Genomic DNA, 230686 nt, shown 5'->3' with positions numbered 1-230686 from the left:
ACTGCGTCGGCGGCCGCGCTGGTCACGGAGGAAGAGCGGCTTTCGGCGGCATCGGGCGCGGAAGTCATGGCCGCCATGCTACCTACGCAACCGTAGGTTACAGGTCGGTCCGGAAGTGGTGACGGTCACGAGAAGCTCCTCTGGACAGATGCCCATGAGGATCGGATGATCAAATGAGTGCGGTCGGCACCGGATGAGCGGTCGCGAAGCATCCGGGTCGCAGCCCCCAAGGGGCAGGCATCTTCAGAAGCGGGCTCTGCCGGCGTGTGCGCGGACAGCGGTCCGTCCAAAACCCTCATCAAGGAGCGATCGTGGCGCGCGACAACGCGGCTCCCTCCCCCGTACCGACCAACCACCGGGAACTGATCTCCTGGGTGGACGAGATCGCAGCCGTCACCGAGCCGGACCGCGTCGTGTGGTGCGACGGCTCGGAGGCGGAGTACGAGCGCCTGTGCGAGGAGCTCGTCGCGAAGGGCACCTTCACGAAGCTGGACCCGATCAAGCGCCCCAACTCGTACTACGCCGCGTCCGACCCGTCGGACGTCGCCCGGGTCGAGGACCGCACGTTCATCTGCTCCGAGAAGGAGGAGGACGCCGGGCCGACCAACCACTGGAAGGCCCCGGCGGAGATGCGCGACATCTTCACCGGCGCGCAGGGCATCTTCCGCGGCGCGATGCGCGGCCGGACGATGTACGTCGTCCCGTTCTGCATGGGCCCGCTCGGCTCGCCGCTCTCCGCGCTCGGCGTGGAGATCACCGACTCGGCGTACGTCGCCGTCTCGATGCGCACCATGACCCGGATGGGCCAGGCCGTCCTGGACGAACTGGGCGAGGACGGCTTCTTCGTCAAGGCCGTGCACACCCTCGGCGCCCCGCTGGCCGAGGGCGAGGCCGACGTGCCGTGGCCGTGCAACTCCACGAAGTACATCTCGCACTTCCCCGAGGACCGCGAGATCTGGTCCTTCGGCTCCGGCTACGGCGGCAACGCCCTGCTGGGCAAGAAGTGTTACGCGCTGCGCATCGCCTCCGTCATGGCGCGCGACGAGGGCTGGCTCGCCGAGCACATGCTCATCCTCAAGCTCACCCCGCCGCAGGGCGAGGCCAAGTACGTCGCCGCGGCCTTCCCGAGCGCCTGCGGCAAGACCAACCTCGCCATGCTGGAGCCCACGATCTCCGGCTGGACCGTCGAGACCATCGGCGACGACATCGCCTGGATGCGGTTCGGCGAGGACGGCCGGCTGTACGCGATCAACCCCGAGGCCGGCTTCTTCGGCGTCGCGCCCGGCACCGGCGAGCACACCAACGCCAACGCCATGAAGACCATGTGGGGCAACTCGGTCTTCACCAACGTCGCGCTGACCGACGACGGCGACGTGTGGTGGGAGGGCATGACCGAGGAACTGCCCGCGCACCTGACCGACTGGAAGGGCAACGACTGGACGCCGGAGTCCGGCACCCCGGCGGCCCACCCCAACGCCCGCTTCACCGTCCCGGCCGGCCAGTGCCCGATCATCGCGCCCGAGTGGGAGGACCCCAAGGGCGTGCCGATCTCGGCGATCCTCTTCGGCGGCCGCCGCGCCAGCGCCGTACCGCTGGTGACCGAGTCGCTGACCTGGCAGCACGGTGTCTTCCTCGGCGCGAACGTGGCGAGCGAGAAGACCGCGGCGGCTGAGGGCAAGGTCGGCGAGCTGCGCCGCGACCCGTTCGCCATGCTGCCGTTCTGCGGCTACAACATGGGCGACTACATGGGCCACTGGATCAAGGTCGGCGCCGACAAGGACCAGGCCAAGCTGCCGAAGATCTACTACGTCAACTGGTTCCGCAAGGACGAGTCGGGCCGCTTCGTGTGGCCGGGCTTCGGCGAGAACAGCCGGGTGCTCAAGTGGATCGTCGAGCGCCTGGACGGCAAGGCGGAGGGCGTCGAGACGCCCATCGGCGTGCTGCCGACGAAGGCGGCGCTGGACACCGACGGCCTCGGCCTGGCCGACGCCGACCTCGACTTCCTGCTCACCGTCGACAAGGACGTGTGGCGTGAGGAGGCGGCGCTCATCCCCGACCACCTGAACACCTTCGGTGACCACACGCCGAAGGAGCTGTGGGACGAGTACCACGCGCTCGTACGCCGACTGGGCTAGTACGGGAACGGCCCGGCGCTGACCGGGCCCCACGGTCGACGGCCGGGGTCGCGTGCACGAACACGTGGCTCCGGCCGTCTCTTTTTGTGCGCCCGACGGCCCGCGCCCGTCGCGCCCGTACCCGGCTCGGCCCCGGGTCAGGCCGTGGCCAGTTGTTGTACGGCGGCGTCGGCCTCATGCGCCTCCATACGCTCCGCCGCCAGCGCGGCGGCAGCGGCGTCGCCTCGTGAGGTGGCGACGGCCAGGGCGCTGCCGGCCAGCATCCGGGCGCGCCGGTGCAGCCGGGGCGCGCGGGCCGGGTCGCCGCCGCCGGTGGGTGCCGCACGCAGCGGGTACACCCCGCCGCGCAGCCGCGTCACCTGCTCGGCGATGCGCTCGGCGGCGTCGTCCAGGGCGGGGCCGGGCACGGTGGCGCGCAGCTCGTCGGTGACGGTGAGCAGCGCGGTCAGATGGCCGGCGAGGCGGATGTCCAGCTCCTCCGTGCGGGAACGGTGCGGGACCTCCTGGTCGGCGGCCATGGTGTGGACCGACTTGGTGCGGATCGGTTCGTACATCGGACGGCCTCCTGGCAACACTCGACGGCTAGGAGACCATCCTAGCTTAGACACTGTCTAAAGTTGTGATCCGTACAGTCGGGATTCGGCGTGGCGTGCCGTCCGGCCGCGCTCAGTACTGCCCGTAGCCGTCCAGGAACGTGCCGATACGGGTCACCGCGTCCGTCAGATCGTCCTTGTTCGGCAGCGTGACCAGGCGGAAGTGGTCCGGCTCCGGCCAGTTGAAGCCCGTGCCGTGCACGATCATGATCTTCTCGGCGCGCAGCAGGTCCAGCACCATCTGCCGGTCGTCCTTGATCTTGTAGACCTTCGGGTCCAGCCGCGGGAAGGCGTACAGCGCGCCCTTGGGCTTGGTGCAGGTGATGCCCGGGATCCGGGTGAGCAGGTCGTACGCGGTGTCCCGCTGCTCCAGCAGCCGGCCGCCCGGCAGCACCAGGTCGTTGATCGACTGGTGCCCGCCGAGGGCGGTGGCCACGGCGTGCTGCGCCGGCATGTTGGCGCACAGCCGCATGTTGGCGAGGATCGTCAGCCCCTCGATGTACGAGGCCGCGTGCGCCTTCGGGCCGCAGACCGCCATCCAGCCGCTGCGGTAGCCCGCCACCCGGTACGACTTGGAGAGCCCGTTGAAGGTCAGGGTCAGCAGGTCGGGGGCGATCGCGGCGAACGGGGTGTGGGTGACGCCGTCGTAGAGGATCTTGTCGTAGATCTCGTCGGCGCAGACGATCAAGTTGTGCCGGCGGGCGATCTCGGCGATGCCGCGCAGCAGCTCGTCGTCGTACACCGCACCCGTCGGGTTGTTCGGGTTGATGACGACGATGGCCTTGGTGCGGTCGGTGACCTTGCGCTCGATGTCGGCCAGGTCTGGCATCCAGTCCGCCTGCTCGTCACAGCGGTAGTGGACCGCCGTACCGCCGGACAGCGAGACCGAGGCGGTCCACAGCGGGTAGTCCGGAGCCGGTACGAGCACCTCGTCGCCGTCGTCCAGCAGCGCCTGCATCGACATCTGGATCAGCTCGGAGACGCCGTTGCCGAGGTAGACGTCGTCGACCGACAGCTCGATGCCCTTGGTCTGGTAGTGCTGCATCACCGCGCGCCGGGCCGAGAGCAGCCCCTTCGCGTCGCCGTAGCCGTGGGCGGTGCCGACCGTACGGAGGATGTCCTCCAGGATTTCCGGCGGGCACTCGAATCCGAACGCCGCCGGGTTGCCGGTGTTGAGTTTGAGGATGCGGTGTCCCGCTGCTTCGAGCCGCATCGCCTCCTCAAGGACCGGGCCCCGGATCTCGTAGCAGACGTTGGCGAGCTTCGTTGACTGGATCACCTGCATGCCAGCCACCATACGGGCGCGTAACACGCCTCGCCTGGTGTTTTAGTTCACGCCGGGGCAACCGGAAGTGTGGGTTTGCTCACCCGACGTCATGGTGCGCGGGGCGCGCGGGCGCGCTCGTGAACCGTCTCCGTGGCCCGCGCGCCGGAGGTACGCTCCGGGGCACACGACCACGGGGGCGACATGGTGACATCCGCGCAGCACCTCGCGCTGCTCAACGACGAGCCGGTGGACTCGGCCGGCACCGATCTGCTGGGCGCGGGCCGCGCCGCCCGGCAGCTCGCCGATCTGCTGATCGCCTCCCGGTCCGCCACCCCGTTCACGCTCGCCGTGGACGCCGGGTGGGGCATGGGCAAGAGCAGCCTGATGCGGCTGGTCGACGCCGAACTGACGTCGGTGCCCGAGGTGCACACCGTCTGGTACAACGCCTGGACCTCGACCGGCGCGGACGCCCTGGAAGGGCTGATCAAGTCGGTGCTGATGCGCTTCGACCGCAGACTGCTGCGGCGGGCGCTGCACCGGGCCTCCGAACAGCGCGCCCTGCTGCGCGTCCTGCGGGCACTCGCCACCGTGGCGGCCGGTCCGCTGGGCGCCGCCGGACTGGTCGACGAGCTGTGGAGCAGCCTGTCCGTCAACTCGCAGGCCCGCAACGAGATGCGCGACGCGATCCGTGACCTGGCCCAGGAGTGGGCCGAGAACGCGGTGTACTCGCCGCGGCGGATGCTCGTCGTCTTCATCGACGACCTGGACCGCTGCTCCGAGGAGACGGTGCTCGCGGTGTGCGAGGCGGTCAAGGTCTACCTGGACGTGCCGGGGCTGGCGTTCGTCATCGGCTGCGACCGGTCGGCGATGGGGCCGAGCGGCCTGCTGCGCGATCTGTCGCCGGCCGGCGCCACCTTCATGGAGAAGATCTTCCAGACCAGCTACCGCATCCCGGTGGCCGACGGCCAGGGCGTACGGGAGTACATCACGTGGTGCGGGCGCACCGCCGGTATCGAGCAGCTCCTCGACGAGCCGCTGGTCGACCTGCTCGCCGAGCGCTCGGCCCGCAACCCGCGCCGTATCAAGCGGCTGGTCAACGGCTTCGTCCTGGAGGCCACGCTCAACCCGATGTGGGCCGACCACCCGCCGGAGGCCGTGCTGCGCACCTTACTGATCCAGTACTTCTACGCCGACTTCTACCGGATGATGACCAGCCCGCCGGGGGCCGACGCCGGCGACGTGATCGCGGACTTCCGCACGTACCGGCGGGTGCGGGCGGTGCTGCGGACGCCGGCGCCCGTGCCCGACGCGGAACGGCCGCTGGTCGACGCCTTCCTGGCGCAGTGGGACGTGCCGCGGGACCCGGCCGACCCGTACACCGTCCTGGAACGCCTGGAGCGCGAACTTCCCACCGCCTTCCCCGAGATGGTCACCGACGCCGCGTTCAACTCCCTGCTCGACGGCCTGCTCGCGCTGCCGCGCTCCGAAAAGCTGGTGCGCAGGCTGCGCGAGGGCGCGCCGGCGCTGGTGGCCGTGCCGCAGCGGGAGCCGGACGCCGTGGACGGGGCGGTGCCGGACGCGCGGCCCGGCGGCCTGGCGCGGCCCGGGGCCGGGTTCCCGGACGTCGATCCGCAGGCGCCGCTCGTCGGCAGCACGATCCTCTGGGTCGACGACCACCCCGAGAACAACGCCTCCCTGGCCGCCTGGTTCCGGCGGGAAGGAGCGAACGTGGAGATCGCCATGGATTCGGAGGCCGCCGACGCCGCCGTCGCGGCCCGGTCACCGTCCCTGATCATCTCCGACATCGCCCGCGGCACGGACGACCGGGCCGGGTTCTCGCACGTGGCGGCGCTGCGCCGGGAGCAGCGCTACACCGGCCCCGTCGTCTTCTTCGCCGGCCGGGTCACCCCCGCCCGCCAGGACACCGCCCGCGAGCTGGGCGCGCTGGGCGTGGCGGCCGACGCGGACGAACTGATACGGCTGATCAGGGGCGCGTTCGCCGTACCGCCCGCCCCGCGAGCACATCCGTCCGCCGTCCGTCCTCGATGACGAACCGACCGTTGATCAGCACGTGCGGAATGCCCGTCGGCAGGGTGCGCGGCGCGTCGAAGGTGGCCCCGGCGCCGACCGTCTCCGGGTCGAAGAGCACCAGGTCGGCGCGGTAGCCCTCGCGGACCAGGCCGCGGTCGGGCAGCCGCAGCCGGGCGGCGGCGCGCGAGGTCAGATGCGCGACACACTCCTCCAGCGACAGCACGCCCAGCTCCCGTACGTACGTGCCCAGGTACTTCGGGAACGTGCCGTACGCCCTCGGGTGCGGCTTGTGGCCCTGGAGGATGCCGTCGCTGCCGCCGGTGTGCACCCGGTGGCGCATGATCGCGCGGACGTTCTCCTCGTGGCCGACGTGCTGGAGGATCGTCGAGCCGAGCCGGTCCTCGACCAGCAGCCGCCGGGCCGTCGTCCACGGCTCCTCGCCGCGCTCCCGCGCCGACTCGGCCACCGTCCGGCCGACGTACCCCGCCAGCTCCGGGTGCGAGACGCCGGAGATCTCGATGGTGTCCCACTCGATCGGCACGCCGTGGCAGCCGTCCGCGCCGTCCACCTCCATGACGCGCCGGATGCGCGCGGCGGCCGCGTCGTCCCGCAGCCGGTCCAGGATCGCGTCGGGGCCGCCCTCGCTCGCCCAGCTCGGCAGCATGGCGACCAGGGTCGTGCAGCCGGGCGTGTACGGGTAGGTGTCGAGGGTGATGTCGGCGCCGTCCTCCAGGGCGCGGTCCAGGAGGGCGAGGAGTTCGGGGGCGCGGCCCTTGTTCACGCCGAAGTTCATGGTGGCGTGGGCGAGGTGCAGGGCACAGCCCGCCTGCCGCGTCAGGCCGACCATCTCCTCGTACGCCTCCAGCGCGCCCGCGCCGTACGAGCGGTGGTGCGGGCAGTAGTAGCCGCCGTAGCGGGCCACGACCCGGCACAGTTCGGTCAGTTCGGCGTCGTCCGCGTACATGCCGGGGGTGTAGGTGAGGCCGGAGGACAGGCCGACGGCGCCCTGCTCCAGACCCTCGGCGACGAGCTGCCGCATCCGGGCGAGCTCGGCGGGCGTGGCCGCGCGGTCGTCCCAGCCGAGGGCGAGCATCCGGACCGTGCCCTGCGGAACGAGGTATGCGGCGTTGACGGCGATGCCCTGCCCGTCGAAGCCGTGGTCGAGGCGGTCCAGGTACGCGCCGACCGTGCGCCAGTTGAAGTCGATGTCCGAGCCGTCCCCGTTCCAGCCGGTGATCTGCGCGCGGACCTCGGCGAGCGTACGGTCGTCGACCGGCGCGTACGACAGGCCGTCCTGGCCGATCACTTCGAGGGTGACGCCCTGCGCCGCCTTCGCCTCGTGCGACGGGTCGCGCAGCAGCGCCAGGTCGCTGTGCGCGTGCATGTCGATGAAGCCGGGGGAGAGCGCCAGGCCCGCGCCGTCCACCACACGGGAGGCGCCGGGGCGCGGCCCGGCGTCCGTCTCCCGGTGGATCTCGGCGATCCGGCCGCCGTCGAGGGCGACGTCCGCCCGGTAGGAGGGGGTGCCGGTGCCGTCGATGACGCGTACGTCGCGGACCACGGTGTCCATGACCGAACTGCCTTTCCTGTCGAACAAAGGCTTCGAGCCGGGCCGCGCCGCGCGGCCGTGGCGTACGGGCCCCGCTCCGGCATCGGGGGGATGAGCCGGAGCGGGACCCGGGCGCGCCCCGGGGGGTGGGGCGCGCCGGCCGGGGGCGGGGGTGCCCCCGGTGTTCGGCACGGGACTCGGGGGTGGTGTCCCGCGCCGAAGTCGCGCGGCCTTCACGAGGAGGGCCGTCGTACGGGTTCCGTCAGAAGAACGTCCGGACGTAGTCCACGACCGTGCCGTCCGCCTCGGCCACCGGGATGAGCTGCCACTTGTCGAAGGACGTGCACGGGTGCGACAGGCCCAGCCCGACCCAGTCGCCGACCTCCAGGTCACCGGCCCGTTCCGTACGGACCCAGGCGTGCTGGTCGGACAGCCCGGTGACGGTGACGCCGTCCGCGGGCCGCTCGCTGCCGTCCCGGCCGGACCGGACGACCTGGGCCTGCGGCAGGTCGAGGTCGTACGCCGCGTCGCGCTTGCCCGCGTTCAGGAACGCCTGCTCCGGCGTCGGGCGGGAGACGACCTGGGCCCAGAGCCTGAAGGCGGGCTGGAGGGCGCCCTCGGCCGGGACGCGGTTGAAGGGCGTCAGGCGGCGGTAGTGGCCGTCGTCGTGCGAGACGTACGCGCCGGAGCGCAGCAGCTTCAGCAGCGGCCGGGACAGCTCGGGCGCCTCGTCGAACACCTCGGCGACCGCGTCGAACCAGGCGCTGCCGCCCGCGCTGAGCACGATCTCGTCCAGGTCGGCGAAGCGCCCGGAGCGGTCGAGGGCGACGGTGAGCGCGAGGAGGCGGCGCAGCCAGGCGGTCACCCGCTCGTGCGTGGCGTCGGGCACCTCGCCCTCGTACCCGGCGACGCCGACCAGGCGCAGGGTGTCCACGCCCGCCACGGCGTCGGCCAGTTCGACGCACTCCTCGTCGGTCCGCACGCCGGTACGGGCGCCCTCGCCCGCGGCCAGCTCGATGACGACGTCGACCGGGCGGGTCGCGCCCGCCTCGCGCAGGGCGGCGTCCATCAGCTCGATGCCGCGCAGCGAGTCGACGTAGCAGACGCAGTGGAAGCCGGGGTCGGCGTCCAGTTCGGCGGCGAGCCAGCGCAGCGCGGCGGCGTCGACGACCTCGTTGGCGAGGAAGATCCGCTGGACGCCGTAGGCGCGGTAGACGCGGGCCTGGTGGGGGACGGCGGCGGTGATGCCCCAGGCGCCGTGGGCGAGCTGGCGGGCGAAGAGCTGCGGGGCCATGGAGGTCTTGCCGTGCGGGGCGAAGGCCAGGCCGTGCCGGGCGGCGTAGGTCTCCATCAGCGCCAGGTTGTGTTCCAGCGACTCGGCGGACAGGGCGAGCACGGGAGTGGTGAAGCCGCCGGTGAACAGGTTCCGGCGGTCGGCCGCCAGCTCGCCGACGGTACGGCCCGCGGCATCCGGGGGAAGCCCCTTGAAGCGGTGGTCGACCCGCTCGTCCGCGAGGGTCCTCGCGCGGCGCTCGGCGTGGGGCGCGGCGGCCATGGGGGCCTCCTCAAGTTCATGTTGCACTCTCTGCAACACCCATTGCGCATATCGCTTACTGCTGTCTAACATCCGAGCCATCGCCGGGTCAATGGTGCGCAACACGTCGCGGAACGGCTCAACACGGCCCGTACGCAAAGGAGTGCAGGAAATCGTGACCACGTCCAGCAACGTCAGCGCCGGCGGCAACGACGCGACGGACGGCACCGCGCCCGCCCGCGACGAGGCCACGGACGGCCCGCCGCCCGCCCGGCCGCACACCGGCGCCGTCGATGTCGTCTGTCTCGGCGAGACCATGGTCACCTTCATGCCCACCGGGCCCGGGCGACTCGCCGACGTGCCCTCCTTCGAGCGCGGCATCGGCGGCGCCGAGTCCAACGTCGCCTGCGCCCTCGCCCGCACCGGCCACCGCACCCGCTGGATCTCCCGCCTCGGCGCCGACGCCTTCGGCGACCACGTCCGCGACACCGTCGCCGCCTGCGGCGTGGACGTCTCGCACGTCCAGCGCGACCCGGCCCGCCCCACCGGCGTCTACTTCCGTACCGCCGGTGAACGCGCCACCGGTACGGAGACCGAAGCGGGTGAGGCCGAGGTGGCGTACTACCGCGCCGGGTCCGCGGCCTCCGCCATGTCCCCCGAGCTGCTCGATGCCGAGGCCCTCCACGACACCCGCGTCCTGCACCTCACCGGCATCACCGCGGCCCTGTCCGACGGCTGCCTGGACGTCCTGCGCACCCTCACCGAGCCGTCCCCCGGCCGCCCCCTCGTCTCCTTCGACGTCAACTACCGCGTCGGCCTCTGGCGCGACCGCACCGTACGCGGCCCCGAAGTCCTCCTCGACCTCGCCCGCCGCTGCGACCTGGTCTTCACCGGCGAGGACGAGGCCGCGGCCGCCTGGGACCTGCACGGACCCGACGCCGTACGCGCCGCCCTGCCCGAGCCCGCCGTCCTCGTCGTCAAGCAGGGCGCCGCCGGAGCCACCGCGTACGCCCGCCAGGCCGACGGCACCGACACGGTCACCACCGCCCCCGCCCTCACCGTCGACGTCGTCGCCCCCGTCGGCGCCGGAGACGCCTTCGCCGCCGGATTTCTCTCCGCCACCCTCCGCGACCTGCCCGTCTTCGCCCGCCTCCGGCACGGCCACCTGATGGCCGCCGCCTCCCTCACCGTCCCCGGCGACCTCGGCACACCCCCCTCCCGCGACCTCGCCGACCACCTTGCGGGCCTCGACCCCGCCGCCTGGGGGAGACTGCGACTCGGCCCCGGCTGGACCACCGACGGTGACGCACCCGCTGACCGCAGCGGCGGCACCACCAGCCACGGGGTGCACAACCCACGGGTGGAGGTCCGTACCCCATGAGTCAGACAGTCGACCGCGCACTGAGCATCCTGCCCCTGCTGGCGGAAGGCCCGGCCAACCTCGAACAGGTGGCGGGCCGTCTCGGCGTGCACAAGTCCACCGCGCTGCGCCTGCTGCGCACACTCCACGAGCACGGCATGGTCTACCGCCAGAGCGACCAGCGCTACCGTCTCGGCGCCCGGCTCTTCGCCCTCGCCCAGCAGGCCGTGGAGAACCTCGACGTCCGCGAGATCGCCCACCCGCACCTCGTCGAACTGAACGAGAAGTGCGGGCACACCGTGCACCTCGCGGTGTACGAGGAGAACGAGGTCCTCTACATCGACAAGGTCGAGAGCCGCTACCCGGTACGGATGTACTCCCGCATCGGCAAACCCGTAGCCATCACCGTCGCCGCCGTCGCCAAGCTGCTGCTGGCCGACCTGCCCGAGCCGGAGCGCCGCGCGCTCGCCGAGAAGCTCGACTACCCCCTCTACACGTCCCGTTCGACACCCAACGCCACGGCGTTCCTCGCCGAACTGGCCAAGGTGCGAGAACAGGGCTGGGCCACCGACCTCGGTGGCCACGAGGAGTCCATCAACTGCGTCGGGGCCCCCGTCCGCGGCGCGGACGGCCGGCTCGTTGCCGCCATGTCGGTCTCCGCGCCGAACGTCGTCGTCACGGCCGAGGAACTCCTCACCCTGCTCCCGCTGGTACGCCGCACCGCGGACGCCATCAGCCGGGAGTACTCCGGAAACACCCGCGTACCCGACACGCAAGACCAGAAGGAAGCCCGACCATGACCGAGAAGACCGCCCTCACCCCGGCCACCCACACCACCCCGCCCGCCAAGTTCTCCCACGGCGTCAAGAAGGGCAACATCCTCCAGGTCGCCGGCCAGGTCGGCTTCCTGCCCGCCGTCGAGGGCCAGGCCCCCACCCCGGCCGGCCCCACCCTGCGCGAGCAGACCCTCCAGACCTTCGCCAACGTCAAGGCGATCCTGGAGGAAGGCGGCGCGACCTGGGACGACGTCATGATGATGCGCGTCTACCTCACCGACACCGACCACTTCGCCGAGATGAACGAGATCTACAACGCCTACTTCGAGGCCGAGGGCCTCAAGGAGGCACCGGCCGCCCGTACGACGGTGTACGTCGGCCTCCCCAAGGGCCTCCTCATCGAGATCGACGCCCTCGCGGTACTGGGCTGACCGGGACCTCCCCTTGCCGTTACCGCCGCTGAACCCGCCGCACGGCACGGCGCCCCACCCGCCCGGGGCGCCGTGCCGCGGTCCCCCCTGCCTGGAACCACCCTGTCTGACAACGGAGTCGTCACATGGTCCACGCTGCTCTCGCCACCGCCGCGGCCCCCGCCGCGCCACCCGCCCCGCCCCACACCGGCGGCCTGCTGGCCCTGATACCGGGAACCGCCGGCCTCCTCACGGTCGCCGCCCTCGGCATCCTCCTGCTCCTCTTCCTCATCATCAAAGTCCGCCTCCAGCCCTTCGTGGCGCTGCTGGGCGTCTCCATAGCCGTGGGCCTGGCAGCCGGCCTCTCCGTCACCGAACTCTTCGGCACCGTCCAGAAATCCTCCCTCCCCTCCCTCATCGAGAGCGGCATGGGCGGCATCCTGGGCCACGTCGCCATCATCATCGGCCTGGGCACCATGCTCGGCGCGATCCTCGAAGTCTCCGGCGGCGCGGAAGTCCTGAGCGCGCGCCTCCTGGGCCTCTTCGGCGAACGCCGCGCGCCCCTGGCCATGGGCCTGACCGGCCTCATCTTCGGCATCCCGGTCTTCTTCGACGTGGGCATCTTCGTCCTCGCCCCCATCGTCTACGCAGCGGCGAAGCGCAGCGGCAAATCGATCCTCCTCTACTGCATGCCCCTGCTCGCCGGCCTCTCCATGACCCACGCGTTCCTGCCGCCCCATCCCGGCCCGGTAGCCGCCGCCGGCCTGTTCAAGGTGGACCTCGGCTGGATCATCCTCATGGGCATCGTCTGCGGCATCCCCGCCGTCCTGGCCGCCTGGGCCTACGCCGCGTGGATCGGCAAACGCCTCTTCGTCCCCGTACCGCAGGACATGGTCGAGGCCGCGGAGGAAGCCCGCGCGGCAGTGATCGCCGAACAGACCGCGGCAGGCGTACAGCCCCACGAGAAGCCGGCCGCCCTCGGCACCGTCCTCACCATCATCGGCACCCCCCTCGTCCTCATCCTCCTCGCCACCTTCTCCTCCATCGCCCTGGCCCCTCCACCCTCCGCTCGGTCGTCGAGTTCTTCGGCAACCCCTTCGTGGCCCTGACGATCGCCCTGCTCCTCGCCTACTACCTCCTCGGCATCCGCCGCGGCTGGTCCCGCAAGTCCCTGGAAACCGTCTCCACCGCGTCCCTCAAGCCGGTCGGCAACATCCTGCTGGTGGTCGGCGCGGGCGGCATCTTCGGCGCCGTCCTCAAGGGCAGCGGCGTGGCCGACGCCCTCTCCGACACCTTCCACGACGTCGGCCTCCCCGTCATCCTGCTCGCCTGGCTGGTCTCCGTGGTCCTCCGCGTGGCCCAGGGCTCGGCGACCGTCGCCATCGTCACCACGGCCGGCATCGTCCTCCCCCTGGTGGAGGGCCAGGGCCTGTCACAGGCCCACCTGGCCCTGATCATCATGGCCATCTCCGCCGGCTCGATCTTCGCCTCGCACGTCAACGACGGCGGCTTCTGGATGGTCGCCAAGTACTTCGGCATCTCCGAACGCGACACACTGAAGTCGTGGACGGTCCTGGAGACGGTGCTGTCGGTGGTGGGGTTCGCGGTGGCGGCGGTGGTGAGTCTGGTGGTGTAGCGGTGTGACGATCGGGGGGCAGCGTGATCGAGGCCGAGCTGAAAGCACGGGTACGCGAACCGGCGGTGGTGCAAGCGCGATTGGAGCGGCTGGCCGTCGGGCGGGACGAGCTGTACCGGGACACGTATTTCGATTCCCCGGACGCGGCTTTGGAGACGGGTGACCGCGAATTGCGGCTGCGTACCGTGTACGGGGCAGACGGTTCCCGGTCGCTGCTGACGTACAAAGAGGCGCGGCTCGACGAAGCGTCGGGCTCAAAGCCTGAGTACGAGACGAGCGTCGGTGATCCGCAGGCCGTCCGGGCCATGCTGGGCGGACTCGGATATGCCGAGGCGATTGCCTTCGAGAAACACTGCCGGAATTACGCATTCACCGCGTACGGGCGGACGATGCTCGCCACGCTCGTGCGCGTTCCGGAGGTCGACGGGACCTACGTCGAGCTGGAGACGCTGGTGCGGGGTGCGGAGGAACTGCCGGGCGCTCTGGCGGATGTGCGGGCGGTTCTCGGCGAGATCGGGGTCGGGCCGGGAGACCTGACGACCGAGACGTACACCGACGCCGTACGGGCCCGGCGTACCGGATGACGGCCGGAGCCCGCCGCAGAGCGGGCTCCGGCCTCACGCTCGGGAGCCTCCGGGTCAGGCGTCCGGGTTCTTTCCCGCTGCCGTCTTCTTGATGCGGTCGATCTGGAGTGTGGCGAAGTCGGCGTAGGGCTCGTTCGCGGTGAGGTCCGTGGATTCGAGGCGGACCAGGACTCCGCCCAGGCGCAGATGGACCTCGGTGTGCTTTCCGGTGAAGGCGTCCGTCTCCTCCGCGCCGGCCGAGATCTGGAGCGGCTTGGCCTCGGCGCCGGCTTTATGGCGTTCCTTCTTGGTCAGGCCCTTCATGGCGGCCTGGGCGTCTTCCGGCGTCTTGAAGGAGAAGACCGTGAAATAGAGGTGCCCTTGCCTTCCGTCCGCGTTCTGCTTCAGCTTGAGGAAATACGTGGTGCCGTAGCTCACGAAGCCACCGCAATTCGTCTCCGTCGCGTCCTGGCACTTGCGCAGGGCGTCGCCCGGGGACAGGAACTTCGGGCTCCGGCCCTTCCAGCCCTCGGGTGCGCTGGACTTGCTCACGAGCGCGGTGCGCACCTGGTCCGCGGCGAGTACGAGCGGGACCTTCGACTGGCCTCCGTCGACCGGGTCCGTTCCTCCTCCGCCACTGCCGCTGCCGCCGCACGCGGTCAGCGACGCCGCGAGCACCGCTCCGGCCGCGATCCCCCGTACCGGTCTGAACACCTTCAGCCCCTCTCGTTGATCAATTGACGAGTACCCAACATCATGGGCACGTCAAATGCCAACTCTTTGGGGCAGGGTGGGCTAGCTGTGCTTACGTACGAGACCCGCCTGCTCCGCACGCGCGCGGCGTTCGGGGCCGGCCTCCTCGCGGGCCCGTGCCGCCTTGTCGCGTTTGGCGATCTCCAGGAACAGGGCTTCCTCGGTGCCGGGTACGACGAGGATGCCGCCGAAGGCGGGGTCGCCCGCGACCCACGCGCCGTTCTCGGCCTCCTTGGGCCAGCGGCGGCGGCCGATCACATTCACCGCCCGCACCCACGGTGTCGGGCCCTGGCCGCCGCCGCTGATCTTGAGCGTGAAGGAGGTCCCGTACTTGGTCCAGGTGTCCGCCTCCTTTCTCGTCACACGCGGCCGGAACTCCAAGGGGTAGTTGCGCAGCACCGTCCGCAGCTTGCCGAGCCGTACGTTGAACACGAAGCGGTAGCAGGTGAAGAGCGCCAGGAAGACCGCGGCGACGGGGAACAGGCTGAGGACGGGAGAGTCCCATGTTCCGGTTCGGGTGAGCACGGTGGAGACGGCGATCAGCGCGGCGATGAGCACGAGCCGCAGGACGAGGTCCCCGAGCAGGCGGCGGGTGGCGCGTCCGAGGACGCGGTCGGTGTCCACGGGTGCGGGCGGTACGGAGGGAGCCGTGGCACGGGATGCGTCGGTCAAGGTGTCTCCTCAGGCTTTCCGGTCCGGTTCATCCGAAGATGTCGCGCACGGTGCCCCCGGCGGGGCCACACCCTGGGGGATCTTCCTCCTCGGGTCCCTCCGGGTGCGCCGGGTCGCTGAAGGTCAGCGTGGCCGCCGTACCGAGGAGTACGTTGCGGTAGTCGGCGGCCAGCTCCACGGCGGCGGTCACCAGTTGCACCACGATGATGTCGGGCGTGCCGGCGCCGGTCAGGGCCACCGTGCCCTGCCAGACCGTGCCCTGCGGCGGGCCGTCGGCGCCTTCCGGTGGCTTGCCGGGGGCGGTCGTGCGCCGCTCGGCCTCGGAGAGGAAGCCCAGGCCACACGGCAGTTCCACCGGGGTCAGGGTCTCGCCCGGCGGGCGTTCCCCCGGTGTGCCCAGCAGGCCGGCGAGGACGAGTTTCGGGTCGACACCGGCGACCGGGACGGTGGACACGGCCAGGACGGAGAAGGAGATGCCGCCCTCGCCGTCCGGATGCAGGCCGATCGCGCAGCCCTGCACCTCCTGGTCGTTGAACAGCGTCAGGATGCCCGCGTAGAAACGGAACGCGCTCTCGGCCCGTTCGCGTACAGCGTCGGGCAGGGCCCGCACCTGGGCGGCCAGGTTCTCGACGCGCTCGAGGGACGGGTGGAGGCTCAGCCGCACATAGCCGTCCGGAAGGCCGTACCAGAAGGCTGGGCGGGGCTCGGTCGGCGGTCCGGCGATGGTGCTGTTCATGAGATGACCGCCCCCCGGCGCTCGACAGGGCGGTTCACGCGATGCCCACCAGTCCGGCGATGCCGTGCAGGGTCGCGGCGGCCTTCGTGCTCTCGGCAGCGTTGTGACCGGCGCCTTCCTTCGGCAGCCAACCCAGGCTCTCCGCGGAGGAGGCGAGGTTGGCGGTGACGTTGACGCCGTTGGCGCTGATCTCCGCGACGCGCTTCGCGGCTTCCCTGCCGCCCGCGGCGAACGCGGCGGCGCCCTCTTCGGCGGCCGCCGTGGCCTTGCTGGAGAAGGCGGGCACGATCTCCTTGGCGAACCCGGACACCTGCTCCGAGCGGGAGACGGCCACACCCCACCGCTCGGCGGTCACCGACGCCTCGAAGACCTCCTTGCCGGCGCGTCCCAGCGCGCCGACACCGGGGATCATGCCGACGGTGTCGCCGGCCAGAGAGGCGTAGGCGGCGAAGGTGTCCCAGCCGCCCTTCTCGCCCGCCAGCGCGGCTCTGAACTCCGGATCGGAGAGGTTCTTGGTCATGGACGCGGCGCTGGCCACCACCGCGATACCGGCGAAGAGCGGCGTCAGCGGGGTGGGGAAGAGCGCCAGCAGCCCGGCGATGGCGCCGATGGTGCCCGCGTGCTCGTACAGGAACGCGCCGACGGCCTTGATGCCGTCCCAGATCGCGTTGACGGCCTTGCTGAGCCAGCCCGGCTCCCTGGGGGCCAACTTGTCGGTGGCACCGTCGAGTTCCCTGGCGACCGTCTCGGCCTGGTCGGCGTGGCTGGTTTCCAGCCGCTCGGCCTTGCTGATGACGTCGTTGTACGAGCTGTTGGCGTGATTCAGGGCGCTGGTCGCCTCGTTGAGGCTGCGCTCGGCGGCGCGCAGCCGCTGTTCGGCCGCGTCCGCCTCCGCCTGGGACGGGAACTGCTGTCCGGCCAGCTTGAGGTCGGGGTGCTGCGCGGCCTTGGTGCGGTGTGCCGCGGCCCGGTCGGCGGCGGCCTTGCGCTCGCCTGCCTCGTCGTCGTACTTGCGCGCCAGGTCACGGTTGGACGTCAGGTCGTCGTCCCAGACCTTCAGTTGCGCGGACGCTTTCTCCAGAGAGCGCGCGGCATTCTTGATGTAGGTCGGTAGTTCGCCGTCCAGCGCTTCACGGAATGCCTTGGCCGCTTCGCCCTGCCAGTAGCTGCTCTCGCCGATGAGCTGCTGAATCTGGTGGTGGCAGGAGCGCAGTGCGGTGGCTGCCCGGGTGACCTTCTGTTGCAGTGCGGTGACTTCGGAGGGTACGCCGGGTACGGGGTTCCAGCCGAGGTGCGGATAGAGGTTCGCCGCCACTACTCGGCCCCTCCGTTCGCGCTGGCGGAGGTCGCTTTCCGGGTTATGTCCTTGAGGGCTGCTTCGAGGGCCTTCTCGACCTCTTCGTAGCCCTTCTTGTTGGACTTCACGCCTTCGCTGATCGCGTCGATCATCTTCTTGGTCTGTTCGGAGCCGTACTTCCAGCGCTCCTGGAAGCCGTCGCACGCCCCGTCCAAGCGCTGGGTGCCGATCTGGTCGGATCGTACGTGGGCGAGGGCCGATCGGGCCTCGTTCAGTTCCCGCACACAGCCTTCGAGGGTCTTGAGAAAAGCCCCCAGCTGGTCTGTGTCGGTTGCGAAATGGTCCCCCATGGAACGCGGAACTCCCTAGCCGATGATCACCGCAATACGGACAAAGGGCGAATTCCCGTACCAATGCGCCCAACGTGCCTGGTGCGCGCGTGAATGGATCGAGGCCGGAAGATTCGCCGTAGGGGCACCTTACATTGTGGGGTGATCGATGCCCGGTGCTGCTTTATTGATCTTGTTCGGAGGGTTCTTTCCTGAGGTAAAGGGGTGGCATGGCGGGACTTTTCACGGTGCGTCGACGGGGAACTAGGGAGAATTGCGCAATAGTGCAGGCGTCGGTGCCGGCTGCCGGACGGCGCGACGCCGGGCCCGCGGCGGCCGCGGGCCCGGCGTAGAGCTTTCCGGTTCAGCTCTTCTTGCAGTACTGCGCCTCCTTGCCGATCGACCGGTACATGCAGTCGCTGTTCTCCAGGAGTTGCAGGACCGCGTCGCGGTTGCGGGAGGTTTCGCGGGCGATGACCGAGTCGCGGGGGTAGAAGCCGCCCGCGCCCGCGGAGGACGGGTACATCTCGAAGGTGTAGCCGAAGATCTTCTGGTTGCCCCAGAGCCAGTCGTCGATGGAGCCGTCGGTGATGTAGAGGTCGCTGGACTGCTCGGGGGTGTAGCCGTTGCTGGCCGCCATGGACTTGCCGACGGCCGCGAAGGCGTCGCGGTCGTCCTGGGTCATGCCGGGGGCGGTGTCGTTGTAGGTCCAGCCGTACGGCCACAGGACCAGTTCGCTGTACGTGTGGAAGTCGATGGCGGTCTTGATCTGCTGGACGCCGCCGACGATCCGGCTGCGGACGAAGTCGGCGACGACCTTGACCTCGGGGGCCGAGGCGGCGGACGGGCCGCGGTAGGTCTCGGAGCCGGTGCTGCCCGAGGAGCCGCCGCAGCAGCCCCACTTGAAGTCCCAGTTGCGGTTCAGGTCGGTGCCGACGTTCGAGGAGCCGCTGTTGGGCTGGCGGTTCTTGCGCCAACTGCGGAAGGAGCCGGTGGCGATGTCGTAGGCGCCGCCGTCCGGGTTCACGTCCGGCACGACCCAGATCTCACGGGAGTCGAGCATTTTGGTGACGCGCGGGTCGCTGCCGTACTTGGACGTGTAGTCGTTGAGCAGGTAGAGGGCCATCTCGACGGTGAGGTGTTCGCGCGCGTGCTGGTGCGCGGTGAAGAGGACCTCGGGTTCGTTCTCGTCCTGGGCGACGTTCTTGCTGAGCTTGAGGGCGAGGATGTCCCGGCCCTCGTAGGTCTTGCCGATGACGCGCTTGGCGAGGATGGCCGGGTACTTGGCGACGAGTGCGTTGATCTCGGCGGTGGCCTCGGCGTTGTTGTGGTACTTGCCGTAGCCGGAGGGGAAGTCCTTGACGCGGTCGCCGGTGCCCGTCGGGGGCGCCGGCAGGGCCCGCAGCCGGTGGCCGAGCTTGCGTACGAGGGCGGCCTGCGCGGTGTCCGCGGTGATGACGACGGTGCGGCCGTGCACCTCGTCGATGGACACGCCGGTGGAGGCGAGGGCGCTGCGCCGGTCCGCGGTGGTGAGGCCGGTGATCTCGTACTGGCGGGGTGTGCCGGTGTCGGCCGCCGTGGTGCCGGCCGCGGCGGTCTCGGTGGGAGTGGTCTGGCGAGGGGAGTCCTCCGCGCGGGCGGCGAGGGGTGCGGCCAGTGCGAGGGAGAGGAGCGCGGTGAGGACGGTGGTCCGTCTGCCGCGTAACCGTGGTCGCATGGAGTGACCTCCGTGGGGGTGTGAGGCTGGCGACGGCGTCAGTGTTTTGCCTTGGCATGGCTCGGTCAATGGCTTGCGTTGACGCAAACACGCCAATTTCCGCCGGGTTTCCGGAAGATCCTTGCCAGCGGCCGGTGCCGCACCAACAATGCGCACGACAAGTCCGGCGCCACGCCGGACTCACCAGTGTGAGAGGACCCCCACATGAACAGACCTCTCGTCGGCGCCCTGGCCACGGCCGTCCTGAGCGCCACGGCACTCATCGGCGCCACTGGCACGGCCGGCGCCGCCACGACGGCGGACGCGGCCGGCCCGACCGCGGCGCAGGCCGCGGCGGCTGCGCAGTCCCAGGCGGTGCAGGACGTCCGGGTGAAGCCCAAGGCCGTGAACTTCGCGGGTACGGTCGCGCTCAGCAACTGCTCGGGTTCGATCGTCCGGATGCCCACCTCGACCGACAACGACCCGGCCCTGGTCATGTCCAACGGCCACTGTCTGGAGAGCGGCATGCCCGACCCGGGCGAGGTCGTCGTCGACCAGCCCTCCAGCCGCAGCTTCACCGTGCTGAACGCCTCGGCCGGCAACCTCGGCACGGTACGCGCCACCAAGGTCGTCTACGGCACGATGACCGACACCGACGTGTCCTTCTACGAACTTTCCTCCACCTATGCCCAGATAAAGCAGCGTTACGGCATCAAGGCGCTGGACATAGCCACCAGCCACCCGGCCAAGGGCGCGGGCATCACCGTCGTGTCCGGTTACTGGAAGAAGACCTTCTCCTGCAACATCGACGGGTTCGTCCCGCAGTTGAAGGAGGGCGGTTACCTCATGAAGGACTCGGTCCGCTACACCTCCGCCTGCAAGACGTACGGCGGTACGTCCGGCTCGCCGGTCATCGACAACGCCACCGGCAAGGTCACCGCGATCAACAACACGGGCAACGAGGACGGCGCCCGCTGCACGATGAACAACCCGTGCGAGATCGACGAGAACGGCAAGGTCACCGTCCGCAAGGGCATCAACTACGCCCAGCAGATCTACACCATCCCCAACTGCTTCGGGACCGGCAACAAGCTGGACCTGGGGCGGGCGGGGTGCGTTCTGCCGAAGCCGTAACGGCCAAGGCTGAGGGCGCGCGCAGTCCTTGAGACATGAGCCGGCCGCGTGGTGCTCCGGGCACCGCGCGGCCGGTCGTCTGCTGTGTGGCGTACGTGAGGTCGGTTACGGCAGGCCGTGGACCGTGCCCTGGGCGTACACCTTGCCGTCGCAGCCGTTCATCGAGCCGCTGTTGTAGTACTGCATGTTGACGACCGTGAGGAAGTCCTTGATGTTCAGCGCCGTCTTGAAGTAGGCGTTCTGCGGCGACTGCATGTCGATCGTCTGCGGCGCCATCGTGACCACGACTTCCCTGTGCTGTGCGTGCACGGCCTTGAGCGCCTTGGTCATGTAGGTCGAGTCGAGGCCGTTCTCCAGGTCGATGTCGACGCCGTCGAAGCCGTACTCGTCCATGAGCTTGCCGAGGGAGTCGGCGAAGTTCTTCGCGGAGGCGTCGTCGCTGACGGATACCGCGCCCTTCTCGCCGCCGACCGAGATGATCACCGACTTGCCGGCGGCCGAGTTGGGCAAGGTGGTGCTGCTGCGCGTTCAGGGGCCCCTGAGCTGCTGTGGTGCTGGTGTTGCACGTGGTGCGTCGTGCTGGCGTACAAGGTGGTCCAGACCAATGTGCGTGTCAAGAGGTCGTGCGGAACCGGGAATTCCCCGGGAGGCGCGGAGCGGCGGGGGAGCGGAAGCGCCAAGTCGGACGGCCAGTACCCCAGAACGTGTTCTCCCGGGCGGAACTCGTGGATAAGGTGCTGAGCCAACAGCAGTGCCGACAGCGCCAACAGTGCCGACAGCGCCAGCAGCGCAGTGGGGGACGCGACGTGCCGACCGCGATTGCAGTCACCAGCGCCGATCTCGCGCTGCCCGCCACCGACCGGCAGACCCCGGCCGCCGTCGTCGTCCGGCCCCCGCACGCCCAGCCGCTGGACGAGGCGCTCAACGAGCTGGGCGCGGTGCTGGAGCACCACGGCCACCTCGTGGCGCTCTACTCCACCGCCTGCCCGCCGGACCACGTCCGCCGGCTGCACACCCTGCGCGCGGTCCTGGAGAGCGACCGGTTCGCGATCCTGCCGATGGACCTGCCGCCGCTCGGCCTGGCTGTCCTCGCCCAGCAGCTCCGGCAGTTGTCACTGTGCGACTTCAGCCCCGGCCTGCTCGCCTGCGCCGCCCGTCTGCTGGCGCACTACGTGCACGCGGGCGCCCTGCTGGGCAGCGTCGCCCGCCTCGACAGGGTGCCGACGGACCTCCGTTCCCACCTGCGGTCCTGGGTGCCCGGCGCGCACTTCGCGGTGCTCGCCAACCCGGATCCGCAGCTCGTCCGCCTCGACCGGCACGCCGAACGGGCCGCCGAAGCCGGCCTGCCCGCCCCCGGCTTCGCCACCCGCCTCGTCTGGGCGCGCGGCCAGGTGTCCGGCGAGTGGGTCGGCGGCGTCCTGGCGCGCTCCTGGCAGGTGCAGGGGACGTACGAGGTGCCGCTGCCCGCCGAGTCGGCGGTGTGGTGGGGGACGCACAAGGCCGCCGAGTTCTCGGCGGCCATTCCGGATCTTTCGGTGCTCTACCAGCTCGTGGCGTCCGTACGGAGAGAGGAGTGCCGCTGGTGCGGTCTCGAACTCATCGGCGACCGGTGCGCGTTCTGCTGTGCGCCGACCGCCGTACCGGGTGCGGCGGCCGACACCGGGCGCCGTACGGGCGGGGCCGCGCGGCCCCGCACCGTGCACGGTCCGGGCGCCGCACCGGTGGACTCCGCCACGCCCGCCTCCTCCCTGCTGCGGCGCCGGGGCCTGGCACCGGTGTCGCCGGGCGGTGTCCCGGGACCCGAGCCGGGGCGGCGGACGGCCGTACGGGCACGCTGATCCGTCCCGTGACGGCTCCGGCCCGCCCGTACGGACCACCCCGCTCGGGACGGCTCCACCGGGCCCGCCCCGCTCCTGTCCCCTTCCTCACCCCCGCCCGCACCGATCCCCCCGAGGTCCCGCACCCATGAACTCACGCCAGCGCCGCGGAGTGATCCTGCTGCTCCTGTCGGTCCTCTGCGCGCTCGGCGCGTTCGTCGGCGTGCTGTCGGTCATACGCAATGTGGAGTCCAAGGTCGGCCCCGAGCGCACCGCGTACCGGCTGAAAGCGGACGTGGCCGCCTATCAGGCGCTCGATCCGGGCCAGTTCGAGAAGGTGGAGATACCGGAGCGCTGGCTGCCGTCCACCGCTGTCACCGACCTGGCCCGGGTCCGCGGGAAGATCGCCGTGACGCCGCTGCACAAGGGCTCGCTCCTCCAGGACGACATGGCCGTCGACCGCCCCGCGCTCAAGCCGGGGCAGCAGGAGATCGCCATCATGATCGACGCGGCCACCGGCGTGGCCGGGAAGATCAACCCGGGGGCCCGGGTGAACATCTACGCCACCTTCGAGGGCAAACGCTCCCAGGACCGGCCCGTCTCCAAGGTGATCGTGGCGAACGCCCAGGTCATCGACCGGGGCAAGCTCACCCCGCTGGAGAGCAAGGATCCCGGCGACACCCGCTCCTCCAGCACCCGCCGCGCCACCGACGCCGTACCGATCACCTTCGCGCTGAGCACCCAGGACGCCCAGCGCGTCGCCTACGCGGAGTCCTTCGCCACCCACGTACGGCTCGCCCTCGTCGCCCCCGGCACCGAGGCCGACATCCCGCCCGCGGAGCGCACCTACACGCTCGACGGCGACAAATGACCCGGAGGCCCTGGTGACCATCCGCATCCTCCCGGCGGTCGGCGACCCCGACGCAGCCCGTGCCGTGTCGTCGCTGCTCAGCCAGTTGCCGGGCGCCGAGCCCGGGCCGCCGGTCACCGACTCCACCGCCCTGGTCAACGCGCTCGACCAGGCCGTCTCCCGGGCCGCGGCCGGCTCCCCGGACCGGCCGGGGCCGCCGTCCGCGGTGGACGAGCTGCCCGAGGTCGTCCTGGTCCACGAGCGCATCGGCCCGGTGCCCGCGCTGGAGCTGATCCGCGACATCGCGCTGCGCTTCCCCGCCGTCGGCGTCGTGCTGATCACCACCGACGCGGGCCCGGCCCTGTTCGCCGCCGCCATGGACGCGGGCGCGCGCGGCATCGTCGGCCTGCCGCTCGGCTACGACGAACTGGCGGCCAGGGTGCAGGCCGCGGCCCAGTGGGCGGCCGGTGTACGGGTCCACCTGGGCGGCGGTCAGGAAGCTGCGCTCGGTCCGGCGGGCACGCTCGTCACCGTCACCGGCGCCAAGGGAGGTGTCGGTACGACGGTCACCGCCGTGCAGCTCGCGCTCGCCGCGCGCGCTGCCGGACGCAGCGTCGCGCTGGTCGACATGGACCTCCAGTCCGGTGACGTGGCCTCCTACCTGGACGTCCAGTTCCGCCGTTCGATCGTCGACCTCGCGGGCATCCAGGACATCTCCGTACGCGTCCTCCAGGACGCCGTGCACGCCCACCACACCGGACTGGGTCTGCTGCTGGCGCCGGAGGAGGGCGAGCGTGGTGAGGAGGTGGACGACCGGGCCGCCCGTACGGTCCTGGCGGCGCTGCGCTCCCGCTATGAGCTGGTGGTGGTGGACTGCGGCTCCCAGATGCAGTCCGCCAGCGCCGCCGCCGTCGAACTCTCCGACACCGCCCTGCTCGTGACGACGCCGGACGTGGTCTGTGTACGGGCCGCCAAGCGCCTCGTACGGCTGTGGGACCGGCTGCAGATCCGCAAGGCCGAGGACACCACGACCGTCGTCAACCGCCTCACCCGTAACACCGAGATCCAGCCGCCGCTGGTCGGCAAGGCCACCGGCACCCGGGTCGCCCGGACGTCCGTACCGGCCGCCTTCAAGGAGCTCCAGCCGTACGTCGACGCGGGCCGGATGCAGGACCTGGACGCCCGGTCCACGGTCCGGCAGGCGCTGTGGGCGCTCGCCGGCGAGCTGGGCCTGGTCGACGCGCCGGCCGCGGCCCGGCAGGGGCGGGGCAGCCACCGCGCCCGTACGCCGCTGACCGGCCGGCGGCGCAAGGCGCTGACGGCCGGGCCCGCCGCCGGGGAGCCGGGAGTGCCGGGTGCCGCGGGGGCCTTCGGCGCGGCCGGACCGTACGAGGAGGGCTGAGGGATGCGCCGCCCACGGCTGGGCGACGACCGCGGCCAGGTCTCCGTCGAACTCCTCGGGCTGGCCCCGCTGATCCTCGCCGTCCTCGTGTTGCTCTGGCAGTTCGTGCTCGTCGGCTACACCTTCACGCTCGCCGCCAACTCGGCGGACAAGGGCGCGCGGGCGGGCACCGCGACCGAGACGGGCGGCCCGGCCGCGTGCGAGGCGGCGGCCAGGAAGGATCTGCCCGGCGCGTGGGAGGGCGGCGCCCAGATTTCGTGCGCTCCCGAGGGCGGCCTGTGGAAGGCGCGGGTGGCGCTCCAGGTGCCGGTGCTCTTCCCCGGCGCGGTGAACTTCCCAGGGCACGTCGTGGGCACGGCGGGCGCGGCGGAGGAGGAGGGGGCGTGACGATGACCGTGCGCATCCGGGGACGGCGAGGGGGACGCCGCCGGCGCGACGACCGCGGCCAGGTCTCCGTCGAATTCCTCGGCTTCCTGCCGATCCTGCTGCTCATCGCCCTCGCCGTGATCCAGCTCGGCCTGGCCGCGTACGCCGTCCAGCAGGCCGGTACGGGAGCGCGCGCCGCCGCCCGTACGGCCACCCTCGACGAGGCCGACCGGAAGACGTCCCCGGAGGCGGCGGGCAAGGCGGCCATGAGCGGCTGGGTCGCCGCGGACGCCAGTGTCCAGGCGTCCGAGGGCGGCGGCGAGGCCGTGGCGACCGCGACGGTCAAGATCCCGTCCGTCATTCCCGGCGTCGAGTTCGGGCCCGCCACCCGCAGCGCCACCATGGCCCTGCCCGCCGAACCCGGAGGAAGCACCGCCCCATGAGTCTCAGAGCCCGCATCGCCGCGCCGGAGGCCCCGCCGACGGGCCGCGAGGACGGCCACCTCGTCGCCGTCTACCGCGCCAAGCTGCTGGAGGAGATCGACCTCGCCGAGATGTCGGCGCTCGCCGCCGCCGAGCGCCGTACCCGCCTGGAGCGCGTCCTCGGCCACATCATCAGCCGCGAGGGCCCGGTCCTGTCCACCGCCGAACGCGCGCAGCTCATCCGCCGCGTGGTGGACGAGGCGCTCGGCCTCGGCGTCCTGGAACCGCTGCTCGAAGACGCCTCGGTCACCGAGATCATGGTCAACGGGCCCGACCAGGTGTACGTCGAGCGGCACGGCCGGGTGGAGCTGGTCCCCGTCCGCTTCGCCTCCCACGAACAGCTCATGCAGACGATCGAACGCATCGTCTCCACCGTCAACCGCCGGGTGGACGAGTCCAACCCGATGGTCGACGCGCGGCTGCCCTCCGGCGAGCGCGTCAACGTGATCATCCCGCCGCTCGCCCTGAACGGCGCCACCCTCACCATCCGCCGCTTCCCCCGCGCGTACACGCTGCCCGAACTCATCGGCATGGGCACCCTCGACGACCAGATGGTGATGCTGCTCGCCGGGCTGGTCCGGGCCAAGTTCAACGTGGTCGTCTCCGGACCCACCGGCGCCGGCAAGACCACCCTCCTCAACGCCCTCTCCGGCCTCATCCCCGAGGGCGAGCGGATCATCACCGTCGAGGACGCCGCCGAACTCCAGCTCCAGCAGACCCATGTGATCCGCCTGGAGTCCCGGCCGCCCAACGTGGAGGGCAAGGGCCGGATCACCATCCGCGACCTCGTACGCAACTCTCTGCGCATGCGCCCCGACCGCATCATCGTCGGCGAGGTCCGCGGCGGCGAGACCCTCGACATGCTCCAGGCCATGTCCACCGGCCACGACGGCTCGCTCGCCACCGTGCACGCCAACAGCGCCGAGGACGCCCTGATGCGCCTCCAGACGCTCGCGTCCATGTCCGACGTCAAGGTGCCCTTCGAGGCGCTGCGCGACCAGATCAACAGCGCCGTCGACTGCCTCGTCCAGATCACCCGGCACGCCGACGGTTCCCGCCGCATCGGCGAGATCGCCATCCTCGACTCGCACGGCCACGCGGACTACCGCCTCGCCACCGTCTGCCGCTTCGAGGCCGAACCGAGCGGCGCCGACCGCACCGTACGCGGCCGCTTCCGCTACCACCCGCTGCCGCGCCGCGTCGCCGAACGCCTCTACCTGGCCGACGAACCCGTACCCCCGGCCTTCGGGGTCGCGGCCGACGCCGACCAGCTCACCACCCGGGAAGCCTCGTGAAGCCGTGTGCAGCCGTATGAACCCCTGTTGGCCCCTGTAAGCCCCGTAGCGGCTCACCACCGGAGGACGGACCCGCGCCCATGCCCCTGGACGACATCGCCCTGCTCACCCTCGGCGTCACCCTGCTCTGCGCGGTGCTGGCCGTCGTGGGCCTGCGGCTCTACGCGACCGGACGCGAACGGCACCGGGCCCTCGTCGACCGGCTCTCCGACGACCACGGCCTGCCCCGGCCCGGCCACGGCCGCCGCTTCGCCGCCCTCGACCGCCGGCTGCGCGCCACCCGGCTCGGGCGCGGCCTGGAACTGCGGCTGGCCGCCACCGGCCTGGACGTGACCCCCGGCGAGTTCTTCGTCGGCCTGCTCGCCGTGGTCGCCGGGGTGTGGATCGTCGCGCAGGCGGTCCTGGCGCCCTTCTTCGGCCCGATCGCGGCCCTGGCGGCCGTCTGGTCGGCGTACGCCTTCCTCAACTGGCAGCGGCAGAAACGTATCGAGAAGTTCATCAACCAGCTTCCCGAGCTGTCCCGCATCCTCGCCAACGCCACCCAGGCCGGGCTGGCGCTGCGTACGGCCCTGGGCATGGCGGCCGAGGAACTGGAGGCGCCCGCCGGGGAGGAACTGGCCAAGGTCTCCGACAAACTGGCCGTCGGCCACTCCCTCGACGACGCCCTCGACGAGCTGGCCGCCCGCCTGCCCTCCCGCGAACTCGTCGTCCTCGTCACCACCCTGGTGCTGTCCAACCGCGCGGGCGGCACGGTCGTCGGCTCGCTGCGCAACCTCACCAAGACCCTGGAAGAGCGCAAGGAGACCCGGCGCGAGGTGCGCACCCAGCTCTCCCAGGTCGTCGTCACGGCGTACGTCGTGCCGTTCCTCGGCCTGGGCACGCTGCTGCTGATGAACCGCATCGCGCCCGGGGCCATCGACCGGATGACGGCCACGTTCCTGGGGCAGGCCGCGGTGGTCGTGGCCTTCGTCCTGTACGCGGCCGGCTTCTTCGTGATCCGCCGTATCTCCAAGATCGACATCTGACGCCCGACGGCTGCCGCCCCGGCCGCCCCGCCACCCTCCCCACCCGAAGGCACCCACCCATGGGAATCGGAACGACCGGCCTGCTCCTCGCCCTCGCGCTCGCCGCCTCCGTGGCGGGCATCTGCTACGGCGTCGCCCTCTACCGCCGCGAGGCCAGACTGCCCCCGGACATCGCCGTCGCCCTGGAGGTCGGCTCGACCCGCACGACCGTCGTCGGATCGGCGGTGGACCGGGCGGGAATGCGGTACGCACCCCTCGTCCTACGCCTGATGGGCGAGAAGCGGGTGGCCAAGGTGCGCAGACGCATCGATCAGGCGGGCAACCCCGGCGGCCTGACCGTGGACCGCTACGCCGCCCGCCGCGCGGTGTACGGCTTCCTCGGCTTCGGCGGCGCGCTCGTCATGCTGCTGCGCTCCCAGTACCTGCTCGCCCTCCTCCTCGTCGCCTTCGGCCTGTTCTGGAACGAGGTCGGCATCTGGGCGGCGATTCGCCAACGCAAGGACACCATCGAACGGACGTTGCCCGACTTCCTGGACGTGCTGGCCGTCGTGGTCAGCGCCGGGCTGGGCTTCCGGCAGGCCCTGGACCGGGTGGCCGACAAGTACGAAGGCCCGTGGGCCGACGAGCTGCGGATCACGCTCCGGCAGTTGGACATGGGCGTCAGCCGCCGCGAGGCGTTCGAGGAACTGCGCAGACGCAACGACTCCGAGCAGGTGGCCCAGTTCGTCACCGCGCTCCAGCAGGGCGAGGAACTCGGCTCCCCGATCGTCGACACCCTCATCCAGATCGCCGACGACATGCGCCGCACCGACGCGCAGAACGCCCGGCGCCGCGCCGCCCGCGCGGTGCCCAAGGCGACCATGGTGGTCACCACGTTCATGGTCCCCGCCACGATGATCCTGCTCGTCGCGGGCTTCTTCCTCGGCTCCGGCACCGACTTCGGCTCACTGATGGGCGACTGACGCGCACCGGCCGGCGCGCGGTCAACTCCCGTGTCCCGCCGCCCCCTTACGCGTCTCGAAACGGCTCCTGTTGGGCAAACACCCTTCGCGTACGCAACGGTATGTGGGACAGTCGGCATCCATGTGTTCCCCGGCCCCGGACACACCGCCGGGCACACCGGGACGGGTGGCGACGGGGCTGCCGACGAGGACGGGCGGACGGGCGGGGGTGGAGAGGATGCCGTCGGACGGGACGGGCGTACCGGGTGATACGGCTGTACCGGGCAAAACGGCTGTGCCGGGCGATCTGGTGGTACCGGGCGGCCCGGCCGTACCGAATCCCCCAGCCGCCCCCCGCAAGCCACTCTTACCGGGCAATCCGGGCCATTCCTTCCCCTCCCCCCACCGGCCGATGCTTCAACCCGCGCCCACGGGAAAGGAATGCGGGCGGACGCCCTGTTCCGGGACCGGTGTTCCGGCGTACTTTTCTCGTGTCGCGAGCGCGCGTATGCGTAGCGTGCTCACGTCCGGTGTACGCGTGTTCGGTGTGCGCCCGTACGGCTCTCGTCCGTACGGCGTTCCTCCGTACGACGGGTACGCGCGGGCCGGCACCACGGGGGCAGACCATCCGGACCGGAGCGGCCCGGCCGCCCATGGAGGGGAACACGATGGCGAAGCGGTTGTGGGGAAAGGGCGACGACCGGGGGCAGACCTCGATCGAGTACCTGGGCATCATCGCCGTGGTCGTGGCGATCGTGCTCGTCCTGTCGACCACGGACTTCGGCAGTCAGATCGCGACGGCCATCTCCAACAAGATCTCCGAGGTCGTGGGAATCTGACCCGGGCGGCGTCCCGCCGCCGGACCGGAGACGCCGGCCAGGCGTTTCCCCTGTACATCGTGGCCGTGGCCGGCCTGCTCCTGCTCGCCTTCGCGTTCTTCGCGGTCGGGCAGGCCGCCGCGACCCGCAACTCCGCGCAGACCGCTGCCGACGCGGCGGCGCTGGCGGCCGGACAGAAGTACCGGGACCGGCTGAGTACGGAACTCCTCGACGCGATCCGTACAGGCGCGCCCTGGAAGGACCTGCTCGACGGCCGTGGCGTCCCCGGCGCCGAGGCGTGCGCGAACGCCGAGTGGTTCGCCGGCCGCAACGACGCCGACGTGACGTGCACGGCGGACTCGTACCCCACGTCGTTCGCCGTCGAGGCCGACACCCGTAAGACCGTGGGCCGTTCGGTGATCCCCGGGACCGAGAACACCCACGCCTCGGCACGGGCCAGGGCGGTGGTCGAACCGCGCTGCACACCGGGCCCGGAGCCGGAACCGACACCGACGCCGACACCGGCGCCGGGGGAGGGTGACGGCCCCGGCCAGGGCGACGGCGATGACCAGGGAGACGGTGGCGACCAGGGCGACGGCGGCGACCCGCCCGCCAACGACCCACCCGCCGGTCCCCCCACCGTGAACCTCACCTGCGAGGACGGCAAGGAGTGGACCGTCGACCCGGCCGACCCCCGCGACCTGCCCGAAGCCGCCGACCTGTTCTCCGTACGCCTTGCCGAATGACCAGCCGACGACGAGCAGAGGGAATCGCATCCATGGACACTGGGCGCCCTTCGAAGGCCACCAGGAGAGTGGCCGCCGCGGCGATCGCCGCCGGCCTCGCTCTCGTCGTGAGCGGCTGCGGCGGTGACGAGGGCGGCGGCAGGAGCGGCGCGGACGGTAAGCCGCCGACCCGGGCCACCGCTCCGAAAGACACCGGGCGCGGCACCCCGGCCGCCGACTCCCAGCAGGCCATCGGCGAGGTGAAGGGCCCGGACGGGGTGGTCGTCACCCTGCACTCCGCGGTCCGGGACACCGGCGGCTTCGTCACCGTCAGCGGCACCGTCACCAACAACGGCACCAAGATCTTCAACGCGATCAACTGGCGCTCCAACGAGACCGGCATGCGCTCCCGTTCCTCCGTCTCCGGCGCCACCCTGGTCGACAAGGCCGGCAAGAAGCGCTACCTGGTGCTGCGGGACACCGAGGGCGAGTGTCTGTGCACCACCGGACTGAGCGGCCTGAAACCGGGCGAGAGCCGGCCCGTCTTCGCGCAGTTCCCGGCCCCGCCCGCGAAGGTGACCGAGGTCGACTTCCAGTTGCCGACCATGCCGCCCGCCACCGTCTCGATCTCGGACTGACCCATGACCACCCCGTCCGCGACCAGACCCCGCACCGCCACCCGGGCCGCCGTCACCGCGGCCACCGCCCTCCTCCTCGTCCTCACCCCGGCCCCGCCGGCCGCCCACGCCGACGACCCGCCCGGCGTCTCCGAGGACACCACCGCCCCGGTGAAGATCGACCCGAAGGACCCCGACCTCCGCATGGTCCAGGGCGCCACCCTCGCCCCCGCCAAGGTGCTCAACATCAAGTCCATCGTCGAGACGGACGACGGCGCCGAGCGGCGCCAGGACACCAACTCCAACGTGACCTTCGCCCTCCAGGCCGAGGTCCTCTTCGCCAAGGACAGCGCCGAACTCTCCCCCGACGCGCTGTCCCGCATCACCACCATCGCCACCGAGATCAAGAAACAGCACGCCACCAACCTGCGCGTCTTCGGCTTCACCGACAATCTGGGCTCGGACGCCCACGGCCTGGTCCTCTCCAAGGAACGCGCCAACGCCGTCCAGCGCGAACTGGCCGAGAGCCTCGGCGCGGCGGTCACCTTCCAGATCCGCGGCTACGGCGAGCAGTACCCGATCGCCGACAACACCACGGAGGCCGGCCGCAAGAAGAACCGGCGGGTCGAGGTGAGCTTTCCGCGTACGGGGAAGTAGGGGGATCGCCGGCCGCCACTCAAGGAGTCCGAACCACGCGCGCCCTGCCTTGGGTACGGAAGCCGAGGGCATGCCGGTAGATCTCGGGCATGCGGTAGCGCCCGTCGGCGTCGCGGGCCAGCGCGCCCCACTGCTCCAAAGCCTCGACATCATCCGGGGACAGGTTCAGATCCTCCGCGTCGAACGGCATGCGGACGTCGTCGGAGAACGTGCCCATCTGCCGCAGGAGTTTTCCGAGGCGGGGATTCTCCTGGTTGATCTCATCCACCTTCGCGCGGCTGCACGCGCCCAGGGCGCGCCGCATGGCCGCCGGTGCCAGTACGCGGTCCGGCCAACGTTCGTCGCCGATGGAAGCATCGGCCGCCTCGCGCAGGAAGCGGACGACGTCGCGGGCCTGGATCTGCTCGTTGAAGTCCGCGAGAGCGGCCGGAACCCAACGCTCGGTCCACGCTTCACGTGACTTCTCGGTACCGAGCTTCGCGCCCCAGAGAGGGGTGAGGGCATGGACGATCTCTTCGTAGGACATGTCCGCGATCGGAGACCCCGATGCCTCCACCGCTTCGGCGTTCGACGCGATCCACAGGGAGAGCCGGAGCGCGTCCTCGGTGTCCCAGCGCAGCTCATAAGGGGCGTAGCGGTCGAGGAACTGCCCGAGATTCTGTTTGATCGCCGAGCGGACCAGGTCCTGCCGCACGAAGACCACGAGACCGAGCGAGCGATGGCGAAGGCGGCGGAGCCAGGCCGGCACCTCGATGAGCAGGGTGCGCAGGGCCATCCGCCGGGGCTCCGCGTCCAAGGACTCCAGCCAGTCCTCCAGGCCGTCGAACACGAAGAGACGGGCTTCGGACGTGTCCAGTGTCCGCCGGACCAGGAAATCCTCGGCTGATACATCCCGAGCGGCCCCCGCTGACCACGCCAGGCATTCGAGCCAGCGCTGCCTCCAGAACTCCGCGTCCTGGGCCCGGGGGTCCACGAGACCGGCGTTCAGGTGACTGCGGATCTCATCGGCGGTGACGCCTTGTCCTCCTGCCGCGCGGTCCCTGAGCGCTTGCGGGGAAAGCATGCCGGTGCCCGGCTCCGCGATGTTGGCCGGGTCCAGAACAGGGATGACCATCGCGGTCCGGTCCACGCTCTGACCGTTCTCCCGCGCGAAAGCATCCCAGGTCCCCGCGCTGCACATGCGGGCGAACGTAAAGGTCTTGCCCGCGCCTTTCGCCCCGACGACGATCGCCACGGGAAGGTCGGTGCTGTGGTCCGCGATCAGCCGGCGTACCGGCTCGGTGGTGAGGAATCCGAGGCTGGAGTCCATGCCCTGTCGCTCGGCGAAGATGAGACGACCCGCTGTGCTCTTCAGGGTGCGTCGACGCTCGTCCAGGCTCGAAGGTTCGTCCGAAGACGTCGCTGCTGTTTGTGTGAGGCTCGGCGCGAACTCGCTCAGCAAGCCGGGCAGACCACAGCGTCGGATGACCTCCACCACCGCGTCCCAGCTCTGCGGCAGCGTGAGCAGTTCCTCGCGGAACGGGCTCAAGAGCGGCGCGGTCAGCACTTGTTCGTCCACCGCGAGGTCTTCCGAGGTGTATTCGTCCGTCGCCGCCATGGCGATGGTGGACGACAGCGCCGCGGACAGGGTTCGGCGCGCCTCCTCGGCATGGAGGTCATGGGTGTCGAGACGGTACTGCGTCACGATCGCGCCGGGAGTCGGGTCCGTACGTGCCACCGCCGGTGACTGGCACCCCAGTTGCCGGATCATCGCCTCGGTCCCCTGAAGGGACTGGCTGCTGACCGTCGTGACGAAGATCCGCGTCACACGGGGGTCCAGCAGAACGGGCGCCGCCAGTTCGGACGCTCCGGCCCGCAAGTCCATCACGACGGTGTCGGCCTCGGCCGCGACGGCCAGGGCGGCAAGCGATTCGCTGAGGAAGTACGGTGAGCGGTCCTCGGTCAGCAGGTCCGTCGGGCCGATGCGGGGCGGGCCGAGCCGGGTGCGCCGGCTGACGGGAAGCACGGTGATGCGGCCCGGCCCCGGGTAGCGCGAGACGCTCTGGTTGGGAAGGTACGCGGCGGCGATCTGGACGGCCGGTGTGGGGTCGCCATGTCGTGAGGAGTGCAGGAGGGCGAGGACGTCCTCGTACGCGATGTCGCAGCGCCCGCCCTGCGCCTGGTACATCCAGGTGATGCCGGGAGCTTCCAGATCGGCGTCCACGAGGAGGACGTGCTGACCCTGAGACGCCAGGAAGTCGGCCAACGCGACGGAGTGCAACGTGCGTCCCACGCCGCCCTTGAAGGAGTGGAACGCGATGAGCTGCTTGTCTCCGGCGAACTGCGGGTCCGCCGGACGAGGCAGCGTGTCTCCCAATGCCGAGGTGACGCGGCGCTCACTGAGCTTCGGACGGCGCGGGGCCGCTCCGGAATCGAGGGCTTCGACCAGGCGCACGGGCAGTGAGTGGGGGGCGTGCGCCGCGGGGCGGTCGAGGACGAGTTCCAGGCCCGCGTCGTACCCGACGGCCGACCCGAGACCGAACTGGCTGTCCAGCCAGTCGCGGACGGTCTCGCTCCCCGTCCCCGGGCGGACGGTCAGCTCCAGCGCGTCCCACCAGGCATCGACCTCCAGCAACCACCGCGGCCACCGGCCCTCGGTGGCCGCCTCCGCCAGTCGGGAATCGATGTCCACCCAGGTGAAGAGCTTGCCGGCCATAACGCTCAAGATCCTTTCCTGGCGTCCTTCACCAGTGACTTCAAGGCTTCCAGCGCAGCCTTCTGATCATCTGCGCACAGTTCCGCACCATAGCGCCACGCCTCGTGGAGCTGATGGCTCTCGATCCAGGCGTTGTCCTTGTGCCGACGGCAGCGCAACGGGTCCTGCCCGGGAGTGGGGTCCTGGAGGTTCAGGGCCTTGGCCAAGCGGCGCAGATTGTGTGATCGCAGGTCGACAGGCAAGGCGGAAGTGTCCTCACGCTGAAGGATCCACCGCAGTACCTCGGCCTTCAGCCCGCACTCGGCAGCGTAGAAGAACAGTAATCCGCCGCTCGCGCAGTCCCCGGCCTGCTCGGCGGACTCCCCTTGTTTCGCGAGCCGTTCGCGGCTTCGCCGCAGCTCGCTGACCCCCACGTCGACCATCGCATCAGCGTACTGGCTGGAGAGTGGCTCTCCGCCCGGTGATCGCGGACGCGGACCCAGGTATTGGACTGGCCGATCCAATACCTGTACCGTCCTCCCCATGGCCCGCCCCAGGAAGTTCGACGAGGAGCGGGCGGTCGGTGCCGCGATGGAGGCGTTCCGGACCGCCGGCTACGAAGGCACGTCCACGCAGGACCTGTGCGAGGCGACCGGTCTCGGGCGCAGCAGTATCTACAACACGTTCAAGAGCAAGCACGACCTTTTCGAGCGGGCGCTGGACCGTTTCATGACGGAACGGAACAGTGAGCTGTTCGCGCTGCTGGAGAGCGGCCTGCCGGTGCGGGAGAAGATCCGTACGCATCTGCGGCGCGTCGTGGACGAGGAGTGCGAGAGCGAGGAGGCCCGGCGCGGCTGCCTGGTCGTGAACACCGCCATCGAGATCGCGGCCCGCGACGAGGAGGTCGCGGGCGAGCTGGCGCGGGACTACCGGCTGCGGCTGGAGGCGATCCGCGCCGCGATCGAGTCCGGGCAGCGGGACGGCGACATCGACGCGGGCAAGGACGCGCGCGCTCTCGCCCACCTGGTCATCGCGGCTGTCGGCGGTCTGCGTGTCTCGGCGCGCTGCGGGGCCGACCGCGGGGCGCTCGAAGGAATCGTGGAGGGCTTCATGGCAGCGCTCTGACGCGCTGCTCCACGCGCGGCCCGACCGGGCCGCTTCCTTTTGCCTTCATTTTGGACCGACCTATCCAATACTCAACCCTCATCGGGAGTACGCACGTCATGCCCATAGCCGTCTACCTCCTCGGCCTGGGGATCTTCGCCCAGGGAACCTCCGAGTTCATGCTCGCCGGACTGCTGCCCAACGTGGCCGCCGACCTCGGCGTCTCCATCCCCGACGCCGGGCTGCTGGTGTCCGCGTTCGCCATCGGCATGGTGGTGGGCGCACCCGTCCTCGCCATCGGCACCCTGCGCCTGCCGCGCCGCACCGCGCTGATCGCCTTCCAGCTCGTCTTCGTGGCCGGGCACGTGGTCGGCGCGCTGGCCCCGGGGTACGGGGTGCTGTTCGCGACGCGGGTCGTCAGCGCCTTCGCGTACGCGGGCTTCTGGGCGGTGGCCGCCGCGGCGGCGGTGAGCCTGGTGCCGGCCGGAGCCAAGGGCAAGGCGCTGTCGGTCGTCGGCACCGGACTCACCCTCGCCACGATCGTCGGCGTACCGGTCGGCACGGTGCTGAGCCAGCACGCCGGGTGGCGCGCCGCCTTCTGGGGCGTGGTCGCTCTGACCGCCGCCAGCCTGGCCTCCCTGCTGGCCGCACTGCCCGCCGCCCGTCCGGCCGCAGGCGAACTCCCCTCCGTACGGTGTGAGATCGCGGCCATGTCCCGCCCCGCCCTGTGGGTCTCCTACCTCCTCACCACCCTGAGCTTCGGCGCCGCCATCGTCACCTTCAGCTACCTCACGCCCCTGCTGACCGAGGTGAGCGGCCTGCCGGCGAGCCTGGTCCCGGCCGTCCTCGCGCTGTACGGGGTCGGCGGCCTGCTCGGCATGACCCTCGGCGGACGCACCGCCGACCGCCACCCGCTCCGCACCCTCTTCCTCGGCATCGGCGGACTGACCACCGCCTCCGCCCTGCTCGCCCTGACCGCCGAGAACCTGCCCGTGACCATCGCCCTGGTCTTCACCCTCGGCCTCACCGGCTACGTCACCAACCCGGTCGTCCAGTCCCGCGTCTTCACCCTCGCCCCGAACGCCCCGACCCTGGCCCCCGCGGTCAACACCTCCGCCTTCAACGTCGGCATCACCCTCACCCCGATGCTGGGCGGCCTGACGATCGACGCGGGCTTCGGTTACACGTCGGTGGCCTGGGTGGGGGCGGCGGTGGGCGCGACGGCCCTGGGCGCTGCGCTCTGGGTGGCGGCTCTTCAGCGCCGTACGGAGGCTCGTGCGGTGATGGGGCGGGCGTCGGGTGCGGTGGATGCTGCCTCCACCAGGCCGAACGCTATGGCAGCAACCGACTGAACAATGAGGCCAGCGGTGCAGCTCGCACGCACAAGTTCCGCACCAGACAGACCTGTTGCAGGCGACTGCCTATGGCCGCCTGGTCGGTGCGTACATCGTCGTACAGGCGTACCGGTGGGTCCGCCCTTCGGGCCGGAGTGGCGCGGTCATGGCCGTGTTGACAGGGGAAGGGCGTTGTTTCCGGAATTGGGGGTGGGGGTGGCGCCTGGAAGGGGTAATTGCGGGGGGAAGGAGGGTGGGTTGGGGCTGAAAGATAGTACATATGCGGGTATGTGCCCTATGGTCGGTTTCGCACCGCTCACACGCGATCGGCTGGAAGCGCATCGCGCGGGTCTGCCTGTCTGCTCCTGCCCTGGGAGAGGCCGGTCCGCGGCAGGGAGACGAGCCACCGGTTGATGCGGCGTGCCGGCGGTGCCGCGTTGTCGGGTGGGCGGAGGGCCAGCCGGAGGGTCAGGGGGTGTCGATCTTCAGGCGGGTGCCGGGGCGCAGGCCCCAGCGGGTCATCGTGCCGGCTTCCGCCTCCAGTACGTGCCGGGCGCGGAGGCGGGGGCGTCCGAGTCGTCCTGGCGGCATGGTGCGTACGGCGAGGACGGTGAGGTCGCGGGTGAGGTAGGCGACGTCTATGGGGAAGCGCATGCGGAAGGTGTGTACGCCGCTGGCCGGGGTGAGGAGCAGGGCGCCGTCGATGCCGTCGCGGCCCAGTAGCCCTCGGGCGCGCGCCCGGTAGGAGGCGGCGATCTCCAAGGGGATGGCCAGGGGGGCTGAGGGGGCGGCCGGGGCGGGCGCTTCGGTGGCCTCCGGTTGCGTGGGCGTCGTTTCTCCGGCGTCGGTCTGTACGAAGCGGAGCGTTCCTGATCCGTTCTGCCAGCGGGGCATGGGAAGCGTTTTATCAGCCTAGGGTCGGCCGTGTGGCTGTGATGCTGATGGTTCTCGCTGCTGTGTACGGGGGTGCGGTCGGGGTGCTCGTGCCCAGGGCTGCCTATCGGCTGGCCGTTGAGCCGGGGGAGGGGTGGCGTGGCCGGTGCCCGTGCGGGAGGTTCATCGGCGGGCCTCTGCGGGGGTGGGTGGGGTTGGCGCGTTGTCGTGTGTGTGGGGTGTACGGGGGTGGGGCGGGGGTGACTGGGCTGGTCAGTGGCCTGGTGTGTGTGCTGCTTGCCGCGGCCACAGGGGCGCGGCCCGAATTGGTGGTCTGGCTCGCGGTGGTTCCTGTGGCGGTGCTGCTCGCCGTCGTGGACTGGCGGGTGCGGCGGCTGCCCGATGTGCTGACCCTGCCGTTGGCGGGTGGGGTGGTGATTGCGCTGGGGCTTGTCGCGCTGGGTGGGGGAGGGGTTCGGGTGTGGGGTGGGGCGGTGCTCGGGGGGCTGGGGCTTGCGGGGTTTTATTTCGTCTTATATTTGGTCAATCCGGCGGGAATGGGGCTGGGGGACGTCAAGTTGGCGATCGGGCTGGGGGTCACTCTTGGGTGGTACGGCTGGGCAATTCTGATCACTGGCGCATTCATGGGGTTGCTGCTCGGCGCGCTCTACGGGTGCGGCCTGTTGCTGCGGCGCGCCAGGGGCCCGGAAGCCCGTAATGATGGGCCCGAACCGGCCATGGCGTACGGCCCTTTCATGATCGTCGGGGCCCTTCTCGGGGTGCTGCTGGGGGCCGCGGCGGCGTCTTGATCCAGAAACCGGGCGCGCCGTTCCGCCTGAAGTTGCACTGAGCACCCCCTCTTCGGGGTTATGGTGGAAACCCCCCCCTCGGGCCGGTCCGTATCCCCCCCACGGACCGGCCCGCTTTTTGTGTCCGGGTACGGATCTCGCCATGATCATGACTGGTCCGGTTTCGTACACGGGTCGGGCGAACGCCTCTGCGGGCGGCGACGAGCGCCGCGCAAAGGCGTCAGGGACCGAACAGAATCAGCCGCGCTTGGCCCAGATGTTCACACCGTCGGTCGACTTCGCGAACTCCTCGATCTCGGACAATTCCGTATCCGTGAGCTTCGGCGCGCCGACCGCCGCCACATTGGCCTCCAACTGCGCCACGCTGCTCGCCCCGATCAGCGCCGAGGTCATCCGCTCGTCCCGCAGCACCCAGGAGAGCGCCAACTGGGCGAGGGACTGGCCGCGCCGCGCCGCGATCTCGTTCAGGCCGCGCAGCCGCCGCCGTACGTCGTCCGAGAGCAGGCCCGGATCGAGCGACTTGCCCTGCGACGCGCGCGAGCCCTCCGGGATGCCGTCCAGGTACTTGTCGGTCAGCAGGCCCTGGGCGAGGGGGGCGAAGGAGATGCAGCCCATGCCTTCCGCCTCCAGGGTGTCCAGGAGGGCGTCGTCCTCGGTCCACCGGTTGATCATCGAGTACGAGGGCTGGTGGATCAGCGGGCGGACGCCCATCCCGCGCAGGATGCGGGCGGCTTCGCGGGTCTGCTCGGCGGAGTAGGACGAGACGCCCACGTACAGCGCCTTGCCCTGCTGGACGGCGGACGCCAGGGCGCCCATCGTCTCCTCCAGCGGGGTGTCCGGGTCGAAACGGTGCGAATAGAAGATGTCGACGTAATCGACGCCCATCCGCTTCAGTGAGGCATCCAGCGACGAGAGGAGGTATTTGCGCGAACCCCATTCGCCGTACGGCCCGGGGTGCATGAGATATCCGGCCTTCGTGGAGAGGACGATCTCGTCGCGGTAGGGCCGGAAGTCCTGCGCGAAGATCTTCCCGAAGTTCAGCTCGGCCGAGCCGGGCGGCGGTCCGTAGTTGTTCGCCAGGTCGAAGTGGGTCACGCCCAGGTCGAAGGCGCGGCGCAGGATGGCCCGCTGGGACGCCAGGGCACGGTCGTCGCCGAAGTTGTGCCACAGGCCCAGGGAGACGGCGGGGAGTTTGAGACCACTGCGGCCGGTGCGGCGGTACTCCATGGAGTCGTAGCGCGTATTCGCGGCAATGTGGACAGAGGCATCAGTCATGGTCATCTCCTTATCACGGAGTTGTGACACACCTGATTGGGCCGCCGGGACGTCCCCGACGTAAAGTTGCCGACTTGAGGCGACGGGGGCGACCGCCATTTGCACGGAGGGGCTTGACCACACATGCTGCGATCTTCCGGGGTGCGCATCCCGTACCCGCCCGCGTTGCGCAACCTCGTCTACAGGCTCTACGCCCGCCGGGTCGAAGGCCGCCTCGACCATGACCAGGTCCCCAAGCACATCGGTGTCATCCTCGACGGCAACCGCCGCTGGGCGCGGGCCGACGGCCGTACCACCGTGCAGGGCCACCAGGCCGGCGCCGAAAAGATCAGCGAGCTGCTGGGCTGGTGCGCCGAGACCGACGTCGAGGTCGTCACGCTCTGGCTGCTGTCGACGGACAACCTCGACCGGCCCGAGAAGGAACTGACCCCGCTGCTGGGGATCATCGAGAACACCGTGCGCGGCCTGGCCGCCGACGGCCGCTGGCGGGTCCACCACGTCGGCAACCGCGACCTGCTGCCGGACGGTACGCAGAAGGTGCTCAAGGAGGCCGAGCAGGCCACCGCCGACCACACCGGCATCCTGGTCAACGTCGCCGTCGGCTACGGCGGCCGGCAGGAGATCGCGGACGCGGTGCGCTCGCTGCTGCTGGAGCACGCCGAGCGCGGCACCTCCTTCGAGGAACTGGCCGACATCGTCGACATCGACCTGATCTCCGAACACCTCTACACCCGCGGCCAGCCGGACCCGGACCTGGTGATCCGCACCAGCGGCGAACAGCGGCTCTCCGGTTTCATGCTCTGGCAGAGCGCCCACTCGGAGTACTACTTCTGCGAGGTCTTCTGGCCGGCCTTCCGCAAGGTGGACTTCCTGCGCGCCCTGCGCGACTACGCCGCCCGTCACCGGCGTTACGGCTTTTAGGCCACCCGGACCGTGCACTCCAGGCGCGGGATCACTCCCGCGCCAAATCCGTAACCAAGCGTTCACCGACCGTGCGTCATATGCCATTGCATGGGTGCGCACGTTCGCGGGAATATCCCTTCCAGGTCGGTATCCGGCAGTACCAGTCATCGGATGCCGTATCTCAGCGGACGGCACGGGGCCGTCCGCCCGGGAGGCCCTTTGCACATCACGGACGACCGTGCGGACCGCACGGACGACGCGGAGGGCCGGCGTTCGGCCCGTGCAGCGTGGCCCGAGCCCGGTCCCGTCGCCCGCCGCCTGACGGCGCGGCGGCTCCACTTCCGCGACGCCGTCGCACCCCGACCTCATCCGAGGGGGTACGTCCACCCGTGGTGAACAGCAAGCAGCGCCGTGAGAACGGCCGGCGCACCTATGTCCTCGACACCAGCGTGCTGCTGGCGGATCCAGGCTCCATGTCCCGCTTCGACGAGCACGAAGTCGTGCTGCCGGTCGTCGTGGTCACCGAACTGGAGGCGAAGAGGCATCATCCGGAACTCGGCTACTTCGCCCGGCAGGCGCTGCGCCTGCTGGACGAGTACCGGGTACGGCACGGACGGCTGGACGCCCCCATCCCCATCGGGGACCTGGGCGGCTCCCTCCGGGTCGAGCTGAACCACGCGGACCCCGGGGTGCTGCCGGCCGGCTTCCGGCTGGGCGACAACGACTCGCGGATCCTCGCGGTGGCCCGCAACCTCCAGGCCGAGGGCTACGACGTCACGGTCGTCTCCAAGGACCTGCCGCTGCGCATCAAGGCGTCCGCGGTGGGCCTGCTGGCGGAGGAGTACCGCGCCGAACTGGCCATCACGGACTCCGGCTGGACGGGCATGGCGGAGCTGACCGCGACGGCGGAGGAGATCGACGGCCTGTTCGCCGAGGAGACCGCGTATCTGCCGGAAGCCGCGGAGCTGCCCGTGCACACCGGGCTGGTGCTCCAGTCCGACCGGGGCAAGGCGCTCGGCCGGGTCACGGCGGACGGCAGCGTACGGCTGGTGCGCGGCGACCGGGAGGCGTTCGGCATCCACGGCCGCAGCGCCGAACAGCGGGTGGCGCTCGACCTGCTGCTGGACCCGGAGGTCGGCATCGTCTCGATGGGCGGGCGGGCCGGTACGGGCAAGTCGGCGCTGGCGCTGTGCGCGGGCCTGGAGGCGGTGCTGGAGCGGCAGCAGCACCGCAAGGTGATGGTCTTCCGGCCCCTGTACGCGGTCGGCGGGCAGGAGCTGGGCTACCTGCCGGGCACCGAGGCGGAGAAGATGAGCCCGTGGGCCCAGGCCGTCTTCGACACGCTGTCGGCGGTGACCACCTCGGACGTCATCGAAGAGGTGGTGGGGCGCGGCATGTTGGAGGTGCTGCCGCTGACCCACATCCGCGGCCGGTCGCTGCACGACGCGTTCGTCATCGTCGACGAGGCCCAGTCGCTGGAACGCAACGTCCTGCTGACGGTGCTGTCCCGGATCGGCGCCAACTCGCGGGTGGTGCTCACCCATGACGTCGCGCAGCGCGACAACCTGCGGGTCGGCCGGTACGACGGGGTGGTGGCGGTCGTCGAGAAGCTGAAGGGCCATCCGCTGTTCGCGCATGTCACCCTCACCCGCTCGGAGCGGTCGCCGATCGCGGCCCTGGTGACCGAAATGCTGGAGGACGGCAGGATCTGACCCTTTGTGGAGTACGGCGCCGCCCGGCAGGAGCGCAGGAGCTTAGCCGGGCGGCGCCGCGCTGCGCGGGCATTTCCGCAAATCAGCCGTGGCAAACGGGGTGTGAGCTTTCACACGCAACGATGAATTGATTCCGCGCGTCCGGTTCGGGCAGAGTCTGGGTCCTGTCAGGCCCCGCATACGGCACACCAGCACCCCCAGCGGTGCGGAACCCCAGAACTGCATAGCGTCGCCGTATGCCGCCCGAGCACCACGCGGACCCCGAGGGGGACGTACCGGGCCAGTGCCTCCCGTGACCAGCCGTTCCCGCCGATCGATCGGGGGCGGAACAAGGGGAGGCCAGCGCCAGGGGCACGATTGCGTCCGCGAGGTCACCTATGCGGACGATGCTGGAAGGAAAGCGTGTGAGCCGGATTTCGGTCCGGGGATTCGCCGTGGCCTCCGCCACCGCGGTCACCACCGTCGGCGCCGTTGTCGGCGTCGCGTCAGGCCAGGAGCAGGGCTCGGTCGCCCACACCGAGGCCGCCGCGGCCGACGCGACGATCGCCGACGTACCCGCGGGCCTCCAGGCCCAGGTGCAGACGGCCTCCCTTACGCAGCAGGCGGACGAAGCGTCCACCCAGGCGGACGCCGCCGCGCTGAAGTCCGCGCAGGAGTCGGCCCGCAAGGCCGCCGCCCAGGACGCGCAGGACAAGAAGGACGCGGCCGACAAGAAGGCGAAGGCCGAGAAGGACGCCAAGGAGCGCGAGAAGGAGAAGGAAGCCTCCCGCTCCGCCGCGCGCGACGCGTCCACCTTCACCGCCAAGGCGTCGTACTCGATCGCCGAGACGCAGGCCATCGCGCGGCAGATGCTGCCGGCCGACCAGTTCCAGTGCTTCAGCAACATCGTGGACCACGAGTCCGGCTGGAACTACCGCGCCACCAACGCCTCCTCCGGCGCCTACGGCTTGGTCCAGGCGCTGCCCGGTACCAAGATGGCCTCCGCGGGCTCCGACTGGCGGACCAACCCGGCCACCCAGATCAAGTGGGGGCTGAACTACATGAACAGCCGCTACAACAGCCCCTGTGGTGCCTGGGGCTTCTGGCAGAACAACCACTGGTACTAGAACGTGGCGGCGGATCACCGCGTAAGGTGGTCCGCCTCTCCGCTTCGTACGCGAAACCCCCGGCCGCGACGGCGTCGGGGGTTTCGTGCGTCCCGCACCGGTAACGTCGTCCTGACAGCACCGGGGGCGGGAGGGGAAGAGGAAGCGACATGTCCAGATTGCCTCAGTGGGTCGGCGGCCTCGGCGCCGGTCTGACGCGGATCGCGCAGCGGCTGGAGGACCAGCGCCGCCGCGCGGAGGCCGCGGAAGAGGAGAACGACCCGGAAGAGCTGAGGCCCGCCGGGCACGCGACCGGTCCCCGGGCGGCGCACGGCGACACGTACGCCGGTGCGTACACCGGCGCGCAGCGGGACGGCGGGCCGCCTGACGCGCCCGGCGCGCACGGCACGGCGGGCGCGCCGTCGGGCTCGCCGGAGGAGGCGCACCGCCCGCCCGACTCGGTGCCGGCCCCGCCGACCTACGCACCCGCCGTCGCACCCCGCCCCGACCCGGTGGCCGCGGTGCCGTGGGGCGTACGGGTCGCGGCCGAGGCGAGCTGGCGGCTGCTGATCCTGGCCGCGGCGATCTGGGTGCTGGCCAAGGTCATCACCTCCGTCCAGCTCGTGGTACTGGCGTTCGTCGCCGCGCTGCTGATCACCGCGCTGCTCCAGCCGACCGTGGCCTGGCTGAAGCGCCGGGGCGTGCCGCGGGGGCTCGCCACGGCGCTCACGTTCATCGCCGGGTTCGTCATCATGGGGCTGGTCGGCTGGTTCGTCGTATGGCAGGTCCAGGACAACATTGACTCGGTGTCCAGCCGTATCCAGGAAGGCATCACCGAGCTGAAGGGCTGGCTCCTCAAGAGTCCGTTCCATGTGACCGAGGACCAGATCAACCACATCGCCAAGAACCTCCAGGACGCGGTCGGCGCCAACACCCAGGCCATCACCTCGGCCGGGCTGGAGGGCGTGACCGTCGTCCTGGAGGTGCTCACCGGCATCCTGCTGGCGATGTTCACCACGCTCTTCCTGCTGTACGACGGCCGGCGCATCTGGAACTGGGTGCTCAAGCTGGTGCCGAGCGCGGCGCGCGAAGGCGTGGCGGGCGCCGGGCCGCGCGCCTGGCGCACACTGACCGCCTATGTGCGCGGGACGGTGATAGTGGCCCTGATCGACGCCATCTTCATCGGCATCGGCATCTACTTCCTCGACGTGCCGCTGGCCGTGCCGCTCGCCGTCTTCATCTTCCTGTTCGCCTTCATCCCGCTGGTGGGCGCGGTCGTCTCGGGCGCGCTGGCGTGTGTGGTCGCGCTGGTGACGCAGGGCGTCTTCGCCGCGCTGATGGTGCTCGCGGTGGTCCTGGCGGTGCAGCAGATCGAGGGCCACATCCTCCAGCCGTTCATCCTGGGCCGCGCGGTACGGGTCCACCCGCTCGCCGTCATCCTGTCGGTGGCCGCGGGCGGCCTGGTCGCCGGCATCGGCGGCGCGGTGGTCGCGGTCCCGCTGGTCGCGGTCACCAACACGGTCGTCGGCTATCTGCGCTCGTACTCACAGGAGCAGGCCCTCAGGATGGCGCCACCGCCGCACGGCGCCACGGCGCTGGGCGTCGCGCCGACCCCGCCGAAGGGGAGCGCGCCGCAGGACTGACGGGGCGTCGGGCTCCGGGCGCCCGGGGCCGTCGCTCGGTACGGCGGCCGGTCGCCCGCTCAGCCCTGGGTGCCTCAGTACGGGGCGTCCTTCGCCCCCTCGTACGCCCGCAGCCGCGCCGTGTCCCCGTCGGTCCAGCCCGGCGGCGGGACCACCGCCGCCCAGCCGTCCACCGCGCCGGTGCCGTACCGGTGGCCGTGCGGCGGCGGCGCGCCGAAGGACACCGCCAGGTCGACGGTCGTCTGCCAGAAGGTGATGACCGGCCAGAAGCGCATCTCGCCGGTGACGTCCGGACCGAGCGGCCGGTCCAGCCAGGCGGGACGGTGGAAGAGCAGGTCGGGGGACCACCACACCACCGGGTCCGAGGCGTTCTGGAGGTAGACCACCCGAGGGTGCTCCCACGGGCCGGCGGGGCGTCGCAGATCGCGTTCCGGGTACTGCGCGAAGCGGACGTGCCGCCCGTGGTCGTACTCCGGGCGCCACACCGGGCTGCCGGGATCACGCCCGGCGGTCACCTCCCGCCAAATGGGACTGACGTTGGGCGGCCCGGCCAGCAGCGCGCCGTCCACCTTGCCGAGCATGTCGTCCAGGCCGTCGAAGCCCGCCTCGGTCGCGTACGTACCGAGGCTCTCGCCGCCGACCACCAGCTTGGGACGGTGGTCGGCGGGCAGTGCGGACCACTTGGCGTACACCGCGTCGAACACCGCGCGGGCGTCGCGCGCCGCCTTCTCCTTGTCGACCAGGAAGGAGATCCAGGACGGCAGGTACGAGTACTGGGTCGCGACGATCGCGGAGTCACCGCCGTACATGTACTCCAGCGGCTCCGGCATCCTCGGGTCCACCCAGCCGCTGCCCGTGGTGCCCAGCAGGGCGAGCACCTTGCGGTCGAAGCCGCCGGTGCGTTCCAGCTCCTGTACGGCGAGGTCGGCGGTGCGCCGGAAGTGCGCGTCGCCGTTCTCCTGCTCGCCGACGTACACGCGTACCGGGTCCTTGGCGGGCCGGCCGGTGAACGCCGTGATGTCCTGTTTGCGGGGGACCGAGCCGATGAAGTTGCGGCCCTCGGCGCCCAGTTCCGCCCAGTTGACGACGGAGGTGGGGCCGCCGGAGACGTACGCGGAGGCGGGCTGGGTGATGCCGTCGGCGGTGCCCAGGTTCGCGGCCTTGGAGATCCGGTCCACGATGTCGATGAAGCCGCGCTCGTACAGGACGTCCTTCGAGCCGACGGCGACCAGCAGGGCGGTCAGCGCGGCACCGATCACGTACGCGGCCGGGCGCGGCACCCAGCGGCCGAAGAACCGGGCGAGCCGCCGGGCCACCAGCCGTACGCAGCGGGCGAGCAGCACGAACAGCGCGCAGACCGCCACCGCGATCAGGATGATCATCGGGGTGTGCCAGACCAGGGAGGGCTCGACCTCCTGGAGGCGGCGGAGGCGGCGCTGGGCGTGGGCGCTCCAGGAGACGGCCGCCGTGGACAGCACGATGCCGAGGACGTGGAAGGCCAGCCAGCAGCGGGCGCGGGTGCGTTCGGCGGGGCGGTACCGGCACAGCGCGCGGAAGAGGGCGCTCGCCGCGGCTCCGGCGGAGTAGCCGACGGCGGCGGTGATGCCGCCGATCAGGCCCTGGAGGTACCAGGGGCGGGGGAGCAGCGAGGGGGTGAGGGAGAGCCAGAAGAAGAGCGCCGCGACGCAGCAGGCGGTGAGATCGGGCCAGCGGCGGACGATCCAGGCGGGGTCCGGGGCGTCCCAGTACGGGCGTCTGAGCCACCGGACGACGAGGTGCAGGGCGGACATTTGCTCTCATTATGCGCAGAGCCCTGCGGACACGTGGTCCGCAGGGCTCTGTCGTACCGGCTCGGGCGCCCGAGGGGCACCTCCGGTTCAGCTATTCGGCGAGGACGCCCTCGGCTTCGAGGGTGGCGCCGACGGCCTGGAGGACGGAAGCGATCTTGATGGCCTCAAGGATCGTCTCGCGGTCCACGCCCGCCTTGCGCAGCACCTGCTCGTGCGAGTCCAGGCACATGCCGCAGCCGTTGATGGCCGAGACGGCCAGCGACCACAGCTCGAAGTCGACCTTCTCCACGCCCGGGTTGCCGATGACGTTCATCCGCAGGCCGGCGCGCATCGTGCCGTACTCCGGGTCCGACAGCAGGTGCCGGGTCCGGTAGAACACGTTGTTCATCGCCATGATGGCGGCGGCGGACTTGGCCGCGGCGTACGCCTCGGCGGAGAGGTTGGCCTTGGCCTCCGGCTCCAGCTCGCGCAGCACCTTCGGCGAGCGCGAGGCGATCGCGCAGGCCAGGACGGTGCCCCAGAGCTGCTGCTTGGGCAGCTCGCTGTTGCCGATCACCGAACCGAGGTTCAGCTTCAGGTCCTTGGCGAAGTCCGGGACGGCGGACTTCAGTTCATCGAGAGCCATGACGGATCTCCTTCCGGTTCGCTGCTAGCCGCGCTTCACTCGCCCGAGAGCAGCGCGACCGGGTCGAGGGTCTCGTCGCCCTTGCTCCAGTTGCAGGGGCACAGCTCGTCGGTCTGCAGCGCGTCGAGGACCCGCAGGACCTCCTTGGGGTTACGGCCGACGGAACCGGCGGTCACCATGGTGAACTGGATCTCGTTGTTCTGGTCCACGATGAAGACGGCACGCTGCGCGAAGCCGTCCTCGCCCTCGATGCCGAGCGCGCGCATCAGCTCGTGCTTGGAGTCGGCCATCATCGGGAAGGGCAGGTCGGTCAGGTCCGGGTGGTCCTTGCGCCAGGCGTGGTGCACGAACTCGGAGTCACCGGAGAAGCCGAGGATCTGGGCGTCGCGGTCGGCGAACTCGTCGTTCAGCTTGCCGAAGGCGGCGATCTCCGTGGGGCACACGAAGGTGAAGTCCTTGGGCCAGGCGAAGACGATCTTCCACTTGCCTTCGTAGGTCTTGTGGTTGATCTGGTCGAACTCCTTGCCGCTCTCCAGCGACACGCAGGCGGTCAGATCGAACTCGGGGAACTTGTCACCGACAGTGAGCACAGGCTCTCCTTCGTGTGCCGTAAGTCCTGAAACAGGGCTTACGCGAGGGGTTGGACGGTTCCCTACACTGCCACAGGGGGCATTGATCGGGGAAATAGCCAGATCAAGAAGTGTTGATCGAGGTTGGCTATCAGTGGCCGGGGTGTGTCCGGGCGCCGGCGACCGGGTCGGGAGTGACCTGTCCCTCTGGCGGGCCGGGCCGCCGTGAGGTATGCGCGGCCCTGCACAACAATGCCGGATCGGTCGAAAAGGGGCGGGATTCCGGGGAATCCACCGGCTATCTCCGAAACGATGTTCCCCGGTTCACGCACCTCGCCAAAGAATGGTCCCAGCGCGGGCCGCGAGACGTACAATCACCCGCATGGCACAGAAGATCGTCACTATTTACACGGATGACCTCACCGGGGAAGAATCCTCGGAGGTCGCCACGCACTCGCTCGCGGTCGACGGTATTGCTTACGAGGTCGACCTCGCCCCGGACAGCTACGACAAGCTGCTGGAGGCGATCGGTCCCTTCCTGAAGGCCGGCCGCCGTACCGGGCGGGTGAAGGCGGGTGCCGGGGCGCGCAAGGTGAGCGGCTCCGCCTCGGCCTCGGGTTCGGGTGAGACCGCGAAGATCCGCGCCTGGGCCAAGGAGAACGGCTACGAGGTGAACGAGCGCGGCCGGGTGTCCGCCGATATCCGTGAGGCGTACCAGAACGCCGTCAAGTAGGCGTTGCCCGCACCGGCCGAAGACGTCGTGACGGCGGACGGATTTCGGCCGGTCCAGGCCCCTGGCCTGGTGAACGGTGCTGGTGGCAGTCGGTGTGCCGGATTTTCGGCGTCGGCTGCCCCGGTCCGTACGGCGGCCGATTGCGGCTGCCGGAAAGTCTGCGGTACGGCCACCGGGAACGGGACGAATCCTCCGGCGCCGTATCCGCCCGGAGCGGTATCCCTCCGGTGTTGTATCCGCGATCCGGCCGGCGGCGGGTGCCCGTGTGACGCGTGCGCCGCCCTGCGGAGGAAAACGCCGCCGGGTCGGCGGAATCCGGCCGGGCGGCCGGTCCGCAATCCCGCGGACGACCGGCGAAATAAGATGACGGGATTCCCGGCCCCGGAATGCGCTCAGCGCGCCCGCCGGAAGGTGCCCGCGGGCGCCCGCGCCGAAACCTGCCGGTAACACGGAGGGGCATTACTCCGGCCGCCGCACCCCGGACCCTTCCGCCGCTTCCACCGCTTCCACCGAAAAGTCCTTCGCCCGGGGCGGCGGCTGCCCCGCGATTAGACTGGATCACTCTGATCGGAGGTGGCTATCGGTGGCATCCCCCACGAATCCCGGGACCCGGACGCGGCAGCCCAGCCTGGCGCAACTGCGGGCCTTTGCCGCCGTGGCCGAACATCTGCACTTCCGGGAGGCCGCGGCGGAGATCGGCATGAGCCAGCCCGCCCTGTCCGGTGCCGTGTCGGCCCTGGAGGAGGCCCTCGGGGTGCAGCTACTGGAACGGACGACCCGCAGGGTGCTGCTCTCGCCCGCCGGGGAACGGGTCGCCGCCCGCGCCCGTACCGTCCTGGAAGCGGTCGGTGACCTGATGGAGGAGGCGGAGGCGGCCCGCGCGCCGTTCACCGGCGTACTCCGGCTCGGGGTGATCCCGACCGTCGCCCCGTACCTGCTGCCGACCGTCCTGCGCCTGGTGCACGACACCTACCCCGACCTGGAGCTCCAGGTCCACGAGGAGCAGACCGGCTCGCTGCTGGACGGCCTCCAGCAGGGACGGCTGGACCTGCTGCTGCTCGCCGTGCCGCTGGGCGTCCCGACCGTCACCGAACTCCCGCTGTTCGACGAGGACTTCGTGCTGGTCGCGCCGACGGACCACTGGCTGGGCGGGCGCGGCGACATCCCGCGCGAGGCGCTCAAGGACATGGACCTGCTGCTGCTGGACGAGGGGCACTGCCTGCGCGACCAGGCACTGGACATCTGCCGGGAGGCGGGCCGCGAGGAGGGCGCGCCGGTGACCACCAGCGCGGCCGGGCTGTCGACCCTGGTCCAGTTGGTCGCGGGCGGGCTGGGTGTCACGCTGCTGCCGCGCACCGCGCTGCGCGTCGAGACGGCCCGCAACGACCAGTTGACGACCGGGTACTTCGCCGATCCGGCGCCGTCCCGGCGGATCGCGCTGGCCATGCGGTCGGGCGCGGCACGCCAGGGCGAGTTCGAGGAGTTCGCGGCGGCGCTGCGCGAGGCGATGAAGGGCCTGCCGGTACGGATCGTGGAATGAGCCGGGCCGCTCGTCGAGTGGGCCGGGCCGCGGCCCGGCCGTCAGGCTGCCGGACCGACGGCCCGCCGATGCGTTCCGGCCCGGCCCCGCCTACTCCGTCCGCAGCCCGTCCGGCCGCATCAGCCGCCACAGCAGCGGCAGGCTGAGCGCGGTCACCGCGAGGATCACCGCCCCGGCCGTACCGGTGAGGACGGCGATGCCCGCCCAGTCCGGCAGCACCGGCTTGCCCACCAGGTGCAGCAGCAGGAGGCCGACGCCCAGCCCGCAGCCGACCGCGAGGGCCAGCCCGAGGACGACGGGGACGGCGGTCTGCCACAGCACCGACCGGCCGAGCGTGCGGCGCGGCGTGCCGAGCGCGTCCAGGGCCGACAACAGCAGTCTGCGTTCGCGCAGTTGCTCCAGTACGGAGATGAGCAGGCCCGCCCCGATCAGGCAGAGCACCGCCACCGCACCGGCCTGGAGCGCCGCGCGGACGATGCCGAACAGCTCGGGTTCCCGCTCGCCGGTCCGGGTGGAGGTGTCCCACAGGGGCATGGCGGTCAGGCGCGGATCGGTCTGCGCCGCCGTGTTGCGTACGTACTCGACGGCCTCCGGCCGGTCAGGGTCGAGGTGGACCTCGAACTCGGCGGAGGGGGACCGCAGCAGCGCGGGGTCCAGGGCGCCGGGCGTCGCGAGGATGTTGGCCGCGTGCAGGGAGAAGAAGCTGGGGAGCGCGTCGACGGTGCGCACGGTGCGCGGAACCGTCCAGGCGGCCGGACGGCTTCCGGCGTCCGGGGAGACGGCCAGCCGGGTGCCGGGGCGGGGGACCGGGGGCGCGTCGGAGGCGGGCAGGCCGGTTTCCGTGCCGTCCTCCCGGACTGCCTTGGGAGGGGTGTAGAACGTGTCGCCGTCGGCGCACCGGTCGGTACGGACCATCCGGCGCAGCACGTCGCAGTCGGCCACGGCCAGCCGGTAGGGCGCGGGATCGGGCACCCCGTCCGGGGCGTCCTCCGCAGCGTCCCGGCGGCCGTCGGACGGCAGTGGGCTCGCGTCGCTGAGCAGCGCGCCGTACACGCTCCGCACGCCCGTGGTCCCCCGCAGCCGGTCGTACAGCCCGGGAGCGCCGGCCACCGGCAGCTCCCCGTCCCGGTCCGCGACCACCATCTGATGCTCGCGGGGCCCAGGAGACGGGTCCGGCAGGTCGTTGGTCCGGACTCCGGCCAGCAGCAACTGCACCGCGACGGCACCGGCGACCGCCACGGTGATGCCGCTGACCGAGCGGGCCGCCGCCGTGGTGCTCAACTGGAGCCGCCGCACGGCCAGTTGCCACGACGGCCCGCCGCCCGCGCCGATCCGGGAGACCACCGCGTCCAGCAGCCACGGCAGCAGTGCCGCGACGCCCAGCAGGAGCAGTGAGGTGCCCGCGACCACCTGCGCCCCGACCCGGACACCCACCATCGCCGTGTGGCCGACCGTCACGGGCCACAGCAGCGCGACGCCCCCGACGGGCAGCAGCAGCCGCCACCACAGGCGCCGCCGCACCGGCGGTGCCGAGCGGGTCACCCCGAGCGGTTCGACCGTGATCCGGCGCATCGTCAGCAGGGCGACCCCCACCGAGCAGGCGGGCACGGCCAGCGCGACGAGGGCGGTCAGCCGCCAGTCCGGTACGACGTCGGAGGGGAAGACCCCGTAGTCCAGCACCCGTATCCCCGACAGCGGGTACCGGGCGCCCAGGAAGACGACGGCGCCGGTGAGCAGGCCCAGCAGCGCCCCGGCCAGCGCCTCGCCGGCTGCGATCCGCCGGGTGGTGGCGCGGTCGGTGCCCACCAGCCGCAGCGCCGCCAGCCGCCGGTCCCGGCGCTCCCCGCCGAAGCGCACGGCGGCGGCGATGAACACGGCCACGGGGACCAGCAGGGCCACGCTGCCGACGAGGATCGCCAGCAATAGCTGGGGATTGGTGGTGGGGAAGGCGCTGTCGGGGCCGCCGCCGAAGGAGGCGATACGCGTGGTGCCCGCGCGGACGTCGGTGAGCCGGTCCGACCCCTGGTAGTACGCCAGTTCGCTCGGGCCGGTCAGGCCCTCGGCGCCGATCCGTCCCACCGTACGGACGCCTCGGAAGCGGTCGCGCAGGTCCACGCCGTCCGAGGAGGCCAGCAGGTCCGCGAGAGCGGGCGAGACGACCATCTCGCCGGGCCCGGGAAGGCGCGGCACACCGGGCGGGGTGGCGGGCCGGTCCCCGTCCGCCCGCACCAGGCGCCCGCGAATGGACTGGCCCCGGTAGGCGGTGTCGGTCTGGGCGACCAGCAGCGTGCGGTCGGTGACGGCGGTCGAGGAGGGACTGAACGTGTCGGAGCGGGCCTTGTCGCGGGCGACGGCGGTGGACACCGCGTGCGGGACGGCTGCGGCGAGCAGCAGGACCGCGACGCCCAGCCCCACGCCGAGCGCGGTCAGCGCCGTACGGATCCAGCCCTCCCGGCCACCGCCGACGGCGAACCGTACGCCCATGCCGAGATCACGGCACCAGCTCCGGAGCGGGCGCCGTCGGTCCTTCTCCACCTGCGTTCACTCCGTCCGTAGGCCGTCCGGCCGCATCATGCGCCACAGCGGCGGCAGGCTGGCCGCCGTCACCAGCAGGATCACCCCGGCCCCGGCGCCCGCCATCGCCGCCACCACCGGCCAGTCCACGAACACCGCGCTGTCGATCATCCACAGCAGCAGCGAGCCCAGCGCCAGCCCGCCCCCGACGGCGAGCACCAGGCCCAGCGCGACGGGGATCGCGGTCTGCCACAGGACGGACCAGCCCAGCGTGCGGCGCCGGGTGCCGAACGCGTCCAGCACCGACAGCAGCCGCCGGTGCTCGTGCAACTGCTCCACGGTGGAGATCACCAGGCCCGCCCCGATCAGCAGCAGGGTGACCACCGCGCCGAGGAACAGGCCGGTGCGCAGGCTGTCGTACTGCCCGTCGTGCCGGTTCTCGGCCAGCGAGACCACGGCCATCGACGGGTTGATGCGCGCCGCCGCGGTACGGATGTGCTCCACCGCGTCCGGTGCGGCGGGGTCGTAGTGGACCGTCAGGTGCAGCAGGGGACGGTGCATCCGGTGCACGTCCACCGCGGCCGGGGTGATCAGGATGCCGCGGACCGGCAGGCCGTCGGGGGCGGTCTTCGCGCGGACGGTACGGGTCGAGGCGGGCAGCGTCCACGGCTGCGGCGGGCGGCTGGGGCCGGCGCCCTCGGGCGGGTCGAGGTTGAGCCGGGCGCCCGGCGTGGCGAAGGTGTCGTCCGGCAGGTTGTCGGTGCGGAAGACGTCACCGTCCCGGCAGGAGCCGATCTCCGCGAGCCGGGCCAGTCCGGCGCAGTCGGCGACGGTGGCGAACACGCCGTCCACCATGCGGAAGTCGCTGCCCTCCATCAGCCGGCCCCGGTCGCCCGCGGCCGCCACCGAGGATTCCAGCGCGCCGTCCACCCGGCTGACCCCTTCGGTGCCGCGCAGCACCGTGAGCGCCTGCCGGGTCTGCTCCCAGCCCTCCGTGCCGCCGGTCATCTCGACCACCGGGCGGCCGTTGCGGGCGTAGCTGTCGGCGAATCCGGCCTGCATGCCGGTGAAGGTCATGTGGACGGCGATGGCCCCGGCGACCGCGACGGTGATGCCGGCGACCGCGCGGGTGGCCGCCCCGCTGTGCAACTGGAGCCGCCGGGTGGCCAACTGCCAGGGCACCGGGCCGCCGTGCAGCCGCCGCACCACCGCGTCGACCAGCCAGGGCAGCAGTGCCGTGACGCCGAGCAGCAGCAGGGTCGCGCCGACGGCGAGCCGGGTGGTGTTCAGCGGGCTGTCCACCTGGTCGACGTCCCGGGAGACGGTCACCAGCAGTCCGGCCCCGGCCAGCGGCACCAGCGGCCGCCACCACAGCCGGCGCCGGACGGGCGGCCGGCTGCGTACGACACCCAGCGGTTCGACCGTCACCCCGCGCTGCGCGAAGAGCGTCACCAGGACGGCGGCGGACGGCACCAGCACCGCGATCAGCGTGGCCAGCAACGGGTCCGGGGTGATGTCCGACGGGAAGACGTTGATGTCCCACAGGGTCACCATCGACGCGAACTGCCGTCCGCCCAGGAAGAACCCGGCGCCCAGCACCAGCCCCGCCAGCGAGCCGAGCAGCGTCTCCCCGGCGGCGATCCGCCGGGTCGTGCGGATGTCGGCGCCGACCAGGCGCAGCGCGGCGAGCCGCAGTTCGCGGCGTTCGTTGCCGAACCGTACGGAGGTGCCGATGAAGACCATGACCGGCGTCAGCAGCGCCACACACGTCATGATGACCAGCACCACCGCGGGGGCCCGCATCGGGCGCTGGACGAACTCCAGCCCGAAGTGGTCGATGCGGTAGGCACCGAGCCGTTCGTCCAGGGCGGAGCTGCCCGCGAGGAAGGTCAGTTCGGCCGGTCCCTGAAGGCCGGCGTCGCCGATGGTGCCCACGACGCGGTACGGGAGCCGCTCGCGCAGCGCCGCGCCGTCGGGCGAGTCCAGCAGCTCCTTGAGGCCGGGGGAGACCAGCATGGTCCCCGGGGCGGGGAGCGCGGCGACGCCCGGCGGTTTCGGCGGGTGCGCCCCGTCGGGATCGACGAGCCGGCCGCGGATGTTCTGGTGGTGGTACCGGGTGTCGGCGTGGGCGTAGAGCAGTGTGTCGTCGGCGGGGCGCGGCGGGTTGGCCTGGCCCAGGTTCTCGCGGGCCTTCTCCCGGCCGTGCCAGGAGTCGAGCAGGGACGGCACGGACGAGCCGAGCAGCAGGACGGCGACGCCGAGACCGACGCCGACGGCGGTCAGCGCCGTACGGATCCAGCCCTCGCGGCCGCCGCCCGCGGCGAAGCGCAGGCCGGTGACGAGGTCGCGGGCCCAGACGGCGGGCCCGGCGGGAGGCGGGCCGAGTACGGCCGCCTCCCCGGGAGCGGCGGACGGGCCGCCGGGACCTGCGGGGCCGTTCCTGGTACGCGGGCCGAGCAGCGTCATCCGGCGGAGCCGATCGGGGCAGCGGTCCTGCCCGGACGGGGTGTGACGGGCGGACTCACCGCAGGCCCGCCAGCATGTCCTTCACCTTGCCGTCGCGGACGACGATCTCGCGGTCGGAGTAGGCGGCGACCCGGGCCTCGTGGGTGACCAGGACGACGGCGGCGTTGGTGTCCCGGGCGGCGTCGGTGAGCAGCGTCATCACGCGTTCGCCGTTGAGGGAGTCGAGGGCGCCGGTGGGCTCGTCCGCGAAGATCACGCGGGGGCGCGCGGCGAGCGCGCGGGCCACCGCGACGCGCTGGCCCTGGCCGCCGGAGACCTCGCCGGGCCGCTTGCCCCCGGAGTCCTCGACCTCCAGCCGCTCCAGCCACTCGCGGGCGTGCCGCTCGGCCTCCTTGCGCTTGACGCCGTTCAGGCGCAGCGGGAGGGCGACGTTCTCCAGGCAGGTCAGTTCGGGGACGAGCTGGCCGAACTGGAAGACGAAGCCGAAGTCGGCGCGGCGCAGGGCGCTGCGCTGCGCGTCGTTCATCACCGTCACCTCGTGGTCGCCGTAGCGGACACTGCCGGAGTCCGGCAGGACGATGCCCGCCAGGCAGTGCAGCAGGGTCGACTTGCCGGAGCCGGAGGGGCCCATGACGGCGACGACCTCGCCGGGGTGGATGGAGAAGTCCACCCCGTCCAGCGCTTGGGTCTGCCCGAACGACTTGTGCAGGGCCTCGGCGGCCAGCAGCGAACCCGCGGGCGTCACCGGGCGATCACCGCGGCCAGCTTGTCCAGACGGGCGGCCGTCAGCTCCAGCCAGCGCAGGTCAGCCTCCAGGTGGAACAGGGCGTGGTCGCAGATGAGCTGGTCGGCGAGGTCTCCCTTGCGCTTGCGCTCGGTCAGGCCGCGCATCAGGCGCAGGTGCTCGGTGCGCTGGGTGTCGAGCAGCTCGGCGGCGTCCCGCTCGGTGAGCAGGGCCAGCACCACCTTCGTGTAGAGCGTGGACTGGAGGTACGGTTCGGGCTTCTCGGGGCGGGCCAGCCACTGGGCGACGTCGGTGACGCCGGCGTCCGTGATGGCGTAGCGCTTGCGCTCCGGGCCCGCGCCCGCCTCGACGCCGTCGACCTCGACGAGGCCGTTCTTCAGCAGGCGGGACATGGTCGAGTAGACCTGCCCGTAGTGCAGCGGGCGGTCGTGGCCGAAGTGCTCGTCGAACGCCCGCTTCAGGTCGTAGCCATGGCGGGGCCCGGACTCCAGGAGGCCCAGAAGCGTATGACCGATTGACATGCCGACCACCTTACTTCGTCGCTACAGCCGTGGTGTATACGCGTCGTGCATAGCGCCGCCGGAGCCCGGGGCCCGTCGCGCGGACCCCGGGACACCGGCGGTGCCGGATCACTCCGTACGCAGCCCGTCCGCACGCATCATGCGCCACAGCGGCGGCATGCTGAGCAGCGTCACGAGCAGGATCAGAGCGGCGCCGAACAGGGGCAGTGGCCAGACCACCGACCACGCGACACCGGTCTTGTCCGCCAGGCCCAGCAGCACCCGGCCGAGCCCGAGGCCGCCGGCCACCGCGAGCGCCAGGCCGAGGGTCATCGGGACGGCGGTCTGCCACAGCACGGACCAGGCGAGGGTGCCGCGCCGGGTGCCGAAGGCCACCAGGACCGACAGCAGGCGGCGGCGTTCGCGCAACTGCTCCAGGGTGGTGACCAGCATGCTGGCGGCGATCAGCGTCATGGTGGCGACGGACGCGATCAGCAGCCCGTTGCGCACGCTGACGAAGCGCCGGTCGTCGGCGGTGTCCATGAGCTGGAAGACGTTGGCCGTCACGTCGAAACGGGCCGCGGTGTTCCGGGCGTGCTCGGCCGCGTCCGGGACGGACGGGTCCAGCCGCACCATGGCCCTGGCCGTGGGGTCGTCCAGCTTCTTGATGTCGACCGCGCCCATGGTGGCGTACAGGCCGGTGGCGTGCTCGCCGGCCGGGTCGGGCCGGCCCTGGACGGGGCGGATCGTCCGGGGGAGGGTCCACCGGCGGGGCGGGCCCACCATCTTGCCGTCGTCGTCGAAGCCGTTGAGCAGCACCTGGGCACCGGGACGGACGATCTTGGGCAGGTCCTCGTCCACGAACGCGTCGGGGCCGCTGCCCTTGATCTCGAAGACGTCACCGTCCTTGCACGGGCCGGGCCGGCTGAGCTCCTGCAGCGTCTCGCAGGTGCCGACCGTGACCGAGGTGTTCAGCGGATAGCCGCCCTCCCCGCGCTCCGGGCCGGGGGAGGAGACCCGCGCCCCGATGGTCGCGATGACGCCGCTGACGCCCTGGGTGTGCTCGAACTCGTCGATCATCTTCCGCGTCGTGGCGCCGTCCCGTGCGGGCAGCATGACCTGCATCTGCGCACGGGAGGTGTCCTGCCCGGTGGCCTTGGTGAAGTCTTCCCCGACCGCGAAGAAGAGCATCTGCAGGGCGATGGCACCGGCCACGGCGACCGTGATGCCGCTGACCGCGCGGGCCGCGCTGCTGCTGCTCAGTTGGAGCCGGCGGGCAGCTAGCTGCCAGGGGACCGGGCCGCCCTTGAAGCGCGCCACGACCGCCTCCACCAGCCACGGCAGCAGCATGGTCAGGCCCAGCAGCGTCAGCGCCGCGCCGCCGGCGATCGCGTACGTATTGACGGATCCCGACTTCTTGTCGACCGTCCCGAACATCGCCAGCAGCACCAGCCCGACGACCGGGATCGGCAGCCGCCACCACAGGCGCCGGCGGCGCGGCACCGCGCTGCGGACGACGCCCAGCGGCTCGATGGCGATGCCGCGCAGCGCCAGGAGCGTGACGACGACCGCCGACGCCGGTACGGCCAGCAGGATCAGGACGGCCAGCGCGGGCACCGGTGACAGGTCGGTGGGGAAGGCGTTGAGGCTGCTGATGTCGACCGCGCCGATGAACTGCCGGCCGAACAGGAACAGCCCGGCGCCGACGACCAGCCCGAACAGCGAGCCGAGCAGGGCCTCCCCGGCGGCGATCCGGCGAGCCATGTGGTTGTCCGCGCCCACCAGGCGCAGCGCGGCCAGCCGCCGGTCGCGGCGCTCGCCGCCGAAGCGGACGGCGGTGGCGATGAAGATGGCCACCGGCATCAGCAGGACGACGCAGCCGATCAGGATCAGGACCATCAGGACGGGGTCCATGCCGGGGGTCGGGATCTTCCACCCGTACTTGGAGACGCGGTTGGTGCCGCTGTCCTTCAGGGAGAGCTGGTCGCTGCCCGCGTAGTAGTAGTGCTCGGCGGGGCCGATCAGCCCTGCTTGGCCGATGGTGCCGACCACGCGGTACGGGAGCCGGTCGTGCAGCAGCTTGCCGTCCGGGGAGTCCAGCAGCTTCTTCAGCGAGGGGGAGACGACCGCCTCGCCCGGACCGGGCATCTTGTCCACGCCGGGCGGCAGCGTGGGGTGGCTGCCGTCCGGGCGCAGCAGGACGCCGTCCACGCTTTCACCGCGGAACTGGGAGCCCACGCGGTGGACGAGGAAGGAGCTGTCGGACGGCTTCGGCGTCTGCTCCTCGATCTCGATGTTCCGCGCGTTGCTGCGCTCGGAACGGTGGCCCAGCAGGCTCGGTACGGAGGAGGCGCCCAGCAGCAGGGCCACACCCAGGCCGACGCCGACGGCGGTCAGCAGCGTACGGGTCCAGCCCTCGCGGCCGCTGCCGATGGCGAAGCGCATGCCCATCAGGAGGTCGCGCACCCAGACGGCGAGGCCGGCCGGGGCCTTGTGCGGAGCCTCGGCGTGGCCGGTGGGGCCGGGGCGCTGGTCCACGGCGGTCATACGGTGCCCGCCATTTCCCGGGCCTGGCCGTCGCGGACGACGATCTCGCGGTCGGAGTAGGCGGCGACCCGGGCCTCGTGGGTGACCAGGACGACGGCGGCGTTGGTGTCCCGGGCCGCCTCGGTCAGCAGCGTCATCACGCGTTCGCCGTTGAGGGAGTCGAGGGCGCCGGTCGGTTCGTCCGCGAAGATCACGCGCGGCCGGGCGGCGAGCGCGCGGGCGACCGCCACACGCTGGCCCTGGCCGCCGGAGACCTCGCCGGGCCGCTTGGCCGCCACCGCGCCGACCTCCAGGCGCTCCAGCCACTCCTGGGAGCGCTGTTCGGCCTCCTTGCGCTTGACGCCGTTCAGGCGCAGCGGGAGGGCGACGTTCTCCAGGCAGGTCAGTTCGGGGACGAGCTGGCCGAACTGGAAGACGAAGCCGAAGTCGGCGCGGCGCAGGGCGCTGCGCTGGGCGTCGCTCATCTGCGTCAGGTCGCGCGAGCCGTACATGACGCTGCCGGAGTCGGGGCGGACGATCCCGGCCAGGCAGTGCAGCAGGGTCGACTTGCCGGAGCCGGAGGGGCCCATGACGGCGACGACCTCGCCGGGGTGGATGGAGAAATCGGCGCCGTCGAGCGCGTTGGTCGAGCCGTACGCCTTGTACAGCGCGCTGGCCTTGAGCAGGGAACCGGCCGGGGTCATACGAGGGCCTCCGGAAGTGCGGACAGGGGACGGTCCGGGCGGCGGGGCCGGGGCTCCGCCGGGGGAGTGGGTGGGTGCCGTGTACGGCTCCCGGAGCGCTCCCGTCAGGACGTGCACGTCACTCTACATGGCGTGTATACCTGTGGTGTATACCGACTCCGTGAGCAGCCGGAGGCCCGGCCCGCGTACGGACCGGACCTCCGGCACCCCTCGTTCTCATCCCTCCGGACCCGGCGGCTCCGGTTCCCCGCCGCCCGCCGTGTCCCGCGGCCCGGCCGTCTTCGGCGGCCGCCCCCGGCGCGGCAGTCCGCCCGCCCCCTTCGGCAGCCGCCCCGCGTCCGCCAGGGCCTTCCGCAGCAGGAACTCCACCTGGGCGTTGGCGCTGCGCAGCTCGTCGTCGGCCCAGCGGGCGAGCGCGTCGTGGACCAGCGGGTCGAGCCGCAGCAGCATCTGCTTGCGCCGCTGCGCCCGCCGCTTCGGCGCCTCGTCACCGCCCGCGGGTCCGGCGGCCCCGGAAGCGTCCTGGGAGCCGCCCTCGCTCACTGGTACAGGGACCCGGTGTTCAGTACGGGCTGGGCGGCCCGGTCGCCGCACAGCACCACCATCAGGTTGCTGACCATGGCCGCCTTGCGCTCCTCGTCCAGTTCCACGATGTCCTGCTCGCTGATGCGGGCCAGCGCCATCTCGACCATGCCGACCGCGCCCTCGACGATCTGCTGGCGGGCCGCCACGACCGCGCCGGCCTGCTGCCGCTGGAGCATCGCCGAGGCGATCTCCGGCGCGTACGCGAGGTGGCTGAAGCGGGACTCGATGATCCGTACGCCCGCGGCCTGCACCCGGGCGGTCAGTTCGACGGCCAGCTTCTCGGTGATCTCCTCGGCGTTGCCGCGCAGCGACAGCGCGTCCTCGTCGTGCGCGTCGTACGGGTACTCGATGGCGATGTGCCGTACCGCGGCCTCGGTCTGGGTGGCGACGAACTCCAGGAAGTCGTCGACCTCGAACAGCGCCTGCGCGGTGTCCTCGACCTGCCACACGACGATGGAGGCCAGCTCGATCGGGTTGCCGTACGCGTCGTTGACCTTCAGGACCGCGGTCTCGTGGTTGCGGACCCGGGTGGAGATCTTGCGGTCGGCGGTCAGCGGGTTCACCCAGCGCAGGCCGTCCTCGCGGATGGTGCCGACGTAGCGGCCGAAGAGCTGGATGACCCGGGCCTCGCCGGGGGCGACCATCTTCACGCCCGTCATGCAGAAGAGCGAGCCCACCAGCAGCAGGACGCCGACGATGATCAGCGGCACGCCCGCCGCCTTGTTGCCGCCCGCGGCCAGCACGCCACCGCCGATGATCATGCCGAGCCCGGCGAACACGCCGAGGACGGTGAGCAGCAGGCCCAGGCCGCCCGGGATGCTGTGCGCCACCGTCTCGCGGACCTGCGGGCGGGGCATCTCCGGCGCGTCGGCCGTGAGCTGCGCGCCGCCGGCCGTCCCGTCGTTGCCGCCGGGCGGTGTCTGGTCGGACATGTCGTCTCCCCGTTTCTCGTGACATTCCTCGCGGTCCGGGCCGGGCTGCCGCGCGGTCGGTGCGGCAGCCGGAACCGTACGGACCGACTGTGCTGTCGCCAGACTAGCAAAGTGATAGCACTTTAAGAAAGATCTCACTCCGGTACGGCATCCTTACGGGACGGTTCCCCCAGTCCCGGGTGCTCTTTGTCACGTCGGGAAAAGCCTTGATCGATGAGCATTTGTTGACAGATGCGGTGTTAGCTTCGTGAGCTGAGTTATTGGGGGCGGAACGACTGGAGTTGCGGGAGCGATGGGGCGAGCGGACGCGAGGCGAGCGGCTCAAGGGCGTAAGCGCCGGGCGAGGCCGAAGGGCAAGAAGGGCGGCATACGCCGCTTCTTCACCTGGAAGAAGGTCCTCGGAGCCTTCCTCGGCGTGTGCCTGCTGGGCATCCTCGGTTTCCTCGGGCTGTACCTGTACGTGGACGTCCCCGACGAGGGGAACTTCCAGGCCACCAGTCAGAGCAACGTCTACAAGTACGCCGACGGCTCGGTCATGGCCCGCAAGGGCGCCGACAAGGCGGTGAACCGCGAGACCGTCAAGATCGACCAGATCCCCGAGCATGTCCAGCACGCCTTCGTCGCGGCCGAGAACAAGACCTTCTACCAGGACTCCGGCGTCGACCTGAAGGGCACCCTGCGCGGCGTCCTCAACACCCTCAGGGGCAAGGGCAAGCAGGGCGGCTCGACCATCACCCAGCAGTACGTCAAGAACTACTACCTGAGCCAGGAGCAGACGGTCAGCCGCAAGCTCCAGGAGATCGTCATCTCCCTCAAGGTGGACAACAAGCTCGGCAAAAACGAGATCCTCGCCGGGTACATGAACACCAGCTACTACGGCCGCGGCGCGTACGGCATCCAGGCGGCGGCCCAGGCGTACTACGGCGTGGACGTCGACAAGCTGACCGTCAGTCAGGGCGCCTACCTGGCCTCCCTGCTCCAGGCCCCCAGCCAGTACGACTGGGCCATCGCCTCCGACGCCGGCAAGAAGCGGGTGCAGGAGCGCTGGGCGTACACGCTGAACAACATGGTCGAGATGAAGTGGCTCGACGCCGCCGACCGGCAGAAGCAGACGTTCCAGCAGCCCATCAAGCCCAAGCCGCTGCCCGGTGTGGCCGGCCAGGTCGGCTACTTCATCAACGCCGCCAACGACGAGCTGATCCGCAAGGGCGTCGACGAGAAGGAGCTGATGGCCGGCGGCTGGACCATCACCCTGGCCATCGACAAGAAGAAGCAGCAGGACCTGGAGAAGGCCGTCAAGACGAAGCTCACCGACGACCTCAAGCCGTCCCTCCGCAAGGCGGACCGGGACGCCCAGCTCGGTGCCGTCTCGGTCGACCCCGCGACCGGCCACGTCGTGGCGATGTACGGCGGCGCGGGCTACACCAAGCACTACATGAACAACGCCACCCGGGCCGACTTCCAGCCCGCGTCCACGTTCAAGCCGCTGATCTTCGCCTCCGCCCTGGAGAACCACGCCAAGACGCAGTCCGGGGTGCCCATCACCCCCGACACGGTCTACGACGGCCGCAACCGCCGCCCGGTGGTCAACAGCACCAAGCCGTTCGCGCCGCCGAACGAGGACGAGGTCAGCTACGGCAAGATCAGCGTCCAGCAGGCCACCAACAACTCCGTCAACTCCGTCTTCGCGCAGATGGGCGCCGACGTGGGCCTGGACGCGGTCAAGAAGACCGCGGTCAGCCTCGGCATGGACGGCAGCCGGATGGACGTCCAGCCCGCGATGACCCTCGGCAGCATGGGCGCCAGCCCGCTGCAGATGGCCGCCGCCTACGCCACGCTCGACAACCACGGCAAGAAGGTCGAACCGGCCCTGGTCGCCAAGGCCCAGCACGGCGCGCAGGAGGTCGAGCTGTCCGACCCGATCGGCTCCCAGGTGCTGACCCGGGGGACCGCCGACACCGTCACCTCCGTCCTGCGCGGCGTGGTCAACGACGGTACGGCCAAGTCCGCGATCGGCGGCACCGACTACCAGGCGGCCGGCAAGACCGGCACCTCCGACGACAACAAGTCGGCCTGGTTCGTCGGCTACACGCCGAAGCTGGTCACCGCGGTCGGCATGTTCGGCGAGGAGACCAAGGGCGGTAAGCAGGTCTCCCTCAAGGGCACCGGAGGCGGCGGCCGCGTCAACGGCGGCGGCTACCCGGCCGAGGTCTGGGCCGCCTACACCGCGGCGGCGATCGGTGACGACGCCGGGGCCAAGTTCGACCTGGAGACCGACCTCGGCGCCGGAGTCGCACCGACCAACGCCCCGCCGCCGTCCAACACCCCGTCGCACACGCCGTCCCAGACGCCGAGCCAGACCCCGTCGCACACGCCGAGCCAGACCCCGTCGCACACGCCGTCCCAGACGCCGTCGCGCACCCCGTCGCACACGCCGTCCCGGACGCCGTCGCCCCCGGAGACGCCGCCGGCCACCCCGTCGGGCGGCAGTGGCAGCGGCAGCGGCGGCAACGACAACCGCCCGCCCGGCCTCGACGGCCTGGACTGATCCGGCGCCCGGCGCCGACGGCCGTGGCCCCCACCGCACCGGTGGGGGCCACGGCCGTTTCCGTCCCCGCGTGCGCGCCCCGGCTCAGCCGCCGTCGATCCGCGCGGCGATCCGGTCGCCGAGCGCCTTGTCCACGTTGCGCCAGTACTGCAGGGCGCGCAGCAGCACCGGGCGGCTGACTCCGTTCAGCAGGTGCCCGGCGACGTTGTTCACCAGCCGCTCGCGCGCCGCGTCGTCCAGCACCTGCCGTACCTGGGTGCCCGCCTGGCCCCAGTCGTCGTCATCGCGCCGCAGCTTGTACGCCTCGCGCACCATCTCGCCCGCCGCGTGCCAGCCCGCCGGGTCACCGAAGTTGGCGGTGTCGGCCGCCGGGCCGCCGTAGGAGTTCGGCGCATACGGGCGGGCCGCGCTGGACGGCTCGTAGCGCATCGGGCCGTCCTTGGCGTACGAGCTGACCACCGAGTGCGGACGGTTGGGCGGGAGCTGCGCGTAGTTCGGGCCGATGCGGTAGCGGTGGGTGTCCGGGTACGAGAACAGCCGGCCCAGCAGCATCTTGTCCGGCGACGGGCCGATGCCCGGCACCATGTTGGACGGCTCGAACGCCGCCTGCTCGATGTGGACGAAGAAGTCCTCCGGATTGCGGTCCAGGGTCATCCGGCCCACCTCGATGAGCGGATAGTCGCCGTGCGGCCACACCTTGGTCAGGTCGAACGGGTTGAAGCGGTAGTCCGGCGCGTCGTCGAACGGCATCACCTGGACGTACATCGTCCACGAGGGCGCGTCCCCGGCCGCGATCGCCTGGTACAGGTCACGGCGGTGCACATCGCCGTCCTCGCCCGCCAGCCGGTCGGCTTCCTCCTGGGTGAGGAAGTCGATGCCCTGGTCGGTCTTGATGTGGTACTTGATCCAGAACCGCTCGCCGCCGCCGTTGATCCACATGTACGTGTGCGAGCCGTAGCCGTTCATGTGCCGGTACGTCTTCGGGATGCCGCGGTCACCCATCAGCCAGGTGACCATGTGCGCCGACTCGGGCGACAGCGTCCAGAAGTCCCACTGCATGTCGTGGTCGCGCAGCCCGTTGTCCGGGCGGCGCTTCTGCGACCGGATGAAGTCCTGGAACTTGATCGTGTCCCGCACGAAGAAGACCGGCGTGTTGTTCCCGACCAGGTCGTAGTTGCCGTATTCGGTGTAGAACTTCAGCGCGAAGCCGCGCGGGTCGCGCCAGGTGTCCGGCGAACCCTGCTCGCCCGCGACCGTCGAGAAGCGGGCCAGCATCTCGGTGCGCCGGCCCGGCTGGAACAGGTCCGCCTTGGTGAACTGGCTGACGTCGTTGGTCACCTCGAAGAACCCGTACGCGCCGCTGCCCTTGGCGTGCACCACCCGCTCGGGCACCCGTTCGCGGTTGAACTGGGCCATCTTCTCGATCAGGTAGTGGTCCTGGAGCAGCAACGGACCGTCGGGGCCCACCGAGAGCGAGTGCTCGTCGCTCTCGACCGGGATGCCGCTGTTGGTCGTCGTGCGCGGGACGTTCTGTGCGGAGCTGGTCATGGCGGAGCGCCTCCCGGAGGTGGGTCGTCAGTCCCTTGGCACCTCAGAAGTCAACTCCGCCGACGTGGTGTCGGCAACCGTTGGACGGCGTCCGGTTCGAGACGAAGTCCGGCCGCCGGTACGCCCCTGGGCGCCCCGGCGGCCCGCTGCGACGACGCCCGGAAGCCGCTCCCTACGGCGTCCCCCCGAACGGCATGGACAGCTCGAACCACACCACCTTGCCGGTGCTCAGCCGGGTCGCGCCCCAGCGCCGGGCCATCCGGTTGACCAGGTACAGACCGCGCCCGCCCTCGTCGGACGGCCGCGCCTGGCGCAGCCTGGGCAGTTGCGGGACGTCGTCGCCGACCTCGCAGCGCAGCACGTCCGTCCGCAGCAGCCGCAGCGTGATCGGCCGCTCCGCGTACCGCACCGCGTTCGTCACCACCTCGCTGACCAGCAGCTCCAACTGGTCGGTCAGCTCCTCCAGACCCCACCGGGACAGCGCCCGGCGGGCCAGGCGGCGCGCCTGCCCGGCCGTCTGCGCCTTCGGGTCCAGGTACCAGTACGCGACGTCGCTCGGCGCGATTCCGTCGAAGCGGGCCGCGAGCAGCGCGATGTCGTCGTCCCGGTCGCCGGGGCCGAGCATGTCCAGCACCTCGTCGCACAGCGGCTCCAGCGGCGGCGGGTTGGGCCCGGTCAGCCGGGCCGTCTCCGTCAGCCGCTCCCGCAGTTGCTCGATGCCGGTCCACACGTCCCGGATACGGGACTCCACCAGGCCGTCCGTGTACAGCACGAGCGTGGCGCCCGCCGGCGCGTCCAGCTCGACCGCCTCGAAGTCCACCCCGCCGACACCGATCGGCGCGCCCGGCGGCACCCGCAGCACCTCCGCGCGCCCGCCCCGGTGCAGCATCACGGGCGGCGGATGCCCGGCGTTGGCGACCATGATGCGGTGCGCCACCGGGTCGTAGACCGCGTACAGGCACGTCGCCATCCGGTCCGAACCCAGCCGCTGCGCCTGCTCGTCGAGGTGGTGCAGCACCTCCTGCGGCGGCAGGTCCAGCCCCGCGAGGGTCTGCGCGGTGGTACGCAACTGGCCCATGATCGCCGCGGAGGTCATGGAGTGGCCCATCACGTCACCGACCACCAGCGCCACGCGGCTGCCGGGCAGCGGGATCGCGTCGTACCAGTCGCCGCCGACCCGCGCCGTCTCGGCGGCGGGCAGATAGCGGCTGGCCAGCCGTACGCCGGTGGGCTGCGGCAGCGAGTCCGGCAGCATCGTGCGCTGGAGGGCGTCGGCGATGTACGCCTCGCGCCCGTACAGCACCGCCTTGTCGACACCCAGCGCCGTGTGCGTCGCGAGCTGCGCCGCCACCAGCAGGTCGTCCGCCTCGAACGCCGGACGGTCCGGACGGCGCAGGAACACCGCCGCGCCGATCACCCGGCGGCGGCCGCGCAGCGGCGCCAGGATCACCCGGTGCCCGGCGGGCAGGTGGGTGAGCGGGCCGAGCAGCTCCGGCAGCGCGGCCCGCGCCGCCTGCACCTCGCCGAACAGCGGCCGGACGCCGCGCAGCACCTCCGCCAGCGGCCCGCCCGGCAGCACCTCGGACAGCTCCGCCGCGCTGCCGCCCATCGCGGGGCTCAGGTCCGGCTGCGCGGGCAGCATCGGCAGCCGCCCGCCGTTGGTGTCCGGCTCCTCGGGAATCCGATCGGTACGGCGCAGCCGCAGCACCACCGGGCCGGTCGGCCGCTCGTCGCCCACCGGCAGCGGGTCGCGCAGATAGACCAGGATCGCGTCGGCGAACGTCGGCACCGTCGCCCGGCACAACCCCAGCACGATCTCGTCGAGGTCTATGCCGCGGGCGATCCGCCGGGTGGCCGCGCCGATGAACCGCAGCCGGTCGCCGCCCGCCTGACGCGCCGCCATCAGCTCGACGCTCTCGGCGGGCTGTGCGGGGTGCGCGGAGCGGGCGGGCGGTGTGCCGGGGCCGCCGGTCTGCTCGGAGGCGCGCCCGGCCGCCCCGCCGCGGGCACCGGTCTCCACCGGCACGCCGTGCGGCGCGGCCGGCGGCGGCACCCCGGGGGCCTCCTCGGGGCGCGGCCGGGGCCGGCCCGCCCCGGCGTCCGCCCGGCCGCCGTCCGCGGCGCACGCAGAAGAATCGTCACCGCGCGGCGCGGCGGCCGACATGTCAGTCACCTCGGCCGGTCCGCCGGCCGAGGACTGCCCCGGAAGACCGCGGGGATCGGCGGCCGCGGCATACGGCGCCGGCTCGGGCGGGCCCGCGTGCGGGGTCGCCGAGGACGCGGCAGGCGGGGCGGCCTGCCGCGGTTCGTGGGAGGTCGGGTGCTCCGTCACGCGTGGGATTCCATCCGTCCGGGGCTGCGCGCGTGGCGCGCCGCGTCTCAAGCGCGTCGCAGGTGCAGGAAGAGCTGGAACTCGGGTGGGGTGTCCGTACTGGCCGGGGCATACGCATACGAGTCCTCCCCGGTGACTTCGAAGCCCGCGTCGTGCACGACCTGGCGCAAGTCGTCCCGCAGGTAACCCGATACCCGGATCGTGCTGCCCAGGAACGGAATCGGGCAGTCGTCCAGATCGGCTTCGACCATGGACAGGGCCAGCAGCCCGCCGGGCTTCAGCAGCGTGTGCAGCATCCGCAGGGTGTACGGAATCTCCGCGCGGGGCAGCATCAGCAGCGAGAAGAAGGCTACGGCACCGTCGAAGGAGCCCGGACCGCCGAGCCGGCCGTCGCGCAGGTCGGCGATGTCGAGCTGGTGGAAGCGGGCCGCCGGGACGTTGCCGCGGGCCAGCGCGACCATCGAGGGGGAGAGGTCCACACCGACCACCGTGTGCCCCGCGTCGGCAAGCTGACGGGCCGTCGGCAGGCCCGTGCCGCAGCCGACGTCCAGCACCCGCGACCCGGGCGGCAGCGCGGCCGCGAGCCGGGCGCCGGCCGCGAGCTGTCCTTCCTTGTGCGGGAAAGCGTCGTCGTACCGGTCGCCGATGGCGTCGAACGCCTCCGCCTGCCCCGCCCGGTCCAGGACTAACCGGTTCAGGCCCTCGTATCCGTCGTAGCCTTCAGCGCTCACGACCTCGCCTCTCCTGCGACCGCGGTCAAGTTCGGGGCTCCGCCTCGGGAGCCACGTCCGTGCAGTTCCGTGCAGTCTTGAGTTACGCCTGTGCAGTCTTGTGGAGGACGATCCTACGGTTGATCCCCAGGGGCGCATCAAGGGGGCTCACTCGCACGCCGCACCGCGCCCTCACCCGCTCACCGGTGCGCCCGGAGCCGCCCCCTCGGACGGCCGGTCCGTGAGCCGTTCCCGCGGCCGGGGCGGACGCCCGCGCAGCCGCCCCGGAGCCGGATCTCAGTCCCGCGCGGCCCGGTCCCAGTCCTCCGGCAGCCCCGGCACCCCCCACGCCGGATCGGGCCGCCAGTCCTCCCAGCCGGAACCGAACGGCACGCCCCACGCGGCGATGTGTTCGACCGCCGCGCGGCCCGCCGCCCGTACGTCCGCCGCCAGCGCGGCCGGCATCAGCCCGTCCCGCTGCGCCTGCGCGAACTCGTCCTCGTCGCGCCACTCCCAATGCCGGTCCGGATACACGCAGATGTCCAGGAAGTGGTCCTGCGAGTCGATGCCGCCCGGCCAGCGGCGCCGTGGCTCCTCCAGGTTCACGTACCAGTTCTTGAAGTGCCAGCCGGGCTCCCAGAACAGCCACACCGACCAGGGGTCGCGCGGCCGGGCCAGCTTCAGCACCCCGGTGCCGAACCACTGGTCGCGGGTGGTGCGGCGCGGTTTGGTGTACCGGCTGGCGAGCGGCTCGCGGTGGACGGGCGTCCCGTCGGCCAGCACCGGCTTGACGCAGGGCGTGCCGGGCGCCATCCACACCGCGAGCAGCTCGTCGGTGTCCTGGACGACGGTCATCGGACGGCAGATGTGGATACCGTCACCGGCGTTGTCGCGGTACCGCCACAGGATCTGGTCACCGGGCGCCCAGCGTCCCGGCCTGTCCTCGGCGGCCCGCGTGCCCTTCGCCCCGGCGGCGCCCTTCCTCGTCTCCACCATGTCCGCTGTCATGAGCAGATCTTAGAGGGGCACCGGTGTCCTGGCTGTGACGGAAACCGCACCGTCCGTTACGGATGTGTCATGCTCAGTACGTCGAGCGCCTCGTCCAACTGCTGTTCCGTCAGCAGCCCCTGGTCGACGTAGCCGGACTCGATGACCACCTCGCGGATCGTCTTCCGCTCGGCCAGCGACTTCTTGGCGACCTTGGCGGCCTCCTCGTACCCGATGTACTTGTTGAGCGGGGTGACGACGGAGGGCGACGACTCGGCGTACTCCCGGGCCCGTTCGGCATTGGCGGTGATCCCGTCGACCGTGCGGTCCGCGAGCAGCCGGGAGACGTTGGCCAGCAGCCGTACCGACTCCAGCACGTTCTTCGCGATGACCGGCAGCATCACGTTCAGCTCGAAGTTGCCCGCGGCGCCCGCCGCGGCCACCGTCGCGTCGTTGCCGGTGACCTGCGCGGCCACCATCAGCACCGCCTCCGGGATCACCGGGTTGACCTTGCCGGGCATGATGGACGAACCAGGCTGGAGGTCGGGCAGGTTGATCTCGGCGAGGCCGGTGCGCGGCCCCGAGGACATCCAGCGCAGATCGTTGGCGATCTTCGTCAGGCCGACGCCGATGGTGCGGAGCTGCCCGCTGGTCTCCACGATCGCGTCGCGCGCGCCCTGCGCCTCGAAGTGGTTGCGGGCCTCGGTCAGCGGCAGCCCCGTCGTCCGCGCCACCTCGGCGATCACCGCGGCCGGGAAGCCGGGCGGGGTGTTGATGCCGGTGCCCACCGCCGTACCGCCCAGCGGCAGTTCGGCCAGCCTCGGCAGCGCGGACCGCAGCCGCTCCACGCCGTAGCGGACCTGCGCGGCGAAACCGCCGAACTCCTGGCCGAGGGTGACGGGCGTGGCGTCCATCAGATGCGTCCGCCCCGCCTTCACCACCTCGGCGAACTCGGTCTCCTTGCGCTCCAGCGCGGCCGCCAGGTGCTCCAGCGCCGGGATCAGGTCGTGGGTGACGGCCGCGGTCGCCGCGATGTGGATCGAGGACGGGAAGACGTCGTTGGACGACTGGGAGGCGTTGACGTGGTCGTTGGGGTGCACGTCGCGGCCCAGCCGCTCGGTGGCGAGGGTCGCGAGCACCTCGTTGGTGTTCATGTTGGACGACGTGCCGGAGCCGGTCTGGAACACGTCCACGGGGAAGTGGTCGTCCCACGTGCCGTCCGCGACCTCCGCCGCGGCCTCCTGGATCGCCGTCGCGACGTCCTCGTCCACCACCCCCAGCTCGGCGTTCACCTTGGCCGCCGCGGCCTTGATCCGGGCCAGCGCCTCGATGTGCGCCCGCTCCAGCCGCTGCCCGGAGACCGGGAAGTTCTCCACCGCGCGCTGGGTCTGCGCCCGCCACTTCGCGCGGGCGGGCACCTTCACCTCGCCCATCGAGTCGTGCTCGGTCCGGTACTCGCCGTTGTCGCCGCTCAGGCCGTTGTCGCTCATGTCTATGTCAGTGCCCGGGAACAGCGGTTCTGTTCCCGGGCACCGGCAGGTTTCGTCCGTCAGGCGGTACGCGCGCAGCGAACCGCCCGGCGGAGCAGCACGGCCGTCAGGCGGTCCGTACCGGGATGCTGGTGAAGGTCGGAGCGGGCGCCGGATCTTGGAAGAAGTCGTTGCCCTTGTCGTCCACGACGATGAACGCCGGGAAGTCCTCGACCTCGATCCGCCAGACCGCCTCCATGCCCAGCTCCTCGTATTCGAGGACCTCGACCTTCTTGATGCAGTCCTGCGCCAGGCGCGCCGCCGGGCCGCCGATCGAGCCCAGGTAGAAGCCGCCGTGCGCGGCGCACGCGTCGGTGACCTGCTTCGAGCGGTTGCCCTTGGCCAGCATGATCTTCGAGCCGCCCGCCGCCTGGAACTGCTCGACGTAGGCGTCCATCCGGCCGGCCGTGGTCGGGCCGAAGGAGCCGGACGCGTAGCCCTCGGGGGTCTTCGCCGGGCCCGCGTAGTACACCGGGTGGTTCTTCAGGTACTCGGGCATCTCCTCGCCCGCGTCCAGCCGCTCCTTGATCTTGGCGTGCGCGATGTCGCGGGCGACGACCAGGGTGCCGGTGAGCGAGAGGCGGGTCTTGACCGGGTGCTTGGTCAGCTCGGCCAGGACGTCGTCCATCGGGCGGTTCAGGTCGATCCGTACGGCGTCGAGGTCCGGGCCCGCGCCCTCGGTCAGCTCCGCCTCGGTCGTCTCCGGGAGGAAGCGCGCCGGGTCCTTCTCCAACTGCTCCAGGAAGACGCCCTCGGCGGTGATCTTCGCGACCGCCTGGCGGTCCGCCGAGCAGGACACCGCGATGGCGACCGGGCAGGACGCGCCGTGCCGGGGCAGGCGCACCACGCGCACGTCGTGGCAGAAGTACTTGCCGCCGAACTGCGCGCCGATGCCGATCTTCTGCGTCAGCTCGAAGACCTTCTCCTCCAGCTCCTTGTCCCGGAAGCCGTGGCCGGTGGGGGAGCCCTCGGCGGGCAGCTCGTCCAGGTAGTGCGCGGAGGCGTACTTCGCGGTCTTCATGGCGTACTCGGCGCTGGTGCCGCCGACCACGATCGCCAGGTGGTACGGCGGGCAGGCGGCCGTGCCCAGCGAGCGGATCTTCTCCTCCAGGAACTTCATCATGCTCGCCTCGTTGAGGACGGCCTTCGTCTCCTGGTAGAGGAAGGACTTGTTGGCGCTGCCGCCGCCCTTGGCCATGAAGAGGAACTTGTACGCGTCCCCGTCGTTCGCGTACAGCTCGATCTGGGCCGGCAGGTTGGAGCCGGTGTTCTTCTCGTCCCACATGGTCAGCGGGGCCATCTGCGAGTACCGCAGGTTGAGCTGGGTGTACGCGTCGTAGATGCCGCGGGAGAGGGCTTCCTCGTCACGGCCCTGGGTCAGGACGTTCTGGCCGCGCTTGCCCATGACGATGGCGGTGCCGGTGTCCTGGCACATCGGGAGCACGCCCGCCGCCGCGATGTTGGCGTTCTTCAGCAGGTCCAGCGCCACGAAGCGGTCGTTGGCGGACGCCTCGGGGTCGTCCAGGATGCGGCGGAGCTGGGCGAGGTGGGCCGGGCGCAGATAGTGCGAGATGTCGTGCATCGCCTCGGCGGCCAGCTTGCGCAGCGCCTCCGGCTCGACCTTGAGGAACGTACGCCCGCCGGCCTCGAAGGTGCTCACACCCTCGGAAGTGACCAGGCGGTAGGGGGTGTTGTCCTCGCCTACGGGGAGCAGGTCGGTATAGGCGAATTCCGGCATCAGGGGCCATTCCTCACTCGACGGTGGATTTCGGCTGACATCTGCGGCAGCGCCTGACCAGCGTAGAACCCCGCCCTGCGGTCGCCACTGTGAGGTAAGGCTCACCTGGAGTCCGTCCGGGCTCGTGCGTCCCCTAGTCGCGATCTATCGCGTTTCGGTAGGCTGCCCCCCGTGGACGAATCGTCACTCGCCAAGCGAGCCCAGCAGCCGGTGAACCTGACCAAGCCCGTGGCCGAGGCCGAGCTGAGGGCCTCCGACGCCGACCGGGACCGGATCGCGGAGATCCTGCGCGAGGCGCTGGCGGTCGGGCGGCTGGACGCCGAGGAGCACTCCGAACGCATCGACCTGGTCTACCGCGCCAAGACGATGGGCGAACTGGAGCCGCTGGTACGGGATCTGCCGGTGGAGGGCGGCGCCCCCGGACCCCGGCCCGCGGCCGCCGCGTACGAGGCGGAGCCGGGCGGCGCGCCGCCGGACCAGAACATGGTCGCGATCTTCAGCGCCTCCACCCGCAAGGGCCGCTGGCGGGTGCCCTCCCGCATCAACGCTGTCGCCGTCTTCGGCAGCGTGGAGATCGACCTGACCGAGGGGATCTTCCAGCAGCAGCAGGTCCGGATCAACGTCACCGCGATCTTCGGCAGCGTGGAGATCCGGGTGCCCGAGAACGTCACCCTGCGCAGCAGCGGTTCCGGCGTGCTCGGCGCCTTCGAGGTCGAGACCAACGAGTCGGTGGAGCCCGACGCCCCGGTCGTCCTCGTCAACGGCTACGCGGTGCTCGGCAGCGTCGAGGCGCGGGCCAAGCGCGGCAAGTGGCTGCGCGACCTGCGGGACGATCTGCGCGGCGCCCGGCGCGCGTGGCAGGAGCAGCGGCGCGACGAGCGCCGGTCGCTGCACGAACACCGCCGGGACGAGCGGCGCGAGCGGCACGTACGGTGGCACGGCGACCGCCGCGACTGACGGGGACGGCGGCGGCACCCGGCCCCCGGAGCCGGTGTTTCCGCGGCGCGTCCGCACTGCTCGGCGGCCGATCGCAACCGTGTGCATAAGCACGCGTACAGCGGGTAGGGCTGGTGCATCGTCTCTCGTACGGCTGCGGGGTGCGAAAAGTCGTGCGCAGCGAGACGGGCAAGGGTGACTCTTCGCCGAAGCCGTCGTCAGGAGTAGACCGTGCTGCTACCGCATCAGCCTCTGCAGGACACCGCAGTTGTTCCGTCCCAGCGGGTTCCCTCTCGCGAAGAGGCCGGTCCCTGGCACGCGGAGGCGGTGTGCCGCCGTGACGAGGCGGGCCTGTTCTTCGCACCGTCCAAGGAACCGACCGCCGCGCGCCTGGCGAGGGAGGAAGCCGCAAAGCGGGTCTGTGCCCGCTGCCCGGTGATGATCGAATGCCGGGAGCACGCCCTCGTGCAGCCCGAGCCCTACGGGGTGTGGGGCGGCCTGACCGCCGCCGAACGCCGGGTCGTACTGGCCCGCCGCCGGCGCCGGGAGACCGAGCTGCAGCGCTCGGCCCGTATGCAGGCCGCCGGTTGAGCGGCCCGTGCGACCGGCACGCGTGACGGGCCGGGACCCCGCCGGGAAGACGGCGGAGTCCCGGCCCGAGTGTTTGCGGGCGACGGAGCCTAGTTGGGGCGCTCGAAGTCGACCGAGCTGTACGCGCGCAGCTTGGAGAGCCGGTGCTCGGAGTCGACCCGGCGGATCGTGCCGGACTTGGAGCGCATCACCAGCGACGAGGTGGTCGCGGTCTCGGCGCGGTAGCGCACCCCGCGCAGCAGGTCGCCGTCGGTGATGCCGGTGGCGACGAAGAAGACATTGTCGCCGCGGACCAGGTCGTCGGTCTGCAGCACCTTGTCCAGGTCGTGCCCGGCGTCGATCGCGCGCTGCCGCTCCTCGTCGTCCTTCGGCCACAGCTTGGCCTGAAGGGTGCCGCCCAGGCACTTCAGCGCGCACGCGGCGATGATGCCCTCCGGCGTACCGCCGATGCCCAGCAGCAGGTCGACGCCGGTGCCCTCGCGGGCCGCCATGATCGCGCCGGCCACGTCGCCGTCGGAGATGAACTTGATCCGGGCGCCCGCCTCCCGTACCTCCTTGACCAGGCCCTCGTGGCGCGGCCGGTCCAGGATGACGACGGTGACGTCCTCGACGGCGGACTTCTTCGCCTTGGCGATCCGGCGGATGTTCACGCCGACCGGCGCCGTGATGTCGACGAAGTCGGCGGCCTCCGGGCCGGTGGCCAGCTTGTCCATGTAGAAGACCGCGGACGGGTCGAACATCGCACCGCGCTCGGCCACGGCCATCACGGAGACGGCGTTGGCCATGCCCTTGGCCGTCAGTGTCGTACCGTCGACCGGGTCCACGGCCACGTCGCACTCGGCACCGGTGCCGTCACCGACCCGCTCGCCGTTGTAGAGCATCGGGGCGTTGTCCTTCTCGCCCTCCCCGATGACCACGACACCGTTCATGGAGACGGTGTGGATCAAGGCGCGCATGGCCTTGACGGCAGCGCCGTCGGCGCCGTTCTTGTCGCCGCGCCCGACCCAGCGGCCCGAGGCCATGGCTCCGGCCTCGGTCACCCGGACGAGCTCCAGCGCGAGGTTGCGGTCGGGAGCCTCGGGGCTGACCTCTAGTTGGGACGGCAGATGATGCTCGGTCATCGAGCGCACCTTTCTGTACGGCGACGGCCGGAATGGTGAGGGTGGCTATGACTTTATCGGTACGTCGCCAAAATGAGCAGCGGGCCCTACGCATGAGCGGCGACAAGGAGCCATGCGGGCGAGTTCCCGCGTGGCCGGGGCCGGACCCCCGTAGGGCAGGGGGCGTGTCTTCGCGGAGCCGGCGATGGGGGACCATAGAGGCGTGGCAGGTATGCGAGGCAAGCAGACGGTTCGGGACATGATCCTGTCGATGGCGGTGATCGGCGCCCTCGTCGCGGGCATCTATGTCTTCATCCCGCACAACGACAGCAGGACCGCCGAGGTGAACGCGGTCAAGACGGTCGACTACCGCGTCGAGCTCGCGACCGCCCGGCGCGCCGCGCCGTACCCGGTCGCCGCGCCCAAGGGCCTGCCCGAGGGCTGGCGCGCCACCTCCGTCTCGTACAAGGCCACCAAGGACGGCAAGGGCGGCGCCTGGCACCTGGGTCTCCTCGACCCGGAGCAGGAGTACGCGGCGCTGGAGCAGAGCGACGCGCCCGCGAAGAAGTTCATCCAGGACGTCACGCTGGGCGCGGAGAAGGCCGCGGGCAAGCAGGTCGTCGGCGGCACGAAGTGGGACCGCTACAAGGGCGAGAAGTACCGCGCGCTGGTGCGCGAGCAGGAGGGCGTCACGACCGTCCTCACGGGCACCGCGCCGTACGGGCGGCTGGCGGAGCTGGCGGCTTCGCTGGAGGCGAAGAAGGAGTGACCGGCGGGCCGATGTGCCGGCCTTTCCGGACGTACGACGAGGCCGCCGCTCCCGGGATGGGGGCGGCGGCCTCGTGGTGTCTGCGGTCGCGCAGGCTCAGACGGTGGTGACGGCCTCGTCGAAGCTCAGGCGCGGCGAGCGCGGGCTGTGTCCATCCGGGGGCGACCCCCGGACCCCCAGCCGGATCAGACGGTGGTGACGGCCTCATCGAAGCTAAGGCGCGGCGAGCGCGGGCTGTGTCATCCGGGGGGCGACCCCCGGACCCCCAGCCGGATCAGACGGTGGTGACGGCCTCATCGAAGCTCAGGCGCGGCGAGCGCGGGAAGAACGCGTCGGCGCCCGGCTTGCCGATGTTGATGACCATGAAGGACTTCTGCTTGCCGTCGCCGAAGAACTCCTTGTCGATGCCGGCGAAGTCGAAGCCGGTCATCGGGCCCGCGGCCAGACCCGCCGCGCGGACGCCGACGATGAAGTAACCGGCCTGCAGCGTGGCGTTCTGGACACCGGCGACCTCACGGGCGGCGGCCTCGGAGAAGAACGTGTCCTTGATGCCCGGGGCGTGCGGGAACAGTGTCGGCAGCTTCTCGTGGAAGTCCAGGTCCGTGGAGAGGATCACGGTCAGCGGCGCGCTCAGCGTCTTCGGGCCGTTGGCACCCATCGCGTGCTGCACCAGGCGCTCACGGGCGTCCTCGGAACGGACCATCGTGATGCGCAGCGGCGACTGGTTGAAGGCGGTGGGGGCGAACTTCACCAGGTCGTAGATGGCCTGCACCTGCTCGTCCGTCACCGGCTCGTCCGTGAAGGAGTTGGCGGTCTGGGCCTCGCGGAAGAGGAGGTCCTGGGCGGCGGCGTCGAGCGCGAGAGACATGAAGGCACCTCGTAAGTCGGGATTTCCGTGTTCGTCATCAACTGTAACCAAGATAGATTAAGTTTCAACTAATGCGGTGGAATCGTGACCCGATTCACAAGGGGGTGGGGGCTGCGGGGGGGGCTTCGGTGCTTTGGGGTGGGGAGGGTTGAGGGCGGCGCGGGGGCGGGTGCCGGGGGAGCCTTGAGGGGTGCTCGGGTGCTACGGGTGCTCGGTGCCCGGGCATCCGAACGCCTGAGTGCCCGGCCGCCGGCCGCCGGGCGCGCGGGGGTGCCAGAGCCCATCGCAGGGCGCCGGCGAAGCTGACAGGCCCCCGGGCCCCCGGGCCCCTGGCTCCCCGGCCGCTACCCGGCCGCGCCCTCCCCCGTCCCGCCCTCTCCCTCGTCCTCTTCCGCTTCCTCCGCCAGCGCCGCGTCCAGGCGCGCCCGTGCCCCGTCCAGCCAGCGGCGGCAGACCTTGGCCAGCGCCTCGCCGCGCTCCCAGAGCGCGAGGGACTCTTCCAGCGTGGTCCCGCCGGCCTCCAGGCTGCGGACGACCTCGATCAGCTCGTCCCGGGCCTGTTCGTACCCGAGCGTGGACCCGTCCGACTGCGCCGCGTCCGCCGTGCCGTCCGCCACCGTGTCGTCGTCCGTCTTCGCCTTCGCCATGGTTCCCACCCTATTCCGGGGGTGTGACATCGGACCGCGAGCCGTTCCCGGACACCTGTACCCGGAACTCGCCCTCGGCGACCCGGGCCCGCAGTTCGTCGTCCGGCGCGACCTCGCCCGGCGACCGTACGGCCGAGCCGTCCGGCTTCTGGAGCACCGCGTAGCCGCGCTCCAGGGTGGCCTTGGGGGAGAGGGCGACGACCCGCGCCAGTGTGTGCGACAGCTCCGAGTCGGCGCGGTCCAGCAGGTGCCCCAGAGTGCGCCGGCCGCGCTCCAGGAGGGCCGTGACCTGGTCCTCGCGCTCCTCGACCATCCGGTGGGGCCGCTGCATGGAGGGCCTGCTCAGGGCCGCGGCCAGGCCCCGCTCCTCGCGGTCCAGGCAGCCGCTGATCGCGCGCAGCGCCCGCTCGCGCAGTTGCTGGATGCGGGCGAACTCCTCGCCGACGTCCGGTACGACCTTCTTGGCCGCGTCCGTCGGGGTCGAGGCGCGCAGGTCGGCGACCAGGTCCAGCAGGGGCGAGTCCGGCTCGTGGCCGATCGCGGAGACGACGGGGGTACGGGCGGCGCCCACGGCCCGTACGAGCTGCTCGTCCGAGAACGGCAGCAGGTCCTCGACGCTGCCGCCGCCGCGCGCCACGATGATCACGTCGACCTCGGGGAGCGCGTCCAGCTCCTTGACCGCCTCGATCACCTGGGGCACCGCGTGCACGCCCTGCACCGGCACGTTGCGCACCTCGAAGCGGACCGCCGGCCAGCGCAGCCGGGCGTTCTCCAGGACGTCCCGCTCGGCGGCGCTGGCCCGGCCGCAGACCAGGCCGATGAGCTGCGGCAGGAACGGCAGCCCCCGCTTGCGCTCCGACCGGAACAGACCCTCCGCCGCCAGGGACTTCTTGAGCTGCTCCAGGCGCGCCAGCAGCTCGCCGACGCCCACCGGCTTGATCTCGGCGGCCCGCAGCGAGAGCTGGCCGCGCGGGGCGTACCACTCCGGCTTGGCGTGCACGACGACGCGCGCGCCCTCGCTGACCACGTCCGCGACCTTGTCGAAGACCTGGCGGTAGCACGTCACGCTCACCGAGATGTCGTACGACGGATCGCGCAGCGTCAGGAAGACCACACCGGCGCCCGGCCGCCGGGACAACTGCGTGATCTGCCCCTCGACCCAGACGGCCCCCAGCCGGTCGATCCACCCCCCGATGAGCCGCGACACCTCGCCGACGGGGATCGGCGCCTCCGCAGACGTCCTCACACTCATGCCACGAGCGTATAGCCCGGCACTGACAGCGCCGGGGCGCGCGGCTCCGCGCCCGTACGGCCGGGCGCGGCGTCAGCCACCCCGCAGCCACCCGTCGCTGCTCCGGACCCGTACGGACCGCCGCGCCGTCAGCCACCCGCCGCGCCGTCCACCGTCCGGCCCCTTCGACGCCCGTACTGCACCCCCAGCACCACCAGCCCCACCACCAGCCAGACCGCGCCGACGATCTGCGCGGTCCGGGACGCCTCCACGACGACCGCGACCACCACACCCAGTCCCAGCACCGGCACCAGCACGTGCTTGAGGACGTTCGGCCGCCCGGCCCGCTTGCGTACCCAGAACCAGCCGATCACCGAGGCGTGCAGCAGTCCGAAGGCGGTCAGCGCGCCCACGTTCACGATCGAGGAGAGATGGTCCAGCCCGTCGTCGCGGCGGGCCGCCCACACCGCCGCGACCAGCGTCACCACCGCCGCGCCCAGCAGCGCCCGGCGCGGCACCCCGCTGCCCGCGTCCACCTTCGACATCGCGCCCGGCAGCCGCCGGTCCCGCGCCATCGCGAACAGCAGCCGCCCGGCCGCCGCCTGCCCCGCCAGCGCCGCGAACGCCGCCCCGATGGCCTTGCTCGCCGCCACCAGCTTCTGCAGCCACTCGCCGGCGGCCGCGTCCGCCGTCGTGTAGAAGGCGTCACCCTGCCCGGCGGGCTTGTCCGCCAGCTCCGCCGCCGACATCGGGGCCAGCAGCGCCGCCAAATACGTCTGTACGGCGAACAGCACACCCGCCACGACCAGGCAGGTCAGCACGGCCCGCGCCACCCGTACCCCGCCCGCCCGTCGCCCACCACCCTTCCCTGGACGCGCTTCGCGCGGCGCTTCCTTCGCTTCCTCGGCGAACGAAGCGATCGCATCGAACCCCAGATACGACAGCACCGCGACCGACACCGCCGCCAGCACCGCACTCGGGGAGAACGCCCCCTCGCCGGTCAGCGGCACCGACCAGCCGCGCTGCGCCCCGTCCGTGACCAGCACCCACACCGCCGTCACCACGAACACCACCAGCACCGCCAGCTCCATCGCCAGCACCACGAAGCCGGCCACCGCCGCCGTCCGTACCCCCAGGAGGTTCAGCAACGTGGTGACGACCACCGCGAGCGCCGTCCACACCCACTGGTGCACGGACGGCACCAGCGCGTGCATGGCGATGCCGGAGAAGAGGTACGCCACCGCCGGGATCAGCAGGTAGTCGAGCATCGCCATCCACCCCGCGACGAAGCCCGCCCCGTCGCCGAGCCCGGCCCGCGCGTAGGTGAAGACCGACCCGGCCTGCGGCGCGACCCGCACCATCTGCGCGTACGAGTACGCGGTGAAGGCCATCGCGACCGTCGCCACCACGTAGACGGCGGCGATCGCGCCGTGCGACTTGGCCTGGAGCGTGCCGAAGATCCCGACGGGCGCCATCGGGGCGATGAACAGCAGCCCGTAGACGACCAGGTCGCGGAAGGACAGCGTGCGCCGGAGCCCACCGCCGTCGGGCGCGGCGGATGCCCCGGACGAGGCGTCGGAGGCGGCGTCGCGCGAGGCGCGCTCGGGGGAGGGCGGCGGTGAACGGCGGGCGGGCGGGTTCGGCTCGGACGGTGCGCTCATGGCGTTCACTCCAGCAGGGGACGTACGGCCGACGATGATCGTCGGCTGTCTCCCAGCTTCGGGCAAGGCCGCGTCCCGGGCGGGGGTGACGCGCCCGGAGAGACAGCCGGGGGAGGCGTCAGGAGGAGGCGGACGGGGCCGGACCGGGGGCGCGGCGGGAGCCGGAGGGGCGCTCACGCCCGCGTGAAGCGGAACCCGCACGCCCCCGGCACACCCCGGGCACGCCGCGCGCCTCGCCACGTCCCGGCGGCAGCACGAACCCCGAAGTCGGCCCCGTACGATGGATCGTATGACTGCTGCTACGCCCAGCCCGTCGCCCGCCACCGTTCCGGACGGCGAGACCGTTCCGGACGGAGACGCCGCACCGCGCGAGGACCGCCGCCGGGTCCTGCTCGCCGCGCCGCGTGGTTATTGCGCGGGCGTGGACCGTGCCGTGATCGCCGTCGAGAAAGCCCTGGAACAGTACGGCGCGCCCGTCTACGTGCGCCACGAGATCGTGCACAACAAGTACGTCGTGAAGACCCTGGAGAAGAAGGGCGCGATCTTCGTCGAGGAGACGGCGGAGGTACCCGAGGGCAACATCGTCATCTTCTCCGCGCACGGCGTCGCCCCGGTCGTCCACGACGAGGCCAAGCAGGGCAAGCTGGCCACCATCGACGCCACCTGCCCGCTGGTCACCAAGGTCCACAAGGAAGCAGTCCGGTACGCCAAGGAGGACTTCGACATCCTCCTGATCGGCCACGAGGGCCACGAAGAGGTCATTGGCACCAGCGGCGAGGCCCCCGACCACATCACCCTGGTCGACGGCCCCGAGGACGTGAAGAACATCGAGGTCCGCGACCCGGACAAGGTCGTCTGGCTCTCCCAGACCACCCTCTCGGTGGACGAGACCATGGAGACGGTCGACGCCATCAAGGGCCGCTACCCCAATCTCCTCTCCCCGCCCAGCGACGACATCTGCTACGCCACGCAGAACCGTCAGACCGCCGTCAAGCAGATGGGCGCCGAGGCCGACCTGGTCATCGTCGTCGGCTCCAAGAACTCCTCGAACTCCGTCCGCCTGGTCGAGGTCGCCCTCGGCGCCGGCGCCCGCGCCGCCCACCTGGTCGACGGCGCCGAGGAGATCGACGAGAGCTGGCTGGAGGGCGTGACCACCGTCGGCCTGACCTCCGGCGCCTCCGTCCCCGAGGTCCTGGTGCACGGCGTACTGGACTGGCTCGCCCAGCGCGGCTACGAGGACGTGGAGACGGTCAAGGCCGCCGAGGAGTCCATCACCTTCTCCCTGCCCAAGGAGCTCCGCCGCGACCTGCGCTCCGAGGCGAAGACCGCCGCCGAGGGCTGAGGTCCCGGGCGGCGCCCCGGGCCGCTCCGTCCGGCCGGGCCACGCGCCGGACCCGGAAGTCGAGGGGTGAACCGGCCCGACCCCGCCTAGCCTCTAGGCATGAAGGTCTTTGGTGTGGACATCGGCGGCTCGGGCATCAAGGGCGCTCCGGTGGACCTGGAGCGCGGTGACCTGGCGGACGAGCGGTACAAGGTCCTGACCCCGCGTCCGGCGACCCCGGACGCGGTCGCGGACTGCGTGCAGCAGGTCGTGGAACATTTCGGCTGGTCGGGGCCGGTCGGCGCGACGTTCCCCGGCGTGGTGACCGACGGGGTCACCCGTACGGCGGCCAATGTCGACAAAGGATGGATCGACCGGAACGCGGCCGCGCTGCTGGCGGGCCGCCTCGGCGACGGGACCGGCGGCTGCCCGGTCACGGTCCTCAACGACGCGGACGCCGCCGGCCTGGCCGAGATGCACTTCGGCGCGGGCAAGGGTCGCGAGGGCACGGTCGTCGTACTCACCTTCGGCACCGGCATCGGCAGTGCCGTCTTCACCGACGGCAAGCTCGTGCCCAACACCGAGCTGGGGCACCTGGAGCTGCACGGCCACGACGCGGAGAAGCGCGCGTCCACCAAGGCCAAGGAGGACGAGGACCTGAGCTGGCAGCACTGGGCGCACCGGGTGCAGAAGTACCTCGCCCACGTGGAGATGCTCTTCTCGCCCCGGCTGTTCGTGATCGGCGGCGGTGTCAGCCGCAAGGCGGCGAAGTTCCTGCCGCTGATCGAGGGGATCCGGGCGGAGATCGTGCCCGCCCAGTTGCAGAACAACGCGGGCATCGTGGGCGCGGCGATGGCCGCGCGGGCCGCGAGCCAGGAGGGCACGGCGGCCCCCGCCGGCCCAGGGGCCGCAGCAGGCCCACTCTCCCCCAGCACTTCTCCTTCCCCCTCCGCTACGTCGCAGGTCGGCTGGCCGGCCGATCCCTGACCTGCCCCGCCCGCTGAGCGGCGGGCTGCCCGGGTGTGCGGCCGGGGCGGTGCGGCCCCTGGCCCAGTCCCGGGCGCTGTCCCGGCCCCGGTGCCTGCTCCGCACGCCGGCGCACGCGCTCCGGCGCCGCGCCCGGCTCCTTCCCGGCGCTCTGCGCCCGGGCGGGCGCCCGGCCTCCCGCACGCGCCGCCTGCCGCCGCGCGAGCCGTTCGGCCTGCCGTCGTGCCAGGGCCGCCGCCTTCCGTACGAGGACGATCAGCGCACAGGCCAGCGTGCCCGCGTACAGCCAGCCCGCCTGCGTCGCCAGCACCGTGAAGACGCCCATCAGCAGTCCGCCGAAGCCGCCCGTGTCGTGGCTGATCGGCACCGTTCCGACGGTGTACGCGATGGGCAGCGCGACCGGCGCCGTGATCAGGTCGTACGGCCGTACCCACAGCCCGGCGCACACGCTCACCAGGACGAAGAACACCCCGTAGGCCGTCGGCGCGGCGTCGAACAGCAGCCGGTCGGCGAAGGCGAAGACGACGAGGGCGAGGGTGCTGAGCAGGCCGCACCCCAGGCCGGTGAGCCGGGGCGCGGGCAGCCGCGCGGCGGCCGCCGCCAGCGGAGCCAGCGGCCCGCTCCGGCGCGCGCGGACCCGATAGACGGTCGCACTCTCCTCGCCGAACCCGTCGGCTCCGGGTCCGCGCGGGGCACCTGGACCGCCCGGCGCCCTAGGGGCTCCCGGAGTGCCCGCCGCATTCACGGCATTACGGGCATCACGGGTACCTCGGGCCTCCGGAGCGTTCGTCGGCACGGCCTCCGCGGGGCGGGGAAGCCGTGCGTCCTGGCCCGCTGCCGGACGGCCGGTCCGGGGCGGGCTGTGCTGGGGGCTGCGCGCTCTGTGTTGCTCCACTCGGCAACGGTAGGCCGCCAAGTGGTACCAACCGGTTACAGGACACGCGTTTTGTCTGACCTGACCGGCCCATTCGGCGTACAAATCACCCCACGGCCGTAACGCAGCGTGGGCGTACCCGCCGTCAAGCCCACGAACGCGCCTCACGAACCCCGCCCGGAATCGCTCTCCGCCCGCCTCCTCCCGCCCCTCACCCCACCCCTTTTCCCGCCCCGTAGACTGGACGACCGGTCCGGTCCTCCATGGACCGCACCCCTTACGGCCGCCCGGCCCCGCAGCGGGCCGTACGCACCGTCGCCCAGTCCACCCGCATCCTCTCCGGGAAGTCGCCACCGTGTCGCTCACGATCGGAATCGTCGGTCTGCCCAATGTCGGCAAGTCGACCATGTTCAACGCCCTGACCAAGAACGACGTGCTGGCGGCCAACTACCCGTTCGCCACCATCGAGCCCAACGTCGGCGTCGTCGGCGTCCCCGACCCCCGCCTCGCCAAGCTGGCCGAGATCTTCGACTCCCAGAAGGTCCTCCCGGCCACCGTCGACTTCGTCGACATCGCGGGCATCGTCCGCGGCGCCTCCGAGGGCGAGGGCCTGGGCAACAAGTTCCTGGCGAACATCCGCGAGTCCGACGCGATCTGCCAGGTCATCCGCGCCTTCAAGGACGAGAACGTCGTCCACGTCGACGGCAAGGTCTCGCCCAAGGACGACATCGAGACCATCAACACCGAGCTGATCCTCGCCGACCTCCAGACCATCGAGAAGGTCCTGCCGCGCCTCCAGAAGGAGTCGCGCATCAAGAAGGACGTCGCCCCGAAGGTCAAGGCGGTCGAGGAGGCCAAGGCCATCCTTGAGAAGGGCGACACCCTCTTCTCGCAGGGCATCGTCCAGGGCTCCGGCAACGAGGAGCTCCTCCACGACCTCCACCTCCTCACCACCAAGCCCTTCCTCTACGTCTTCAACGTCGACGAGGACGAGCTGACCGACGAGGACTTCAAGGCCGCACAGCGCGCCCTGGTCGCCCCCGCCGAGGCCATCTTCCTCAACGCCAAGCTGGAAGCCGACCTCGCCGAACTCGACGAGGAGGAGGCCCTCGAACTCCTCCAGTCCGTAGGCCAGGAAGAACCCGGCCTCGCCACCCTCGCCCACGTAGGCTTCAACACCCTCGGCCTCCAGACCTACCTCACCGCCGGCCCCAAGGAAACCCGCGCCTGGACCATCAAGAAGGGCGCCACGGCCCCCGAGGCGGCCGGCGTCATTCACACGGACTTCCAGAAGGGCTTCATCAAGGCCGAGGTCATCTCGTTCGAGGACCTGGTGGAGACGGGGTCGGTGGCGGAGGCCCGCGCTGCTGGTAAGGCACGCATGGAGGGCAAGGACTATGTGATGCAGGACGGGGATGTGGTGGAGTTTCGGTTCAACGTGTAGTCGCGTAAGTACTCCACGTGAACTGATTCGTCAAGTGTGCGGGTCGGAAGGGGTCGGACTCCGTCGAGTCCGACCCCTTCCGCATTCCCGTGCTGACTTGGTGCTGACCTCGGGCGTAGCTGGAGGGGGGTCGTTCAAGCGATGTCGGTAAGCGCGCGACTGCTGATTGTTACTTTCATTGGGTGCTTGATATCCTGCGCCCAATGAAAGTCTCACCAAGTCTGCTCCCCATCCTCCGATCGCGCATGCAGGGCGAGCTCCTCGCCCTCGTACTGCTGCACCCGGAGCGCGAGTACAGCATCACTGAGCTCGCCAGTGACGTCGGGGTGACACCCACCGCTGTCCTGCGCGAGGTTGACCGGTTGACCGGCGGCGGCATCCTGACCGATCGGCGAGTGGGACGCAGCCGCCTCGTCAAGGCTCGAACGGACACCCCGCTGTATCGTCCGCTGAGCGATCTCATGTCCGTCTCCTTCGGTCCGTTGCCGTTGCTCACCGAAGCGCTCGCCGGACTTGAAGGTGTGCAGCAGGCGTACATCTACGGCTCTTGGGCCGCTCGGTACAACGGCGAGCCGGGGCCGCCGCCCGCCGATGTGGATGTCCTCGTCGTGGGGGATCCCGATGCCGACTCGCTCTTCGACCTTGCCGAGGAGGCGTCTCGACGGCTGGGTCGAGAGGTCAACGTCCATCGGGTCTCAGTCGAGGCGTGGGAGTCCCGCACGGGTGATCCGTTCCTCACCAGCGTTCGGGAACGTCCGCTGGTCCAGTTGCACCTTGACCTGGAGGAGCAATGACGCGTTGGAATCAAGGGCGATCGACGATCGATGCGCTCATCGGCGGTGGTCAGCTCGAACGCGTACCCGCTTCTCAGCAGGCCGCCGAGGTGGAACTGGTCCGTGCGCGTACGCATGTCGGATCCGCGCGGCAGTTGGCGGCGACGGACCCGGAGGGCGCGTACACGCTAGCCTATGACGCCGCGCGCAGAGCGTTGGCCGCGGTACTGCAGAACCAGGGGCTGCGCGCGACCAGCCGTGGTGGCCATACCGTCATCTACGAGGCCGTGCGAGCGCAGCTTGACCCGCCGCTCGGGTCCATACTGCGTCCCTTCAACCGCATGCGAGCCCGGCGCAACGAAGTCGAGTACCGGTCGTCGGAGGCCCCTACTGTGACGCCGGAGGAGGTTGCGGTCGACTTGACCAAGGTGGAGGCACTCATCGAGCTCGCGGAGAAGACGATCCCGAACATGCCGCGCTATTGAGCCCTCGATCACCTGCTAGGCGGTCACGTCGTTTAGGCAAGGTCGAAGCGGAGTGGTCAGTGTTCGGGTGCGCCAGCTCCCTCGCTCTTGCCGAACTGGCTTGATCATGCGTGCCGTTGCCACTTGCGTCCTGTCGGCCAGCTGCTATCGGATGGGAGTGTCATTTACGGCATGGTGAGATCGAGGGGGCACAGTGGCGCAGCGGAAACCGTGCATCGACTGCGGAAGGATCGAGGGGGTAGCGGCCGTGCCTGCGCTGCACCAGGCCAACAGTGGCGCCTACAGCGGGCGCGTGGGCACGGTAAGTGTGACCGGGCAGGGCACAACCGCTCTGGGTAAATACCTAGCTCCACCTCGGCGAGTGCGCCTCGGTGACGTTTCCCCACAGGTGCTTATTTTCGCCGTGGGGATAGCCGCTCTGTTCCTCTTCTGAAACTTCGTCGATCACCCTGCCGACGACCCGGTGAACCTCGCCCTCCTTGCGGCTGCTCTCCTGCTCGCCGCAGTCCGCATATCCAAGGTCATCAAGGACAAGGAACCCGCGCGCCGCCGATTCGAGATATGGCGCGAGTTCCTGATCTGCCAGCCTTGCAATGTCGTCTTCCTGACCGGCGATTCATGCGACGAGCTGAAGCTCGCAGTTGCCGGTTGGCGGGCGCAGGTACCGGAGCTGGGGGCGGCCGTTCGACGCCTCGCGACAAAAAAGGGGTGCTAGTTGAGGTTCCCGTGCTGATTCTGTGCTGACTTGGGCGCCCCAGGGCCGCGTTTCCGCAGGTGGGAGCGTTGTAGTGCACGTTTCGGTTCAACGTGTAGCGGCTGAGGTGTCGCCACGCCGCTGATCTGGCAAACATGCAGGTCAGGTAGGGTCCGGCTCTTCGGGGTCGGGCCCTTTTGGTCGTGAAACCCGTGCTGGGTCTCCTGACCCGACGTCAGGCGTGCTCAGGCGTCGTACACAGTGGAGCGATGTCCGACGTGCACGGCCCACACCACCAGCTCGCCGTTGTCGATCGCGTAGATCACGCGGTAGTCGCCCACGCGTAGGCGGCGGCGGTCGGGTTGGGAGACGAGGGCGGTGGTGTTCAATCCCAGCGGGTCGCTCTCCAGCTCGGTCAACTTGGCCAGAATGCGGAGGGCCATGTCTCGCGGGACCTTGCGGAGCTCGGTCTGAGCCTCGGGCCGGAAAACGGTGCGGTACTCACTCACTGCGCGCCAGCGTCTCCCTCATGATGTCCTCGATCGGGATGCCGGGCGCCGAATTGGCCATACGCTCGTCGATGATCCGGTTGATCTCGCGCTCTTCCCACTCCTGGTATCTCCGGAGCACGTCGATGGACACCACGGCAGCCACCTCTTTGCCGCGGCGCGTGATCACCGTGGGTACGTCGTCACGGTCGGCTCGTTCCACGACCTCGGCCAGGTGCGCCCGGACATCGCGGATGGACTCTGTGGGCAGCGGCTGTGTCATGCGCCCAGGCGTGCCGAGTGCCTCACGTGTGCACAAACCCTCATGGTTGCTCGGATGGGCTGGACAGCTCATGGCCGGCCTCTCCCGGGGGCGGCCCTTTCGTCGTGCCCGCACTCAGCGCGCGCCAGGAAAAGGAGAGTCCGTACTCAGCGCGGATAGAGCTGGAAAAGGGTGGCGGGGGTGCCGCGGTACCGGGTGCCGGAGGTTTGCAGCATGGGTTCGAGGAAGTTGCGGGCGTAGGTGGCTGGGTCTTGGTCGGCCCCTTCCAGGCCCGTGATGTAGGCGTGGTGTTCGGCCAGGGAAGCGATCGCTCGGTTAATGCCGGGGCCTACTTCCTTGGCGTGGGTGGGGTGTGGGGAGCCGGCTACCGCCACCCAGCGGACGCCGTTCCAGGGGGCGAGGCCGAGTTCGGTCGTCAGGTCGGGGAAGATCCAGCGGTTGCCCGCGTCGCCCGCCGCGTCGAGGGTGGCGCGGCCCACCACCCGGTGGTCCGGGGTGTTCCAGGTCACGCCGCCCCAGGTGTCGTGGTGGTTGAGGGTGATGAGCAGTTCCGGGCGGTAGCGGCGGACGGCGGCCGACAGGTCGCGGCGCAGGGGGAGGCCGGCCTCGATGACGCCGTCGTGGTGGCCGTCCAGGAACTCCACTGTTCGGACGCCGACCACGGCCGCGCTCGCCCGTTGCTCCGCCTCGCGGACCGCGGCGCACTCGTCGGGGCCGAGGCCGTCGATGCCGGCTTCGCCGCGGGTGACGAGGAGGTAGGTGACCTCGCGTCCGGCGGCGGTCCACTCGGCGATGGCGGCGGCCGCGCCGTATTCGAGGTCGTCGGGGTGGGCTACGACGGCCAGGGCCCGCTGCCAGTCCTCCGGCATGGGAGAGAGGGAGGGGGCGGGAGCGGAGGGGGTGGTCTTGCCGGTGCCGTCGGTGGGCTTGTCGGGCACGGTGGGCTCCTTTCCGTACCGCTCGGGCGACCGGTCGCGCGTGCGGCGTGTCGTATCGACTCTCGCACGGACGGTGCGGTCGCGCCGGGCAGGTGGGTACGCGTGTCCGGGAGTGGTCAACTTCCTTGATCGGGAGGCCGGTTGAGCTGGGCTTCATCACATCGAGTGAATTACTGGCCCAGGCTTGCGGTCAACAACGCGCGGTTGCCACGCTGTTGCTGACTGTCAAGCTGTTGGGAGGGGCATGTGCCTTTCGGTGAGCAGCCCGCGTACCTCCGCGTCGCCGGCGACCTGCGCCAGAAGATCGTCGAAGGTGTGCTGCCCCCGCACACCCGCCTCCCCTCCCAGGCCCGCATCCGCGAGGAGTACGGCGTCTCCGACACGGTCGCCCTGGAGGCGCGCAAGGTCCTGATGGCCGAGGGGCTGGTCGAGGGCCGCTCCGGGTCGGGGACGTACGTCCGCGAGCAGCCCGTCCCGCGCCGTATCGCCCGCGCCGGCTACCGCACCGGCGTCGGTGCCACGCCCTTCCGGCAGGAGCAGGCCGACGAGCGGGTCAAAGGGACCTGGGAGTCCAGCAGCGAGCGGGAGGAGGCCAACCCGGCCGTCGCGTCCCGGTTGCGTATCCAGGTGGGGGACCGGGTGATGCGTACGCGCTATCTGTTCCGGGCGGAGGGGGAGCCCGCCATGCTGTCGACGTCCTGGGAGCCGCTGGACATCACGGGGCGCACTCCGGTGATGCTGCCCGAGGAGGGGCCGCTGGCCGGGCGCGGGGTGGTCGAGCGGATGGCGGCGATCGACGTGATCGTGGACAACGTGGTCGAGGAGGTCGGGGCGCGCCCCGGGCTGGCGGAGGAGGCCATGGCGCTGGGCGGGGTACCGGGCCATGCGGTGCTGGTCATCTCGCGTACGTACTTCGCGGGCGGCCGCCCCGTGGAGACGGCCGACGTGGTGACGCTCGCCGACCGTCATCGGGTCGCCTACCACCTGCCGGTGCATTGAGGCATATCACCTGCCCATGCATTGAGGGGGAGGGGAAGAAGGGGGCGGGGGTGGAGGAGGGGAGTCGGGTGGTCGGGGGCCGGTTCGGGGGTGGGTCGTGAGGCGGGAGGGGCGTCCGGGGCGGACCCCTTTCCCCTCTCCGTAATGACCAAAACCCGTTGCTACCTAGCAATTTTCTTGCCGCTACGGCCAAGATCGCACGTTGCGTACTGACGCGTAACCCGCCAGTAGCCACCCCCTAACTCCTGATATGTCGGGATTTGGGAGGCCAATTGGTGTGTTGGAAACCTCACACACCTTCAGCCAGACCCGAGTTTTGACCCCGCTTGGGAATCCGATCTTCCAATTCGCTCTTACGATGGCGAAGTTTGTGCACGGCACGGGGGAAGATCAGGAGACCAAGCACGTTGAGCACGACGCAGACCCAGAGCGCGGAGCAGGGCTCCCACTCGAATTACCGACGGTCCCTCGGGACCATTGCCCTGACCGCCACGGGTCTTGGGTCGATCATCGGTTCCGGCTGGCTCTTCGGGGCCGAGCGGGCCGCCGCCATCGCCGGTCCGGCCGCCATCCTCGCCTGGGTCATCGGCGCGGCCGTCGCGCTCACGATCGCCCTCACGTACACCGAGCTGGGCTCGATGTTCCCCAAGGCGGGCGGCATGGTCCGCTACGGCCAGTACTCGCACGGTTCGCTTGCCGGCTACCTCGCCGCCTGGGCCAACTGGATCGCGATCGTCTCCGTCATACCCGGGGAGGCGACCGCCTCCGTCCAGTACATGAGTTCCTGGAGCTTCGGGTGGACCCAGGGGCTGTACGACGGCAAGGAGCTGACCGGCAGCGGTGTCGCGCTGGCCAGCCTCCTGCTGATCTTCTACTTTTTCCTGAACTGGTTCGCGATCTCGCTCTTCGCGAAGACCAACACCGCGATCACGGTCTTCAAGGTCGTCGTCCCGGTCCTGACCGCGAGCGCCCTGATGCTGGCGCACTTCGACACCGGCAACATCAAGGACCACGGCGGCTTCACGCCGAACGGCTGGAGCGCGGTCTTCACCGCCGTCGCTGTCTCCGGCATCGTCTGGGCCTACAACGGCTTCCAGTCGCCGCTGAACATGGCCGGTGAGGCCCGTAACCCGGGTAAGTCGCTGCCCAAGGCCGTCATCTACTCGATCCTGATCGCGCTCGTCATCTACGTCGCGCTCCAGGTCGCCTTCCTGATGGCCGTCCCCGGCGGCAAGCTGGAGTCCGCCGGTGGCTGGGCCCACCTCGGTTACAACTCGCCGCTCGCCGACCTCGCCATCGCCTGGGGCCTGAACTGGCTGGCGATGCTGCTGTACGCGGACGCGTTCGTCTCCCCGTCGGGTACGGGCATGATCTACGCGGCCACCACCTCGCGCATGATCCAGGGTGTGCAGGAGAACGGCCACCTGCCGAAGATCTTCGGCCGGGTCGACAAGAAGACCGGTGTGCCGCGTCCGGCGCTGGTGCTGAACCTGTTCATCGCCTTCCTCTTCCTCGCCGTCTTCCGCGGCTGGGGCTCGCTCGCCGAGATCGTCTCGGTGGCCACCGTGATCTCGTACATCACCGGGCCGGTCGCGGTGATGTCGCTGCGCCGCCTCTCGCCCGACCTCAAGCGGCCGGTGAAGCTGCGGATCATGCCGGTCGTCGCGCCCGTCGCGATGGTCTTCGGCTCGCTGGTCCTGTACTGGGGCCGCTGGCCGCTCACCGGCAAGGTCATCCTGATCATGGCGGTCGGTCTGCCGGTCTGGGCCTGGTACGAGCTGCGCAAGCCGTGGGCCGAGCTGAAGCCGCACCTGAAGGCGGGCGCCTGGATGGTGGCGTACCTGCTGGTCATGGCGTGTGTCTCGTACATGGGCGGCGAGGAGTTCGGCGGCAAGGGCTACCTGCCGCCGGGCTGGGACATCGTCGTGGTCGCCGTGATCGGCCTGCTCTTCTACGTGTGGGGCGTACGCAGCTCCTGGCGCAACCCGTCGCTCATCGAGGCCGAGGCGGAGTCGCTGGCGGCGGCCGAGGCCGAGGCCGCCGAGGATCGGGCCGCGGCCGGCGGCAAGGCCGGTGACGCGTCCGGCGTGAAGTCGGAGGCCGGCAAGGCGTAACGTCCTCCGGGGCGCGGCGGGTGCCCTCCCGGGCACGACGCGGCGCCCTCTCGGGCACGGAATGCGGCGGGCGCCGTCGGTGGCAGGAGTCACCGGCGGCGCCCGTTCGTGTGTGCGCCCCGGGCGTCCGCAGGGCTGGCTGTGCGCCCCTCGCGCGCTGTTCGATGGCCGGTTCGGTACCTCTTTGTGCAAAGCCGTATCCGGTGCGTGAAGGTCGGGCGTAGGCTCGGGCATATGCGGAATGCGGTTTCGGCATCAGTACAGGAGGGGCGCGCGACGGCGCGCCGGCCGGCGGACGGAGGGGCGCGATGACCGACAGTGGAGCGGTGCTGCCCTGGCTCGTCATTCGCCAGGACGAGGGCGGCAACCGTTATCGCGTCGGCCGCTACGCCACCCGCGCGGAAGCGGAGCAGGTGGCCGACCGGCTCGACACCCGCAGGAACGGGCGGCTGTACGTCGTGGAGCGGGTGGGGCACGCCGCCACCTGAGACGGGGAGCGGCGGTGTGGGACGTAGGCTGCCGCGCATGACGGACGTGCGTGTGGTGGTGGGTGGAGCGGTGCTCGACGGGGGGAAGCTGCTGGCAGCGCGGCGCAGTGCTCCGGCCGCGCTGGCCGGCCGCTGGGAGCTGCCCGGCGGCAAGGTCGAGCCCGGTGAGACGCCCGAGGAGGCGCTGGTCCGCGAGCTGCGTGAGGAACTGGGGATCGAGGCCGAGCCGATGGACCGGATTCCGGGGGAGTGGGCGCCGCGTCCCGGGCTCGTCCTGCGGGTGTGGACGGCCCGGCTGGTGTCCGGCGAGGCCCGGCCCCTCCAGGACCACGACGAGCTGCGCTGGCTGGCGCCGGGCCAGGAGGACGAGGTCGACTGGCTGGACCTGGACCGCCCGGCGGTCACGGAGGTGATGCGCCGCCTCGGGGCCGCGGAGGTGTCGGGGGCCCTGTATCCGTCCGGTGCCCCGTACGCCCCGTAGCGTGCGCGGAGTCCCGCACGCACCGGGAGTCTCATGGGGGCCGGGAGCCGCAGCCGCCCCGTAACGCGTCCGGCGTCCCGGGCCGTCCCGTACCGCTCCACCCCGTCCCGAGGGGACCGGTCATCTTGTCACCTCACCGTTCCCCCGTACGGGACGATCATCGGATCGGGCGGGTCCCTCGTAAGAGTGTGCCGCGGTGCGGTGGCGCACCGGGGTGCCCCGCCGCACACGAGGCGTGCGCGCCGGGGTCTCGTGTGCCTCAGTACGCCGTTTGTGCCACAGTGCGCCATTGAGGGCGATATTGATGCGCTGATATCGGGTATGTGCTGTTTACCCCCTCACCACGGACCATCCGGAGGGTGTGCGCATCGGGCTGGGAAGTGATCGGCGTGAGCGACAGTGCAGCGGCAGGGGTCCCCGAATCCGCCCCCTACGCGCCCGGGCGCGGCATGATCTCCGGCTCCCCGCTCGCCGAGTGGAGCTTCCCGGCCGAGCCCGGATCCGCCCGTACCGCCCGTGCAGCGGTCCGCGAGACCCTGCGGGACTGGGGGCTGGACACCGTCGTCGACCTGGCCGTTCTGCTCGTCAGCGAGCTGGTGACCAATGCGCTGCGCCATGCCAGCGGGCCCATCGGCGTACGAATCGTCCTGAAAAGCGGGGGCGGCCTGCTCGTCGAGGTGTCGGACCCGGTGCCCGACCCGCCCCGGGAGCGCGCCGCGACCCCCGACGACGAGGGCGGCCGGGGACTCCAACTGGTGGCGTGCACGTCGCGGTGCTGGGGCACCCGACATGGCAGGACAGGTAAAACAGTGTGGTTCGAGCTGTCTGTGGCGGGTTAGGAGTCTGGTGGCGGCCTGATCGTTGCCGTTTCATTGACATTCTGTGGACGGCCTGCGATCGAGACTGTGCTGTGATCGTGAAGACCGTGTTCCGGACAGCCGCGGTGCTGGATACTCGGCTCGTCCGGTCCGGGCACGATGAGCTGGAGGGGACGGGGCTCGTGAGCGAGAAGTCATCTGGCGGGGCAGGACCCGCGCAGCCTGCCGGGCCGGGCGGTACGGACGGTCCGGCGCGGCCGTCGGGCCGCTCGGGGCCGGACGGCCCGGAAGGCCCGCCGATATGGCAGAGCAGCCCTCCCGGCTCCATCTACGACTACATCCGGGTCGCGTCCTTCTCCCTCGGCCCCGACGGGTGCATCGACCGGTGGAGCGAGCGCGCCGCCGAGATGCTCGGCATCCCCGCCGCAGAGGCGGTCGGCAAGGACCCGGTGGCCGCCTTCGTCCCGCACGAGCTGCGCGAACAGGCCCACCGCACGGTCGCGCAGATCCTGGACGGCCGGGAGTGGACCGGGCTGGTCCCGTACCGCCCCCGGGGCGCGGACCGGGAGGACGCGCCGGACACCGGGGACGGCAGGCTCGCGGAGATCTACGTGATGCCGTCCGAGACGGCGGACGGTGAGCGGGCCGCGGTCTGTCTCGTCGTCGACGTCCGCGCGCTGCGGGGCATCGAGACCGACCTCGCGGCCTCTCAAGCCGTTTTCGGCCAATCTCCGATGGGCTTCCTGCTCTTCGACACGGATCTGCGCATCCGCCGCGTCAACGAGCGGTTCGCGACCGTCTTCGGCGGCCCCGCGGCCAAGTACCGCGGGGGCGGGCCGCACGACTTCCTGCCCCGCTCCGAGGCCGACCGGCTGCAGGCGGCGCTGCGGCGGGTGCTGGAGACGGGGGAGCCGGTCGGCGACATGCAACTGGTCGGTACGGTCCCCGCGTCCTCCGCCGCCGTCATCCCCGCCCCCACATCTCCCGAGCTCCCTGCCGCCTCCGGTGCGGCGTACCCGTCCGGCGCTCCGGGGACGGCGTACCCCTCCGCGCCCGGCGCCGAGGCCGACCGGCGCCGCTGGTCGGTGTCCCTGTACCGCCTGCACGGTGCCAGCGGCCGTCCCATCGGGGTCGCCGCGCTGGCCGCCGACGTGACGGGCCGCCGCCGGGCCGAGCGGGAGGCCGCGAGCGCCCGCCGCAACCTGGCGCTGCTCAACGAGGCCGGCGCCCGCATCGGCAACTCCCTCGACCTGGAGACCACCGCCCGCACCCTGCTCGACGTGGCCGTGCCGCAGTTCTGCGACCTGGCCTCCGTGGACCTCTACCAGGGCCTGCTGGCCGGTGACGAGGCTCCGCCGGGGATGGCCGACGGCAGCGCCGAGCTGCGCCGGGTCGCCTTCTCCAGCGCCGTCTCGGACGCGCCGCTGGCCACCATGGCCTGTGACGTGCCCGAGGGCGGGACGGGGCCGGTCGCGGTCGGCGCCGTCCACCGCTACCCGTTCAACTCCCCGTGCGCGGGCGCGCTGCGTACGGCGCAGGCGCAGATCATCCCGGGCCGGGAGAACGAGGAGCGGGCCGAGCTGGGCGCCGTGGTGCACTCGACGCTCGCCGTGCCGATGGTCGCCCGGGACACGGTGGTCGGGCTGGTGCAGTTCTCCCGTACGAAGGGCAGCGAGCCGTTCGGCGAGCGGGACACCGCCCTCGCGGTCGACCTGGCCGCCCGCGCCGCGGTCTGCATCGACAACGCCCGGCTGTACCGCAGGGAGCACGAACGCGCCCTGATCCTGCAGCGCAGCCTGCTGCCGCCGGGCGACCCCGAGGCGGCCGGCCTGGACATCGCCTGCCGCTATCTGCCGGGCACCACGGCCACCGAGGTCGGCGGCGACTGGTTCGACGTCATCGAGCTGCCGGGACACCGCACCGCGCTCGTCGTCGGTGACGTGATGGGGCGCGGGCTGCGCGCCGCCGTCGCGATGGGCGAACTGCGGACGGCCGTACGGACCCTGGCCCTGCTCGACATGGAGCCGGCCGAGGTGCTGTCCGCGCTCGACGAGATCGCGCGCGGGCTCGGCGCGACCGGCGGCGGCGCCCGTACGACGTCGCGCGCCCCGCGCAGCCGTTCCGCGCCCCCCGCCGGCGCGCAGTCGGGCTCCCCGGCGGACGCCTCACGCTGCGGCTCCGGCACCGCCGACCTCTCCGAGGTGTACCTCGCCACCTGCGTCTACGCCGTGTACGACCCGGTGACCCGGCGCTGTACCTTCGCCAACGCCGGGCACCTGCCGCCCATCATGGTCGAGGAGGGCGAGGACGCGCTGCTGCTGGACGTGCCGCCCGGTATGCCGCTGGGCGTCGGCGGCGAGCCGTTCGAGGAGACCGAGGTCGAACTGCCCGACGGCGCGCTGCTCGCCCTCTACACGGACGGCCTGGTCGAATCCCGCGACCACCCGCTGGACGAGGGCCTGCGCGCCTTCCAGACGGCCCTGTCGGAGGCCGGGCGCCCGCTGGAGGACGTCTGCGACCACGTACTGAACGCGCTGGACACCCGGCACGGCGAGGACGACATCGCGCTGCTGATGGCCCGCGTGCACGGCCTGCCCAAGGACGCCGTCGGTGACTGGAACCTGGCCCCCGAGGCCCGCTCGGTCTCCCGCGCCCGTGAGCTGGCCCGCGACCAGCTCACGGACTGGGGCCTGGAAGCCCTGGTCGACACGACCGAACTGCTGGTCAGCGAGCTGGTCACCAACGCGCTGCGGCACGGCCACGGCGAGATCCGGCTGCGGCTGCTGCTGGACCGGACCCTGGTGTGCGAGGTGTGGGACGCGGATCTGGCGCAGCCCCGCCGCAGGAGGGCCCGGGACACCGACGAGGGCGGCCGCGGCCTTCAGCTCGTCGGGCTCCTCAGCGCGGGCTGGGGCAGCCGCCGGACCCCGCGCGGCAAGACCGTCTGGTTCGAACTGCCGCTGCCGGACGGGGACACCGCTCTGCCCGATCCGGCGGACGCGCTGCTGAGTCTGTTCTGAGACGGGGCGGGCGGGCCGGTTCCGGGGCGGGCGTCCGGGGCGGGCGTCCGCCCACCCCGGTCGGGTGTCACGGCGTGTCCGTACGCCCCCGCCGCCGGATCTTGTTCCCCAGCCACACCAGCGGGTCGTACTTGCGGTCGGCCGCGCGTTCCTTCAGGGGGATCAGGGCGTTGTCGGTGATGCGGATGTGCTCGGGGCAGACCTCGGTGCAGCATTTGGTGATGTTGCAGTGGCCGAGGCCGTGGTTCTCCTGGGCGGTGCGTTTGCGGTCGAGGCCGCTTTCCGGGGCGGCGTCCAGCGGGTGCATGTCGAGTTCCGCGACGCGCATGAGGAAGCGGGGGCCGGCGAAGGCGGTCTTGTTCTCCTCGTGGTCGCGGACGACGTGGCAGGTGTCCTGGCACAGGAAGCACTCGATGCACTTGCGGAACTCCTGGGAGCGGCCGACGTCCTCCTGCCGCATGCGGTACTCGCCCGGCGCCAGGTCCGGCGGCGGGACGAAGCCGGGTATCTCGCGGGCCTTGGTGTAGTTGAAGGAGACGTCCGTGACCAGGTCGCGGACGACCGGGAAGGCCCGCATCGGGGTGACGGTGACGGTCTCGTCGCGCTCGAAGACGGACATCCGGGTCATGCACATCAGGCGGGGCCGGCCGTTGATCTCCGCGCTGCACGAGCCGCACTTGCCCGCCTTGCAGTTCCAGCGCACCGCGAGGTCGGGGGCCTGGGTGGCCTGGAGGCGGTGGATGATGTCGAGGACCACTTCGCCCTCGTTGACCTCGACCCGGAAGTCCGCCAGGCCGCCGCCGTCCGCGTCGCCCCGCCAGATCCTGAAGTGCGCCTTGTAGGCGTCGGACTGCGCGCTCACCGGTTCGTCCCCTCGTCGTCCGCCGCTCCGGGCGTCGCCGCCGTGTCCGCGGTACCTGCCGTATCCGCTGTGCCCGCGGCACCTGCCGAGCCCGCCGTGTCTGCCGTACCCGCAGCCAGCTCGTCGTCCGTCAGGTACTTCGCCAGTTCGTCCCGCTCGAAGAGGGCCAGCAGATCGGGCCGCACGGGCGGGTTCTCCCGGCGGGTCAGGCGGATCTGGCCGACGGCCGGGTCCCTCGGGGGGAGGTCGTCGCCGTCCTCGGCCAGTTCGCAGACCAGGTTGATCCGGCGCCAGCGCCGGTCCATCTCCGGGTAGTCGTCGCGGGTGTGCCCGCCCCGGGACTCCCTGCGCTCCAGGGCCGCGCGGGCCACGCACTCGCTGACCAGCAGCATGTTGCGCAGGTCGATGGCCAGGTGCCAGCCGGGGTTGTACTGCCGGTGGCCCTCGACCCCGGCCCGGCGGGCCCGTGTCCGCAGGTCGGCGAGGCGTTCCAGGGCCTCCTCCATCTCGCCCTGCCTGCGGATGATGCCGACCAGGTCGTTCATCGTCCGCTGCAGCTCCTGGTGGAGGGTGTACGGGTTCTCGGCGGGGCGCCCGGCGTGGTCGGCGTCGGGCCCTTCGGCGCTGAACGGGCGCAGCGCCTCCGCCTCCGCGGCGTCGAGCTGGAGCGGGTCGGCGGCGGGCCGCGCGGAGCGGGAGCGCGCGTACTCGGCCGCGTACAGGCCCGCGCGGCGGCCGAAGACCAGCAGGTCGGAGAGGGAGTTGCCGCCGAGCCGGTTGGAGCCGTGCATCCCGCCGGCCACCTCGCCGGCGGCGAACAGGCCAGGGACGCCGGTGGCCGCCGCGGTGTCCGGGTCGACGTCCACGCCGCCCATCACGTAGTGGCAGGTCGGCCCGACCTCCATGGCCTCGGCGGTGATGTCCACGTCCGCCAGCTCCTTGAACTGGTGGTGCATGGAGGGCAGCCGCCGCCGGATGACCTCGGCGGGCATCCGGGTGGAGACGTCGAGGAAGACACCGCCGTGCGGGGAGCCGCGGCCCGCCTTGACCTCGGCGTTGATGGCGCGCGCGACCTCGTCGCGGGGGAGCAGCTCGGGCGGGCGGCGGTTGTGGTCCGGGTCCTCGTACCAGCGGTCGCCCTCGTCCTCGGACTGGGCGTACTTCTCCTTGAAGACGTCCGGGACGTAGTCGAACATGAAGCGCTTGCCGTCGCTGTTGCGCAGCACGCCGCCGTCGCCGCGTACGGACTCGGTGACGAGGATGCCCTTGACGGACGGCGGCCAGACCATGCCGGTCGGGTGGAACTGGACGAACTCCATGTTGATCAGCGGCGCCCCGGCGAGCAGCGCGAGCGCGTGCCCGTCGCCGGTGTACTCCCAGGAGTTGGACGTCACCTTGAAGGACTTGCCGATGCCGCCGGTCGCCAGGACCACCGAAGGGGCCTGGAGGACGAAGAAGCGGCCGGATTCGCGCTCGTAGCAGAACGTGCCGGCCACCCGGCCCTCGTCCTTGAGGACGCGGGTGACGGTGCACTCCTGGAACACCTTCAACCGGGCCTCGTACGAGCCGAGCTCGCGTTCGTCCTCCTGCTGGAGGGAGACGATCTTCTGCTGGAGGGTGCGGATCAGCTCCAGGCCCGTACGGTCGCCGACGTGCGCCAGGCGCGGGTACTCGTGGCCGCCGAAGTTGCGCTGCGATATCCGGCCGTCGGGGGTGCGGTCGAAGAGCGCGCCCCAGGTCTCCAGCTCCCACACCCGTTGCGGCGCCTCCCGGGCGTGCAGCTCGGCCATCCGCCAGTGGTTGAGGAACTTGCCGCCGCGCATCGTGTCGCGGAAGTGCACCTGCCAGTTGTCGCCCTCGTTGACGTTGCCCATGCTGGCCGCGATGCCGCCCTCGGCCATGACCGTGTGGGCCTTGCCGAACAGCGACTTGCAGATCACGGCCGTACGCATGCCCTGCTCACGGGCCTCGATGGCGGCGCGCAGCCCGGCGCCGCCCGCGCCCACCACGACGACGTCCCACTCCTGCCGGTCCAACTGCGTCATCACCAGGCACCCTTCCTAGAAGAACCGCGGGTCGTCGAAGACCCCGGTGGCGAGCAGGAAGACGTAGAAGTCGGCGGCGGCCACGCTGATCAGCGAGGCCCAGGCGAGCGCCGCGTGCCGGGCGTTGAGCTTGCCGGCCCAGCCCCACAGGCGGTAGCGCACCGGGTGTTGGGAGAAGTGCCGCAGCCGGCCGCCGATGATGTGCCGGCAGGAGTGGCAGGAGATCGTGTACGCCCAGATCAGCGCGATGTTGACGAGGAAGACCAGGGTGCCCAGACCCATGTGGCCCCACTCGTAGTCCGCGTTCCTGAAGGTGAGCGCCGTGTCGTAGGTGAGGATGCCCGCCACGACCACCGCGAAGTAGAAGAAGTAGCGATGGATGTTCTGGAGGATCAGCGGGAAGCGGGTTTCGCCGGTGTACTTCTTGTGCGGCTCGGCGACCGCGCAGGCCGGGGGCGAGGCCCAGAAGCCGCGGTAGTACGCCTTGCGGTAGTAGTAGCAGGTCAGCCGGAAGCCCAGCGGGAAGATCAGGATCAGCAGGGCGGGGGACAGGCCCCACCAGGCGCCGAATACCTCCCAGTTGGGCCCGCCGCGCATCGGGTGGCAGTTCTCCGCCAGGCACGGTGAGTAGAACGGCGAGACGTACGGCGCGGCGTAGTAGTCCGCGTTCGCGAACGCCCGCCAGGTCGAGTACACGACGAAGGCGAACAGGCCCGCCGCGGTCGTGGCCGGGTACAGCCACCAGCGGTCGGTGCGCAGGTGGCGGGCGGGTATCGCGGCGCGCGAGGGGGCGTGCACGCCGGTGCCGGGCGGGCCGGCCGCGCCCTTCGCGCCGTGTGCCTCGGTATGCGGTTGGGGTTCGGTGCCAGTGGCCAACGTCGGTCTCCGTAGACGGCTGTCCGGTGGTGGGACGGGTGGCGCTCAGCGGCGGTACGGGTGGGCGGCTACGGCGCCCGGCGGTCGCGCGCGCCCAGGCCCTCGTCCTCCGCGTCGGCCCACAGCGCGGCGTCGTACGGCGCGTCCGGGATGGTCACCATCTCGGGGGCGGGCGCGGACGGGCGGCCGGTGCTCGGGACCGCGGCGTACGCGGGCCGTCCGCCGGGCGCTTCCGCGCTGCCGTCCCGCAGCAGTTGCAGGCTCTCGCGCAGATGGTCGGTGTCGCTGCGTACGCGCCGGATGTCCAGGCCGCCGCCGACCTGTGCCTCCAGTCGTCCGACCGACCGTTCCAGGTCGTCCAGACTGCGCTGAGCTGCCGTCAGATCGTCCTGCAAGGACATGACTTGCCTCACCTCCGCGGGTGTGGTCGGCGCGCCCTCGTCGCCCGCCCGGACCCGTCCGGGCGCAGCGGCGTGCGCCTGCGAGTGTCGCGCGTCACAGTCGCGATTGGGAAGGGATCTGCCGCGATTGCGGAACCGGACCGGCGTGTTTCGGCACGCGTGCGCCGTCGGGCCGCGCCGGAGGGCGTGCTTTTGTACGGCGGCGTGTACGCCCGCGGACGCGGGGCCCGTACGCCCTCCCGGTCCGCGCGGACGGGCCCGGGAAGGGAACCGCGCAGCCCGTCGTGCGAGATCGCGCGCGCCGGGGGCGGGAGCGGCCGGGAGCGGAAACGGTTGGGCCGGGCGGGTGGCCTTCGCGGCGGCCGCCGACGTGTCGCCCGCACCGGTGGCGGCCGGTCCCCTTCAGTGGTGGAGCCATAGATGTGATGAGCCGCAAAGTCGGCCGAACGTGATCCGTGGCCCCGCGGCCCGCCGCGGCGGCGGCGCGGCGCGGGCGAGCCCCGGAGGTAACCGTGATGACCCACCCCGTCAGCTCAGGCGGCGCGGCCTGCCGCAGGCGCCGCTGCGCCGCGCTCCTCGCTGCCGGAGTGCTGCTGCCGCTGCCGGTCCTGACCGGCTGCGGCGGAGGCGACGACGCCGACCAGGCCGGCCCCGGCGCCCAGGACATCTCCGTCACCCCCCGCGACAAGGTGCGCCAGGGCGGCACCCTGCGCTGGGCGGTGGACGCCGCGCCCGGCACGCTGAACGCCTTCCAGGCGCGTGCGGACGCGGCCACCCGGCGCGTCACCGACGCCGTACTGCCCCGGCTGTTCACCCTGGACGAGCGTGGCCGCCCGCAGCGCAACCCGGACTACCTGGACGCCGCCGACGTCACCGACCGCGAGCCCCGCCAGACCGTCGTCTACAAGATCAACCCGAAGGCGCGGTGGAGCGACGGACGCGCCGTGGGGACGGACGACTTCGCCGCCCAGTGGAAGGCGCTGAACGGCAAGGACAACGCCTACTGGAGCGCGCGCAACGCCGGGTACGACCGCATCGAGAAGGTCGAGCAGGGCGGCGGCGCGCACGAGGTCAAGGTCACCTTCATCAAGCCGTACGCCGACTGGAAGTCCCTGTTCACGCCGCTGTACCCGAAGAGCGTGACGGGCGACGCGCGCGCCTTCAACGACGGTGCCCGCGAACAGCTCAAGACGGTGGCCGGGCCGTTCACGGTGCGGGAGCGGGACAGCGAGGCCGGCACGCTCACCCTCGCGCGGAACCCGAAGTGGTGGGGTGCCCGGCCCAAGCTGGACACGATCGTGCTGACCGCGCTGCCGCGCGAGAAGCGGGCCGCGGCCCTGGCGGCGGGCAAGGCCGACCTGGCCGAGGTGGACCCCGCGGACGCCCGCGCGATCACCGAGGCGCGCAAGCCCCCGGCGTCGCGGCCGGCGAGCCCGGGATCACCGGCCGGCAGCCCGTCCGGCCCAGGATCGCCGGGAGCCGGCTCGCCGAGCGCCGGAACGCCGGACGCCTCGGAGGCGGGGCGCGTGGAAGACGCCGACGCCGGAGGTTCCCCGGCCGCGCACGGCGACGACGCACCGCCGCGCAAGGTATCCACCGCCGAGCGGGACGCCCTGCGCCGCTACACCGTCCGCAAGGCCCTGGAGCCCGCTTACACCCAGCTCGCCCTCAATGGCAGCACCGGCCCCCTCAACGACGACCGGGTGCGCCGCGCGGTGGCCCGCGCCGTCGACCGGCAGAAGCTGGCCGACTCCGTACTCAAGCCCCTCGGCCTGCCGAACCGGCCGCTGGGCAGCCATCTGCTCATGGCGGGCCAGCCCGGATACGCGGACCACAGCGGCGCCCTCGGCGGGCCGGACACCACGGCCGCACGGTCGTTGCTGGCGGACGCGGGCTGGCGGGCGCCGGGGGGCGCGTCCGCGCAGCCGCAGAAGCCGGAGAAGAAGGTGGACGCCGGCCGGGGCGGCTCCGACGACGGCAAGGCGGCCGACCGGGAACTGGCGGCCGCCGTACCGGTGACACCGCTGGCCGCGGTCGGCGTACGGTCCGCCGACCTCCAGCGGTCCACGCTGCTGCGGCAGAGCGCCGGCCTCTACAAGGACGTGGCGGCACACCTGCGTACGGCGGCCCGGGGGGACACCACCGTCGCGGCGTACGCGGACTACCGGCGCTTCGAGATGCTGGCGGCCGGCGCGCTGACCGCCGCCGAGATGATCGAGGTGGCCCCGGCGGCGGGCGGCCGGGGCACCGGCGCGGCGGGGGCGGAGGTCAGGGCGGCCGACGGCAAGCCGGTCGAGGGCGGCCTGGCCGTCCCGGTGGACGCCTTCCGGGCCGACCCCGCGGCACGAGGCCCGGTACCGGCCCTCAAGAAGGACGGCAAGCCGCTCGTCCTGCGCTTCGTGCTCCCCGACGGGCCGGGCTCCGAACGGCTGCGGACGGTCGCCGACCGGATCTCCGCGATGCTCGCCCGCGTCGGGGTGCAGACCGCCGTGCAGAAGGTGCCGGACAAGAGCTACTTCGAGGACCACATCGCGGCCGGCGACTTCGACCTGGCGCTCTACACCTGGCCCGGCTCCGCCTACCCGGCCACCGACGGCCGCCCCATCTACGCCAAGCCGCAGCCCGCGGCCGACGGCAGCCTCACCGTCGAGCAGAACTACACCCGGGTCGGCACCGACCACATCGACCAGCTCTTCGACCAGGCGGCCGCCGAGCTGGACGAGGACGCCTCCCGCGAGCTGGTCGACCGCGCCGACGCGCGGATCTGGGCGGCGGCCGGGTCCGTACCGCTCTACCAGCGGCCCGAGGTCGTCGCGGTGAAGGAGGGGCTGGTCAACGCGGGCGCCTTCGGGTTCGCGACCCCGCGCTTCCAGGACATCGGGTACAAGAAGTGAGGGGACGGGCGTAGCGGACGGGCGGGTGTGACGGCCGGACCGGCCCGAAGACGGACCTGAAGACCGGACCCGACGGCCGGCCGGAGCGGACGACCGCCCGGCCGGCCGTCGTGCTACGCCCCGGTTACGGGCGGACGGCCTCCGGGCGAAGCGAGCGTGCGCCCCCGGCGCACAGCGCCCGTTCGATTAACGATCTCCGCAGGTCAGAGCCGGTTCCGCGGCCCAGGGGCGGCCGATGCCGCGGCAGCCCCGTACCATGGGGTGAGGCCGTGGCGTCTTCATGCCCGGCAGGCACACGTACCGGACCGTACGTGCCGCCATCCACGATCCGGGAGAAGCGCCGCAGTATGCCCACGCGCCACGACATTCGTAACGTCGCCATCGTCGCCCACGTCGACCACGGCAAGACGACCCTCGTCGACGCCATGCTCAAGCAGGCCGGCTCCTTCGCCGCGCACGCTGCCGAGTCCCTCGACGACCGCATGATGGACTCGAACGACCTGGAGCGTGAGAAGGGCATCACGATCCTGGCCAAGAACACGGCGGTGAAGTACCACCCCAAGGATGGCGGCGACGTCATCACCATCAACATCATCGACACCCCCGGCCACGCCGACTTCGGCGGCGAGGTCGAGCGCGGCCTGTCGATGGTGGACGCGGTCGTGCTGCTGGTGGATGCCTCCGAGGGCCCGCTGCCGCAGACCCGCTTCGTGCTGCGCAAGGCGCTGGACGCGAAGATGCCGGTCATCCTGTGCATCAACAAGACGGACCGCCCGGACTCCCGGATCGCCGAGGTCATCGACGAGACCTACGACCTGTTCCTGGACCTGGACGCGGACGAGGACCAGATCGAGTTCCCGATCGTCTACGCCTGCGCCCGTGACGGTGTCGCCTCGCTGACCAAGCCGGAGGACGGCACGGTCCCGCAGGACAGCACCAACCTGGAGCCGTTCTTCAGCACCTTGCTGGAGGCCGTCCCGGCCCCCGAGTACGACGAGTCGGCGCCGCTGCAGGCCCACGTCACCAACCTCGACGCGGACAACTTCCTCGGCCGTATCGCGCTGCTCCGCGTCGAGCAGGGCGAGCTGCGCAAGGGCCAGACCGTCGCGTGGATGAAGCGCGACGGGTCGGTCCAGAACGTGCGCATCACCGAGCTGATGATGACCGAGGCGCTCACCCGCAAGCCCGCCGAGGTGGCCGGCCCCGGCGACATCTGCGCCGTCGCGGGTATCCCCGACATCATGATCGGCGAGACGCTGGCCGACCCGGAGAACCCGGTCGCGCTGCCGCTGATCACGGTCGACGAGCCCGCGATCTCGATGACCATCGGCACCAACACCTCGCCGCTGGTCGGCCGCGGCGGTACCGGCAAGGGCGCGGACGCCAAGGCGGCGACCAAGGACCGCAAGGTCACCGCCCGCCAGGTCAAGGACCGTCTGGACCGCGAGCTGATCGGTAACGTCTCGCTGCGCGTGCTGGACACCGAGCGCCCCGACGCCTGGGAGGTGCAGGGCCGCGGTGAGCTGGCGCTGGCCATCCTGGTCGAGCAGATGCGCCGCGAGGGCTTCGAGATGACCATCGGCAAGCCGCAGGTGGTCACCAAGGAGGTCGACGGCAAGACCTACGAGCCCGTCGAGCGCATGACCATCGACGTGCCCGAGGAGCACATGGGCGCCGTCACCCAGCTCATGGGTGTCCGCAAGGGCCGGATGGACAACATGTCCAACCACGGCTCGGGCTGGGTCCGCATGGAGTTCGTCGTGCCGTCCCGCGGCCTGATCGGCTTCCGTACGGAGTTCCTGACCAACACCCGCGGCACCGGTATCGCGCACTCCATCCACGAGGGCCACGAGCCCTGGTTCGGCACGCTGACGACCCGCAACAACGGTTCGCTGGTCGCCGACCGGGCCGGCGCGGTCACCGCCTTCGCGATGACCAACCTCCAGGAGCGCGGTGTGCTCTTCGTGGAGCCGGGCACCGAGGTGTACGAGGGCATGATCGTCGGCGAGAACTCGCGCTCCGACGACATGGACGTGAACATCACCAAGGAGAAGAAGCTCACCAACATGCGCTCCTCCTCCGCCGACTCCTTCGAGGCGATCGTGCCGCCGCGCAAGCTCTCCCTGGAGCAGTCGCTGGAGTTCTGCCGCGACGACGAGTGCGTCGAGGTGACCCCCGAGGCGGTCCGTATCCGCAAGGTCGTCCTGGACCAGAAGGAGCGCGGCCGCACCGCTTCGCGCGCGAAGCGCTAATACGCACCGTGAGGCCGGGTGTCCACGCTGGGTAATGCCCTGCGGCCGCCCGGCGATTACGCTCCGCGAGCGCCCCACCGGATTTCCGATCCGGTGGGGCGCTTTCCGTTTACCGGTACGCGGGGCCGGCTACCGCATTGATGATCACCGTGTCAACGGGATTCCGGTGGCGATCCGGCCAGGACGGGTCCGAATTACGGACGAAGATCAGCATGTGTGATGCCGACGGTCCGTTTCGTTACCGTCTGGATGGTTTGGTTTGTCCGGATTCCGAACTCCCGGAAAACGGATGTGACCAAACCGAGACCCCTTACACGTGGTTTATGGGGCGAAGGTGACTGAGACTGGGGTGCATTGAGCTCGGGTCAATGGGTCACGCGCTGTGGGGAGCGCCGACTCACGAGCAGCAGGGGCTGGTCGCTGGCTGTCAGGGGTGTCAGTTGCGGGCAGCTCCTTTCCATGAAGTGAATGGACTCATGAGGAGGCAGTCCCATGCGCGGTGCCAAGAGCGCCACCTGGGTCGCAGGTGCGATAGCCGTGGCCCTTACCGCCACGGCGTGCGGCGGCGGCAGTGGTAGTGGCAACAACGCGGCCGTTGACCCCAACGGCACGTACACCTACTACAGCACCGAGCCGCAGCACGAGCTGATCCCGACCAACTCCAACGAGGTCGGCGGCGGCTACATCATCAAGAACCTCTTCCGGGGTCTCGTCGACTTCGACGCCAAGGGTAAGCTGCGTTACCAGAATGCCGAGAGCGTCGAGTCCACGGACAACCAGCACTTCACGGTGAAGCTGAAGAAGGGCTGGAAGTTCCACAACGGCGAGCCGGTGACGGCCTCCTCCTTCGTGGACGCCTGGAACTGGGGCGCCAACGCCAAGAACGCCCAGTTGAACTCCTCCTGGTTCGAGTTCATCAAGGGCTACGAGGACGTGCACCCGAAGGAGGGCGACCCGGAGACCGACAAGATGTCGGGCCTGAAGGTCGTCAACGACAACGAGTTCACCATCGAGCTGTCGAAGCCGGTCTCCACCTTCAAGGAGCGGCTGTTCTACGACGCCTTCTTCCCGCTGCCCAAGGCGTTCTTCAAGGACACCAAGGCGTTCGGTGAGCACCCGATCGGCAACGGTCCGTACCAGCAGGACGGGAACTGGGAGCACAAGGTCCAGTTCAAGACGAAGAAGTTCGCCGGTTACCAGGGCGTGGACAAGCCCAAGAACGGCGGCGTGATCTTCAAGTTCTACAACACGGACGACAGCGCCTACAACGACCTGGTCTCCGACAAGGTCGACATCATGTACAAGGTCCCGAACTCGGCGACCAGCAAGTTCAAGAGCGACCTCGGCGAGCGCGCGGTCAACGAGCCGTACGGCGGCCAGACCACCATCGCCTTCCCCATGTACGACAAGGAGTGGGGCAAGCCCGAGAAGGCCAAGGTCCGCCAGGGCCTGTCCATGGCCATCGACCGCGACACCATCGTCAAGACCGTCCTGAAGGACGCCTACGACGCGGCCGACGGCTGGGTGCCCACCGTCGTCGAGGGTTACAAGAAGGACGCCTGCGGCGAGTTCTGCAAGTTCAACCCGACCAAGGCCAAGCAGCTCATCAAGGAAGGCGGTGGCGTCCCCGGCAACAAGATGACCATCACCTTCAACAACGACGGCGGCCACCGGGACTGGGCCGAGGCGGTCTGCAACGACATCAAGCAGAACACCGGTGTGAACTGCGCCGCCCAGCCGCGCCCGACCTTCCAGCAGGTCCGTAACGAGATCACCGGCAAGAAGATGGACAGCGCCTTCCGTATGGCGTGGGTCCAGGACTTCCCGAACATCTCCAACTTCATCTCCGAGCAGTACCGCACCGGTGCCGGCGCCAACGACATGGGCTTCTCGGACCCGGAGCTCGACAAGCTGATGGACCAGGCCAACAGTGCCAAGACCATCGAGGAGTCGAACAAGCTCTACGGCGAGGCCGAGAAGAAGCTGACGGAGAAGATGCCCTCCATCCCGCTGTTCTTCGACCACACCCTCGGCGGTTACTCGAACAACGTGCAGAACGTGAAGTTCGACACCTACCGCCAGGCGATCTGGACCGACGTCGAGGTCAAGAAGAAGTAACCGGGACGCTGCATGTGACGCAGGCCCAGTAGCCGCCCGCCCCACTCACCCCCGGGGCGTGGCGGCCGCTGGGCCCGTCAGCGACAGGAGGAACCATGGGGCGTTATGTCGCGAGGCGACTGCTCCAGATGATCCCGGTTTTCATCGGGACCACTCTGCTCATTTTCCTGATGGTGTATTCGCTGCCGGGCGACCCCATCAAGGCGCTTTTCGGTGACAAGGCCGCCGACCCGGCCACCGTCGCCAGACTTCGGCACCAGTTCGGGCTGGACCAGCCCCTGCTGACCCAGTACTGGAACTACCTGACCGGCCTGTTCAAGGGCGACTTCGGACAGAGCTTCACCGGCCGCCCGGTCGCCGACCTGATCGGTGAGGCCTTCCCGGTGACCATCCGGCTGGCGCTCTACGCCTTCGCCATCGAGGTCGTCATCGGTGTCGCGCTCGGCATGCTCACCGGCCTCAAGCGCGGCAAGTTCATCGACCAACTGGTCCTGGTGCTCACCCTCGTCGTGATCTCGGTTCCGGTGTTCGTGCTCGGCTTCCTCGCCCAGTTCTTCCTGGGGCTGAAGTGGCAGCTGATCACACCGACGGTGCAGGACTCCATGAATCTGGGGCAACTGACCGTACCGGCGATCGTGCTCGGCGCCCTGTCGCTCGCGTACGTCACCCGGCTCACCCGTACCACCGTCGCGGAGAACCTGCGCGCCGACTACATGCGCACCGCGCTCGCCAAGGGCCTGCCCAAGAGCCGGCGCCTGGGCGTGCACCTGATGCGCAACTCCCTGATCCCCGTGGTCACCTTCCTCGGCACCGACCTCGGCATGCTGATGGGCGGCGCCATCGTCACCGAGGGCATCTTCAACGTCCAGGGCATCGGCAACACGCTGTACCGGGCGATCCAGACCAGTGAAGGCCCCACCGTGGTCGGCATCGTGACGGTGCTCGTCCTCATCTACCTCGTGAGCAGCCTGGTCGTGGACCTGCTGTACGCCGTTCTGGACCCGAGGATCCGCTATGCCTGAGAAGACAACTGTGAACCCCGGCAGCGTCGCGGGCCCGGGCACCACCGGCGACACCGTGGACCTCGCGGCGCCCGGTGTCGGCGCCGCCGCGGCCGACGCGGCCGGCGGCCCCGCCAACAAGCCCCGCAGCCTCGGCCAGGACGCATGGCGCGAGCTGCGCGTACGGCCGATGTTCTGGATCGCCGGTGTGCTGCTCGTCCTGCTGATCGTCATGGCGATCGTGCCGTCGCTCTTCACGGGCGCCGACCCCGACCACGCCGACCTGCGCAACCACTACCTGGGCGAACCCCAGTGGTCGCACCTGTTCCAGGTCGACTGGTTCGGCTACAACAAGCAGGGCCAGAGCGTGTGGGCCCGTACGGTGTACGGCGCCCGCGCCTCGATCATCGTCGGTGTCTGTGTGACCTTCGCGGTCACCGTCTTCGGCGGCCTGCTGGGCATGCTCGCGGGCTACTTCGGCGGCTGGGCCGACGCCCTCCTGTCGCGGATCACCGACGTGTTCTTCGGTATCCCGCTGCTGCTCGGCGCGCTCGTCCTGCTGCAGGCGTTCACCAGCCGTACGGTGTGGACCGTGACCCTGGGTCTGGCCGTCTTCGGCTGGATGCAGCTCGCCCGCGTCATGCGCGGCGCGGTCATCACCCAGAAGCAGTCGGACTTCGTGACGGCCGCCAGGGCGCTCGGCGCGGGCAACACCCGCATCCTGTTCAAGCACATCCTGCCGAACGCCATCGGACCGGTCATCGTCGTCGCCACCATCGCGCTGGCCGGCTACATCTCCGCCGAGGCCACCCTGTCCTACCTGGGCATCGGCCTCCAGCCGCCGGCCATCTCCTGGGGCGTGGACATCTCCGCGGCCAAGGACGTGCTGCGCGACGCCCCGCACGTCCTGCTCATCCCGTCGGCGTTCCTGAGCATCACCGTGCTGGCGTTCATCCTCCTCGGCGACGCGGTGCGCGACGCCCTCGACCCCAAGCTGCGCTGAGGGAGGCGTACGTGACCACGATCTCCAAGACAGCGGACGCCCCCGAGCGGGGGGCGGACGCGAAGGACAGCGGTCCGCTGCTCGACGTCCGTGACCTGCACGTCGAGTTCCACACCCGGGACGGCGTCGTCAAGGCCGTCAACGGCGTCAACTACAACGTCAGCGCCGGCGAGACGCTCGCCGTGCTCGGCGAGTCCGGCTCCGGCAAGTCCGTCACCGCGCAGGCCGTGATGGGCATCCTGGACATGCCGCCGGCGCGGATCCCGCAGGGCGAGATCCTCTTCCGCGGCCAGGACATGCTGAAGATGACGCCCGAGGAGCGCCGCCGGACCCGCGGCGCGAAGATCGCCATGATCTTCCAGGATGCGCTCTCGTCGCTGAACCCGGTGCTCACCGTCGGCTACCAGCTCGGCGAGATGTTCCGGGTCCACCAGGGCATGTCCAAGAAGGACGCCAAGGCCAAGGCCATCGAGCTGATGGACCGGGTGAAGATCCCGGCCGCGGCGGCCCGGGTCTCGGACTACCCGCACCAGTTCTCCGGCGGTATGCGCCAGCGCATCATGATCGCGATGGCGCTGGCCCTGGAGCCGGACCTGATCATCGCGGACGAGCCGACCACGGCCCTCGACGTGACGGTCCAGGCGCAGGTCATGGACCTGCTCGCGGACCTCCAGCGCGAGTACAACATGGGCCTGATCCTGATCACCCACGACCTGGGGGTGGTCGCCGACGTCGCCGACAAGATCGCGGTGATGTACGCGGGCCGGATCGTCGAGCACGCTCCCGTGCACGAGCTGTACAAGAACCCCGCGCACCCGTACACGCGCGGCCTGCTCGACTCCATCCCGCGCCTGGACCAGAAGGGCCAGGAGCTGTACGCGATCAAGGGCCTGCCGCCCAACCTGCTGAACATCCCCACGGGTTGCGCGTTCAACCCGCGCTGCCCCAAGGCGCAGGACATCTGCCGTACCGAGGTGCCGCCGCTGCACAGCGTCAGCGACGGCCGCGGCAGCGCGTGCCACTTCTGGGAGGAGACGATCAATGGCTGAGCCGAAGAAGGACGCGGCGCGCGAGCCCATCCTCGAAGTCCGCAACCTGGTCAAGCACTTCCCGCTCACCCAGGGCATCCTGTTCAAGAAGCAGGTCGGCGCGGTCAAGGCCGTCGACGGCATCTCCTTCGAGCTGTACCAGGGCGAGACCCTCGGCATCGTCGGCGAGTCCGGCTGCGGCAAGTCCACGGTCGCCAAGCTGCTGATGAACCTGGAGCGGGCGACGTCCGGTGAGGTGTTCTACAAGGGTGAGGACATCTCCAAGCTGTCGGGGCGCGCGCTGAAGGCGGTGCGCCGCAACATCCAGATGGTGTTCCAGGACCCGTACACGTCGCTGAACCCGCGGATGACGGTCGGCGACATCATCGGCGAGCCGTACGAGATCCACCCGGAGGCAGCCCCGAAGGGTGACCGCCGCAAGAAGGTCCAGGACCTGCTGGACGTCGTCGGCCTCAACCCGGAGTACATCAACCGCTATCCGCACCAGTTCTCGGGCGGCCAGCGCCAGCGCATCGGCATCGCCCGCGGCCTGGCCCTCAACCCCGAGATCATCATCTGCGACGAGCCCGTCTCGGCGCTGGACGTGTCGGTCCAGGCGCAGGTCATCAACCTGATGGAGAAGCTCCAGGACGAGTTCAACCTCTCCTACCTCTTCATCGCCCACGACCTGTCCATCGTCCGGCACATCTCCGACCGGGTCGGGGTGATGTACCTCGGCAAGATGGCGGAGATCGGCACCGACGAGCAGATCTACGACCACCCGACCCACCCGTACACCCAGGCCCTGCTCTCCGCCGTCCCCGTACCGGACCCGGAGGCGCGGGCCGGCCGGGAGCGGATCATCCTCACCGGCGACGTGCCGTCCCCGGCGAACCCGCCGTCCGGCTGCCGCTTCCGCACCCGCTGCTGGAAGGCGCAGGACAAGTGCGCCGAGGAGGTGCCGCTGCTCGCCGTCCCGGAGCGCTTCGCCACCACCGGCGGCCTGGCGGCGCACGACTCGGCCTGCCACTTCGCGGAGGAGAAGGACGTGGTCGGCGCGGCCTGACCTGGCCCGTACGCGCGTATGCGGGGACGCCCGGAGCATGGTGCTCCGGGCGTCCCCGTACGTGTTTCCGGTCCCAGTCGCTGTCTCTGTCGTTGTCGCCGGTCCGCTCCTGTGGTGCTAGCTGCGGTCCCCTTTCGGCGTCACGGTGAACCACACGGCCTTGCCGTTCGGACAGTCCCGCACGCCCCAACTGTCGGCGCAGGCGGCCACGATCCCGAGCCCGCGCCCGTACTCCTCGTCGGTCCCGGCGCTCTGCCGCGCCGGCACGCCCGGACCGGTGTCCCACACGGCGATCGTGAGATCGAACGGTGAGCGGTCCACGCTCACGTACGCGTCGGTCTTCGCGTACTGGTACGAGTTGGTCACCAGCTCCGAGACCATCAGCTCCGCCGTCTCCGTCAGACAGTTCAGCCCGGCCCCGTCCAGGATGTGCCGCAGCGCGGCTCTGACGACACCGACCGCCCGGGGGTCATGCGGAATGAACAGGCCGTAGGACCAGGTGTCGCTGGGCGTGCTCATGAGGCAGCCTCCAGATGAATGCTTTCCGTGACCGGCGTCATACTCAAGGTAGCGACAGGGGTTGCCTATTCACAACCACATGGGGGGAATGCTGAGTTACGAAATACTGCTCGCGTGCATCGAGGGAGGGACCGATGGGCCTGCGTGCCAATCCCACGTACCGTCAGCGGCGCTTCGGGGCGGAAATCCGGAAGCTGCGCGAGCGCGCGAAGCTGTCGGTGGGGGAGAGCGCTGCCCTGATGGGGATGCACCAATCGCACATCAGTAACGTCGAGAGCGGCCGTACGAGCCTGTCCGCCGAGCGGCTGCGCCGGCTCGCCGACGAGGCGGGGGAGCTCGCCACCGGGTACGTGGAAGCGCTGACCGACCTCGGGCAGCAGTCCGGGAAGGGGTGGTGGAGTCTGTACCGCAACAGCGTCCGGGCCCCGCTGCTGGACTTCGCCGAGCTGGAGGCGGGGGCCGAGTCCATCGCCTGCTACGAACCGCTGTTCGTCCCCGGCCTGCTGCAGACCAGGGCGTACGCCACGGCCGTGCACCGCGGCGGATACGTGGAGGTGCCGCGCAGTGCGGAGTCGGCCGCCGTGGATTTCCGGCTGGAGCGGCAGCGGGTCCTCACGGCGGAGGGAGCGCCGCGGCTGCACGCGGTCGTCCACGAGGCGGCGCTGCGCGTCACGCTCGGTGGCCGCGGGCTCATGCGTGACCAGTTGCGGCGGCTGCTCGACGCGTGCCGCCTGCCGAATGTGACGCTCCAAGTACTGCCGTTCGACGGGCCGGTGCCCTTCGGCACGCCCTTCACCGTGTTGATGCCGCCGGTACGGGAACTGTCGACGGTGGTGGTTCCGCACGTCGGGGATTCCCTGTACCTGGGGGAAGTTGACGCTGTCCACCGGTACACACGTACGTTCGCTAAGCTGACGGAGGCGGCGCTTCCGCCCGAGTCGCGGCAGTCCAAGGACACGGTCAGGCTCATCGAGCGACTCCTGTACCCCCTGCTCTAGGAAGGTGTACATGTCCCGGTCCGAGTGGCGGAAGTCCAGCTTCAGCGAGGGGCACACGGAGGCGTGTGTCGAGGTGGCGGTGGGGAGTGGTGGCTTGTGCCGGCTGCGGGAGAGTGCGGAGCCGGGGGTGGTGGTTGTGGTGTCTGTGGGGGTGTTGGCTGGGCTGGTTCGGGTGCTTAAGGTGGGGGCATTCGGTTGAGCTTTGGGTTTTATGCGCTTCGCGCGGGGGTGCGCTTCGCGCGGGTGGTTTTGGGTTGACGTTCGGCTCGCATTGCTTTCGTTGTGGGGGCGGGGGCGCGCAGGGGGCCAACTCCTCGGCACCGTGCACCGCGACGTACTTTCATTCGGCAACGCAGACACCCGGCTGCCTGCGGGGATGGCCCCCTACACGCCCCCTCCGGTCGGATTGGCGAGCTGAGGTCGGTGGGGGGAATTTCTCGATCACACCGGTGTGCGCGCTCCTGGTGGTGAGGCTCACGGTGAGTATGGCGGTGGGGTGCATGTGCCGGGCGGTGGCGGGGTTGGGGGCTGCGGCGCATTCTGGAGGGGCAGGCACGTTCCACCGGGTGGGGTGAGGTCGATGCGCCGCCATGGCATCGCGATGTCCGCCGCAGTTCTGGCCGCGGCCTCGGCCGCGCTGGCGGGCTGCGGATCGTCCGGTGAGGACCGTCCGGACCGTACGGAAACGACGGTCACCAGCACCCGTACGGTCACCGGCGAGCCTTCCCCCTCCAGCAGCGGGCCGACCGACACCACCGCGCCTCCGGGACCCACCGCCCAGGACGCCGCCTCTGTCGTCCGGGACTATTACGCGGCCGTCAACGCTCGCGACTACCGTCGCGCCTGGGACCTGGGCGGTAAGAACCTGGGCGGTTCGTACTCCTCCTTCGCGGCCGGCTTCGCGGACACCGCCCGGGACACCGTGCGCATCGTGGGCGTGAGTGGCGACGTGGTGACGGTGACCTTGGAAGCCGAGCAGCGGGACGGCGCCGTGCGGACCTTCGCCGGTACGTACACGGTGCGGGGTGGGGTCATCGTCGCCGCGGATATTCAGGCGGTGGCCGGGCCTACGCCGAGTGACGGGGGTGGCAGTCAGGGTGGGTATCCGCCTGGGCCGCCGGCCGGTGTGCCGGACGTCGACTGTTCGGATCTCGACGGCCCCGTGGCTGTCGGTACCGACGATCCCCACCGGCTGGACCGGGACGGTGACGGGGTCGGGTGCGAGCCGTACGAAAGGTGACCCGCTACCTCGCGATCGGCTCGTCGGCCGAGGTGGTGCCGACGTGCGCGCGCCGGCGCCCGAGCTGCCGCGTGAGCCGTCCGCGCAGCCGGGCCGACGCCCCGTGCAGGGTGCCGAGTGCCGCTACTTCCTCCACGGTGAGTTCCGGGCGTTCCGCCAGGGCCAGGATCGCGGCGTACGGTCGCTCGCCGTCCGCCAGTTGCCGTGCGGTGGCCGCGAGGACGGCCCGGAGCACGGTGCGGTCCGCGCGCGGGTGACCGGCCAGCAGGCGCAGGAGCATGTTGTCGTTCCACACGCAGTCGTGGGTCGCGCTCAGCTTCAGCAGCGCGGCGGGCGGGCTGTGCGGGTTGGCGGCGAGGGCGTGCCGGACGAAGGGGTACGGGGTGTCCGCCATCCGGCACAGGGCCGCGCCGTCGCTCTCGGTGCGGGCCAGTTCGAGGTGGTCGGCGGGCGTGGGCATGGGGTGGGTCCTTCGGGTCGGTCGCTGTCGTCATCCTGACAGCCCGGCGCGTGCGTCGGAAGATCGCTCGTACGGGGGGTTCTGGCCCGTGTTGCGCACGTATGGCGTGGTGTGCGGGGTGCGAGGTGTCAGGTTGGGGGTGGTGGGCCGGGCGTCGGTGGGTGTCCGGGGGTGTGGTGTCTAGGAGGCGGCTCGGTGGGTGGTGCCTGGCGTGTGGGGGCGGTGGCCTGTGTGGCCGCTGTGGTTGCCGTGGGCGCCGCCGGGTGTGGTGGGGGCGGGCAGGATCCCACGGTGGTCCGGGCGTCCTGGGGTGACCCGCCTAATCCGGTGGAGCCGGCCAATACCACCGATGTGCAGGGTGGCAAGGTGCTCGATCTCGTTTTTCGGGGGCTCAAGCGGTACAACCCGCGGACCGCGGTGGCGGAGAACATGGTTGCGGAGTCGGTCGAGTCGCCGGATGCGCGGAATTTCACGGTCAAGGTGAAGCCTGGGTGGAATTTTAGTAATGGTGAGAAGATTACTGCTCGGTCTTTTGTGGATGCCTGGAATTATGGGGCGTTGGTCACCAATCGGCAGCAGGGGGCGCCGTTCTTCAGTTATGTGGAGGGGTATGAGGAGGTGCATCCAGAGGGCGCTGGGGAGAAGCCTGCGGCGCGGACGATGCGTGGGCTGCGGGTGCGGGACGAGCTGACTTTTACGGTGCGGCTGAACAAGAAGTTCGGGCTGTGGCCGGATCTGCTCGGGTACAACGCCTTTATGCCGCTGCCTCGGCTGTTCTTCACCGATCATGATGCGTGGCTGGCGAAACCGGTCGGCAACGGGCCGTACGCCGTGCAGTCGTATGCCAAGGGCGGGATCATGCGGCTGCGGAAGTGGGAGAAGTATCCGGGGCCGGACCGGGCGCGGAACGGTGGGGTCGACCTTCAGGTTTATACGGATAATGATACTGCTTATACGGACTTGATGGCGGGGAATCTGGATCTGGTGGATGACGTGCCGGCTCCGCAGTTGAAGCATGTGCGGAAGGATTTGGGTGGAAGGTATATCAATCAGCCTGCCGGGATCATTCAGACGTTGTCGTTTCCGATGTATGACGAGAAGTGGTCGAGGAGGGGGGTGGAGAAGGTTCGGCGGGGGATTTCTATGGCCGTTAATCGGGCGGCTATCACCCGGCAGATTTTTCGCGGGACACGGACGCCGGCGACTGACTGGACCGCCATGGCCTTGGGGGAGCATGGCGGATACCAGGCGGGACTGTGCGGTGACGCGTGTACGTACGATCCGGCGGGGGCCCGGAAGCTGGTGGCCGAGGGGGGCGGGATTCCCGGTGGTGCGATGAAGGTGACGTACAACGCGGATACCGGGTCCCATAAATTGTGGGTGGATGCGCTGTGCAACAGTGTGAACAAGGCGCTGGGCCGGCATGTGTGTGACGGCGCGCCGATGGGGACCTTCGCCGATTACCGCACCAAGGTCACGCAGAAGAAGATGAGTGGCCCTTATCGTGCCGGGTGGCAGATGGATTATCCGCTGATTCAGACCTTTCTGCAGAGTCAGTACTTCACCGGTGCGTCGTCCAACGACTCGGGGTGGAGTAATAAAGAGTTCGACGGGCTGGTCAGTCGGGCCAACGCGGAGAGTGAGCAGCGGCAGGTGAACGATACCTATCACCGGGCCGAGCGGATTCTGGCCCGGGAGATGCCCGCGATTCCGCTCTGGTACCAGAACGGGAGCGGCGGGTATGCGGACCGGATCGAGAACGTGTCCCTGAATCCGTTCAGTGTCCCGGTGTACGACCAGATCACGATCAAGGGCTGAGGGCGGGCGGACGGCCATGGGGCGTTATGTGATCCGGCGGCTGCTGCAGATGGTGCCGGTCTTCGTCGGCGCCACGTTTCTCATTTTTGTGATGGTGTATGCGCTCGGTGACCCGGTCGCGGCCCTTTCCGGCGACCGTGCGCCGGACCCCGCTACGGCCGCGCAGATCCGCCGCGAGCTGCATTTGGACCAGCCGCTGTGGCAGCAGTATTTGCACTACATGGGACAGATTTTCCGCGGCGACTTCGGTACCACTTTCGACGGGCAGCCGGTGCTGGACAAGATGGGCACGGCCTTTCCCGTGACCCTGCGGCTGACCGCCGTCGCGATCGTCGCGGAGATCGTCGTCGGGGTGACGCTCGGTGTGCTCGGCGGGCTGCGGCGGGGGCGGCTGCTGGACTCCGGGGTGCTGGTGCTCACGCTGATCGTGGTGTCCGTACCGACGTTCGTCAGCGGGTACGCCCTCCAGTACCTGCTGGGCGTGAAGTGGGCGTGGGTGAGCCCGGCCGTCGCGCTGGGCGCGCCGCTGGACGAACTGCTGCTGCCGGGCTGTGTGCTGGCGCTGGTGTCCCTGGCGTACGTCACCCGGCTCACCCGGACGTCGATCGCGGAGAACGCCCGCGCCGACTACGTCCGTACGGCCGTCGCCAAGGGGCTGCCCCGCCGCCGGATCGTCGTACGGCACCTGCTGCGCAACTCGCTGATCCCGGTGGTCACCTTCATCGGCGCGGACATCGGCACGCTGATGGGCGGCGCGGTGGTCACCGAGCGGATCTTCAATGTGCACGGTGTCGGCTACGAGCTGTACCAGGGCATCGTCCGCCAGAACTCCCCGACCGTCGTCGGCTTCGTGACCGTCCTGGTCATCGTCTTCCTGCTGGCGAACCTGGTCGTCGACCTCCTGTACGCCGTGCTCGACCCGAGGATCCGCTATGCCTGAACCCGAGCGTCCCGAGCCGTTCCGGTCCGCGGGCGGTGGCACGCCGCTGCCTGCCGTCGAGGCGGAGACCATGGGCGGGCTCGGCGGGACACCGGAGGTGCCGGGCGCCCCGGGAGCTCCGCAGGGAACCGGCGTGCAGCCGGGCAGCGGCCGGGCCCGCAGCCTGTGGTCGGACGCCTGGCGCGACCTGCGCCGCAATCCGGTCTTCATCGTCTCCGGGCTGCTGATTCTGTTCTTTCTGCTGATCGCGGTCTGGCCGTCCCTGCTGACCGGTACCGACCCGTTGGACTGCGACATCACCCTGTCGCAGGAGGGCGCGCGCGGCGGCCATCCGTTCGGGTTCGACACCCAGGGCTGTGACGTCTTCGCGCGGACGGTGTACGGGGCCCGGGCGTCGGTGACGGTCGGCGTGTGCGCGACGGCCGGGGCGGCGCTGCTCGGCGGGGTGCTGGGCGGGCTGGCCGGGTTCTTCGGCGGCTGGTGGGACGCGTTGCTCTCGCGGATCGCGGACATGTTCTTCGCCATTCCGATGCTGCTGGGCGGGCTGGTCTTCCTGTCCGTGGTGCCGTCGGGCTCGGTGTGGCCGGTCGTCGGGTTCATCGTGCTGCTGGGCTGGCCGCAGCTCGCGCGGATCGCCCGCGGTTCCGTACTGACCGTCAAGCAGGCCGACTTCGTGCAGGCCGCGCGGGCACTGGGGGCCGGGAACACCCGGCTGCTGCTGCGGCACCTGGCGCCCAACGCGGTCGCGCCGGTGATCGTCGTGGCGACCATCGCCCTCGGCACGTACATCGCGCTGGAGGCGACACTGTCCTACCTGGGCGTCGGCCTGAAGCCGCCGACCGTCTCCTGGGGCATCGACATCTCCGAGGCGTCCAAGCAGATCCGCAACGCGCCGCACATGCTGCTGTGGCCGGCCGGCGCGCTCAGCCTGACCGTACTGGCGTTCATCATGCTCGGCGACGCGGTGCGCGACGCCCTCGACCCCAAGTTGCGCTGAGGAGACGGTGGATGACGGATGAGGGGTTGCGGCAGGAGGTCAGGGATGGCGGCGGTGTGCTGCTGGATGTGCGCGATCTGAAGGTGGAGTTCCGTACGCGGGACGGGGTGGCGCACGCGGTCAACGGGGTCAGCTACCGGGTGAGCGCGGGCGAGACGCTGGCCGTGCTGGGGGAGTCGGGGTCGGGCAAGTCGGTGACCGCGCAGGCCGTCATGGGCATCCTGGACACGCCGCCGGGGCACGTCACGGGCGGGGAGATCTTCTTCCACGGGCGGGACCTGCTGCGGATGGGGGATGAGGAGCGGCGCGGGATTCGGGGCACCAAGCTGGCGATGATCTTTCAGGACGCGTTGTCGGCGCTCAACCCCGTACTGAGCGTGGGGGCGCAGCTCGGGGAGATGTTCGAGGTGCACCGGGGGGTGTCCCGCAAGGAGGCGCGTACCCGCGCGGCCGAGCTGATGGACCGGGTGCGCATCCCGGCCGCCAGGAGCCGGGTGGGCGACTATCCGCACCAGTTCAGCGGCGGGATGCGCCAGCGCATCATGATCGCGATGGCGCTGGCCCTCGGCCCCGACCTGATCATCGCGGACGAGCCGACGACGGCGCTCGATGTGACGGTCCAGGCGCAGGTCATGGACCTGCTGGCGGAGCTTCAGCGGGAGTACGCCATGGGGCTGGTGCTGATCACCCACGACCTGGGCGTGGTCGCCGACGTCGCCGACCGGATCGCCGTGATGTACGCGGGCCGGATCGTGGAGACCGCCCCCGTCCACGACCTCTACCGGGCGCCCGCCCACCCGTACACCCGCGGCCTGCTCGACTCCATCCCGCGCCTGGACCGCAAGGGCCGCGAGCTCTACGCGATCAAGGGCCTGCCGCCCAGTCTGACCGCGGTCCCGCCGGGCTGCCCCTTCCACCCGCGCTGCCCCAAGGCGCGGGACGTCTGCCGTACGGACCGGCCGCCGCTCTACGACGTGGCACCGGGCCGGGCCAGTGCCTGCCACTTCTGGGAGGAGACCGTCAGTGAGGGAGGAGACCGCCGGTGAACGCTGAGGCGGCCGGGCGCGCGGGGGAGACCGTCCTCGACGTACGGGACCTGGCCAAGCACTACCCGCTGACGCGCGGTGTCGTGCTGCGCAAGCAGATCGGTTCCGTCAAGGCCGTGGACACCGTCTCCTTCGCCCTGCGCAAGGGCGAGACGCTGGGGATCGTGGGGGAGTCCGGCTGTGGAAAGTCGACGGTCGCCAAGCTGCTGGTCGGACTGGAGAAGCCGACCGGCGGGCAGATCCTGTACCGGGGCGAGGACATCACCAGGCTGTCGGGGCGCGCGCTGAAGGCGGTGCGCCGCAACATCCAGATGGTGTTCCAGGACCCGTACACCTCGCTGAACCCGCGCATGACGGTCGGCGACATCATCGGCGAGCCGTATGACATCCATCCGGAGGTGGCTCCTAAGGGGGACCGGCGGAGGAAGGTCCAGGAGCTGCTGGACGTGGTCGGGCTCAATCCGGAGTACATCAACCGCTATCCGCACCAGTTCTCCGGCGGGCAGCGCCAGCGCATCGGGATCGCGCGCGGGCTGGCGCTGCGCCCCGAGGTGATCGTGGCGGACGAGCCGGTCTCGGCGCTGGACGTCTCCGTCCAGGCGCAGGTCGTCAACCTGCTGGAACGGCTCCAGGACGAGTTCGACCTGTCGTACGTCTTCATCGCCCACGATCTGTCGGTCGTCCGGCACATCTCCGACCGGGTCGCGGTGATGTACCTGGGCCGCTTCGCCGAGGTCGGCACGGAGGACGAGATCTACGGCCATCCGACGCACCCGTACACCCAGGCCCTGCTCTCCGCCGTCCCCGTCCCCGATCCGGAGGCGCGCGCCCGGCGCGACCGCATCCTGCTGAGCGGCGACGTTCCCTCGCCGGCCGACCCGCCGTCCGGGTGCCGCTTCCGTACCCGCTGCTGGAAGGCGCGGGAGCGCTGCGCGCTGGAGGTGCCGCCGCTGGACGTGCCGGAGGGCTTCGAGGGGGTGACGGGCCCGGCCCGGCACGCCTCGGCGTGTCACTTCGCGGAGGAGCGGCAGGTCGTGCCGGGCGGGTGACGGGGCGCGGTGTGCGCGGTCCCGGTTTCAGCTCCCGAACGGGACGTCGCTGTTGGTGGCCATGCGCCGCTCCGCCGGGTGGTCGGCGACGTAATCCGTGATGGAGGCCAGCGCCCTCTTCACCGAGGATTCGTCGGTGCCGCAGCCGCCGCGCCACTTGGACGTGCCGTCCGGGTAGCAGGCGGCCCTCAGCCCGTAGATGAGGCTGTCGGCGTCGGCCCCGCCGGACGCGTACGGTGCCAGCAGCTTGGCGGCGTTCTTCTCGTCACCCGTGCCGACGGTCCAGCCGGCGGTCGAGGCCAGTTCCTTGCGGTCCCGGGCCTCGGCGCCGGCCCGGAGTTCGGAAGTGATCTTGCGGCCGTTGAGCGTGATGCTGAAGAGGCCCTTGTCCATCACGCGCTGGTTCGGGGGGATGCGCGCGCCGTGGGCCGCGAAGGTCTTCGCCACGTCGTCGGCGTCGCCGCTGACGTCGACCCCTTCGAGCGGGCGCAGGCCGGCCGTGACGTCCTTCCAGCCGGTGCCGCCCTCGGTGCCGTAGAACCCGTAGAGCACACGTACGCCCTGCTTCTCCACGGTACGGCGGGCCAGATCGCGAAGGGCCGCCACCGAGCAGTGCCGCCACTTCGCGTCGTCGCTGCGGCAGTGGTCCGGGTTCTTGATGTCCAGCCACACGAAGTTGACGGTCTTGCCCTCGCCGCGCCGCTGCGCGATGCGCCGGAGCATGGCTTCCATCGGGTCACCGGCGCTGGTGGGGGTGCCGTCGTGGTCCGCCCACCAGCCCTTCTTCCAGGCGGTGGCGTCGATCTCGACGGCGTTGGCGCCGTGCCGCAGCGCCGTGTCCACGCCGTCGGCGGTCAGTACCCGGTGGGCGACGGCGTAGGTGGGGCGCGGTGCGGGTTGAGGGGAGCCGGTGGCGGCAGCGGCGGCCGGGGTGCTCGTACAGAGGAGTGTCAGGACTCCGGTGGTGGCCAGGAGGGGGACACGGGTGCGTATCCGGGCTGGGGAGCGGTGAGCCATATGTGTCATCTGTCCTTGTGTGGGTCCAGTGCCTCCTCGGCACCTGCCCCGGACGGCTGATCCGACACCGGGGGACGCGGGGCCCCGGCCGCTCAGGGCCCCTCGTCGGCCGCCTCCGGCCCGGGTACCGCGTCCTCGATCGCCGCCAGTGCCGGGTCCAGCACGATGTCCGCGTCCCGCGCCGCCGTGGTGGGCTCCTCCGGGAAGTGGCAGGCCGTCAGGTGGCCGTCGATGTTGCCGGTGATCTGGACCAGCGGCGGTTCCTCGGTGGCGCACCTGTCGCGCGCCTTCCAGCAGCGGGTACGGAACCGGCAGCCGGACGGCGGGTCGATCGGCGAGGGGACGTCACCGGCCAGCCGGATGCGTTCACGGTCCGCCGTCTCCTCCTGCGCGTCCAGCAGCCGGGCCTCGGGGACGGCGGAGAGCAGCGCATGGGTGTACGGGTGGCGCGGCCGCCGGTAGATCGAGTCCCGGTCGCCCACCTCGACGATCTTGCCGAGGTACATCACCGCGACCCGCTGGCTGAAGTGCCGGACGATCGCCAGGTCGTGCGCGATGAACAGGAACGCGATGTTCAGTTCCCGCTGCAACTCCTGGAGCAGGTTGACCACCTGGGCCTGGATGGAGACGTCCAGCGCGGAGACCGGCTCGTCCGCGACGATCAGCTTCGGCTCCAGGGCGAGCGCGCGGGCGACGCCGATGCGCTGGCGCTGGCCGCCGGAGAACTCGTGCGGGAAGCGGTTGTAGTGCTCCGGGTTGAGGCCGACGATCTCCAGGAGTTCGCGTACCCGCCGCTCCCGGCCGCCCTCCGGGGCGATGCCGTTGATCTCCATCGGGCCGCCGATGATGGTGCCGACCGTCTGCCGGGGGTTCAGCGACGAGTACGGGTCCTGGAAGATCATCTGGATCTCGGAGCGGACCGGCGCCAGCTCCTTGCGCCCGGCGTGGGTGATGTCCCGGTCCCGGTACGTGATCGAGCCCGCGGTCGGCTCCAGCAGCCGGGTCAGCAGCCGCCCGGTGGTGGACTTCCCGCAGCCCGACTCGCCGACCAGGCCGAACGTCTCGCCGCTGTGCACGGTCAGGTCGATGCCGTCGACCGCCTGCACCGCGCCGACCCGCCGCTTGAACGGGAACCCGGCCATGATCGGGAAGTGCTTGGTCAGCCCCCGGGCGGTCAGCAGCACCTCGCCGGACCCGGCGGCGGCCGGACGGGGAGCGGGCACGAGGACGTCTTCGGGTGCGCTCATGGTCGTCGCTCCGCTTCCTAGCCCAGCCGGGGCTTGATCTGCTCGGTGAACAGGGCGTGTTTCTGGTCGGGGCCCAGGTGGCAGGCCGCCGCCCGGCCGGGGGCCAGCGGCGGGCGTTCGTCCTGGCAGCGGGTGCCGCCGACCTCGGAGACGAAGCCGCAGCGCGGGTGGAAGGGGCAGCCCGGCGGCGGGGCGAGCAGGCTCGGCGGGGTGCCGGGGATCGGTGTCAGCGGCTCCTCCACACTCGCCGACAGCCGCGGCATCGAGCCCAGCAGGCCCCAGGTGTACGGGTGCTGCGGCGCGGTGAGGATCTCCTTGACGGTGCCGCGCTCGACGGCCCGCCCGGCGTACATCACCAGCAGTTCGTCGGCGGTGTTGGCGACCACGCCCAGGTCGTGGGTGATCAGGATGATCGCCGAGCCGAACTCCTGCTGGAGGTCCTTGAGCAGGTCCAGGATCTGCGCCTGCACGGTCACGTCCAGCGCGGTGGTCGGCTCGTCGGCGATCAGCAGCGACGGGTTGCACACCAGCGCCATGGCGATCATGGCGCGCTGCCGCATCCCGCCGGAGAACTGGTGCGGGTAGTCGTCCACCCGCAGCGTCGGCTGCGGGATGCCCACCTTCTCCAGCATCTCGATCGCGCGCTGCCGGCCCTCGCGCTTGCTCGCGCCGGTGTGCTTGACGAACGGCTCGGCGATCTGGCGGCCCACCGAGTAGTACGGCGACAGCGACGTCAGCGGGTCCTGGAAGATCATCGCCATCTTGTTGCCGCGCAGCTTCTCCAGGTCCTTCTCCCGGGCGCCGGTCAGCTCGTCGCCGTCCAGCAGGATCTCGCCGGTGATCGTCGTGTAGTTGGGGCTGTGCAGGCCCAGGATGGCGAGGTTGGTGACCGACTTGCCGGAGCCGGACTCGCCGACGATGCCGAGGGTACGGCCGCGCTCCAGGTCGAAGGAGAGGTCGTCGACCGCCTTGACGACGCCGTCCTCGGTGGCGAACCGCACGTACAGGTCGCGTACCGACAGGAACGGGTCCGCGGCGGCCGGGGCCGGTGCGCCCGCGGGCTGGGTGAGTGTGGACACGGGGCCTCTCCTAGGACAGCCGCACGCGCGGGTCGATGAACGCGTAGCAGGCGTCCACCACGATGTTGAACAGGATGATGAAGGTCGCGGCGAACAGCATCACGCCCATGGTCATGGGCAGGTCGGTGTTCTGCACCGACTTCACGGCGAGGGTGCCCAGGCCGGGCAGCGCGAAGGTGTATTCGGTGATCATCGCGCCGCCGAACAGCGACCCCAGATCGATACCGAAAATGGTCACGATGGGAATGAGCGAGCCGCGCCAGGCATAGCGGAAGAAGACCGTACGGGACGCCATTCCCTTCGCCTTGGCGGTCCGTACGTGGTCCTCCTGCAACTGTTCGATCATCGACGAGCGGGCCATTCGTGTGTACTGCGCGGTGAAGATGATGGACAGTACGCACCACGGAATGATCAGCCCCAGGAACCAGCCCACCGGGTCCTCCGTGATCGGCACGTATTTCGGCTGACCGAACCAGCCGAGGTTGTAGACCAGCAGTGCGAGCACGATCGGCCCGATGAAATAGATCTGCATCGAGGAGAGCACCAGCGAGGACGAGCTGAAGATCTTGTCGATGAGCTTGCCCTGTTTCCAGGCGGCGATCATTCCGGTGCCGACACCGACGCCCAGGAACACCGCGGCGGCGCCGATGGTCAGCGAGACGGTGGTGGGGAAACGGTCCACGATCGTGTCCCAGACGGGGTCGCCGTTGGCGAAGGAATAGCCGAAGCAGGGCGCCGGGCAGTGCCCGACGGCGAAATCCCGTCCGGTGACGATGCCGGACATGAACAGCCAGTACTGGACCGGTACGGGTTTGTCGAGCCCGAGATTCTTGTGGATCATTGCGATGGCGTCAGGCGTGCAGTTCTTTCCGCAGGCCAGCAGCGCGGGATCCCGGGGGGCGGCGAAGAAGAGGAAGAACGTGAACGCGCTGATGATCAGCAGGATCACGATCGCGCCGAGGGACCGGCGGAAGAGAAAACGCAGCATGGCGGTCGCAGCTCTCTTGGGCAGCCAGAGGGTCGGGAGTGCGCCGGGCCGGTGCGCCCGCCCGGGACGGCGGGCACACCGGGCGCGGGCGGCGCACGGCGCTCGGACGGCGCCGGGGCGCCGGCTCCGTTACTTCTTCACGTAGAGCTTGGTCGGGTCGACGGAGCTGATGATGTCGTTGTTGACGACACCGCCGACGTTCGAACCGTGCAACTGGACCTGCTTGTAGTAGAAGGTGGGAAGCTGCGGCAGGTCCTCCTTGAGGATCTTCTCGCCGAGGGCGAACCAGTCGTGTGCCGCCTGCTTCTGGTCGGTGAGCTGGGAGATCCGGTCGATCTCCTTGTTGACCGCGGGGTTGTTGTAGTGCGAGTAGTTCGGCGCGTTGTCCTGGATCTGCCGGCCGTCGTAGACCGGCGGGATCACGGTCAGCGAGCTGGGCCAGTCGGCGCCCCACGCGGAGGGGTAGATGTCGAACTGGTTGTTGACCTTGCCGATGATGTCGTAGTACGTGTCCGACGGCAGGTCCTTGTTCTGCACGTCGAAGCCGGCCTTGCGCAGGTTGTCGGCGACCGCGACGGAGTACTTCTGCGGCTCGGGCGCGTTGGTGTACGCGAAGGTCAGCTTCATGCCGACCTTGCCGGCCTCCTTGAGCAGTTGCTTGGCCTTCTCCACGTCGCCCATCGGCTTCTTCAGCTTGCCGTACGGGTCGATGTCCTTGTGGCCGGTGAGCGTCGGGCTGATGTAGCTGCCCGCCAGCTCGCCGCCGCCCGGCGTGCCGTACGCGTCCAGGATGGCCTGGATGGGGATGGCGTAGGCGATGGCCTCGCGGACCTTCTTGTCCTTCAGGCGGCTCATGTTGAAGTTGATGGCGCCGACGTAGGGCTGGTAGCCGGAGGTGGAGCGCTTCTTGACGTCCGGGTCGTTGGCGACCTGCTGGAGGCTGGCGGCGTCGACCTGGTTGTTGAAGCTGATGGCCGCCTTGTTGTCGGCGCTGTCGGACATCAGCCGCTGCGTCGAGTCGGGGAAGGAGACGCCGAACTGGATGTCGAACTTGTCGACGTACTGGTGGCGGGTGATGTCCGTCTTCGGGTCCCAGTTGGCGTTCTTGACCAGGGACATGCCCTTGCCGGACTTGAACGACCCCGGCGCGATCTTGTACGGCCCGGAGGCGACCGGGTTCTTGTCGTACCGCTCCTTGGTGTCGCCCTTCTCCGGCACGACGCCGTAGCCGGCCATGGCCAGCGCGTACGGGAGGTCACCGACCGGCTTCTTGAAGTGGAAGCGGACGGTGCTCTCGTCCGGGGTCTCCAGGACGCTGTCGGGCAGGTGCTTGCCGCCGTACGGGCCGCCAGGCAGCAGCTTGCGGTACTCGTTGCCCTCCGCGTCGGCCAGCCAGCGCTGCACGTACGTGGGGCCGTTGGAGATGAAGTTGGCGAACTGCCGCTCGAAGGTGTGCCGGATGTCCTTGGACGTGATCGGCTGGCCGTTCTCGAACTTCAGGCCCTTCTTCAGGGTGTACGTCCAGGTCCGGCCGCCGTCGGTGGACTTGCCGCTGTCCGTCGCCAGGTCGCCGACGACCGTGTACTTCCCGTCGTTCTCCAGGTGGTAGGAGGTCAGCCGGCGGAAGAGCAGCGTCGAGAGGGTGCCCTCGTCGCTGACGTAGATCTGGGCCGGGTCCAGGTGGTCGTAGGTGTCGCGCTGGTAGACCTTGATCGTCCCGCCGGCGGTCGCGCCGGGCACCGCCTCGGCCGGTCCGGTGGACGCCTTGGCGTCGCCGAAGGCGATCTGGGCGCGCTGGCTCTCGGCCTCCTTGCGGCCCTGGTCGTCCTTCGCCCCCTCGCCGGCCCCGCTGCTGCAGGCGGTCAGGACCAGTGCCCCCGCGGACAGCGCCACGACGGTGGCGCGCGCTCTGTGCGTACGGAGTATCTTCATGGTGGTGGATGCACCTGCCTGTCGTAGTTCCGTGGCCGCTGCCTGACGTGTGCGGTGCTGGGGTGGCAGCACCCCCCGTGGAACACGGTTCACCGGGCGCGTTTCGGGTCGAAGGCGTCCCGGACGGAATCCCCGAGGAGGTTGAAGGCGACGATGAAGAGCACCATCGCGATGCCGGGGAAGAACAAGTACGTGATGTCGTTGCGGTAGTAATCGGCCGCGTTGGCGAACATCCGGCCCCAGTCGGGAGTGGGTTCGACGAGGCCGACGCCGAGGAAGGACAGGCCCGCGATCGACGTGACGAAGTTGGGCAGCATGTAGGTCGTCTGCACCAGGATCGGCGTCATGACGTTCGGCAGCAGCTCCCGCCGGATGATGCGGGCCGGGGAGGCGCCGCTGACCTTGGCGGCGTCGATGAACTCGCGCTCACGCAGCGACAGGGTGGTGCCGCGCAGCAGCCGGGCCAGGCTCATCCAGCCCAGGAACCACAGCACCAGGATCAGAATGAGACAGCGCATCCAGGTCGCCATCGCGTCCTCGGGGGCCACGAAGATCGCGCCGACCACGGGGACGAACGCGACGAAGAAGAGCTGGTTGGGAAAGGCCATCAGCAGGTCGATGAGGCGGCCGATGAAGTAGTCGATCCGGCCGCCGAAGTATCCGGCGGCGACACCCATGACGATTGCCGTGAGCACCGAAACGAGAGTGATGGCGACGGAGAGGTAAAGGGTGGTCCGGATGCCGTAGACGAGTTGCATGAACACGTCACGCCCGAGGGTGGGTTCGATTCCGAACCAGAATTCAGAGGAGATGCCTCCGTTCGGCTGCGCCGGATATCCGTTCACCAGCAGCCCCGGAGTGATCTGTCCGTACCGGGTGTACGGATCCTTCCCGTACAGCTTGGAGATCAGCGGGGCGAGCAGACCGATCAAGAAGAACGCGATGACCACGCAGCCGCTGATCACTCCGGTCCGGTCGCGCTTGAACCTGATCCACATCAATTGGCCGGGGGAACGGCCGACCAGTTCCCCGCCCTTGCGGTCCTTGACTTTCCGCAGCCCTTCGGGTCCGAGTCCGGAGGGATCGGTCTGCGTTACCGCGGTCTGGGACGGACTGGTCATCGCGAAGTTCCCCCGCACCGAGTTCACTTGCAACAGGAAGCGGAGCTGATTCGCACCGCTGGTTGAGCGGACTTTGGCAAGTGATTTATGGCCCAGTCAAGAGGACGGTGAACGCTCGGTGGGGCGGTGTCCTCTTCTTGAGCGAAGATTGCGCAGATTGACGCCATGGCGTGCTTGACAGCGGTACGCGGCGTACGGCATGGGCGACATATCCTGCTCAACGTCCGTAACAGCGCGGCAACTTGACTGTCGTCACGCCGATATACGGACGCGCCATACTCGACAGCGTACGGCCGTGCGGGTGCCGTGAACCGGCCGGGGTGGCCCTGCGATCACCCCGGCCGGCGGCGGCCCGGCCGCCAACCGCCGTCTGCTGCCTCGCGGTTGTCGCGGTGCGGTGGGCGGAGTAGACCTGTCCGTGCGGGGGCAGGGGGTGGGCCACGACATGGGGCGGAGAAGGGCTCGCGCGCGCGGTGCCGGAGGGTTCGGTGCGCTGTTGTGCCTGCTGCTCGCGCTGTCGAGCGCCGGATGGATCACTCGCGACCTCATCGTGGCGCAACACCCGCTCGACGTCTGGTGGTTGTGGGCGGGTGTGCCGTCGCGGCCGGAGAGTGCGGCGGTCTGGGCGACCACGTTGCTGGAACCGGTGCTGGGGATCGGCTGCCTCGTCGCGGCGGTGGCGGTGCTGCGCCGCTCGCCGTCCGCTCCGTGCGCGCTGGGCGCGGTGGCCGGGGTGACGCTGCTGTTCCGGGCGCCGCCGCTGTGGAACCTCGGCGCGGACGGGCTTCCCGGGGCGGGGGCCGGGGCCAGGGGGTGGGCGCTGATCACGGCTGGTGTTGCCCTTGTGGTGAGCGTGCTGCTGCTGATTGCCGCCTCGGCCGGGCGCAGTGGTGCGGGCCGCCGGGAGGATCGCCTGCGCCGCGCGCCCGCAGCGGTGGCCGCGCTGCTGCTGGCCGGCTCCGCCCTGACACTCGCGGCCTGGCAGGTCTATTCCATAAGGGAGTTGGGGTGGAGTACGTACTGGGGCAGCGTCGTCGGCGACGGTGACGCGCATCGGGCGCTCTTGCAGCCACCGGGTAACTGGACCCTGCTGTCCCTGGCGCTGCTGTCCCTGGTGTCCGCCGTCGGGGCGGCCCGGGGCGCACCGTCCGTGCGGCCGCTGGGCCTGCTGACCGCGGCGCTGCTGCTGGCGCACGGTGCCGCGGCGCTCGCCGCCGAGCAGCGCGCGGGGCTGATCAGCCACTTCCGCGCGCTGGCTCCGCGTACTCAACTCGACGTCGCTACGGCTGCGTTCGCCGCCCTGACCGGTCTCGTGGCGCTGCTGGCGCTGGCCCGCCCGGTGGCCGGGGCGGCAGCACCGCGCGGGCCGGTGGGCGGGCAGCTACCACCGGGGTACGCGCCGCCGCCCCCGCCCGCGGACCTGCCGCCGAACTGGTGAAGGCGAGCCGGACGGCTCAGCTCACCCCCAGCGAGCGCTTCAGGAAGTCGACCTGGAGCAACAGGAGGTTTTCGGCCACCTGCTCCTGCGGCGTCATGTGCGTGACGCCCGACAGCGGCAGCACCTCGTGCGGCCGGCCCGCCGCGAGCAGCGCGGAGGAGAGCCGCAGGGTGTGCGCCACCACCACGTTGTCGTCCGCCAGCCCGTGCACGATCATCATCGGCCGGTGCGGCTCCGCGGCGCCCACCAGACCGTCGTCGTCGACCAGGGAGTTCTTCGCGTACAGCGCCGGGTCCTCGTCCGGGTGCCCCAGGTACCGCTCCGTGTAGTGGGTGTCGTACAGCCGCTGGTCGGTGACCGGGGCGCCCACGACGGCGGCGTGGAAGACGTCGGGGCGGCGCAGTGCCGCCAGCCCGGCCAGATAGCCGCCGAAGGACCAGCCCCGGATCGCGACCCGGTCCAGGTCCAGGGGGAAGCGGTCCGCGAGCCCCTGCAGCGCGTCGACCTGGTCCTGGAGGACCACCGCCGCCAGGTCCCGGTGGATGGCCTTCTCCCACTCGGGGAGCGCCCCGGAGTGCCCCGCCCGTCCGCGACGATCACCGCGAAGCCCTGGTCGGCGAACCACTGCGAAGTCAGGTAGGCGTTGTGCGCGGCCACCACCCGCTGCCCGTGCGGACCGCCGTACGGGTCCATGAGGACCGGCAGCGGCCCGTCCTCCTTCTGGTAGCCGGTCGGCAGCAGTACCGCGCAGGGGATCTGCCGCTCACCGGACAGGACGAACTGCGGGCTGGTGGCGAGCACCGGCACCTCGGCGTACGAGCCGATCGCGGCCAGCCAGGTCTCGCCGCCGTCCGCCTCCAGACGCACCACCTCCGTCTGCGCCCCCGGCCGGTCCGGACAGGCGTGCGAGAGGACCGTCACGGCGCCGCCGCGCACCGCGGAGGACACCGACGGGTACGGGCGCTTGCCGACCCGCTCCCAGCCGCCCTGGTCGCCGCTGCCGCGGTACCAGGCGCGGTAGACGCCGATGTCGTGCAGCTCCTCGCCGCTCGCCGTGAACAGCACGTCGTCCTCGCCGATGTCCAGCACGGCCCGTACGTGCAGCGGCGCCGCCGTCAGCGCCCGGTCGCCGACGAACAGCCGGCGGGCCCCGCCCTCGTCCGAGACGCGCACCAGGCGCCCGTCCGGCGTCCAGGCGGGCGACCCGGTGGTCAGCTCCACCCACCGGGGGTCCTCGTCGGCGTGCACGGTGCTGGTCGCGCCGGTCTTGACGTCGACCGTCAGGTAGCGCTCGGCGCGCTGGTCGCGGCTCTGGACGAGGAGGAGGGGCGGGCCCGCCGCCGACCAGTGCACGCGCGTCAGGTACGGGTAGCGCTCGTGGTCCCAGGTGACGTCCGTGCGCGAGCCGTCCAGGCCGAGCAGGGCCAGACCCACGGAGGCGTTGGGGGTGCCGGCCGCCGGGTAGGCCACCCGGGCCGGTTCGCGGTCCGGGTGCGCCGGGTCGGCGATCCACCAGCGCCGTACGGGCGCGTCGTCGACGCGCGCGGCCAGCACCCGGTCGCTGTCCGGGGACCACCAGAAGCCGCGGTAGCGGCCCATCTCCTCGGCCGCGATGAACTCTGCCAGACCCCAGGTGACGTCCGGGCCGTCCGGCTCGGCGAGGGACCGGTCGCCCGGCGCGCCGTCACCGTCGCCGGGCGCGGCGTCGGCCGGGACGACCCGCAGCCGGCCCTGGGACACGTACGCGATGTGCCGCCCGTCGGGCGACGGCCGGGGGTCCACCACAGGGCCCGGTACGGGGAGTTCACGGGCGGTGCCGGCGCGCAGTTCGGCGGTGAACAGCCGGCCCGAGAGGGTGAAGGCGGCCAGTTCCACCGCGGCGTCCACGGCGTAGCCCACCACACCGGACGAGCCTTCGCGCGTACGTTCGCGGCGCGCCCGCTCCTCGGGCGACAGCTCCTCGTCCGCGCCGGCGAGCAGCGCCGCCGGGTCGGCGGCGGCGTACTCCCGCCCCTCGTCAAGATCCAGTACCCACAGCAGATTCGCTCGATCGGTGCCCGTACGGGAGCGGAGGAACGAGACGCGTGAGCCGTCCGGCGCCACCGCGAAGCCGCGCGGCGCGCCCAGCGAGAAGCGCTGGGTACGGGCGTGTTGCCGAGGAAAAGAGAGCTGTCCGGTCATGCGGAGGAGCCTACGGTGCCCCGCCCTGGTCGCGCCCGCTTCCGCGATGATCGCGTGCGCCCCCGTTCTGCTCCCGTGCACCGACATATGCGCGAGCGTGGAAAGTTATGATCCCCTCCGCGGAGTGGGTATGGGAGTGGAGCGTGACAACCCCGTGCCCGTGGGGCCGTCACCCGTCGGCCCCACGTCGTTCCAACGCTGTCCGGACCGTGCGTACTTGGAGGTGAGCCGCCGTGGCACTGACGATTTCGGCGGTGGTGCTGCTGGCGATCATCGTCTTCCTGCTCGTCAAGAAGTCCGGGCTGAAGACGGGACATGCGCTGGTGTGCATGCTGCTCGGCTTCTATCTGGCCAGTTCGTCGATCGGCCCGACCATCAAGCAGCTGACGACGAACGTCGCCGGGATGCTCGGCGGCATCAAGTTCTAGACACCCGCCCGCGCGGTGCCGCGCGCCCGCCGGAGCCCGTGCGCGGGGCGGCCGGCCCGGCCCCTGAACGGGGGTGGGCCGGGCGGGCCGGATCGGGATGCGGGGTACCGGGCGCCCGGCTCGTACGCTGTCTCCATGACCGACCTTCCCGCCCGCCGGCTGCTGCTCGTGCACGCGCACCCGGATGACGAGTCCATCAACAATGGCGCCACGATGGCCAAGTACGCGGGCGAAGGAGCCCTGGTCACGCTCGTGACCTGCACCCGCGGCGAAGAGGGCGAGGTCATCCCGCCGGACCTGGCCCACCTCGCGCCGGACCGGGACGACGCCCTGGGCCCGTACCGCGTGGAAGAGCTGGCCGCCGCCATGGAGGCGCTCGGGGTCACCGATCACCGCTTCCTGGGCGGCGCCGGCCGCTACCGCGACTCCGGGATGATGGGCGCCCCGCAGAACGACCGGCCGGGCGCCTTCTGGCGGGCCGACCTGGACGAGGCCGCCGGGTATCTGGTCGCCGTCGTCCGCGAGGTACGGCCGCAGGTGCTGGTCACCTACGACGACAACGGCGGCTACGGGCACCCGGACCACATCCAGGCGCACCGCGTCGCCATGCGCGCCGCCGACCTCGCCGCCGACCCGGACTTCCGCCCCGAGCTGGGGGCGCCGCACCGGATCGACAAGATCTACTGGAACCGTAATCCGCGCCCGGTGGTCGAGGAGGGCTTCGCGCGGCTGCGCGCGGCGGGCCCGTCCTTCCCGGGTGTCGGCGCGGCGGAGGACGTACCGGGGATCGTGGACGAGGCCGTGGTGACCGCCGCGGTCTCCGGCGACGAGCGGTACGCGGCCGCGAAGGCGGCGGCGATGCGGGCGCACGCCACGCAGATCGCCGTCGACGGCCCCTTCTTCGCCCTCTCCAACGGCCTGGGGCAGCCCCTGTTCGGGACCGAGTACTACCAGCTCGTACGGGGCAGATCCGGCGCGGCGGCAGGGGAGCGCGAGGACGATCTCTTCGCGGGCGTGGCGGACGACACGGGGAACGGGGAGCGCACCGAGGACGAGAAGGAGCAGGCGGTATGAGCGGCGGGAAGAAGCGCACCAGGGCCGCGTCGGGCGGCAAGGGGCCGAAGACGGGTGCGTCGGCGGCCCCCAAGGGCGGCAAGGGCGCGGCGGCCAGGGGTGGTGCCGGTGGTGGCGCTGGTACGGGTGCTGGTAGTGGCGCCGGTACGGGGGCCGGGGCCGGTACGGCGGGCGCGGGAGGCGCTCGGGGCGCGAGGGGGGCGGCTGCCGGAACCGGGCTCGCCGCGCCGCTGAGTCCCGGCCGGGTGGCCGGGTACGTCCTGCTGTTCGTCCTCGGCGCGGTCGTGGCGGCCGCGGGCGGGCTCGTCCAGGCGGCGTGGTTCCCCGGCGGGCTGCTGCTGGCGTTGGCGGCGGCCGGCGGCCTCTTCTACGGGGGCCAGGTGGCGCTCGGCCGTACGGGTGGCGTGCTGGCGCCGGGCGCGGGCTGGCTGGTGACCGTGATCCTGCTCAGCGATGCCCGCCCCGAAGGCGACTTCCTCTTCGGCGCGGGCCTGGGCACGTACGTCTTCCTCGTCGGCGGCATCGTGCTGGCTGTGATCTGTGCCACCGGATCGCAGATGCGGGCCAACGGTGCGCAAGCGGCCCGACTTGGCAAGTAAGTACCGGCCCCAGTGATCATTTTCAGGACCGCACGGCGGTCCGGGAGCGGGGTGTTGTCCTGCTCCCGGAGTGTCCGCCGACAGCGGCCAGTATGGTGGTGCGCGCCGCCGAGCCGCCCAAGCACCGTACTGACGAGCGGCGGAGCCAACCGGGAGAACCTGCTTTGAGTCGTGAATCTGACAGTTCGTCCTCCGGCGCCCAGGGGCGCGGCGGTGCCGCGTACCCGTCGGGGACACCGCCGTACGGAACGCCTCGGTCCGAGGCGGACGATGCGGTGGCGGCCGACGCCGCGGCGAAGCCGGAGGAGCCGAAGACCGAGACCACGCTGACCACGCGGATCAAGATCAATATTCCGGGGTCCCGTCCCATCCCGCCGGTCGTCGTGCGCAAGCCCGTCGGCGAGGAGTCGGGTACCGGCGGAGCTGCCGGTACCGGTCCGTCCCCGTCCCCTCTGGCCAGCACGTCCGGTACGTCTGGCAAGTCCGCTGCGTCCGGTACGTCCGGAGGGTTCGGCCAGGGGGTGACCGGCGGAGGGACCGGCGGGTCCGAGCGCACGGGCAGCACGCGCAAGCCGGACGCGCCGGGTGCCGACGGCGCCAAGAGCGCTCCGGCCGAGAAGACCAGCGACTGGTTCTCGCCCCGCAAGCCGACGGCGGCCTCCGCCGGTTCCCAGGCGCCCGCCCCGTCGCCCGCGCCGGACCCGCAGGCTCCCGCCGCGCCGCAGGACCGTACCGGCGGCTCGCAGCAGCGCCCGGACCTGCCGTACTTCTCCGACGCGCCCGCGTCGGGCAGTGGCTCGCCGTTCGACGCGGCCCCGTCGCCGTTCGACACGCAGACCAGCCCGTTCGACGGGCCTGCGCAGGGCGGGGCGGGTCCGTTCGACACGCTCGGTGGTGCGGGCGCGGGTACGGGCAGTGGTCCCGGTGGCGGCACCGGCGTCGGTGGGGGCACCGGCCAGGGGGCCGACCGCGGCGGCATGACCGGCCCGAGCGGTCCGACCGGTCCGACGACCGGTCCGGCCACGGGGGACTCGGCCTTCGACCTGCCCACCGGTTTCCCCACGCCGGGTACGCCGGGCTCCCCGGGCACCCCGGGTGCGGACGGCGGGCCGGGCATGACCGACGACACCGCGGTGCTCACCCCGCAGCCCCCCGCCCCGCCCGCCGGACCCGGCAGCGGCATCGGCGTCACGGGCGGTGCCCCGGGTGGCATCGCGGGCGGGGTGCCGGCCGGCGGCCAGGGGGCCGGCGGCCGCGGCGGTGCGTCCGGCGGCAAGGGACGCAAGAGCGGCAAGGGGGCAAGGGCGGCAACGCCGGTGGCTTCCCCGGCAGCGCACCCACCGGCTCCGGCCGTCCCGGCGGCGACCAGCTCTCCAGTGACACCCTGGTCGGCGGCATCCCGACGGTCCCCGCCGACGCGGCTCCGGCGCCCTTCCCGCCCGGACCGGGCGCGGGCCAGGACACCCCGGCCCCGCCGCGGGCCAAGATCCCCGAGCCGATAAACCCGAAGAAGAAGGGCCGCAACAAGATCGTCCTGCTGGGCGTCGCGGTCGTCGTGCTGGCGGGCGTCGCGTACGGCGCGGGGCTGCTGCTCGACCACGCGGACGTGCCCAACGGCACCACCGCGCTGGGTGTGGACATCGGCGGCGCCACAAAGGAAGAGGCCGTCAAGAAGCTCGACGCGGCCGTCCAGAAGACCCGCAACGAGCCGCTGAAGCTGACCGTGGACGGTAAGGAGCAGACGCTCGTGCCGGCCAAGGCCGGGCTGAACATCGACACCCAGGCCACGGTCCGGGACGCCTCCGGCCGCGACTACAACCCCGTCTCCGTCATCAGCTCGCTGTTCGGCGGCACGCGGACCGCCAAGCCCGCGATGATCACGGACGACGAGAAGCTGGACGTCGCGCTCAAGGCGGTGGCCGGACCGGCGGGCGCCGCCAAGGACGGCAGCATCACCTTTGAGAACGGCAAGGCCGTCCCGCACTACGGCGCGCCCTACAAGGCCGTCGACGTGAAGGCGTCCAAGAGCAAGATCGAACAGGCGTACCTGGACCGGGCCGCCACCGGCAAGAACACCCCGGTGGTGCTGGCCGCCGTCGAGCAGCAGCCGAAGGCGGGCAAGGCGGAGGTCGACCGGGCCCTGAAGGAGATGGCCGAACCGGCCGTCTCCGGGTGGGTGTACCTGTCGGCGGGCGGCGTCGAGGTGCCGTTCAGCCAGCGCTCCATCGGCGAACTGCTGACCTTCACCGCCGCACCCGACGGCAAGCTCCAGCCGGTCATAGACCTGGCCAAGCTGGAGGAGAAGTACGGCCACGCCTTCGACAACGTGTCGATCGACGGCGGCGCAGGCAAGGTCAAGATGACCCCGCAGCACGCCGCCGCGGCAATGATGCAGGCTCTCCGGCAGCCCGCACCGCCGGCACCGCAGAAGCGCGTCGCCAAGGTCGAGGGAGCCACGAGGGGCTGACCCACCGTCGAACCGGGCCTGGAGCGTTGATCCGGGCCCGGTTCGTCGTTTCGGGGGTGGTGCGTCGATTCGGGGGCGGTGCGTCGCTCCGAGACCGGTACGTCGCTCCGGTGGCGGTACGTCGAGTCGGAGCCGGTGCGTCGCTCCGCCCTCGTTACGTCGATCCGCCCCCGTCACGTCGATCCGCCCCCGTCACGTCGAGCCGGGGCCGTTACCTCGATCCGGAGCCGGTACAACGCTCCGCCACCGTCACGTCGCTCCGCCACCGACGCGTCGATACGGGCCCGGCGCGTCGCTCCACCCCCGTACCGTCGTACGGACCCGGATCGACGTCATCCGGGCGGCGGACCGGACTCACCACCTTCCCCGCCGCCTCAGCGCCTCAGCGGCGCGGCGCCTCAGCGTCGGAACGCGCGGGGAACCCCCCAAGGTAAGAACGCGTACCTTACTTTCGTCGGTACTGCGGGGCCGCGGCGCGCCATAGCGTCCCGGGCATGATCTCCGTAATCGACCGCCGGGCCCGCACCGCCGAGTCCGCCGCCGCGCGCAGCACTTCCCGCCGCTCCCACCGTCCGGCCGCCACCCGCGCCACGGCACTGGCCTTGGCCGTCACGGCCGTCCTCGCCGCCGGGCCGGCCGCCGGCGCGGCAACTCCCCGGCACAGCGACGATCGTCACCAGGCGACCCAGGACGCGCTGCGGGACGTGGTGGAGAAGGGCGGCCTCCCCGGGGTCGTCGCCGAAGCCCGGGACGGGCGGGGCCGGTGGTCCGGCTCGGCCGGGTACGCGGACACGTCCACGCACCGCGAGCGGACCAGCGCCGACCACTTCCGTGCCGCCAGCATCACCAAGGTCTTCCTCGCCACCGTCCTCCTCCAACTGGCGGAAGAGGGCGTGCTCGACCTGGACGACAGCGTCGAGAAGTGGCTGCCCGGACTCGTACGCGGCAACGGCAACGACGGCCGCGCCATCCGGCTGCGCCAGTTGCTGAACCACACCAGCGGCCTCGCCAACCACACCTCCGACCCCGAGTTCTCCTACCGCACCTCCGGCCCCGGCTTCCCGGAGCACCGCTACACCACCTACCGCCCCGCGGACCTCGTGGCCCTCGCGATGAAGCAGCCGCCGCACAGCGCCCCGGGGCAGGGCGCCCTGTACAGCAACACCAACTACGTACTCGTCGGGATGATCGTCGAGAAGGCGACCGGTCACTCGTACGCCCAGGAGGTGCAGCGGCGCGTCCTGAACCCGCTGCGCCTGCGCGAGACCTCGTTCCCCGGCCTGGACCCCCGGATGCCGGCGCCGCACCCCACCGCCTACTCGCGGCTGCGGCAGAAGGAGCCCGACGCGCCGGTCGTGGACGCCACCGAGCAGAACATGTCGTGGCTCGGCGCTGCGGGCGACATCATCTCCACCACTGGCGACGTGAACACCTTCTTCCGGGCGCTGACCCGGGGCCGGTTGCTGGGCCCGGCGGCTACCCGCGAGATGTTCACCACCGTGCCCGCGGAGACCGAGGGCTACCGCTACGGGCTCGGCATCGAGTCCGTCACCCTCTCCTGCGGGGTGACGGTGGTGGGCAAGACGGGCCGCGCCAACGGCTCCGTGTCCGGGGTCGTCGGCACCCGGGACGGCGGTCACCAGTTGACGTTCAACATCAATGGCGACTGGATGGGCGACGCCGCCACATATGTGGGGGTCGTGGAGGCCGAGTTCTGCGGCGCGCGGAAGCGCTAGCCGGGGCCGGGTGCCCGGATACCTGGGTACCCGGATGCCTACGTACCCAGGTACTCAGGTACGCAACGCCGCCCGCCCGGCGGGCTCAGGCGCACATCCCGCCGTCGACCCGCAGGACCGTGCCGGTGACGTAGGAGGCACGGTCGCTGAGCAGCCAGGCCGCGGCCTGGGCGATCTCTTCCGGGTCGGCGGCCCGGCCCAGCGGGGTACGGGCGTTGAGCTGCTCGATGGTGCCGGGGGACCGCTCGTCCCACGCGTGCAGCATCTCGGTGAGCGTGGTGCCGGGCGCGACGGCGTTGACGCGGATGCCTTCAGGGCCGTACGTGACGGCCGCCGACTCGGTGAGGCTGTTGACCGCCCGCTTCGCGGCCCCGTAGACCGGCAGTTGTGGGTTGCCCGCGAGGCTGCCGACGCTGGAGGTGTTGACGATCGCCCCGCGCCCCGCGGTGGCGCGGATGGCGGCGATCTCGGCGGTCATCGCCAGCCACGGGCCCTTGAAGTTCACGGCGCTGACGAGGTCGAATTCGTCTTCCGGCAGCTCGTCCAGCGGGCCGGGCGGCTGCCCGGTGGCGCCGTTGTTGAAGGCCACGTCGAGCCGTCCGTAAAGCTGTACGGCCCGGTCGACGGCGGCGCGGACGCTCGCCGCGTCGGCCAGGTCGCACACCACGTGGTCCGCGGTTCCGCCGGCCGCCCCGATCTCCTCGGTCACCGACTTGAGCTGGGCTTCCGTACGCGCCGCGAGAAGCACCTCGGCTCCCTCCCGGGCGAACAGCCGCGCCGCGGCGGCGCCGATGCCGCGGCCGGCTCCGGTGATGAAGGCGACCTTGCCGGCGAGCAGGCCCGCGGCCGTGGCGGACGGGGCAGGTGCGCTCAAAGTGGTCGATGCGTCTGAAGGGCCTGATACGCCCGGTGTGTTGTCCATGCCGACGAGCCTGTGCCCGGCCGTCCCGCCCAGCCAGGCACCGGCTGTACCTGGCTGGGCCGGGCGGCGTCCGCGCACACTGGGGACGTGGACCGACGTGTACGACGAGAACTGGGCGACTTCCTGCGCAGCAGGCGCGAGCGCATCACCCCCGCCGACGTGGGGCTGCCCGCCGGAGTGCGCCGCCGCACCCCGGGACTGCGCCGCGAGGAGGTGGCGCAGTTGGCGTTCATCTCGACCGAGTACTACACACGGCTGGAGCAGGCCCGCGGCCCGCGGCCGTCCCGTGAGGTGCTGGCCCAGCTCGCTCGCGCGCTGCGCCTGTCGGACGCCGAGCGTGACCATCTCCACCACCTTGCCGGCGCCCCGCCCGGCCCCCCTCCGGGCCCGTCCCGCGAGGTACGGCAGAGCATCGTCGACCTGCTGCGGCGGCTGCCGGAGGCCGCGGCGCTCGTCATCTCGGCGACGTACGAGGTCATCGCCTGGAACGAGCTGGCCGCCGCGCTGATGGAGGACTTCTCCGCCCTGCCGCGCCGGGACCGCAACCTCGTCCGGCGCGCGTTCCTGGGCCCGCACCCGTACGGACGGCGGCTGTACGGCGTCTCGGACGCGGACGCCTTCGCCCGGACCGCGGCCCGGCAACTGCGCGCCACCGCGGCCCGCTACCCCGGCGACCCTGAGGTGACCGGTCTGGTCGAGGAGCTCCTGGCGGGCAGCGAGGAGTTCGCCCGGCTCTGGGCCGCCCACGACGTGGCCGCCCGGCCCACCCTCTGCAAGACCTTCGAACACCCCCTGGTCGGGCCCGTCAGCGTCAGTTGCGACGTCCTGGACATCACCGACCGGGACCAGCGCGTCGTCATCTACACCGCCGCGCCCGGCTCGCCGTCGGCGGAGGCCCTGCGGCTGCTGTCGGTCGTCGGCACGCAGCGCATGACCGTGCCCGGCTGATCTGTCCTCCGCCGCCGCCGCGGCCGGATCCGGTCCGGGCACCCCGAAACCGCCCCGCCCGGCGCACCCTAGGGGACACCACCCATGACATCTGTCATCCCGTACTTGCGACAGGCGACACTGCCGCGCGCCACCGCCTCACTGTGAGGCTGTAACCATGACGAGCACAGCCACCACCACAGACCGGCCCGCCGGGCGACGGGCGGGCCCGGCGCCCGTGGTCAGCTTCCGGGGAGTCAGCAAGAACTACGGCGCCGTACGGGCGGTGGCCGACCTGGACCTGGAACTGCACGCGGGCGAGACCGTCGCCCTCCTCGGCCCGAACGGCGCCGGCAAGTCCTCCACCCTCGACCTGCTCCTGGGCCTGCGCACCGCCGACGCCGGCAGCGTGTCGCTCTTCGGCACCAGCCCGCAGCGCGCCATCGAACAGGGCAAGGTCGGTGCCATGCTGCAGAGCGGCGGCCTGATGAACGGCGTGAAGGTCCGGGAGCTGGTCCGGCTCGCCAGTGACCTGCACCCCGGCGGCTACCCGGTCGAGCAGATCATGGACGCGGCCGGCATCACCGAGATCGCCGACCGGATGGTCGACAAGCTCTCCGGTGGCCAGGAGCAGCGGGTGCGCTTCGCGCTCGCCACGGCCGGCGCCAACGAGCTGATCGTGCTGGACGAGCCGACCACCGGTATGGACGTCTCCTCCCGGCAGACCTTCTGGGGCACCATGCGGGCGCAGGCCCGGCAGGGCCGTACGGTGCTGTTCGCCACCCACTACCTCGAAGAGGCGGACGAGATCGCGGACCGCGTGATCGTGCTGCACCGCGGCCGGGTGCTGGCCGACGGCACGGCCGCCGAGATCAAGGCCCGGGCCGGTGCCCGCCGTATCACCTTCGACCTGGACGGGCCGGTCGACCGCGAGGAGCTGCGCCGGCTGCCGCACCTGACCTCCCTGGAGGTCTCCGGGCGTACCGTGCGCATGCAGTCCCGGGACGCCGACGCGACGGTGCACGCCGCGTACGGCCTCGGTCTGTACCCGCGCAACCTGGAAGTGGCCGGACTCGGCCTGGAGCAGGCGTTCATCGCCATCACCGACGCGGCGACCGCCGAGGAGGCGGCACGATGACCACCCTGATCAAGCTGGAGATCGTCCGCTCCCTGCGGAACAAGAAGTTCATGTTCTTCTCGGTGATCTACCCGCCGGTGCTCTACCTGATCATCGCGGGCGGCGCCGACAGCAAGCCGATACCGGGCATGACCCTGGACATGCCGCTGTACTTCATGGTCTCCATGGCGGCGTTCGGCGCGATGACCGCCGTCCTGATCGGCAACAGCGAGGCGATCGCCAAGGAGCGCGAGAAGGGCTGGGTGCGGCAGCTTCGGCTGACCGCGCTGCCCGGACGCGGCTACGTCGCCGCGAAGATGGGCGCCGCCGCGACGGTCAGCCTGCCGTCCATCGTGCTCGTCATGCTCGTTGCCGCGACGGTCAAGGGCGTCCGGCTGGAGGCCTGGCAGTGGATCGCCATCCTCGTCGCCACCTGGCTCGGCAGCTTCGTGTTCGCCGCGCTCGGCGTCGCCATCGGCTACCTGGCCAGCGGTGACGCGGTCCGCCCGATCGCGATGATGATCTACTTCGTGCTGGCGTTCCTCGGCGGGCTGTGGATGCCGCTGACGATCCTGCCGCAGTGGGTGCAGAACATCGCCGAGTGGCTGCCGACCCACGCGTACGCCGCGCTCGGCACGGCCATCGAGGGCGGCCACGCCCCGGACGCCAAGGACCTGGCCATCCTCGCCGGCTATCTGCTCGTCTTCGCGGGCGGCGCGGGCTGGCTCTACCGGAAGGACACCCGAACGGCATGAAGACGGCGGAGACCGAGCCCAGCCCGGTGCTGATCGGAACGGCGCCCCGTACCCGTCGGCAGGCGCTGGTGAAGAGCGCCTGGGTCGTCATCTGGTTCCTGTACCTGGCGGGGCCGATCGGTGACCTGGCCGACGGCGGGCTGTCCCCGGCGCACGAGCTGCTGGGCTGTGCCGGTCTCCTGACGTTCGTCGCCGTCTACTTCGTCGTGCTCTTCCGCCACATGGCCCACCGGCCCGTGAAGAACGCGGCGGTCCGGGCGGCCGTGGCCTTCATCGCGGTACTCGCCGGCCTGCTGGCCTCGGTCATCGGGCCGAACTGGCTGGTGCTCTTCACCTTCGTGTGTGTCGCGGTGGCCGTCACCCAGCCGTTCAGCGTCTCCCGGTGGGCCATCCCCGCGCTGACCGCCGTCCTCGTACTGATCGGCCTGCGCTACGCGGACGTCCGCGCCTACCTCTTCGCGTACGCCCTGCCCTGCCTGCTCAGCGGCTTCGCGATGGTCGGCGTGCAGCATCTGATCCGTACGACGAAGGAGTTGCGCGAGGCGCGGGAGGAGGTCGCGCGGCTGGCCGCCAACGAGGAGCGGCTGCGGCTCGCCCGCGACCTGCACGACCTCCTCGGCCACTCGCTCTCCCTGATCACGCTCAAGAGCGAACTGGCCGGGCGGATGCTGCCCGCCGAGCCGGACCGCGCGGCCCAGCAGGTCGCCGACATCGAACGGGTCAGCCGCCAGGCGCTGGTGGACGTCCGCGAGGCCGTCACCGGCTACCGGCGTCCCCGCCTGGTCGTGGAACTGGCCGGGGCCCGCGCCGCGCTGCGCACCGCGGCGATCGCGGCGGACATCGACCCGGCCGTGGAACAGGAGCACCGGGGTCTTACGGAGGACGGGGAGGGCGCCCTGGCCTGGTCGCTGCGGGAAGCCGTCACCAACGTCGTACGGCACAGTGGCGCGGGCCGCTGCGAGGTGCTGCTCACCGAGGAGTGGGAGGCCGACGAACGGCGCTACCTGTGCCTGTCCGTCGTCGACGACGGCACCGGGCCGCCGCGCGGCGGGAACCACGACGGGAACGGCCTGAGCGGGCTGCGCGAACGGCTGGCGCTGACCGACGGCCGCCTGGAGACGGGCTCGGCGCCGCGGGGCCGCGGCTTCGCCCTCCGCGCATACGTACCGCTCGGCGGCCTGCCGGTGCCGGACGCGGTCACCCGGTCCGCGGAGCAGCGCCCGTCGGGGGCGTGAGGCGTACGGCTGTGCGCTCCGGTGGCTCCGGCGCGCGGGCGCGCACTCCCGCTCCGCCCGTTGGAGTGGCCCGGCGCGGGAACCGGCGCACCGGCGCTCCGGGGTGTGCAGGCTGGCGCCATGCCACCCATCGACCCGCGGGCCGTCGTCGGTCCCCTCGCCCCGCCCGGCTGCCCGGCCTGCCGCGACCGGCGCCGCCTGTGGAAGGACACCAGCGACTCCGGCCGGGCGCCGGAGACCTGGCACTGGTGGTGCTCCGGCTGCCGCCAGACCTTCGAACCGACGCAGCAGCACAAGCGCTTCTACATGTGATTCCTGCTGAGCCCCACTGAGTTCCGCTGAGTCCCACTGAGTTCCGCTGAGCCCCGCGCCCCGCCCCCACCATCCGCCCCTGCCCGCTGACCTGCGCTTTCCCCCGTCTGGCTAGGCTGGCCGCATGACTGACCCGCACGGCGAGCAGCCCGTGAAGAAAGTGCGCCTCCTCCTCGCCGAGGACCAGTCCATGGTCCGGGAAGCGCTGGCCGCGCTGCTGGGACTGGAACCCGACATGGAGGTCGTGGTCCAGGCCGCGCGGGGTGACGAGGTGGTCGGCGCGGTACGGGAGCAGCCCGTGGACGTGGCGTTGCTCGACATCGAGATGCCCGGCCTCAGCGGTCTGGACGCCGCCGCGCTGCTGCGCGCCGAGTTCCCGGCGCTCAAGGTCGTCATCCTCACCACCTTCGGACGGCCCGGCTACCTGCGCCGCGCCATGGAGTCCGGCGCCGACGCGTTCCTGGTCAAGGACGCCCCGGCCGCGCAGTTGGCGGACGCCGTACGGCGGGTGCTCCGCGGTGACCAGGTCATCGACCCCGCGCTCGCCGCCGCCGCGCTGTCGGAGGGGGCGAACCCCCTCACCGACCGGGAGTGCGACGTGCTGCGCGCGGCGGCGGACGGCTCCACCAACGCGGAGATCGCCGCCGCCCTGCACCTCTCGCACGGCACCGTACGCAACTACCTGTCCACCGCCATCCAGAAGACGGGCGCCCGCAACCGCGCCGAAGCCGTCCGTACGGCCGGCGCCAAGGGCTGGCTGTGACCCCGCCGGGCCGACTGCGACCCCGCTCCGCGACGGTCCCGCGCTGTAAGCAGTCTCACCTCCCGTAACCGCCTCACCAGGACTTTCGACCCTGTGCGGGGTGCGGCGGCACCCGCACGCTGGAAGGCGTGATGACTTTCCAGCGATCCCCGGCGCGTGACCGCGGTGTGGCGGTACTGCTGGTCGTCGTGACCCTGGCCATCACGCTGGCGGACGCGGGGACCGGCCCGCAGCTCCACTTCGCCCTGTTCATGGGCATCGCGCCGCTGATCGCCGCACTGCGCTGCGGCTACCGGTGGACGGTCCTGGTGGCCGCCGTGTACGTGCTGTGCCAGGTGTTCATCCAGGTGCGGCTGCTGCCGGACTGGTCGGTGGCCAGCAAGGTCGTCGGGGCCTTCGGGGCGCTGCTGGTCGCCGTGTTCGCGCTGATGCTGTGCCGTACCCGGCTGGAGCGGGAGGCGCTGTACGCCCGTACGCGCATGGTCGCCGACGCCGTACAGCGGGAGATGCTGCGCGAACTGCCGTTGACCGCCGGACCGCTGGAGGCGTACGGCTTCTATGTCTCCGCGCAGGAGGGGCCCGGGTCGGCGGGGACATCTACGAAGCCGTGGAGACGCCGCACGGGCTGCGGCTGATGATCGGCGACGTCCAGGGCAAGGGAATGCCCGCGATCGGCGCCGGGCACGAGGTGCTGGCCTCCTTCCGGGAGGCGGCGCACTACAAGGACAGTCTCGAAGCCGTCGCCGAGCGGATGGAGCAGGCGCTGGCCCGCTACAACGTCCGTTCCGCGGAGCGCGGAGGCCAGGAGCGGTTCGTCACCGCGCTGCTGCTGGAGGTGCGCGGCGAGGACGGTACGAAGGTGCTGTCCTGCGGCCACATCCCGTACTACCTCGTACGGGACGGCCAGGTCACCGAGCGCAACGACGGCGAAGGCGGCCTGCCGCTGGGACTGGGGTGGCTCACCGACGAGCCGCGGCAGAGCGTGGCCGTCGAGCCGGTGGCGGACGACTGGATCGTGCTGTGCACCGACGGCGTGACCGAGGCCCGCGGCGCGGACGGCGCGTTCTACCCGCTGGCCGACCGGCTGGCCCGCTGGACGCACCTGGAGCCGGACGAGCTGGCGCACACGCTCCGCGCCGACCTGGAGCGGTTCACCGGCGGTGAGCTGAAGGACGACGCGACCGTACTGATCGTGCGCCGCGGCCCGCACGCCGCCGGGCCGCAGCCCGCCGTGGAACAGGCCGCGGAGGATCAGTTGAGCATGGCGCGGGCCGCGGCCGCCTGACGCCGTACGGCTGCGGCGGCGGCCGGGTCGATCTCCTCCACCACCTTCGCGTACTCCTCCAGCCCGGCCGCGCCGCCCAGGAAATCTCCGCGCTGCACGAGCAGTTGCGCATGGTCGTGGCGCAGCCGCGCCGGGTGGCTCGGCAGCAGCAGGGACAACTCCACCGCCCACAACTGCACGTCGCTGCGCTCCGGCCGGGCCGCCGCCCACGCCCGGATGTTGTTCAGGATGCGCAGCACGATCTCCAGCGGGCCGGCCGGCGCGAGCATCTGCTCGGTCAGCGGCGCCCCGGTCGCGCCCGCGACCAGCACCCCCGCGTCCTCGTCGGTCAGCAGCCGCCCGCCGTCGAAGGGGTCGGCGAGGACGTGCGCGCCGTACGGGTCGCCGAAGCCGACGACGAAGTGGCCCGGCAGCGCCACCCCGTACACCGGCGCGCCCGCCCGGCGCGCGACCTCGATCCACACCACCGACAGCAGGATCGGCAGACCCCGCCGGCGCCGCAGCACCTCGTGCAGCAGCGACGACTCCAGCCGCCGGTAGTCGGTGGGCGTGCCACGGAACCCGAGGCGCGCGCCGAGCAGTTCGGCGACGTTACGGGCCCAGGGGCGCGGCCCGCCCGTGGGGGCGTACGGCAGCCGCCCGGCCAGCGCGTCCAGTTCGATCTGCGCCGCGTCCAGGGCCGCCTCGTCCAGCGCGGGATCGGCCTCCGCCGCGATCAGCAGACACAGCCGGGCGAGGTCCGGCCGTTCGTCGCGCGCGGCCTCGGCGAACTGCCGGCGCCGCTCGGCGGACGTGTCGTCCCCGTCCGGGTCCGGGTCCGGATGCATACGAGGTTCGTACCCGTTCAGCTCGGGCCTCCCTGGGAGGCGCGCCAGTGGTGGTAGTGGTGGTGGGTGACGAAGCCCAGCCCGTCGTACAGCGCGCGGGCACGGTCGTTGTCCGTCTCCACCTGGAGGTACGCGGCCGAGGCGCCCTCGTCCAGCGCCTTGCGGGCGAGCGCCGCCATCACGGCCGAGGCCAGCCCGCGCCGCCGGTGCTCCGGGCCGACCTCGACCGCCGCGAACCCGGCCCAGCGCCCGTCCACCACACACCGCCCGATCGCGGCCAGGCCGCCCGCGCCGTCCGGAACGCCCGCGAACCACACGGACGGGCCGCCGTGCAGCACCTTGAGCACCTCGGGCCCCGGCTCCCCGGACCGCCGGTAGCGGCGCAGCCAGTCCGGCCCGGCCTCCCGGCCGAGCGCCACTCGGGACACGTCCGCGTCCAGGTCGCCCACAGGGGCCAGCGCGGCGGTACGCATCTCCGCCGTCACCTCACGCGTCCAGCCGCGCCGGTCCAGCGCGGCCGCCAGGTCCTCGCCGGCGCCCTCGGCGCCCGTACTGACCTGTATATAGGCGGGCAGCGAACGTTCCGCGTACCAGGCGCGCACCCGGTCCAGCGCGGTGTCCAGCGGCAGTCCCGGGTCGCCCGACGCCGCCACCGAGTTGGCCCGCCGGGTGAACCCGCCGCTGGCCCGTAGCTGCCACTCGCCCAGCCACTCGCTCTCCACCGGCGGCCACCCGCGGGCGGCCACCCGGTCCAGTTCCGGCGTGCTCGTCGCGGGGGAGCGGCGGCGGGCCGGCGCCGCCGGGACCGTCTTCCCGGCGACCAGCGTGGCCTCGGGAATCCGGACGGTCTCTCCGTTCCGTCGTGTGATGCTCAGCACACCGCCGTCCCAGGATGTGAGAACACCGACCGTGTCGGTGAACCTGGCGGCCCCCTCCCCGGCGCCGCTCAGGCGCCGGACAGATACCCTTTTGCCCACGTCAGCACGGGTGATGTGGACCTCCAGCCGTCCGCCGGTAGTGAATTCCACGGCTCTACCCGCCCCTCTTGTTCGTCTCCTGCCCGGGAACGGAGATACTAGGTGCGGGCATCGACGACGCCGCGCTCCCGCGCGCCCCGCGGCGGAACTGCCAATCGGTCCGCCAGCCCTACCGAGGAGGAACGACAGCGTGACCTACGTCATCGCGCAGCCTTGTGTCGACGTCAAGGACAAGGCATGCATCGAGGAGTGCCCCGTCGACTGCATCTACGAGGGCTCCCGGTCCTTGTACATCCACCCGGACGAATGCGTCGACTGCGGCGCCTGCGAGCCGGTCTGCCCGGTCGAGGCGATCTTCTACGAGGACGACACCCCGGAGGAGTGGAAGGACTACTACAAGGCGAACGTCGAGTTCTTCGACGAGCTCGGTTCGCCCGGTGGTGCCAGCAAGCTGGGCCTGATCGAGCGCGACCACCCCTTCATCGCAGCGCTGCCGCCGCAGAACGGCTGAGCGGCCGCATGGCGCCGCCCCGGTCCCGTACGGCCGGCCTCCCCGTCACCTGAGACCGGGAAGCCGACGCCGCACGGGGCCGAGGCGTTTCCAGACCTGTGCGGCCAGAGGAACGTGAGGAAAGAGAGCAACGTGGGCACCGTTTCGTCCCGTCTTCCGGTCTTCCCCTGGGACCGGCTGGAGCCGTACAAGACCACGGCGGCCGCGTATGCCGACGGCATCGTGGACCTGTCCGTCGGCACTCCGGTCGACCCCGTGCCCGCGCTCGTGCGGAACGCCCTCACGGACGCCGCCGACAGCCCCGGCTACCCGACGGTGTGGGGCACCGCCGCCCTGCGCGACGCGATCACCGGCTGGGCCGGGGAGCGCCTGGGCGCCACGGGTCTGGAGCACACCAACGTGCTGCCGGTCGTCGGCTCCAAGGAGCTGGTCGCCTGGCTGCCGACGCAGCTCGGCCTGGGCGCCGGCGACCGCGTCGCGTACCCGCGCCTCGCCTACCCCACGTACGAGGTCGGCGCGCGCCTGGCGGGCGCCGAGCCGGTCGTCTACGACGACCCCTGGGAGCTGGACCCGGTCGGCCTCAAGCTGCTGTGGCTGAACTCGCCGTCCAACCCGACCGGCCGCGTGCTCAGCGCCGACGAGCTGCGCCGTACGGTCGCCTGGGCGCGCGAGCACGGCGTGCTGCTCTTCAGCGACGAGTGCTACATCGAACTGGGCTGGGAGGCCGACCCGGTCTCCGTCCTGCACCCGGACGTCTGCGGCGGCTCGTACGACGGCATCGTGGCCGTCCACTCGCTGTCCAAGCGCTCCAACCTGGCCGGCTACCGCGCCGCCTTCCTCGTGGGCGACGCCGCCGTCCTCGGCGAGCTGCTGCTGATCCGCAAGCACGGCGGCATGATGATCCCCGCGCCGGTGCAGGCCGCGACCGTCGCCGCCCTCGGCGACACCGAGCACGTCGGCGAGCAGCGCGAGCGCTACGCCCGCCGCCGTACGGCCCTGCGCGAGGCCCTGGAGGCCGCCGGCTTCCGCGTCGAGCACAGCGAGGCGTCGCTCTACCTGTGGGCCACGCGCGACGAGTCGTGCTGGGACACCGTCGGCGACCTCGCCAAGCGCGGCATCCTGGTCGCGCCGGGCGACTTCTACGGGAGCGCCGGTGAGCGCTTCGTACGGGTCGCCTTCACCGCCACCGACGAGCGGGTGGACGAGGCCGTACGCCGCCTGGCGCAGTAGCCCGTGGCCGTACGCCCCTACGGGGCAGCGGCCGGACACGCGACGAGCCCGGAGCGGACGCCGTACCTCAGGCGTCCGCTCCGGGCTTCGCTGTACGGGCTTCGCCGTACGCGCTCCGTCAACTGATGGGCAGCCCGCTGGTCGGCAGCAGGTCCGAGGCCAGACCGCTGTCGCCGACCGCCTGGGCGAGCCCGTCGGTGGACAGCGAGTCGGTCACCCCGTCGGTGGACAGCCCGTCGCCCGGCAGCGCGTCCGTCAGGCCGTCGGTCGGCAGACCGTCCTCGGTGGCGGTGTGGAGGGTGTCGGTAAGGATGTCCCCCGCGCTGTCCGCGGTGTCGCTGGCGGCGTTGCCCGCGGCCTGCTTCGCGGCCGGCGCGGTCTCCCCGAGCGTCTTGCCCGCGGTCTTGCCGGCGGTCTTGCTCAGCGCCGGGACGGCCTTGCGGACGACCTTGCTGCCGGCTTCGGTGGCGTTCGCGCCGGTCTCGCCGGCGAGGTCGCCGGCACCCTGGACCGCGCCGTCGGCGGTGTCGGCGAGGCTCGCGGTGTCCACTGCGCTGACTCCGCCCAGGTCGGAGGAGTGCGGCAGTTCCACGGCGCTCGCGGAGCCCGCACCGACCACGGGGGCTGCGCCGGCTGCTACCAGCAGCGCGGCTCGGGCGATCCGACGCGAGAGGGGGAGGGACATGGTGCTCCTTTTACGGAGAGGGACTGGTTCTTCTGACAGACGTGCCGTGTCCGCCGGCGGGGCGCGGTGGCTGCCGGGCGCACGACGTGACTACCGCGCCAGGCCCGGGAAGGTTGCGGCACGGCCGGTAAAGAATCAGTGGGGGGTCACATAATCTGCTCCGGAGGAAACCGGGCAAACTGCTCCGGGCGCAGTACGGTGCTGAAACGTCACGCCTCAGTGCCCCGGCGGGTTCCACGCCGTTCGGGTGACCCCGGCTGCGGTGATGCGCCGCCGCTGCCCGGGGTTGACGACGTTAACTCGGCCGAGGGACCGGCCGGACGGCTGCGCGGGGCGCACGAGGCTGACGGCGTGACGGCCGTACGGGTGACGGAACGGCGCCGCACGGGGCTCCGACGGTGGTCGAGCGGGCGCGTCCCCAGGGGCCGCACAGCCGCCCCGCACACCGGCCGCACGAACGCGTCACCGGGACCGGCGGCACCGCCCGGCGCACGGCCGTTCCGGCGGCCGGCTCACCTCGCTCCGGCGGCCGCTCGCCGGTTCACCTCGCCCCGGCGGCCGCCTCCGGGCTCACTTCGCGGTGACGATCCGTACGTCCGCGCCGGAAGCCCGCGCCGCCGCGCCGGTGGCCTTCTGCCAGCCCTTCCCGGAATCGGCCGCCGACCACATCTTCCCGGCGTAGGAGATCTGCTCGATGCCCAGGGCCCCGGAGTGGGCCATCGCCCAGGTGGCCAGCTCCCAGCCGCGCCGCTCCGTCCCGGAAGCGGCCCCGGCCGCCGCCGCGCCGCCGGCCTGCCCCTGGCCCGACGAGACCCCGGCGACCCCGGAGTCCGCGGCGTCGTCGGCGTCACCGTGGGAGACCGGCCGTACGGGCACCGTCAGCACCCGGCCGCCGTCCTTGCCACCGTCCTTGCCGCCCGGCGCCGCCCCGTCCGTGTGCGGCAGGACGTCCGGCCCGAACTCGCGCACCAGCTTCTTGCGCACCGCGTCCGTGCCGCCCGGCCGCTTCTGGTCCGCCGGACGGTTCACCGAACACGTCATCGCCGCCCCGTCGCGCCCGGTCAGGGCGCCGGTCAGCAGCGCGGCGTCCGGCTCGTGCTTGGCGTACGCCTGCGGGAAGCCGCTGCGCTGCACCTTCTGCGCGGCCACCGTCAGCGGCAGCCGTGAGTAGCCCGGCACCTTGACCAGGTGCGTGTAGAACTCCCCGGCCGAGTAGACCGGGTCCATGATCTGCTCGACCGTGCCCCAGTCCTGGGACGGACGCTGCTGGAACAGGCCGACCGAGTCGCGGTCGCCGAAGCCGATGTTGCGCAGCCCGGACTCCTGCATGGCGGTCGCCAGCGCGATCGTCACGGCCCGCTGCGGCAGCCCGCGCGCGGAGCCGACGGCCGAGATGGTCGCGGCGTTCGCGGCCTGCTCCGGCGAGATCTCGTACGGCTGCCCGCCGTCCGCGGCCCGCACCGAGCAGCGCGGCGCACCCGGGCCGCCGGTCATGTACTGCACGAGGAGGTACACGCCCAGTCCGACGAGCACGGCGAAGGCCGCGCCGGCCCGCAGGAGGCGCTTGCCGCGGGTGCCGCGGGAGGGGGCGGAGGACTGGGGAGACACGCAGCCAACGGTACTGGAGGGGCGCCGGTAGGGTCGGACGCATGGAGACCGCTACGCAGACCCCCGCACTGGACCTCTCCCTCGACGCGGCCGAGCTCACCGCTCAGCTCGTCGACATCCCCTCCGTCAGCCGGGACGAGAAGGCCATCGCGGACGCCGTCGAGCACGCGCTGCGCGCGCTCCCGCACCTGACGGTGGAGCGCGACGGCAACTGCATCGTCGCGCGCACGGACCAGGGCCACGCCGAGCGGGTCGTGCTGGCCGGTCACCTGGACACCGTGCCGATCGCGGACAACGTGCCGTCCCGGCTCGACGAGCACGGCGTCCTGTGGGGCTGCGGCACCACCGACATGAAGTCCGGCGTCGCCGTGCAGTTGCGCATCGCCGCCACCGTCCCCGCGCCCAACCGGGACCTGACCTTCATCTTCTACGACATGGAGGAGATCGCCGCCGAGTTCAACGGCCTCGGGCGGCTGGCCGAGGAGCACCCGGACTGGCTGGCGGGCGACTTCGCCGTCCTGCTGGAGTCCTCGAACACCGAGGTCGAGGGCGGCTGCCAGGGCACGCTGCGGGTGCTGCTGCGCACCGAGGGCGAGCGGGCCCACTCGGCGCGGAGCTGGATGGGCAGCAACGCGATCCACGCGGCGGCGCCGATCCTCGCCCGCCTGGCGTCCTACGAGCCGCGCCGGGCCGTCATCGACGGCCTCGAATACCGCGAGGGCCTGAACGCCGTACGGATCGAGGGCGGCGTGGCGGGCAACGTCATCCCCGACACCTGCACCGTCTCGGTCAACTTCCGTTACGCGCCGGACCGCAGCGAACAGGAGGCGCTCGACCACGTGCGGGAGGTCTTCGCGGACTGCGGCGTCGCCGAGATGATCGTCGACGACCACTCGCCGGGCGCGCTGCCGGGCCTGTCGCACCCCGCGGCCGCCGCCTTCATGAAGGCGGTCGGCGGCGTCGCGAAGCCCAAGTTCGGCTGGACGGACGTCTCGCGCTTCAGCGCCCTGGGCGTGCCCGCGGTGAACTACGGTCCCGGCGACCCCGTACTGGCGCACAAGAAGGACGAACGGGTCGCCGTCGAGCGGATTCTGCACTGCGAGGAACGGCTGCGGTCCTGGCTCACCGCGTAACCCACCGGTCCCACGCGTCTCATGGGTGTCCCGGCATCCGGAATTGCCCTGCCCGTCACCTGCGGCGATCTACCCTTGCCGGACACCGACCGGCAGCGGAGGGAGCACGATATGGCCAGCCCCGAGGAAGAGCGGGCGTGGGAGGAACAGCGCCTGGGACCCGTGGTGCGCCGACGCGACCAGGTGCAGAAGGGCACCACGGACCAGCGGCTGCTGGACACCGCCGAAGGCGACACGGACTGGGTGCACACCGACCCCTGGCGGGTCATGCGCATCCAGTCGGAGTTCGTGGAGGGCTTTGGCGCACTGGCCGAACTGCCGAGCGCCATCAGCGTTTTCGGCTCGGCCCGGACACCCGTCGGATCGCCCGAGTACGAGACGGGCGTCGCGCTCGGCCGGGCGCTGGTGGAGGCCGGCTTCGCGGTGATCACCGGCGGCGGGCCCGGCGTGATGGAGGCCGCCAACCGGGGCGCCAGGGAGGCCAAGGGCGTCTCCGTCGGCCTGGGCATCGAGCTGCCCTTCGAACAGGGCATGAACCCGCACGTCGACATCGGCGTCAACTTCCGCTACTTCTTCGTCCGCAAGACGATGTTCGTGAAGTACGCGCAGGGGTTCGTCGTGCTGCCCGGCGGCATGGGCACCCTCGACGAGCTGTTCGAGGCGCTGACCCTCGTCCAGACGCGCAAGGTCACCCGCTTCCCGATCGTGCTCTTCGGTACGGAGTACTGGGGCGGCCTGGTCGACTGGCTGCGGGACACGGTGGTCGCGCAGGGCAAGGCGTCCGAGCACGACCTGCTGCTCTTCCACGTCACCGACGACGTGGACGAGGCGGTCGCGCTGGTGTCCAAGGAGACCGGGAAGTAGGGGGCGACACGCCCTAGGCAAGTCCCCGGCGGGCGACCGCCGGGGGCCGGTGGCCCGCGATGGACGCCACCATGTCCAGGACCTGCCGCGTCTCGGCGACCTCGTGGACGCGGTAGACCTGTGCGCCCAGCCAGGCCGAGACCGCGGTCGTGGCCAGCGTCCCGATGAGCCGTTCCTTGACGGGACGGTCCAGCGTCTCGCCGACGAAGTCCTTGTTGGACAGCGAGACCAGCACCGGCCAGCCCGTGTCCGTCATCTCGCCCAGCCGGCGCGTCGCCTCCAGGCTGTGCCGGGTGTTCTTCCCGAAGTCGTGCCCCGGGTCGATCATGATCGCGTCGCGGCGTACGCCCAGCTCCACCGCCCGCTCGGCCAGTCCGAGCGTCACCCGCAGGATGTCCGCCATCACGTCCTCGTACGCCGTCCGGTGCGGGCGGGTACGCGGCTCCACGCCACCCGCGTGGGTGCACACCAGACCGGCGCCGTAGCGCGCCGCGACCTCGGCCAGCTTCGGGTCCACCCCGCCCCACGCGTCGTTTAGCAGATCCGCGCCGGCCTCGCAGACCGCCTCGCCGACATCGTGCCGCCAGGTGTCCACGCTGATCACCACGTCCGGGAACCGCTTGCGCACCTCGGCGACGAAGCCGACCGTGCGCCGGGCCTCCTCCTCGGCGCTGACCTCCGCGCCGGGGCCCGCCTTCACCCCGCCGATGTCGATGATCGCGGCGCCCTCGGCCACCGCCTGCTCCACCCGGGCGAGCGCGGGCTCGTCCGTGAAGGTGGCCCCCTGGTCGTAGAAGGAGTCCGGGGTCCTGTTCACGATGGCCATGATCACCGGCTCGTGCCCGGCGAACTCTCGATTCCCCAGCCGCAGCATTGCTTCTCCCTCTTCCTGGTCCGGCAGCGACCCTAACGGTCACACCCGCATGGCACGATCAGTGCCAACACATAGCTCGGGGAGATGGTCGTGTTCTGGTTCTTGCTGATCGCGATGGTCGTGGTGGTCGCCGCGGTCACGCTCGCCGTGGTCGGCGGCGGCGACGCGGGCGGGCTCGGCGAGGCCGCCCCGGACCGGCTGTACGAGCCGCTGCCCGCCGACCGGCCCGTCTCCCGCGCCGACGTGGAGGCGGTACGCCTGGCGGTGGGCGTGCGCGGCTACCGGATGAACGACGTCGACGACGTGCTGGACCGGCTCGGTGCCGAGCTGGCCGAACGGGACGCGCGGATCGCCGAGCTGGAGGCGGCCCTCGCGGGCGCGCACGCCGCGGCGATGGGCCCGCCGGACCTGATCAAGGACGGCCCGGAGGACGGCTCCGGGGACCGGGACGGGCAGCGGGACGGGGAACGCCCGGCCGCACCGGCCGAAGCAGCTCCACCGGCCGCACTGGAGCCCCCGGTCTCCGGGGGCGAGGAAGAGGGGAAGACCGCCTCATGACGGGAGTGAGCACGGCTCCGGACGGGGTGCCCCGCTGCCCCTGGGGCATGGAGTCGGAGAAAATGGCCGACTATCGCACCTACCACGACACCGAATGGGGCCGGCCGGTCCACGGCGACGACGCGCTCTTCGAACGGATGAGCCTGGAGGCGTTCCAGTCCGGGCTCTCCTGGCTCACGATCCTGCGCCGCCGCGAGGGCTTCCGGGCCGCGTTCGCGGACTTCCGGATCGAGGCGGTCGCCCGGTTCACCGACGCGGACGCCGAGCGGCTGCTCACCGACGCCCGCATCATCCGCAACCGCGCGAAGATCAACGCGGTCCTGACCAACGCCCGGGTCGCGGCCGAACTGGCCCCCGGCGAGCTGGACCGTCTGATCTGGTCGTACGCGCCCGACCGCGCCGCCCGCCGGACCCCGCGCACGCTGTCCGACGTGGCGCCCGTCACCCCGGAGTCCACGGCGCTGGCCAAGGACCTCAAGAAGCGCGGCTTCCGCTTCGTCGGCCCCACCACCGCGTACGCGACGATGCAGGCGTGCGGCCTGGTCAACGATCATCTGGCGGACTGCCATGTGCGGGACGCGGTGGAGGCGGCGGCGGAGGGGTGAGGGGCGGGCGGCCCCGGCGCGGGCGGGCTGTGAACCGGCGGGCCCGCCCGAGCGGCTCAGCGCCCCAGGAACTTCGGCTTCTCCTTCTTCACGAACGCCTCGACCGCGATGTGGTGGTCCTCCGAGGCACCCGCCCGCGTCTGCAGTTCCTCCTCCTTGGCCAGCGTCTCGACGAGCGAGTGCCCGGCCCCGTAGGCGAGGGATTCCTTGATCGCGGCATAGGCGGCGGTCGGCCCCTCGGCCAGCGTGCGCGCCACCGCCGCCGCCTCGGCCGCCAGGTCCGCCGCCGGGACGACCTTGTTCGCGATGCCCAGCTCGTACGCCTCCTGGGCGGAGATGCTGCGCGGGAAGAGCAGCAGGTCGGCGGCGCGGCCGTGGCCGATCAGGCGGGGCAGCGTCCAGGAGATGCCGGAGTCGGCGGTGAGCGCCACGCCCGCGAAGGAGGTGTTGAAGGAGGCGGTGTCGGCGACGACCCGGTAGTCGGCGGCCAGCGCGAAGCCGGCGCCGGCGCCCGCCGCGACGCCGTTGACCCCGGCCACCACCGGCTTGGGCATCCCGGCGAGCGCCGTGACGACGGGGTTGTAGTGCTCGCGCACCGTGCTCATGGTCTGCCCGGAGCCGGTCTCGCGGTCCTGGGCCAGCAGCCCGATGTGCTCCTTGAGGTCCTGCCCCACGCAGAAGGCGCGTCCGGTGGCGGTCAGCAGGACGGCCCGTACGGCCGGGTCGGCGGCGGCCTCGCGCAGGATGTCCCGCAGGGCCTCCTTGGCCTCCGTGTTCATCGCGTTCATGGCGTCGGGGCGGTTGATCGTGATCGTCCCGACGCCCTCGGTCACGTCGTAGAGCACGGTGTCGGCCATGGTGAGGAGTCCCTCCGTCGCGGCTCGGGCTGCCCGGCTGTGGCAGCCGTCGCTCAGAATGCCGGAGATCATCGGCGCCCGTCATGTGACGTACGTCAAACAACCGGCGAGGACCGGACGCCGGAGGAGGGCGAAGTATCGCAGCCCACTCCCCGAATTGGGTGGTTTTGCGAGAGCGCGTTGCCGAAGGGATGCTCCCCGATGTTGGTCATCGGGTCGTGCGATGCGGGATAATGGCCTGGAAGCAATGTGTTCGATGCCGGTGACACCTGGGTTGTCGGCTGCGTGAGCTGGTTTCAGGAAGGGGAACGAGCATGGCGGCCATGAAGCCGCGGACGGGCGACGGCCCGCTCGAGGTGACCAAGGAGGGGCGGGGCATCGTCATGCGCGTTCCGCTCGAAGGCGGCGGTCGACTCGTCGTCGAGCTGACTCCCGACGAGGCCAAGGCTTTGAGCGAGGCCCTGGAGAAGGTCACCGTCTGACAGGGCAGCCTCCCTGATGCTGCGGTTTCCCGGGAGTGATGACCCCTGGACCCCCAGCCGAATACCCGGGCCCCGGTGGGCGCCGCGCGCACGCGCGACGCCCACCGGGGCCGTGTTCGTTCCCGGGCGGCCGGTCCGCGCACGCGGCGGCCCTTCCGCCCGTACAGTGGTCCCGTCGTACCTCGCTCCGGCGGACACCCCGCGCGCCGCGGTCCGCTCAGCCGCGCTTGACGGCGCACAGCAGGCCGTCGCCCACCGGCAGCAGGGACGAGACCAGCGCGTCCGTCTCGCGGAGGGTGCGCAGCAGCTCCCGCAGGCGCAGCACCTCGGCGGGCTGGGCCGCCGAGTCGACCGTACGGCCGTCGGCGAAGACGCCCTCGAAGCAGACCAGGCCGCCGGGGCGCAGCAGCCGCAACGATTCAGCGAGATAGTCCAGGCACTCCATGCGGTCGCCGTCGCAGAAGACGAGGTCGTAGCCGCCGTCGGCGAGCCGGGGCAGGACGTCCAGGGCGCGGCCGGGGATGAAGCGCGCGCGGTTGCCGGCGAAGCCCGCCTCCCGGAACGCCTGCTTCGCGAACTGCTGCCGCTCCGGTTCCAGGTCGACCGTCGTCAGGACGCCGTCCGGACGCATGCCGTGCAGGAGGTAGATGCCCGACACTCCCGTGCCGGTGCCGATCTCGGCGACCGCCTTGGCGTCGGCCGTCGCGGCGAGCAGGCGCAGCGCGGTGCCGGTGCCGGTGGACACCGCGCGGATGCCCGCCTCCCGCGCCCGCTCACGGGACCAGTGCAGGGCGGCGTCGGCCTCGTCGTCGATGGTCCCGGCGCCGTACGCCTCGGCGAATGCCAAGCTCGTCTGCCGGTTGCCGGTAATGGCCCTCTCCTGTCCCCGTAGTTGACGCAACCGTGACTGTATCCGCTGCGTGCGGGAACCCGCAGATGGGACCGGGCGTTGAAGCACAGCAGGGGGGATGCATCGGTGAAGACCCGGCGAGAAGTGCGGGATGACGCGAGGCCAGGCCAAAAGCAGGTCAAATCTGCTTATCCGGAGCTAACGGGAGAGGTGGATATGGTAGGGGCTCTACTGGACACCACCAGAGCCACCAGGGGAGGTGCGGCTGCGACGGGTGACCGATGGGCGCGCAGGCGCCTCAGGCGGTCGGCCGCCGAGCCGAAATCCGTGACAGACACCGCTGACCGTTCCCGCTCCCACGGCCTCAAGGGTAGGGGAGGGGCCTTCGACACCGCTACGACAGCGACGTTCGCCGCCGAAGCGGATGCGCAGGTCTGGACCCCGCCGAGCTGGGAGGAGATCGTCAGCACCCACAGCGCGCGGGTCTACCGCCTCGCCTACCGCCTCACCGGCAACCAGCACGACGCCGAGGACCTGACGCAGGAGGTGTTCGTCCGCGTCTTCCGCTCGCTGTCGACGTACACCCCCGGCACCTTCGAGGGCTGGCTGCACCGCATCACGACCAACCTCTTCCTGGACATGGTCCGCCGCCGCCAGCGCATCCGCTTCGACGCGCTCGGTGACGACGCGGCCGAGCGGCTCCCCAGCCGGGAGCCCTCCCCGCAGCAGCATTTCAACGACACCCACTTCGACGCCGACGTCCAGCAGGCGCTGGACACCCTCGCGCCCGAGTTCCGGGCCGCCGTGGTGCTCTGCGACATCGAGGGCCTGTCGTACGAGGAGATCGCCGCCACCCTCGGTGTGAAGCTCGGCACGGTCCGCAGCCGCATCCACCGCGGCCGCTCCCACCTGCGCAAGGCGCTCAAGCACCGCTCCCCGGCGGCGCGCGCCGAGGAGCGCGACCGGCGGCCGCTCACCTCGGTCGTCACAGGGGAGGTCGGAATCGCGTGAGCGGTACAGGCGGTCCGTCCCCCGCCGAGCATCATCTCGGCGACCGCCTCGCGGCTCTGGTCGACGGGGAGTTGGGGCATGACGCGCGCGAGCGGGTGCTCGCGCATCTCGCTACGTGTGGAAAGTGCAAGGCGGAGGCCGACGACCAGCGGCAGTTGAAGAACGTCTTCGCCGAGACGGCGCCCCCCGGTCCCTCCGAGGGGCTACTGGCGCGTCTCCAGGGGCTGCCGGGAGGTGATGCCGACGGCTCCGGAAGTCGGCTGGGCCCCGGGCGCTTCGGCAGCGGCGGCTTCGGCGGTGAGTTCACCGAGGGCGGCGAGTTCGAGGCGCGCGGCGGCTCGTTCCGGTACGCGCCGTCCGGCGGCCATGCCGTCGGCGCGGTGCCCCGCCAGCCGCGCTCGCGCGGCTTCCGTATCCACGAGCCGGCCCGGCCCGCGCCGCAGCGCCGCCGGTTCGCCTTCGCGGCGGCCGGCGCGGTCTCCCTGGCGGCGTTCGCGCTCGGCGGCACCCTGCCGCTGGAGGCGGCGGTGGACACCCCGAGTGGCCGCGGCGACGGTACGGGCAGCCAGATGACGCCGCTCAGCGCCACCCCGGGACCGCTCGGCCCGCCCGGCACGACCCGCGGCGAGGCCCTGCTGTACGCGACGAGCCACCCCTGGGCGCGCCCGCTCCCCGACGCGGACCCGACCCTGGAGCCGGCCCCCAGCTCGCTCGGCCTGACCGGCCCGTCGGCGCCGTCGGCCGCGCGCCCCGCGCCGACGCTGCCGCTGTCCGAGGTCGCGTTCCCGGCCGACGGCCGGTCCGCCCTGCCCGCGCTGACGCTCCGGACCGGTCAGCTCCTGCCGTACCACCCCGCGCCGGGCAGCGCCTCCGCCCCGCTCTCAGGCGCCCGTGTCGTCGGCCCGTACCTGCCCTCGGCGGACGCCGGACGCCCCCTGGCCGGGCCCGCCGTACCGTCCAACCCCGCCTCCCGGGAGGCGATGACCGCCCACCACCCCGCCCCGCGCTGACCGGGCTCTGCGCGCGGCCGCGCGAACCTGGTTGAATCGCCTTCCGGACGGTGTTTCCCCGTGGGGGCGCGCCGCCGGCGAGGTGGTGGTGCCCGCCTGACACAGCGGGCGGATCGGTGGGGAGAACATGGACGAGGGGACGGCCGCCGGGCCGAAGCGGAACTGGTGGAGCCGGTCGGGGCAGCAGCCCGCGGAGCCGTCGGCACAGGCGCCCGCCGCGCCCGGTCCCGCGGCACCCGACGCCGAAGGGGCCGCCGCCACCCGGGAATTCACGGCCCTGCCCGGGGAGGCCGGCGCCGCAGCGGGTACGTCACCGGACACCGGGCAGACGACGGGTTCCGGGCAGACGGCGGGCACCGGCGCGCCGCATGCCCCGAGCGGGCGCACTCCCGAACAGCAGACTTCCGCGCCGCATACCCCCGCGCCGCACGCCCCCGAACAGCAGGTCCCCGCACCCCCTGCCGCCCCTCCCGCCGCGCCGCCGCGGCAGCAGCCCCTGCATCCGCAGGACCCGTACGGCACGCCTCCGTACGGCGACCCGGGCCCCTGGGCCCCCGCGCCGCCGGTCCAGCGCCCGACGGCCACCCCGGCGCACGGCACGGGCGTCCCGCCGCAGGGCACGGGCCCCGTACCGCAGGCCACCGGCCCCGCACCGCAGAACGCGGCGCCGATGCCCGCCGGACAGCCGACGCCTCCAGGGCAGCCGACGCCCGCCGGGCAGCAGCCCGCGTACGGCACCGGCGCGCCCGTACCTCCGCCCCAGCAGCCGTTCCCGGCCCAGCCGCAGCCCCCCGCGGGCGCGCATCCGCACGAGGGCTCCGCCGCCCGTACGCCGATGCCGCAGGCCGAGCCGTCACCGGCAGCCGCCCAGCCGCCGCACCCCCAGCCGCCACAGGCGCACGACACGTCCGGCGGCGCCCCGCTCCCGCCCGAGGCGCACGGCGCGCCGCAGCCCCCGCACGCTCCGCAGTCCGGCCAGGGTGGCGCGGAGCAGCCGGTCGCGGCAGCGGGCGGACCGGCCCACCAGCCCCACCCGCAGAGCGAGCAGCAGGCCCACTGGCAGCAGTACGACCCCTGGCGGACGGCGCAGCACGGCGCGGCGATGCCCCTGGGCACCCCGCCCCCGCCGCCTCCGGCCCCCCGCCGCAACCGCCGCGGCACGCTGGCCGCGGGCGCGGTGATCCTGGCGCTGCTGGCCGGTGGCATCGGCGGCGGCGTCGGCGCGTACATCGAACGCAACGGCGGCCTCGGCAGCATCGAGCTGCCGCAGGACACCGGCGACCAGGGCGGCCGCAAGCCGGACAGCGTCGCCGGTATCGCGCAGACGGCGCTGCCCAGCGTGGTCACCCTGCACGTACGCGGCAACAGCGAGCAGGGCACCGGCACCGGCTTCGTCCTCGACACGCAGGGCCACATCCTCACCAACAACCATGTCGTCGAACCGGCCGGCACCGGCGGGGAGATATCGGTCTCCTTCAGCGGCGGCCAGACGGCCAAGGCCAAGGTCATCGGCCGGGACGGCGGCTACGACCTGGCCGTCGTACAGGTCCAGGGCGTCTCCGGGCTGCGCCCGCTGGCGCTCGGCGACTCCGACTCGGTACGGGTCGGCGACCCGGTCGTGGCGATCGGCGCCCCGTACGACCTCGCCAACACCGTCACCGCGGGCATCATCAGCGCCAAGCAGCGGCCCATCACGGCGGGCGGCAAGAAGGGCGACGGCAGCGACATCTCGTACGTGGACGCCCTCCAGACCGACGCCCCGATCAACCCGGGCAACTCCGGCGGTCCGCTCGTCGACTCCCGGGCCCGGGTGATCGGCATCAACAGCGCCATCCGCGCGGCCGACAGCTCCGGCGGCGGCCTGGACGGCGGCGGCCAGGGCGGCAGCATCGGCCTGGGCTTCGCCATACCGATCAACCAGGGCAAGTGGGTGGCCGAGCAACTGATCAACAAGGGCAAGGTCCTGCACCCGGTGATCGGCGTCACGCTGGAGATGGAGTACGCGGGCGACGGCGCGCGGGTCAGTTCCAAGAGCAAGGACGGCGGCGTCCCGGTCACGCCCGGCGGACCGGGGGCCAAGGCGGGCATCAAGCCGCGGGACGTGATCACCAAGGTCGACGGGCAGCCCGTGCACAGCGGCGAGGAGCTGATCATCAAGATCCGCAGCCACCGGCCGGGCGACCGGCTGACGCTGACCCTGCGGCGTGACGGCAAGGAGCAGACCGCCCCGCTGACCCTCGGCGCGGCCGGCCAGGAGTAGCGGCACCGGGAGCGTTTGCACGGTGTTGGGACGGGCGACTCCCGCCGGATGCCATGGGCCAGGTACCGTGATAGGCGGCCTGGCCCATAGGCCCGACACGTCCCCCTAGACCCGCCTAGGTCCTGGTAGGCCCCGGATGACCCAAGGAGCTGCAAGGTGTTCTTCGACATAGGACCCCTAGAGCTGGTCGCGCTCGTGATCCTTGCGGTACTGATCTTCGGGCCGGACAAGCTGCCCAAGGTGATCGCCGATGTCATGGGATTCGTGCGCAAGGTGCGGGCGTTCTCGGACAACGCCAAGGAGGACATCCGCAGCGAGCTGGGGCCGGAGTTCAAGGACTTCGAGTTCGAGGACCTGAAGCCGCGGAACTTCGTCCGCAAGCACGTGCTGGAGAACGACCAGTACGGCCTCCAGGAGATCCGTAACGGCTTCGACCTGAAGAAGGAGATGGCCGAGGTCACGGACGCCGTGCACGGCGTCGACAGCGCCTCCGCCGCCGACCCCGGGCCCACGTCCCGGGTGAACTTCTCCAAGGAGTCCCCGGCCGCCGGGAGCGGTTCCGGCGGCGGGTCCGCCGCGCCGGACATGTTCACCAAGGGCGCGAGGCCGGCCCGGAACGAGCGCCCTCCGTTCGATCCCGATGCCACCTGACTCGTCTTATGCAAGCCTTATGCCCGCTGGTGCCGAACGGGTTGACTATGCTCCCGGTGTCCGGGGTGAGGTCGCCTGAGGGGGGCGGGCCGCCCACGACGCAGGGCAACTAGGAGGCTCCGCGCAGATGGAGACGACGGGTCGGGCAGGAGTTCAGGCGGTCGCCGCCGACACCGGACGGAAGGTCGACGGCTATCTGTCGGCCGCGTTCCCGTGGTACGGACTCGACGACGCGTTCACCGGTCCCCGCTGGCTGCTGCAGGTCGGCGCGGCCGCGGACGGCACGGTCGAGCACGGCGCGACCGGCCACGGCCAGCAGCCCACCATAAAGGTGGAGAGCACACCGGACTCGGAGCGTTTCGCGGTCGTGGTGACCGTCGCCAGCCGCCCCGTGCGGCGCAGCGCCGACGGCACGGGGGTCCTGGACGCCACCTCCACGGCCACCGCGGCCTGGCTCGCCGGCTCGGGCCTGCTGTCCCGCACCTGGCCGACGCAGATGGACCGCACGCTCCGCCAGGACTGGCTCGACCAGCAGACGATGCTCGCCTGGGAACTGGCGGACGACCTCGGCGGCGAGGGCTGGAGCGCGCTGACGCTGCCGGTGGACGGCGTACCGACGCCGTTCCGCTACCGGGAGTCGGAGTACGGCTGGGTGCTGGCCGGGTCGGCGGGCGAGGGCCCGGAGGGCGTGCACATCGGGGCGTACGGGCGCGGCATGAGCGCGTACGGGCTGGGCTTCGCGGTGGTCAAGGACATCGCCGCGTACGAGAGCGGCGACAGCGGCACGCGGACGGCGGCCACCGGCGACGCGCGGGCGGACGACGTGCCCGCGGAAGGCGTGGCGGCGGACTGAGCCGAGCGCGGGCGGGCCTACGGGCCCGGTCCGGCGCCGTGTCCGCCGTACGGGCGCGATCCGGCACACGCCCGCCACACGGGCCCGGCCTGGTGTCACGCCCGCCGCACGACGACGAAGGGGCGAGCCCGACGGGCCCGCCCCTCCGCTTGTCCCGGCCGCCGTCCCCGGCCGCCGGGCGCCTCAGAACTTGTTGCGCGGGGTGATCCCCAGCGACATGCCCGACAGGCCGCGCTGGCGGCCGCCCAGCTTGCCCGCGATGGCACGGATGGCCGCGCCGGCCGGGGACTCCGGGTCGGTCAGCACGACGGGCTTGCCCTCGTCGCCGCCCTCCCGCAGCCGTACGTCGATCGGGATGGCGCCCAGCACCGGCACCTGCGTGCCGGTCGTCTTCGTCAGGCCCTCGGCGACCCGCTCGCCGCCGCCGGTACCGAACACGTCCACCATCTCGTCGCAGTGCGGGCAGGGCAGCCCGGACATGTTCTCCACCACGCCGACGATCTTCTGGTGGGTCTGTACGGCGATCGAGCCGGCCCGCTCGGCGACCTCCGCCGCGGCCTGCTGCGGGGTCGTGACGACCAGGATCTCCGCGTTCGGGACCAACTGCGCCACCGAGATGGCGATGTCGCCGGTGCCCGGGGGCAGGTCGAGCAGCAGGACGTCCAGGTCGCCCCAGTACACGTCGGCCAGGAACTGCTGGAGCGCGCGGTGCAGCATCGGGCCGCGCCAGACCACCGGGGCGTTGCCCGGGGTGAACATGCCGATGGAGATCACCTTCACGCCGTTGGCCGACGGCGGCATGATCATGTTCTCGACCTGGGTGGGACGGCCGTCCGCGCCCAGCATCCGGGGCACCGAGTGGCCGTAGATGTCGGCGTCCACCACGCCGACCTTCAGGCCGTCGGCCGCCATCGCCGCGGCCAGGTTGACCGTCACCGACGACTTGCCGACGCCGCCCTTGCCGGAGGCGACCGCGTAGACCCGGGTCAGCGACCCCGGCTTGGCGAACGGCACCTCGCGCTCGGCGGTGCCGCCGCGCAGCGACGACGCCAGCTCCTTGCGCTGCTCGTCGCTCATCACGTCCAGGTCGACCGAGACACCGGTGACGCCCTCGACCCGGCCCACCGCCTCACGCACGTTCGAGGTGATCGTCTCGCGCATCGGGCAGCCGGCGACCGTCAGGTAGACCGCCACCGCCACCGCGCCGTCCGCCGCGATCTCCACCGATTTGACCATGCCCAGTTCGGTGATGGGGCGGTGGATCTCGGGGTCGTTCACCGTGGCGAGCGCGGCGTGGACCGCGTCCTCGCTGGGCGCTGCGCCTTGGGGCGTGTCGGTAGCCATGCCCCAAGGGTACGGGGACGGTGGGGGCCTCCGGAAAGGCTGGTGGGCGGTCGTGTTCGTCACTCCGGGCAGCCGCTCCGCCCCCGACCCCGTTCGGTTTCTCCGCCCCGGCGCCCGCGCTACTCCCGGCGCCGGCTCTCCTGCTCGCTCTCCGCGTCCACCATCTGACGCAGCTCCAGCTCCTTCAGCAGGTCCTGGAGTTCGGAGCGGATCCAGTCACGGGTGGCCACCTCTCCCAGGCCCAGCCGCAGCGCCGCCACCTCCCGGGTCAGGTACTCGGTGTCGGCGATGGCCCGCTCGTTCTGCTTGCGGTCCTGCTCGCGGGTGACCCGGTCCCGGTCGTCCTGCCGGTTCTGCGCCAGCAGGATCAGCGGCGCGGCGTAGGACGCCTGGAGCGAGAGCATCAGGGTCAGGAAGATGAACGGGTAGTTGTCGAAGCGCAGATGTCCGGGCGCGGCGACGTTCCAGATGATCCACACCACGATGATCACCGTCATCCAGACGATGAACCGGCCGGTCCCCAGGAAGCGGGCGATCTTCTCCGACAGCCGCCCGAACGCCTCCGGGTCGTACTCCGGCAGCAGGCTGCGCCGGGGCGCGCGCGGCTGGTCCAGGCGCGCGCGGGGGCGCCTGCCGCCCGCTCCGGGCCCCGGCGCCGCACTCAGCGCCCGCGCACGCTCCTTGACACCGTCCCGTTCCTCAGCGCCCATCGTCCGGCTCTCCCTCCCGGTCCGCTGCCGCGCCCGGCGGCCCGTGCATCTCCGCCTCCCGCCAGTCGTCGGGCAGCAGGTGGTCCAGTACGTCGTCGACGGTCACCGCGCCCAGCAGGGAGCCGCTCTCGTCCACGACCGGCGCCGCCACCATGTTGTACGTCGCCAGGTAGCTGGTCACCTCGTTCAGCGGGGTGCCCGGCGGCAGCGGCGGCAGATCGGTGTCCGCGACGGAACTGACGAGCGTGAACGGCGGGTCGCGCAGCAGCCGCTGGAAGTGCACCAGCCCCAGGTACTTGCCGGTCGGCGTCTCGTCCGGCGGCCGGCACACGTACACCTGCGCCGCCAGCGACGGCGACAGGTCGGGGTCGCGCACCCGGGCCAGCGCGTCCGCGATCGTCGCGTCCGGCCGCAGCACGATCGGCTCGGTCGTCATCAGACCGCCCGCGGTGCGCTCCTCGTACGCCATCAGACGCCGGACGTCCGCCGCGTCGTCCGGCCGCATCAGACCGAGCAACCGTTCCTTCTCGTCCTCCGGCAGCTCGGAGAGCAGGTCGGCGGCGTCGTCCGGGTCCATCGCCTCCAGGACGTCGGCGGCCCGCTCCTCCTGGAGCTTGCCCATGATCTCGACGCGGTCGTCCTCCGGCAGCTCCTCCAGGACGTCCGCCAGCCGGTCGTCGTCCAGCGCGGCGGCGACCTCGCCGCGCCGCTTCGGCGTCAGGTGGTGCAGCGCGCTGGCCAGGTCCGCCGGGCGCAACTGCTCGAAGGTGGCGAGCAGGTTCTCCGCGCCCTGCCCGTGCTCCTCCAGCGAGAACCCGGTCACCGCCGACCACTCGACCGTCAGCGTCTCTCCCTTGCGGCGCAGCGCCCCGCCCTTGCCCTTCCGTACGAAGACCTTGTCGATCTCCCAGTCCCGGCGGGCCGGCAGTTGGCTGATGCCGATGTCCAGGACGGTGACCTCCTCGCCGGTCTCCACCAGGCTCACCCGGCGGTCCAGCAGCTCACCGAGGACCAGGGTCTCCGACGCGCGCTGCTCGAAGCGCCGCATGTTCACCACGCCGGTGGTGATGACCTGGCCGGACTCCACCCCCGTCACCCGGGTCATCGGCAGGAAGATCCGGCGGCGGCTGACGACCTCGACGACCAGCCCCAGCAGCCGCGGCGGCCGGCCGCCCACCCGCAACATCGCGACCAGGTCCCGGACCCGGCCGACCTGGTCGCCGTTGGGGTCGAAGACGGCGATGCCCGCGAGATGGGAGACGAACACCCGAGGGGTGACCACCGCCATGCCGAGTGCCTCCGCTTCCGTTCCGCTGCGCCGTAGCGGGCCGCCACGCCGTTCGCGCGGCCGCGCCCCCTCTTCCCTGGCGTTACGTGTTGCCGCTGCTCCGCAGGTGAAGCCCCTCAGGCGGGCTTGATCCGAAATCAGGCTAACGTGCACCACCCGGTGCCGCCCCGGCGGGAAGGGCCGTACGGTGTCCACCGCGCACTCCGCCGTACGACGTGCCTGGGCCCGGGTACGCTGCCGTACTGCCGTCGAGGTCATCCGTATCAGGAGGCAGAACCGTCGTGACCGCTTTCCCCTCGGCAGGCCCCGCCGGGACCTGCTCCCGCCGGCCGGCCGCACCCCACCGCAGGCGCGGGGCGACGCTGACGGCGGCGGTGTGCGCGGTGCTCGCCGGGGTGCTCGCGGGGTGCGCGGCGGAGGACCCGGACGCCGGGACCAACGGGGTCGGCAGACTGCCCGCCGACAAGATCCAGGCCAGGGCGCAGACGGCCGCCCACGGTGCCGGAACGGTACGGCTCTCCGGCAACCTCGTCAGCCAGGGCCGCACCTACAAGCTGGACATGCGGCTCGGCCCCCAGGGCGCCCGGGGCGAACTCGCCACCAAGGCGGCCACCTTCCAGTTGCTGCGGGTCGACGGCGCGCTCTACCTCAAGGCGGACGCCGGGTTCTGGGCCCGCGAGAAGAACGCCGACCCGTCGAAGAACGACGGGACGTCCGTCGCCAAGCTCGTCGGCAAGTACGTGAAGGTGCCGTCCTCGGACCCCGTCTACAAGCGTTTCAGCGGCTTCACGGACAAGGACGTCCTGCTCGGCAGTCTCCTCGGCCTGCACGGCAAGCTCACCACCGGCGACCGCGGCACCCTCGACGGCACCCGCACCATCCGCATCGCCGCCGGCCAGGGCGCGGGCGGCACCCTCGACGTCTCCCTGGAGGGCGAGCCCTATCCGCTCCGCCTGCGGCGCGCGGGCGACGCGGGCGAGGTACGCCTGACCGACTGGGGCAAGCCGGTGCAGATCCAGGCGCCGGCGGACAGCCAGGTCATCGACTACGGCAAGTCGATCACGCTGGGCGACTGAACGCAGCAACCCCAGTGCCATAGTCGCTCTATACTGCAGCTATGGCAACGACGACGATTCAGGTCCTGCGAGAGACCCGCGATCACCTTGCCGAGCTGGCCAGAGAGCGCGGTGTGAGCATCGGCCAGTTGGTCGAAGCGCTTGCCGCAGAGCAGCCGACGGCAGCGCAGCGGGCCGAGCGGCTGGCCGCCGACCGGGAAGCCGTACGCCGCATGATGGGAGTGCACATCCGCGACGAAGAGTTCGAGCAAGCCCCCGACGTGCTCGGCAACATCTACAAGATCGCTGCCGAGAAGGTCCGGGCGGCCAAGGGTGCCGCAGCGTGATCATCCTGGACACCAGCGCCGTCACGGCGCTCGCCGGCGGCCACAAGACGCTGAACCTCCTGGCCGGCAACATGGCGAAGACGCCCGGCGAACACCTGAGCATCCCCGCTCTCTGCCTCACTCAGGCCGAAGCCGGTGAAGAGAACCTCGCGCAGCGCGTTCTGGTCCTTTCCTCAGTTGTCGTCGACAGCCTCGACACAATGGCCGCTGTCAGCGTCGGCACCATGATCCGCGACGGTTACGGCGGCCCGGACACCTGCCACGCGCTCTACTGCGCACTGCCACGCCCCGAGTTCACCGGCATGTCGATCCTGCTGACCGCCGACGAGAACGCCTATCCGCCCGGCGTGGTCACCGTCGACATCGACTCACCTGGGATACTCGGCTTCTCCTGACGGGCGGTCGGCTCAGGCCGGAGTGGCGGTGAGGCGGGGCGCCCAGGTGTGCCGCGCGCCTGGCGTCCGCCTTCCGGACCGGCAGCGCCCGTCCGTCCCGTATGCAGAGGAGGCCATGGAAGCGGCCGCCCCCTCAGCGCCCCCGCCGCTTCCCCCGCAGCAGCCTGGGCAGCGCCGCCGGGATGGGCTCGCGGGTCGTGACCGGGGTGGGGAGGGGGCGGGCGGCCTGGGAGGTGTCGCCGAAGTCTGTGGTGGCCGATGCGTCCGTGACCGGTTCCAGGCGCAGGACGCGGCACTCGCGGGCCCAGCGGCGCGGCATCGTCTCCGCGTCCGGCGCGTTGAGCCGCTTGCCCTTGAGGTCGTCCACGGCGGCCTGCCACGCCTCGCTGTCCGGCGCCAGCTCGGTGACCCGGGCCTGCCAGCCGACCAGCCGGCCGCCCTTGTCCTTGCTGCGCAGGGTGACGGTCGCGGTGCCGCCGTCGGTCAGGCCGAGGTCGTGCAGCGGCTGCTCGTCGGACGGGTCGGCCACCCCGTCCGTACGGCCGGAGCCCGCTCCGACGACGCACGCGGCGCCGTCGTGCCAGACGTGCCACAGGGCCCGCGCCGGGCCGGTGGCGCCCCGTACCCAGATGAGGCCGGACTTCTTCGTGGCCTCTTCGATGAGCGCGCGGTCCAGCAGCGCCTGCGACACGGTCTCCGTCATGGGAGCAGCCTAATGGGCGGCGGGCCTGCCGCCGGGTGGCGGGCGGGGCGCCCGGACCGTACCGCCGTAAAGGCCGTCCGTACCGCCGCCGGAGCCGTCCGTACCGCCGTCAGAGCCACCCGTTGCGCTTGAAGCCGCGGTGGATGCCGAAGCAGATGCCGACCGTGACGACCAGGACGAGCGGGTAGCCGTACTTCCACTTCAGCTCGGGCATGTACTCGAAGTTCATGCCGTAGATCCCGGCGATCATCGTCGGTACGGCGAAGATCGCCGCCCAGGAGGTGATCTTGCGCATGTCCTCGTTCTGGGCCACCGTCGCCTGCGCCAGGTTGGCCTGGAGGATCGAGTTCAGCAGGTCGTCGAAGGAGAGCACCTGCTCGTTGACCCGGGCCAGGTGGTCGGCCACGTCCCGGAAGTACTTCTGGATGTCGCAGTCGACCAGCCGCATCGGCCGCTCGCTCAGCACCTGCATCGGCCGCAGCAGCGGCGACACGGCCCGCTTGAACTCCAGTACCTCGCGCTTGAGTTGGTAGATCCGCCCGGCGGCGTCACCGCCGCCCTTCGCCGCGCTCCGGCCGGCGCCCGTGTGCTTGCCGTCCGAGCCGGAGCTGAAGACGTCGATCTCCACCTCGTCGATGTCGTCCTGCATCGCGCCGGCCACCGCGATGTAGCCGTCCACGACCTGGTCGGCGATGGCGTGCAGCACCGCGGACGGGCCCTTGCCGAGCAGCTCGGGGTCGTCCTGGAGGCGGTGGCGCAGCGCGCGCAGCGAGCCCTGGCCGCCGTGCCGCACGGTCACGATGAAGTCCCGGCCGGTGAAGCACATCACCTCGCCGGTCTCGACCACCTCGCTGGTGGCAGTCAGCTCCGCGTGCTCGACGTAGTGGACCGTCTTGAAGACCGTGAACAGGGTGTCGTCGTACCGCTCCAGCTTGGGTCGCTGGTGGGCGTGGACCGCGTCCTCCACGGCCAGCGGGTGCAGCCCGAACTCCCGTGCGATCTCGGCGAATTCCGCCTCGGTGGGCTCGTGCAGCCCGATCCAGGTGAAGCCCCCGTCGCTGCGTACGCCCGCGATCGCCTGGGACGGCGTGACGTGGTCGCTGACGCGCCGGCCGTCACGGTAGACGCCGCAGTCCACGATGGCGCTGTTGGTGTGGGCCTTGCCGTGGTCGTTCTCGTACTTGTACGGGGAGTCCTCACGCCGACGGGCGGGGCGGACGGCGGCACGCAGGTCGCGGATCATCGACATGGGCAGGCTCCTTCACGGGCCGGCCGCCAGCCGCGGGCGCGCGGCGTAACGCTGCCCGGAACGAGGACGTACAAGACGGCGCTGGCCGTACGTCCGCAAAGCGGGCGGCGCTCCGTGCGCAGGTCTGACGGCAGTTCGCAGAAAACACGGAAACGAGAGTCGAAGGCGCTCTTCCGTCATCTACTTCAGGCGCAAAGGCACTTCGCGGGTTTCACCGCGTGCGGCAGGGGTACGGAAGCCCCTGGATCAAGAAAGCCGCTGGGCGCGCTGGGGGATGACAGGAGAACTGTCGGTACTGCACGGTCGACTTGGATCCACCGCAGCCCCACCTCCTCCGGCCGGTCCCCGCTGGGGGACGAACGTCATTCCCTGACCAGACGGCAAGGCTATCAGCCGTCAGAACCGATCCGGCGCGCCTTTGCCCGTTCCATACGAACGGCCGCCACGTGCGGCGGGACGGGCCGCCGGGCGCCCGCGGCCGGGCACGGACCCCGGCCTATGCTCGCGGCATGTCTGACGTTCTCGATCTGGTCGAAGCCCGCCTGCGTACGACCCTGGGCGAGCCGGACGCGCGCGCCGCCGTCACCTTCCTCGGGACCGACCGTGTCGAGGTCCTGCGCTTCACCGGCGGCGGCCCGGACGGCGATCTGGTGCGCTATGTCACGCTCGGCATGTCGGACCGGCCGATGACCGACCCCACGGCGGTGCTGGCTGACCCGCTGCGCGGCCCGCGCGCCGAACTGGTGCTGTCGGTGAAGGCGGGCCGGGCCGATGTCGACAAGGTGCTGCGGCCGCTCGCCGTGCTCGCCGCTTCCCCGCAGGTCGAGGGCGTGATCGTGGCGCCGGGGGCGTCGCTGGACGTGGGGGAGCCGCTGTGGCCGGGCGCGCCCTTCACCTCCGTACTGGTCGCGGAGCCGGGCGGTCTGGTGGCGGACCTGGAACTGGACGAGCCGCTGGACCCGGTCCGCTTCCTGCCCCTGCTGCCGATGACGTCCAACGAGGCCGCCTGGAAGCGGGTGCACGGCGCCGAGGCGCTCCAGGAGCGGTGGCTCAAGGGCGGGACGGATCTGCGCGATCCGCTGCGGTCGGGCGTGGCGCTGACGTAGCGGCGTACGGGGGTGGCGGTGACCTGACGCCGTACGGGGGCGGTGTACGGGAGCGACGCCGACCTGACGGCGTACGGCGCGCCGGCCCGGATGGGCGGCGCGCCGTACCGTGCCGACGGGGGCGCTGTCAGTTGGCGAAGGCGGACACGCCGTCCTCGGTCGCGTGCTGCGGCTCCAGCTCGTGCGCCCGTACGGTCAGCGCCCGGCGCCGTACGGCCACGATGGCCGCGCCGACCAGCGCCGCCAGGGCCGCGACCACGAACGGGATGTGGATGTCGGTCCACTCCTCGATCTTCGGCGCCAGGAACGGCGCGGCCGCGGCGGCGAACCAGCGCACGAAGTTGTAGCCCGCGCTCGCCACCGGCCGCGGCGCGTCGGAGACGCCGAGCGCCAGTTCCGTGAAGACGGTGTTGTTCAGGCCGATGAAGGCGCCGGACAGGATCGTGCAGACGACGGCCGTGACGTGGTTGCCGTACCCGAGGACCAGGAGGTCGACGGCGAGCAGCACCAGTGAGCCGCCCAGGACCTTCAGCGACCCGAAGCGCTCCTGGAGGCGCGGTGCCACCAGCACGGAGAAGACGGCGAGCAGCACGCCCCAGGCGAAGAAGACCCCGCCGGACTTGTACGGGCTCATGTCCAGCACGAAGGGCGTGAAGGCGAGCACCGTGAAGAACGCGTAGTTGTAGAAGAACGCGGAGACGGCGGCGGAGGCCAGCCCGCCGTGGCCCAGGGCCTTGATCGGGTCCAGTACCGACGTCTTGCGCGCAGGCCGGGGCTGTTCCTTGAGGAAGACCGTGATGGCGATGAAGCCGACGGCCATCAGGACGGCGGTGCCGAAGAAGGGGTAGCGCCACTTCATGTCGCCGAGGACCGCGCCGAGCAGTGGGCCGCAGGCCATGCCGAGGCCGAGCGCCGACTCGTACAGCAGGATCGCCGCTGCGCTTCCTCCGGCCGCCGCGCCCACAATGACAGCGAGCGAGGTGGAGACGAACAGCGCGTTGCCCAGCCCCCAGCCGGCCCGGAAGCCGACCAGTTCGCCCACCGAGGAGGACGTGCCGGACAGGGCAGCGAAGACCACTACGAGCGCCAGCCCGGCGAGCAGCGTCTTGCGGCCGCCGATCCGGCTGGAGACGAAGCCGGTGACCAGCATCGCGACCGCGGTGATCAGGAAGTAGGAGGTGAACAGCAGGGAGACCTGGCTGTTGGAGGCGTGCAGGCCCTTGGCTATGGAGGGCAGGATCGGGTCGACGAGGCCGATGCCCATGAAGGCGACGACCGAGGCGCCCGCGGTGGCCCAGACGGCCATCGGCTGGCGCAGGATGCTGGTGCCGCCCTCGTCGAACGGATCGTCTCCGGCGCCGCCGCGGTGGCCGCTCGTGCCGTGTGCCGACATGCCGTGGTCCCCTTTCTGCTCGTTCTGCTGGCCGGTGGCTGGAACGTTGTTGTTTACACACAATAAGTTAGCCGCTCTAAAGAATGCAAGCTACAACTACATTGCCGGGGAGCCGTGGCTACCGGCCCGGGACGCCGGATGGGTGATCGTCCTTGACGCGGCGCCCGGCCGGGAGGACCGTGGGGCTCTATGAGGGGCGAACCCAGTTGCCCGAAGTGCGGTGGCCGGGTGCGGGCGCCCGGTCTCTTTGCCGACTCCTGGCAGTGCGGCGTGCACGGCACCGTGCACCCGCTGCAACCGGTCGTCCCGCCCAGCGTCGAGGCGCTGGCCGTGGTCGTACGCCGGGCCCGGGTGCCGGTGTGGATGCCGTGGCCGCTGCCCGTCGGCTGGCTGTTCACGGGCGTGTCCTGCGCGGGCGACGACCGCAGCGGCGGGCGCGCCACCGCGGTGGCCTGCTCGGGACCCGGACCGCTCGGCGGGCCCGGTGAACTGCTACTGATCGCGGAGGAGCTGGGCGTCGGCCTGGGCGCGCGCTACGCGGGCATCGACGGCCCCGACCCCGGCCCGCACATGTGCGTGAACAAGCCGCCGCACGTGAAGGTGCTGGCGGCCGGGCGCCCGACCCCGCTGTGGCATGTCGAAGGCGCCCCCGAGGACCGGGCGGTCTTCGCCGGGGAGGCGCGCGGGCTGTGGCTGTGGGCGGTGGTCTGGCCCGCCGAGTCGGGCCTGCTGCTCTACGACGAACTGGTCCTCACCGACCTGAGGGACGCGGGCGCCGAGGTCGATCTGCTGCCGTGCGGGGCGCTGTCGCCGCGGTTGTTGACGTGAGGGTGGGCGGACGGGGACCGGTTCTCCGGAGCCCGGCGGGGCCGAGGCGGTTTCTCGTGTGGCGCGGCTGCTCACCCGTACGGGAAGCGGTCGCTCAAGGGGACCGGCGGCGGTCGACGGTGTGACGGAGCCCGCGCGGGCGCGTGTTCGAGGGGTCGGTGGGCGGCCGGTATCCTTCTGAGGTCCCCTGGCCGGCCCCGCAGCAGTCTGGAGTTCAGCGTCGTGCGCATCGATCTGCACACCCACTCCACTGCTTCCGACGGTACGGACACCCCCGCCGAGCTGGTGCGCAACGCCGCCGCTGCCGGGCTGGACGTCGTCGCGCTGACCGACCACGACTCCGTGGGCGGATACGCCGAGGCCCGGGACGCGCTGCCCGAGGGGCTCACACTGGTCACCGGTGCCGAGCTGTCCTGCCGGATCGGCGGGGTGAGCATGCACATGCTGGCCTACCTGTTCGACCCCGAGGAGCCCGAGCTGGCCCGGGAGCGCGAACTGGTCCGCGACGACCGGGTGCCGCGGGCCCGCGGCATGGTCGCCAAGCTGCGCGAACTGGGTGTCCCGATCACCTGGGAACAGGTGGCGCGGATCGCCGGGGACGGCGCCGTGGGGCGGCCGCACGTGGCCGCCGCGATGGTGGAACTGGGCGTCGTCGAGACCGTCTCCGACGCCTTCACGCCGCAGTGGCTCGCCAACGACGGCCGGGCCTACGTCGACAAGCACGAACTGGACCCGTTCGACGCGGTCCGGCTGGTCAAGGCCGCGGGCGGGGTGACGGTCTTCGCCCACCCGATGGCGGTCAAGCGCGGGCGGACCGTGCCCGAGAACGTCATCGCCGAGCTGGCGGCGGCAGGGCTGGACGGCGTCGAGGTGGACCACATGGACCACGACGACGCCGCGCGGTCCCGGCTGCGCGGACTCGCCGCCGACCTCGGTCTGCTGACCACCGGTTCCAGCGACTACCACGGCAGCCGCAAGACCGTCGCGCTCGGTGAGTACACCACCGACCCCGAGATATACGGCGAGATCGTGCGCCGTGCCTTCGGCGCCTTCCCCGTTCCCGGCGCGGGCGGCTGACCGTACCGCGCTCCGGCCGGCGGGCAGGTTCCCGTACCGGCCGGACGGGCACGTTCGTGCTCCGGCCGGCGGGTGATCCTCCCGCCGCGCCCTGTCCGGGCCGCTCCCGCCCGCTCACGCGCCCGCGCGCGTGAGCCTGCGCGCTCCCTCCCTCTCACCACCCTCTTCTTTTTCCCCTCTCGTCACACCGCTCTCTCGTACCACCTCTCGCAAGGCCATCACTGTGTTCGACTTCGCTGTCTTCAGTACGCTCTTCGTCACCCTTTTCGTGATCATGGACCCGCCCGGGATCATCCCGATCTTCCTCGCCCTCAGCTCCGGCCGTCCCGCCAAGGTGCAGCGGAAGATGGCCTGGCAGGCGGCCACCGTCGCGTTCTGCGTCATCGCCGTCTTCGGTCTCTTCGGTGAGCAGATCCTCGGCCGGCTGCACATCACCCCGCCCGCCCTGATGATCGCGGGCGGGCTACTGCTCCTGCTCGTCGCGCTCAGCCTGCTGACCGGCAAGTCGGAACAGCCCACCCAGACCAAGGACGTCAATGTGGCGCTGGTGCCCCTGGGTATGCCGCTGCTGGCGGGGCCGGGCGCCATCGTCTCGGTGATCCTCGCGGTGCAGCACGCGGACGGGGTCAGCGGTGAGCTGTCGGTGTGGGCGGCGATCGCCGCCATCCATGTGGTGCTCTACCTGGTGATGCGCTTCTCGCTGGTCATCATCCGGGTGATCAAGGACGGCGGGGTGGTGCTGGTGACCCGGCTGGCGGGCATGATGCTCTCCGCGCTCGCGGTGCAGCAGATCATCAACGGCGTCATGCAGGTCGTACGCGGCGGGTGAGCTGAGCGATTGCGTACGGCGGCCGGGTGGTCGGCCGGTCGGGCAGCCGAGCGGCCGGGCCGGCGGGCCTTCGGCGGTCCCGCGCGCCCGGCTGGGCCCGGACGCGCGAAGCGCCCCGCGCGAAAGGTTTCGTGCGGGGCGCTCCGTGCGCCGGACATGGGCGCGTCACGCGCTCATGAGTGACGCGGTGTGTGCGTCATCGGGCGGCGGTATCGGCTGGGCGGATGTAGATGCGCTGGCCGACTGCGGCGGCCTGCTGCACGATCCGGTTGACGGAGGCGGCGTCCACGACGGTGCTGTCCACGGCGGTGCCGTCGACATCGTCCAGGCGCATGATCTCGAAGCGCATAAGGCTTCTCCCTTCGTCTGATCCTCCTGCGGAGAACTTTGCTGTTGTACGGGGTACTCACGGGGCGACGGTGCCCTGCGTTCCCAGTGGGTACAACGACATGCTCCCTGCAATCATTCCCTACGCTAAAGAAAATTTTCGGCCGTCTAAGTACTGGTGGGTAGTGAGAGCGGTTGTGCGCGCTGAGTGACCGGCCGGACAATGGGCCCGTATGAACGACGACGCCCGGCCCACCGGCCCCTCTCCCGACCTCACCGCGGTGCTCGCGCGGATCGAGCGCACCAACGAGCTGCTCACGCGGGTGCTCGCCGAGGTCGCCACCACCCCGTCCACCCACGCGGCCTTCGTCGACGCGGGCTATGTGTACGCCGCCGCCGGGCGGCTGGTCGCCGGGACGGAGGACCGCCGGGCCTTCGAGCTGGACGCCGAGGGCCTCATCGAGGCGTTCATCGACAAGGCCCGCACGATCTTCCCGGACAGCCGGCTGCTGCGCGTGTACTGGTACGACGGCGCCCGGCGCCGCATCCACACCATGGAGCAGCAGCGCGTCGCCGAGCTGCCGGACGTCAAGGTGCGGCTCGGCAACCTGAACGCCAACAACCAGCAGAAGGGCGTCGACTCGCTGATCCGCTCCGACCTGGAGTCGCTGGCCCGGCACCGCGCGATCAGCGACGCGGTCCTGATCGGCGGCGACGAGGACCTGGTCTCGGCGGTGGAGGCCGCGCAGGGGTACGGCGCTCGGGTCCACCTGTGGGGCATCGAGGCGGTCGGCGGGCGCAACCAGGCCGAGCCGCTGCTGTGGGAGGTCGACAGCCAGCGCACCTTCGACCTGGAGTTCTGCAAGCCGTACGTGACCCGGCGGGCCGTCGTCCCGCCCGATCACGGGGACGCGGCGGCCGACGGCACCGGCAACGGCGGCACGGCGCCCACGCGCGACGAGGTGCGCTTCGTCGGCGCGCGGGTCGCCGCGCGATGGCTGGGTGAACGCGGCGTCCCCTGGGTCACCGAGCTGCTGCCCGGCCACCCGTACCTGCCGGGCGCCGTCGACCAGGAGCTGCTGACGGCCGCCGAGGCGCTGCTGCACCACTCGTTGCGCGGGCACGCGGACCTGCGGCGGGTGCTGCGGGACGGCTTCTGGGAGCACGTACAGGCGCAGTGTTAGGGGGCGGGAGACCGGGCGACCGGCGGGCGCAGGCTCCGGCGGCCGGTGTGCGGGACGGCGGAAGGTCGTACGTTCGGGCGCGTCGATGGCTTCGCGGAGGTACGGTGACGACGCGCGCCGGGGCGCGCGCCCCGCTCAGTCGGTGCTGTGCCAGAACTCCGCGAGTGCCGCCGCCGTCTCGGCCGGACGTTCCACGTTGGGGGAGTGCTCCGCGCCCTCGACGACCGTACGCCGGGCTCCCAGCCGTGCGGCCATCGCGTCCATCTCCGGCACCGGCCACGCGTAGTCGACGGTGCCCGACACGACGTGCTTGGGCAGCGGTACGGCGGCCAGCTCCGCCACCCGGTCCGGTTCCGACACCATCTGCCGCCCGGTGGCGACCAACTGCTCCGGGACGGTGTTCATCCAGCGCTGGTGGAGGAAGGCGCCGATCTCCGGCGGGGTGGCCGCGTCCTCGGCCTCCGGCGGGTCCAGCTCGCGCATGGCCAGCCACACCGCCTGCATGTCCAGCGTCCCGAGGGCGTCGATGAGCATCCGTACGCGGGCCTGCTGGGACGCGGCGATGGCGGCCGGGCCCGAACTCATGACGGTCAGGGAACGGAAGGGCGCCGGGTCGCGCAGGACGGCGGCCCGGGTGAGGAGACCGCCGAGGGAGTGCCCGAGGAGGTGCACCGGGCCGTCGCCCAGGGCGCGGGCCTGAGCGGCCACGTCCTGTGCCAACTCGCCCTGTGCGTAAGCGGATTCGTCACGTGGCCCGGGTGACTCGTGCTGACCGCGGCCGTCCACGGCCACCACCCGGAACCCCGCGGCGGCCAGTGGTGCCAGGAGGGCGATGAAGTCCTCCTTGCTGCCCGTGAACCCCGGCACGAGCAGCGCGGTCCCGGCGGGAGTCCCGTCGGGCCGGGCATCGTGCACGGCGAACTCACCGCGCGTGGTGACGAGTCGGCGCGCGCGGGCGCACGGGGGCAAGGTGAGGGTGGGCGGCCTGCTCATGGAACGAGGCTATCCGGGGCCCGGGAAGCCACCGCGCGCGGGCGCATTCGCCGATGAACCGGCTACGTATCCACCGAGGATCCGGCCTCACGCATGCCGGTGGCTCGGCTCCGCGTACGCCGAGGATCCGGTCTCACGCACGCCGACGGCCCGGCTCCCCACCCGCCGACGAACCGGCTCCGCACGCCGACGATCCGCCCCCGCATCCACCGACACCCCGGCCCCGCACACGCCGACGGCCCGGCCCCCGCCTGTGCGGGAACCGGGCCGTCGTACGGTCGGGATCAGCCCTCGGCCGGGGCCTCCGCCGTGGCCTTCTTCGTGGCCGTCTTGCGGGTGCGGCGCGGCTTGGCCGGGGCCTCGTCCGCGGCGGCGTCGGCGGCCGGGGCCGCCTCGGCCTTCGCGGCCGTCTTACGAGCACGGCGCGGCTTGGCGGGCGCGTCGTCCTCCGCAGCCGTACCGGCGTCGGCCGCAGGGGCCTCCGCCGTGGCCTTCTTGGCCGCCGTCTTGCGGGTGCGGCGCGGCTTGGCGGCCGCCTCGTCCGCGACGGTCTCCGCGGCGTCCACCGCGGCCTCCGCCTTCTTGGTGGCGGCGGTCTTGCGGGTACGGCGCGGCTTGGCCGGGGCTTCGTCGGCCACGGCCTCGGTGCCTTCGGCCGTGTCGACCGTGGCTTCGGCCTTCTTGGTGGCGGCGGTCTTGCGGGTACGGCGGGGCTTGGCGGGCGCCTCGTCCGCGACCGGCTCCGCGCTCTCCGCCGCCTCCTCGGCAGCCTTGGCGGCCGCCGTCTTGCGCGTACGGCGGGGCTTGGCCGGGGCCTCGTCCGCGACGACCTCGGCACCCTCGACCGTCTCCACGGCGGCTTCGGCCTTCTTGGTGGCGGCCGTCTTACGGGTGCGGCGCGGCTTGGCCGGGGCCTCGTCCGCGACCGGCTCGGCGGCCTCGACCGTCTCCACGGCGGCCTCGGCCTTCTTGGCGGCGGCCGTCTTGCGGGTACGGCGGGGCTTGGCCGGGGCCTCGTCCGCGACCGGCTCGGCCACGGCGGCCGTCTCGGCCACGGCGGCCGGCTCCGCGCTCTCCACCGTCTCCACGACGGCTTCCGCCGCGGGCTTGGCGCTGCGCGTCCGGCGGCGCGGCTTAACGGGCGCCTCGTCCGCGACCGGCTCGGTGACGGCCGGCTCGGTGACGGCCGGGGCTTCCGCGGCGACCGGCGCCTCGGCGGTGGCCTGCGCCGGAACCTTGACGGTCCCGGTGGGGCCCTCGACCGTGTCCACGGCAGTGGCCGCCGCAGTGCGGGCCGTCTCCGCCTTGGCGGCGGAGTTCGCACCGCCCCGCGTACGGCGGCGGCGCGGCTTCGACGGCGCCGCGGTGGCGTCAGCGGTCTGCGCGGCCTCGGACGCGACGGTTTCGGCGGCCGGTGCCGCCTGGTCACGGGCCGGCGTCACGGCGGCCGGCGCGTTGCCGGATCCGCCGCGCGTACGGCGACGACGGCGCGGCTGGCGCGGCCCGTCGGTGGCGGGGGCACCATCCTCGGGCGCGCCGGACGTACCGGACGTCTCGGGGGCGTCCACCCCGTCCACCCCGTCCACCAGCGCGCCGCCCCGCGTGCGCCGACGCTGGCGCGGCGTACGGCTGCGGCTCGGGCGCTCCTCCTCGACGGCGGGCGCGCCCCGGCGCGGACCGCGGCCGCGGCCGCCGGTCTCGCCCAGGTCCTCGACCTCTTCGGCCGCCAGCCCGGCCCGCTTGCGCTCCGCGCGCGGCAGGACACCGGTCGTGCCCTCGGGGATCTCCAGCAGCTCGTAGAGGTGCGCGGAGGTGGAGTACGTCTCCTCCGGCTCGTCGAACGGCAGGTCCAGCGCCTTGTTGATCAGCTTCCAGCGCGGGATGTCGTCCCAGTCGACCAGCGTGATCGCGATGCCCTTGGCACCCGCGCGGCCGGTCCGGCCGATCCGGTGCAGGTAGGTCTTCTCGTCCTCGGGGGACTGGTAGTTGACGACATGCGTCACGCCCTCGACGTCGATGCCGCGGGCGGCGACGTCGGTGCAGACCAGCACGTCGACCTTGCCGTTGCGGAACGCGCGGAGCGCCTGCTCGCGCGCGCCCTGGCCGAGGTCGCCGTGGACCGCGCCGGAGGCGAAGCCGCGGCGCGCGAGCTGGTCGGCGATGTCGGCGGCGGTCCGCTTCGTACGGCAGAAGATCATCGCGAGGCCGCGGCCGTTCGACTGCAGGATGCGGGAGACCATCTCCGGCTTGTCCATCGAGTGCGCGCGGAAGACGTGCTGCTTGATGTTGGCGACGGTCTGGCCCTCGTCGTCCGGCGCGGCGGCGCGGATGTGCGTGGGCTGCGACATGTAGCGGCGGGCCAGGCCGATGACCGCGCCCGGCATGGTCGCGGAGAACAGCATGGTCTGGCGGCGGACCGGCAGCATGTTGATGATGCGCTCGACGTCCGGCAGGAAGCCGAGGTCCAGCATCTCGTCGGCCTCGTCCAGGACGAGCGCCTTGACGTGCGAGAGGTTCAGCTTCTTCTGGCCCGCCAGGTCCAGCAGCCGGCCCGGGGTGCCGACGACCACGTCGACGCCCTTCTTCAGGGCCTCGACCTGGGGCTCGTACGCCCGGCCGCCGTAGATCGACAGCACCCGTACGTTACGGACCTTGCCGGCGGTCAGGAGGTCGTTGGTGACCTGCTGGCACAGCTCGCGGGTGGGAACCACCACGAGGGCCTGCGGGGCCTCGGTGAGCTGCTCGGGCTTGGCCCGGCCCGCCTCGACGTCCGCGGGGACGGTGACGCGCTCCAGCAGCGGGAGGCCGAATCCCAGGGTCTTGCCGGTGCCGGTCTTGGCCTGGCCGATGACGTCGGAGCCCGCGAGGGCCACCGGGAGCGTCATCTCCTGGATGGGGAAGGGGGACGTGATGCCGACGGCCTCAAGGGCTTCGGCGGTTTCGGGAAGGATCCCGAGGTCTCGGAACGTAGACAGAATCTTGCCTCTTCTGTGAGACGCGGCAGGAGGCGGCCAAGGGGTCGTACCGCGCCCTCGCACGGTTTCGTACGGGTCGGCCTCGATCGGCCGGACGGGCGCGGGACCACTGCCTTCGCTCAAGCACTCATACCGCGAGCGGTGTCCCTCCCGCTGTGCGTACGTCTCGTACGCGCCGCGAAAGAGGGCGGTCGGGTTGGAGCCGATCGGGCCACCGACCGGGCATCCGCATGCGTGGAACAACCCGCCGATACTCGGCGGGCGCATTACCACCATACCCCGGATAGCCAGACGTGTGTCCGGGCAATCGTTCGGTCGGGTGGGACGGGAGTGGCTGACCAGCCACTTACCCCGGTTGCGCAGCGGGCTATTGTGCGCTTCATGGAGACGCCTGACAACGCTGCGCACACCGCCGAAGATGACCGAGAACACACCGGGATCGCCGCTCAGGACTGGGCCGCGGCCTCCGCGGAGCCGCAGTACCGGGCCGCGGTGATCGACCTGCTGGGCGCCCTCGCCTACGGCGAGCTGTCCGCCTTCGAGCGCCTCGCGGAGGACGCGAAGCTGGCGCCGACGATGGACGACAAGGCGGAGCTGGCCAAGATGGCGTCGGCCGAATTCCATCACTTCGAGCGGCTGCGGGACCGCCTCGCGCACATCGAGGCGGAGCCGAACGAGGCGATGGAGCCGTTCGCGGCGGCGCTGGACGAGTTCCACCGGCAGACCGCCCCGTCGGACTGGCTGGAGGGCCTGGTCAAGGCGTACGTCGGCGACTCGATCGCCAGTGACTTCTACCGCGAGGTGGCGGCCCGGCTCGACTCCGACACCCGGGACCTGGTCCTCGGCGTCCTCGACGACACCGGGCACGCGACGTTCGCCGTCGAGAAGGTACGGGCCGCGATCGACGCCGACCCGCGCGTCGGCGGGCGGCTCGCGCTGTGGGCCCGGCGGCTGATGGGCGAGGCGCTGTCCCAGGCGCAGCGGGTCGTGGCCGACCGGGACTCGCTGTCGACGATGCTGGTGGGCGGCGTGGCCGACGGGTTCGACCTCGCGGAGGTCGGCCGGATGTTCTCGCGGATCACCGAGGCGCACACGAAGCGGATGGCCGCGCTGGGGCTGGCCGCGTAGCGGACGAGAGCGGGCAGGAGCGGACGAGAGCGGCAGGGGGCGGGCGGGTGAGCCCTGCACCGCCCCGTTGACCGATGTGCGGCCCGCCGTCGGCGGGCGGCCCCGGGCTCGGCGCCCCGTCGTACCGACGCCGGAGGGGCTGGACACCTGTCCAGCCCCTCCGGCGTGAAAATCCGCAGAAATCTCGGGGAGCCGCGGCTCCGTCGCCCCCGCGCCCGGCCGGGCGGGCCCGGAAGCCCGCCCTGGGTCACACCCCCGAGCGCAGGGGCGACAGCCGGTGTGCGGGCCGGATCAGCAGCGAGAGCATGGCCGCGCCCAGGCAGGCGGCGGCCAGCAGCGTCTGGAAGAAATGGCCGGGGCCCAGGATCGAGTGGGCGAGAAAGGCGCCGAGGAGGGCCGCGGCGGGGCCCGTCGCCAGCGTCAGGGTGCGTGCGGGGAACCGGCCCGGCAGCCGGCGCGTGGCGGCCAGTGCGATGGCGAGTCCGACGATCACGGAGCCGAGAGCTTCCCAGACCATGGTTTATCCCTCCCGCGGTTACGACCGGTTGGACGACACAAATCGGTCGTAGGCGGTCGTACCCAGGGAGAATGCGCCGCAACCCTCGTCGGCGCACCCAGTCCCGAGTGGTCCGGACAGCGAAGCGGCGGCCCGGAGAACGATCTCTCCGGGCCGCCGCTCGTGACGGGTGCGCGCGGGCCCGTCCAGGGGCCCGCGGCCGGCTACAGCGCGCCGAAGCCGACCTTGCGGACGGTCTGCTCGCCGATCTCCACATAGGCCAGCCGGTCCGCCGGGACCAGGACCTTGCGGCCGTGATCGTCCACCAGGCTCAGGAGCTGCGACTTGCCGCCCAGTGCGTCCGCCACCGCTCGCTCGACGTCCTCGGCGGTCTGCCCGCTCTCCAGAACGATCTCGCGGGGCGCGTGCTGCACGCCGATCTTGACCTCCACGGCTTTGTCCCTCCGACGGTCTCGGTGCCCCCTGGCGAGGCCACGGGGCAGGTGCGCGGCAATCCGCGCCGTACGCAGCACACATTAGCCCGGTGAGCGGACGGACAGGGCGCCGCGGAGCACGCCCGCAGCGAACAGGGGAGGGACGTGGGCATGCGGGAGTACGGGCGTGACAGGGCGGGCCTGCCGTCACCCGCCGCCCGGACCCGCGGTACGGCTCGGCGTCCGGTGGTACGGCTCACAGCGCGGCGGCGGTCCGGCCCGCGGTCCGGCGGTACGGGTCAGCACCCGACGGTACGGCTCACTGCCCCTCGGAGCCGTGCAGCGGGAAGCCCGCGATGCCCTTCCAGGCCAGCGAGGTCAGCAACTGCACGGCCGTCTCGCGCGGCACGGTGCTCTCGGAGGAGAGCCAGTAGCGCGCCACGACCTGCGAGACACCGCCCAGCCCGACGGCCAGCAGCATCGACTCGTCCTTGGACAGACCGGTGTCCTCGGCGATGACCTCGCTGATCGCCTCGGCGCACTCCAGGGAGACCTTGTCCACCCGCTCGCGCACGGCGGGCTCGTTGGTCAGGTCGGACTCGAAGACCAGCCGGAAGGCGCCGCCCGGGTCCTCGACGTACGCGAAGTAGGCGTCCATCGTCGCGGCGACGCGCTGCTTGTTGTCGGTCGTCGAGGCGAGCGCGGTGCGCACCGACTGCAGCAGCGCCTCGCAGTGCTGGTCCAGCAGGGCCAGGTAGAGGTCGAGCTTGCCCGGGAAGTGCTGGTAGAGCACGGGCTTGCTGACGCCGGCGCGCTCGGCGATGTCGTCCATCGCGGCCGCGTGGTAACCCTGCGCCACGAAGACCTCCTGGGCCGCGCCCAGGAGCTGGTTGCGCCGGGCCCGGCGTGGCAGGCGCGTGCCCCTCGGGCGTGCCGCCTCGGTCTGCTCGATGGCGCTCACGCTGCCTCCCAGGTGTCGTTCCGTCCGCGGCGCACGCACAGCGGTGCACCGCGTCCGCCATCGTACTTTTGGGTAACCCGGTCGTGCGTGGTCACGGGCGAGAAAATCTGTTGCCGAAGACTGTGGGAAGCCGACATATGGCCCCAGGTCATCGGTAATCGTCTTCGTCGAGATCCACGACGCGGGCCTGTTCGGCGACGTCCGCCTCGTTCGCGGCGGACGGATCGATGCCGTTCAGCGGCTCGTCGTGGCGCGGCGCGAGGTCCGCGTGCTGCTCCGCGGCGTCGGCCTCGGGCGCTTCGACGTCGAATTCCGAGGGGTCCGCCTCGTCCTCGAAGGTGTCCGGGTCGGTCGGGTCGACGGGCATGGTGGCTCCCTTTCTCTCACGTCCTCCGGAGGCCAGGGTGAGCGTCCGCACGCGAGCGCTCGTCATACGGGTGCCCTTCCTGCCCGAGCCTAAGAGAGCGGGTTCCGAAATGCGATGCGGTGTGTGAGCGCGAACACACGATCGGCGGCGTGATCGTCTCGTAACATCGACCCCATGCCTTCGACGGAGCCGACCGGATCGCCGGACGCGTCGCCGGACACCCGCGCCGTTCTCCCGGTGCCCCCGGCGGGCCGTCCGTCGCGCGTCGGTCCGGGGGAGACGGTGCGTTCCGTGAGCCTGCCGGGCCTGACGATGAGCGTGCGGGGCGTGCCTGGCGAGCGGGCCGGGCTGCCGCCCGCGCTGTACGTCCACGGCCTCGGCGGCTCCTCCCAGAACTGGTCCGCGCTGATGCCGCTGCTCGCCGGCCAGGTCGACGGCGAGGCGCTGGACCTCCCCGGATTCGGTGACTCCCCGCCGCCGGACGACGGTGACTACTCCGTCTCCGCGCAGGCGCGGGCGGTCATCCGCCATCTGGACGCGAGCGGCCGCGGGCCGGTGCACCTGTTCGGGAACTCCATGGGCGGCGCGGCGGTGACGCGGGTGGCGGCGGTCCGTCCGGACCTGGTGCGGACGCTGACGCTGATCTCGCCCGCGCTGCCGGAGCTGCGTCCGCAGCTTTCCGCGGTGCCGACCGGACTGCTCGCCGTGCCCGGCATGACCCGGCTGTTCAGCAGGCTGACGCGGGACTGGACGCCGGAGCGGCGCACCCGTGAGGTGCTGGCGCTGTGTTACGGCGATCCCGCCCTGGTCACCCCGGACGGCTTCACCGCCGCGGCGGAGGAATACGCACGGCGACTCGAACTCCCTTACTTCTGGGAGGTGATGACGCGCTCGGCACGGGGCATCGTCAACGCGTACACGCTCGGCGGGCAGCACAATCTGTGGCGGCAGGCGCAGCGGGTGCTCGCACCCACGCTTCTCGTCTACGGTGGGCGCGACCGCCTGGTCTCCTTCCGTATGGCACGCCGGGCGGCCGCCGCATTCCGCGCCTCCCGGCTGCTGACGCTCCCGGAGGCGGGGCACGTGGCGATGATGGAGTATCCGGAAACGGTGGCGCGGGCCTTCCGCGAGCTGTTGGACGACGCGGCCGCGCGGGACGCGGCCGGTGCGGGCGGGAGCGCCGGTGCGGGAGAGTCCGCCGCCGGTGGCGCGTCCTGGACGTGAGTAGGAGCTGACAGGCCGAGTGGGACGTCACAGCCGCCGGGGCCCGGCCGCAACCGCCGGTGACACCTCCGGAATAGGTGAGGTGGGCGAGGCGGACGGGCTCGGCGCGGCAGGTGGCGCCGGACCTGTCCCCGGGCCGGGTACGGGCCGCAGGCGCCGCCGCGCCGAGCCGGGGCCGGACGGCGCAGACGGCGGCGAGGCCGCCCGGGCGGACGGCGCCGAGCAGCAGCGCACGCCGGGGGACGAGCCCGCGCAGGGCGCGGTCCGGTACGCGACCGGGCACCGTACGCCCGAGCACGGACCGGCGCAGGGCGCACCGTGGCAGACACCCGCGCAACGTACGCCCCAGCATCCGCCCACGCGCCCCGAGCCGCCCCAGCATCCGTCCGCGCGCCCCGCGGCGGCGCAGAACGCGCCCGCGTGCGACATCACTCCCGGCGCGCCGGCGCACGGAACGCCTGCGCGGGACACGCCCGCGCAGGGCACGCCCCGGGTACCGCGCCCGCGCGACGGCCGTCCGCAGCCCGCGCCGGCCACCCCGGCGCACGGGTTCGCTCCGTTCGAGGACGGCGGCGAGGGCGCGAGCAGGCCCGCGCCCGGCGCTGAAGGCACTGCCGCTGCCCCCGGTTCTGCCGCTGCTCCCGCCCCTGACGCCGAGGCCGGACCCGTCCTCGGTCCGACCTCCACCGGTACGGGATCGGTCGGATCACCGTTCGTCCCGCAGGACCGGGTGCCCATGCCCCGGCAGGAGTACATCGACGCCTTCGCGGCGCGGCCCGTATCCGGAAAGGAGCGCACCGGCGGTCCCGAGGACGCGGACGACGACGTGTTCGCGGCCGGGTCCCCGGCGAGCGGCGGACGGTCCGGACGGGCCGGGCCGGGGCGTGACACCGGCCGGTCGGTGGTCTTCCCGAGGGAGGGCGACGGCCCGGCCGACGCGCCGGACGTCACTCCGGACGCCGGTGAACTCGGAGCCCAGGGGCCCCAGTTCAGCTCCCGCAAGAAGATCCCCAAGGGTCGTACCTTCACCGGTGTGGCCGCGGCGGCCGTGACGACCGTGCTCGCGGTCGTGGTGGCCGGGCAGGTCGCGGACCAGCGGCAGGACGACGGCAAGGCGCAGGCGCTCAGCGGGAAGGAGCGGACGGCCGGCTCCGATGCCGCCTCGCGCTCGAACGCGCGCCCGACGCAGCAGGCGGCCCCCGTCACGTACGACGAGAAGATGGCGAAGGCCTACCCGCTGGACACGAAGCTGACGGCCTCCGGGCAGTTCAAGCCGGTCGGCGGCGATGCCAAGGCGCCGGGCCACGGCAGGGTGTGGCGCTACCGCGTCGACGTGGAGGACGGCATGGGCCTGGACGGCGAACTGTTCGCCGACGCGGTGCACAAGACCCTCAACGACGACCGGAGCTGGGCGCACGGCGGGCAGCGCACCTTCGAGCGGGTGGGCTCCGGCGAGGCCGACTTCGTCATCACGCTGGCGAGCCCCGGGACCACCGCCGCGTGGTGTGCCAAGTCCGGGCTCGACACGACCGAGGACAACGTGTCGTGCGACTCGGCGGCGACCGAGCGGGTCATGATCAACGCGTATCGGTGGGCGCGGGGCGCCCAGACGTACGGGCCGGACCAGATGCACGCGTACCGGCAGATGCTCATCAACCACGAGGTGGGCCACCGGCTCGGACACAACCACGAGAGCTGTAAGCGGCAGGGCGCCCTGGCGCCGGTGATGATGCAGCAGACGAAGTTCCTGACGACGGACGGCGCGACCTGCCGCCCCAACGCCTGGCCGTTTCCCGCAGGGCGCTGACACCGGGCGCCCGGAGGGGCTGACCGCAGGGCTTTCGGAGGGCGCCGTCACCGGGGTTTCCCGGAGAGGCGCTGACTCGGGAGTTGTCCGACATGCGGGACGTCCCGTCTCTCATCGCGGTACGCCTTTGCCATCGGACGGACATTCGGGAAATCCTCCTCCCATGCCGCGCCCTGCCACCGCCTTCGCACCCGCCGCTTTCGAGCTGGCGCTGATCGGCGTGTCCGTGCAGTCCGTGGCCGACATCCAGTGTCGCTGAGGCCCGTCCCCGGCCGCGCGGAAGCGCGCCGCGACGGCCCGCGTACCCCGGGGCCGTGAGACGCGGCGCCCTGTGACCCCGGGCCGGGGCGTCCCCCGCGTATCCACGTATCTCACCCGAACGTGTCCGCAGGGGCGGCCCCGCGCCTCACCGCGCTCCTGCTGCCGCCGCCTTCCGCGGGTACGTCCCGCTGCGAAAGGCACCCACCGACATGGCCGAGCCGTCCCGTCCCCGCCACTCCGCCCCCGCCAGAAGGATGGTCACCGTCGCGGTGGCCGTCGCGCTGGCCGCCGGGGCCACCGCCTGCGGCCCCAAGGACACCGCGGCGGGTGACGGCGCGGGCGCCGCGCCCGCCAAGGGCGGCACGCTCACCGTCCTGAACTCCGAGCCGCAGACCAACTTCGACCCGGCGCGCCTCTACACCTCCGGTGGCGGCAAGGTACCGACCCTGGTCTTCCGTACGCTGACCACTCGCAACCGGGAGAACGGCGCGGCCGGCGCGAAGGCCGTACCGGACCTCGCCACCGACACCGGGCGGCCCAGCGAGAACGCCACGGTGTGGACGTACACGCTCAAGGACGGGCTGAAGTTCGAGGACGGTTCGCCGATCACCAGCGCCGACGTCAAATACGGCATCGAGCGTTCCTTCGCCGCCGAACTCTCCGGCGGCGCACCGTATCTGCGGGACTGGCTGGTGGGCGGCGAAAGCTACCAGGGGCCGTACAAGGACAAGAGCGCGGACGGGCTCAAGTCCATCGAGACCCCGGACGCGAAGACCATCGTCTTCCACCTGAAGAAGCCCGAGGGCGAATTCCCCCTGCTCGCCACGCAGACGCAGTTCGCACCGGTGCCGAAGGCCAAGGACACCGGCACGAAATACGAGGAGCACCCGGTCTCCTCGGGCCCGTACAAGGTCGTCAAGAACACCGGGGACGGTGAACACCTCGTCCTGGAGCGCAATCCGCACTGGTCCGAGAAGACCGACTCCGAACGGCACGCCTATCCCGACACCATCGACGTGAAATCCGGCCTGGATTCCGCGGTCATCAACCAGCGGCTGGCCACCGGCGCCGGTCCGGACGCCGCCGCGGTGACCACCGACACCAACCTCGGCCCGGCCGAACTCGCGCGGATCAGCGGCGACCAGGGGCTCGGAGAGCGGGTCGGCACCGGCCACTTCGGCTACACCAATTACCTCGCCTTCAACCCGAAGGTGAAGCCCTTCGACGACCCGAAGGTGCGCCAGGCCGTCGCGTACGCCGTCAACCGGCAGAGCGTCGTGAACGCCGCCGGCGGCTCCGCGCTCGCCGAACCGGCCACCACCTTCCTGCCGAACGGAAAAGCCTTCGGCCACACCCCGTACGACTGGTTCCCGGCGGGCCGTACCGGAAATCCGGCCAAGGCGAAGGAACTGCTGAAGGAAGCCGGTCACGAGAACGGGCTCACCATCACCCTGACGCATTCCACCGCCAAGAACTTCGAGACCAGCCCGGACATCGCCACCGCCGTGCAGGAAGCCCTGAAGAAGGCCGGGATAACCGTCAAGCTCCAGGGCCTGGAGGAAAACGACTACAAGGAGAAGGTGCACAGCGTCGACGACGCGCCGGGCCTGTTCATCAGCGGCTGGGGAGCGGACTGGCCGTCCGGCGGCCCGTTCCTCGCGCCGATCTTCGACGGCCGGCAGATCGTCCGGGACGCCTCCAACTTCAACCACGCGCAGCTCGACGACCCGGCGGTCAACCACGAGATCGACGAGATCAACAAGCTGACCGACCTGAAGGCGGCGGCGGAGCGGTGGGGCGCGCTGGACAAGAAGATCGGCGAGCAGGCCCTGTCCGTACCGCTCTTCCACCCCGTCTACAAGCGCCTGTACGGCAAGGACGTCAAGAACGTCGTCATCAGTGACTGGGACGGCGTGCTGGACATCTCCCAGGTCGCGGTCAAGTGACGACGACCGACGTGACGCCCCGTCAGCCAGGGACCCCGCACACGGAGACCGTGGTGATGCCCCCTCAAAAGGGCACGGTCTGGCGGCGGCTGCGGCAGCGGCCCGCCGCCGTGGTCTCCGCGGCCGTCCTGATCGTCCTCGTCCTGCTCGCCCTCGGCGCACCGCTGCTGGCGGCGCTGGAGGGCCAGGACCCGACCACGTACCACGACGACCTGATCGACTCCGCGCGCGGCGGCGTACCGCTCGGCCCGTACGGCGGGATCAGCGCCGACCACTGGCTGGGCGTCGAGCCCGGCACCGGCCGGGACATGTTCGCCCGGCTGTTGTACGGGGCCCGGGTCTCCCTGCTCATCGCGCTCGGCGCCACGGCCGTCCAGGTCTTCATCGGTGTGGTGGCCGGCCTCGCGGCCGGGCTCGGCAACCGGCTCGCGGACCAGGTGCTCTCCCGGTTCACCGAGGTGCTGACCGCGCTGCCCATGCTCGTCATCGCGATCTCGCTGACCGCGATCGTGCCCGCCGACTTTCCCCGCCCGCTGCTGCTGGTGCTGGTGATCGGCCTGCTCAGTTGGTTCGGCACCTCGCGGATCGTGCGCGCGCGGACGCTGGCCCTGAAGAAGCTGGACCATGTCGCGGCGGCCCGGCTCGGCGGCGCGGGGCCGCTGCGCGTGGCGCGGCGCGAGCTGCTCCCGTCGCTCGCCGCGCCGGTGATCACGTACGCGGCGGTCCTGGTGCCCAGCAACATCGTGGTCGAGGCGTCGCTGTCGTTCCTCGGCATCGGCGTCCGGCCGCCCACCGCGTCCTGGGGACAGATGCTGTCGACCGCGACCACCTGGTTCCGGGCCGATCCGGCGTACGTCCTGCTCCCGGCGGGCTTCCTGCTGGTCACGGTGCTCGCGTTCACGGTGCTGGGCGACGCGGTCCGTACGGCGCTGGACCCGCGCGAGCGGTCCCGGCTGCGGGTCGGTACCCGGGCCGGCCGCCGGGAGAAGCGCATCCAGCACGAGAAGCACGAGAAGCGCGAGAAGGAGGCCGTCGTATGACCGGCTACGCACTGCGCCGGCTGGGCGGCGGGCTCCTGGTCCTCTTCCTGCTGACCGTCGCCGTCTACGCGCTCTTCTACGTCGCGCCCGGCGACCCCGCCAAACTGGCCTGCGGGCCGCGCTGCAACCCCGGCCAGATCCAGCAGGTACGCGAACGGCTGGAGCTGGACGCGCCGGTCCTGACGCAGTACCTGCACTTCCTCCAGGGCCTGGTGGCCGGCCGCGACTTCTCGTCCGGCACCGGCGTACTGCACTGCGACGCGCCCTGCCTCGGCCTCTCGTACCAGAACGGCTCGCCCGTCACGGCGCTGCTCGCCGACCGGCTGCCGGTCACCGCGTCGCTCGCCCTCGGCTCGATGGTGCTGTGGCTGCTGCTCGGGGTCGGCACCGGCCTGGTGTCCGCGCTGCGCCGTGGCGGCACGACGGAACGCGTCCTGACGGGCCTGACCCTCGCCGGTACCGCCACCCCGGTCTTCATCACCGGACTGCTGCTGCTGATGGTGTTCTGCGCGTACCTGCAGTGGCTGCCGTTCCCCTCCTACGTCCCGCTGTCCGAGGACCCGGAGCAGTGGGCCTGGAACCTGCTGCTGCCCTGGACGGCGCTGGCGCTGCTGGAATCCGCCAAGTACGCCCGGCTGACCCGCTCCTCGACGCTGGAGACGCTGGCCGAGGACCACATCCGCACCTTCCGTGCGTACGGGGTGCGGGAACGTTCCGTCGTGACGCGGCACGCGCTGCGCGGCGCGCTGCCGCCGGTCATCGCGCTCACCGCGCTCGACCTCGGGACGATGTTCGGCGGCGCGATGCTCACCGAGGAACTCTTCGGGCTGCCCGGCATCGGGCAGCTCCTGGTCCACTCGGTGCGCGTCGTCGACCTGCCGGTGGTCGTCGGCGTGGTGCTGGGCACCGGCGCCGCCGTCATCGTCGCCAACGTCGTGGCGGACGTCCTCTACGCACTCGCCGACCGAAGGGTGGCCCTGACATGACCTCCGAGGAGACGAGCGGAGCGGCTCCGGGCCGGCTGGGCCCGGATCTTCCGGACCCGGGTGTTCCGGAGCCGGACCTTCTGGTGGACGTCCGTGACCTGTCGGTCGCCTTCCCGGGCGCGGCCGGTGGCGACGGGCCCGCCGACGACGGAGGCGGCGGCGCCGTACAGGCCGTGGACCGGCTCTCCTTCTCGCTGGCCGCCGGCCGGGCCCTGGGCATCGTCGGCGAGTCCGGCTCCGGCAAGTCCACCGTCGCGGCGGCCCTGCTGGATCTGCACCGGGGGACCGGAGCGCAGGTGAGCGGCACGGTCCGGGTCGCCGGTACGGACGTACGGGCGGCGGACGAGCGCGAGCTGCGGCGGCTGCGCGGCGGCCGGGCCGCCATGGTGTTCCAGGACCCGCTGTCCTCACTCGACCCGTACTACGCGATCGGCGACCAGATCGCCGAGGTGTACCGGGTGCACCGGCCGGACGTCTCCCGGCGCGCCGCTCGCGCCCGCGCCGTCGAGGTGCTGGAGCGCGTGGGCATCGCGGACGCCCCCCGGCGCGCCCGCTCGCGGCCGCACGAGTTCAGCGGGGGCATGCGCCAGCGCGCGTTGCTCGCGATGGCGCTCGCCTGCGAACCGCGCCTGCTGATCGCCGACGAGCCCACCACCGCGCTGGACGTCACCGTCCAGGCGCAGATCCTCGACCTGCTGCACGGCCTGCGGGCGGAGACCGGCATGGGGCTGCTCCTGGTCACCCACGACCTGGGGGTGGTCGCGGGCAGCGTGGACGAGGTGCTCGTGATGCGCGACGGCCGGGCGGTGGAGCACGGTCCGGTCGGCGAGGTACTGCTGGCGCCGCGCGCTCCGTATACGAAGGAGCTGCTGGCGGCGGTGCCACGGGTGGACGCGAAGCCGGACGGGCGCACTCTGCGCGGCGTGCGCGCCGCGCGCGACGATGCCGGTGATCGCGTCAGTGGCGGCAGAGACGGCGACAGTGCTGGTGACAGCTATGGCGGCGGAGTCAGCGACCGTGACGGCGTACTGCTCGAAGCCGTCGGACTGCGACGGGAGTTCGGCGGCCGGAGGCACCGGACCACGGCGGTCGACGAGGTCTCGCTGACCGTACGGGAAGGGGAGACCGTCGGCCTCGTGGGGGAGTCGGGCAGCGGCAAGACGACGCTCGGGCGGATGCTCGTACGGCTGCTGGACCCGACCGCGGGGACGCTGCGCTACCGGGGGCGCGACATCGGCACCCTCGGCGACCGGCAGCTCCGCCCCTTCCGCAGCGAACTCCAGATGGTGTTCCAGGACCCGGTCTCCTCGCTCAACCCGCGCCGCAGCATCGGCGAATCGGTCGCCGACCCGCTGCGCGCGGCCGGCGACCGGGACGACGCGCGCGTACGGCGCCGGGCGTGCGAACTGCTGGAACGGGTCGGCCTGGACCCGGCGTGGTACCACCGCTACCCGCACGAGTTCAGCGGCGGGCAGCGGCAGCGCGTCGGTATCGCGCGGGCGCTCGCCCCCGGCCCCCGGCTGCTGGTCTGCGACGAACCCGTATCGGCGCTGGACGTCACCACCCAGGCGCAGGTCGTCGACCTGCTCGGCGAGCTCCGGCGGGAGCTGGGCCTCGCGCTGGTCTTCATCGCGCACGACCTGGCGGTCGTCCGGGCGGTCAGCGACCGGGTCGCGGTGATGCGCGGCGGGCGGATCGTGGAGGAAGGCACCACCGAGGAGGTGTACGAGCGCCCCCGGCATCCGTACACGAAGGGCCTGCTGGCGGCGGTGCCGGTGCTCGATCCGGAGGTGTCGGCCGGGCGGCGCGCACTGCGTGCCGCGGCGTGACGGTCACATAGCGCGCCAGAACGCCCACCGGGGTGGAAAGTTACGTCTCTTCACCCCTTCCGGTGGCGCGACGGACAACCGTCCGTCGTGTCACCGGAATCTCTGCGTAGCTTCTTCCTGCAGGTAGCGGCGGCCCCCCGGGCGGCCGCCGTCGTGGACGCCGATCAGGAAGAACGGGGGTGCGCTCGTGCGCATTGGATTGCTCACCGAGGGTGGCGGCCCGGATGCGTCCGGTGAGACGCGTCCGTGGCGCGACCGGCTCGTGCACGGGCTCCCCGGCCACGAGTTCGAGGTCTACACCCTCGACCGGGGCCCTGAGGACGGCGTCGACCGCGGTCCTGAAGGCGGCACGGCGGACGCGGCCGGGCCAGCGGACACCGGACCGGCGGCGCGCGGGGCGGGCAGCGGTGCGGGCGGGCGGGGCCGCGCCCGGGTGGTGCGGGCCGCGCCGCTGTACGGGGAGCTGCCCGCCGCCCTGCGGTGGCGGCCCGAAGGACGGCGCGCCGGGGCGCGCGGGCGGCGTGCGCGGCGGCGGTTCGCGGAGTGCTTCGCCGATCTGGCGGCGGGATTCACCGCGGCGGAACCGCCCGGCGGCCGGACCCCCACCCCGGAGTCGGCAGCGGACGGCGCCGCGCACCGCGAGGGTCAGGCGGACCGTTTCGCCGCCGGTCTGTACGGCCTGGCACGGCTGGCCCGCGACCACGGCGGCCTGCCCGAACTCCTCCGCTCCGAACAGGCCGTACGCATCCTGGAGAGCACCTGCCGCGCGCCCGGCGCACTGCGCGCCGCGCACGGCGCACGCGTGGGTGACCTGCTGGCCGTGACCGAGGAGCTGGAACGCGCCCTGCGTCCGCTCTCGCTGGACTGGTACGGCGCGGGCCGGTACGGCGCGGAGCGGCGCGGCGGGGACCGGTACGGCGCCGACCGGCACGGCGCGGGCCGGTACGGCGGCGGCTCCGCGGCTCCCTCCGGGAGCGGCGGTGACGGGCTCGCCGCGGTCGACCTCTGCCACGCCACGGCCGGCGGCTCCGTCGCCCTCCCCGGACTGCTGGCCAAACGCTTCTTCGGCACACCTCTCCTGCTCACCGAGTACGGCGTGCGCCTGCGCGAGCGCTACCTCGTGCGCTCCGGCGTGGGGGCGAGCGCCCCCGTACGCGCCTTGCTGGGCGCCTTCGAGACCGCGCTGGCCGCCGAGACGTACGCCGAAGCCGCGCTCGTCACCCCCGGCAGCGCCCGTACCCGGCGCTGGCAGGAACGCTGCGGCGCGGACCGGGAGCGAATGCGCACGGTGTACCCGGGCCTGGACGCGACCGGCTTCGCCGCCGTCCCCGACGCCCTGGCCGACCACTCCGCGACGCTGGTGTGGACCGGCACCGTCGAACCCGCCAAGGACCTCGTCTCGCTGCTGCACGCCTTCGCCCGCGTGCACCGGGCCGAACCGGCCGCGGCCCTGCGCATCGTCGGCGCCCCGGGCCCCGCCCCGGAGGACGCCGCCTATCTGGCCCAGTGCCGGGTGCTGGCCGCCCAGCTCTTCCCCGACGAGGCCGCCGACGCGCGGAGCGCCGGTGACAACCCGGTCTCCTTCGAGGAGGTCGGCGGCCCCGGCCTGCCGCGCCCGCAGGACGTCTACGCGGCCGGTTCGGTGCTGGTCCTCTCCAGCGTGGCGGAGGGCTTTCCGCGCTCCCTCGTGGAGGCGATGCTCAGCGGCCGCGCCACCGTCTCCACCGACGCCGGAGCGGTCTGCGAGGTCATCGGCGGTACGGGCCTGGTCGTGCCGCCGCGCAACCCGCGCGCGCTGGCCGACGCGTGCCTGGCACTCCTGCTCGACCCGGCGCGCCGCGCCCGGCTGGGCGCCGCCGCGCGCGCCCGCGCACTCGAACTGTTCACGGTGGAGCAGAATGTCGCGGCATTTCGTGGCATCTACCTGGAGCTGATGTCCCGTACGCCGTGCCGCCCGGCCGCCGGAACCGGACCGGACGGCGACAGCGTGCCCCGCCTCTTCAGCCGGCCCGCCGAGTCCCACGTACCGGGCCGCTGGGCCGTGGCGGGCGGCGGCGCCGCGCAGGCCGCACCGCCGACGGGCCGCGCACCGCGCTGGGCGGCACCGGACCCGGACGTCCCGGCCACTGAACCGGCCACAGGACCGGCCCCCGAACCGTTCGTCGCGCCGGTCGCCGAACCGGTCGCCGAACCGGCCACCGCCGGTGCGGGAGCCGGTGCCGACCGGCAGAGAGGAGCGCAACCGTGACGACAGCCGACATGGGAACCGGCCTCGGCCCTGGCACCGACACCGGCCTCGACACCGACAGCGGCCTCGGCCCCGGCGCGGCCCCGGAGGCGAGAACGTCCTCCCCTGCGCCCGCTCCCACCCCCGCCCCCCTCCCCGTACGGGACATCCCCGCCCGGCCGCCCCGGCGCGGCCCGGCCGACCCCGTGAAGACGCTGATGCACCAGCACCGGACGCTGTGCGAACGGGCCGTCGACCCCATGGAGATCGCCGCCGGGCTGGAGGCGCACGGGGTCACCGACCGTACGGCCGCCCGCTTCCGGCACCGCGATGTCTTCTCGCTGGCCGAGGAGTTGTACGCCCGGGTCCCCCGCGCCGAGGCGCCGCCCCCCGCCGTGCCCGCGCCCGGCCCCGTACGGCGGGGAAGGGCCGCCCGTGTGGCGCTGCACCTGCTGCCCGGTGCGGTGTGTGCCGCGACCGCGGCCGCCGTCGCCGCTGCCGGGCACGCGCCCACCCCCGTACCGTTCGCGTCGGCCGACGGCCCGTCACCCCGCCTCGTACAGACGGCTGTCGCGGTGGCCGGGGCCGGTCTGGTGCTGCTCGCCCTGCGCCTGTGCGTCCGCCACGGCCCGCTGCGGGCGCGGTATCCGATCGCCCGCTCCGCCGGGTTGTGGACCTGCTGGCTGGCCGGATATGCGCTGGGCGGCGACTGGTTGCTGCGTCAGCTCCTGGCGGGCGGGCCTGATCTCCCGCCCACACGATCCCAGTTGGCCACAGCTTCCGCCCTGGCCCTGACGTGTGCCGTCGTGCCCGCTGCCTGGTGCGCCCACTGGTTCGCGGGCCGCGCGCGCCGCGGGCTGGCGGACAGCCGCTGCCTGACCGCATTCGCCTCCGGTGTCCGGCCGTTGCTGCTGATCGCCACCGCGATGCAGCTCGCGGCGCTGCTCGCCCTGTGGGCGGCGGCTGACGCGGCCGGCGGTACCGGTGCCGTCGGCGACGGTGGCGGCGCGGGTGCGGTGGCTGCCGCCTCGGCCCTGGGCGCGCTGCTCTTCCTGGCGCGGCTGCTCGCCCGGCACGGCTTCCCGGCCGCTGCCGCCACGGGCCCGGCCGCCGCCGTCGCCCTCGAAGCCGCCGCCCTGGCCTGCGTACTGGCCGCCCGGTTGCCGGGACTGGAGCCGCTGAGCAGGCCGGTCGAGCTGGCCGTCACCCACCTCGGCCCGTCCGTCGTACCGGCCGTGGCCTGCGCGCTGTCCGCCCTGGGCCTGCTGCTGTACGCGCTGGGCGCACTCACCGGCGCCTCGGCGCACGCTCCGGCTCCCGACGCGGCCCCCGCCCCCGTACCGGCGGAGGCGGACCGGCCGTGACCCCGCACCCGTCACCACCCGCGATATGCGCCCCACTGCTTCCGGTACTCGCGGTGCGCACGCCACCACTCCCGGCGCGCGCACCGTCGCCGCCCGCGCGCACGCCATCACCCCCGGTGGTCGCGCGGGCCTCCGCAGTGCCGGCGCTCCCGTGGCGCCGGCTGTCCTCCTCCGGACGCCCGCCACCATCCGTGCGGCGTACACCGCCACCGCCCGGCCCCCGCGGCGGCGGTCACCACTGCCGCAGCACGTCCGCAACCCACCGCATTAGGAGAACGACACGATGAATGTCCACCCCACCGAAGCACACCGGGACCGGGGGGTCGCGCGATGAGGGTGCTGCTCATCGGCGCCAACGGGTACCTCGGCCGTTACGTCGCCGACCGGCTGCTCGCCGACCCGGCCGTCCAGTTGACGGCCCTCGGGCGCGGCGACGACGCCGACGTCCGCTTCGACCTGGCCTCCGGCAGTCCGGGCGCCCTGACCCGCTTCCTGGACGCGGTCCATCCGGGCGTGGTGGTCAACTGCGCGGGCACCACCCGCGGCGGCGCCCGCGACCTGACCCGGCACAACACCGTCGCGGTCGCCACCGTCTGCGAGTCGCTGCGGCGCAGCAGTTGTGGCGCCCGGCTCGTGCACCTGGGCTGCGCGTCCGAGTACGGACCCTCGCAGCCCGGCTCCTCGACCGCCGAGGACGCCGTGCCGCGGCCCGGCGGACCGTACGGCGTCAGCAAGCTGGCCGCCACCGAACTCGTCCTCGGCTCCGGCCTGGACGCCGTCGTGCTGCGGGTCTTCTCCCCGGTCGGCCCGGGCACCCCGGCCGGGTCGCCGCTCGGCCGGCTCGCCGAGGCGATGCGGCGCGCGATGCAGTCCGGGGACACCGAACTGAAGCTGGGCGGCCTGGGCGTGCAGCGCGACTTCGTGGACGTACGGGACGTGGCGCGGGCGGTGCACGCCGCCTCGCTCTCCGCCGCCCAGGGCGTGGTCAACATCGGTACCGGGCACGCCGTACGGCTGCGCGAGGCCGCCGCGCTGCTCGCACGGGTCGCCGGGTTCGGCGGCTCGCTCCACGAACTGGACACCCCGCCCGGCTACGCCGCCGGCGGTCCCGCCGCCGCGCGGCTCGCCATCCCGGGGCCGGCCTCTGAACACGGGGCGGTGCCCCCCGCGTATCCCTATCCGGACGGGTGCGGGAGCTGGCAGCAGGCGGACGTGCGCACCGCCCGCGACCGCCTGGGGTGGCGGCCGCGGATCGGGCTGGAGGAATCCCTCGCCGACATCTGGATGGAGGCCGCATGTCGTATCTGACGACATCCCTGGGCGCCGGCACCGCCGTGACCGGCGCCGCGCCGCTCGGCGTCGGCGTTCCGGGGTTCGCCCACCCGCTGCTGGCGCCCGCCGAGTGGGCCGAGCTGCTGCGCCTGGCACGCGGGTTGGCCTGCACCGGAGCCGCGCGCCGGGCGCCGGGGCCACGGGGCGGCGCGGCGGCGCTGCACTGGGTGGTGCTCAACGTCGCGCGCGGCCCCGGCGTGCGCCCCGACCCGTACTGCCTGCCGGCCGCCGCCCAACTGCGCGACGCGGGGGCCCGGCTGCTGGGCCATCTCGACCTGGGGCACGGCGCCCGTCCGTTCGGTGAACTGGTCTCCGACGCACACCGGTTCCTGGAGTGGTACAAGGTCGACGGTTTCTATCTGGACCGCTGTCCCACGGACCGGACACTGTTGTCCGAGACCCGGCGGCTGACCACCACCCTGCGGGCCCTCAAGGACGGCGCGCACCTCGTCACGGGGCACGGCCGCCACCCGTACCCCGGCTACGCGGAGGTCGCCGACCAGCTCGTCACCTTCGCCGGCCGCTGGTCCGACTACCGCTGGTCGCAAGCGGCGGAGTGGACCGCCGAGTACCCGGCGCGGCGCTTCTGCCACCTCGTGCACGGCGTCCCCGGCACCCACCTGGAAGAAGCCCTGCGGATCGCCCGCTGGCAGGGCGCCGGAACCGTCTACTTCACCGACCGCGCCGACCACGGAGGGAGCGCCTGGGAGTCGCTGCCCGGCTACTGGGACACATTCGTCTCGCGTATCGGACCGGGTGTCTCGGAATGAAGAAGGGCGTGGCAGTGTTACGGGGAGACCACCGTCCCTTGCTCCGGGTTCTCCCGGAGCGGGGGGTCGCCCATCGAGATACCGACAAACGGAGTCCCCGTGTCGCTGCCACCCCTGGTCGAGCCCGCATCGGAGCTCACCGTCGACGAGGTCCGCAGGTACTCCCGCCACCTGATCATCCCGGATGTCGGGATGGACGGGCAGAAGCGGCTGAAGAACGCCAAGGTGCTGTGCGTCGGCGCCGGCGGCCTGGGATCGCCCGCGCTGATGTACCTCGCCGCGGCGGGCGTCGGCACCCTCGGCATCGTGGAGTTCGACGAGGTCGACGAGTCCAATCTCCAGCGCCAGATCATCCACAGCCAGGCGGACATCGGCCGCTCCAAGGCCGCGTCCGCCAAGGACACGGTGCTGGGCATCAACCCGTACGTCACGGTCAACCTGCACGAAGAGCGCCTTGACTCCAGCAACGTCATGGACCTCTTCGCCCAGTACGACCTGATCGTCGACGGCACCGACAACTTCGCCACCCGCTACCTGGTCAACGACGCCTGCGTACTGCTGAACAAGCCGTACGTCTGGGGCTCGATCTACCGCTTCGACGGCCAGGCGTCGGTCTTCTGGAGCGAGCACGGCCCCTGCTACCGCTGCCTGTACCCGGAGCCCCCGCCCCCCGGCATGGTCCCCTCCTGCGCCGAGGGCGGCGTGCTGGGCGTGCTCTGCGCGTCCATCGGCTCCATCCAGGTCAACGAGGCCATCAAGCTGCTGGCCGGCATCGGTGACCCGCTGGTCGGCCGCCTGATGATCTACGACGCGCTGGAGATGACGTACCGCCAGGTCAAGGTACGCAAGGACCCCGACTGCGCGGTCTGCGGCACGAACCCGACCGTCACCGAACTCATCGACTACGAGGCCTTCTGCGGCGTCGTGTCCGAGGAGGCCCAGGAGGCGGCGGCAGGTTCCACGATCACTCCGCAGCAGCTCAAGGAGTGGATCGACACGGACGAGAAGATCGAGATCATCGACGTCCGGGAGCCGAACGAGTACGAGATCGTCTCGATCCCCGGCGCCAAGCTGATCCCGAAGAACGAGTTCCTGATGGGCAGCGCCCTCCAGGACCTCCCGCAAGACCGGAAGATCGTCCTGCACTGCAAGACGGGCGTCCGCTCCGCCGAGGTCCTCGCCGTCCTGAAGTCCGCGGGCTTCGCGGACGCGGTGCACGTCGGCGGCGGCGTCATCGGCTGGGTCAACACGGTCGAGCCGGAGAAGCCGGTCTACTGACCGGCCGGCCGTCGGCCGCACACGGCGAAGGGCCCGTACCCCTCGGGGTGCGGGCCCTTCGCCGTACCGGACGCGCGGGTCCCGGCTCCCTCAGATCTGGCCCTTACGGGTGAGCTGTGTGAACGAGATCCAGCCCGGCAGCACCGGCAGCCAGAACGTCATCAGCCGGAACAGCAGCACCGCGGGGAACGCGATGTCCGACGTCAGCCCGGCCAGCGTCAGGGTGCCGGTCAGCGCGGCCTCGATGGCCGCCACGCCGCCGGGGGTGGGCGCCGCCGAGCCCGCCGCGTTGCCCGCGAGGAACACCACCGCGATGGCCGCGTAGCTGAGCTGCCCGCCCCCGCCGAACGCGCGGATCGAGGCGTCCAGGCACAGCACGTTCGCCGCCGTGAGCAGCAGCGTGCCGCTGATGCCGATCGCCAGCTTCTTCGGGCGCTGGAGCACGTCCAGCATGCGCGGCACCACGCCCGCGAACAGCGACCGTACGCGGGTGGAGATGAACTTGCGCAGCGCCGGGACCGCGGTGACCACCAGCACCAGCACGGCCGCCGTCAGCAGGCCCGCGATCACCGCGCGGGACGGGGAGAGCGACGGGGTGCGCTCGGTGCCGGTGAGATAGCCGAAGGTCAGCAGCAGCACGATGTGGCAGCCCAGGCCGAACAACTGGGACGCACCCACACTCGCCACCGCCAGGCCGGGCCGGATGCCGGACCGCTGGAGGAAGCGGGTGTTGAGCGCCACGCCGCCCACCGCGGCCGGTGCGACCAGCTTGACGAAGTTGCCCGCCACCTGCGCGGTCACCGTCCGCAGGAAGGACACCTTCTCCGGTACGAAGCCGAGCAGGCTCATCGCCGCCGCCGGATAGGTCAGCGCCGAGAAGGCCAGCGCCGCCACCACCCACAGCCACTGGGCCTGCCCGGCCACCTGGCCGAAGTTGGCGTGGGTGATCTGCGAGAGCAGGAAGTACGCGGCGAAGGCGCCGGCGATCCAGGTGACGAGGGTGCGCGGCCTGATCCGTTCCAGGCGGGCGGGCTCGACCGGTGCCGTCGGCCGGATCAGCAGCACCTGCTGGCGGATCTGCGAGAGCAGGTCCTCCTCGCGGGCCTCCTCCAGTGCCTCGTCGACCGCCCGCTTCTCGGCGTGCTTCTCGGCGCGCGCCACCTTGCGGTTGGTCGGCTGCTCCTGTGTGTGCGCGCCGCCCCGCCGGGCCGCTTCGGCAGCCTTGCGCTCCTTGGCGACGCGGGACGCCTCCAGGACCGCCTCGCGCTCCCGCGCGGAGCGCTCGCGGGCAAGCTGGCGCAGGGTGGCCCGGGTGGTGCGGCTGAGCGCGATCGGCTGGAGCAGCGGCAGGCTGTCGGCGACCGCGTCCGGGCCGAGGACGTCGACGGCCGCGGCCACCGCCCGCTCGGCGCCGGCCCGCAGCGCGAAGGTGGTCAGCAACTGCGCGATGTCCATCCGCAGGACCAGGTCGCCCGCCGCGATCTCACCGCCGCGCAGATCGGTCAGGAAGATCCTGCCGGAACGATCCACCAGAAGGGCGTCACCCACCAGGCGCCGGTGGGCGATGCGCCGCGACTGGAGCGCCGCCACCTGCCGCCAGGCGTTGCGCATCAGATCGTCGGTGATCTCCTCGTCCGGCAGCGCGTCCAGCGGCCGGCCGTCGATGTGCTCGTACACCAGCATCACGGCGTCCGGGCCCAGCTCGGAGGTGGCGATCAGCTTGGGCGCGTTGGCGCCGGCCGCGATGGCCGCGTACGCCAGCAGTGCCTCCTGTTCCAGCGCCTGGCGCAGCGACTGGAGACTGCGGCGCTGGTTGATGCCGCGCAGCGACAGCCGGCGCCACACCCGGTAGAAGAAGCCCTGGGCCTGCCGCTCGCGGTCCACGACGGTGACGTCGATCGGCGGGCCGTCCTCCAGGGTGACGATGTAGCGGCGGCCGCGGTCGGCGTGCTCCGGGTGCTCGGCGGTGCCGATGTCCTCGGCGCGCACCGCCCGTACGGGGTGGAAGCCGACCCGGCGCAGGCCCGCGAGGAGGTTCTGGCCGGTGGGCCGCACATTGGGCGAGCCGACCGCGTACAGCGTCCCGAAGGCCACCGTCCAGCCGATGAGGATGGTGGTGACGATGGCGAACGGCGTCGTGTAGCGGCCCACCAGCACGGCGAACGCGTCGAGCAGCAGCACGCACCACATCGCCACCCGCCAGCGCGGGCGCCGCGACATCCCCACCGCGGTCATGTACGCGATGACCGGCGCCAGATAACTGTGCACCGGCGGGGTCAGCCCGCCGTTGGCCAGTGGCTGGGTCAGCGCGACCTGGATGGACTCCGGCGCGGCCTCGGCGACCCACAGGTCGGTGGCGAGCGAGACGCCGTGCGCGAGGACCGCGGCCAGCACCCCGTCCGCGATCCGCAGCCCGTCCCGTTTGATCAGCCGCTCGACGGCGAAGGCCACCGGGACGATCAGTACGGCCACGCTGGACGCCAGCCCGGCGAAGTTGATCAGCAGACGGGGGGCCAGTCCGGCGCCCTCACCGATGTCGCGCTGCAGACCCTGGGTCGTGCCGTGCGCGAACGTCGCCAGCAGCAGCACCAGCGCGATGCCGACGATGCCGAGCAGCAGGCGCATCAGGTCGGACGGGCGGTGCACCCGGGCGGGCAGCAGCGGCTCGTCCCCGGAGACCTGGTCGACGTGGAACTCGCTGCCTACGTGGTCGAGGGGCGGGGTCGGGCGGTCGAGACGGTCGGGTTTGCCGCTCTTGCCGCTGCCCTTGCTGCTTCTGGGGGTTTTCTCGGTTATGTCGACTTTGCCAACTTTGGCGGGGGTGGCGGGGGCGGTGGTGGCGCCGGTCTCGGCGGCCTCGCCGCTCCCGGCGGTCGCTCCGGCCCCGGTGGCCTCGCCCGTGTCGCCGTCCGGCCGGTCCGGGCCGGCCGTCCCGTCGGCGGTGCGTTCCTCTTCTGCCGTGCCCTCCGCTCCGGTGGAAGCGGACGCCGCCCCGGACCGGCAGGACCGTGTCGGCCCCGCCGGTCCGGCCGGCCCTTCCGGTTCCTCCGGACTCGCGGGCTCGTCGGCTCTTCCGGCCTTCTCGATCGTGCTCGCCTTTTCGGTCTCGGAAGCCTGTGACGGCTTCCCCCGTGGTTTTCCGTCCCCCCGGGCGGGGGTGGCGGAGGACAGCGCCTCAGGGGTGCCGGCCTCCCGTGGAGGCACCGCACCCTGCTGTTCGGCCGTCTCTTTTTGATCTCGTATCACCAGTCACCGCCCGGAAGATGGTGGCATGGCCGGGAGGAGGCGGGGGCATCAGGGTGCATTTCGAAGGGCCGGGAAACGGAACATACGCCGCCGCGACCGCCCGCGCACGCCGTCGGCGGGCCGCCGGGCGGGCGGGGCGGGACTGTCGGTGGTGTGGTGCAGGATGGGCCGAATGAGTGGGACAGCGGGAGACATTCCCGAGTACGGCACCGGGGAGATCCCCGAGTACGCGGAACGGGTCCTCGGCGTGGCCGAGCTGATCCCGCCCGGTCGGGTGATGACGTACGGCGATGTCGCCGAGTGGCTCGCGGGGGAGGAGCCGCCGGGGGAGCCGGTGGAGGGGCCGCGCTCCGGTGGAGGGTCCGCGGGGGCCGGTGACGGGCGGCGCGTGGGCGGGCCGCGACAGGTGGGCCGGGTGATGGCGTTGTACGGGGGCGCCGTGCCGTGGTGGCGCGTCGTGCGCGCGGACGGGCAACTGCTGCCGGGCAGCGAACTGCGCGCGTTGGCGCACTACCGGGAGGAAGGCACTCCGCTGCGCGAGGCGTCCAGGGCCGCCGAGGGGCATGTCCCGCGCCTCGACATGCGGCGGGCCCGGTGGGACGGGGGCGATCCGGGGACGAACGGTTGAGGGGACCGTGCGGTCGGAGCGGGAGCATCCGTAGTACGCCCGTCCGGGGGACGCGGGGCCGGGGCGTACGGGGCCGGCGCGGGCTGATCCGGACGTCATGGCCGGGCGCCCCGGGGCCTGCGGCAGGGCGGGGGCGGTTGACGTGCGCGGCTCTTGCGGCGCGTGCGGTCCGCCCGGCGGATTTGCGTCATTAGACCGTTTCGACTGCTTCGTCCCACCCGGCAGACCTGCCACATCCGGCCCGCACGCCCCGCCCTGCTCACCCGTCCCGTACGCCGTATCCGTCACGGAGGCACCTGTCCGACGTACCGTCGTGGGACGGACTGCGGCTCGTGCGCCACCTGGCGTAGCGTCGGGCACGGTCCGTACCACCGCCCCGCCGCCCGGCGTCCGGCGCGGTGGCCGCACCGCCACGCCCCGCACCGCGGTGCGCACCACGACCAGCACCTCCTCCCAGGACCGGCGATCCACGTGAGTTCCTCCTTCTCGGCCTCGGCCATGCCGTCCGCGCAGCCGCGCCGGCGGCCGGCGCGGCGGGATGCCACCGGCGCGTACCGACTGGTGCGTACCCGGCCGGGACCGGCGGACCCTCCTGCTTTGGACGCACGTCAGCGCGCTGTGGTTGACCACGGCGGCGGGCCGCTGCTGGCCCTCGCCGGCCCGGGTACGGGCAAGACCACGACGCTCGTGGAGGCGGTCGCCCGGCGCGTCCAGGAGGGCGCCGACCCCGAGCGGCTGCTCGTGCTGACCTTCAGCCGCAAGGCCGCCGTCGAACTGCGGGACCGGATCGCCGCGCGCCTGGGCAGCACCGCCGCTCCGCAGGCGACCACCTTCCACTCGTACTGCTACGCGCTCGTACGGGCCCATCAGGACGCCGACCTGTTCGCCGACCCGCTGCGGCTGTTGTCCGGGCCCGAGCAGGACCTCGTCGTGCGCGAGCTGCTCGAAGGGCAGGCCGGGCTGGCGGCCGCCGGGCGGGCCCGGGTGCGCTGGCCGGACGAACTGCGCGCCTGCCTGACGACGCGCGGCTTCGCGGACGAGGTCCGCGCGGTGCTCGCGCGCAGCCGGGAGCTGGGGCTGGGCCCGGACGCGCTCGCCGACTTCGCGCGGCGTACGGGGCGGCCGGACTGGGGCGCGGCGGCCGGGTTCCTCGCCGAGTACCTGGACGTGCTGGACGCCCAGGGCATGCTGGACTACGCCGAACTCGTGCACCGCGCGGTGCTGCTCGCGGAGCGCGACGAGGTCGCGGCGGAGCTGGCCGCGCGCTACGACGCGGTGTTCGTCGACGAGTACCAGGACACGGACGCCGCACAGGTACGGCTGCTGCGCGCGCTGGCCGGGGGCGGCCGTACGCTCGTCGCCTTCGGTGACCCGGACCAGTCGATCTACGCCTTCCGCGGCGCCGACGTCAACGGCATCCTCGACTTCCCGGCGATGTTCCCGCGCACGGACGGCACCCCGGCGCCGGTCGAGGTGCTCGGCACCTCCCGCCGCTCGGGCGCGGCCCTGCTGGCGGCCACCCGGCGGCTCACCGCCCGTATGCCGCTGACCCGCCTCCCGGCCCGCGCGGTCCGGGCACACCGCGACCTGGCGGCGGTACGGGACGGCGGCCGCGTCGAGGTCTTCACGTACCCGACGCCGGGCGCCGAGCTGGACAACATCGCGGACATTCTGCGGCGCGCGCACCTGGAGGACGGTGTGCCGTGGCGCGACATGGCCGTCCTCGTACGCGCCGGCGCCCGTTCCCTCCCCGGCGTGCGCCGGGCCCTGACCACGGCCGGCGTGCCCCTGGAGATCGACGGCGACGAGCTGCCGCTGCGGCAGGAACAGGCGGTGGCGCCGCTGCTGACGGCCTTGCGGGTGGCGGCCACGGCGGCTGCGGCGTCGGCTGCTGTGCCGGTCGCCGCGCCTGCTGATGGCGCGACCGCCGAGGATGACTCCGTGGCTGACGTCCCTGCCGAGGAGGTCCCTGCTGAGGACGTCCCAGACCGTGACGTCCCTGCTGAGGGGGTCTCGGTCGGGGGCGTCTCGGCCAGTGACACCCCGGTCGACGAAACCCCGGCCGCCGAGGCGGCCCCCGGCCTCTCCGCCGAAATCGCCATAGACCTGCTGACCTCCCCCCTCGGCGGTCTGGACGCCGCCGACCTGCGCCGGCTCGGGCGGGCGCTGCGTGAGGAGGAGCGGGCCGCCGGGCACGACGTACCGCGGCCCTCCGACGAACTGATCGCGCGGGCGCTCGCCGAACCGGAGCGCCTGGTCGCGCACGATCCGGCGTACGCGCGGGGCGCACGGCAGCTCGGCGAGCTGCTGCGCACCACCCGCGACCTGCTGGCCCGCGGCGGCACCGCCGAAGAGGCCCTTTGGACCCTGTGGGACGGCACCCCCACCTGGTCCCAGCGGCTGGAGCGGACCGCCCGGCGCGGTGGCGCGGCGGCCCGTAACGCCGACCGGGACCTGGACGCCGTCGTGGCGCTGTTCGAGACCGCCGCCCGGGCGGAGGCCCGTACCGGCGGCCGGGGCGCGCTGAACTTCCTGGAGGAGCTGGACGCCCAGGACATCGCGGCCGACACCCTGACCCGCCGGACCGTCCGTCCCGACGCGGTGCGCCTGATGACCGCGCACCGCTCCAAGGGGCTGGAGTGGCGGCTCGTCGTCGTGGCCGGCGTGCAGGAAGGGCTCTGGCCCGACCTGCGCCGGCGCGGCTCGCTCCTGGAGGCGGACCGGATCGGCCGCGACGGACTGGCCGAGCCGCTGCCCCCGGGCGCGCTGCTCACCGAGGAGCGCCGGCTGTTCTACGTGGCGGCGACCCGGGCCAAGGAGCGCCTGGTGGTCACCGCCGTCAAGGCCGCGTCCGACGACGGCGACCAGCCGTCCCGCTTCCTGACGGAGCTGGGCGTCGAGCCGCAGGACGTCACCGGGCGCCCCCGCCGTCCACTGTCGGTCGCCGCGCTCGTCGCGGAGCTGCGGGCCACCACCGTCGATCCGGACGCCACTCCGGCGCTGCGGGAGGCCGCCGCGCGCCGGCTGGCGAAGCTGGCGGCGCTGCGCGACGACGACGGCCAGCCGCTGGTGCCGGCCGCCCACCCGGACCAGTGGTGGGGCCTGTACGAGCCGACGCACAGCGCCGTGCCGCTGCGCGACCGCGACCGTCCCGTCACGCTCTCCGGCAGCGCGCTGGACCAGCTCGCCAACACCTGCGCACTCCAGTGGTTCCTGGGACGCGAGGTGAAGGCGGACAAGCCGGCGACCGCCGCCCAGGGCTTCGGCAACGTCGTCCACGTCCTCGCCGACGAGGTCGCCTCCGGCCGTACCCCCGCCGACCTGTCCGTCCTGATGGAGCGCCTGGACTCCGTATGGGACGCGCTCGCCTTCGACGCCCCCTGGAAGTCGCGGCAGGAGAAGGACAACGCGCGCGCCGCACTGGAGCGCTTCCTGCGCTGGCACGTGATGGAGCGCGGCACGCTGGGCCGCGAGACCGTCGCGACCGAGCACGGCTTCGACGTCACCCTCGAAGCGGGCGAGTACGCCGTCCGCATCCGGGGGAGCATGGACCGCGTCGAGCGGGACGCGGAGGGCCGGGCGTACGTCGTCGACTTCAAGACCGGCAAGCAGAAGCCCACCGGCCCGGAGGTCGCCCGGCACCCGCAGCTCGCCGTGTACCAGTTGGCGGTGCGCAGCGGCGCGGTGGACGCCGCCTTCGGGGGGCAGCGGCCCGAGCCGGGCGGCGCGGAACTCGTCCACCTGCGGCTGGGCGCGCCCCAGAAGGAGGGCGGGGACGCGCTCCCCGCCGTCCAGGCGCAGGGGCCCTTGGGCGGGGACTGGGTGGGCGAGCTGCTGGCCACCGCCGCGGGCCGCGTCCTGGAGGAGCGCTTCACGCCCACCACGGGGCAGCACTGCACCCACTGCACGTTCCGCAGCGCCTGCTCGGCGCTGCCGGAGGGGCAGCACGTGGTGGACTGACGGCTCCCGCGATCGCCCGCACCTCGCTCAGCAGGCGTTTGCCGCGATTGTCAGTGGGGGCGGATACGGTCTCGGATGTGTCAGCTCGCATCACCGACCCCGAGCAGCTCAAGGAGCTCCTCGGCATCCCGTTCACCCCGGAGCAGACGGCCTGCATCACCGCACCGCCCGCCCCGCAGGTCGTCGTGGCCGGCGCCGGTTCCGGCAAGACCACGGTCATGGCCGCGCGCGTGGTGTGGTTGGTCGGCACGGGCCAGGTCGCCCCGGAGCAGGTGCTCGGCCTGACGTTCACGAACAAGGCGGCGGGCGAGCTGGCGGAGCGCGTCCGCAAGGCCCTGGCGGCGGCCGGGGTGACGGAACCGGCCGATCCGTTCGGCGCGGCCGGTCCGGGGGCCGGTGGCCCGGGGGCGGGCGGCCCGGACGGCGTCCCCGGCGAGCCCCGGATCTCCACGTACCACTCCTTCGCCGGCCAGCTCCTCAAGGATCACGGCCTGCGCATCGGCCTGGAGCCCAGCGCCCGCCTGCTCGCCGACGCCACCCGCTTCCAGCTCGCCGCCCGGGTGCTGCGCACCGCCCCCGGCCCGTACCCCGCCCTGACGAAGTCGCTGCCCGCCCTCGTGGAGGACCTGCTCGCGCTCGACGGCGAGCTGGCCGAGCACCTGGTCGAGCCGGACCGGCTGCGGGCGTACGACACCGAGCTGCTCGCCGCCCTCGACCAGGTGAAGCTGACCAACGCCGACCTGCGCAAGGTGCCCGAGACGGTCCGCGGCCGCCTGGAGCTGCTGGAGCTGGTCAGGGCGTACCGCGCCGAGAAGCGGCGGCGCGAACTGCTGGACTTCGGCGACCAGATCGCCCTGTCCGCGACCCTCGCGACCACCCGCCCCGAGGTGGGCGCGCTGCTCCGGGAGGAGTTCAAGGTCGTCCTCCTGGACGAGTACCAGGACACCTCCGTGGCGCAGCGGATCATGCTCTCCGGCCTGTTCGGCGGCGGCACGGGCCATGCGGTGACCGCCGTCGGCGACCCCTGCCAGGCCATCTACGGGTGGCGCGGCGCCTCCGTCGCCAACCTGGACGACTTCCCTGACCACTTCCCCTTCGAGGACGGCAGCCCGGCCGGCCGCTCCGCCCTCAGCCAGAACCGCCGCAGCGGCGGCCGCCTGCTCGACCTGGCCAACGGGCTCGCCGCGCCGCTCCGCGCCATGCACGCGGGCGTCGAGGCGCTGCGTCCGGCGCCGGGCGCGGAGCGCGACGGCATGGTGCGCTGCGCGCTGCTGCCCACCCATGCGGAGGAGATGACCTGGCTCGCCGAGAACATCGCCCACCTGGTGCGCACGGGCACCCCGCCCGGCGAGATCGCGGTGCTGTGCCGGACCGCCGGTGACTTCGCCCGTATCCAGGGCGAGCTGGTCGCGCGGGAGATCCCGGTGGAGGTCGTCGGCCTGTCCGGGCTGCTGCACCTGCCCGAGATCGCCGACCTGGTGGCGGTGTGCGAGGTCGTCCAGGACCCCACGGCCAACGCCGCCCTGGTACGTCTCCTGATCGGCCCGCGCTGGCAGATCGGCCCCCGTGACCTGGCACTCCTGGGCCGCCGGGCGCGGCTCCTGGTCCACCGCGACGGCCAGTCCGAGGACCCCGAACGGCGGCTGGCCGAGGCCGTGGAGGGCGTCGACCCGGCCGAGACGATCTCGCTCGCCGACGCGCTCGACACCTTCCTGGAGTCGGACGGCCGCCCCGACGACGGCCTGCCGTTCTCCCCGGAGGCGCGCGTCCGCTTCGCCTACGTGGCACGCGAGCTGCGCGAGCTGCGACGTTCCGCGGGCGATCCCCTGATGGACGTACTCCACCGGGTGCTGTCCGTCACCGGCCTGGAGGTCGAGCTGTCCGCGTCCCCGCGCGCGCTGGCCGCCCGCCGCCGGGAGACCCTGGACACCTTCCTGGACATCGCCGCCGGCTTCGCCGCCAAGCAGGGCGGCGCCGCGCTGGACGGCGACGCGACACTCCTCGCCTTCCTGGGCTTCCTGCGCACGGCCGTCCAGCACGAGAAGGGCCTGGACAGCTCCCTCCCGGGCGGCGACAACACGGTCAAGGTGCTGACCGCCCACAAGTCCAAGGGCCTGGAGTGGGACGTGGTCGCCGTCCCCGGCCTGGTCGGCAAGCAGTTCCCCAGCGAACAGGCCCGCGACTCCTGGCTCACCCAGCCCAAGGTGCTGCCGCACGCCCTGCGCGGCGACGCCGCGACACTGCCGGACGTGACCGACTGGAGCAGCCGCGGCCTGAAGTCCTTCAAGGAGGAGATGAAGGACCACCAGTCCGTCGAGGAACTGCGCCTCGGCTACGTGACCTTCACCCGCCCCCGTTCCCTGCTGCTCGGCTCCGGCCACTGGTGGGGCCCCGACCAGAAGCGGCCCCGCGGCCCGTCCGCCTTCCTGGAGGCGCTGCGCGCCCACTGCGAGGCCGGGCACGGCGAGATCGAGGAGTGGGCCGACGCTCCCGAGGAGGGCGCGGAGAACCCGTCGCTGAAGGAGGCGGAGACCGAACGGGAATGGCCGCTGCCGCTGGACGCGGTGGCGAAGGAACGCCGGCGCGCGGCGGCCGCGACGGTCCGGGCTTACCTGGACGGGATGCCGACAGGCAGCTCCGGGGCCGGTGCCGTGCTGCCGCACGCCGCTGCGGGTGACGGTCCGGAGGCGGCGGTCACCCATGACGCCCCGCATCCGGCGGCGGGGGGCGCCGCGTCCGTACCCGGCCGGTACGAGGACGATCCGTATGCGGACGTTCCGTACGAAGGCGACCCGTACGAGCGCGATCCGTACGACGACGAGCGCGATCCGTACGAAGACGTGCACGCCGTCGCCGACGTGCACGCCGCCGAAGCCGCCCAGGGACCCGGCTTCGAGTCCGGCCCCGACCTCGATACCGGTCCAGGCCCCGAGCACGACCTCGCCGACTGGGACGCCTGGAGCGCCGAGCGGCCCGCGCACCCGGAGGACGACGACCGGCCGGGCGGCGGCGCCGTACGCGCCGGAGACAGGCTCACCCGCGTACCGAACCAAGCGCACGCCCCCGAAGCCATCCCGGAACCCGCCCCGGAACCCACCCTCACCGCCCTCCTCCCCGAGGAGCGCCGGACCGTCGCCTCCTGGGACCGCGACCTCGACGCGCTCGCCGACGAGCTGCGGCGGTCCCGCGCGACCGTGCGCGACGTACCCCTGCCGTCCTCGCTCAGCGCCTCGCAGTTGCTGTGGCTCGCGTCCGACCCGGACGGCTTCACCCGGGAGCTGGCGCGCCCCATGCCGCACCCGCCCCGGCCCGCCGCCCGCCGCGGTACGCGCTTCCACGCCTGGGTGGAGTCGCGCTTCGAGGAACTGACCCTGCCCCTGCTCGGCCCCGACGAACTGCCGGGCGGCGCCTACGGGCACGAAGCCCGCGCACGGGAAGCGGCCGGCGAAGCGGACCCGATCAGGGACGAGGACGACCTGGCGGCCCTCAAGGACGCCTTCGCCCGCACCCCGTACGCCCGGCGCACCCCGTACCGCATCGAGGTCCCGGTACAGATCACCCTCGCGGGCCGGGTGATCCGCGGCCGTATCGACGCCGTCTACCGCAACCGCGGCCCCCAGGGGGACACATACGAGATCATCGACTGGAAGACCCACCACGCGCAGACCGCCGACCCGCTGCAACTGGCCCTCTACCGGGTGGCCTGGGCCGAGCAGCACGGCCTGCCGCTGTCCGCGGTCGACGCCGCGTTCCTGTACGTACGCAGCGGTGAGACGGTCCGGCCGCAGCGGCTGCCCGACCGTGCCGGACTGGAGCGCATCCTGCTCGGCGAAGCCGCACCGACCACCGGCGAGAAGGACATGGGGGACGCCGCGGAGGAGGACGCGGGGGAGGGGAGCAGAGGTGACAAGATCGACGAGACCGGCGGCGGACCGCGCCCGCGAGCCGGATAGGCTCGGACACATGAGCACCACCTCGGACAGCGCCGTCCGCGCCTACATCAACGTCCACCGCGAAGAGTTCCTCGACGACCTGGCCGCCTGGCTGCGCATCCCCTCGGTGTCCGCCGACCCGGAGCGCGCTGCCGACGTGCGCCGCAGCGCCGAATGGCTGGCCGGCCGGCTCACCGCGACCGGCTTCCCCACCGCCGAGATCTGGGAGACGGACGGTGCTCCCGCCGTCTTCGCCGAGTGGCCCTCCGGGGACCCGACGGCCCCCACCGTCCTCGTCTACGGCCACCACGACGTGCAGCCCGCCGCCCGTGAGGACGGCTGGCACACCGACCCGTTCGAGCCGCAGACCGTCGACGGCAAGCTGTACGCACGCGGTGCCGCCGACGACAAGGGCCAGGTGTTCTTCCACACCCTCGGCGTCCGCGCCCACCTCGCCGCGACCGGCCGCACCGCCCCGGCCGTCAACCTCAAGCTCCTCATCGAGGGCGAGGAGGAGTCCGGCTCCCCGAACTTCCCGGCGCTGATCGCCCAGCACGCGGCCCGCCTGGCCTGCGACGCGGTGATCGTCTCCGACACCGGCATGTGGTCCAAGGACACCCCGACCGTCTGCACGGGCATGCGCGGCCTCACCGACTGCCAGATCGACCTGTACGGCCCCGACCAGGACATCCACTCCGGCTCCTTCGGCGGCGCGGTGCCCAACCCCGCGACCGAGGCCGCCCGCCTGGCCGCCGCCCTCCACGACGAGGACCGCCGGGTCGCGGTCCCCGGCTTCTACGACGGCATCGTCGAGCTGACCGACAGCGAGCGCGAGCTCTTCGCCGAGCTGCCCTTCGACGAGCCCGAGTGGCTGCGCACCGCCCACTCCCACGCGGCGCTCGGTGAGACCGGCCACAGCACCCTGGAGCGCATCTGGGCCCGCCCCACCGCCGAGGTCAACGGCATCGGCGGCGGCTACCAGGGCCCCGGCGGCAAGACCATCGTGCCGTCGACGGCGCAGCTCAAGCTGTCCTTCCGCCTGGTGGCGGGCCAGGACGCGGCCGCCGTCCAGCAGTCCGTACGGGACTGGGTCGCCGCCCGCCTCCCCGACGGCATCCGCCACGAGATCACCTTCTGGGGCGCCACCCGCCCCTGCCTGACCCCGCTCGACCACCCCGCCCTCCAGTCCGTCGTACGGGCCATGGGCCGCGCCTTCAACCAGAAGATCCGCTTCACCCGCGAGGGCGGCTCGGGTCCGGCCGCCGACCTCCAGGACGTCCTGGGCGTACCGGTCCTCTTCCTCGGCATATCCATCCCCTCGGACGGCTGGCACGCCCCGAACGAGAAGGTCGAGCTGGACCTGCTGATGAAGGGCGTCGAGACCGCCGCGCACCTGTGGGGCGACCTGGCGGAGAACTGGCGCGTCGCTTGATCCCTGACCACGCCCCGACGGCGTCCGTGCCCGTGACCCGGCCGGCGGCCCGCCCCGCGGCCGGGTCGCCGGACCGCGCCCGGACGGTGGCCGCCCGCACGCCGCCGCCCGGTCCGCGCACGGGCCGTGCCACCCGTACCACCCTCGCCGCCCGGTCCGCCGCCCGCCCGGCGGCCGCGCCCACGGGCGGCAACCACCCACGCCCTAGGGGGAGTTGGAAACCGCAGTGACCACCTGGACCGACCACAGCGCCGACCGGCCGATCACGTTCAGCGCACCGAGCGGCATCGACAGAGCCGCCCACCACCGCCTCGACGAGGCGTGGCTCGCGGCGGCCTGGAGCCACCCGACGACGCGCGTCTTCGTGGTCTCCGGAGGCCAGGCACTGGTCGACGACACCCCCGACGGCCGTACCGAACTGGTCATGACGCCGTCCTTCGAGGCGCCGCTCACCGAGACGCACCGCTACTTCCTCGGCACCGACGAGGACGGCGTGCGCTACTTCGCGCTCCAGAAGGACTCGCTCCCGGGGCGCATGGACCAGTCCGCGCGCCCCGCCGGCCTGCGCGAGGCGGGCCTGCTGCTGTCCCCGCGCGACGCCGGGCTGCTCGTGCACGCCGTCGCCCTGGAGAACTGGCAGCGCCTGCACCGCTTCTGCTCCCGCTGCGGCGAGCGCACCGTCATCGCGGCGGCGGGCCACATCCGCCGCTGCCCCGCCTGCGGCGCCGAGCACTACCCGCGCACCGACCCCGCCGTGATCATGCTGGTCACGGACGAGGAGGACCGCGCGCTCCTCGGCCGCCAGGTGCACTGGCCGGAGGGCCGCTTCTCCACCCTGGCCGGCTTCGTCGAGCCCGGCGAGTCCATCGAGCAGTCGGTGGCCCGCGAGGTCTTCGAGGAGGCGGGCGTGGTCGTCGGCGAGGTCGAGTACGTCGCCAGCCAGCCGTGGCCCTTCCCGTCCAGCCTGATGCTCGGCTTCATGGCCCGCGCCACGTCCTCCGAGATCCAGGTCGACGGCGAGGAGATCGAAGAGGCCCGCTGGTTCTCCCGCGAAGACCTGAAGGCCGCCTTCGAGTCCGGCGAGGTGCTGCCCCCGTACGGCATCTCGATCGCCGCCCGCCTCATCGAGGCCTGGTACGGCAAGCCGCTGCCGAAGCCGTAGGACCACAGGCCGTACAGGACACGAGCCCTGAGGACACACCCGGCCGGGACCCCGCCAGGCCTCCGGCCGGGTGCGTCCTGCCCCGTAGGGCGTACGGGGCCCTACGGGGTGCCGTCCGGTGGCAGCAGCCGCGAACTCGTCGAGGTGGCCACGTAGGCGAGCCCGTCGTACTCCCGTGCCGGCACCGTCGGGCTCCGGTGCAGGTGATAGGTCCAGCGGGGCACATGGGCCCCGAAGCTGCGCATCGCGGACGGCTCGCGGAGCCACTGCCGCACGGCGTCCGGCGCGTCCGCGGCGGAGCGGAGGTCGACGACGAGGTCGCCGCGCCCGGCGGCGGCCAGCCGTGCCTCCACCGTCGTCCCGTCGGCCATGCCGATCCGGTTGCCCACCGGGCGCCGGGCCTTGGCTCCGGCCCGCGGCCGCCCGCGGCAGGCCCGGAAAGATCCCTTGCCGAACAGCAGCCCCAGCGCGTAATAGGCGTCCCCGTACCGCTCCTTCAGATGGTGTCCCAGGGGGAGCGGACCGTCGCCGTGAGCACTCTTGGCGATGTGACCGTTGTGCGCCCACAGAACGACTTTTGTGGACGGCTCGGCGAGCAGTTCCTGCACCGCTTCGGCCATGTACCGGTCCCGCACGGCGTAGACGGTCTGCCGCGGGTCGTCGTGCAGCCGGTCGCGGGTCACCAGATCGGCGGCCCGGACCAGAATCCGTGCATGCCGGACCGCCTCCTGCGCCTCGGGGAACCGTTCCTGCACGAACGCGGCCAGATCCTCGGCCTCGCGCACCAGGCGCCGCCGCGGGTCGGGGTGCTGTCCCGGATGGGCCTCGGCGAGCACACCGAGCAGGGAACGGAGACCGGCGACCCGGTCCGCCGCATGCTCGCTCAACAGCGTCTCCAGTAGGGAGACCGAGGCGCCGCACTTCTGCGGATCGATCCCGGCGAAACGTATCTTGCCCTCCTCGGGGCGGCCCCGGTTGTAGGCCCGCATCCACTCGATCACCGCGAGCACCTCGTACGTCCGCCAGGTCCAGAACCCCAGCCCCCTGAGCACCGTCGCCGCGTCACCGACGCCGTGCCGTACGTAGGCGTCGACGGCCGGCGCCGCGGAGGCGCTCGCCTCCATGGCCAGCACCGAGAAGCCCAGCTCCGTCACCAGGAACTCCAGCAGCCGGTGCTTGAGCTGGAAGAACTCCCGGGTGCCGTGCGTCGACTCACCCAGCCCCACGACGCGCACACCGCTCAGCGCACCCTTCAGCGGCTGGAGATCGTCGCTGGGCACCCCCGCGACGAGACCGCACAGCGGAACGGCCCGCTCCACCAGCCAACTGGTCACTTCCCCGCTCACGGCCCCCCGCTTCGTCGCCCGGCCCTCACGCGATGGAGCAGGCTACCCGCCCGGATCATGGACGCCTCCACCACCCAGCAGCCGCGGAGCCGGGCGGCGAGCGCTCCGAACGCCCGCTCCGCCGAGTCCGCCCGAGCACCCGCTCCGCCGGGACCGTCAGGGGAACGCCGCGCGGAGTCTGCACGCCGCGGCCCTCAGAGCGGCAGCGGAACCTCCCGCCGGTGCGCCTCCCTCATGTGCCGCCGGTACCGCACCCGCGCGTCCACCTCCGTCGACCGGTCCCGGCTCTCCCGCCCCGTGGCTTCGAGCAACGTCAACAGCTCGCACACTTCGCATGCCTCGCACCTGTCCGTCGGGTTCTCTCTCATGGCAGCCATGCTCCGGGACGGCCACGCGTCATCGCGACGGCGGTGAGGCGCCCGTTCGGAGTCCGGCAGGCGTCATGTGCAAGACGTCAAAGCGGTGTCACTGTGCGTGGCCCGCGCGCTCCGGAAGGCGGGCGACGAGGCGGGCGAACCCAACGACGCCAACACTCGCCGGTCCCGTTCCCGGTAAGCCGAGTCAGCTCCTGACGTGCATTGCGGTACCCCCTGGTCGGGTCGTCGGACACGACCGTACGAGGGGCATGCTCGGCCGTCCATGCATGGACGTGGGTATGCACGTTGTTGCATGAAGTGCTTTGGCGAGAGCGTGTCGTACGGTCGTGGGCGGCCGATATCGACGGCGCGTGACCGGCGTGCGACGGCTCGCTGTCCGCTTCCCCTGCATACAAGCGGCCCCCTCCGGTGATCATGTCCAGAGGGGGGCCGCAGCGCTGGGGAGCGTCAGGCCGCGAGAGCCTGCTTTACCTGGGCAAGGCTCGGGTTTGTCATCACGACCTCGTTGCCACCCGAGGTGGGAACTACCCGAACAGTCGGGACGGTCTGGTTGCCGCCGTTGGCCTTCTCCACGAACGCGGCGGACTCGGGGTCCTGCTCGATGTTGATCTCGGTGTACGCGATTCCCTCGCGGTCCATCTGGCCCTTCAGCCGACGGCAGTAGCCGCACCACGTGGTGCTGTACATCGTCACAGTGCCCGCCATGGGTCCTCGCGCTCCTTCTAGCTCGGCGTGTATCGATGGGAGAACGTCTGCCCGGGCCGGACCATTCCCGTCCGTGCCGGACCGTTCCCGTACGTGTACGGCTTCGCTTCCGTAGGCAGGTGTATTCGTGTGACCGGGGAGTGGCGGCTGTGGACAACTTTCCCGGCTGTCCCGGTCGACCTGGCAGCATGGTCGGGTGACAGCAGCATCGGACTCCACTCTCTTCCCGCAGGTTGCGGCCGCGACCCAGTTCCCGGCCACGCCCGAGGGTGCCGACGCGGTGCTCGACGGCCTGGACCCCGAGCAGCGCGAGGTCGCCACGGCCCTGCACGGGCCCGTGTGCGTCCTGGCGGGTGCCGGGACGGGCAAGACCCGGGCGATCACCCACCGCATCGCGTACGGCGTGCGCGCGGGCATCCTGCAGCCGTCCACGGTGCTCGCCGTCACCTTCACCGCCCGGGCGGCGGGGGAGATGCGCGGGCGGCTGCGGCAGCTCGGCGCGGGCGGGGTGCAGGCCCGGACGTTCCACTCGGCCGCGCTGCGCCAGCTTCAGTACTTCTGGCCGAAGGCGGTCGGCGGCGAGGTGCCGCGGCTGCTGGAGCGCAAGGTCCAGGTGGTCGCGGAGGCCGCTGCCCGCTGCCGCATCCGCCTCGACCGCAACGAGCTGCGGGACGTCACGGGCGAGATCGAGTGGTCCAAGGTCACCCAGACCGTGCCCGCCGACTATCCGGCGGCCGTGCACAAGGCCGGGCGCGAGGCCCCCCGCGACCCGGCCGAGATCGGGCAGATCTACGCCACGTACGAGCAGCTCAAGCGCGACCGGGGGACCATCGACTTCGAGGACGTGCTGCTGCTGACGGTCGGCGTCCTGCAGGACCGGCACGACATCGCCGAGCAGGTCCGCGCCCAGTACCAGCACTTCGTCGTGGACGAGTACCAGGACGTCAGCCCGCTCCAGCAGCGGCTGCTCGACCTGTGGCTCGGCGACCGCGACAACCTCTGCGTCGTCGGCGACGCCAGCCAGACGATCTACAGCTTCACCGGCGCCACCCCCGACCACCTGCTGAACTTCCGCACCCGCCATCCGAACGCCACGGTCGTGAAGCTGGTCAGGGACTACCGCTCCACCCCCCAGGTCGTGCACCTCGCCAACGGTCTGCTCTCCCAGGCGCGCGGCCGCGCCGCCGAGCACCGGCTGGAGCTGATCTCGCAGCGGGACGCCGGCCCCGAGCCCGCCTACACGGAGTACGGGGACGAGCCGGCGGAGGCGGAGGGCACCGCCCGCCGTATCCGCGACCTGATCGCGTCCGGCGTGCCGGCGAGCGAGATAGCGGTCCTGTTCCGCATCAACGCGCAGTCCGAGGTCTACGAGCAGGCCCTCGCCGACCACGGCGTGCCGTACCAGCTCCGCGGTGCCGAGCGGTTCTTCGAGCGGCCCGAGGTGCGCGAGGCAGGCGTCAAGCTGCGCGGCGCCGCCCGCTTCGGCGCCAACGACGCCCTCCTCGACGACGCCGTGGACCTCCCGTCCGAGGTCCGGGCGGTACTGAGCGACATGGGGTGGACGAGCGTGCCCCCGGCCGGGTCCGGCGCCGTGCGGGACCGCTGGGAGTCGCTGGCCGCGCTGGTCCGCCTCGCCGAGGACTTCGCCAAGGCCCGGCCGGCGGCCACCCTCGCCGATCTGGTCGCCGAGCTGGACGAGCGGGCCAACGCCCAGCACGCGCCGACCGTCGAAGGTGTGACGCTCGCCTCTTTTCATGCGGCCAAGGGCCTGGAGTGGGACGCCGTCTTCCTGGTCGGCCTCACCGAGGGCATGATGCCGATCACGTACGCCAAGACCGACGAGCAGGTCGAGGAGGAGCGCCGCCTGCTGTACGTGGGCGTCACCCGGGCCCGCCTGCATCTGGGGCTCTCGTGGTCGCTGTCCCGTGCTCCGGGCGGCCGCGCCGTCCGGCGGCCCAGCCGTTTCCTGGACGGTCTGCGGCCCGGTTCGGGGGCGCGGGGCGCCGCGCGGCGGCCGCCGCCGCGGGCGGTGTCGAGCGGGGCGGCGCCATGGCCAGGGGCGCGGGCAAGCGCCGGACCCGGTCGCCCGCCCGTTGCCGGGTCTGCGGCAAGACGCTCACCGATGCGGGTGAAATGAAGCTCATGCGCTGCGACGACTGCCCCTCCGAGCTCGACGAGGCGTTGTACGGGCGGCTGCGCGACTGGCGGGCCGAGCGGGCACGGCAGCTAGGCCAGCCGGCGTACTGCGTCTTCACGGACAAGACGCTGATGGCGATCGCCGAGGCCGTTCCGGGAACCGAGGGGGAGCTGGCGGGCATCCCTGGTGTGGGGGGACGCAAGCTGGGCAGATTCGGCGCCGACGTCCTCGCGTTGTGCGCAGGTGAGGAGCTCGTTCCGGCAGCGGACGGGCCGTCGCCGGACGATCTTCCGGAGGGTGGTGCAAGAACCTCCGGAAAGTCGTCAGAAAAATAGTTTGCGCGCGCGGAGCGCATCCCCATAGCCTTCACAGGCACGAAGACAACGGGCCTTCCGGGATCCGCTGGATTCGTGTTGTACTGAACAAGCCCGGACCGGATTTTCCGGTCCGCCGAGACGCCGAGAGGAGGCGAGACCAGTGATCAGCTTCATCGAGACCCAGAAAATGACCGATCGTTCGGTCGTCGCCCCCTGCATGCTCGGCGCCTCGCTCCCGGGCACCGGTCTGTCCGCCTTCGGTCGGATGTCCGGTCTTGAGGTCTCCCGTGCCGCTTCCCCGGTGTTCCTGCCCGAGGCCAAGTGCGACGAGCGACCGACCCAGGCACCCGCAGTAGCGGCAGCGGCACAGGCAGCGGACCAGCATGCCTTCGCCGGCGCGGCGGCCAACGGTGCCGAATCCCGGAAGCAGTACCAGACGCAGCAGGACACGTGGGCCCACCGCGGGCACGAACCCTGGAGAGATCCAGCCTGATTCGCATGATCAGGTCGGCACCTTCCAGGGCCGCGGAACCCACACCGGGATCCGCGGCCCTTTTGCTTTGCCCATGAGCCCGGCCACCAGCCGGGCCGAACAGACGAGGAACACACCACCGTGCAACTCCAGACGCACACCCCGTCCGTCGCCACCGACCTGATCCCCCCGCCCGACTCCCAGGAGACCCCTTTGCTGCCCCTCACCGAGCTCGACGACGAGATCGACCGACTCGGCGCCGCCGTGCCGTGCCGTACCTACGACCCCGAGGTCTTCTTCGCCGAGACCCCGGCCGACGTGGAGTACGCCAAGTCCCTGTGCCAGACCTGTCCGGTGCGCGAGGCGTGTCTCGCCGGCGCCAAGGACCGTCGTGAGCCGTGGGGCGTCTGGGGCGGCGAACTGTTCGTCCAGGGCGTCGTGGTACCCCGCAAGCGTCCGCGTGGCCGTCCGCGCAAGAACCCGGTCGCGGCATGAAGCTCGGCGGCACGTACACCAGCGGCACAGGAACGATCGACCGTCCCGCCCAGCGGGACCCCCAGAAGCAGGACCCGATGAACCCCACTCTCACCGACACCACCGCACCAGCGAACTCCGGCGTGATCGAGTCGCGCCAGAACAGGACCCGTGAAATGCAACTCATCCCAGAAGCCCTGGCGCGCGCACATATGCAACAGCGCCTCCAGGAGGCCGAGTCCGAACGCAGGGCCCAGCGCCTCGCCACGGCCCGGCGCATGCAGCGTCGCGCCGAGCGGGCGTCGCTGCGCGCCCGGCGCGCTCTGGCCATGGCCGTCATGCAGTGACCTGCCGGCTGCCCGGCATCCGTACGGTGCCGGGCCGCCCGGCGGTGTCACCACCGCATCAGGCGGCCATCGCAACACCACACATCTCAGGGGCTGTCCAACTGGGCGGCCCCTGAGGCGTTGTGCCCCCTTTCCCGGCGGTGGCGGGGATATTGTCGGCTGATGAACCAGAAGACGTATGAACAGGCGGAGTTGACCACCGACGACACGGAGTGCGTCCAATGCGGCGCCACGGCCGAGGGCACCCCGGCCACCTGGACCTGCACCATCACCAACGGCACCCGCCAGCACCTCTGCGACACCTGCACCCGGGCCAGTCTCCGCGTCATCGAGTCCCACCTGGACCCGGTGCCGACCCGGTGAACGGCGGCCGGGGCCGGCGGCTTCGGCCTGCCGTACGCCTCAGACCGGCGGTGTCACCTCGGGTCGGCATCGCCTCAGGCCGGTGTCTCCTTCTGGGCGGCGTTGCTCTGTTCGGGTATGGACGGGGCGGGAGTGTCGGAGGTGTGGGAGGTATTGGCGTCGTCGTCGGCGGAGGTGTCGTCGGGGGTGAAGCCCGGGAGCCAGGACTCCAGCTCGTCGCGCAGGCGGACGGTGGCTCCCAACTGGCACAGGACGCCGATCGTGCTCAGCGTCACGCGGTGTATGAGCAGGTAGGAGGGGGGCAGGTTCAGTTGGCGGCCCAGTTGGTAGGCGGGGGAGCGGGGATCGGCGATACGCGCGGCCTGGGTCCGCATCCAGGAGCGGGTGAAGGTGAAGTCGTCCACCTGGGCCGGTTCGATGATCGGGAGCAGATAGTCCAGCACCGCGTCGGGGTCCAGTTCGATGGACTCCTTCACGAAGCCCTCCTCGCGCAGCAGCTCGTAGATCGCCTCGGCCTCGCCGTCGAGCGTCATGCGCAGTGAGGCGCCGATCGTGGACGGCAGGCCGCCCGGCAGCCGGTCGACCGTCCCGAAGTCCAGGACGCCCAGCCGCCACTGCTCCGGGGGGCCGTCGGGGGCGTCGCCGGTCAGCAGGCGGAAGTTGCCCGGGTGCGGGTCGGCGTGCAGCAGGCCGGTGCGTGCGGTGCCGGAGAAGAGGAAGCGGGCGAGGAGCTGCCCGGCCCGGTCGCGCTCCTCCTGGGAGCCGTTCGCGATGATCTCCGAGAGGGGGACGCCCTCCATCCACTCGGTCACCAGCACCTGGTCGCTCTGGTGGACCACCGCGGGCACCCGTACGTCGGGATCGTCGGCGAACTCCTCGGCGTGTGCCTGCTGGGCCTCGGCCTCCAGGGCGTAGTCCAGCTCCTCGGAGACCCGGTCACGCAGCTCGGTGATCAGCGGCTTGATGTCCATGCCGGGGATCAGCGGCCCGAGCAGCCGGGCGAAGCGGCCCAGTTGGGACAGGTCGGACAGCAGGGCCGCGCCCGCTCCCGGGTACTGGACCTTGACCGCCACCTCCCGGCCGTCGTGCCAGACCGCGCGGTGCACCTGGCCGATCGACGCGGCCGCCGACGGCTTGTCCTCGAACTCCGTGAACAGCTCGCGCCAGTCCGCCCCCAGCCGCTCCGCCAGGATCGCGTGCACCGAATCTGTCGGCATCGGCGGTGCGGCTTCCTGAAGTTTGGTGAGCGCGGCGCGGTACGGACCGGCGATCTCCTCCGGCAGCGCCGACTCGAAGACCGACAGCGCCTGCCCGAACTTCATGGCGCCGCCCTTCAGCTCGCCGAGCACCCGGAAGAGCTGATCGGCGGTCCGCTGTTGGAGCTCGCGGCCGACGATGTCCGCCGACCTGCCGCCGATCCGCTTGCCCAGCCCCCAGGTGGCGCGGCCGGCGAATCCCAGTGGCAGCGCGGCCAGCTTGGCGGTACGGGTGACCGCCTTGCGGGGAAGATCTGACATGCGCCCCTCCAACTCACACTGTCCCCAACCGGGGTTACTCCGCCATTGTTACGTGTCGCCGATGCGGATCGGAGGCGCCCGTGGCACCGTCCGGCCCCGCCGCGCCGCAGCCGCACTCCGGATGCGGCGCGACCCTGGTCGTCCGCCAGTCCGCACAGGGCAGCGCGACCTCGATCCGGGCTCCTGTGCAGGGTGGCAACTGACCGTCCAGGAACGCCAGCGCCTGCACGGCGGCCACCCCCGCCACCGCCGTCGCCAGCGCCGCGTCGCACGCCGGAACGGCCGGTGCGCCCCGCCCCGAGCGCCACTGGGCCAGCAGCCGCGGCCAGGCCGGCTCCGCGTCCGTACGCCGCAACTGGAGGCAGCCCGCACAGGAGGAGCCGCCCGGCAGGACCAGCGGGCCCACCACTCCGGTCCCTTCGACCACCCCGGCGAACACATGCGGGATTCCCGCGGCCACGAAGGGTTCGTACAGGACCGGGTCGGGCGCGTAGGCGGCGAGGCCGTCACGCGGCGCGATCACGACGAGCCCGAGGCCCGGCTCGCCCGCGTCCGACGGCCCGCTCCCGGGCCGGAGCCGCCGCGACCAGGGCGAGACGCGGTGCACCAGGCTGCGGGCCGCGGTGTCCCGGCGCGCACCGATCTGCTCCGCCCGCACCCCGCCCGGCACGACGTCCCAGGGCTCGACCTTCCCGCCGTCCTGCACCTCCACCCGCCCGACGCCCGCCGCCGAGAGCAGGGCCGCCACCGAAGAGCCCACCCGGCCGGCGCCGCGGACCCGCGCCCGTATGGCCCGGCGCGCCCCCATCCGCTCCAGTCCGCCCGCCGCCTCGGGGTGGCGTACTGACAGCGACGCGAGGTCCGCCCGGAGCCGGCCGAAGGCCGCGGAGTCGGCGCGCACCGTGTCGGCCGCGGGGCCGCCCGCCGACGGCGCGTCCAGCAGGCCCGCCTCCCCCAGCCGGTCCACCACCCGCCGCGCGTGCCCGTCCGGCAGACCCAGTTGGCCGGCGGCGTCCGCGAGCTGGTCCAGGCTGCGGGTGCCGTCGATCAAGGCCAGAAAACTCCCGGTGGCCGTGTCCACCGGGCCCAGTTCCACCGCGTGCGCCGGGGCCACCCCGAACCGCACCGTCTCCCGGTCCCGCCATCCGCGCCGCAGCGCGGGCTTGAGCATCGGATACATGAAGCCGCCCCCGTCGATCGGATCTCGTCCAGCGGTCCTCAGCATCCCGCGGCCACGCGACCGGCGTCGAAAGTTGTCCACAGCCCACAGGCAATAGTCATACAAGCCGTACCTGTCCGTGAGCGGTGCGTGAACATGGCGGAAGCCGGGGGCAAGACTTCCCGCACGGGCAGCGGGTAACGTCGGGGCGTGCCCGCCGACCCTTTGCGCCGAGCCGCAGACCCGCCACGCAGGACCGCCACGCGCCCCGCGACCGGGGGCCCCGCGACGAGCCCGGTCGAGGTGCGCAGAAGCTCGCGGCGACGCCGTACGGTCTCCGCCTACCGGGAGGGCGACCGCACCGTCGTCCTGATCCCGGCCCGGATGTCCGAGGCCGAGGAACGGCGCTGGGTCACGGTGATGCTGGACAAGCTCGCCGCGCAGGAGAGCAGGCGCAAGCTCGGCGACAGTGAGCTGGCCGAGCGCGCGGAGCGCCTGTCGGAGCAGTTCCTGGGCGGCCGCGCCCGGCCCGCCACGGTGCGCTGGGTCACCAACCAGAACACCCGCTGGGGCTCCTGCACCCCCGCCGAGGGCAGCATCCGCCTCTCGCACCGGCTCCAGGGCATGCCGGAGTACGTCGTCGACTACGTCCTCCTGCACGAGCTGGCGCATCTTCTGGTCCCCGGTCACGGGCAGCGTTTCTGGCAGCTTCTGGAGTCATACCCACGTACGGAGCGTGCGCGCGGCTATCTCGAAGGGGTGGTCGCGGCGGAGCGGCTGCCGCAACTGCCCGCGGCGCGTACGGAATAGGGCCGGTTCCGCCCGGTTCGCTCCGTGCCCGGCATCGTCCGCTGTCGGCGGCAGCGGTTAGCCTGGCGCGACGTCATCAGAGCGCGAAGCGGGAGCGGGGGACGGTCGTTACGTATGGCCAGGGAATTCCAGCGGGGCCACAAGGCCAGGATCAGTGACCTGACGGCCGGGACGGATCTGTACGTCGGCGTGCGGATCGCGGGTGCCGGCCTGACCTTCGACATAAGCTGCTTCGGCCTCGACGCGGACGAGCGGCTCTCCGACGACCGGTATTTCGTCTTCTTCAACCAGCCCGCGTCCCCCGAGGGGGCGGTTCAGCTCCTGGGTGCCCAGGCGGGCGACACCGAGTCCTTCCGGGTCACGCTCGACCGGATTCCGCAGCACATCCAGAAGCTGTCCTTCACCGCCACGCTCGACGGCGCGGGCCAGATGTCCCAGATCGGCCCCGGCTACCTGCGCATCGTCGCGGGCGGCGAGGAGGTCGCCCGCTACGCGTTCAACGGTGCCGAGTTCAGCACCGAGCGTGCCGTGATGCTCGGCGACTTCTACCTGAAGGACGTGTGGCGCTTCGCCGCGGTCGGGCAGGGCTTCGACGGTGGCCTGGAGGCGTTGCTGAAGAACTTCGGCGGTGAGGTCGCGGAAGAGGAGCCCGCGCCCGAGCCCGAGCCGGCGCCGCAGGGCGGTGTGCCGGGCTTCGCGCCGCCTGCCGCCTCCGAGCCCGCGCCGGGCTTCGCCGCCCCGGCACCACAGGGGCAGCCCGCCCCGCAGCCGCCTGCCCCGGCCTTCGGCGCGCCCCCGAGTGCGACCCAAGGCACCCCGCATAGCCAGCAGCCCCCGCCCCCGCCGCAGGTCCCGGCCCAGCCGCAGCCGCCGCAGGCCCAGCCACCCCAGCAGCCGGCTCCCCAGATGCACACGGCCCCGACCATCGCGGCGCCGATGGCGCCCCCCGGCGCACCGCCCGGCCCGTTCCCCGGTCAGCAGCCTCCGTACGGCCAGCCCCCGCACCAGCAGGCACCGCCGCCGTACGGCCAGCCGGGCCAGCCACCCCAGGCAGCACCCCAAGCGCCGCCCCAAGCTCCGCCCCAGGCCCCGTACGGCCAGCAGGTCGGCCCGTTCCCCGGTCAGCAGCCCCCGGCCCCGTACGGTGCGCCCCAGCACCAGCCCGCCCCGTACGGCCGGCCGCAGGCCCAGAGTGGCGGTCCCGGCCTCAGCGTCGTCCTGGAGAAGTACCGCGAAGCGCCCACGGGGCAGCGGTGGACCCCGCAGAACGAGAAGCTGATCCGCGCCGACCTCGGCGTCGACGGGCAGCCGGTGCTCGCCCGCCAGGGCAGCATGGTCCTCTACCAGGGCAAGGTCGACTTCGGCTACAAGGGCGCCGGCATCCGGGGCCGCATCGTGGGCAACGCCACCGGCCAGGAGATGCAGCTAATGCGCTGCACGGGCCAGGGCCAGGTGTTCTTCGCGGACAACAGCGCCCATGTGCATCCCATCGAGCTCCAGGGTGACGCGATCTGCGTGTCGGCCGAGAGCGTGGTCGCCTTCGACGAGTCGCTCCAGTACGAGACCCGCCGCATCGAAGGGCACGGCATCCCGGGCGGCGCGCTGTTCACCATGCAGTTCCAGGGCAGCGGCACGGTCGTCGTCAAGACCCAGGGCACCCCGGTCGTCCTCCCGGTCACCCCGACCACCTTCGCGGACGCCAACGCCGTCGTCGCCTGGTCGGCGGCCTCGCAGGTGATCATCTCCAGCCAGGTGAGCCTGCGGCGCAGCGCGTACCCGGGACACTCCGGAGAGACCGTGAACCTCCAGTTCCGCGGCGCGCCCGGAAACTTCGTCGTCGTCCAGCCCTACGAGGTCTGAGGGAGCCCGCCATGTACGAACAGCACACCCCGGGCCACGCCCCGGCCGCACCCGCCGCCCGTATGGAGAACCACGGCAGCGCCATGGTGAAGATCGCCATGCAGAGCGGCCAGGACGTCTTCGCCCGCACCGGCTCGATGGTCGCCTACGAGGGCTTCGTCCAGTACGAGCCCAACCCGCCCGCGGTCCGCCAGATGGCCTCCCAGTGGCTGACCGGCGAGGGCGCGCCGCTGATGAAGTGCACCGGCGACGGCCTGCTCTACCTCGCCGACTACGGCGCGGACGTCGTCTGCGTCCACCTCGACGGCGACTCGATCTCCGTCAACGGCACCAACCTGCTGGCCTTCGACGCCCACCTCCAGTGGGGCGTGCAGCGCGTGAAGGGCATGGCGAAGTTCGCCGGGCAGGGGCTCTTCAACGTCGGTATATCGGGCACCGGCTGGGTCGCGCTGACCTCCCGCGGCACCCCGATCGTGGTGGACTGCGGCCGCGGCGAGGACGAGACCTACGTCGACCCGGACGCGCTCGTCGCCTGGTCCACGAACCTGAAGATGAAGGGCAAGCGCAGCTTCAAGGCGTCCTCGATGATCGGGCGCGGCAGCGGCGAGGCGTACCAGCTCGGCTTCTCCGGCCAGGGCTTCGTCGTCGTACAGCCCAGTGAGGACAGCACCGACCGGCTCCGGGCCCGGGGCTGAGGGGGAGGACGTCAAGCCATCATGCAGAGTCCGCTTTTCGCCTACACCGAGGCGCAGACCCAGGACCGGTACGTCCTGCAGAACCCGCAGCTTCTGCGGGTCGCCCTGCAGGGCCACGAGGACCTGCTCGCCCGTAAGGGCAGCATGGTCGCCTATCAGGGGCTGCTGGAGTTCGACGGGAACTACCGGACGCCGGGGCAGCAGCGCGCCCACGCCGCCTCCGGTGAGGGCCTGGACCTGATGCGCGTCTCCGGGCAGGGCATCGTCTACCTGGCCAACCTCGCGCAGTACGTGCACGTCATGGACGTCGACCACGACGGCCTGACCGTGGACAGCAGCTATGTGCTGGCACTGGACTCCGGCCTCCACTGGGAGGTTGTCTCGGTGGACAGCCAGTACGGGATCTCCGGCACCGGCAAGTACCAGCTCAACATCTCCGGCCGCGGCAAGGTCGTGCTGATGACCTCGGGCCAGCCGCTGATGATGCAGGTCACCCCGGACAAGTACGTCAACGCCGACGCGGACGCGGTGGTCGCCTGGTCCGCCTCGCTGCGGGTGCAGATGCAGGCACAGACGCACTCCTCGGGCGTGTGGCGGCGCCGGGGGAACACCGGTGAGGGCTGGGAGCTGAGCTTCCTGGGGCAGGGGTACGCGCTCGTCCAGCCGAGCGAGCTGCTGCCGCCGCAGAACGCGGCGATCGGGTCCGGTCCGGCCGCCCAGTTCGGCATGGGGCAGCAGGGCGCCCACGGCCAGAACCAGGGAAACATCTTCACCAACTGAGGCGCGCAGGCCGGCCCACCGGACCGCATGCAGCGGCCGCCCGCGCCCTCTCCGTACGATCCGTACGAGAGGGCGCGGGCGGCCGTCACGCGTCCTACAGGAGCGCCCGCGTGCGCTCCACGAGGCGCACGACCGAGTCGTCCGCCACCGACGCCACCTCGTCGTACGGGAACCAGCGCAGATCCAGCGACTCGTCGCTGATCACCGCCTCGGCGCCCTCGGGCGCCAGCGCCGCGTACTGCACGTCCAGATGCCACGCGCACGGCGTCAGATGCCGGTCCAGGCGCACCGGCCCGCCCAGCAGCGTCAGCCCGGACGCGATCCCGGACTCCTCGCGGGCCTCGCGCAGCGCCGCGTCCGCGAGCGTGGCGTCCTCGGGCTCGCAGTGCCCGCCCATCTGGAGCCACATCTGGAGCTTGCGGTGCAGCGTCAGCAGCACCCGCCCGCGCGCCGGGTCGATGACCAGGGCACTGGCGGTGATGTGCCCGTCCTTGCAGGGCTTGCCCATGCCGTCGGGGTGGGCCGCCAGATGGTCCAGGTAGGAGAGCCGCAGCCGCTCCTGCTCAGGGGACGGCGCGGGCCACTCCTTGAGGACCCGCGCCGCGTCGTCGTGAAGGCTCACTTCTCGCCGTCGCCCTTGTCGCCGTCGCCGGGCTTGCCGCCCTCCTCGGAGCCGCCCTGGGCGCCGCCTTCGCCGGTCTCCTTGGACAGGTCCGGCTTCCCGGCGCCGCCCGCGGCCTCACCGAGCATCTTGTCCAGCTCGGAGAAGTCGAGCTGCTCGTGGTGGACGAAGCCGTCCGGATCGTCCAGGTCGGCGGCCGTCGGCAGCATGTCCGGGTGCTCCCAGAGCGCGTCCCGGCCGTCCAGGCCGCGCGCGTCCGTCAGCAGGGCCCACAGCCGCGAGGCGTCCCGCAGGCGCCGCGGACGCAGCTCCAGACCGATGAGGGTGGCAAAGGTCTGCTCGGCCGGGCCGCCGGTCGCCCGGCGCCGCCGCAGCGTCTCGCGCAGCGCGTCGGCCGACGGCAGGTGCGGGGAGGCGGCGGCGTGCACCACCGCGTCCACCCAGCCCTCGACGAGGGCCAGCGCCGTCTCCAGACGGGCCAGCGCCGCCTTCTGCTCCGGGGTGTCCTCGGGCTGGAACATGCCCTGCTGGAGGGCGTTCTGCAGCTCCTCGGGGTGCTGCGGGTCGAGCTGGCCGACCACGTCCTCCAGCTTGGTCGTGTCGACCTTGATCCCGCGGGCGTAGCCCTCGACCGCGCCGAACAGATGCGAGCGCAGCCACGGCACATGGGCGAAGAGGCGCTGGTGGGCGGCCTCGCGCAGGGCCAGGTAGAGCCGGACCTCCTCCTCGGGGACGCCGAGGCCGGAGCCGAAGTTGGCGATGTTGCCCGGCAGCAGCGCGGCCTTGCCGGCCGGCCCCAGGGGCAGCCCGACGTCCGTGGAGCCGACGACCTCACCGGCCAGCACGCCCAGCGCCTGCCCGATCTGCGTGCCGAACATGGCGCCGCCCATGGAGCGCATCATGCCGAGCAGCGGGCCCGCCATGGCCTGCATCTCCTCGGGCAGGACGTCGCCCATGGCCGCGCCGACGCGCTCCGCGACCGGGTCCACCAGGTCCTTCCACACCGGCAGGGTCTCCTCGACCCACTCCGCGCGGCTCCACGACAGCACCGTGCTCGCGCCCGACGGCAGCGACGTCACGCCGTCCAGCCACAGGTCGGCGAGGCGCACGGCCTCTTCGAGGGCCGCCCGCTCACCGGGGGAGACGCTGGCGTCCTTGGTGCCGTCCTCGGCGCCCTGCGCGACGGTCTGCCGCGCGATGTCCTTGGCCATGTCCCAGTTCACCGGGCCGCCCTCGTACGAGAGCATCTGGCCCAGCTTCTGGAAGGCGGCGCCAAGATCGCCAGGGTTCATCTCGCCACCAGGACCGCCCATGCCGCCGAAGAGCGCCGCGAACGGGTTGTCCGCGCCGCCGCTCCCGCCGCCGAATCCGAACGGGTTCGCGGGGCCCTGGCTACCTCCCTGGCCGCCCTTCTTCTTGCCGTTGTCGCCGTCCTCCGGCTCCTCCGGCGGAAGGCCGAATCCAAATGGGGTGTCACTCACGGGTTTCCTCGGCTCGTAGG

General features: G+C 71.9%; 201 protein-coding genes and 4 pseudogenes (1 of these 205 cut by a window edge). 122 read left to right on the top strand and 83 right to left on the bottom strand.

Going from position 1 to position 230686, the window contains the following annotated elements; all coding sequences use genetic code 11:
* Nucleotides 1-68, bottom strand: the beginning of a protein-coding gene (gene trhA / locus EJG53_RS14735) for a PAQR family membrane homeostasis protein TrhA (RefSeq protein WP_174856409.1). Its footprint begins 661 nt before the window's first position; 68 of the gene's 729 nt are visible here — the first part of the coding sequence; its start codon is at nt 66-68; the stop codon falls past the left edge of the window.
* Between the two features lie 243 nt (nt 69-311).
* Here trhA and EJG53_RS14730 point away from each other — a divergent pair, with 243 nt between their 5' ends.
* A complete protein-coding gene (locus EJG53_RS14730) occupies nt 312-2135 on the top strand; it encodes a phosphoenolpyruvate carboxykinase (GTP) (protein ID WP_125045225.1) in 1824 nt (607 codons plus the stop codon).
* Between the two features lie 137 nt (nt 2136-2272).
* Here EJG53_RS14730 and EJG53_RS14725 read toward each other — a convergent pair whose 3' ends face one another.
* Both EJG53_RS14725 and EJG53_RS14720 read right to left on the bottom strand, forming a co-directional pair.
* A complete protein-coding gene (locus EJG53_RS14725; protein ID WP_125045224.1) occupies nt 2273-2689 on the bottom strand; it encodes an SCO4983 family protein in 417 nt (138 codons plus the stop codon).
* 112 nt (nt 2690-2801) lie between these two features.
* Nucleotides 2802-4013: a pyridoxal phosphate-dependent aminotransferase gene (locus EJG53_RS14720; RefSeq protein ID WP_125045223.1), complete on the bottom strand. Its 1212-nt coding sequence runs from the start codon at nt 4011-4013 to the stop codon at nt 2802-2804.
* Nucleotides 4014-4196: 183 nt separating this feature from the next.
* Between EJG53_RS14720 and EJG53_RS14715 the strand changes: the two genes are divergently transcribed.
* The gene (locus EJG53_RS14715; protein WP_125045222.1) at nt 4197-6044 is read left to right on the top strand and encodes a P-loop NTPase fold protein; all 1848 of its coding nucleotides are present in this window, start codon (nt 4197-4199) and stop codon (nt 6042-6044) included.
* Here EJG53_RS14715 and EJG53_RS14710 read toward each other — a convergent pair.
* Both EJG53_RS14710 and EJG53_RS14705 read right to left on the bottom strand, forming a co-directional pair.
* Nucleotides 5980-7596 carry an N-acyl-D-amino-acid deacylase family protein gene (locus tag EJG53_RS14710; RefSeq protein ID WP_125045221.1) on the bottom strand — a complete coding sequence of 539 codons (1617 nt, stop codon included), beginning with the start codon at nt 7594-7596 and terminating at the stop codon, nt 5980-5982. The genes EJG53_RS14715 and EJG53_RS14710 overlap by 65 nt on opposite strands.
* A 241-nt stretch (nt 7597-7837) precedes the next feature.
* Nucleotides 7838-9130, bottom strand: a complete 1293-nt coding sequence (locus EJG53_RS14705; RefSeq protein WP_125045220.1) for an amino acid deaminase — start codon at nt 9128-9130, stop codon at nt 7838-7840.
* A gap of 295 nt (nt 9131-9425) precedes the next feature.
* Here EJG53_RS14705 and EJG53_RS14700 point away from each other — a divergent pair, with 295 nt between their 5' ends.
* From EJG53_RS14700 to EJG53_RS14680, 5 genes and pseudogenes are all read left to right on the top strand, one after another.
* Nucleotides 9426-10490 (top strand): sugar kinase, encoded by a 1065-nt coding sequence (locus tag EJG53_RS14700; protein WP_244955625.1) that lies wholly within the window; start codon nt 9426-9428, stop codon nt 10488-10490.
* On the top strand, nt 10487-11269 hold the full coding sequence (locus EJG53_RS14695; RefSeq protein ID WP_031007924.1) for an IclR family transcriptional regulator: 783 nt from the start codon (nt 10487-10489) through the stop codon (nt 11267-11269). The genes EJG53_RS14700 and EJG53_RS14695 overlap by 4 nt, the downstream gene beginning before the upstream one ends.
* Nucleotides 11266-11676 carry a RidA family protein gene (locus tag EJG53_RS14690; protein ID WP_030668212.1) on the top strand — a complete coding sequence of 137 codons (411 nt, stop codon included), beginning with the start codon at nt 11266-11268 and terminating at the stop codon, nt 11674-11676. The genes EJG53_RS14695 and EJG53_RS14690 overlap by 4 nt, the downstream gene beginning before the upstream one ends.
* A gap of 125 nt (nt 11677-11801) precedes the next feature.
* A pseudogene (locus EJG53_RS14685) lies at nt 11802-13291 on the top strand (GntP family permease).
* 23 nt (nt 13292-13314) lie between these two features.
* Nucleotides 13315-13875, top strand: a complete 561-nt coding sequence (locus tag EJG53_RS14680) for a class IV adenylate cyclase (protein WP_125045218.1) — start codon at nt 13315-13317, stop codon at nt 13873-13875.
* A 54-nt stretch (nt 13876-13929) separates the two neighbouring features.
* On the opposite strand, the gene EJG53_RS14675 is transcribed toward EJG53_RS14680, so the two are convergent.
* The 6 genes from EJG53_RS14675 to EJG53_RS14650 all read right to left on the bottom strand — a co-directional run bounded on the left by EJG53_RS14675 (nt 13930) and on the right by EJG53_RS14650 (nt 19358).
* Entirely contained in the window at nt 13930-14568 is a 639-nt protein-coding gene (locus EJG53_RS14675; protein WP_125045217.1) for a hypothetical protein, read from the bottom strand.
* 81 nt (nt 14569-14649) lie between these two features.
* Nucleotides 14650-15279, bottom strand: a complete 630-nt coding sequence (locus EJG53_RS14670) for a hypothetical protein (RefSeq protein WP_125045216.1) — start codon at nt 15277-15279, stop codon at nt 14650-14652.
* Between the two features lie 28 nt (nt 15280-15307).
* Nucleotides 15308-16015 (bottom strand): hypothetical protein, encoded by a 708-nt coding sequence (locus EJG53_RS14665; protein WP_125045215.1) that lies wholly within the window; start codon nt 16013-16015, stop codon nt 15308-15310.
* Nucleotides 16016-16049: 34 nt separating this feature from the next.
* Complete coding sequence (locus tag EJG53_RS14660) at nt 16050-17330, bottom strand: putative T7SS-secreted protein (protein WP_125045214.1); 1281 nt, start codon at nt 17328-17330, stop codon at nt 16050-16052.
* On the bottom strand, nt 17330-17662 hold the full coding sequence (locus EJG53_RS14655; protein ID WP_125045213.1) for a hypothetical protein: 333 nt from the start codon (nt 17660-17662) through the stop codon (nt 17330-17332). Before EJG53_RS14655 ends, EJG53_RS14660 begins: the two co-directional genes overlap by 1 nt.
* A gap of 343 nt (nt 17663-18005) precedes the next feature.
* A complete protein-coding gene (locus EJG53_RS14650; RefSeq protein WP_125045212.1) occupies nt 18006-19358 on the bottom strand; it encodes a M14 family metallopeptidase in 1353 nt (450 codons plus the stop codon).
* Between the two features lie 204 nt (nt 19359-19562).
* Here EJG53_RS14650 and EJG53_RS14645 point away from each other — a divergent pair, with 204 nt between their 5' ends.
* Entirely contained in the window at nt 19563-20471 is a 909-nt protein-coding gene (locus EJG53_RS14645; protein ID WP_125045211.1) for a S1 family peptidase, read from the top strand.
* A 120-nt stretch (nt 20472-20591) separates the two neighbouring features.
* Here the strand turns inward: EJG53_RS14645 and EJG53_RS14640 are convergent.
* Nucleotides 20592-20969, bottom strand: a pseudogene (locus EJG53_RS14640) (glycosyl hydrolase family 18 protein); the annotation flags it as partial.
* A gap of 308 nt (nt 20970-21277) precedes the next feature.
* On the opposite strand from EJG53_RS14640, the gene EJG53_RS14635 reads away from it, so the two are divergent.
* The 12 genes from EJG53_RS14635 to EJG53_RS14585 all read left to right on the top strand — a co-directional run bounded on the left by EJG53_RS14635 (nt 21278) and on the right by EJG53_RS14585 (nt 31466).
* Nucleotides 21278-22309, top strand: a complete 1032-nt coding sequence (locus tag EJG53_RS14635; RefSeq protein WP_244955140.1) for a hypothetical protein — start codon at nt 21278-21280, stop codon at nt 22307-22309.
* A gap of 127 nt (nt 22310-22436) precedes the next feature.
* A complete protein-coding gene (gene cpaB / locus EJG53_RS14630; RefSeq protein ID WP_174856408.1) occupies nt 22437-23159 on the top strand; it encodes a Flp pilus assembly protein CpaB in 723 nt (240 codons plus the stop codon).
* Between the two features lie 13 nt (nt 23160-23172).
* On the top strand, nt 23173-24540 hold the full coding sequence (locus EJG53_RS14625; protein WP_167515110.1) for an AAA family ATPase: 1368 nt from the start codon (nt 23173-23175) through the stop codon (nt 24538-24540).
* Nucleotides 24541-24543: 3 nt separating this feature from the next.
* The gene (locus EJG53_RS41100) at nt 24544-24927 is read left to right on the top strand and encodes a TadE family protein (RefSeq protein ID WP_167515109.1); all 384 of its coding nucleotides are present in this window, start codon (nt 24544-24546) and stop codon (nt 24925-24927) included.
* A gap of 2 nt (nt 24928-24929) precedes the next feature.
* Complete coding sequence (locus tag EJG53_RS14620) at nt 24930-25349, top strand: TadE/TadG family type IV pilus assembly protein (RefSeq protein WP_125049373.1); 420 nt, start codon at nt 24930-24932, stop codon at nt 25347-25349.
* Entirely contained in the window at nt 25346-26683 is a 1338-nt protein-coding gene (locus EJG53_RS14615; protein ID WP_031007953.1) for a CpaF family protein, read from the top strand. Before EJG53_RS14620 ends, EJG53_RS14615 begins: the two co-directional genes overlap by 4 nt.
* A gap of 80 nt (nt 26684-26763) precedes the next feature.
* On the top strand, nt 26764-27708 hold the full coding sequence (locus EJG53_RS14610) for a type II secretion system F family protein (protein ID WP_125045210.1): 945 nt from the start codon (nt 26764-26766) through the stop codon (nt 27706-27708).
* Between the two features lie 59 nt (nt 27709-27767).
* Entirely contained in the window at nt 27768-28670 is a 903-nt protein-coding gene (locus EJG53_RS14605; RefSeq protein WP_031007956.1) for a DUF5936 domain-containing protein, read from the top strand.
* Between the two features lie 647 nt (nt 28671-29317).
* A complete protein-coding gene (locus tag EJG53_RS41095) occupies nt 29318-29488 on the top strand; it encodes a membrane protein (RefSeq protein ID WP_030020674.1) in 171 nt (56 codons plus the stop codon).
* Nucleotides 29485-30213 (top strand): pilus assembly protein TadG-related protein, encoded by a 729-nt coding sequence (locus tag EJG53_RS14595; RefSeq protein ID WP_125049372.1) that lies wholly within the window; start codon nt 29485-29487, stop codon nt 30211-30213. Before EJG53_RS41095 ends, EJG53_RS14595 begins: the two co-directional genes overlap by 4 nt.
* Before the next feature lie 32 nt (nt 30214-30245).
* A complete protein-coding gene (locus EJG53_RS14590; RefSeq protein ID WP_125045208.1) occupies nt 30246-30830 on the top strand; it encodes a hypothetical protein in 585 nt (194 codons plus the stop codon).
* A 3-nt stretch (nt 30831-30833) separates the two neighbouring features.
* Nucleotides 30834-31466, top strand: coding sequence for an OmpA family protein (locus tag EJG53_RS14585; RefSeq protein ID WP_125045207.1), 633 nt, complete (start codon nt 30834-30836; stop codon nt 31464-31466).
* A 19-nt stretch (nt 31467-31485) separates the two neighbouring features.
* Here EJG53_RS14585 and EJG53_RS14580 read toward each other — a convergent pair whose 3' ends face one another.
* Entirely contained in the window at nt 31486-34161 is a 2676-nt protein-coding gene (locus EJG53_RS14580; protein ID WP_125045206.1) for a KGGVGR-motif variant AAA ATPase, read from the bottom strand.
* Between the two features lie 5 nt (nt 34162-34166).
* Nucleotides 34167-34583 (bottom strand): hypothetical protein, encoded by a 417-nt coding sequence (locus EJG53_RS14575; protein ID WP_031007965.1) that lies wholly within the window; start codon nt 34581-34583, stop codon nt 34167-34169.
* 100 nt (nt 34584-34683) lie between these two features.
* Between EJG53_RS14575 and EJG53_RS14570 the strand changes: the two genes are divergently transcribed.
* Together EJG53_RS14570 and EJG53_RS14565 are read left to right on the top strand one after the other, a co-directional pair.
* Complete coding sequence (locus tag EJG53_RS14570) at nt 34684-35265, top strand: TetR/AcrR family transcriptional regulator (RefSeq protein ID WP_125045205.1); 582 nt, start codon at nt 34684-34686, stop codon at nt 35263-35265.
* 98 nt (nt 35266-35363) lie between these two features.
* Nucleotides 35364-36596, top strand: coding sequence for a Cmx/CmrA family chloramphenicol efflux MFS transporter (locus EJG53_RS14565; protein WP_125045204.1), 1233 nt, complete (start codon nt 35364-35366; stop codon nt 36594-36596).
* 450 nt (nt 36597-37046) lie between these two features.
* On the opposite strand, the gene EJG53_RS14560 is transcribed toward EJG53_RS14565, so the two are convergent.
* Nucleotides 37047-37472, bottom strand: a complete 426-nt coding sequence (locus EJG53_RS14560; RefSeq protein ID WP_125045203.1) for a DUF192 domain-containing protein — start codon at nt 37470-37472, stop codon at nt 37047-37049.
* A 239-nt stretch (nt 37473-37711) separates the two neighbouring features.
* On the opposite strand from EJG53_RS14560, the gene EJG53_RS14555 reads away from it, so the two are divergent.
* Nucleotides 37712-38260 carry a prepilin peptidase gene (locus EJG53_RS14555; RefSeq protein WP_307721678.1) on the top strand — a complete coding sequence of 183 codons (549 nt, stop codon included), beginning with the start codon at nt 37712-37714 and terminating at the stop codon, nt 38258-38260.
* A 237-nt stretch (nt 38261-38497) separates the two neighbouring features.
* On the opposite strand, the gene mgrA is transcribed toward EJG53_RS14555, so the two are convergent.
* Nucleotides 38498-39541 carry an L-glyceraldehyde 3-phosphate reductase gene (mgrA, locus tag EJG53_RS14550; protein ID WP_371858683.1) on the bottom strand — a complete coding sequence of 348 codons (1044 nt, stop codon included), beginning with the start codon at nt 39539-39541 and terminating at the stop codon, nt 38498-38500.
* A 117-nt stretch (nt 39542-39658) separates the two neighbouring features.
* On the opposite strand from mgrA, the gene EJG53_RS14545 reads away from it, so the two are divergent.
* The 4 genes from EJG53_RS14545 to EJG53_RS14530 all read left to right on the top strand — a co-directional run bounded on the left by EJG53_RS14545 (nt 39659) and on the right by EJG53_RS14530 (nt 44878).
* Complete coding sequence (locus EJG53_RS14545) at nt 39659-40456, top strand: isoprenyl transferase (RefSeq protein ID WP_125045201.1); 798 nt, start codon at nt 39659-39661, stop codon at nt 40454-40456.
* Between the two features lie 371 nt (nt 40457-40827).
* Nucleotides 40828-42150, top strand: coding sequence for a PhoH family protein (locus tag EJG53_RS14540; protein ID WP_125045200.1), 1323 nt, complete (start codon nt 40828-40830; stop codon nt 42148-42150).
* Between the two features lie 404 nt (nt 42151-42554).
* A complete protein-coding gene (locus EJG53_RS14535; RefSeq protein ID WP_125045199.1) occupies nt 42555-43256 on the top strand; it encodes an aggregation-promoting factor C-terminal-like domain-containing protein in 702 nt (233 codons plus the stop codon).
* A gap of 149 nt (nt 43257-43405) precedes the next feature.
* Nucleotides 43406-44878, top strand: coding sequence for an AI-2E family transporter (locus tag EJG53_RS14530; protein WP_125045198.1), 1473 nt, complete (start codon nt 43406-43408; stop codon nt 44876-44878).
* 74 nt (nt 44879-44952) lie between these two features.
* Here the strand turns inward: EJG53_RS14530 and EJG53_RS14525 are convergent, their stop codons facing one another.
* The 3 genes from EJG53_RS14525 to EJG53_RS14515 form a co-directional block, all read right to left on the bottom strand.
* Entirely contained in the window at nt 44953-46668 is a 1716-nt protein-coding gene (locus EJG53_RS14525; RefSeq protein WP_125045197.1) for an alpha/beta hydrolase, read from the bottom strand.
* A gap of 91 nt (nt 46669-46759) precedes the next feature.
* Nucleotides 46760-47293, bottom strand: coding sequence for an alkyl hydroperoxide reductase (locus EJG53_RS14520; RefSeq protein WP_125045196.1), 534 nt, complete (start codon nt 47291-47293; stop codon nt 46760-46762).
* 35 nt (nt 47294-47328) lie between these two features.
* On the bottom strand, nt 47329-47883 hold the full coding sequence (locus tag EJG53_RS14515) for a peroxiredoxin (RefSeq protein WP_031000823.1): 555 nt from the start codon (nt 47881-47883) through the stop codon (nt 47329-47331).
* 361 nt (nt 47884-48244) lie between these two features.
* Here EJG53_RS14515 and EJG53_RS14510 point away from each other — a divergent pair, with 361 nt between their 5' ends.
* Nucleotides 48245-48595, top strand: coding sequence for a histone-like nucleoid-structuring protein Lsr2 (locus EJG53_RS14510; protein WP_125045195.1), 351 nt, complete (start codon nt 48245-48247; stop codon nt 48593-48595).
* Between the two features lie 583 nt (nt 48596-49178).
* Nucleotides 49179-50135 (top strand): LysR substrate-binding domain-containing protein, encoded by a 957-nt coding sequence (locus EJG53_RS14505; protein ID WP_125045194.1) that lies wholly within the window; start codon nt 49179-49181, stop codon nt 50133-50135.
* Between the two features lie 90 nt (nt 50136-50225).
* Here the strand turns inward: EJG53_RS14505 and EJG53_RS14500 are convergent, their stop codons facing one another.
* From EJG53_RS14500 to EJG53_RS14465, 8 genes are all read right to left on the bottom strand, one after another.
* Entirely contained in the window at nt 50226-52670 is a 2445-nt protein-coding gene (locus EJG53_RS14500) for an FtsX-like permease family protein (RefSeq protein ID WP_307721677.1), read from the bottom strand.
* Between the two features lie 6 nt (nt 52671-52676).
* Nucleotides 52677-55115: an ABC transporter permease gene (locus EJG53_RS14495; protein WP_125045193.1), complete on the bottom strand. Its 2439-nt coding sequence runs from the start codon at nt 55113-55115 to the stop codon at nt 52677-52679.
* Nucleotides 55116-55170: 55 nt separating this feature from the next.
* Nucleotides 55171-55860: an ABC transporter ATP-binding protein gene (locus tag EJG53_RS14490; protein WP_125045192.1), complete on the bottom strand. Its 690-nt coding sequence runs from the start codon at nt 55858-55860 to the stop codon at nt 55171-55173.
* A complete protein-coding gene (locus EJG53_RS14485) occupies nt 55857-56381 on the bottom strand; it encodes a PadR family transcriptional regulator (protein WP_031000834.1) in 525 nt (174 codons plus the stop codon). The genes EJG53_RS14490 and EJG53_RS14485 overlap by 4 nt, the downstream gene beginning before the upstream one ends.
* Before the next feature lie 108 nt (nt 56382-56489).
* A complete protein-coding gene (locus EJG53_RS14480) occupies nt 56490-58907 on the bottom strand; it encodes an ABC transporter permease (protein WP_125045191.1) in 2418 nt (805 codons plus the stop codon).
* A complete protein-coding gene (locus EJG53_RS14475; RefSeq protein ID WP_125045190.1) occupies nt 58904-59590 on the bottom strand; it encodes an ABC transporter ATP-binding protein in 687 nt (228 codons plus the stop codon). The genes EJG53_RS14480 and EJG53_RS14475 overlap by 4 nt, the downstream gene beginning before the upstream one ends.
* 216 nt (nt 59591-59806) lie before the next feature.
* The gene (locus EJG53_RS14470; RefSeq protein ID WP_435844626.1) at nt 59807-60040 is read right to left on the bottom strand and encodes a type II toxin-antitoxin system antitoxin; all 234 of its coding nucleotides are present in this window, start codon (nt 60038-60040) and stop codon (nt 59807-59809) included.
* 89 nt (nt 60041-60129) lie between these two features.
* The gene (locus EJG53_RS14465; RefSeq protein ID WP_125045188.1) at nt 60130-61107 is read right to left on the bottom strand and encodes an SPFH domain-containing protein; all 978 of its coding nucleotides are present in this window, start codon (nt 61105-61107) and stop codon (nt 60130-60132) included.
* Nucleotides 61108-61399: 292 nt separating this feature from the next.
* Between EJG53_RS14465 and EJG53_RS14460 the strand changes: the two genes are divergently transcribed.
* Entirely contained in the window at nt 61400-63655 is a 2256-nt protein-coding gene (locus tag EJG53_RS14460; protein ID WP_125045187.1) for a transglycosylase domain-containing protein, read from the top strand.
* An 84-nt stretch (nt 63656-63739) separates the two neighbouring features.
* Here the strand turns inward: EJG53_RS14460 and EJG53_RS14455 are convergent, their stop codons facing one another.
* The 6 genes from EJG53_RS14455 to EJG53_RS14430 all read right to left on the bottom strand — a co-directional run bounded on the left by EJG53_RS14455 (nt 63740) and on the right by EJG53_RS14430 (nt 72499).
* Nucleotides 63740-65203: a catalase gene (locus tag EJG53_RS14455; RefSeq protein WP_125045186.1), complete on the bottom strand. Its 1464-nt coding sequence runs from the start codon at nt 65201-65203 to the stop codon at nt 63740-63742.
* A 172-nt stretch (nt 65204-65375) separates the two neighbouring features.
* Nucleotides 65376-67535: a SpoIIE family protein phosphatase gene (locus EJG53_RS14450; RefSeq protein WP_125045185.1), complete on the bottom strand. Its 2160-nt coding sequence runs from the start codon at nt 67533-67535 to the stop codon at nt 65376-65378.
* A 47-nt stretch (nt 67536-67582) separates the two neighbouring features.
* Nucleotides 67583-68266 (bottom strand): class I SAM-dependent DNA methyltransferase, encoded by a 684-nt coding sequence (locus EJG53_RS14445; RefSeq protein ID WP_125045184.1) that lies wholly within the window; start codon nt 68264-68266, stop codon nt 67583-67585.
* 276 nt (nt 68267-68542) lie between these two features.
* Nucleotides 68543-69253, bottom strand: coding sequence for a cytidylyl-2-hydroxypropylphosphonate hydrolase (fomD, locus tag EJG53_RS14440; protein ID WP_371858682.1), 711 nt, complete (start codon nt 69251-69253; stop codon nt 68543-68545).
* Nucleotides 69254-69309: 56 nt separating this feature from the next.
* Nucleotides 69310-70722, bottom strand: a complete 1413-nt coding sequence (locus EJG53_RS14435) for a class II fumarate hydratase (RefSeq protein WP_125045183.1) — start codon at nt 70720-70722, stop codon at nt 69310-69312.
* Nucleotides 70723-70828: 106 nt separating this feature from the next.
* On the bottom strand, nt 70829-72499 hold the full coding sequence (locus EJG53_RS14430) for a fumarate hydratase (RefSeq protein WP_125045182.1): 1671 nt from the start codon (nt 72497-72499) through the stop codon (nt 70829-70831).
* 171 nt (nt 72500-72670) lie between these two features.
* On the opposite strand from EJG53_RS14430, the gene EJG53_RS14425 reads away from it, so the two are divergent.
* Together EJG53_RS14425 and EJG53_RS14420 are read left to right on the top strand one after the other, a co-directional pair.
* Complete coding sequence (locus EJG53_RS14425) at nt 72671-73456, top strand: DUF1707 SHOCT-like domain-containing protein (protein ID WP_125045181.1); 786 nt, start codon at nt 72671-72673, stop codon at nt 73454-73456.
* A gap of 210 nt (nt 73457-73666) precedes the next feature.
* Nucleotides 73667-74026, top strand: coding sequence for a WhiB family transcriptional regulator (locus tag EJG53_RS14420; RefSeq protein ID WP_063759207.1), 360 nt, complete (start codon nt 73667-73669; stop codon nt 74024-74026).
* A gap of 89 nt (nt 74027-74115) precedes the next feature.
* Here the strand turns inward: EJG53_RS14420 and glpX are convergent, their stop codons facing one another.
* The gene (gene glpX, locus EJG53_RS14415; RefSeq protein WP_031000860.1) at nt 74116-75147 is read right to left on the bottom strand and encodes a class II fructose-bisphosphatase; all 1032 of its coding nucleotides are present in this window, start codon (nt 75145-75147) and stop codon (nt 74116-74118) included.
* Between the two features lie 211 nt (nt 75148-75358).
* On the opposite strand from glpX, the gene EJG53_RS14410 reads away from it, so the two are divergent.
* Nucleotides 75359-75895 carry a DUF4245 domain-containing protein gene (locus tag EJG53_RS14410; protein WP_125049368.1) on the top strand — a complete coding sequence of 179 codons (537 nt, stop codon included), beginning with the start codon at nt 75359-75361 and terminating at the stop codon, nt 75893-75895.
* 274 nt (nt 75896-76169) lie between these two features.
* On the opposite strand, the gene EJG53_RS14405 is transcribed toward EJG53_RS14410, so the two are convergent.
* The 4 genes from EJG53_RS14405 to EJG53_RS14390 all read right to left on the bottom strand — a co-directional run bounded on the left by EJG53_RS14405 (nt 76170) and on the right by EJG53_RS14390 (nt 80302).
* Nucleotides 76170-76763, bottom strand: a complete 594-nt coding sequence (locus tag EJG53_RS14405; RefSeq protein ID WP_125045180.1) for a malonic semialdehyde reductase — start codon at nt 76761-76763, stop codon at nt 76170-76172.
* Nucleotides 76764-77107: 344 nt separating this feature from the next.
* A complete protein-coding gene (locus EJG53_RS14400; RefSeq protein WP_125045179.1) occupies nt 77108-77410 on the bottom strand; it encodes an exodeoxyribonuclease VII small subunit in 303 nt (100 codons plus the stop codon).
* 10 nt (nt 77411-77420) lie between these two features.
* Complete coding sequence (xseA, locus tag EJG53_RS14395; RefSeq protein ID WP_125045178.1) at nt 77421-78662, bottom strand: exodeoxyribonuclease VII large subunit; 1242 nt, start codon at nt 78660-78662, stop codon at nt 77421-77423.
* Between the two features lie 128 nt (nt 78663-78790).
* The gene (locus EJG53_RS14390) at nt 78791-80302 is read right to left on the bottom strand and encodes an APC family permease (RefSeq protein WP_244955137.1); all 1512 of its coding nucleotides are present in this window, start codon (nt 80300-80302) and stop codon (nt 78791-78793) included.
* 280 nt (nt 80303-80582) lie between these two features.
* On the opposite strand from EJG53_RS14390, the gene EJG53_RS14385 reads away from it, so the two are divergent.
* Entirely contained in the window at nt 80583-81644 is a 1062-nt protein-coding gene (locus EJG53_RS14385; RefSeq protein WP_125045177.1) for a 4-hydroxy-3-methylbut-2-enyl diphosphate reductase, read from the top strand.
* A gap of 99 nt (nt 81645-81743) precedes the next feature.
* Nucleotides 81744-82610 carry a polyphosphate--glucose phosphotransferase gene (gene ppgK / locus EJG53_RS14380; protein ID WP_125045176.1) on the top strand — a complete coding sequence of 289 codons (867 nt, stop codon included), beginning with the start codon at nt 81744-81746 and terminating at the stop codon, nt 82608-82610.
* On the opposite strand, the gene EJG53_RS14375 is transcribed toward ppgK, so the two are convergent.
* Nucleotides 82576-83355 (bottom strand): DUF6542 domain-containing protein, encoded by a 780-nt coding sequence (locus EJG53_RS14375; RefSeq protein ID WP_125045175.1) that lies wholly within the window; start codon nt 83353-83355, stop codon nt 82576-82578. The genes ppgK and EJG53_RS14375 overlap by 35 nt on opposite strands.
* A gap of 484 nt (nt 83356-83839) precedes the next feature.
* Here EJG53_RS14375 and ychF point away from each other — a divergent pair, with 484 nt between their 5' ends.
* The 4 genes from ychF (at nt 83840) to EJG53_RS14355 (ending at nt 86901) form a co-directional block, all read left to right on the top strand.
* The gene (ychF, locus tag EJG53_RS14370) at nt 83840-84928 is read left to right on the top strand and encodes a redox-regulated ATPase YchF (RefSeq protein ID WP_125045174.1); all 1089 of its coding nucleotides are present in this window, start codon (nt 83840-83842) and stop codon (nt 84926-84928) included.
* Nucleotides 84929-85173: 245 nt separating this feature from the next.
* Nucleotides 85174-85722, top strand: coding sequence for an ArsR family transcriptional regulator (locus EJG53_RS14365; RefSeq protein WP_244955136.1), 549 nt, complete (start codon nt 85174-85176; stop codon nt 85720-85722).
* Nucleotides 85719-86186 (top strand): hypothetical protein, encoded by a 468-nt coding sequence (locus tag EJG53_RS14360; RefSeq protein WP_125045173.1) that lies wholly within the window; start codon nt 85719-85721, stop codon nt 86184-86186. The genes EJG53_RS14365 and EJG53_RS14360 overlap by 4 nt, the downstream gene beginning before the upstream one ends.
* Nucleotides 86187-86649: 463 nt before the next feature.
* Complete coding sequence (locus EJG53_RS14355; RefSeq protein WP_125045172.1) at nt 86650-86901, top strand: hypothetical protein; 252 nt, start codon at nt 86650-86652, stop codon at nt 86899-86901.
* 224 nt (nt 86902-87125) lie between these two features.
* On the opposite strand, the gene EJG53_RS14350 is transcribed toward EJG53_RS14355, so the two are convergent.
* The 3 genes from EJG53_RS14350 to EJG53_RS14340 form a co-directional block, all read right to left on the bottom strand.
* Nucleotides 87126-87389 carry a type II toxin-antitoxin system RelE family toxin gene (locus tag EJG53_RS14350; protein ID WP_125045171.1) on the bottom strand — a complete coding sequence of 88 codons (264 nt, stop codon included), beginning with the start codon at nt 87387-87389 and terminating at the stop codon, nt 87126-87128.
* Nucleotides 87382-87651 (bottom strand): type II toxin-antitoxin system Phd/YefM family antitoxin, encoded by a 270-nt coding sequence (locus tag EJG53_RS14345; protein ID WP_125045170.1) that lies wholly within the window; start codon nt 87649-87651, stop codon nt 87382-87384. The genes EJG53_RS14350 and EJG53_RS14345 overlap by 8 nt, the downstream gene beginning before the upstream one ends.
* A gap of 146 nt (nt 87652-87797) precedes the next feature.
* On the bottom strand, nt 87798-88520 hold the full coding sequence (locus EJG53_RS14340; RefSeq protein WP_125049365.1) for a PIG-L deacetylase family protein: 723 nt from the start codon (nt 88518-88520) through the stop codon (nt 87798-87800).
* A gap of 315 nt (nt 88521-88835) precedes the next feature.
* Between EJG53_RS14340 and EJG53_RS14335 the strand changes: the two genes are divergently transcribed.
* The 6 genes from EJG53_RS14335 to EJG53_RS14305 all read left to right on the top strand — a co-directional run bounded on the left by EJG53_RS14335 (nt 88836) and on the right by EJG53_RS14305 (nt 96509).
* Nucleotides 88836-89588, top strand: a complete 753-nt coding sequence (locus EJG53_RS14335; protein ID WP_031000881.1) for a GntR family transcriptional regulator — start codon at nt 88836-88838, stop codon at nt 89586-89588.
* Nucleotides 89589-89995: 407 nt separating this feature from the next.
* Nucleotides 89996-91702 carry an APC family permease gene (locus tag EJG53_RS14325; RefSeq protein ID WP_125045169.1) on the top strand — a complete coding sequence of 569 codons (1707 nt, stop codon included), beginning with the start codon at nt 89996-89998 and terminating at the stop codon, nt 91700-91702.
* A 308-nt stretch (nt 91703-92010) separates the two neighbouring features.
* The gene (locus EJG53_RS14320; RefSeq protein WP_030020236.1) at nt 92011-92190 is read left to right on the top strand and encodes an SPOR domain-containing protein; all 180 of its coding nucleotides are present in this window, start codon (nt 92011-92013) and stop codon (nt 92188-92190) included.
* A 37-nt stretch (nt 92191-92227) separates the two neighbouring features.
* Nucleotides 92228-92671, top strand: coding sequence for a (deoxy)nucleoside triphosphate pyrophosphohydrolase (locus EJG53_RS14315; protein WP_125045168.1), 444 nt, complete (start codon nt 92228-92230; stop codon nt 92669-92671).
* Nucleotides 92672-93120: 449 nt separating this feature from the next.
* Entirely contained in the window at nt 93121-93510 is a 390-nt protein-coding gene (locus tag EJG53_RS14310) for an ATP-binding protein (RefSeq protein WP_125049364.1), read from the top strand.
* Between the two features lie 278 nt (nt 93511-93788).
* Nucleotides 93789-96509: a SpoIIE family protein phosphatase gene (locus tag EJG53_RS14305; protein ID WP_244955623.1), complete on the top strand. Its 2721-nt coding sequence runs from the start codon at nt 93789-93791 to the stop codon at nt 96507-96509.
* Nucleotides 96510-96576: 67 nt separating this feature from the next.
* Here EJG53_RS14305 and EJG53_RS14300 read toward each other — a convergent pair whose 3' ends face one another.
* From EJG53_RS14300 to EJG53_RS14285, 4 genes are all read right to left on the bottom strand, one after another.
* Nucleotides 96577-97371 carry a succinate dehydrogenase/fumarate reductase iron-sulfur subunit gene (locus tag EJG53_RS14300; RefSeq protein ID WP_125045166.1) on the bottom strand — a complete coding sequence of 265 codons (795 nt, stop codon included), beginning with the start codon at nt 97369-97371 and terminating at the stop codon, nt 96577-96579.
* Nucleotides 97368-99416, bottom strand: coding sequence for a fumarate reductase/succinate dehydrogenase flavoprotein subunit (locus tag EJG53_RS14295; RefSeq protein ID WP_125045165.1), 2049 nt, complete (start codon nt 99414-99416; stop codon nt 97368-97370). Before EJG53_RS14295 ends, EJG53_RS14300 begins: the two co-directional genes overlap by 4 nt.
* A gap of 15 nt (nt 99417-99431) precedes the next feature.
* Nucleotides 99432-100292, bottom strand: coding sequence for a hypothetical protein (locus tag EJG53_RS14290; RefSeq protein WP_167515107.1), 861 nt, complete (start codon nt 100290-100292; stop codon nt 99432-99434).
* Nucleotides 100293-100360: 68 nt separating this feature from the next.
* Entirely contained in the window at nt 100361-100693 is a 333-nt protein-coding gene (locus EJG53_RS14285) for a hypothetical protein (protein ID WP_125045164.1), read from the bottom strand.
* A gap of 515 nt (nt 100694-101208) precedes the next feature.
* Between EJG53_RS14285 and EJG53_RS14280 the strand changes: the two genes are divergently transcribed.
* From EJG53_RS14280 to EJG53_RS14250, 7 genes are all read left to right on the top strand, one after another.
* The gene (locus EJG53_RS14280) at nt 101209-103587 is read left to right on the top strand and encodes an ABC transporter substrate-binding protein (protein ID WP_125045163.1); all 2379 of its coding nucleotides are present in this window, start codon (nt 101209-101211) and stop codon (nt 103585-103587) included.
* Between the two features lie 347 nt (nt 103588-103934).
* A complete protein-coding gene (gene typA, locus EJG53_RS14275) occupies nt 103935-105839 on the top strand; it encodes a translational GTPase TypA (RefSeq protein ID WP_125045162.1) in 1905 nt (634 codons plus the stop codon).
* 492 nt (nt 105840-106331) lie between these two features.
* Nucleotides 106332-107957, top strand: a complete 1626-nt coding sequence (locus EJG53_RS14270) for a peptide ABC transporter substrate-binding protein (RefSeq protein WP_125045161.1) — start codon at nt 106332-106334, stop codon at nt 107955-107957.
* A gap of 95 nt (nt 107958-108052) precedes the next feature.
* Complete coding sequence (locus EJG53_RS14265; RefSeq protein WP_031000904.1) at nt 108053-108979, top strand: ABC transporter permease; 927 nt, start codon at nt 108053-108055, stop codon at nt 108977-108979.
* Nucleotides 108972-109961 carry an ABC transporter permease gene (locus EJG53_RS14260; RefSeq protein WP_125045160.1) on the top strand — a complete coding sequence of 330 codons (990 nt, stop codon included), beginning with the start codon at nt 108972-108974 and terminating at the stop codon, nt 109959-109961. Before EJG53_RS14265 ends, EJG53_RS14260 begins: the two co-directional genes overlap by 8 nt.
* An 11-nt stretch (nt 109962-109972) precedes the next feature.
* Complete coding sequence (locus tag EJG53_RS14255; protein ID WP_174856407.1) at nt 109973-111010, top strand: ABC transporter ATP-binding protein; 1038 nt, start codon at nt 109973-109975, stop codon at nt 111008-111010.
* Nucleotides 111003-112055 carry an ABC transporter ATP-binding protein gene (locus EJG53_RS14250; RefSeq protein WP_125045159.1) on the top strand — a complete coding sequence of 351 codons (1053 nt, stop codon included), beginning with the start codon at nt 111003-111005 and terminating at the stop codon, nt 112053-112055. The genes EJG53_RS14255 and EJG53_RS14250 overlap by 8 nt, the downstream gene beginning before the upstream one ends.
* A 117-nt stretch (nt 112056-112172) precedes the next feature.
* Here EJG53_RS14250 and EJG53_RS14245 read toward each other — a convergent pair whose 3' ends face one another.
* Nucleotides 112173-112574: an ATP-binding protein gene (locus EJG53_RS14245; protein ID WP_125045158.1), complete on the bottom strand. Its 402-nt coding sequence runs from the start codon at nt 112572-112574 to the stop codon at nt 112173-112175.
* Between the two features lie 134 nt (nt 112575-112708).
* Here EJG53_RS14245 and EJG53_RS14240 point away from each other — a divergent pair, with 134 nt between their 5' ends.
* The 3 genes from EJG53_RS14240 to EJG53_RS42435 all read left to right on the top strand — a co-directional run bounded on the left by EJG53_RS14240 (nt 112709) and on the right by EJG53_RS42435 (nt 114812).
* A complete protein-coding gene (locus EJG53_RS14240; RefSeq protein WP_125045157.1) occupies nt 112709-113572 on the top strand; it encodes a helix-turn-helix domain-containing protein in 864 nt (287 codons plus the stop codon).
* A gap of 10 nt (nt 113573-113582) precedes the next feature.
* Nucleotides 113583-113771 carry a DUF397 domain-containing protein gene (locus EJG53_RS43880; RefSeq protein WP_125045156.1) on the top strand — a complete coding sequence of 63 codons (189 nt, stop codon included), beginning with the start codon at nt 113583-113585 and terminating at the stop codon, nt 113769-113771.
* Between the two features lie 402 nt (nt 113772-114173).
* Nucleotides 114174-114812 (top strand): excalibur calcium-binding domain-containing protein, encoded by a 639-nt coding sequence (locus EJG53_RS42435; protein ID WP_125045155.1) that lies wholly within the window; start codon nt 114174-114176, stop codon nt 114810-114812.
* Nucleotides 114813-114816: 4 nt separating this feature from the next.
* Here EJG53_RS42435 and EJG53_RS14225 read toward each other — a convergent pair whose 3' ends face one another.
* Nucleotides 114817-115272 (bottom strand): hypothetical protein, encoded by a 456-nt coding sequence (locus tag EJG53_RS14225; RefSeq protein ID WP_125045154.1) that lies wholly within the window; start codon nt 115270-115272, stop codon nt 114817-114819.
* A gap of 195 nt (nt 115273-115467) precedes the next feature.
* On the opposite strand from EJG53_RS14225, the gene EJG53_RS14220 reads away from it, so the two are divergent.
* Genes EJG53_RS14220 through EJG53_RS14200 form a run of 5 tightly spaced genes read left to right on the top strand, consistent with a single transcriptional unit; the run spans nt 115468 to nt 121122 of the window.
* On the top strand, nt 115468-117090 hold the full coding sequence (locus tag EJG53_RS14220; protein ID WP_125045153.1) for a peptide ABC transporter substrate-binding protein: 1623 nt from the start codon (nt 115468-115470) through the stop codon (nt 117088-117090).
* Nucleotides 117091-117106: 16 nt separating this feature from the next.
* The gene (locus EJG53_RS14215; RefSeq protein ID WP_031000922.1) at nt 117107-118030 is read left to right on the top strand and encodes an ABC transporter permease; all 924 of its coding nucleotides are present in this window, start codon (nt 117107-117109) and stop codon (nt 118028-118030) included.
* Complete coding sequence (locus EJG53_RS14210; protein ID WP_125045152.1) at nt 118023-119027, top strand: ABC transporter permease; 1005 nt, start codon at nt 118023-118025, stop codon at nt 119025-119027. Before EJG53_RS14215 ends, EJG53_RS14210 begins: the two co-directional genes overlap by 8 nt.
* A gap of 56 nt (nt 119028-119083) precedes the next feature.
* Complete coding sequence (locus EJG53_RS14205; protein ID WP_125049361.1) at nt 119084-120073, top strand: ABC transporter ATP-binding protein; 990 nt, start codon at nt 119084-119086, stop codon at nt 120071-120073.
* The gene (locus tag EJG53_RS14200) at nt 120070-121122 is read left to right on the top strand and encodes an ABC transporter ATP-binding protein (RefSeq protein ID WP_125045151.1); all 1053 of its coding nucleotides are present in this window, start codon (nt 120070-120072) and stop codon (nt 121120-121122) included. Before EJG53_RS14205 ends, EJG53_RS14200 begins: the two co-directional genes overlap by 4 nt.
* Before the next feature lie 27 nt (nt 121123-121149).
* Here the strand turns inward: EJG53_RS14200 and EJG53_RS14195 are convergent, their stop codons facing one another.
* From EJG53_RS14195 to EJG53_RS14170, 6 genes are all read right to left on the bottom strand, one after another.
* A complete protein-coding gene (locus EJG53_RS14195) occupies nt 121150-122139 on the bottom strand; it encodes a PI-PLC domain-containing protein (RefSeq protein WP_125045150.1) in 990 nt (329 codons plus the stop codon).
* Between the two features lie 92 nt (nt 122140-122231).
* Nucleotides 122232-123386: an ABC transporter ATP-binding protein gene (locus EJG53_RS14190; protein WP_125045149.1), complete on the bottom strand. Its 1155-nt coding sequence runs from the start codon at nt 123384-123386 to the stop codon at nt 122232-122234.
* Between the two features lie 17 nt (nt 123387-123403).
* A complete protein-coding gene (locus EJG53_RS14185) occupies nt 123404-124465 on the bottom strand; it encodes an ABC transporter ATP-binding protein (protein WP_125045148.1) in 1062 nt (353 codons plus the stop codon).
* 10 nt (nt 124466-124475) lie between these two features.
* Nucleotides 124476-125453, bottom strand: coding sequence for an ABC transporter permease (locus EJG53_RS14180; RefSeq protein ID WP_125045147.1), 978 nt, complete (start codon nt 125451-125453; stop codon nt 124476-124478).
* A 129-nt stretch (nt 125454-125582) separates the two neighbouring features.
* Nucleotides 125583-127385, bottom strand: a complete 1803-nt coding sequence (locus EJG53_RS14175; protein ID WP_125045146.1) for an ABC transporter substrate-binding protein — start codon at nt 127383-127385, stop codon at nt 125583-125585.
* A gap of 89 nt (nt 127386-127474) precedes the next feature.
* Nucleotides 127475-128506, bottom strand: coding sequence for an ABC transporter permease (locus EJG53_RS14170; protein ID WP_125045145.1), 1032 nt, complete (start codon nt 128504-128506; stop codon nt 127475-127477).
* A 496-nt stretch (nt 128507-129002) separates the two neighbouring features.
* On the opposite strand from EJG53_RS14170, the gene EJG53_RS14165 reads away from it, so the two are divergent.
* Entirely contained in the window at nt 129003-129944 is a 942-nt protein-coding gene (locus EJG53_RS14165) for a hypothetical protein (protein WP_125045144.1), read from the top strand.
* A 16-nt stretch (nt 129945-129960) separates the two neighbouring features.
* Here EJG53_RS14165 and EJG53_RS14160 read toward each other — a convergent pair.
* A pseudogene (locus EJG53_RS14160) lies at nt 129961-132125 on the bottom strand (S9 family peptidase).
* A 233-nt stretch (nt 132126-132358) separates the two neighbouring features.
* Here EJG53_RS14160 and EJG53_RS14155 point away from each other — a divergent pair.
* The 6 genes from EJG53_RS14155 (at nt 132359) to EJG53_RS14135 (ending at nt 138429) form a co-directional block, all read left to right on the top strand.
* Nucleotides 132359-132553, top strand: coding sequence for a hypothetical protein (locus EJG53_RS14155; protein WP_030020272.1), 195 nt, complete (start codon nt 132359-132361; stop codon nt 132551-132553).
* Nucleotides 132554-132688: 135 nt separating this feature from the next.
* Nucleotides 132689-133627, top strand: coding sequence for an N-acetyl-1-D-myo-inositol-2-amino-2-deoxy-alpha-D-glucopyranoside deacetylase (mshB, locus tag EJG53_RS14150; protein ID WP_125045143.1), 939 nt, complete (start codon nt 132689-132691; stop codon nt 133625-133627).
* Nucleotides 133624-134226, top strand: coding sequence for a DUF6113 family protein (locus EJG53_RS14145; RefSeq protein ID WP_125045142.1), 603 nt, complete (start codon nt 133624-133626; stop codon nt 134224-134226). The genes mshB and EJG53_RS14145 overlap by 4 nt, the downstream gene beginning before the upstream one ends.
* 164 nt (nt 134227-134390) lie before the next feature.
* Nucleotides 134391-135728 carry a hypothetical protein gene (locus tag EJG53_RS41485; RefSeq protein ID WP_174856405.1) on the top strand — a complete coding sequence of 446 codons (1338 nt, stop codon included), beginning with the start codon at nt 134391-134393 and terminating at the stop codon, nt 135726-135728.
* A gap of 53 nt (nt 135729-135781) precedes the next feature.
* Nucleotides 135782-136693, top strand: coding sequence for a hypothetical protein (locus EJG53_RS41480; RefSeq protein ID WP_174856404.1), 912 nt, complete (start codon nt 135782-135784; stop codon nt 136691-136693).
* 494 nt (nt 136694-137187) lie between these two features.
* Nucleotides 137188-138429: a serine hydrolase domain-containing protein gene (locus EJG53_RS14135; protein WP_125045141.1), complete on the top strand. Its 1242-nt coding sequence runs from the start codon at nt 137188-137190 to the stop codon at nt 138427-138429.
* Between the two features lie 85 nt (nt 138430-138514).
* On the opposite strand, the gene EJG53_RS14130 is transcribed toward EJG53_RS14135, so the two are convergent.
* Entirely contained in the window at nt 138515-139351 is an 837-nt protein-coding gene (locus EJG53_RS14130; protein WP_125045140.1) for an SDR family NAD(P)-dependent oxidoreductase, read from the bottom strand.
* Nucleotides 139352-139438: 87 nt separating this feature from the next.
* Here EJG53_RS14130 and EJG53_RS14125 point away from each other — a divergent pair, with 87 nt between their 5' ends.
* The 8 genes from EJG53_RS14125 to EJG53_RS42425 all read left to right on the top strand — a co-directional run bounded on the left by EJG53_RS14125 (nt 139439) and on the right by EJG53_RS42425 (nt 145745).
* Nucleotides 139439-140299 carry a helix-turn-helix transcriptional regulator gene (locus EJG53_RS14125; protein ID WP_031000953.1) on the top strand — a complete coding sequence of 287 codons (861 nt, stop codon included), beginning with the start codon at nt 139439-139441 and terminating at the stop codon, nt 140297-140299.
* Nucleotides 140300-140456: 157 nt separating this feature from the next.
* The gene (locus EJG53_RS14120; RefSeq protein WP_125045139.1) at nt 140457-141416 is read left to right on the top strand and encodes an ABC transporter ATP-binding protein; all 960 of its coding nucleotides are present in this window, start codon (nt 140457-140459) and stop codon (nt 141414-141416) included.
* Nucleotides 141413-142150 (top strand): ABC transporter permease, encoded by a 738-nt coding sequence (locus EJG53_RS14115; RefSeq protein WP_125045138.1) that lies wholly within the window; start codon nt 141413-141415, stop codon nt 142148-142150. Before EJG53_RS14120 ends, EJG53_RS14115 begins: the two co-directional genes overlap by 4 nt.
* The gene (locus tag EJG53_RS14110; RefSeq protein ID WP_125045137.1) at nt 142147-143385 is read left to right on the top strand and encodes a sensor histidine kinase; all 1239 of its coding nucleotides are present in this window, start codon (nt 142147-142149) and stop codon (nt 143383-143385) included. The genes EJG53_RS14115 and EJG53_RS14110 overlap by 4 nt, the downstream gene beginning before the upstream one ends.
* A 120-nt stretch (nt 143386-143505) precedes the next feature.
* Nucleotides 143506-143697: a hypothetical protein gene (locus EJG53_RS14105; protein ID WP_050510146.1), complete on the top strand. Its 192-nt coding sequence runs from the start codon at nt 143506-143508 to the stop codon at nt 143695-143697.
* A gap of 124 nt (nt 143698-143821) precedes the next feature.
* Nucleotides 143822-144460: a response regulator transcription factor gene (locus EJG53_RS14100; RefSeq protein WP_032926138.1), complete on the top strand. Its 639-nt coding sequence runs from the start codon at nt 143822-143824 to the stop codon at nt 144458-144460.
* Between the two features lie 131 nt (nt 144461-144591).
* Nucleotides 144592-145095: a hypothetical protein gene (locus tag EJG53_RS42430; protein WP_244955134.1), complete on the top strand. Its 504-nt coding sequence runs from the start codon at nt 144592-144594 to the stop codon at nt 145093-145095.
* Complete coding sequence (locus EJG53_RS42425) at nt 145068-145745, top strand: PP2C family protein-serine/threonine phosphatase (RefSeq protein WP_244955133.1); 678 nt, start codon at nt 145068-145070, stop codon at nt 145743-145745. The genes EJG53_RS42430 and EJG53_RS42425 overlap by 28 nt, the downstream gene beginning before the upstream one ends.
* Here the strand turns inward: EJG53_RS42425 and EJG53_RS14090 are convergent.
* Both EJG53_RS14090 and EJG53_RS14085 read right to left on the bottom strand, forming a co-directional pair.
* Nucleotides 145712-146572, bottom strand: a complete 861-nt coding sequence (locus EJG53_RS14090) for a transglutaminase family protein (RefSeq protein WP_125045136.1) — start codon at nt 146570-146572, stop codon at nt 145712-145714. The two genes, EJG53_RS42425 and EJG53_RS14090, sit on opposite strands and share 34 nt — an antisense overlap.
* A gap of 17 nt (nt 146573-146589) precedes the next feature.
* Nucleotides 146590-147600: a GNAT family N-acetyltransferase gene (locus EJG53_RS14085; protein WP_125045135.1), complete on the bottom strand. Its 1011-nt coding sequence runs from the start codon at nt 147598-147600 to the stop codon at nt 146590-146592.
* Nucleotides 147601-147739: 139 nt separating this feature from the next.
* Between EJG53_RS14085 and fdxA the strand changes: the two genes are divergently transcribed.
* The gene (fdxA, locus tag EJG53_RS14080) at nt 147740-148060 is read left to right on the top strand and encodes a ferredoxin (protein ID WP_003985062.1); all 321 of its coding nucleotides are present in this window, start codon (nt 147740-147742) and stop codon (nt 148058-148060) included.
* Between the two features lie 132 nt (nt 148061-148192).
* Complete coding sequence (gene dapC / locus EJG53_RS14075; RefSeq protein WP_125045134.1) at nt 148193-149290, top strand: succinyldiaminopimelate transaminase; 1098 nt, start codon at nt 148193-148195, stop codon at nt 149288-149290.
* Nucleotides 149291-149408: 118 nt separating this feature from the next.
* Here the strand turns inward: dapC and EJG53_RS14070 are convergent, their stop codons facing one another.
* Nucleotides 149409-149975, bottom strand: coding sequence for a hypothetical protein (locus EJG53_RS14070; protein WP_031000970.1), 567 nt, complete (start codon nt 149973-149975; stop codon nt 149409-149411).
* A 570-nt stretch (nt 149976-150545) separates the two neighbouring features.
* Nucleotides 150546-151583: a heavy metal transporter gene (locus EJG53_RS14065; RefSeq protein ID WP_125045133.1), complete on the bottom strand. Its 1038-nt coding sequence runs from the start codon at nt 151581-151583 to the stop codon at nt 150546-150548.
* Nucleotides 151584-151624: 41 nt separating this feature from the next.
* Between EJG53_RS14065 and dapE the strand changes: the two genes are divergently transcribed.
* A complete protein-coding gene (gene dapE, locus EJG53_RS14060; protein WP_125045132.1) occupies nt 151625-152716 on the top strand; it encodes a succinyl-diaminopimelate desuccinylase in 1092 nt (363 codons plus the stop codon).
* Between the two features lie 111 nt (nt 152717-152827).
* Nucleotides 152828-153580 (top strand): LOG family protein, encoded by a 753-nt coding sequence (locus EJG53_RS14055; protein WP_031000976.1) that lies wholly within the window; start codon nt 152828-152830, stop codon nt 153578-153580.
* 13 nt (nt 153581-153593) lie between these two features.
* Here the strand turns inward: EJG53_RS14055 and folP are convergent, their stop codons facing one another.
* Nucleotides 153594-154454, bottom strand: a complete 861-nt coding sequence (folP, locus tag EJG53_RS14050; RefSeq protein WP_031000978.1) for a dihydropteroate synthase — start codon at nt 154452-154454, stop codon at nt 153594-153596.
* Nucleotides 154455-154544: 90 nt separating this feature from the next.
* On the opposite strand from folP, the gene EJG53_RS14045 reads away from it, so the two are divergent.
* Nucleotides 154545-155012, top strand: coding sequence for a DivIVA domain-containing protein (locus EJG53_RS14045; protein WP_125045131.1), 468 nt, complete (start codon nt 154545-154547; stop codon nt 155010-155012).
* Complete coding sequence (locus EJG53_RS14040) at nt 155009-155617, top strand: DNA-3-methyladenine glycosylase I (protein WP_125045130.1); 609 nt, start codon at nt 155009-155011, stop codon at nt 155615-155617. The genes EJG53_RS14045 and EJG53_RS14040 overlap by 4 nt, the downstream gene beginning before the upstream one ends.
* A 56-nt stretch (nt 155618-155673) precedes the next feature.
* Here EJG53_RS14040 and chcB read toward each other — a convergent pair whose 3' ends face one another.
* Complete coding sequence (gene chcB, locus EJG53_RS14035; protein WP_125045129.1) at nt 155674-156474, bottom strand: 2-cyclohexenylcarbonyl CoA isomerase; 801 nt, start codon at nt 156472-156474, stop codon at nt 155674-155676.
* A 314-nt stretch (nt 156475-156788) separates the two neighbouring features.
* Here chcB and EJG53_RS14030 point away from each other — a divergent pair, with 314 nt between their 5' ends.
* Nucleotides 156789-156956, top strand: coding sequence for a DUF3117 domain-containing protein (locus tag EJG53_RS14030; RefSeq protein WP_125045128.1), 168 nt, complete (start codon nt 156789-156791; stop codon nt 156954-156956).
* 217 nt (nt 156957-157173) lie between these two features.
* Here EJG53_RS14030 and EJG53_RS14025 read toward each other — a convergent pair whose 3' ends face one another.
* Complete coding sequence (locus EJG53_RS14025; RefSeq protein ID WP_030020299.1) at nt 157174-157857, bottom strand: O-methyltransferase; 684 nt, start codon at nt 157855-157857, stop codon at nt 157174-157176.
* Between the two features lie 165 nt (nt 157858-158022).
* Between EJG53_RS14025 and sigE the strand changes: the two genes are divergently transcribed.
* The 5 genes from sigE (at nt 158023) to EJG53_RS14000 (ending at nt 163591) form a co-directional block, all read left to right on the top strand.
* The gene (gene sigE, locus EJG53_RS14020) at nt 158023-158817 is read left to right on the top strand and encodes an RNA polymerase sigma factor SigE (protein ID WP_244955621.1); all 795 of its coding nucleotides are present in this window, start codon (nt 158023-158025) and stop codon (nt 158815-158817) included.
* Nucleotides 158814-159827 (top strand): zf-HC2 domain-containing protein, encoded by a 1014-nt coding sequence (locus EJG53_RS14015; RefSeq protein ID WP_125045126.1) that lies wholly within the window; start codon nt 158814-158816, stop codon nt 159825-159827. The genes sigE and EJG53_RS14015 overlap by 4 nt, the downstream gene beginning before the upstream one ends.
* A gap of 127 nt (nt 159828-159954) precedes the next feature.
* Nucleotides 159955-162087 (top strand): trypsin-like peptidase domain-containing protein, encoded by a 2133-nt coding sequence (locus EJG53_RS14010; RefSeq protein ID WP_125045125.1) that lies wholly within the window; start codon nt 159955-159957, stop codon nt 162085-162087.
* 156 nt (nt 162088-162243) lie between these two features.
* Complete coding sequence (locus tag EJG53_RS14005) at nt 162244-162738, top strand: sec-independent translocase (RefSeq protein ID WP_125045124.1); 495 nt, start codon at nt 162244-162246, stop codon at nt 162736-162738.
* 127 nt (nt 162739-162865) lie between these two features.
* A complete protein-coding gene (locus EJG53_RS14000) occupies nt 162866-163591 on the top strand; it encodes a hypothetical protein (RefSeq protein WP_125045123.1) in 726 nt (241 codons plus the stop codon).
* Nucleotides 163592-163774: 183 nt separating this feature from the next.
* Here EJG53_RS14000 and EJG53_RS13995 read toward each other — a convergent pair whose 3' ends face one another.
* From EJG53_RS13995 to EJG53_RS13985, 3 genes are all read right to left on the bottom strand, one after another.
* A complete protein-coding gene (locus tag EJG53_RS13995; protein ID WP_125045122.1) occupies nt 163775-164935 on the bottom strand; it encodes an Mrp/NBP35 family ATP-binding protein in 1161 nt (386 codons plus the stop codon).
* A gap of 119 nt (nt 164936-165054) precedes the next feature.
* A complete protein-coding gene (locus EJG53_RS13990) occupies nt 165055-165645 on the bottom strand; it encodes a DUF1003 domain-containing protein (protein WP_125045121.1) in 591 nt (196 codons plus the stop codon).
* Nucleotides 165635-166933: a magnesium transporter MgtE N-terminal domain-containing protein gene (locus EJG53_RS13985; RefSeq protein ID WP_125045120.1), complete on the bottom strand. Its 1299-nt coding sequence runs from the start codon at nt 166931-166933 to the stop codon at nt 165635-165637. Before EJG53_RS13985 ends, EJG53_RS13990 begins: the two co-directional genes overlap by 11 nt.
* A gap of 281 nt (nt 166934-167214) precedes the next feature.
* On the opposite strand from EJG53_RS13985, the gene EJG53_RS13980 reads away from it, so the two are divergent.
* Genes EJG53_RS13980 through EJG53_RS13970 form a run of 3 tightly spaced genes read left to right on the top strand, consistent with a single transcriptional unit; the run spans nt 167215 to nt 168730 of the window.
* A complete protein-coding gene (locus tag EJG53_RS13980) occupies nt 167215-168009 on the top strand; it encodes a hypothetical protein (protein ID WP_371858681.1) in 795 nt (264 codons plus the stop codon).
* Between the two features lie 41 nt (nt 168010-168050).
* A complete protein-coding gene (locus tag EJG53_RS13975) occupies nt 168051-168335 on the top strand; it encodes a hypothetical protein (RefSeq protein ID WP_125045119.1) in 285 nt (94 codons plus the stop codon).
* Nucleotides 168332-168730, top strand: coding sequence for a hypothetical protein (locus tag EJG53_RS13970; protein WP_125045118.1), 399 nt, complete (start codon nt 168332-168334; stop codon nt 168728-168730). Before EJG53_RS13975 ends, EJG53_RS13970 begins: the two co-directional genes overlap by 4 nt.
* Nucleotides 168731-168863: 133 nt before the next feature.
* Here the strand turns inward: EJG53_RS13970 and EJG53_RS13965 are convergent, their stop codons facing one another.
* The gene (locus tag EJG53_RS13965) at nt 168864-169433 is read right to left on the bottom strand and encodes a hypothetical protein (RefSeq protein ID WP_125045117.1); all 570 of its coding nucleotides are present in this window, start codon (nt 169431-169433) and stop codon (nt 168864-168866) included.
* 109 nt (nt 169434-169542) lie between these two features.
* Nucleotides 169543-170682, bottom strand: a complete 1140-nt coding sequence (locus EJG53_RS13960; RefSeq protein WP_125045116.1) for a magnesium and cobalt transport protein CorA — start codon at nt 170680-170682, stop codon at nt 169543-169545.
* 509 nt (nt 170683-171191) lie between these two features.
* Here EJG53_RS13960 and EJG53_RS13955 point away from each other — a divergent pair.
* On the top strand, nt 171192-171788 hold the full coding sequence (locus EJG53_RS13955) for a suppressor of fused domain protein (protein ID WP_125045115.1): 597 nt from the start codon (nt 171192-171194) through the stop codon (nt 171786-171788).
* Nucleotides 171789-171915: 127 nt separating this feature from the next.
* On the opposite strand, the gene EJG53_RS13950 is transcribed toward EJG53_RS13955, so the two are convergent.
* Nucleotides 171916-173181, bottom strand: a complete 1266-nt coding sequence (locus EJG53_RS13950) for an MFS transporter (protein WP_125045114.1) — start codon at nt 173179-173181, stop codon at nt 171916-171918.
* Nucleotides 173182-173370: 189 nt separating this feature from the next.
* Between EJG53_RS13950 and EJG53_RS13945 the strand changes: the two genes are divergently transcribed.
* The 3 genes from EJG53_RS13945 (at nt 173371) to EJG53_RS13935 (ending at nt 175915) form a co-directional block, all read left to right on the top strand.
* Nucleotides 173371-174009 (top strand): DUF6758 family protein, encoded by a 639-nt coding sequence (locus EJG53_RS13945; protein ID WP_030020315.1) that lies wholly within the window; start codon nt 173371-173373, stop codon nt 174007-174009.
* A gap of 222 nt (nt 174010-174231) precedes the next feature.
* Complete coding sequence (locus tag EJG53_RS13940) at nt 174232-175086, top strand: PHP domain-containing protein (protein WP_125045113.1); 855 nt, start codon at nt 174232-174234, stop codon at nt 175084-175086.
* Between the two features lie 223 nt (nt 175087-175309).
* A complete protein-coding gene (locus tag EJG53_RS13935; protein WP_030020317.1) occupies nt 175310-175915 on the top strand; it encodes a MarC family protein in 606 nt (201 codons plus the stop codon).
* A gap of 196 nt (nt 175916-176111) precedes the next feature.
* Here the strand turns inward: EJG53_RS13935 and EJG53_RS41090 are convergent, their stop codons facing one another.
* Nucleotides 176112-176264, bottom strand: a complete 153-nt coding sequence (locus EJG53_RS41090) for a hypothetical protein (protein WP_003985759.1) — start codon at nt 176262-176264, stop codon at nt 176112-176114.
* A gap of 211 nt (nt 176265-176475) precedes the next feature.
* Between EJG53_RS41090 and EJG53_RS13930 the strand changes: the two genes are divergently transcribed.
* Nucleotides 176476-177426 (top strand): NYN domain-containing protein, encoded by a 951-nt coding sequence (locus tag EJG53_RS13930; RefSeq protein WP_125045112.1) that lies wholly within the window; start codon nt 176476-176478, stop codon nt 177424-177426.
* 135 nt (nt 177427-177561) lie between these two features.
* Here EJG53_RS13930 and EJG53_RS13925 read toward each other — a convergent pair whose 3' ends face one another.
* Both EJG53_RS13925 and EJG53_RS13920 read right to left on the bottom strand, forming a co-directional pair.
* A complete protein-coding gene (locus EJG53_RS13925; protein ID WP_125045111.1) occupies nt 177562-178419 on the bottom strand; it encodes an alpha/beta fold hydrolase in 858 nt (285 codons plus the stop codon).
* A 284-nt stretch (nt 178420-178703) separates the two neighbouring features.
* Complete coding sequence (locus EJG53_RS13920; protein ID WP_244955132.1) at nt 178704-181304, bottom strand: DEAD/DEAH box helicase; 2601 nt, start codon at nt 181302-181304, stop codon at nt 178704-178706.
* A gap of 462 nt (nt 181305-181766) precedes the next feature.
* Between EJG53_RS13920 and EJG53_RS13915 the strand changes: the two genes are divergently transcribed.
* On the top strand, nt 181767-182522 hold the full coding sequence (locus EJG53_RS13915; RefSeq protein ID WP_031001019.1) for a ferritin-like fold-containing protein: 756 nt from the start codon (nt 181767-181769) through the stop codon (nt 182520-182522).
* A 247-nt stretch (nt 182523-182769) separates the two neighbouring features.
* Here the strand turns inward: EJG53_RS13915 and EJG53_RS13910 are convergent, their stop codons facing one another.
* From EJG53_RS13910 to EJG53_RS13895, 4 genes are all read right to left on the bottom strand, one after another.
* Nucleotides 182770-183039 (bottom strand): hypothetical protein, encoded by a 270-nt coding sequence (locus EJG53_RS13910; RefSeq protein WP_031001020.1) that lies wholly within the window; start codon nt 183037-183039, stop codon nt 182770-182772.
* Between the two features lie 203 nt (nt 183040-183242).
* Complete coding sequence (locus tag EJG53_RS13905) at nt 183243-183470, bottom strand: DUF3107 domain-containing protein (RefSeq protein WP_030024620.1); 228 nt, start codon at nt 183468-183470, stop codon at nt 183243-183245.
* Between the two features lie 301 nt (nt 183471-183771).
* Nucleotides 183772-184413: a TetR/AcrR family transcriptional regulator gene (locus EJG53_RS13900; RefSeq protein ID WP_031001023.1), complete on the bottom strand. Its 642-nt coding sequence runs from the start codon at nt 184411-184413 to the stop codon at nt 183772-183774.
* 148 nt (nt 184414-184561) lie between these two features.
* Entirely contained in the window at nt 184562-184780 is a 219-nt protein-coding gene (locus EJG53_RS13895) for a hypothetical protein (RefSeq protein WP_125045109.1), read from the bottom strand.
* A 174-nt stretch (nt 184781-184954) separates the two neighbouring features.
* Between EJG53_RS13895 and EJG53_RS13890 the strand changes: the two genes are divergently transcribed.
* The 12 genes from EJG53_RS13890 (at nt 184955) to moeZ (ending at nt 200844) form a co-directional block, all read left to right on the top strand.
* A complete protein-coding gene (locus tag EJG53_RS13890; protein WP_125045108.1) occupies nt 184955-186004 on the top strand; it encodes an alpha/beta fold hydrolase in 1050 nt (349 codons plus the stop codon).
* A 19-nt stretch (nt 186005-186023) separates the two neighbouring features.
* Nucleotides 186024-187811, top strand: coding sequence for a DUF3152 domain-containing protein (locus EJG53_RS41085; protein WP_167515106.1), 1788 nt, complete (start codon nt 186024-186026; stop codon nt 187809-187811).
* 163 nt (nt 187812-187974) lie between these two features.
* Complete coding sequence (locus tag EJG53_RS43875; protein ID WP_331787841.1) at nt 187975-188070, top strand: Ms4533A family Cys-rich leader peptide; 96 nt, start codon at nt 187975-187977, stop codon at nt 188068-188070.
* A gap of 211 nt (nt 188071-188281) precedes the next feature.
* The gene (locus EJG53_RS13880) at nt 188282-190018 is read left to right on the top strand and encodes an ABC transporter substrate-binding protein (RefSeq protein WP_461791937.1); all 1737 of its coding nucleotides are present in this window, start codon (nt 188282-188284) and stop codon (nt 190016-190018) included.
* Between the two features lie 56 nt (nt 190019-190074).
* On the top strand, nt 190075-191058 hold the full coding sequence (locus tag EJG53_RS13875) for an ABC transporter permease (protein ID WP_125045107.1): 984 nt from the start codon (nt 190075-190077) through the stop codon (nt 191056-191058).
* The gene (locus EJG53_RS13870; RefSeq protein WP_125045106.1) at nt 191055-192044 is read left to right on the top strand and encodes an ABC transporter permease; all 990 of its coding nucleotides are present in this window, start codon (nt 191055-191057) and stop codon (nt 192042-192044) included. Before EJG53_RS13875 ends, EJG53_RS13870 begins: the two co-directional genes overlap by 4 nt.
* A complete protein-coding gene (locus tag EJG53_RS13865) occupies nt 192041-193873 on the top strand; it encodes a dipeptide ABC transporter ATP-binding protein (protein WP_244955131.1) in 1833 nt (610 codons plus the stop codon). The genes EJG53_RS13870 and EJG53_RS13865 overlap by 4 nt, the downstream gene beginning before the upstream one ends.
* Before the next feature lie 187 nt (nt 193874-194060).
* Nucleotides 194061-196121 carry a glycosyltransferase gene (locus EJG53_RS13860; protein ID WP_125045105.1) on the top strand — a complete coding sequence of 687 codons (2061 nt, stop codon included), beginning with the start codon at nt 194061-194063 and terminating at the stop codon, nt 196119-196121.
* Nucleotides 196118-197464 carry a hypothetical protein gene (locus tag EJG53_RS13855; protein ID WP_244955130.1) on the top strand — a complete coding sequence of 449 codons (1347 nt, stop codon included), beginning with the start codon at nt 196118-196120 and terminating at the stop codon, nt 197462-197464. The genes EJG53_RS13860 and EJG53_RS13855 overlap by 4 nt, the downstream gene beginning before the upstream one ends.
* 330 nt (nt 197465-197794) lie before the next feature.
* The gene (locus EJG53_RS13850; protein ID WP_125045104.1) at nt 197795-198772 is read left to right on the top strand and encodes an NAD-dependent epimerase/dehydratase family protein; all 978 of its coding nucleotides are present in this window, start codon (nt 197795-197797) and stop codon (nt 198770-198772) included.
* On the top strand, nt 198760-199566 hold the full coding sequence (locus EJG53_RS13845) for a spherulation-specific family 4 protein (RefSeq protein WP_125045103.1): 807 nt from the start codon (nt 198760-198762) through the stop codon (nt 199564-199566). Before EJG53_RS13850 ends, EJG53_RS13845 begins: the two co-directional genes overlap by 13 nt.
* Before the next feature lie 99 nt (nt 199567-199665).
* Complete coding sequence (gene moeZ / locus EJG53_RS13840; RefSeq protein WP_125045102.1) at nt 199666-200844, top strand: adenylyltransferase/sulfurtransferase MoeZ; 1179 nt, start codon at nt 199666-199668, stop codon at nt 200842-200844.
* Nucleotides 200845-200934: 90 nt separating this feature from the next.
* On the opposite strand, the gene EJG53_RS13835 is transcribed toward moeZ, so the two are convergent.
* Nucleotides 200935-203469 carry a lysylphosphatidylglycerol synthase transmembrane domain-containing protein gene (locus tag EJG53_RS13835; protein WP_244955619.1) on the bottom strand — a complete coding sequence of 845 codons (2535 nt, stop codon included), beginning with the start codon at nt 203467-203469 and terminating at the stop codon, nt 200935-200937.
* 784 nt (nt 203470-204253) lie between these two features.
* On the opposite strand from EJG53_RS13835, the gene EJG53_RS13830 reads away from it, so the two are divergent.
* The 5 genes from EJG53_RS13830 (at nt 204254) to nudC (ending at nt 215204) form a co-directional block, all read left to right on the top strand.
* Entirely contained in the window at nt 204254-204718 is a 465-nt protein-coding gene (locus EJG53_RS13830) for an MGMT family protein (RefSeq protein WP_125045100.1), read from the top strand.
* Between the two features lie 498 nt (nt 204719-205216).
* A complete protein-coding gene (locus tag EJG53_RS13825) occupies nt 205217-208678 on the top strand; it encodes an ATP-dependent helicase (protein ID WP_125049355.1) in 3462 nt (1153 codons plus the stop codon).
* 77 nt (nt 208679-208755) lie between these two features.
* Nucleotides 208756-212631, top strand: a complete 3876-nt coding sequence (locus EJG53_RS13820) for an ATP-dependent DNA helicase (RefSeq protein ID WP_125045099.1) — start codon at nt 208756-208758, stop codon at nt 212629-212631.
* A gap of 10 nt (nt 212632-212641) precedes the next feature.
* A complete protein-coding gene (locus EJG53_RS13815) occupies nt 212642-214042 on the top strand; it encodes a dipeptidase (protein ID WP_125045098.1) in 1401 nt (466 codons plus the stop codon).
* Nucleotides 214043-214268: 226 nt separating this feature from the next.
* The gene (gene nudC, locus EJG53_RS13810) at nt 214269-215204 is read left to right on the top strand and encodes an NAD(+) diphosphatase (RefSeq protein WP_031001056.1); all 936 of its coding nucleotides are present in this window, start codon (nt 214269-214271) and stop codon (nt 215202-215204) included.
* 101 nt (nt 215205-215305) lie between these two features.
* On the opposite strand, the gene EJG53_RS13805 is transcribed toward nudC, so the two are convergent.
* Together EJG53_RS13805 and EJG53_RS13800 are read right to left on the bottom strand one after the other, a co-directional pair.
* Complete coding sequence (locus tag EJG53_RS13805) at nt 215306-216550, bottom strand: erythromycin esterase family protein (protein WP_125045097.1); 1245 nt, start codon at nt 216548-216550, stop codon at nt 215306-215308.
* An 824-nt stretch (nt 216551-217374) separates the two neighbouring features.
* Entirely contained in the window at nt 217375-217632 is a 258-nt protein-coding gene (locus EJG53_RS13800) for a mycoredoxin (RefSeq protein ID WP_125045096.1), read from the bottom strand.
* Between the two features lie 196 nt (nt 217633-217828).
* Between EJG53_RS13800 and EJG53_RS13795 the strand changes: the two are divergent.
* The 5 genes and pseudogenes from EJG53_RS13795 (at nt 217829) to EJG53_RS13775 (ending at nt 221742) form a co-directional block, all read left to right on the top strand.
* Nucleotides 217829-220104: pseudogene (locus EJG53_RS13795) on the top strand (ATP-dependent DNA helicase UvrD2).
* Nucleotides 220105-220246: 142 nt separating this feature from the next.
* On the top strand, nt 220247-220579 hold the full coding sequence (locus tag EJG53_RS13790; protein ID WP_125045095.1) for a hypothetical protein: 333 nt from the start codon (nt 220247-220249) through the stop codon (nt 220577-220579).
* A 120-nt stretch (nt 220580-220699) separates the two neighbouring features.
* Complete coding sequence (locus EJG53_RS13785; protein WP_003984433.1) at nt 220700-221053, top strand: WhiB family transcriptional regulator; 354 nt, start codon at nt 220700-220702, stop codon at nt 221051-221053.
* Nucleotides 221050-221379, top strand: coding sequence for a hypothetical protein (locus EJG53_RS13780; protein ID WP_125045094.1), 330 nt, complete (start codon nt 221050-221052; stop codon nt 221377-221379). The genes EJG53_RS13785 and EJG53_RS13780 overlap by 4 nt, the downstream gene beginning before the upstream one ends.
* Before the next feature lie 162 nt (nt 221380-221541).
* On the top strand, nt 221542-221742 hold the full coding sequence (locus tag EJG53_RS13775; protein WP_125045093.1) for a hypothetical protein: 201 nt from the start codon (nt 221542-221544) through the stop codon (nt 221740-221742).
* Nucleotides 221743-221816: 74 nt separating this feature from the next.
* Here EJG53_RS13775 and EJG53_RS13770 read toward each other — a convergent pair whose 3' ends face one another.
* Nucleotides 221817-223259, bottom strand: a complete 1443-nt coding sequence (locus EJG53_RS13770; RefSeq protein WP_125045092.1) for an ABC1 kinase family protein — start codon at nt 223257-223259, stop codon at nt 221817-221819.
* A 34-nt stretch (nt 223260-223293) separates the two neighbouring features.
* The gene (locus EJG53_RS13765) at nt 223294-224439 is read right to left on the bottom strand and encodes a TOMM precursor leader peptide-binding protein (protein ID WP_125045091.1); all 1146 of its coding nucleotides are present in this window, start codon (nt 224437-224439) and stop codon (nt 223294-223296) included.
* Between the two features lie 189 nt (nt 224440-224628).
* On the opposite strand from EJG53_RS13765, the gene EJG53_RS13760 reads away from it, so the two are divergent.
* The 4 genes from EJG53_RS13760 to EJG53_RS13745 all read left to right on the top strand — a co-directional run bounded on the left by EJG53_RS13760 (nt 224629) and on the right by EJG53_RS13745 (nt 228563).
* The gene (locus EJG53_RS13760) at nt 224629-225228 is read left to right on the top strand and encodes a M48 metallopeptidase family protein (protein ID WP_125045090.1); all 600 of its coding nucleotides are present in this window, start codon (nt 224629-224631) and stop codon (nt 225226-225228) included.
* 114 nt (nt 225229-225342) lie between these two features.
* A complete protein-coding gene (locus EJG53_RS13755) occupies nt 225343-227088 on the top strand; it encodes a TerD family protein (protein WP_125045089.1) in 1746 nt (581 codons plus the stop codon).
* A gap of 11 nt (nt 227089-227099) precedes the next feature.
* Nucleotides 227100-227783 (top strand): AIM24 family protein, encoded by a 684-nt coding sequence (locus EJG53_RS13750; protein WP_125045088.1) that lies wholly within the window; start codon nt 227100-227102, stop codon nt 227781-227783.
* Between the two features lie 21 nt (nt 227784-227804).
* Nucleotides 227805-228563 carry an AIM24 family protein gene (locus EJG53_RS13745; RefSeq protein ID WP_125045087.1) on the top strand — a complete coding sequence of 253 codons (759 nt, stop codon included), beginning with the start codon at nt 227805-227807 and terminating at the stop codon, nt 228561-228563.
* A 94-nt stretch (nt 228564-228657) separates the two neighbouring features.
* On the opposite strand, the gene EJG53_RS13740 is transcribed toward EJG53_RS13745, so the two are convergent.
* Together EJG53_RS13740 and EJG53_RS13735 are read right to left on the bottom strand one after the other, a co-directional pair.
* Complete coding sequence (locus EJG53_RS13740) at nt 228658-229185, bottom strand: NUDIX hydrolase (protein WP_125045086.1); 528 nt, start codon at nt 229183-229185, stop codon at nt 228658-228660.
* The gene (locus EJG53_RS13735) at nt 229182-230666 is read right to left on the bottom strand and encodes a zinc-dependent metalloprotease (RefSeq protein ID WP_125045085.1); all 1485 of its coding nucleotides are present in this window, start codon (nt 230664-230666) and stop codon (nt 229182-229184) included. Before EJG53_RS13735 ends, EJG53_RS13740 begins: the two co-directional genes overlap by 4 nt.
* Nucleotides 230667-230686: the final 20 nt, after the last annotated feature.

The sequence above is a fragment of the Streptomyces chrestomyceticus JCM 4735 genome (genome assembly GCF_003865135.1).
Taxonomy (GTDB): domain Bacteria; phylum Actinomycetota; class Actinomycetes; order Streptomycetales; family Streptomycetaceae; genus Streptomyces; species Streptomyces chrestomyceticus.
Note: the sequence above shows the minus strand (reverse complement) of the source record. Positions and strands in the feature narration are given on the sequence as shown.

Coding starts and splice junctions, on each gene's coding strand:
- EJG53_RS14585 (WP_125045207.1), top strand. CDS start 30,834: ATGACCACCCCGTCCGCGACCAGACCCCGCACCGCCACCCGGGCCGCC.
- EJG53_RS13765 (WP_125045091.1), bottom strand. CDS start 224,439: ATGTATCCGATGCTCAAGCCCGCGCTGCGGCGCGGATGGCGGGACCGG.
- EJG53_RS14070 (WP_031000970.1), bottom strand. CDS start 149,975: ATGTCCCTCCCCCTCTCGCGTCGGATCGCCCGAGCCGCGCTGCTGGTA.
- EJG53_RS14010 (WP_125045125.1), top strand. CDS start 159,955: ATGGACGAGGGGACGGCCGCCGGGCCGAAGCGGAACTGGTGGAGCCGG.
- EJG53_RS14315 (WP_125045168.1), top strand. CDS start 92,228: ATGACGGACGTGCGTGTGGTGGTGGGTGGAGCGGTGCTCGACGGGGGG.
- EJG53_RS14560 (WP_125045203.1), bottom strand. CDS start 37,472: ATGCCCCGCTGGCAGAACGGATCAGGAACGCTCCGCTTCGTACAGACC.
- EJG53_RS13745 (WP_125045087.1), top strand. CDS start 227,805: ATGCAGAGTCCGCTTTTCGCCTACACCGAGGCGCAGACCCAGGACCGG.
- EJG53_RS14580 (WP_125045206.1), bottom strand. CDS start 34,161: ATGGCCGGCAAGCTCTTCACCTGGGTGGACATCGATTCCCGACTGGCG.
- EJG53_RS14705 (WP_125045220.1), bottom strand. CDS start 9,130: ATGGCCGCCGCGCCCCACGCCGAGCGCCGCGCGAGGACCCTCGCGGAC.
- EJG53_RS14665 (WP_125045215.1), bottom strand. CDS start 16,015: ATGAACAGCACCATCGCCGGACCGCCGACCGAGCCCCGCCCAGCCTTC.
- EJG53_RS14090 (WP_125045136.1), bottom strand. CDS start 146,572: ATGCATCCGGACCCGGACCCGGACGGGGACGACACGTCCGCCGAGCGG.
- EJG53_RS14040 (WP_125045130.1), top strand. CDS start 155,009: ATGACGGGAGTGAGCACGGCTCCGGACGGGGTGCCCCGCTGCCCCTGG.
- EJG53_RS13775 (WP_125045093.1), top strand. CDS start 221,542: ATGAACCAGAAGACGTATGAACAGGCGGAGTTGACCACCGACGACACG.
- EJG53_RS13920 (WP_244955132.1), bottom strand. CDS start 181,304: ATGACGCTCCCGGTGGCCCTCGCGGGCTCCGACGTCATCGGCCAGGCC.
- EJG53_RS13995 (WP_125045122.1), bottom strand. CDS start 164,935: ATGGCTACCGACACGCCCCAAGGCGCAGCGCCCAGCGAGGACGCGGTC.
- EJG53_RS14000 (WP_125045123.1), top strand. CDS start 162,866: ATGGAGACGACGGGTCGGGCAGGAGTTCAGGCGGTCGCCGCCGACACC.
- EJG53_RS14280 (WP_125045163.1), top strand. CDS start 101,209: ATGACCCACCCCGTCAGCTCAGGCGGCGCGGCCTGCCGCAGGCGCCGC.
- EJG53_RS14525 (WP_125045197.1), bottom strand. CDS start 46,668: ATGTCCGCCCTGCACCTCGTCGTCCGGTGGCTCAGACGCCCGTACTGG.
- ppgK (WP_125045176.1), top strand. CDS start 81,744: ATGAAGGTCTTTGGTGTGGACATCGGCGGCTCGGGCATCAAGGGCGCT.
- EJG53_RS13830 (WP_125045100.1), top strand. CDS start 204,254: ATGGGCCGAATGAGTGGGACAGCGGGAGACATTCCCGAGTACGGCACC.
- EJG53_RS14645 (WP_125045211.1), top strand. CDS start 19,563: ATGAACAGACCTCTCGTCGGCGCCCTGGCCACGGCCGTCCTGAGCGCC.
- EJG53_RS13875 (WP_125045107.1), top strand. CDS start 190,075: ATGCCCCCTCAAAAGGGCACGGTCTGGCGGCGGCTGCGGCAGCGGCCC.
- EJG53_RS14100 (WP_032926138.1), top strand. CDS start 143,822: ATGACTGACCCGCACGGCGAGCAGCCCGTGAAGAAAGTGCGCCTCCTC.
- dapE (WP_125045132.1), top strand. CDS start 151,625: ATGGAGACCGCTACGCAGACCCCCGCACTGGACCTCTCCCTCGACGCG.
- EJG53_RS14695 (WP_031007924.1), top strand. CDS start 10,487: ATGAGTCAGACAGTCGACCGCGCACTGAGCATCCTGCCCCTGCTGGCG.
- EJG53_RS14485 (WP_031000834.1), bottom strand. CDS start 56,381: ATGTCAATCGGTCATACGCTTCTGGGCCTCCTGGAGTCCGGGCCCCGC.
- EJG53_RS13950 (WP_125045114.1), bottom strand. CDS start 173,181: ATGTCGGCACACGGCACGAGCGGCCACCGCGGCGGCGCCGGAGACGAT.
- EJG53_RS14655 (WP_125045213.1), bottom strand. CDS start 17,662: ATGGGGGACCATTTCGCAACCGACACAGACCAGCTGGGGGCTTTTCTC.
- EJG53_RS14405 (WP_125045180.1), bottom strand. CDS start 76,763: ATGTCTCTCGCGCTCGACGCCGCCGCCCAGGACCTCCTCTTCCGCGAG.
- EJG53_RS41095 (WP_030020674.1), top strand. CDS start 29,318: ATGGCGAAGCGGTTGTGGGGAAAGGGCGACGACCGGGGGCAGACCTCG.
- EJG53_RS13990 (WP_125045121.1), bottom strand. CDS start 165,645: ATGGGCGCTGAGGAACGGGACGGTGTCAAGGAGCGTGCGCGGGCGCTG.
- EJG53_RS43875 (WP_331787841.1), top strand. CDS start 187,975: ATGCCGCGCCCTGCCACCGCCTTCGCACCCGCCGCTTTCGAGCTGGCG.
- EJG53_RS14170 (WP_125045145.1), bottom strand. CDS start 128,506: ATGACCAGTCCGTCCCAGACCGCGGTAACGCAGACCGATCCCTCCGGA.
- typA (WP_125045162.1), top strand. CDS start 103,935: ATGCCCACGCGCCACGACATTCGTAACGTCGCCATCGTCGCCCACGTC.
- EJG53_RS13780 (WP_125045094.1), top strand. CDS start 221,050: ATGAAGCTCGGCGGCACGTACACCAGCGGCACAGGAACGATCGACCGT.
- EJG53_RS13850 (WP_125045104.1), top strand. CDS start 197,795: ATGAGGGTGCTGCTCATCGGCGCCAACGGGTACCTCGGCCGTTACGTC.
- cpaB (WP_174856408.1), top strand. CDS start 22,437: ATGAACTCACGCCAGCGCCGCGGAGTGATCCTGCTGCTCCTGTCGGTC.
- EJG53_RS43880 (WP_125045156.1), top strand. CDS start 113,583: ATGTCCCGGTCCGAGTGGCGGAAGTCCAGCTTCAGCGAGGGGCACACG.
- EJG53_RS14360 (WP_125045173.1), top strand. CDS start 85,719: ATGACGCGTTGGAATCAAGGGCGATCGACGATCGATGCGCTCATCGGC.
- EJG53_RS14385 (WP_125045177.1), top strand. CDS start 80,583: ATGGATCGTATGACTGCTGCTACGCCCAGCCCGTCGCCCGCCACCGTT.
- EJG53_RS14410 (WP_125049368.1), top strand. CDS start 75,359: ATGCGAGGCAAGCAGACGGTTCGGGACATGATCCTGTCGATGGCGGTG.
- EJG53_RS14135 (WP_125045141.1), top strand. CDS start 137,188: ATGATCTCCGTAATCGACCGCCGGGCCCGCACCGCCGAGTCCGCCGCC.
- EJG53_RS14615 (WP_031007953.1), top strand. CDS start 25,346: ATGAGTCTCAGAGCCCGCATCGCCGCGCCGGAGGCCCCGCCGACGGGC.
- mgrA (WP_371858683.1), bottom strand. CDS start 39,541: ATGACCATGACTGATGCCTCTGTCCACATTGCCGCGAATACGCGCTAC.
- EJG53_RS13750 (WP_125045088.1), top strand. CDS start 227,100: ATGTACGAACAGCACACCCCGGGCCACGCCCCGGCCGCACCCGCCGCC.
- EJG53_RS14470 (WP_435844626.1), bottom strand. CDS start 60,040: ATGCTGCTGCGGCTCGACCCGCTGGTCCACGACGCGCTCGCCCGCTGG.
- EJG53_RS13930 (WP_125045112.1), top strand. CDS start 176,476: ATGAACGACGACGCCCGGCCCACCGGCCCCTCTCCCGACCTCACCGCG.
- EJG53_RS14430 (WP_125045182.1), bottom strand. CDS start 72,499: ATGCCGGAATTCGCCTATACCGACCTGCTCCCCGTAGGCGAGGACAAC.
- EJG53_RS14130 (WP_125045140.1), bottom strand. CDS start 139,351: ATGGACAACACACCGGGCGTATCAGGCCCTTCAGACGCATCGACCACT.
- EJG53_RS13880 (WP_461791937.1), top strand. CDS start 188,282: ATGGCCGAGCCGTCCCGTCCCCGCCACTCCGCCCCCGCCAGAAGGATG.
- EJG53_RS14175 (WP_125045146.1), bottom strand. CDS start 127,385: ATGAAGATACTCCGTACGCACAGAGCGCGCGCCACCGTCGTGGCGCTG.
- EJG53_RS13835 (WP_244955619.1), bottom strand. CDS start 203,469: ATGCGCCTGCTGCTCGGCATCGTCGGCATCGCGCTGGTGCTGCTGCTG.
- EJG53_RS14455 (WP_125045186.1), bottom strand. CDS start 65,203: ATGACCAGCTCCGCACAGAACGTCCCGCGCACGACGACCAACAGCGGC.
- EJG53_RS14700 (WP_244955625.1), top strand. CDS start 9,426: ATGGTCACCTTCATGCCCACCGGGCCCGGGCGACTCGCCGACGTGCCC.
- EJG53_RS14460 (WP_125045187.1), top strand. CDS start 61,400: ATGGGGCGAGCGGACGCGAGGCGAGCGGCTCAAGGGCGTAAGCGCCGG.
- EJG53_RS13955 (WP_125045115.1), top strand. CDS start 171,192: ATGTCTGACGTTCTCGATCTGGTCGAAGCCCGCCTGCGTACGACCCTG.
- EJG53_RS13965 (WP_125045117.1), bottom strand. CDS start 169,433: ATGACGGAGACCGTGTCGCAGGCGCTGCTGGACCGCGCGCTCATCGAA.
- EJG53_RS13890 (WP_125045108.1), top strand. CDS start 184,955: ATGCCTTCGACGGAGCCGACCGGATCGCCGGACGCGTCGCCGGACACC.
- EJG53_RS41090 (WP_003985759.1), bottom strand. CDS start 176,264: ATGCGCTTCGAGATCATGCGCCTGGACGATGTCGACGGCACCGCCGTG.
- EJG53_RS13870 (WP_125045106.1), top strand. CDS start 191,055: ATGACCGGCTACGCACTGCGCCGGCTGGGCGGCGGGCTCCTGGTCCTC.
- glpX (WP_031000860.1), bottom strand. CDS start 75,147: ATGACCGAGCATCATCTGCCGTCCCAACTAGAGGTCAGCCCCGAGGCT.
- EJG53_RS13845 (WP_125045103.1), top strand. CDS start 198,760: ATGTCGTATCTGACGACATCCCTGGGCGCCGGCACCGCCGTGACCGGC.
- xseA (WP_125045178.1), bottom strand. CDS start 78,662: ATGAGTGTGAGGACGTCTGCGGAGGCGCCGATCCCCGTCGGCGAGGTG.
- EJG53_RS14240 (WP_125045157.1), top strand. CDS start 112,709: ATGGGCCTGCGTGCCAATCCCACGTACCGTCAGCGGCGCTTCGGGGCG.
- EJG53_RS14620 (WP_125049373.1), top strand. CDS start 24,930: ATGACCGTGCGCATCCGGGGACGGCGAGGGGGACGCCGCCGGCGCGAC.
- EJG53_RS14575 (WP_031007965.1), bottom strand. CDS start 34,583: ATGGTCGACGTGGGGGTCAGCGAGCTGCGGCGAAGCCGCGAACGGCTC.
- EJG53_RS13960 (WP_125045116.1), bottom strand. CDS start 170,682: ATGTCGATGATCCGCGACCTGCGTGCCGCCGTCCGCCCCGCCCGTCGG.
- EJG53_RS13825 (WP_125049355.1), top strand. CDS start 205,217: ATGCCGTCCGCGCAGCCGCGCCGGCGGCCGGCGCGGCGGGATGCCACC.
- EJG53_RS13865 (WP_244955131.1), top strand. CDS start 192,041: ATGACCTCCGAGGAGACGAGCGGAGCGGCTCCGGGCCGGCTGGGCCCG.
- EJG53_RS14105 (WP_050510146.1), top strand. CDS start 143,506: ATGCCACCCATCGACCCGCGGGCCGTCGTCGGTCCCCTCGCCCCGCCC.
- EJG53_RS14345 (WP_125045170.1), bottom strand. CDS start 87,651: ATGACACAGCCGCTGCCCACAGAGTCCATCCGCGATGTCCGGGCGCAC.
- EJG53_RS14400 (WP_125045179.1), bottom strand. CDS start 77,410: ATGGCGAAGGCGAAGACGGACGACGACACGGTGGCGGACGGCACGGCG.
- EJG53_RS14545 (WP_125045201.1), top strand. CDS start 39,659: ATGCTGCGATCTTCCGGGGTGCGCATCCCGTACCCGCCCGCGTTGCGC.
- EJG53_RS14565 (WP_125045204.1), top strand. CDS start 35,364: ATGCCCATAGCCGTCTACCTCCTCGGCCTGGGGATCTTCGCCCAGGGA.
- mshB (WP_125045143.1), top strand. CDS start 132,689: ATGACCGACCTTCCCGCCCGCCGGCTGCTGCTCGTGCACGCGCACCCG.
- EJG53_RS14030 (WP_125045128.1), top strand. CDS start 156,789: ATGGCGGCCATGAAGCCGCGGACGGGCGACGGCCCGCTCGAGGTGACC.
- EJG53_RS14115 (WP_125045138.1), top strand. CDS start 141,413: ATGACCACCCTGATCAAGCTGGAGATCGTCCGCTCCCTGCGGAACAAG.
- EJG53_RS14245 (WP_125045158.1), bottom strand. CDS start 112,574: ATGAGCACGCCCAGCGACACCTGGTCCTACGGCCTGTTCATTCCGCAT.
- EJG53_RS14340 (WP_125049365.1), bottom strand. CDS start 88,520: ATGCCGGAGGACTGGCAGCGGGCCCTGGCCGTCGTAGCCCACCCCGAC.
- EJG53_RS14650 (WP_125045212.1), bottom strand. CDS start 19,358: ATGCGACCACGGTTACGCGGCAGACGGACCACCGTCCTCACCGCGCTC.
- EJG53_RS14610 (WP_125045210.1), top strand. CDS start 26,764: ATGCCCCTGGACGACATCGCCCTGCTCACCCTCGGCGTCACCCTGCTC.
- EJG53_RS14310 (WP_125049364.1), top strand. CDS start 93,121: ATGATCTCCGGCTCCCCGCTCGCCGAGTGGAGCTTCCCGGCCGAGCCC.
- EJG53_RS14590 (WP_125045208.1), top strand. CDS start 30,246: ATGGACACTGGGCGCCCTTCGAAGGCCACCAGGAGAGTGGCCGCCGCG.
- EJG53_RS13985 (WP_125045120.1), bottom strand. CDS start 166,933: ATGGCGGTGGTCACCCCTCGGGTGTTCGTCTCCCATCTCGCGGGCATC.
- EJG53_RS13800 (WP_125045096.1), bottom strand. CDS start 217,632: ATGGCGGGCACTGTGACGATGTACAGCACCACGTGGTGCGGCTACTGC.
- EJG53_RS14225 (WP_125045154.1), bottom strand. CDS start 115,272: ATGCCCACGCCCGCCGACCACCTCGAACTGGCCCGCACCGAGAGCGAC.
- EJG53_RS13910 (WP_031001020.1), bottom strand. CDS start 183,039: ATGGTCTGGGAAGCTCTCGGCTCCGTGATCGTCGGACTCGCCATCGCA.
- EJG53_RS13925 (WP_125045111.1), bottom strand. CDS start 178,419: ATGAGCAGGCCGCCCACCCTCACCTTGCCCCCGTGCGCCCGCGCGCGC.
- EJG53_RS13755 (WP_125045089.1), top strand. CDS start 225,343: ATGGCCAGGGAATTCCAGCGGGGCCACAAGGCCAGGATCAGTGACCTG.
- EJG53_RS14570 (WP_125045205.1), top strand. CDS start 34,684: ATGGCCCGCCCCAGGAAGTTCGACGAGGAGCGGGCGGTCGGTGCCGCG.
- EJG53_RS14365 (WP_244955136.1), top strand. CDS start 85,174: ATGCAGGGCGAGCTCCTCGCCCTCGTACTGCTGCACCCGGAGCGCGAG.
- sigE (WP_244955621.1), top strand. CDS start 158,023: ATGGTAGGGGCTCTACTGGACACCACCAGAGCCACCAGGGGAGGTGCG.
- chcB (WP_125045129.1), bottom strand. CDS start 156,474: ATGGCCGACACCGTGCTCTACGACGTGACCGAGGGCGTCGGGACGATC.
- EJG53_RS14725 (WP_125045224.1), bottom strand. CDS start 2,689: ATGTACGAACCGATCCGCACCAAGTCGGTCCACACCATGGCCGCCGAC.
- EJG53_RS14190 (WP_125045149.1), bottom strand. CDS start 123,386: ATGAGCGCACCCGAAGACGTCCTCGTGCCCGCTCCCCGTCCGGCCGCC.
- EJG53_RS42430 (WP_244955134.1), top strand. CDS start 144,592: ATGACTTTCCAGCGATCCCCGGCGCGTGACCGCGGTGTGGCGGTACTG.
- EJG53_RS41100 (WP_167515109.1), top strand. CDS start 24,544: ATGCGCCGCCCACGGCTGGGCGACGACCGCGGCCAGGTCTCCGTCGAA.
- EJG53_RS14055 (WP_031000976.1), top strand. CDS start 152,828: ATGGCCAGCCCCGAGGAAGAGCGGGCGTGGGAGGAACAGCGCCTGGGA.
- EJG53_RS14195 (WP_125045150.1), bottom strand. CDS start 122,139: ATGGCTCACCGCTCCCCAGCCCGGATACGCACCCGTGTCCCCCTCCTG.
- EJG53_RS14180 (WP_125045147.1), bottom strand. CDS start 125,453: ATGCTGCGTTTTCTCTTCCGCCGGTCCCTCGGCGCGATCGTGATCCTG.
- EJG53_RS13945 (WP_030020315.1), top strand. CDS start 173,371: ATGAGGGGCGAACCCAGTTGCCCGAAGTGCGGTGGCCGGGTGCGGGCG.
- EJG53_RS14145 (WP_125045142.1), top strand. CDS start 133,624: ATGAGCGGCGGGAAGAAGCGCACCAGGGCCGCGTCGGGCGGCAAGGGG.
- EJG53_RS14530 (WP_125045198.1), top strand. CDS start 43,406: ATGTCCAGATTGCCTCAGTGGGTCGGCGGCCTCGGCGCCGGTCTGACG.
- EJG53_RS14215 (WP_031000922.1), top strand. CDS start 117,107: ATGGGGCGTTATGTGATCCGGCGGCTGCTGCAGATGGTGCCGGTCTTC.
- EJG53_RS14520 (WP_125045196.1), bottom strand. CDS start 47,293: ATGGCTCTCGATGAACTGAAGTCCGCCGTCCCGGACTTCGCCAAGGAC.
- EJG53_RS42435 (WP_125045155.1), top strand. CDS start 114,174: ATGTCCGCCGCAGTTCTGGCCGCGGCCTCGGCCGCGCTGGCGGGCTGC.
- EJG53_RS14120 (WP_125045139.1), top strand. CDS start 140,457: ATGACGAGCACAGCCACCACCACAGACCGGCCCGCCGGGCGACGGGCG.
- EJG53_RS13975 (WP_125045119.1), top strand. CDS start 168,051: ATGGCAACGACGACGATTCAGGTCCTGCGAGAGACCCGCGATCACCTT.
- fomD (WP_371858682.1), bottom strand. CDS start 69,253: ATGACAGCGGACATGGTGGAGACGAGGAAGGGCGCCGCCGGGGCGAAG.
- EJG53_RS14285 (WP_125045164.1), bottom strand. CDS start 100,693: ATGTCCTTGCAGGACGATCTGACGGCAGCTCAGCGCAGTCTGGACGAC.
- EJG53_RS14250 (WP_125045159.1), top strand. CDS start 111,003: ATGGCTGAGCCGAAGAAGGACGCGGCGCGCGAGCCCATCCTCGAAGTC.
- EJG53_RS14605 (WP_031007956.1), top strand. CDS start 27,768: ATGGGAATCGGAACGACCGGCCTGCTCCTCGCCCTCGCGCTCGCCGCC.
- EJG53_RS14295 (WP_125045165.1), bottom strand. CDS start 99,416: ATGACGCAGTTGGACCGGCAGGAGTGGGACGTCGTCGTGGTGGGCGCG.
- EJG53_RS14320 (WP_030020236.1), top strand. CDS start 92,011: ATGACCGACAGTGGAGCGGTGCTGCCCTGGCTCGTCATTCGCCAGGAC.
- EJG53_RS14710 (WP_125045221.1), bottom strand. CDS start 7,596: ATGGACACCGTGGTCCGCGACGTACGCGTCATCGACGGCACCGGCACC.
- EJG53_RS13895 (WP_125045109.1), bottom strand. CDS start 184,780: ATGCCCGTCGACCCGACCGACCCGGACACCTTCGAGGACGAGGCGGAC.
- EJG53_RS13770 (WP_125045092.1), bottom strand. CDS start 223,259: ATGTCAGATCTTCCCCGCAAGGCGGTCACCCGTACCGCCAAGCTGGCC.
- folP (WP_031000978.1), bottom strand. CDS start 154,454: ATGCTGCGGCTGGGGAATCGAGAGTTCGCCGGGCACGAGCCGGTGATC.
- EJG53_RS13815 (WP_125045098.1), top strand. CDS start 212,642: ATGAGCACCACCTCGGACAGCGCCGTCCGCGCCTACATCAACGTCCAC.
- EJG53_RS14720 (WP_125045223.1), bottom strand. CDS start 4,013: ATGCAGGTGATCCAGTCAACGAAGCTCGCCAACGTCTGCTACGAGATC.
- EJG53_RS14435 (WP_125045183.1), bottom strand. CDS start 70,722: ATGAGCGACAACGGCCTGAGCGGCGACAACGGCGAGTACCGGACCGAG.
- EJG53_RS14715 (WP_125045222.1), top strand. CDS start 4,197: ATGGTGACATCCGCGCAGCACCTCGCGCTGCTCAACGACGAGCCGGTG.
- EJG53_RS14260 (WP_125045160.1), top strand. CDS start 108,972: ATGCCTGAGAAGACAACTGTGAACCCCGGCAGCGTCGCGGGCCCGGGC.
- EJG53_RS14270 (WP_125045161.1), top strand. CDS start 106,332: ATGCGCGGTGCCAAGAGCGCCACCTGGGTCGCAGGTGCGATAGCCGTG.
- EJG53_RS14210 (WP_125045152.1), top strand. CDS start 118,023: ATGCCTGAACCCGAGCGTCCCGAGCCGTTCCGGTCCGCGGGCGGTGGC.
- EJG53_RS14110 (WP_125045137.1), top strand. CDS start 142,147: ATGAAGACGGCGGAGACCGAGCCCAGCCCGGTGCTGATCGGAACGGCG.
- EJG53_RS14495 (WP_125045193.1), bottom strand. CDS start 55,115: ATGACGCTGCTCGGCCCGCGTACCAGGAACGGCCCCGCAGGTCCCGGC.
- EJG53_RS14690 (WP_030668212.1), top strand. CDS start 11,266: ATGACCGAGAAGACCGCCCTCACCCCGGCCACCCACACCACCCCGCCC.
- EJG53_RS14480 (WP_125045191.1), bottom strand. CDS start 58,907: ATGACCGCCGTGGACCAGCGCCCCGGCCCCACCGGCCACGCCGAGGCT.
- EJG53_RS14390 (WP_244955137.1), bottom strand. CDS start 80,302: ATGAGCGCACCGTCCGAGCCGAACCCGCCCGCCCGCCGTTCACCGCCG.
- EJG53_RS14265 (WP_031000904.1), top strand. CDS start 108,053: ATGGGGCGTTATGTCGCGAGGCGACTGCTCCAGATGATCCCGGTTTTC.
- EJG53_RS14475 (WP_125045190.1), bottom strand. CDS start 59,590: ATGACCCCGGCCGGTTCCCTGCTCAAGGCCAGCGCGCTGTACAAGGCG.
- EJG53_RS14465 (WP_125045188.1), bottom strand. CDS start 61,107: ATGTCCGACCAGACACCGCCCGGCGGCAACGACGGGACGGCCGGCGGC.
- EJG53_RS14510 (WP_125045195.1), top strand. CDS start 48,245: ATGGCACAGAAGATCGTCACTATTTACACGGATGACCTCACCGGGGAA.